The sequence below is a fragment of the Pseudomonas poae RE*1-1-14 genome, assembly GCF_000336465.1.
Classification (GTDB): Bacteria; Pseudomonadota; Gammaproteobacteria; order Pseudomonadales; family Pseudomonadaceae; genus Aquipseudomonas; species Aquipseudomonas poae.
The window spans coordinates 5,159,972-5,390,657 of the sequence record NC_020209.1; the positions used below are offsets into that span (position 1 = coordinate 5,159,972).

186 protein-coding genes, 2 tRNA genes, 3 pseudogenes and 1 riboswitch (2 of these 192 cut by a window edge) are annotated in these 230,686 nt (G+C 62.3%); of the genes and pseudogenes, 111 read left to right on the forward strand and 80 right to left on the reverse strand.

Annotated features, from left to right (window positions below):
• From H045_RS22640 to H045_RS22655, 4 genes are all read left to right on the forward strand, one after another.
• Positions 1 to 2,219, forward strand: the 3' portion of a protein-coding gene (locus H045_RS22640; RefSeq protein ID WP_003237462.1) for a glycogen/starch/alpha-glucan phosphorylase. It extends 232 nt beyond the left edge of the window; the window shows 2,219 of its 2,451 coding nt (coding positions 233-2,451); the start codon falls outside the window, past its left edge; it ends in the stop codon at positions 2,217 to 2,219.
• A 147-nt stretch (positions 2,220 to 2,366) separates the two neighbouring features.
• Positions 2,367 to 3,377 (forward strand): class 1 fructose-bisphosphatase, encoded by a 1,011-nt coding sequence (locus tag H045_RS22645; protein ID WP_003237460.1) that lies wholly within the window; start codon positions 2,367 to 2,369, stop codon positions 3,375 to 3,377.
• 177 nt (positions 3,378 to 3,554) lie between these two features.
• Positions 3,555 to 3,809 carry a lipoprotein gene (locus H045_RS22650; RefSeq protein WP_003237458.1) on the forward strand — a complete coding sequence of 85 codons (255 nt, stop codon included), beginning with the start codon at positions 3,555 to 3,557 and terminating at the stop codon, positions 3,807 to 3,809.
• Between the two features lie 30 nt (positions 3,810 to 3,839).
• Positions 3,840 to 4,409 carry a lipocalin family protein gene (locus H045_RS22655; protein ID WP_003237456.1) on the forward strand — a complete coding sequence of 190 codons (570 nt, stop codon included), beginning with the start codon at positions 3,840 to 3,842 and terminating at the stop codon, positions 4,407 to 4,409.
• A gap of 106 nt (positions 4,410 to 4,515) precedes the next feature.
• Here the strand turns inward: H045_RS22655 and H045_RS22660 are convergent, their stop codons facing one another.
• Positions 4,516 to 5,880, reverse strand: a complete 1,365-nt coding sequence (locus tag H045_RS22660; protein WP_015373548.1) for a formimidoylglutamate deiminase — start codon at positions 5,878 to 5,880, stop codon at positions 4,516 to 4,518.
• 146 nt (positions 5,881 to 6,026) lie between these two features.
• Here H045_RS22660 and hutC point away from each other — a divergent pair, with 146 nt between their 5' ends.
• The 19 genes from hutC (at position 6,027) to H045_RS22755 (ending at position 28,971) form a co-directional block, all read left to right on the forward strand.
• Positions 6,027 to 6,737, forward strand: a complete 711-nt coding sequence (gene hutC / locus H045_RS22665) for a histidine utilization repressor (protein WP_169895309.1) — start codon at positions 6,027 to 6,029, stop codon at positions 6,735 to 6,737.
• Complete coding sequence (locus H045_RS22670) at positions 6,734 to 7,294, forward strand: HutD/Ves family protein (protein ID WP_015373549.1); 561 nt, start codon at positions 6,734 to 6,736, stop codon at positions 7,292 to 7,294. Before hutC ends, H045_RS22670 begins: the two co-directional genes overlap by 4 nt.
• Positions 7,295 to 7,673: 379 nt before the next feature.
• Positions 7,674 to 9,344: a urocanate hydratase gene (hutU, locus tag H045_RS22675; protein ID WP_015373550.1), complete on the forward strand. Its 1,671-nt coding sequence runs from the start codon at positions 7,674 to 7,676 to the stop codon at positions 9,342 to 9,344.
• A gap of 84 nt (positions 9,345 to 9,428) precedes the next feature.
• Positions 9,429 to 10,874, forward strand: a complete 1,446-nt coding sequence (locus tag H045_RS22680) for a purine-cytosine permease family protein (RefSeq protein ID WP_015373551.1) — start codon at positions 9,429 to 9,431, stop codon at positions 10,872 to 10,874.
• Between the two features lie 69 nt (positions 10,875 to 10,943).
• Positions 10,944 to 11,897: an ABC transporter substrate-binding protein gene (locus H045_RS22685; RefSeq protein ID WP_015373552.1), complete on the forward strand. Its 954-nt coding sequence runs from the start codon at positions 10,944 to 10,946 to the stop codon at positions 11,895 to 11,897.
• Positions 11,898 to 11,969: 72 nt separating this feature from the next.
• Positions 11,970 to 12,821 carry an ABC transporter permease gene (locus H045_RS22690; protein ID WP_015373553.1) on the forward strand — a complete coding sequence of 284 codons (852 nt, stop codon included), beginning with the start codon at positions 11,970 to 11,972 and terminating at the stop codon, positions 12,819 to 12,821.
• Complete coding sequence (locus H045_RS22695; RefSeq protein WP_015373554.1) at positions 12,818 to 13,642, forward strand: quaternary amine ABC transporter ATP-binding protein; 825 nt, start codon at positions 12,818 to 12,820, stop codon at positions 13,640 to 13,642. Before H045_RS22690 ends, H045_RS22695 begins: the two co-directional genes overlap by 4 nt.
• 136 nt (positions 13,643 to 13,778) lie before the next feature.
• Positions 13,779 to 15,287, forward strand: a complete 1,509-nt coding sequence (locus H045_RS22700; protein WP_015373555.1) for an HAL/PAL/TAL family ammonia-lyase — start codon at positions 13,779 to 13,781, stop codon at positions 15,285 to 15,287.
• Positions 15,288 to 15,318: 31 nt separating this feature from the next.
• Complete coding sequence (hutH, locus tag H045_RS22705; protein ID WP_015373556.1) at positions 15,319 to 16,851, forward strand: histidine ammonia-lyase; 1,533 nt, start codon at positions 15,319 to 15,321, stop codon at positions 16,849 to 16,851.
• Between the two features lie 12 nt (positions 16,852 to 16,863).
• Complete coding sequence (gene hutI / locus H045_RS22710) at positions 16,864 to 18,069, forward strand: imidazolonepropionase (protein ID WP_015373557.1); 1,206 nt, start codon at positions 16,864 to 16,866, stop codon at positions 18,067 to 18,069.
• 11 nt (positions 18,070 to 18,080) lie between these two features.
• On the forward strand, positions 18,081 to 18,881 hold the full coding sequence (hutG, locus tag H045_RS22715; protein WP_015373558.1) for an N-formylglutamate deformylase: 801 nt from the start codon (positions 18,081 to 18,083) through the stop codon (positions 18,879 to 18,881).
• A gap of 374 nt (positions 18,882 to 19,255) precedes the next feature.
• Positions 19,256 to 20,227 (forward strand): prolyl aminopeptidase, encoded by a 972-nt coding sequence (gene pip / locus H045_RS22720; protein WP_015373559.1) that lies wholly within the window; start codon positions 19,256 to 19,258, stop codon positions 20,225 to 20,227.
• The gene (gene dtd / locus H045_RS22725; RefSeq protein WP_015373560.1) at positions 20,224 to 20,661 is read left to right on the forward strand and encodes a D-aminoacyl-tRNA deacylase; all 438 of its coding nucleotides are present in this window, start codon (positions 20,224 to 20,226) and stop codon (positions 20,659 to 20,661) included. Before pip ends, dtd begins: the two co-directional genes overlap by 4 nt.
• Positions 20,662 to 20,927: 266 nt before the next feature.
• Positions 20,928 to 22,673 (forward strand): glucan biosynthesis protein G, encoded by a 1,746-nt coding sequence (locus tag H045_RS22730; RefSeq protein ID WP_003237414.1) that lies wholly within the window; start codon positions 20,928 to 20,930, stop codon positions 22,671 to 22,673.
• Entirely contained in the window at positions 22,666 to 25,236 is a 2,571-nt protein-coding gene (gene mdoH / locus H045_RS22735) for a glucans biosynthesis glucosyltransferase MdoH (RefSeq protein WP_015373561.1), read from the forward strand. The genes H045_RS22730 and mdoH overlap by 8 nt, the downstream gene beginning before the upstream one ends.
• 186 nt (positions 25,237 to 25,422) lie before the next feature.
• A complete protein-coding gene (locus H045_RS22740) occupies positions 25,423 to 26,223 on the forward strand; it encodes a transporter substrate-binding domain-containing protein (protein WP_015373562.1) in 801 nt (266 codons plus the stop codon).
• Positions 26,224 to 26,353: 130 nt separating this feature from the next.
• Positions 26,354 to 27,151: a transporter substrate-binding domain-containing protein gene (locus H045_RS22745; protein ID WP_003237402.1), complete on the forward strand. Its 798-nt coding sequence runs from the start codon at positions 26,354 to 26,356 to the stop codon at positions 27,149 to 27,151.
• A gap of 133 nt (positions 27,152 to 27,284) precedes the next feature.
• A complete protein-coding gene (locus H045_RS22750) occupies positions 27,285 to 28,244 on the forward strand; it encodes an amino acid ABC transporter permease (RefSeq protein ID WP_003237401.1) in 960 nt (319 codons plus the stop codon).
• Positions 28,237 to 28,971, forward strand: coding sequence for an amino acid ABC transporter ATP-binding protein (locus H045_RS22755; protein WP_003237400.1), 735 nt, complete (start codon positions 28,237 to 28,239; stop codon positions 28,969 to 28,971). The genes H045_RS22750 and H045_RS22755 overlap by 8 nt, the downstream gene beginning before the upstream one ends.
• Positions 28,972 to 28,974: 3 nt before the next feature.
• On the opposite strand, the gene H045_RS22760 is transcribed toward H045_RS22755, so the two are convergent.
• The 12 genes and pseudogenes from H045_RS22760 to ubiE all read right to left on the reverse strand — a co-directional run bounded on the left by H045_RS22760 (position 28,975) and on the right by ubiE (position 39,008).
• Positions 28,975 to 30,882 carry a methyl-accepting chemotaxis protein gene (locus tag H045_RS22760; RefSeq protein ID WP_032871364.1) on the reverse strand — a complete coding sequence of 636 codons (1,908 nt, stop codon included), beginning with the start codon at positions 30,880 to 30,882 and terminating at the stop codon, positions 28,975 to 28,977.
• A 138-nt stretch (positions 30,883 to 31,020) separates the two neighbouring features.
• Positions 31,021 to 31,893 carry a methyl-accepting chemotaxis protein gene (locus H045_RS25950; protein WP_370671333.1) on the reverse strand — a complete coding sequence of 291 codons (873 nt, stop codon included), beginning with the start codon at positions 31,891 to 31,893 and terminating at the stop codon, positions 31,021 to 31,023.
• A 33-nt stretch (positions 31,894 to 31,926) separates the two neighbouring features.
• Positions 31,927 to 32,937 (reverse strand): annotated as a pseudogene (locus H045_RS25955) (methyl-accepting chemotaxis protein); the annotation flags it as partial.
• A 98-nt stretch (positions 32,938 to 33,035) separates the two neighbouring features.
• Positions 33,036 to 33,743: a 16S rRNA (uracil(1498)-N(3))-methyltransferase gene (locus H045_RS22770; RefSeq protein ID WP_015373563.1), complete on the reverse strand. Its 708-nt coding sequence runs from the start codon at positions 33,741 to 33,743 to the stop codon at positions 33,036 to 33,038.
• On the reverse strand, positions 33,740 to 34,531 hold the full coding sequence (tatC, locus tag H045_RS22775; protein WP_003237393.1) for a twin-arginine translocase subunit TatC: 792 nt from the start codon (positions 34,529 to 34,531) through the stop codon (positions 33,740 to 33,742). Before tatC ends, H045_RS22770 begins: the two co-directional genes overlap by 4 nt.
• Entirely contained in the window at positions 34,528 to 34,929 is a 402-nt protein-coding gene (gene tatB, locus H045_RS22780; protein ID WP_015373564.1) for a Sec-independent protein translocase protein TatB, read from the reverse strand. Before tatB ends, tatC begins: the two co-directional genes overlap by 4 nt.
• Before the next feature lie 10 nt (positions 34,930 to 34,939).
• On the reverse strand, positions 34,940 to 35,218 hold the full coding sequence (locus H045_RS22785; RefSeq protein WP_003237389.1) for a twin-arginine translocase TatA/TatE family subunit: 279 nt from the start codon (positions 35,216 to 35,218) through the stop codon (positions 34,940 to 34,942).
• A 26-nt stretch (positions 35,219 to 35,244) separates the two neighbouring features.
• A complete protein-coding gene (locus H045_RS22790; RefSeq protein ID WP_003237387.1) occupies positions 35,245 to 35,577 on the reverse strand; it encodes a phosphoribosyl-ATP diphosphatase in 333 nt (110 codons plus the stop codon).
• A 2-nt stretch (positions 35,578 to 35,579) separates the two neighbouring features.
• The gene (gene hisI, locus H045_RS22795; RefSeq protein WP_003237374.1) at positions 35,580 to 35,972 is read right to left on the reverse strand and encodes a phosphoribosyl-AMP cyclohydrolase; all 393 of its coding nucleotides are present in this window, start codon (positions 35,970 to 35,972) and stop codon (positions 35,580 to 35,582) included.
• Positions 35,973 to 36,013: 41 nt separating this feature from the next.
• Positions 36,014 to 37,618 carry a ubiquinone biosynthesis regulatory protein kinase UbiB gene (gene ubiB / locus H045_RS22800; protein WP_003237372.1) on the reverse strand — a complete coding sequence of 535 codons (1,605 nt, stop codon included), beginning with the start codon at positions 37,616 to 37,618 and terminating at the stop codon, positions 36,014 to 36,016.
• The gene (locus H045_RS22805) at positions 37,615 to 38,238 is read right to left on the reverse strand and encodes a ubiquinone biosynthesis accessory factor UbiJ (protein ID WP_003237370.1); all 624 of its coding nucleotides are present in this window, start codon (positions 38,236 to 38,238) and stop codon (positions 37,615 to 37,617) included. The genes ubiB and H045_RS22805 overlap by 4 nt, the downstream gene beginning before the upstream one ends.
• On the reverse strand, positions 38,238 to 39,008 hold the full coding sequence (gene ubiE, locus H045_RS22810; protein ID WP_003237369.1) for a bifunctional demethylmenaquinone methyltransferase/2-methoxy-6-polyprenyl-1,4-benzoquinol methylase UbiE: 771 nt from the start codon (positions 39,006 to 39,008) through the stop codon (positions 38,238 to 38,240). The genes H045_RS22805 and ubiE overlap by 1 nt, the downstream gene beginning before the upstream one ends.
• Before the next feature lie 144 nt (positions 39,009 to 39,152).
• Here ubiE and H045_RS22815 point away from each other — a divergent pair, with 144 nt between their 5' ends.
• The 3 genes from H045_RS22815 (at position 39,153) to H045_RS22825 (ending at position 40,837) form a co-directional block, all read left to right on the forward strand.
• Positions 39,153 to 39,428 carry a polyhydroxyalkanoic acid system family protein gene (locus H045_RS22815; RefSeq protein WP_015373565.1) on the forward strand — a complete coding sequence of 92 codons (276 nt, stop codon included), beginning with the start codon at positions 39,153 to 39,155 and terminating at the stop codon, positions 39,426 to 39,428.
• Between the two features lie 101 nt (positions 39,429 to 39,529).
• Positions 39,530 to 39,952 carry a phasin family protein gene (locus H045_RS22820; RefSeq protein WP_015373566.1) on the forward strand — a complete coding sequence of 141 codons (423 nt, stop codon included), beginning with the start codon at positions 39,530 to 39,532 and terminating at the stop codon, positions 39,950 to 39,952.
• 12 nt (positions 39,953 to 39,964) lie between these two features.
• Positions 39,965 to 40,837, forward strand: a complete 873-nt coding sequence (locus H045_RS22825) for a phasin family protein (protein WP_015373567.1) — start codon at positions 39,965 to 39,967, stop codon at positions 40,835 to 40,837.
• Between the two features lie 70 nt (positions 40,838 to 40,907).
• Here the strand turns inward: H045_RS22825 and H045_RS22830 are convergent, their stop codons facing one another.
• The 6 genes from H045_RS22830 to H045_RS22855 form a co-directional block, all read right to left on the reverse strand.
• Positions 40,908 to 41,423 carry a fimbrial protein gene (locus H045_RS22830; protein ID WP_003237361.1) on the reverse strand — a complete coding sequence of 172 codons (516 nt, stop codon included), beginning with the start codon at positions 41,421 to 41,423 and terminating at the stop codon, positions 40,908 to 40,910.
• 16 nt (positions 41,424 to 41,439) lie between these two features.
• On the reverse strand, positions 41,440 to 42,429 hold the full coding sequence (locus H045_RS22835) for a fimbrial protein (RefSeq protein ID WP_015373568.1): 990 nt from the start codon (positions 42,427 to 42,429) through the stop codon (positions 41,440 to 41,442).
• The gene (locus H045_RS22840; RefSeq protein ID WP_015373569.1) at positions 42,426 to 44,945 is read right to left on the reverse strand and encodes a fimbria/pilus outer membrane usher protein; all 2,520 of its coding nucleotides are present in this window, start codon (positions 44,943 to 44,945) and stop codon (positions 42,426 to 42,428) included. Before H045_RS22840 ends, H045_RS22835 begins: the two co-directional genes overlap by 4 nt.
• A 112-nt stretch (positions 44,946 to 45,057) precedes the next feature.
• Positions 45,058 to 45,825 carry a fimbrial biogenesis chaperone gene (locus H045_RS22845; protein WP_049818599.1) on the reverse strand — a complete coding sequence of 256 codons (768 nt, stop codon included), beginning with the start codon at positions 45,823 to 45,825 and terminating at the stop codon, positions 45,058 to 45,060.
• Position 45,826: 1 nt separating this feature from the next.
• Entirely contained in the window at positions 45,827 to 46,600 is a 774-nt protein-coding gene (locus H045_RS22850; RefSeq protein WP_003237352.1) for a fimbrial biogenesis chaperone, read from the reverse strand.
• A 24-nt stretch (positions 46,601 to 46,624) separates the two neighbouring features.
• Positions 46,625 to 47,197 (reverse strand): fimbrial protein, encoded by a 573-nt coding sequence (locus tag H045_RS22855; protein ID WP_003237351.1) that lies wholly within the window; start codon positions 47,195 to 47,197, stop codon positions 46,625 to 46,627.
• 316 nt (positions 47,198 to 47,513) lie between these two features.
• On the opposite strand from H045_RS22855, the gene H045_RS22860 reads away from it, so the two are divergent.
• On the forward strand, positions 47,514 to 48,176 hold the full coding sequence (locus H045_RS22860) for a response regulator (RefSeq protein WP_015373571.1): 663 nt from the start codon (positions 47,514 to 47,516) through the stop codon (positions 48,174 to 48,176).
• Between the two features lie 7 nt (positions 48,177 to 48,183).
• Here the strand turns inward: H045_RS22860 and H045_RS22865 are convergent, their stop codons facing one another.
• From H045_RS22865 to H045_RS22905, 9 genes are all read right to left on the reverse strand, one after another.
• Positions 48,184 to 48,804 (reverse strand): TetR/AcrR family transcriptional regulator, encoded by a 621-nt coding sequence (locus H045_RS22865; RefSeq protein WP_015373572.1) that lies wholly within the window; start codon positions 48,802 to 48,804, stop codon positions 48,184 to 48,186.
• A gap of 64 nt (positions 48,805 to 48,868) precedes the next feature.
• Positions 48,869 to 49,714 carry a poly(3-hydroxyalkanoate) depolymerase gene (gene phaZ, locus H045_RS22870; protein ID WP_003237345.1) on the reverse strand — a complete coding sequence of 282 codons (846 nt, stop codon included), beginning with the start codon at positions 49,712 to 49,714 and terminating at the stop codon, positions 48,869 to 48,871.
• Positions 49,715 to 49,873: 159 nt separating this feature from the next.
• On the reverse strand, positions 49,874 to 51,553 hold the full coding sequence (gene phaC / locus H045_RS22875; protein ID WP_015373573.1) for a class II poly(R)-hydroxyalkanoic acid synthase: 1,680 nt from the start codon (positions 51,551 to 51,553) through the stop codon (positions 49,874 to 49,876).
• Positions 51,554 to 51,801: 248 nt separating this feature from the next.
• Complete coding sequence (locus H045_RS22880; RefSeq protein WP_015373574.1) at positions 51,802 to 52,179, reverse strand: gamma-butyrobetaine hydroxylase family protein; 378 nt, start codon at positions 52,177 to 52,179, stop codon at positions 51,802 to 51,804.
• 131 nt (positions 52,180 to 52,310) lie between these two features.
• Positions 52,311 to 53,648: an ATP-dependent protease ATPase subunit HslU gene (gene hslU / locus H045_RS22885; RefSeq protein ID WP_003237340.1), complete on the reverse strand. Its 1,338-nt coding sequence runs from the start codon at positions 53,646 to 53,648 to the stop codon at positions 52,311 to 52,313.
• Positions 53,649 to 53,685: 37 nt separating this feature from the next.
• Positions 53,686 to 54,216, reverse strand: a complete 531-nt coding sequence (gene hslV / locus H045_RS22890; RefSeq protein ID WP_003237338.1) for an ATP-dependent protease subunit HslV — start codon at positions 54,214 to 54,216, stop codon at positions 53,686 to 53,688.
• A 257-nt stretch (positions 54,217 to 54,473) separates the two neighbouring features.
• The gene (locus H045_RS22895; protein WP_015373575.1) at positions 54,474 to 55,175 is read right to left on the reverse strand and encodes an SPOR domain-containing protein; all 702 of its coding nucleotides are present in this window, start codon (positions 55,173 to 55,175) and stop codon (positions 54,474 to 54,476) included.
• 1 nt (position 55,176) lies between these two features.
• Entirely contained in the window at positions 55,177 to 56,913 is a 1,737-nt protein-coding gene (argS, locus tag H045_RS22900) for an arginine--tRNA ligase (protein WP_015373576.1), read from the reverse strand.
• A gap of 188 nt (positions 56,914 to 57,101) precedes the next feature.
• Entirely contained in the window at positions 57,102 to 59,321 is a 2,220-nt protein-coding gene (locus tag H045_RS22905) for a primosomal protein N' (protein ID WP_003237332.1), read from the reverse strand.
• A 218-nt stretch (positions 59,322 to 59,539) separates the two neighbouring features.
• Between H045_RS22905 and rpmE the strand changes: the two genes are divergently transcribed.
• The 3 genes from rpmE (at position 59,540) to H045_RS22920 (ending at position 62,046) form a co-directional block, all read left to right on the forward strand.
• The gene (gene rpmE, locus H045_RS22910) at positions 59,540 to 59,776 is read left to right on the forward strand and encodes a 50S ribosomal protein L31 (protein ID WP_003237330.1); all 237 of its coding nucleotides are present in this window, start codon (positions 59,540 to 59,542) and stop codon (positions 59,774 to 59,776) included.
• 14 nt (positions 59,777 to 59,790) lie between these two features.
• Positions 59,791 to 60,600: a thermonuclease family protein gene (locus tag H045_RS22915; RefSeq protein WP_015373577.1), complete on the forward strand. Its 810-nt coding sequence runs from the start codon at positions 59,791 to 59,793 to the stop codon at positions 60,598 to 60,600.
• Between the two features lie 177 nt (positions 60,601 to 60,777).
• Positions 60,778 to 62,046: a malic enzyme-like NAD(P)-binding protein gene (locus H045_RS22920; protein WP_003237326.1), complete on the forward strand. Its 1,269-nt coding sequence runs from the start codon at positions 60,778 to 60,780 to the stop codon at positions 62,044 to 62,046.
• 213 nt (positions 62,047 to 62,259) lie between these two features.
• Here H045_RS22920 and H045_RS22925 read toward each other — a convergent pair whose 3' ends face one another.
• On the reverse strand, positions 62,260 to 64,722 hold the full coding sequence (locus H045_RS22925) for a penicillin-binding protein 1A (protein ID WP_370671334.1): 2,463 nt from the start codon (positions 64,720 to 64,722) through the stop codon (positions 62,260 to 62,262).
• Positions 64,723 to 64,941: 219 nt separating this feature from the next.
• Here H045_RS22925 and pilM point away from each other — a divergent pair, with 219 nt between their 5' ends.
• The 10 genes and pseudogenes from pilM to hemE all read left to right on the forward strand — a co-directional run bounded on the left by pilM (position 64,942) and on the right by hemE (position 79,378).
• Entirely contained in the window at positions 64,942 to 65,598 is a 657-nt protein-coding gene (gene pilM / locus H045_RS22930; protein ID WP_015373579.1) for a type IV pilus biogenesis protein PilM, read from the forward strand.
• On the forward strand, positions 65,595 to 66,146 hold the full coding sequence (locus H045_RS22935; protein WP_003237320.1) for a PilN domain-containing protein: 552 nt from the start codon (positions 65,595 to 65,597) through the stop codon (positions 66,144 to 66,146). Before pilM ends, H045_RS22935 begins: the two co-directional genes overlap by 4 nt.
• On the forward strand, positions 66,143 to 67,114 hold the full coding sequence (locus tag H045_RS22940; RefSeq protein WP_015373580.1) for a pilus assembly protein PilP: 972 nt from the start codon (positions 66,143 to 66,145) through the stop codon (positions 67,112 to 67,114). Before H045_RS22935 ends, H045_RS22940 begins: the two co-directional genes overlap by 4 nt.
• 138 nt (positions 67,115 to 67,252) lie before the next feature.
• Positions 67,253 to 68,509 (forward strand): annotated as a pseudogene (locus H045_RS22945) (type IV pilus secretin PilQ); the annotation flags it as partial.
• 4 nt (positions 68,510 to 68,513) lie between these two features.
• Positions 68,514 to 69,032, forward strand: a complete 519-nt coding sequence (aroK, locus tag H045_RS22950) for a shikimate kinase AroK (protein ID WP_003237314.1) — start codon at positions 68,514 to 68,516, stop codon at positions 69,030 to 69,032.
• Positions 69,033 to 69,146: 114 nt separating this feature from the next.
• Positions 69,147 to 70,247 carry a 3-dehydroquinate synthase gene (gene aroB, locus H045_RS22955; protein WP_003237313.1) on the forward strand — a complete coding sequence of 367 codons (1,101 nt, stop codon included), beginning with the start codon at positions 69,147 to 69,149 and terminating at the stop codon, positions 70,245 to 70,247.
• 10 nt (positions 70,248 to 70,257) lie between these two features.
• Positions 70,258 to 71,826 (forward strand): SPOR domain-containing protein, encoded by a 1,569-nt coding sequence (locus H045_RS22960; RefSeq protein ID WP_015373582.1) that lies wholly within the window; start codon positions 70,258 to 70,260, stop codon positions 71,824 to 71,826.
• A gap of 349 nt (positions 71,827 to 72,175) precedes the next feature.
• Positions 72,176 to 76,621 (forward strand): glutamate synthase large subunit, encoded by a 4,446-nt coding sequence (gltB, locus tag H045_RS22970; RefSeq protein WP_003237309.1) that lies wholly within the window; start codon positions 72,176 to 72,178, stop codon positions 76,619 to 76,621.
• 32 nt (positions 76,622 to 76,653) lie between these two features.
• A complete protein-coding gene (locus H045_RS22975; protein WP_015373583.1) occupies positions 76,654 to 78,072 on the forward strand; it encodes an FAD-dependent oxidoreductase in 1,419 nt (472 codons plus the stop codon).
• A gap of 238 nt (positions 78,073 to 78,310) precedes the next feature.
• On the forward strand, positions 78,311 to 79,378 hold the full coding sequence (gene hemE / locus H045_RS22980; protein WP_015373584.1) for a uroporphyrinogen decarboxylase: 1,068 nt from the start codon (positions 78,311 to 78,313) through the stop codon (positions 79,376 to 79,378).
• 44 nt (positions 79,379 to 79,422) lie between these two features.
• Here the strand turns inward: hemE and H045_RS22985 are convergent, their stop codons facing one another.
• Positions 79,423 to 80,697, reverse strand: a complete 1,275-nt coding sequence (locus H045_RS22985; protein WP_003237303.1) for an MFS transporter — start codon at positions 80,695 to 80,697, stop codon at positions 79,423 to 79,425.
• A 121-nt stretch (positions 80,698 to 80,818) separates the two neighbouring features.
• Here H045_RS22985 and H045_RS22990 point away from each other — a divergent pair, with 121 nt between their 5' ends.
• Positions 80,819 to 81,727, forward strand: coding sequence for a LysR family transcriptional regulator (locus tag H045_RS22990; protein WP_041931562.1), 909 nt, complete (start codon positions 80,819 to 80,821; stop codon positions 81,725 to 81,727).
• A 114-nt stretch (positions 81,728 to 81,841) separates the two neighbouring features.
• Here the strand turns inward: H045_RS22990 and H045_RS22995 are convergent, their stop codons facing one another.
• The 19 genes from H045_RS22995 to H045_RS23085 all read right to left on the reverse strand — a co-directional run bounded on the left by H045_RS22995 (position 81,842) and on the right by H045_RS23085 (position 98,855).
• A complete protein-coding gene (locus H045_RS22995) occupies positions 81,842 to 83,068 on the reverse strand; it encodes a beta-ketoacyl-ACP synthase (RefSeq protein ID WP_003237299.1) in 1,227 nt (408 codons plus the stop codon).
• A complete protein-coding gene (locus H045_RS23000) occupies positions 83,068 to 83,796 on the reverse strand; it encodes a 3-ketoacyl-ACP reductase FabG2 (RefSeq protein WP_015373586.1) in 729 nt (242 codons plus the stop codon). The genes H045_RS22995 and H045_RS23000 overlap by 1 nt, the downstream gene beginning before the upstream one ends.
• Positions 83,793 to 84,254 carry a hotdog family protein gene (locus H045_RS23005; protein ID WP_003237295.1) on the reverse strand — a complete coding sequence of 154 codons (462 nt, stop codon included), beginning with the start codon at positions 84,252 to 84,254 and terminating at the stop codon, positions 83,793 to 83,795. Before H045_RS23005 ends, H045_RS23000 begins: the two co-directional genes overlap by 4 nt.
• Entirely contained in the window at positions 84,251 to 85,417 is a 1,167-nt protein-coding gene (locus tag H045_RS23010; RefSeq protein ID WP_003237294.1) for a beta-ketoacyl-[acyl-carrier-protein] synthase family protein, read from the reverse strand. Before H045_RS23010 ends, H045_RS23005 begins: the two co-directional genes overlap by 4 nt.
• Positions 85,414 to 85,896, reverse strand: coding sequence for a DUF3261 domain-containing protein (locus tag H045_RS23015; protein WP_041931563.1), 483 nt, complete (start codon positions 85,894 to 85,896; stop codon positions 85,414 to 85,416). The genes H045_RS23010 and H045_RS23015 overlap by 4 nt, the downstream gene beginning before the upstream one ends.
• Positions 85,893 to 86,627, reverse strand: coding sequence for a class I SAM-dependent methyltransferase (locus H045_RS23020; protein ID WP_015373588.1), 735 nt, complete (start codon positions 86,625 to 86,627; stop codon positions 85,893 to 85,895). Before H045_RS23020 ends, H045_RS23015 begins: the two co-directional genes overlap by 4 nt.
• Entirely contained in the window at positions 86,624 to 87,871 is a 1,248-nt protein-coding gene (locus H045_RS23025; RefSeq protein ID WP_015373589.1) for an NAD(P)/FAD-dependent oxidoreductase, read from the reverse strand. Before H045_RS23025 ends, H045_RS23020 begins: the two co-directional genes overlap by 4 nt.
• A 33-nt stretch (positions 87,872 to 87,904) precedes the next feature.
• Positions 87,905 to 90,223, reverse strand: a complete 2,319-nt coding sequence (locus H045_RS23030) for an MMPL family transporter (RefSeq protein ID WP_003237285.1) — start codon at positions 90,221 to 90,223, stop codon at positions 87,905 to 87,907.
• A complete protein-coding gene (locus tag H045_RS23035) occupies positions 90,207 to 90,890 on the reverse strand; it encodes an outer membrane lipoprotein carrier protein LolA (protein ID WP_049818600.1) in 684 nt (227 codons plus the stop codon). Before H045_RS23035 ends, H045_RS23030 begins: the two co-directional genes overlap by 17 nt.
• On the reverse strand, positions 90,887 to 91,312 hold the full coding sequence (locus H045_RS23040; protein WP_003237282.1) for an acyl-CoA thioesterase: 426 nt from the start codon (positions 91,310 to 91,312) through the stop codon (positions 90,887 to 90,889). Before H045_RS23040 ends, H045_RS23035 begins: the two co-directional genes overlap by 4 nt.
• On the reverse strand, positions 91,305 to 92,846 hold the full coding sequence (locus H045_RS23045; protein ID WP_015373590.1) for an HAL/PAL/TAL family ammonia-lyase: 1,542 nt from the start codon (positions 92,844 to 92,846) through the stop codon (positions 91,305 to 91,307). The genes H045_RS23040 and H045_RS23045 overlap by 8 nt, the downstream gene beginning before the upstream one ends.
• Complete coding sequence (locus H045_RS23050; protein ID WP_003237278.1) at positions 92,830 to 93,765, reverse strand: LpxL/LpxP family acyltransferase; 936 nt, start codon at positions 93,763 to 93,765, stop codon at positions 92,830 to 92,832. The genes H045_RS23045 and H045_RS23050 overlap by 17 nt, the downstream gene beginning before the upstream one ends.
• The gene (locus H045_RS23055) at positions 93,762 to 94,496 is read right to left on the reverse strand and encodes a glycosyltransferase family 2 protein (protein WP_003237275.1); all 735 of its coding nucleotides are present in this window, start codon (positions 94,494 to 94,496) and stop codon (positions 93,762 to 93,764) included. The genes H045_RS23050 and H045_RS23055 overlap by 4 nt, the downstream gene beginning before the upstream one ends.
• Positions 94,497 to 94,615: 119 nt before the next feature.
• Entirely contained in the window at positions 94,616 to 96,295 is a 1,680-nt protein-coding gene (locus H045_RS23060) for an acyl-CoA synthetase family protein (RefSeq protein WP_015373591.1), read from the reverse strand.
• Positions 96,292 to 96,837 carry a COG4648 family protein gene (locus H045_RS23065; protein ID WP_015373592.1) on the reverse strand — a complete coding sequence of 182 codons (546 nt, stop codon included), beginning with the start codon at positions 96,835 to 96,837 and terminating at the stop codon, positions 96,292 to 96,294. The genes H045_RS23060 and H045_RS23065 overlap by 4 nt, the downstream gene beginning before the upstream one ends.
• A complete protein-coding gene (locus H045_RS23070) occupies positions 96,834 to 97,088 on the reverse strand; it encodes an acyl carrier protein (protein ID WP_003237268.1) in 255 nt (84 codons plus the stop codon). Before H045_RS23070 ends, H045_RS23065 begins: the two co-directional genes overlap by 4 nt.
• Positions 97,089 to 97,097: 9 nt before the next feature.
• Positions 97,098 to 97,367, reverse strand: coding sequence for a phosphopantetheine-binding protein (locus tag H045_RS23075; protein WP_003237266.1), 270 nt, complete (start codon positions 97,365 to 97,367; stop codon positions 97,098 to 97,100).
• Complete coding sequence (locus tag H045_RS23080; RefSeq protein ID WP_003237264.1) at positions 97,345 to 98,157, reverse strand: lysophospholipid acyltransferase family protein; 813 nt, start codon at positions 98,155 to 98,157, stop codon at positions 97,345 to 97,347. The genes H045_RS23075 and H045_RS23080 overlap by 23 nt, the downstream gene beginning before the upstream one ends.
• Positions 98,133 to 98,855 carry a beta-ketoacyl synthase chain length factor gene (locus tag H045_RS23085; protein ID WP_015373593.1) on the reverse strand — a complete coding sequence of 241 codons (723 nt, stop codon included), beginning with the start codon at positions 98,853 to 98,855 and terminating at the stop codon, positions 98,133 to 98,135. Before H045_RS23085 ends, H045_RS23080 begins: the two co-directional genes overlap by 25 nt.
• Positions 98,856 to 99,171: 316 nt before the next feature.
• On the opposite strand from H045_RS23085, the gene H045_RS23090 reads away from it, so the two are divergent.
• Positions 99,172 to 99,942, forward strand: coding sequence for a ParA family protein (locus tag H045_RS23090; protein ID WP_003237260.1), 771 nt, complete (start codon positions 99,172 to 99,174; stop codon positions 99,940 to 99,942).
• A gap of 151 nt (positions 99,943 to 100,093) precedes the next feature.
• Here the strand turns inward: H045_RS23090 and trxC are convergent, their stop codons facing one another.
• Positions 100,094 to 100,528 (reverse strand): thioredoxin TrxC, encoded by a 435-nt coding sequence (trxC, locus tag H045_RS23095; RefSeq protein WP_015373594.1) that lies wholly within the window; start codon positions 100,526 to 100,528, stop codon positions 100,094 to 100,096.
• Positions 100,529 to 100,611: 83 nt separating this feature from the next.
• Between trxC and H045_RS23100 the strand changes: the two genes are divergently transcribed.
• Positions 100,612 to 101,013 carry a helix-turn-helix domain-containing protein gene (locus H045_RS23100; RefSeq protein WP_003237256.1) on the forward strand — a complete coding sequence of 134 codons (402 nt, stop codon included), beginning with the start codon at positions 100,612 to 100,614 and terminating at the stop codon, positions 101,011 to 101,013.
• Here H045_RS23100 and H045_RS23105 read toward each other — a convergent pair.
• The 6 genes and pseudogenes from H045_RS23105 to H045_RS25965 all read right to left on the reverse strand — a co-directional run.
• Complete coding sequence (locus H045_RS23105) at positions 101,006 to 101,488, reverse strand: GNAT family N-acetyltransferase (RefSeq protein ID WP_003237255.1); 483 nt, start codon at positions 101,486 to 101,488, stop codon at positions 101,006 to 101,008. The two genes, H045_RS23100 and H045_RS23105, sit on opposite strands and share 8 nt — an antisense overlap.
• A 95-nt stretch (positions 101,489 to 101,583) precedes the next feature.
• Positions 101,584 to 103,047, reverse strand: a complete 1,464-nt coding sequence (selO, locus tag H045_RS23110) for a protein adenylyltransferase SelO (RefSeq protein WP_003237253.1) — start codon at positions 103,045 to 103,047, stop codon at positions 101,584 to 101,586.
• 48 nt (positions 103,048 to 103,095) lie between these two features.
• Positions 103,096 to 106,479: a mechanosensitive channel MscK gene (mscK, locus tag H045_RS23115; protein ID WP_015373595.1), complete on the reverse strand. Its 3,384-nt coding sequence runs from the start codon at positions 106,477 to 106,479 to the stop codon at positions 103,096 to 103,098.
• Between the two features lie 50 nt (positions 106,480 to 106,529).
• On the reverse strand, positions 106,530 to 108,272 hold the full coding sequence (locus H045_RS23120; protein WP_003237249.1) for a potassium/proton antiporter: 1,743 nt from the start codon (positions 108,270 to 108,272) through the stop codon (positions 106,530 to 106,532).
• Between the two features lie 379 nt (positions 108,273 to 108,651).
• Positions 108,652 to 109,524 carry a methyl-accepting chemotaxis protein gene (locus H045_RS25960; protein WP_414896186.1) on the reverse strand — a complete coding sequence of 291 codons (873 nt, stop codon included), beginning with the start codon at positions 109,522 to 109,524 and terminating at the stop codon, positions 108,652 to 108,654.
• 30 nt (positions 109,525 to 109,554) lie between these two features.
• Positions 109,555 to 110,307: pseudogene (locus tag H045_RS25965) on the reverse strand (MCP four helix bundle domain-containing protein); the annotation flags it as partial.
• A gap of 248 nt (positions 110,308 to 110,555) precedes the next feature.
• Between H045_RS25965 and H045_RS23130 the strand changes: the two are divergent.
• Positions 110,556 to 110,786, forward strand: coding sequence for a hypothetical protein (locus H045_RS23130; RefSeq protein WP_003237245.1), 231 nt, complete (start codon positions 110,556 to 110,558; stop codon positions 110,784 to 110,786).
• Positions 110,783 to 111,073: a cell division protein ZapA gene (locus H045_RS23135; RefSeq protein WP_003237243.1), complete on the forward strand. Its 291-nt coding sequence runs from the start codon at positions 110,783 to 110,785 to the stop codon at positions 111,071 to 111,073. The genes H045_RS23130 and H045_RS23135 overlap by 4 nt, the downstream gene beginning before the upstream one ends.
• On the opposite strand, the gene H045_RS23140 is transcribed toward H045_RS23135, so the two are convergent.
• Positions 111,070 to 112,872 (reverse strand): acyl-CoA dehydrogenase, encoded by a 1,803-nt coding sequence (locus tag H045_RS23140; protein WP_015373596.1) that lies wholly within the window; start codon positions 112,870 to 112,872, stop codon positions 111,070 to 111,072. The genes H045_RS23135 and H045_RS23140 overlap by 4 nt on opposite strands.
• Before the next feature lie 209 nt (positions 112,873 to 113,081).
• Complete coding sequence (putA, locus tag H045_RS23145; protein ID WP_015373597.1) at positions 113,082 to 117,035, reverse strand: trifunctional transcriptional regulator/proline dehydrogenase/L-glutamate gamma-semialdehyde dehydrogenase; 3,954 nt, start codon at positions 117,033 to 117,035, stop codon at positions 113,082 to 113,084.
• 459 nt (positions 117,036 to 117,494) lie between these two features.
• On the opposite strand from putA, the gene putP reads away from it, so the two are divergent.
• From putP to H045_RS23165, 4 genes are all read left to right on the forward strand, one after another.
• Positions 117,495 to 118,979 (forward strand): sodium/proline symporter PutP, encoded by a 1,485-nt coding sequence (gene putP / locus H045_RS23150; RefSeq protein WP_015373598.1) that lies wholly within the window; start codon positions 117,495 to 117,497, stop codon positions 118,977 to 118,979.
• 203 nt (positions 118,980 to 119,182) lie between these two features.
• On the forward strand, positions 119,183 to 121,210 hold the full coding sequence (locus H045_RS23155; protein ID WP_015373599.1) for a type VI secretion system Vgr family protein: 2,028 nt from the start codon (positions 119,183 to 119,185) through the stop codon (positions 121,208 to 121,210).
• On the forward strand, positions 121,210 to 121,935 hold the full coding sequence (locus H045_RS23160) for a DUF4123 domain-containing protein (RefSeq protein ID WP_015373600.1): 726 nt from the start codon (positions 121,210 to 121,212) through the stop codon (positions 121,933 to 121,935). The genes H045_RS23155 and H045_RS23160 overlap by 1 nt, the downstream gene beginning before the upstream one ends.
• A gap of 73 nt (positions 121,936 to 122,008) precedes the next feature.
• Positions 122,009 to 122,845: a 23S rRNA (adenine(2030)-N(6))-methyltransferase RlmJ gene (locus H045_RS23165; RefSeq protein WP_003237231.1), complete on the forward strand. Its 837-nt coding sequence runs from the start codon at positions 122,009 to 122,011 to the stop codon at positions 122,843 to 122,845.
• Positions 122,846 to 123,164: 319 nt separating this feature from the next.
• Here H045_RS23165 and msrA read toward each other — a convergent pair whose 3' ends face one another.
• The 4 genes from msrA to aceE form a co-directional block, all read right to left on the reverse strand.
• Positions 123,165 to 123,812 carry a peptide-methionine (S)-S-oxide reductase MsrA gene (gene msrA, locus H045_RS23170; RefSeq protein WP_015373601.1) on the reverse strand — a complete coding sequence of 216 codons (648 nt, stop codon included), beginning with the start codon at positions 123,810 to 123,812 and terminating at the stop codon, positions 123,165 to 123,167.
• Positions 123,813 to 123,883: 71 nt separating this feature from the next.
• The gene (locus tag H045_RS23175; protein ID WP_003237227.1) at positions 123,884 to 126,577 is read right to left on the reverse strand and encodes a putative bifunctional diguanylate cyclase/phosphodiesterase; all 2,694 of its coding nucleotides are present in this window, start codon (positions 126,575 to 126,577) and stop codon (positions 123,884 to 123,886) included.
• Between the two features lie 314 nt (positions 126,578 to 126,891).
• Positions 126,892 to 128,544 (reverse strand): dihydrolipoyllysine-residue acetyltransferase, encoded by a 1,653-nt coding sequence (gene aceF / locus H045_RS23180; RefSeq protein WP_015373602.1) that lies wholly within the window; start codon positions 128,542 to 128,544, stop codon positions 126,892 to 126,894.
• Positions 128,545 to 128,555: 11 nt separating this feature from the next.
• Entirely contained in the window at positions 128,556 to 131,201 is a 2,646-nt protein-coding gene (gene aceE / locus H045_RS23185) for a pyruvate dehydrogenase (acetyl-transferring), homodimeric type (RefSeq protein WP_003237223.1), read from the reverse strand.
• Between the two features lie 383 nt (positions 131,202 to 131,584).
• On the opposite strand from aceE, the gene glnE reads away from it, so the two are divergent.
• The 18 genes from glnE to H045_RS23275 all read left to right on the forward strand — a co-directional run bounded on the left by glnE (position 131,585) and on the right by H045_RS23275 (position 153,200).
• A complete protein-coding gene (gene glnE / locus H045_RS23190) occupies positions 131,585 to 134,524 on the forward strand; it encodes a bifunctional [glutamate--ammonia ligase]-adenylyl-L-tyrosine phosphorylase/[glutamate--ammonia-ligase] adenylyltransferase (protein WP_015373603.1) in 2,940 nt (979 codons plus the stop codon).
• 198 nt (positions 134,525 to 134,722) lie between these two features.
• Entirely contained in the window at positions 134,723 to 135,757 is a 1,035-nt protein-coding gene (waaF, locus tag H045_RS23195) for a lipopolysaccharide heptosyltransferase II (RefSeq protein WP_015373604.1), read from the forward strand.
• Between the two features lies 1 nt (position 135,758).
• The gene (gene waaC / locus H045_RS23200) at positions 135,759 to 136,820 is read left to right on the forward strand and encodes a lipopolysaccharide heptosyltransferase I (protein ID WP_003237218.1); all 1,062 of its coding nucleotides are present in this window, start codon (positions 135,759 to 135,761) and stop codon (positions 136,818 to 136,820) included.
• Positions 136,820 to 137,944: a glycosyltransferase family 4 protein gene (locus H045_RS23205; RefSeq protein WP_015373605.1), complete on the forward strand. Its 1,125-nt coding sequence runs from the start codon at positions 136,820 to 136,822 to the stop codon at positions 137,942 to 137,944. Before waaC ends, H045_RS23205 begins: the two co-directional genes overlap by 1 nt.
• Complete coding sequence (gene rfaP / locus H045_RS23210; protein ID WP_015373606.1) at positions 137,941 to 138,747, forward strand: lipopolysaccharide core heptose(I) kinase RfaP; 807 nt, start codon at positions 137,941 to 137,943, stop codon at positions 138,745 to 138,747. The genes H045_RS23205 and rfaP overlap by 4 nt, the downstream gene beginning before the upstream one ends.
• On the forward strand, positions 138,747 to 139,481 hold the full coding sequence (locus H045_RS23215) for a lipopolysaccharide kinase InaA family protein (protein ID WP_015373607.1): 735 nt from the start codon (positions 138,747 to 138,749) through the stop codon (positions 139,479 to 139,481). The genes rfaP and H045_RS23215 overlap by 1 nt, the downstream gene beginning before the upstream one ends.
• Positions 139,478 to 140,230: a lipopolysaccharide kinase InaA family protein gene (locus tag H045_RS23220; RefSeq protein WP_003237209.1), complete on the forward strand. Its 753-nt coding sequence runs from the start codon at positions 139,478 to 139,480 to the stop codon at positions 140,228 to 140,230. The genes H045_RS23215 and H045_RS23220 overlap by 4 nt, the downstream gene beginning before the upstream one ends.
• Positions 140,230 to 141,675 carry a lipopolysaccharide kinase InaA family protein gene (locus tag H045_RS23225; RefSeq protein ID WP_015373608.1) on the forward strand — a complete coding sequence of 482 codons (1,446 nt, stop codon included), beginning with the start codon at positions 140,230 to 140,232 and terminating at the stop codon, positions 141,673 to 141,675. Before H045_RS23220 ends, H045_RS23225 begins: the two co-directional genes overlap by 1 nt.
• 410 nt (positions 141,676 to 142,085) lie before the next feature.
• Positions 142,086 to 143,063 carry a sugar ABC transporter substrate-binding protein gene (locus H045_RS23230; RefSeq protein WP_015373609.1) on the forward strand — a complete coding sequence of 326 codons (978 nt, stop codon included), beginning with the start codon at positions 142,086 to 142,088 and terminating at the stop codon, positions 143,061 to 143,063.
• Complete coding sequence (locus H045_RS23235; RefSeq protein ID WP_003237202.1) at positions 143,063 to 144,586, forward strand: sugar ABC transporter ATP-binding protein; 1,524 nt, start codon at positions 143,063 to 143,065, stop codon at positions 144,584 to 144,586. Before H045_RS23230 ends, H045_RS23235 begins: the two co-directional genes overlap by 1 nt.
• Complete coding sequence (locus H045_RS23240) at positions 144,579 to 145,529, forward strand: ABC transporter permease (RefSeq protein WP_003237200.1); 951 nt, start codon at positions 144,579 to 144,581, stop codon at positions 145,527 to 145,529. Before H045_RS23235 ends, H045_RS23240 begins: the two co-directional genes overlap by 8 nt.
• Positions 145,526 to 146,452: an ABC transporter permease gene (locus H045_RS23245; RefSeq protein WP_015373610.1), complete on the forward strand. Its 927-nt coding sequence runs from the start codon at positions 145,526 to 145,528 to the stop codon at positions 146,450 to 146,452. Before H045_RS23240 ends, H045_RS23245 begins: the two co-directional genes overlap by 4 nt.
• Positions 146,453 to 146,564: 112 nt before the next feature.
• A complete protein-coding gene (locus H045_RS23250) occupies positions 146,565 to 146,894 on the forward strand; it encodes a YceK/YidQ family lipoprotein (protein WP_003237196.1) in 330 nt (109 codons plus the stop codon).
• Positions 146,895 to 147,064: 170 nt separating this feature from the next.
• A complete protein-coding gene (locus tag H045_RS23255) occupies positions 147,065 to 148,822 on the forward strand; it encodes a carbamoyltransferase family protein (protein WP_015373611.1) in 1,758 nt (585 codons plus the stop codon).
• Entirely contained in the window at positions 148,823 to 149,719 is an 897-nt protein-coding gene (locus H045_RS23260) for an antimicrobial resistance protein Mig-14 (protein WP_003237192.1), read from the forward strand.
• A complete protein-coding gene (locus H045_RS23265; protein WP_015373612.1) occupies positions 149,716 to 151,116 on the forward strand; it encodes a PIG-L deacetylase family protein in 1,401 nt (466 codons plus the stop codon). Before H045_RS23260 ends, H045_RS23265 begins: the two co-directional genes overlap by 4 nt.
• Positions 151,117 to 151,170: 54 nt before the next feature.
• Positions 151,171 to 152,319: a glycosyltransferase gene (locus H045_RS23270; protein WP_015373613.1), complete on the forward strand. Its 1,149-nt coding sequence runs from the start codon at positions 151,171 to 151,173 to the stop codon at positions 152,317 to 152,319.
• Positions 152,316 to 153,200 carry a glycosyltransferase gene (locus H045_RS23275; protein ID WP_003237186.1) on the forward strand — a complete coding sequence of 295 codons (885 nt, stop codon included), beginning with the start codon at positions 152,316 to 152,318 and terminating at the stop codon, positions 153,198 to 153,200. Before H045_RS23270 ends, H045_RS23275 begins: the two co-directional genes overlap by 4 nt.
• Here H045_RS23275 and H045_RS23280 read toward each other — a convergent pair.
• The gene (locus tag H045_RS23280; protein ID WP_015373614.1) at positions 153,197 to 155,047 is read right to left on the reverse strand and encodes a bifunctional O-antigen ligase/aminoglycoside phosphotransferase family protein; all 1,851 of its coding nucleotides are present in this window, start codon (positions 155,045 to 155,047) and stop codon (positions 153,197 to 153,199) included. The two genes, H045_RS23275 and H045_RS23280, sit on opposite strands and share 4 nt — an antisense overlap.
• A gap of 158 nt (positions 155,048 to 155,205) precedes the next feature.
• Here H045_RS23280 and msbA point away from each other — a divergent pair, with 158 nt between their 5' ends.
• From msbA to H045_RS23295, 3 genes are all read left to right on the forward strand, one after another.
• Positions 155,206 to 157,011, forward strand: a complete 1,806-nt coding sequence (gene msbA / locus H045_RS23285; RefSeq protein WP_003237182.1) for a lipid A export permease/ATP-binding protein MsbA — start codon at positions 155,206 to 155,208, stop codon at positions 157,009 to 157,011.
• A 127-nt stretch (positions 157,012 to 157,138) separates the two neighbouring features.
• Complete coding sequence (gene hldE / locus H045_RS23290) at positions 157,139 to 158,563, forward strand: bifunctional D-glycero-beta-D-manno-heptose-7-phosphate kinase/D-glycero-beta-D-manno-heptose 1-phosphate adenylyltransferase HldE (RefSeq protein WP_003237179.1); 1,425 nt, start codon at positions 157,139 to 157,141, stop codon at positions 158,561 to 158,563.
• On the forward strand, positions 158,556 to 159,485 hold the full coding sequence (locus H045_RS23295; protein ID WP_003237177.1) for an NAD-dependent epimerase/dehydratase family protein: 930 nt from the start codon (positions 158,556 to 158,558) through the stop codon (positions 159,483 to 159,485). Before hldE ends, H045_RS23295 begins: the two co-directional genes overlap by 8 nt.
• 475 nt (positions 159,486 to 159,960) lie before the next feature.
• Here H045_RS23295 and H045_RS23300 read toward each other — a convergent pair whose 3' ends face one another.
• Genes H045_RS23300 through H045_RS23315 form a run of 4 tightly spaced genes read right to left on the reverse strand, consistent with a single transcriptional unit; the run spans position 159,961 to position 163,328 of the window.
• A complete protein-coding gene (locus H045_RS23300) occupies positions 159,961 to 160,911 on the reverse strand; it encodes a hypothetical protein (RefSeq protein WP_003236303.1) in 951 nt (316 codons plus the stop codon).
• 41 nt (positions 160,912 to 160,952) lie between these two features.
• On the reverse strand, positions 160,953 to 161,765 hold the full coding sequence (locus H045_RS23305) for an aldo/keto reductase (RefSeq protein WP_015373615.1): 813 nt from the start codon (positions 161,763 to 161,765) through the stop codon (positions 160,953 to 160,955).
• Positions 161,762 to 162,937 (reverse strand): NAD(P)/FAD-dependent oxidoreductase, encoded by a 1,176-nt coding sequence (locus H045_RS23310; RefSeq protein WP_015373616.1) that lies wholly within the window; start codon positions 162,935 to 162,937, stop codon positions 161,762 to 161,764. The genes H045_RS23305 and H045_RS23310 overlap by 4 nt, the downstream gene beginning before the upstream one ends.
• Before the next feature lie 55 nt (positions 162,938 to 162,992).
• A complete protein-coding gene (locus tag H045_RS23315) occupies positions 162,993 to 163,328 on the reverse strand; it encodes a DMT family transporter (protein WP_003236297.1) in 336 nt (111 codons plus the stop codon).
• Positions 163,329 to 163,409: 81 nt separating this feature from the next.
• On the opposite strand from H045_RS23315, the gene waaA reads away from it, so the two are divergent.
• Positions 163,410 to 164,684, forward strand: coding sequence for a lipid IV(A) 3-deoxy-D-manno-octulosonic acid transferase (gene waaA, locus H045_RS23320; protein ID WP_015373617.1), 1,275 nt, complete (start codon positions 163,410 to 163,412; stop codon positions 164,682 to 164,684).
• A 30-nt stretch (positions 164,685 to 164,714) separates the two neighbouring features.
• Here waaA and H045_RS23325 read toward each other — a convergent pair whose 3' ends face one another.
• On the reverse strand, positions 164,715 to 166,154 hold the full coding sequence (locus H045_RS23325; protein WP_015373618.1) for a TolC family outer membrane protein: 1,440 nt from the start codon (positions 166,152 to 166,154) through the stop codon (positions 164,715 to 164,717).
• 195 nt (positions 166,155 to 166,349) lie between these two features.
• A riboswitch (TPP riboswitch) is annotated at positions 166,350 to 166,455 on the forward strand.
• A gap of 148 nt (positions 166,456 to 166,603) precedes the next feature.
• Here H045_RS23325 and thiC point away from each other — a divergent pair.
• Together thiC and cytX are read left to right on the forward strand one after the other, a co-directional pair.
• Positions 166,604 to 168,508 carry a phosphomethylpyrimidine synthase ThiC gene (thiC, locus tag H045_RS23330; protein ID WP_003236291.1) on the forward strand — a complete coding sequence of 635 codons (1,905 nt, stop codon included), beginning with the start codon at positions 166,604 to 166,606 and terminating at the stop codon, positions 168,506 to 168,508.
• 129 nt (positions 168,509 to 168,637) lie between these two features.
• Positions 168,638 to 169,927, forward strand: coding sequence for a putative hydroxymethylpyrimidine transporter CytX (gene cytX / locus H045_RS23335; RefSeq protein ID WP_041931565.1), 1,290 nt, complete (start codon positions 168,638 to 168,640; stop codon positions 169,925 to 169,927).
• On the opposite strand, the gene H045_RS23340 is transcribed toward cytX, so the two are convergent.
• A complete protein-coding gene (locus H045_RS23340) occupies positions 169,896 to 170,642 on the reverse strand; it encodes an RsiV family protein (protein WP_015373620.1) in 747 nt (248 codons plus the stop codon). The genes cytX and H045_RS23340 overlap by 32 nt on opposite strands.
• 193 nt (positions 170,643 to 170,835) lie before the next feature.
• On the opposite strand from H045_RS23340, the gene H045_RS23345 reads away from it, so the two are divergent.
• The 8 genes from H045_RS23345 (at position 170,836) to H045_RS23380 (ending at position 179,655) form a co-directional block, all read left to right on the forward strand.
• Positions 170,836 to 171,453: an NUDIX domain-containing protein gene (locus tag H045_RS23345; RefSeq protein ID WP_003236285.1), complete on the forward strand. Its 618-nt coding sequence runs from the start codon at positions 170,836 to 170,838 to the stop codon at positions 171,451 to 171,453.
• The gene (locus H045_RS23350; protein WP_003171323.1) at positions 171,444 to 171,893 is read left to right on the forward strand and encodes a DUF1249 domain-containing protein; all 450 of its coding nucleotides are present in this window, start codon (positions 171,444 to 171,446) and stop codon (positions 171,891 to 171,893) included. Before H045_RS23345 ends, H045_RS23350 begins: the two co-directional genes overlap by 10 nt.
• A 60-nt stretch (positions 171,894 to 171,953) precedes the next feature.
• Complete coding sequence (gene cpdA / locus H045_RS23355) at positions 171,954 to 172,766, forward strand: 3',5'-cyclic-AMP phosphodiesterase (RefSeq protein ID WP_003236283.1); 813 nt, start codon at positions 171,954 to 171,956, stop codon at positions 172,764 to 172,766.
• A 114-nt stretch (positions 172,767 to 172,880) separates the two neighbouring features.
• A complete protein-coding gene (locus H045_RS23360; protein ID WP_003236281.1) occupies positions 172,881 to 173,489 on the forward strand; it encodes a YqiA/YcfP family alpha/beta fold hydrolase in 609 nt (202 codons plus the stop codon).
• A gap of 44 nt (positions 173,490 to 173,533) precedes the next feature.
• Complete coding sequence (parE, locus tag H045_RS23365; protein WP_003236280.1) at positions 173,534 to 175,438, forward strand: DNA topoisomerase IV subunit B; 1,905 nt, start codon at positions 173,534 to 173,536, stop codon at positions 175,436 to 175,438.
• Entirely contained in the window at positions 175,438 to 176,433 is a 996-nt protein-coding gene (locus tag H045_RS23370) for an esterase-like activity of phytase family protein (RefSeq protein ID WP_015373621.1), read from the forward strand. The genes parE and H045_RS23370 overlap by 1 nt, the downstream gene beginning before the upstream one ends.
• Before the next feature lie 73 nt (positions 176,434 to 176,506).
• Positions 176,507 to 178,771: a DNA topoisomerase IV subunit A gene (gene parC, locus H045_RS23375; RefSeq protein ID WP_003236276.1), complete on the forward strand. Its 2,265-nt coding sequence runs from the start codon at positions 176,507 to 176,509 to the stop codon at positions 178,769 to 178,771.
• A gap of 176 nt (positions 178,772 to 178,947) precedes the next feature.
• Entirely contained in the window at positions 178,948 to 179,655 is a 708-nt protein-coding gene (locus H045_RS23380; protein ID WP_081602915.1) for a PqiC family protein, read from the forward strand.
• Between the two features lie 207 nt (positions 179,656 to 179,862).
• Here the strand turns inward: H045_RS23380 and H045_RS23385 are convergent, their stop codons facing one another.
• Positions 179,863 to 181,395 carry an AhpA/YtjB family protein gene (locus tag H045_RS23385; protein WP_015373623.1) on the reverse strand — a complete coding sequence of 511 codons (1,533 nt, stop codon included), beginning with the start codon at positions 181,393 to 181,395 and terminating at the stop codon, positions 179,863 to 179,865.
• A 133-nt stretch (positions 181,396 to 181,528) separates the two neighbouring features.
• Here H045_RS23385 and serB point away from each other — a divergent pair, with 133 nt between their 5' ends.
• Entirely contained in the window at positions 181,529 to 182,743 is a 1,215-nt protein-coding gene (gene serB / locus H045_RS23390; protein ID WP_015373624.1) for a phosphoserine phosphatase SerB, read from the forward strand.
• Between the two features lie 128 nt (positions 182,744 to 182,871).
• Here the strand turns inward: serB and asd are convergent, their stop codons facing one another.
• Genes asd through H045_RS23405 form a run of 3 tightly spaced genes read right to left on the reverse strand, consistent with a single transcriptional unit; the run spans position 182,872 to position 186,157 of the window.
• The gene (asd, locus tag H045_RS23395) at positions 182,872 to 183,732 is read right to left on the reverse strand and encodes an archaetidylserine decarboxylase (RefSeq protein ID WP_015373625.1); all 861 of its coding nucleotides are present in this window, start codon (positions 183,730 to 183,732) and stop codon (positions 182,872 to 182,874) included.
• 16 nt (positions 183,733 to 183,748) lie between these two features.
• Entirely contained in the window at positions 183,749 to 184,564 is an 816-nt protein-coding gene (locus H045_RS23400) for a rhodanese-like domain-containing protein (protein WP_015373626.1), read from the reverse strand.
• 57 nt (positions 184,565 to 184,621) lie between these two features.
• Positions 184,622 to 186,157, reverse strand: a complete 1,536-nt coding sequence (locus H045_RS23405) for an HDOD domain-containing protein (RefSeq protein WP_015373627.1) — start codon at positions 186,155 to 186,157, stop codon at positions 184,622 to 184,624.
• Positions 186,158 to 186,323: 166 nt separating this feature from the next.
• Between H045_RS23405 and motA the strand changes: the two genes are divergently transcribed.
• Together motA and motB are read left to right on the forward strand one after the other, a co-directional pair.
• Entirely contained in the window at positions 186,324 to 187,175 is an 852-nt protein-coding gene (gene motA / locus H045_RS23410; RefSeq protein WP_015373628.1) for a flagellar motor stator protein MotA, read from the forward strand.
• A gap of 3 nt (positions 187,176 to 187,178) precedes the next feature.
• Entirely contained in the window at positions 187,179 to 188,195 is a 1,017-nt protein-coding gene (gene motB, locus H045_RS23415; protein WP_003236260.1) for a flagellar motor protein MotB, read from the forward strand.
• Between the two features lie 217 nt (positions 188,196 to 188,412).
• Here the strand turns inward: motB and rsgA are convergent, their stop codons facing one another.
• Positions 188,413 to 189,444: a small ribosomal subunit biogenesis GTPase RsgA gene (gene rsgA, locus H045_RS23420; protein ID WP_003236258.1), complete on the reverse strand. Its 1,032-nt coding sequence runs from the start codon at positions 189,442 to 189,444 to the stop codon at positions 188,413 to 188,415.
• Between the two features lie 108 nt (positions 189,445 to 189,552).
• Between rsgA and orn the strand changes: the two genes are divergently transcribed.
• Together orn and H045_RS23430 are read left to right on the forward strand one after the other, a co-directional pair.
• A complete protein-coding gene (gene orn / locus H045_RS23425; protein WP_003236257.1) occupies positions 189,553 to 190,095 on the forward strand; it encodes an oligoribonuclease in 543 nt (180 codons plus the stop codon).
• 140 nt (positions 190,096 to 190,235) lie between these two features.
• Positions 190,236 to 190,850, forward strand: a complete 615-nt coding sequence (locus tag H045_RS23430; RefSeq protein WP_003236255.1) for a trimeric intracellular cation channel family protein — start codon at positions 190,236 to 190,238, stop codon at positions 190,848 to 190,850.
• Here the strand turns inward: H045_RS23430 and queG are convergent.
• Positions 190,844 to 191,911, reverse strand: coding sequence for a tRNA epoxyqueuosine(34) reductase QueG (queG, locus tag H045_RS23435; protein ID WP_015373629.1), 1,068 nt, complete (start codon positions 191,909 to 191,911; stop codon positions 190,844 to 190,846). The two genes, H045_RS23430 and queG, sit on opposite strands and share 7 nt — an antisense overlap.
• 63 nt (positions 191,912 to 191,974) lie before the next feature.
• On the opposite strand from queG, the gene H045_RS23440 reads away from it, so the two are divergent.
• The 12 genes from H045_RS23440 (at position 191,975) to H045_RS23495 (ending at position 206,334) form a co-directional block, all read left to right on the forward strand.
• Positions 191,975 to 192,835 (forward strand): NAD(P)H-hydrate dehydratase, encoded by an 861-nt coding sequence (locus H045_RS23440; RefSeq protein WP_015373630.1) that lies wholly within the window; start codon positions 191,975 to 191,977, stop codon positions 192,833 to 192,835.
• Positions 192,823 to 193,293, forward strand: a complete 471-nt coding sequence (gene tsaE, locus H045_RS23445) for a tRNA (adenosine(37)-N6)-threonylcarbamoyltransferase complex ATPase subunit type 1 TsaE (protein ID WP_003236251.1) — start codon at positions 192,823 to 192,825, stop codon at positions 193,291 to 193,293. Before H045_RS23440 ends, tsaE begins: the two co-directional genes overlap by 13 nt.
• A gap of 15 nt (positions 193,294 to 193,308) precedes the next feature.
• Complete coding sequence (locus H045_RS23450) at positions 193,309 to 194,730, forward strand: N-acetylmuramoyl-L-alanine amidase (protein ID WP_015373631.1); 1,422 nt, start codon at positions 193,309 to 193,311, stop codon at positions 194,728 to 194,730.
• Positions 194,730 to 196,646, forward strand: coding sequence for a DNA mismatch repair endonuclease MutL (gene mutL, locus H045_RS23455; RefSeq protein WP_032871128.1), 1,917 nt, complete (start codon positions 194,730 to 194,732; stop codon positions 196,644 to 196,646). Before H045_RS23450 ends, mutL begins: the two co-directional genes overlap by 1 nt.
• Positions 196,646 to 197,617, forward strand: a complete 972-nt coding sequence (gene miaA / locus H045_RS23460) for a tRNA (adenosine(37)-N6)-dimethylallyltransferase MiaA (RefSeq protein ID WP_015373632.1) — start codon at positions 196,646 to 196,648, stop codon at positions 197,615 to 197,617. Before mutL ends, miaA begins: the two co-directional genes overlap by 1 nt.
• A gap of 94 nt (positions 197,618 to 197,711) precedes the next feature.
• Positions 197,712 to 197,972 (forward strand): RNA chaperone Hfq, encoded by a 261-nt coding sequence (gene hfq / locus H045_RS23465; RefSeq protein WP_003171355.1) that lies wholly within the window; start codon positions 197,712 to 197,714, stop codon positions 197,970 to 197,972.
• A gap of 12 nt (positions 197,973 to 197,984) precedes the next feature.
• Entirely contained in the window at positions 197,985 to 199,286 is a 1,302-nt protein-coding gene (gene hflX, locus H045_RS23470) for a ribosome rescue GTPase HflX (protein ID WP_003236243.1), read from the forward strand.
• Positions 199,287 to 199,382: 96 nt separating this feature from the next.
• Complete coding sequence (hflK, locus tag H045_RS23475) at positions 199,383 to 200,558, forward strand: FtsH protease activity modulator HflK (RefSeq protein ID WP_003236241.1); 1,176 nt, start codon at positions 199,383 to 199,385, stop codon at positions 200,556 to 200,558.
• The gene (hflC, locus tag H045_RS23480; RefSeq protein ID WP_003236240.1) at positions 200,558 to 201,424 is read left to right on the forward strand and encodes a protease modulator HflC; all 867 of its coding nucleotides are present in this window, start codon (positions 200,558 to 200,560) and stop codon (positions 201,422 to 201,424) included. The genes hflK and hflC overlap by 1 nt, the downstream gene beginning before the upstream one ends.
• 303 nt (positions 201,425 to 201,727) lie before the next feature.
• The gene (locus H045_RS23485; RefSeq protein WP_003236238.1) at positions 201,728 to 202,915 is read left to right on the forward strand and encodes an ATP phosphoribosyltransferase regulatory subunit; all 1,188 of its coding nucleotides are present in this window, start codon (positions 201,728 to 201,730) and stop codon (positions 202,913 to 202,915) included.
• A gap of 54 nt (positions 202,916 to 202,969) precedes the next feature.
• Positions 202,970 to 204,259, forward strand: a complete 1,290-nt coding sequence (locus tag H045_RS23490) for an adenylosuccinate synthase (protein WP_003236236.1) — start codon at positions 202,970 to 202,972, stop codon at positions 204,257 to 204,259.
• Between the two features lie 140 nt (positions 204,260 to 204,399).
• Positions 204,400 to 206,334: a methyl-accepting chemotaxis protein gene (locus H045_RS23495; RefSeq protein WP_015373633.1), complete on the forward strand. Its 1,935-nt coding sequence runs from the start codon at positions 204,400 to 204,402 to the stop codon at positions 206,332 to 206,334.
• A gap of 108 nt (positions 206,335 to 206,442) precedes the next feature.
• On the opposite strand, the gene H045_RS23500 is transcribed toward H045_RS23495, so the two are convergent.
• The 4 genes from H045_RS23500 to H045_RS23515 form a co-directional block, all read right to left on the reverse strand.
• Positions 206,443 to 207,996, reverse strand: coding sequence for an ABC transporter permease (locus tag H045_RS23500; protein WP_041931567.1), 1,554 nt, complete (start codon positions 207,994 to 207,996; stop codon positions 206,443 to 206,445).
• On the reverse strand, positions 207,996 to 209,021 hold the full coding sequence (locus tag H045_RS23505) for an extracellular solute-binding protein (RefSeq protein WP_003236230.1): 1,026 nt from the start codon (positions 209,019 to 209,021) through the stop codon (positions 207,996 to 207,998). Before H045_RS23505 ends, H045_RS23500 begins: the two co-directional genes overlap by 1 nt.
• Positions 209,022 to 209,165: 144 nt before the next feature.
• A tRNA-Leu gene (locus tag H045_RS23510) sits at positions 209,166 to 209,252 on the reverse strand.
• A gap of 154 nt (positions 209,253 to 209,406) precedes the next feature.
• Positions 209,407 to 209,493: transfer RNA gene (locus H045_RS23515), tRNA-Leu, on the reverse strand.
• Positions 209,494 to 209,718: 225 nt separating this feature from the next.
• Between H045_RS23515 and rnr the strand changes: the two genes are divergently transcribed.
• From rnr to dnaB, 7 genes are all read left to right on the forward strand, one after another.
• Positions 209,719 to 212,349 carry a ribonuclease R gene (gene rnr, locus H045_RS23520; RefSeq protein ID WP_015373635.1) on the forward strand — a complete coding sequence of 877 codons (2,631 nt, stop codon included), beginning with the start codon at positions 209,719 to 209,721 and terminating at the stop codon, positions 212,347 to 212,349.
• Positions 212,346 to 213,107 (forward strand): 23S rRNA (guanosine(2251)-2'-O)-methyltransferase RlmB, encoded by a 762-nt coding sequence (rlmB, locus tag H045_RS23525; protein ID WP_015373636.1) that lies wholly within the window; start codon positions 212,346 to 212,348, stop codon positions 213,105 to 213,107. The genes rnr and rlmB overlap by 4 nt, the downstream gene beginning before the upstream one ends.
• A gap of 305 nt (positions 213,108 to 213,412) precedes the next feature.
• Positions 213,413 to 213,835: a 30S ribosomal protein S6 gene (gene rpsF / locus H045_RS23530; RefSeq protein WP_003236224.1), complete on the forward strand. Its 423-nt coding sequence runs from the start codon at positions 213,413 to 213,415 to the stop codon at positions 213,833 to 213,835.
• 28 nt (positions 213,836 to 213,863) lie between these two features.
• Positions 213,864 to 214,094 carry a 30S ribosomal protein S18 gene (rpsR, locus tag H045_RS23535; RefSeq protein WP_002551829.1) on the forward strand — a complete coding sequence of 77 codons (231 nt, stop codon included), beginning with the start codon at positions 213,864 to 213,866 and terminating at the stop codon, positions 214,092 to 214,094.
• A gap of 36 nt (positions 214,095 to 214,130) precedes the next feature.
• Positions 214,131 to 215,024, forward strand: a complete 894-nt coding sequence (locus H045_RS23540) for a YybS family protein (protein WP_003236222.1) — start codon at positions 214,131 to 214,133, stop codon at positions 215,022 to 215,024.
• 18 nt (positions 215,025 to 215,042) lie between these two features.
• Positions 215,043 to 215,489: a 50S ribosomal protein L9 gene (gene rplI, locus H045_RS23545; RefSeq protein WP_003171376.1), complete on the forward strand. Its 447-nt coding sequence runs from the start codon at positions 215,043 to 215,045 to the stop codon at positions 215,487 to 215,489.
• Between the two features lie 110 nt (positions 215,490 to 215,599).
• Positions 215,600 to 216,994, forward strand: coding sequence for a replicative DNA helicase (dnaB, locus tag H045_RS23550; protein WP_003236220.1), 1,395 nt, complete (start codon positions 215,600 to 215,602; stop codon positions 216,992 to 216,994).
• Here dnaB and H045_RS23555 read toward each other — a convergent pair whose 3' ends face one another.
• Positions 216,995 to 220,858 carry a dermonecrotic toxin domain-containing protein gene (locus tag H045_RS23555; protein ID WP_015373637.1) on the reverse strand — a complete coding sequence of 1,288 codons (3,864 nt, stop codon included), beginning with the start codon at positions 220,856 to 220,858 and terminating at the stop codon, positions 216,995 to 216,997. It abuts the gene before it with no gap.
• A 184-nt stretch (positions 220,859 to 221,042) separates the two neighbouring features.
• Between H045_RS23555 and H045_RS23560 the strand changes: the two genes are divergently transcribed.
• The 6 genes from H045_RS23560 to H045_RS23585 form a co-directional block, all read left to right on the forward strand.
• Positions 221,043 to 223,346, forward strand: coding sequence for a YgiQ family radical SAM protein (locus H045_RS23560; protein ID WP_003236217.1), 2,304 nt, complete (start codon positions 221,043 to 221,045; stop codon positions 223,344 to 223,346).
• Between the two features lie 218 nt (positions 223,347 to 223,564).
• A complete protein-coding gene (locus H045_RS23565) occupies positions 223,565 to 224,482 on the forward strand; it encodes an Ssp4 family T6SS effector (RefSeq protein WP_003236214.1) in 918 nt (305 codons plus the stop codon).
• A complete protein-coding gene (locus tag H045_RS23570) occupies positions 224,482 to 224,925 on the forward strand; it encodes a hypothetical protein (RefSeq protein ID WP_015373638.1) in 444 nt (147 codons plus the stop codon). The genes H045_RS23565 and H045_RS23570 overlap by 1 nt, the downstream gene beginning before the upstream one ends.
• Before the next feature lie 145 nt (positions 224,926 to 225,070).
• Positions 225,071 to 225,241 (forward strand): hypothetical protein, encoded by a 171-nt coding sequence (locus tag H045_RS25335; RefSeq protein ID WP_015373639.1) that lies wholly within the window; start codon positions 225,071 to 225,073, stop codon positions 225,239 to 225,241.
• 187 nt (positions 225,242 to 225,428) lie between these two features.
• A complete protein-coding gene (locus H045_RS23580; protein WP_015373640.1) occupies positions 225,429 to 228,719 on the forward strand; it encodes a transglutaminase family protein in 3,291 nt (1,096 codons plus the stop codon).
• 159 nt (positions 228,720 to 228,878) lie between these two features.
• Positions 228,879 to 230,686, forward strand: the 5' portion of a protein-coding gene (locus H045_RS23585) for a circularly permuted type 2 ATP-grasp protein (RefSeq protein ID WP_003236205.1). The gene runs 679 nt beyond the window's last position; the window shows 1,808 of its 2,487 coding nt (coding positions 1-1,808); it begins with the start codon at positions 228,879 to 228,881; the stop codon falls past the right edge of the window.

The following is a 230,686-nucleotide window of genomic DNA, read 5'->3' on the forward strand; positions in this document are numbered from 1 at the left end:
TTATCGGCCGCTTGCTCTACGACAGCCTGAGCAACCTGGGCGTGCTGGAGATCGCGCGGGACGCACTGGCTGAGCTGGGCGTCGACCTTGAGCGCATTCGTCTGCTGGAGCCCGATGCGGCGCTCGGCAACGGTGGCCTTGGGCGTCTGGCCGCGTGCTTCATGGAAAGCATGTCCACCCTCGGCATTGCCGGGCACGGTTACGGCATCCGCTACGAGCACGGCTTGTTCCGCCAGGCGATTGTCGATGGCTGGCAACAGGAGCAGACCGAACGCTGGCTGGATTTCGGCAACCCGTGGGAATTCGAGCGCGCCGAAGTGATTTACCCGATCGGTTTTGGCGGCAGCGTCGAAACCCTGCCGGATGCGTCCGGCAAAATGATCCAGGTGTGGACGCCGGGCGAAACCGTACGCGCGGTGGCCTACGATACGCCGGTGGTCGGCTGGCGCGGCGCCAGCGTCAACACCCTGCGCCTGTGGCGTGCGCGCGCCGTTGAGGACTTGCACCTGGAGCGCTTCAACGCCGGTGACCACCTGGGCGCCGTCGCCGAAGTGGCCCGCGCCGAAAGTATCTCCCGCGTACTTTACCCGGCCGACAGCACCGAAGCCGGGCAAGAGCTGCGCCTGCGCCAGGAGTACTTCTTCGTCTCCGCCTCGTTGCAGGATCTGCTGCGCCGTCACAAGAACATGCACGGCTCGGTACTGAGCCTGGGCGAGCACGCGGCGATCCAGCTCAATGACACTCACCCGTCCATTGCCGTGGCCGAGCTGATGCGTCAACTGGTGGATCTGCACGACATTCCCTGGGAAGCCGCGTGGGACGTGACCGTCGAAACGCTTTCCTACACCAACCACACTTTGTTGCCCGAAGCCCTGGAAACCTGGCCGGTCGGTTTGATGGAGCGCATGCTGCCCCGCCACATGCAGATCATCTACCTGATCAACGCCCAGCACATCGACTCGCTGCGCGCCAAAGGCATCCACGACTTCGATGTGCTGCGTGCCGTTTCGCTGATCGAAGAAGACAATGGCCGACGCGTGCGCATGGGTAACCTGGCGTTCCTCGGTTCCCACAGCGTCAACGGCGTGTCCGGCCTGCACACCCAGTTGATGCGCAGCACCGTGTTCAGCGAACTGCACAAGCTCTACCCGGAGCGCATCAACAACAAAACCAACGGCATCACCTTCCGCCGCTGGCTGTACCAAGCCAACCCCAAGCTCACGCAGATGCTGGTGGACGCGCTGGGGCCGGACATTCTCGACACCATGGAAACCCGCCTGACGGAGCTTGAAACCTTCGCCGAGAAACAGGCCTTCCGCAAAGCCTTCGCCGATCAGCGCCTGCACAGCAAGCGTGCGCTGGCCGAGATCATCCATGAGCGCCTGGGCATTTCGGTCAACCCGGCGGCGATGTTCGATGTACAGGTCAAGCGTATCCACGAGTACAAGCGCCAACTGCTGAACCTGCTGCACACCGTGGCGCTGTACCAGGCGATCCGTGCCGAGCCGGGCACTGACTGGGTGCCACGGGTGAAGATCTTCGCCGGTAAGGCGGCGGCGAGTTATCACCAGGCCAAGCTGATCATCAAGCTCACCAACGACATTGCGCGCACCGTGAACAACGACCCGACCGTCCGCGGTCTGCTCAAGGTGGTGTTCCTGCCCAACTACAACGTAAGCCTGGCGGAAAGCATCATCCCGGCGGCGGACTTGTCGGAGCAGATTTCCACCGCAGGCTTCGAGGCCTCGGGCACCAGTAACATGAAGTTCGGCCTCAACGGCGCGCTCACCATCGGCACCATGGACGGCGCGAACGTGGAGATGCACGAGCAGGTCGGTGCCGAGCACATGTTCATCTTCGGCCTCAGCGCGCAGCAGGTGGAAGCCCGCAAGCACGCCGGTGAGTTCAGTGCCGGGCCGGACATCGCTGCGTCCCATCGCCTTAACGATGTGCTGCAGGCGATTCGCGGCGGGGTGTTCTCGCCGGATGATCCGGGCCGCTACGTGGGCTTGATCGACGGGCTGATCGACTACGACCGCTTCCTGGTGTGCGCCGACTTCGATTCCTACTGGGACGCCCAGGCACGGGTCGAAGCGCATTGGCACGACTCCAAGGCGTGGTGGCGTTCGGCGGTGCTCAACACTGCGCGCATGGGGTGGTTCTCGTCCGACCGGACAATTCGCGAGTACGCGACCGAGATCTGGAAGGCCCTGGACTGACCTTGCAGGAGCGAGCTTGCTCGCTCCTGCAGCGCGGTGCTGCTTTGCGTGAACTCTATTGGCGTTAAATCCTCTGATGAGAGGATTTAAGCCCCGACTCGCGCTAAACTGCGCGGGTTTTCAGCCCCCCATTGTCCGGAGCCTTACATGTCCCGCGTTACCTTGAGTCGCTATTTGATCGAGCAGACCCGCAGCAATAACACGCCTGCCGATCTGCGCTTCCTTATCGAAGTGGTGGCGCGTGCCTGCAAGGAAATCAGCCACGCCGTGTCCAAAGGCGCATTGGGTGGTGTCCTGGGCAGCATGGGCACTGAAAACGTGCAGGGCGAAGTGCAGAAGAAGCTCGACGTGATCTCCAACGAGATCCTGCTCGAAGCCAACGAATGGGGCGGTCACCTGGCCGGCATGGCGTCCGAGGAAATGGACAATGCCTACCAGATCCCGGGCAAATACCCGAAGGGCGCCTACCTGCTGGTATTCGACCCATTGGACGGCTCGTCCAACATCGACATCAACGCACCGGTCGGCACCATCTTCTCGGTACTGCGTTGCCCTAACGAATACCTGAGCCAGAACGAAGCGCTGAACGAAAAGGCTTTCCTGCAGCCAGGCACCGAGCAGGTTGCCGCCGGCTACGCGATCTACGGCCCACAGACCATGCTGGTGCTCACCTTGGGCGACGGCGTAAAAGGCTTCACCCTGGACCGCGAAATGGGCAGCTTCGTACTCACCCACGAAGACATCACCATTCCTGCATCCACTCAGGAATTCGCGATCAACATGTCCAACCAGCGTCACTGGGAAGAACCGGTGACCCGCTATGTTGGCGAGTTGATGGCCGGCGAAGAAGGCCCGTTGAAGAAAAACTTCAACATGCGCTGGGTGGCTGCGATGGTGGCCGACGTGCACCGTATCCTTACCCGTGGCGGCCTGTTCATGTATCCGCGCGACAGCCGCGAGCCTTCCAAGCCGGGCAAGCTGCGCCTGATGTACGAAGCCAACCCGATGTCGTTCCTGGTCGAGCAGGCCGGCGGTGCGTCCACCGACGGCCACCAGCGTATCCTCGACATTCAGCCTGAAGGCCTGCACCAGCGTGTGGCGGTGTTTTTGGGCTCGAAGGAAGAAGTTGAGCGTGTGACGGCGTATCACAAGAAGTAAGCACGGGCGATAAGCAATCCGCCATGTTGTGAGGCGGATCACCCTTGAAGAAGCCCCGAAACGTTTCAGCGTTTTCGGGGCTTTTTTTGTTTTTGCGTGTCGGGAACCAGACCCCCCTTTTCCCTTCTAAGCTTCTGGCAGACACCCATGCTGCTTCGTCCCTCCAGGAGTTTATCCATGTCGTTACGTCGTCTCGCCTTGCTGACTTTTTGCGTGCTGCTCGCCGCTTGCAGCAAGGTCAATCAAGAGAATTTCGCGAAGTTGTCGGCCGGGATGCCCAAGGCCGAGGTGGAGTCGCTGCTGGGTAAGCCAACTGACTGTTCCGGCGCACTGGGTATGTCCAGCTGCACCTGGGGCGATAAGAACAGCTTTATCAGCGTTCAATATGCCGGTGACAAGGTTGTGTTGTTTTCCGGGCAAGGCCTGAAGTAAACCGGGGCGCAAGCCTGCGGGAGAAGAAGAATGATGCGTTTTGTTTTGTTTCTTTGCGCCAGCCTGTTTTTGGCGGGCTGCGCCAGCCATTCTGGCGATGATCTGCAACCCAAGACGGCGAACAACGTCAATCTCAAGCGCTACCAGGGCACCTGGTACGAGCTGGCCCGATTGCCGATGTACTTCCAGCGCAACTGCGCCCAGTCGGAAGCCCGCTACAGCCTGCTGCCGGATGGTGACATGTCGGTGTTCAACCGCTGCCTGACCACCGAGTGGAAGTGGGAAGAAGCCAAGGGCACCGCCACACCGCAAGTGCCGGGCAAGACCGACAAGCTCTGGGTGGAATTCAATAACTGGTTCACCGCGCTGCTGCCGGGCGTTGCCAAGGGCGACTATTGGGTGTTGTACGTCAGCGATGACTACAAGACCGCTATCGTCGGCAGTCCGAGCCGTCGTTACATGTGGATCCTGTCGCGTACACCAACGGTGAGCGCCGACACCCGTGAGGACCTGCTCAGCAGGGCGCGGCAACAGGGCTATGACACCACGCGTCTGATCTTCCGCACCTCGGACAAGCAGATGGCCAAGACCTCTCAATAACACCCTGAACCCAATGTGGGAGGGGGCTTGCTCCCGATAGCAGTGCGTCAGTCGCTTATTCATGACTGACACGCCGCCATCGGGAGCAAGCCCCCTCCCACATTTTTTATCCGAGTAAAGTTCTCAGCACCTGCGTGAACGCCCTGGCGCTTTGCTCTTCGTCGGCATGATGCCCGTCGCGCACCACCCACTTGCCGTTCACCAGCAGATCGCGCACCTGTCGATCCCCCCCGGCGAACAGCCAGCGATTGAGAATCCCATCCTCGCTCGCCGTGGCCAGGTAAGGATCATGACCGTCCAGCACGATCCAGTCCGCACGCCTGCCCACTTCCAATCGACCAATCGGCTGTCCCAGCGCCTGGGCCCCACCATCCAGCGCGGCATCGAATAACGTGCGGCCGACCGTCGGCTGATCGTGGCGATGCAGGCGATTGCGCCGTTGGTCACGCAACCGCTGGCCATATTCCAGCCAGCGCAATTCCTCCACCACGCTCAGCGACACATGGCTGTCGGAGCCGATCCCCATGCGCCCACCCTGGGCAAGAAAATCCACCGCCGGAAAAATCCCGTCGCCCAGGTTTGCCTCGGTGGTCAGGCACAGCCCCGCAATCGCGCGGCTCCTGGCCATGCGCGCGACTTCGTCCGCATCGGCGTGGGTGGCGTGCACCAGACACCAGCGCTCATCGACCTCAACGTTGTCATACAGCCATTGCAGAGGCCGCTTGCCGCTCCAGGCCTGGCAATCGTCGACTTCTTTCTGTTGCTCGGCGATGTGGATATGCACGGGGCACGCCTTGTCGCCGGCCGCCAGCACGTCGTGGATCTGCTGCGGGGTGACCGCGCGCAGCGAGTGGAAACACAGGCCCAGTTGCTGCGCCGGTTGCGCTGCCAGGATCGGTCGCAAGCGGGCCTGCAGCTCCAGGTAGCTGTCCGTGCTGTTGATAAATCGCCGCTGTCCCTCGTTCGGCGCCTGGGCACCAAACCCCGAGTGGGTGTAGAGCACTGGCAATAGCGTCAGGCCGATACCGCTGGCGGCTGCTGCCTGACTGATCTGCCGCGACAACTCGGCGCGATCGGCATAGGGCTGACCGCTGACATCGTGATGCACGTAATGAAACTCGGCCACCGAGGTGTAGCCAGCCTTGAGCATTTCGATGTACAGCTGGCGTGCGATCACCTGCAACTGGTCCGGGCTGATCTTGCCAACCATGCGGTACATCAGCTCGCGCCAGGTCCAGAAACTGTCATTCGGGTTGCCCGCCACCTCCGCCAGGCCGGCCATGGCGCGCTGGAAAGCATGGGAATGCAGGTTCGGCATGCCGGCCAACAGCGGGCCTCTGAGCCGCTCGGCACTCTGTGCATCGGCATTGGCCTCGACCCGAGTCAACAGGCCGTCGGTGCCCACCTCAAGGCGTACATCGTTGGCCCATCCATCAGGCAGCAGTGCGCGTTCGGCAAAGAATGCGGACATGATCAGAAGACTCCGGTCGTGTGTTTATTTGTATATACATATACAGACGTTTGCCTGCTCGGTAAACTCCGGCAATCTATGCTTCTTTTTCCCTGCAAGGATTCCCTGTGCCGACTCCGCCTGCCAAGTCTTCGCTGGCTGCCCACATGGACGAAAGTCCGGCGCCCTTGTATGCCCGCGTCAAACAGATGATCAGCCAGCAGATTCTCACCGGCAACTGGCCGCCCCATTACCGCGTGCCGTCGGAAAGCGAACTGGTCAGCCAGTTAGGCTTCAGCCGCATGACCATCAACCGCGCCCTGCGCGAACTCACCGCCGAAGGGTTGCTGGTGCGCATGCAGGGCGTGGGCACATTCGTCGCTGAACCCAAGAGCCAGTCGGCACTGTTCGAAGTGCACAACATTGCCGATGAGATCGCCTCGCGCGGCCATCGTCACACCTGCCAGGTCATCCACCTGTGCGAAGAGGCTGCCGGTTCCGAGCGCGCCGTTGCCCTGGAAATGCGTGAAGGCGGGCGGGTGTTTCACTCGCTGATCGTGCACTACGAAAACGACATTCCTGTGCAAATTGAAGACCGTTTCGTCAACGCCGCAGTCGCGCCGGACTACCTGCAGCAGGATTTCACCCAGCAAACGCCCTACGCGTACCTCAACCAGGTGGCGCCGCTTACCGAAGGCGAGCACGTGGTCGAAGCAATTCTTGCTGACGCCGCCGAGTGCAAACTGCTGCAGATCGAGCCGAGCGAACCCTGCCTGTTGATTCGCCGACGCACCTGGTCGGGCCGTCAGCCGGTAACTGCCGCGCGCTTGATCCACCCCGGTTCCCGGCACAGCCTCGAAGGGCGTTTCAGCAAATGAGTGAAGTCTCTGTCTGGCGCGCCATCGACTACGTGCGCATGCCCTGGAAGAATGGCGGCGGCAGCACCGAAGAAATCACCCGTGACGCAGGCGAAGGCCTCGATGGGTTTGGCTGGCGCCTGTCGATTGCCGACATTGCCGAGTCGGGCGGGTTCTCCACCTTCGCTGGCTACCAGCGCATCATCACCGTGATCAAGGGCGCAGGCATGGTGCTGACCGTGGACGGCCAAGAGCAGCGCGGCCTGCTGCCGCTGCAACCCTTCGCCTTCAGTGGCGACAGCGAGGTGTCCTGTCGCCTGATCACCGGACCGATTCGCGATTTCAACCTGATCTATTCGCCCCAGCGTTATCACGCGCGTTTGCAGTGGGTGGACGGCGTGCAGCGGTTTTTCAGCACGGCGCAGACGGTGCTGGTGTTCAGCGTGGCGGATGAAGTGAAGGTGCTGGACCAGAAGCTGGGTCATCACGACTGCCTACAAGTGGAGGGTAATACCGGCTTGCTGGATATTTCCGTGGCAGGCCGTAGCTGCATTATCGAACTGACCGCGCGCGGTTAAACATGTGGGAGGGGGCTTGCTCCCGATAGCAGTGGGTCATTGCCAAATGGGCTGACTGACACACCGCCATCGGGAGCAAGCCCCCTTTCACATTTTCTCTGCGGTGTTTACAAAACGGCGCACCAATTTGTTACCGAATGCCCCAGCGTGATGCAGCTCCAGTGTTTCGCCCTCATTAAAAACACCCATCCGGGAAATTTCAAAAAGCCCCCAAAGCCTTAATTCTCAAGGCTCCCGTGTACTCAAAAAAAAATTCCCCATGACTGACTCACCGAGTTGGCCGCTCGATTGCATATGCTTGTACATACAAGTAAAGGTGTGTGTAGGACTCTTCTTCCCACACGCCTGTTCGCGCATCGATCGCCGAGGAGTCAGTGTTGTGACCAAGCCTACCCAGTACCGTGACGTCGAAATCCGTGCCGCCCGCGGTAACAAGCTCACTGCCAAAAGCTGGCTGACCGAAGCGCCGCTGCGCATGTTGATGAATAACCTTGACCCGCAAGTGGCCGAGAACCCGAAAGAACTGGTGGTGTACGGCGGCATTGGCCGTGCGGCGCGCAATTGGGAATGCTACGACCAGATCGTCGAAAGCCTTACCCATCTGAATGATGACGAAACCCTGCTGGTGCAATCGGGCAAGCCGGTCGGCGTGTTCAAAACCCACAGCAACGCGCCGCGCGTGCTCATTGCCAACTCCAACCTGGTACCCCACTGGGCCAGTTGGGAACACTTCAACGAGCTGGATGCCAAGGGCCTGGCCATGTACGGCCAGATGACCGCCGGCAGCTGGATCTACATCGGCAGCCAGGGCATCGTCCAGGGTACCTACGAAACCTTCGTCGAAGCGGGTCGCCAGCATTACGATTCGAACCTCAAGGGCCGCTGGGTACTCACCGCCGGTCTTGGCGGCATGGGCGGCGCGCAACCCTTGGCAGCCACCCTGGCCGGTGCATGCTCGCTGAACATCGAATGCCAGCAGGTCAGCATCGATTTCCGCCTGGCCAGTCGTTATGTCGACGAGCAAGCCACCGACCTCGACGACGCCCTGGCCCGTATCGCCAAATACACCCAGGAAGGCAAAGCCATCTCCATCGCCCTGCTGGGCAACGCGGCAGAAATCCTGCCGGAGCTGGTCAAGCGCGGCGTGCGCCCGGACATGGTCACGGACCAGACCAGCGCCCACGACCCGCTCAACGGCTATCTGCCGGCCGGCTGGAGCTGGGACGAATACCGCGCCCGCGCCAAAACCGAGCCGGCCGTCGTGATTCAGGCCGCCAAGCAGTCGATGGCCGTGCATGTCAAAGCCATGCTCGAATTCCAGAAGCAGGGCATCCCGACCTTCGACTACGGCAACAACATCCGTCAGATGGCGCAGGAAGTGGGCGTGGAAAACGCCTTCGATTTCCCGGGCTTCGTGCCGGCCTATATCCGCCCGCTGTTCTGCCGTGGCATCGGCCCGTTCCGTTGGGCCGCGCTGTCGGGCGACCCGCAGGACATCTACAAGACCGACGCCAAAGTCAAAGCGCTGATCCCGGACGACGCCCACCTGCACAACTGGCTGGACATGGCGCGCGAACGCATCAGCTTCCAGGGCTTGCCGGCGCGTATCTGCTGGGTTGGTTTGGGCCAGCGCGCCAAGCTGGGCCTGGCGTTTAACGAAATGGTGCGCAGCGGCGAGCTGTCGGCCCCGGTGGTGATCGGCCGCGACCACCTGGACTCAGGCTCCGTGGCCAGCCCCAACCGCGAAACCGAATCCATGCAGGACGGCTCCGATGCCGTGTCCGACTGGCCGCTGCTCAACGCCTTGCTCAACACCGCGAGCGGCGCGACCTGGGTCTCGCTGCACCACGGCGGCGGCGTGGGCATGGGCTTCTCTCAACATTCGGGCATGGTCATCGTCTGCGACGGCACCGATGAAGCGGCCGAACGCATCGCGCGGGTATTGCACAACGACCCGGCCACCGGGGTGATGCGGCATGCGGACGCCGGTTACCAGATCGCGATCGACTGCGCCAGGGAGCAGGGCCTCAATCTCCCGATGATCAAATAGGCAATGTGGAAGAGCTTTTGTGGGAGCTGGCTCCCAAAGATGAGCGGTTTTAGTACCCAACACTCCATCAGAGGTTGAACCCACATGGCGGCAAACGACACCCCACCGCTGATCGAAAAACGTTCGATCGACTACATTCCGGAAGCAGAAAGACACGGTCGTCTCTTGAGCCAGTTCACCCTGTGGCTCGGTGCCAACCTGCAGATCACCGCCATCGTCACCGGGGCCCTGGCCGTGGTGTTGGGCGGTGATGTGTTCTGGTCGTTGATCGGTCTGTTGATCGGCCAGCTGATCGGCGGTGGCGTCATGGCCCTGCATGCGGCACAAGGGCCCAAGCTCGGCCTGCCGCAGATGATCTCCAGTCGTGTGCAGTTCGGGGTGTACGGCGCGGCCATCCCGATTGTGCTGGTGTGCCTGATGTACCTGGGCTTCACCGCCACCGGCACCGTGTTGTCCGGCCAGGCACTGGGCCAGCTGTTCGGCGTCAGTGACAGCACCGGTATCCTGATGTTCGCCAGTGTCATCGTGCTGGTCACGGTACTCGGCTACCGGGTGATCCATTTTATCGGCCGCGTCGCCAGCGTCATTGGGGTGATGGCGTTTGTCTATCTGTTCAGCCGTCTGATGAGCCAGGCCGACATTGACGCGCTCCTGCAAATCCGACACTTCAGCTGGAGCAGTTTCCTGCTGGCGGTGTCGCTCGCGGCCTCATGGCAGATCGCGTTCGGCCCGTACGTGGCGGACTACTCACGCTACCTGCCGAGCCGTACGTCCTCACTGAAAACCTTCCTCGCCGCCGGTGCCGGTTCGGTGATTGGCGCGCAGGTGGCGATGATCCTCGGTGTGTTCGCCGCCGCGTTGTCCAACGGGCAATTCGCCGGTCACGAAGTGGCCTACATCGTCGGCCTGGGCGGCACGGGGGCCACCGCTGCGTTGCTGTATTTCAGCATCGCGTTCGGCAAGGTCACGATTTCCACCCTGAACTCCTACGGCAGCTTCATGTGCATCGCGACCATCATCAGCGGTTTTCGCGGTCGTCTCGACGTCACGCGCTGGCAGCGTCTTGGGTTCGTGCTGGTCATCGTCGGCGCGGCAACCCTGATCGCGCTGCTCGGCCAGCACTCGTTCCTCGGTGCGTTCAAGTCGTTCATCCTGTTTCTGCTGGCGTTCTTCACGCCGTGGAGCGCGATCAACCTGGTCGACTATTACTGCATCACCCGCGAGCGCTATGACGTGCCGGCCCTGGCCGATCCGAACGGACGCTACGGGCGTTGGAACCTGCTGGGCATCAGCGTCTATGTATTTGGCGTGCTGGTGCAGTTGCCGTTCATCTCCACCAAGTTCTACACCGGGCCGCTGGTGGCCGCCCTCGGTGACGTGGATATCTCCTGGATCATCGGCCTGGTGCTGCCCGCCGGCCTGTATTACCTGTGCGCAAAAAAATGGCACAGCGCTGTACCTGACCACCTGATCCTGCCGCCAGAGCAGGGCGCTGCGCCAATAATAACCAGGCCGGTTGCACAGGCCTGATGGGACGTGGACAGGGCAGGACGCCTACTGACTGCCGTCATCCATTTCAAGATTGGGAGCGTCACCACAATGAAAATACATAAGACCCTGCTGGCCACTCTGTTCTTGGCAAGCGCCGGCGCCCAGGCTGCCGGTTGGTGCGAATCCGGCAAGCCGGTGAAGTTCGCAGGCCTCAATTGGGAAAGCGGCATGCTGCTGACCGACATCCTGCAAACCGTGCTGGAAAAAGGCTACGACTGCAAAACCGACAGCCTGCCGGGCAACTCCATCACCATGGAAAACGCCCTGAGCAGTAACGACATTCAGGTATTCGCCGAAGAGTGGGTGGGCCGCAGCGAAGTCTGGAACAAGGCCGAGAAGGCCGGCAAGGTCGTGGGCGTTGGCGCGCCTATCGTCGGTGCGATCGAGGGCTGGTACGTGCCGCGTTACGTGATCGAAGGCGACGCCAAGCGCAAGCTCGCCGCCAAGGCGCCGGACCTGAAGAACATCGCGGATCTCGCCAAGTACGCCTCAGTGTTCAAGGACCAGGAAGAGCCGTCCAAGGGCCGCTTCTACAACTGCCCGGCCGGCTGGACCTGTGAGCTGGACAACAGCGAAATGCTGAAAAGCTACGGTCTGGAGAGCACCTACACCAACTTCCGCCCAGGCACCGGCCCGGCGCTGGATGCGGCGGTGCTGTCGAGCTACAAGCGTGGCGAGCCGATCCTGTTCTACTACTGGTCGCCGACGCCGCTGATGGGTCAGGTCGACCTGGTCAAGCTGCAGGAAAAACCCGGCGTGGATAAAAGCGTGAGCATCAAGGTCGGCCTGTCCAAGGCATTCCATGAGCAGGCACCGGAACTGGTGGCCGTGCTGGAAAAGGTCAACCTGCCCATCGACCTGCTCAACCAGAACCTGGGTCGCATGGCCAAGGAACGTATCGAATCGCCGAAACTGGCGAAAATATTCCTCAAGGAACATCCTGAGGTCTGGCACGCCTGGGTCAGCGACGAGGCCGCCAAAAAAATCGACGCGGCCTTGTAGGTCAAGCGCGTCCGGCTACCCTGAAGGGCTGGCCGGGCGCCCGGCCACAACCCATTGGACCGAGAGCACGCTATGTTTCCCGAGAGTTTTACGTTTTCCATCGCCGACTGGGTCAACGGTTGGGTGGACTCACTGGTCACCCACTACGGCGATGTGTTCCGGCACATCTCCGACACCCTGCTGTGGGCCATCGTCAACCTGGAAGGTCTGCTGCGCGCCGCGCCCTGGTGGCTGATGCTGGCGATTGTCGGCGCCATTGCCTGGCACGCCACGCGCAAGGTAGTCACCACCGCCGTGATCGTCGGTTTGCTGTTTCTGGTGGGCGCCGTGGGCCTGTGGGACAAGCTGATGCAAACCCTGGCGCTGATGATGGTGGCCACGGTGATCTCGGTGCTCATCGGCATTCCGCTGGGCATCCTGTCGGCGCGCAGCAATCGCCTGCGTGCGGTGCTGATGCCGCTGCTCGACATCATGCAGACCATGCCCAGCTTCGTGTACCTGATCCCGGTGCTGATGCTGTTCGGCCTGGGCAAGGTGCCGGCGATTTTCGCCACGGTGATCTACGCCGCGCCGCCGCTGATTCGCCTCACTGACCTGGGCATTCGCCAGGTTGACCGCGAAGTGATGGAAGCCATCAACGCCTTTGGCGCCAACCGCTGGCAACAACTGTTCGGCGTGCAATTGCCGCTGGCCCTGCCGAGCATCATGGCCGGTATCAACCAGACCACCATGATGGCGTTGTCGATGGTGGTAATCGCCTCGATGATCGGCGCCCGCGGCCTGGGTGAAGACGTATTGGTCGGCATCCAGACCCTCAACGTTGGCCGTGGTCTTGAAGCCGGCCTTGCGATTGTGATTCTCGCGGTGGTCATCGACCGCATTACCCAGGCCTATGGTCGTCCACGGCATGAGGCGAGCAAATGAGTACCGTCAGCAAAATTGAAGTCAGGAACGTATTCAAGATTTTCGGCAATCGATCCAAAGACGCGCTGGCCATGATCGGCCAGGGCAAGACCAAGGATGAGGTTCTGGCCGAGACCGGTTGCGTGGTCGGCGTGAATGACCTGTCCCTGAGCATCGCCACCGGTGAGATCTTTGTGATCATGGGGTTGTCGGGTTCCGGCAAGTCGACCCTGGTGCGCCACTTCAACCGCCTGATCGACCCCACCAGCGGCGCGATCCTGGTGGACGGTGAAGACATTCTGCAACTGGACATGGATGCCCTGCGCCAATTGCGTCGGCACAAAATCAGCATGGTGTTCCAGAGCTTCGGCCTGCTGCCGCACAAGAGCGTGCTCGACAACGTTGCCTATGGCCTCAAGGTGCGCGGCGAAACCAAACAAGTGTGTGCCGAGCGTGCCCTGCACTGGATCGAAACCGTAGGCCTCAAGGGCTACGAAAACAAATACCCGCACCAGCTTTCCGGTGGCATGCGCCAGCGCGTCGGCCTGGCCCGCGCGTTGGCGGCCGACACCGACATCATCCTGATGGACGAAGCCTTCAGCGCTCTCGACCCGCTGATCCGCGCCGAGATGCAGGACCAGTTGATCGAGCTGCAAAAGACCCTGCACAAGACCATCGTGTTCATCACCCACGACCTGGACGAGGCCGTGCGCATCGGCAACCGCATTGCGATCCTCAAGGACGGCAAGCTGATCCAGGTGGGTACGCCGCGCGAGATTCTGCACTCGCCGGCGGATGAGTATGTAGACCGGTTCGTTCAGCGACGGGCGGCGGTGGTCTGATCAGGGTTTTGTAGTGAGCCGTCCGGCCTCATCGCAGGCAAGCCAGCCCACACATTTGGAATGCATTTCCCTGTGGGAGCTGGCTTGCCTGCGATGAGGCCAGTGAAGCTGCAAAGCAATTGAAGAAGGTACAAAGATGCCCCAGCTCGCAACAATTCTCATCGCCGACGCCCCCCTGCGCTGGCAGGACGTGGTCGCCGTCGCCCGCCACGGCGCCGTGCTCGAACTCTCGGACCAGGCCTGGGCGCGCATCGACAATGCCCAGGTCATCGTGCAGCGCATCGTCGCCAGCGGCGAGCGCGCCTATGGCGTCAACACCGGGCTGGGTGCGCTGTGCAACGTGTCGCTTGAGGGCGAGCAGCTCAGCCAGCTGTCGCGCAACACCTTGCTGAGCCACGCCTGCGGCGTCGGCCCGGCACTGAGTGACGAGCAGACCCGTGCGATCATCTGCGCCGCCATCATCAACTACAGCCACGGCTACTCTGGCCTGCATCGCCAGGTGGTGCAGGCACTGCTGGCGTTGCTCAACCACGGCATCACCCCGCAAGTGCCGTCCCAGGGTTCGGTGGGTTACCTGACCCATATGGCCCATGTCGGCGTAGCCTTGCTGGGGATTGGCGACGTGAGCTATCGCGGGCAGATCATTGCGGCGCAAGACGCATTGAAAGCCGAAGGGTTGCAGCCCGTGATACTCGGCGCAAAGGACGGCCTGTGCCTGGTCAACGGCACGCCATGCATGACCGGCCTGAGCTGCCTGGCCCTGGCTGACGCGCATCATCTGCTGCAATGGGCCGACGTGATCGGCGCCATGAGCTTCGAGGCCCAGCGCGGCCAGCTCGATGCGTTTGACGAAGAAATCCTCGCCCTCAAGCGCCACCCCGGCATGCAGCGCGTCGGCAGCAACCTGCGCGCGCTGCTCGACGGCAGTGAAGTGATTACCGCGAGCAGGGGCATACGCACGCAGGACGCCCTGAGCCTGCGCTCGATCCCGCAGATCCACGGCGCCTCGCGCGATCAGGTGGAACACGCCACCCACCAGATCGAAACCGAGCTCAACGGCGCCACCGACAACCCGCTGCTGCTTGGCACGCCGGACCATTACCGCGTAGTGTCCCAGGCCAACCCCCACGGTCAGTCCGTGGCCATGGCCGCCGACCTGCTCGCCATCGCCATGGCCGAAATCGGCGCAGTGGCCGAGCGCCGCCTGGACCGCCTGATCAACCCGCACGTCAGCGGCCTGCCGGCCTTTCTGGTGAGCGACCCCGGGGTGAACTCGGGGATGATGATCGCGCAATACGTCGCTGCGTCGCTGTGCGGGCAGAACCGCCAACTGGCGCAACCGGCGGTGCTCGACAACTTCGTTACCTCGGGCCTGCAGGAAGACCACCTGAGCCTGGGCACCAACGCCGCGCTCAAGTTGCACCAACTGCTGGCCAACGTGACCCGGATTCTCGCCATCGAGTACCTGCTGGCCGCCCAGGCGTTCGAGTTTCTCAAGGACCAACGCTTCGGCGCAGGCACCGATCGCGCCTGGCGTCTGCTGCGCGAGGTCGTCCCCGCGTATGAGCAGGACCGCTGGCTGGCGCCGGACATTGAAGCCGCCGCCAGGGTGCTCACCGACACTGCATTGCCGAATTTGTATTGAAATCAAAAAATAATTCACAAGGAGCATCAACGTGACTGCACTCAATCTGATTCCAGGCCAACTGAGCCTTGCCCAACTGCGCACCGTCTACCAGCAGTCGGTCACCCTCAGCCTGGATGACAGTGCATCGAGCCAGATCGAAGCCAGCGTCGCCTGCGTGGAACAGATTCTCGCCGAGAACCGCACCGCCTACGGCATCAACACCGGGTTCGGCCTGCTGGCCTCGACCCGCATCGCCAGCGAAGACCTGGAAAACCTGCAGCGCTCGCTGGTGCTGTCCCACGCCGCCGGCGTCGGCGAGCCGATCAGCGACGCATTGGTGCGGCTGGTCATGGTGCTCAAGGTCAACAGCCTGAGCCGTGGCTTTTCCGGGATCCGTCGTCAGGTGATCGACCCGCTGATTGCGTTGATCAACGCCGAGGTCTACCCGCACATTCCGCTCAAGGGGTCGGTGGGTGCCTCCGGTGACCTCGCGCCCTTGGCGCACATGTCTCTGGTGCTGCTGGGCGAGGGCAAGGCGCGCTACAAAGGCGAATGGCTGACGGCCGTGGACGCGCTGAAAATCGCCGGCCTCACGCCGCTGACCCTCGCCGCCAAGGAAGGTTTGGCGCTGCTCAACGGCACCCAAGTGTCCACCGCCTATGCCTTGCGTGGGCTGTTCGAAGGCGAAGACCTGTTTGCCGGCGCCCTCGTCTGCGGCGGTCTCACGGTGGAGGCGGTGCTGGGCTCGCGCTCGCCATTCGACGCGCGTATTCATGCCGCGCGCGGCCAGCGTGGGCAGATCGATGCGGCAGCGGCCTATCGGACGCTGCTGGGTGACAGCAGCCAGGTGTCGCAGTCGCACCAGAACTGCGACAAGGTGCAGGACCCATACTCCCTGCGCTGCCAGCCGCAAGTGATGGGCGCCTGCCTGACCCAGTTGCGCCAGGCGGCCGAAGTGCTGGTGGTCGAAGCCAACGCTGTGTCGGACAACCCGCTGGTGTTCGCCGCCGAGGGCGACGTGATCTCCGGTGGCAACTTCCACGCCGAGCCGGTGGCGATGGCCGCCGACAACATGGCGCTGGCGCTGGCTGAAATCGGCGCGCTGAGCGAGCGGCGCATCTCGCTGATGATGGACAAGCACATGTCGCAATTGCCGCCGTTTCTGGTGGGCAATGGCGGGGTCAACTCCGGTTTCATGATCGCCCAGGTCACGGCTGCCGCGCTGGCCAGCGAAAACAAGGCCCTGGCCCATCCCCACAGCGTCGACAGCCTGCCCACCTCCGCCAACCAGGAAGACCATGTGTCGATGGCCCCGGCGGCCGGCAAGCGTCTGTGGGAAATGGCCGAGAACACCCGAGGTATCCTTGCCGTGGAGTGGCTGGCAGCCTGCCAAGGCCTAGACCTGCGCGACGGCCTCAAAACCTCGCCGGTGCTTGAACAGGCCCGAGGCTTGCTGCGCGATAAAGTGGCGTTCTATGACAAGGATCGTTTTTTTGCCCCGGACATCATCGCCGCCAGCGAACTGCTTGCCAGCCGCTGCCTCAATGAGCTGGTGCCGGCGCCGTTGCTGCCGAGTCTGTAACGAGGAGGTTGGATGAAAACCCTTTGGCAACACTGTCATGTTGCAACCATGGCTGACGGCAAGTACTCGATCATCGAGGATGCCGCCCTGGTCACCGCCCACTCGCTGATCGAATGGATCGGCCCGCGCAGCCAGTTGCCGGTGGCTGACTACGCTCAGGTGCATGACCTGCAGGGCGCCTGGGTCACCCCCGGGCTGATCGACTGCCATACCCACACGGTGTTCGGCGGCAACCGCAGCGGCGAATTCGAGCAGCGCCTTCAGGGTGTGAGCTATGCCGAGATCGCCGCTCAGGGCGGGGGCATTGCCAGCACTGTGCGCGCCACGCGTGCTGCCAGCGAAGACGAGCTGTTCGCCAGCGCCCACAAGCGCCTGCGCAGCCTGTTGAAAGACGGCGTGACCACAGTGGAGATCAAGTCCGGCTACGGCCTGGACTTGGCCAACGAACGCAAGATGCTGCGCGTGGCCCGGCGCCTCGGTGACGCGCTGCCGGTGAGCGTGCGCGCCACCTGCCTGGCCGCCCATGCGTTGCCACCGGAGTACAAGGACCGTGCCGACGACTACATCGACCACATCTGCAACGAAATGCTGCCGGCCCTGGCAGCAGAAGGCCTGGTAGACGCCGTGGATGCGTTCTGCGAATACCTGGCATTTTCCACGGAGCAAGTGGAGCGCGTGTTCAAGGTCGCCCGGCAACTGGGCCTGCCGGTCAAGCTGCATGCCGAGCAGCTCTCGTCGTTGCACGGTTCCAGTCTGGCTGCGCGCTATCACGCGTTGTCGGCCGATCACCTGGAATTCATGACCGAAGAAGACGCCATCGCCATGGCCGCCGCCGGTACCGTCGCCGTGCTGCTGCCAGGGGCGTTCTATTTTCTGCGCGAAACCCAGTTGCCGCCGATGGATGCCCTGCGCAAACATGGGGTGAAGATCGCTATCGCCAGCGACCTTAACCCCGGCACCTCGCCAGCACTGTCGCTGCGGCTGATGCTCAATATGGCATGCACCCTGTTGCGCATGACCCCGGAAGAAGCGCTGGCCGGCGCCACCCTGCATGCGGCCACCGCGCTGGGCATGGGCGACAGCCATGGTTCGCTGGAGGTGGGCAAGGTCGCTGATTTTGTCGCCTGGCAGATTGATCGCCCCGCCGACCTGGCCTACTGGCTGGGCGGCGAACTGGACAACCGCGTGGTGCGCCACGGCGTCGACGTTACTGTGTAAGGAGCATGGTTGTGGATAAGGTTCTGAACTTCAAACAAGGCCGCACCCCGCTGCTGATCAGCATGCCCCACGCTGGCCTGCGCCTCACGCCTGCGGTCGAGGCCGGATTGGTCGCCGAGGCGCAAAGCCTGCCGGACACCGACTGGCACATCCCGACGCTGTATGACTTTGCCGAGGAACTGGGCGCCAGCACGTTGTCGGCAGAATATTCACGGTTTGTCATCGACCTTAACCGGCCGTCGGACGACAAGCCGCTGTACGCGGGGGCAACAACGGGGCTGTACCCGGCGACGCTGTTCGACGGTGCGCCGTTGTTTCGCGAAGGGCTGGCGCCCTCTGAGGAGGAACGGGTGAGCTACCTGCAAAAGATCTGGGGGCCGTACCACCGTCAACTGCAGGAAGAGCTCGCGCGGCTCAAGGCCGAGTTCGGCTATGCGCTGCTGTTCGACGCGCACTCGATCCGTTCGGTAATCGCGCATCTGTTCGACGGCAAGTTGCCCGACTTCAATCTGGGCACCTTCAACGGGGCGGCCTGCGACCCGCAGCTGGCCGGCCAATTGGAAGCCATTTGCGCTCGGCATCCGCAGTACACCCATGTGCTCAACGGACGCTTCAAGGGCGGCCATATCACTCGCCACTATGGCGATCCGGCGCAGAATATCCACGCGGTGCAACTGGAGCTGTGCCAGAGCACCTATATGGAAGAGGTCGAACCATTCCGCTATCGCCCTGATCTGGCCGAACCGACGCGTGTGGTGCTCAGACAATTGCTTGAACAGATGCTGGCCTGGGGCCGGGCGCGCTATGCATAGACACAACACAGAACGCCTGTGGAAGGCGTGAGCCTGCGTTCGGCCAGCGTGTTCGACGGGGCGCCTCAGATCATAAGCAAAAGCGCGGCGGCCTGTTAGAGCCGACCGGTATGGGTGAGTGTGAACGCGATCAAATGTGGGAGCGGGCTTGCCCGCGAAGGCGTCGGCCCAGCAAACATTGATGTTGACTGACCCACCGCTCCCACAGGGGCTCCAGTGTGCGACGTGAGAGCGCTAAGTGCCCCGCATTGGAGGGTATTCACAGCGTTGCCTGCGCAAGGACATGCTCATTGCACAATTCGGGTTTATGATGCCAGACGGCAGAATAATAGAAGTCCCCTCAGGGATGAACCCGACACCCTACGGAGCGCGCAATGCAGACTTGGTACCCGCAGATCAAACCCTACGCTCGGCACGATCTGGCTGTCGATGACACCCACACCCTGTATGTCGATGAAAGTGGCTCACCCGAAGGCTTGCCCGTGGTGTTCATCCACGGTGGCCCGGGCTCCGGTTGCGATGCGCAAAGCCGCTGCTACTTCGATCCGAACCTGTACCGCATCGTCACCTTCGACCAGCGCGGCTGCGGGCGCTCCACCCCACGCGCAAGCCTGGAAAACAACACCACCTGGGACCTGGTCGCCGACCTTGAGCGCATTCGTGAGCACCTGGGCATCGACAAATGGGTGCTGTTCGGCGGCTCATGGGGCTCGACGTTGTCCCTGGCCTACGCCCAAACCCACCCCGAGCGCGTGCATGGGCTGATCGTTCGCGGCATTTTCCTGGCGCGCCGGCAGGACATTCACTGGTTCTATCAGGAAGGCGCCAGCCGCCTGTTCCCCGATTACTGGCAGGACTACCTCGCGCCGATCCCGGCGGACGAGCGCCACGACATGATTGCGGCCTACCACAAGCGTCTCACCGGCAACGACCAGATTGCCCAGATGCACGCAGCCAAGGCCTGGTCCGGCTGGGAAGGGCGCATGCTCGGCCTGTGCCCGAGCCCGCAGCATGTGGAGCGTTTCTCCGAACCGCAGCGCGCGCTGTCCATCGCGCGTATCGAGTGCCACTACTTCACCAACAACTCCTTCCTTGAACCCAACCAGCTGATTCGCGACATGCACAAGATCGCCCATCTGCCTGGCGTCATCATCCACGGTCGCTACGACATGATCTGCCCGCTGGATAACGCCTGGGAGCTGCATCAGGCCTGGCCCAACAGCGAGCTGCAAGTGATCCGCGAAGCCGGGCATGCGGCGTCCGAGCCCGGCATCACCGATGCTCTGGTGCGTGCGACCGGCGAGATGGCACGGCGCCTGCTTGATCTGCCGCCAGAAGAAGCATGAAGGGCCTGCTGCAACGGGTGCGTGGCGCCCGGGTCGAAGTGGCGGGTGAAGTGGTAGGGGCCATTGACCAGGGGTTGCTGGTGCTGGTGGCGGTCGAGCCTTCAGATACCCCGCAAAGCGCCGACAAATTGCTGCACAAGCTGCTTAACTACAGGGTGTTCAGCGATGACGAGGGCAAGATGAACCTGTCGTTGAAGGACATTGACGGCGGCTTGCTGCTGGTGTCGCAGTTCACTCTGGCGGCGGATACCAAAAGCGGGCTGCGTCCAAGCTTCAGCACGGCAGCACCGCCGGCCCTGGGCGCGGCGCTTTTTGATCACTTGTTGTTACAAGCGCAACAATTGCATGGCAAGGTGGCTTCGGGGCGTTTCGGCGCCGATATGCAGGTGCATCTGGTCAATGATGGCCCTGTGACCTTTCTGTTACAGACGTGAATGCATCAAAAACGACTTCAATGCCTAAAAAACGTGGGGTTTCGCTATAAATACTTCGTTGACCCTGATGCGTTGTCTCGCGGGCTGCTAGATAATCGCGCGCTACGGGGATCAGCGTGGTTTGGTCCAATTTGACTTATGTAGAGACTTGTCTGACGACCAGCGGGGAATCATTTTGTCCCATGGGAGTCGGAACAATGCTCGCCAACCTGGCATTTAGATAGCTGGCCGTTGGTTTTTTGATCTGTTTTCGGCGAGGGTTGCTCGTGATTGTTAGTCCCTGTAATGCACCAAAATTGTCTGCCAAACGGTTACGAAACGCACTGGTAACGGGCTCTGCCCTGTTTTGCCTGTTCGGCGCGGGTCAACTGTGGGCATTCAGTCTGGACGATGTGTCGGCCAAGGCTAAAGAGCTGGCTGGGCAGAAATACGAAGCTCCGCGCAGCAATCTGCCGAACGAATTCCGCGAAATGAAATTTGCGGACTACCAGAAAATTCGTTTCCGCAACGAAAAAGCCGAGTGGGCCGATCAGAACACCCCGTTCAAGCTGTCCTTCTATCACCAGGGTATGCACTTCGATACACCGGTGAAAATCAACGAAGTGACCGCCGACAGCGTTCAGGAAATCAAATACGACCCGTCGCGCTTCGATTTCGGCGACGTCAAGTTTGATCCAAAAGCCACCGAACAACTGGGTTACGCCGGTTTCCGTGTGCTGTACCCGATCAACCAGAACGACAAGCAAGACGAAATCATGACCATGCTCGGCGCGAGCTACTTCCGCGTCGTCGGCAAGGGCCAGACCTACGGCCTGTCCGCGCGCGGCATGGCGATCGACACTGCCTTGCCGTCCGGCGAAGAATTCCCGCGCTTCACCGAGTTCTGGATCGAGCGCCCGAAGCCGGGTGAAAAACAGCTGGTGATCTTTGCCCTGCTGGATTCGCCACGCGCCACTGGTGCCTACCGCCTGACCCTGCGCCCTGGCAGCGACACCATCGTCGACGTCAAATCGCAAATGTTCCTGCGTGACAAAGTCAGCAAGCTCGGCGTTGCGCCGTTGACCAGCATGTTCCTGTTCGGTGCCAATCAGCCGTCCAAAGTGCTCAACTACCGTCGCGAGCTGCACGATTCCAGCGGCCTGTCGATCCATGCCGGCAACGGCGAGTGGATCTGGCGCCCTCTGAACAACCCCAAACACCTGTCGGTCAGCAACTTCGGCGTCGAGAACCCGCGTGGTTTCGGCCTGCTGCAACGGGGTCGCGACTTCAGCCACTATGAAGACCTCGACGACAACTACGACAAGCGCCCAAGCGCCTGGATCGAGCCGGAAGGCGACTGGGGCAAAGGCACCGTCGACCTGGTAGAGATCCCGACCGCTGACGAAACCAACGACAACATCGTTGCGTTCTGGAGCCCGGCCGAGTTGCCGAAAGTCGGCGAGCCGCTGGACGTTTCCTACCGCCTGCACTGGACCATGGACGAAAAAGCCCTGCACCCGACCGACAGCGCCTGGGTCAAGCAGACCCTGCGTTCGACCGGCGACGTCAAGCAGTCCAACCTGATCCGTCAGCCTGACGGCACCGTGGCTTACCTGGTGGACTTCGAGGGCCCGTCCCTGAAGAACCTGCCGGCCGATGCCCCGGTACGCAGCCAGGTGAGCGTTGGCGACAACGCCGAACTGGTTGAAAACAGCGTGCGCTACAACGAGCACACCAAGGGCTGGCGTTTGACCCTGCGCATGAAGATCAAGGACGCCGGCAAACCGACCGAAATGCGTGCCGCGCTGGTGCAGGATGTTGCACCGCCTGCGCCGGAGCAGGACACCAGCCACGTGCTCAAGGCTGACAAAGTTCTGGCCAAGCAACACGAGAAACAGGCCAAAAAAGACGCCAAGGAAGCGAAAGACAAGGAAGCCAAGCAACCGGACGCCGCCCCAGCCACACCAGAGCCGATCAAGACCGAACAGGTCCTGACCGAGACCTGGAGCTACCAGTTGCCAGCCGATGAGTAATTCTCAAGTCAAGCCAGAGACGTTGTCCGAGTACCTGGCGCATCTGCCGATGACCGCTGAGCAACGTGCCGAACTGGCCGGTTGCTCATCCTTCAGCGAGCTGCACGAACGCTTGTCGTCCGCCACCTTCGACGCACCGGTCGACGCTGCCCAGGCGTCGGTTGGCCGGCGCCTGACGCTTAACAGCGCTGAAGAGCTGCAGGACGCGGAAATGCTCGCGCTCGACGCCAGCGGTCGCGTGTGCCTCAAGGCCACGCCGCCGATCCGACGCACCAAGGTCGTGCCGGAGCCATGGCGCACCAATATCCTGGTGCGCGGCTGGCGCCGTATCACCGGGCGCTCCAACCCGCCCGCGCCACCCAAGGACGAGCGCGTATTGCCGGCCGCGCGCTGGCGTACTGTGGGTTCGATCCGCCGCTATATCCTGCTGGTGCTGATGCTCGGCCAGACCATCGTGGCCGGCTGGTACATGAAAGGCATCATGCCGTACCAGGGTTGGTCGCTGGTCGACTTCGACGAGATCCGCAACCAGACCCTGCTGCAAACCGCCACCCAGGTCCTGCCTTACGCCCTGCAAACGAGCATCCTGATCATGTTCGGGATTCTGTTCTGCTGGGTGTCGGCGGGTTTCTGGACCGCGTTGATGGGCTTCCTCGAATTGCTGACCGGCCACGACAAATACCGGATCTCCGGTAAAAGCGCTGGCGACGAGCCCATTCCGAAAGACGCGCGCACTGCGCTGGTGATGCCGATCTGCAACGAAGACGTGCCGCGTGTATTCGCGGGTTTGCGCGCCACGTTCGAATCGGTGGCCGCCACCGGTGACCTGGATCGCTTCGACTTCTTCGTGCTCAGCGACAGTAACGAAGCCGACATCTGCATCGCCGAACAGCAAGCCTGGCTCGACGTGTGCCGCGAAGCCGGCGGTTTCGGCAAAATTTTCTATCGCCGTCGTCGCCGTCGCGTCAAGCGCAAGAGCGGCAACCTCGACGACTTCTGCCGTCGCTGGGGCGGTGAATACAAGTACATGGTGGTGCTCGACGCCGACAGCGTGATGAGCGGCGAATGCCTGACCAGCCTGGTGCGCTTGATGGAAGCCACGCCGGATGCCGGGATCATCCAGACCGCGCCTCGGGCGTCGGGCATGGACACCCTGTATGCGCGCATGCAGCAGTTCGCCACCCGTGTGTACGGCCCGTTGTTCACCGCTGGCCTGCACTTCTGGCAGCTGGGTGAATCCCACTACTGGGGTCACAACGCGATCATCCGCATGAAGCCGTTCATCGAGCACTGCGCCCTGGCGCCGTTGCCAGGCAAGGGCGCGTTCGCCGGTTCCATTCTGTCCCACGACTTCGTTGAAGCCGCGCTGATGCGCCGTGCCGGCTGGGGCGTGTGGATTGCCTATGACCTGCCGGGCAGCTACGAAGAACTGCCGCCGAACCTGCTGGACGAACTCAAGCGTGACCGTCGCTGGTGCCACGGCAACCTGATGAACTTCCGCCTGTTCCTGGTCAAGGGCATGCACCCGGTGCACCGCGCGGTGTTCCTCACTGGCGTGATGTCCTACCTGTCGGCGCCGTTGTGGTTCCTGTTCCTGGTGCTGTCCACGGCGTTGCTGGCGGTGAACACGCTGATGGAACCGCAATACTTCATGGCGCCGCGCCAGTTATATCCGTTGTGGCCGCAATGGCATCCGGACAAGGCAGTGGCGCTGTTCTCCACCACCATCGTGCTGCTGTTCCTGCCTAAACTGCTGAGCATCATCCTGATCTGGGCCAAGGGCGCGAAAGAGTTCGGTGGCAAGTTCAAGGTGACCCTGTCGATGCTGCTGGAGATGCTGTTCTCCATGCTGCTGGCGCCGGTACGGATGATCTTCCACACCCGCTTCGTGCTCGCCGCGTTCCTCGGCTGGGCTGCGACCTGGAATTCGCCGCAGCGTGACGACGACTCCACGCCCTGGAGCGAAGCGGTCAAGCGCCACGGCCCGCAAACCGTGCTGGGCTTCCTCTGGGCATTGCTGGTGGTGTGGTTGAACCCAAGCTTCCTGTGGTGGCTGGTGCCGATTGTCGGTTCGCTGATGCTGTCGATTCCGGTGTCGGTGATTTCCAGCCGGGTCAACCTGGGGCTCAAGTCCCGCGACGAAAGCCTGTTCCTCATCCCTGAGGAATACAACCCGCCGCAGGCGCTGCTGTCGACCGAGAAGTACACCCACGAAAACCGCTGGCACGCCCTCAATGACGGGTTCGTGCGTTCGGTGGTCGACCCGCAGCAGAACGCCCTGGCCTGTGCCCTGGCGACCTCGCGGCACCGTGAAGCGGAGCCTATCGAGTACCTGCGTGTCGAACGTGTTCGCCATGCGTTGAAAGTCGGCCCTGCCGGCCTTACCAACGCTGAGCGTGTGGCGTTGCTCAGCGACCCGGTCGCCCTGGCTCGCCTGCATGAGCAGGTATGGAGCGAAGGGCATGCCGAGTGGCTTGGCGCCTGGCGTACTTCGATCAAGGCTGATCCCCATGCGCCGTTGCTGCCACTGCAGCCGCAAGCGTCGCGGGCCCAGCCGGCCTGATTCAGACGCCCCCGAGGGTTCTTCCCGGGGGCGTTTCCAACGCCGGTCCTACAGCGTTTCCGGCGTCTTCCTTTAAGCACTAACCCCTTGTTATTTCGAAACAAAAGACCTTTGTTCGAGACGTATTGCCGTGCCTGTGGCTGGGGTAGCATCGCCCCCCACATTCAATGCGCCACGGGGGCACTCATGATCAAAAGGTTTTGTTCGGCATTGCTGATCGGCGCAGTCGCATTGATTCACGCCGGCGTTTCGGCGGCGGGTGCGCTGGAGGATGCGGTGCGCCGCGGCGTGCTGAAAGTGGGAACCACGCCCACGTACACGCCTTTCGAAATGAAGGACAAGCAAGGGCGTATTGTCGGTTTCGAGATCGACCTGCTGCGCACCATGAGCCGTGCCCTGGGTGTCGAGCTTGAGCTGGTCGTGGTGCCGTATACGGAGTTGGTGCCGGGTCTGATGGCGAAGAAATTCGACCTCATCGGCAGCGGCATGACCGTCACCCAGGAGCGCAATCTCACGCTCAACTTCAGTGACTCCTTTATCGTGGTGGGCCAGACCGTGCTGCTGCATCCGCGTCTGGCTGGCAAGGTGTCCAGCATCGAAGACCTCGACGAGGCGGGCTATCACATTGCGGTCAATCAGGGCACTACCGGCGAGGCGGCGGCGCGACGCTTTCTGAAGACGGCCCGGTTCAGCAGTTTCGTCACCCCGGAAGAAGGCGTGCGGCAGGTCGTGGAGGGCAAGGCCGACGCGTTCATTCACGACGCCCCCTACAACCTGATCGCCATGGCGCGGCCGGAAAATGCCATTCTGCTCGCGCTGGAGCAACCGTTCACCTTTGAGCCGCTGGCGTTCGGCCTCAAAAAGGGCGACTACGACAGCGTCAACTGGATCAACCACTTTCTCAACCAGGTGGCCCAGGACGGCACCTACGATGACCTGCACGACAAGTGGTTCAAGGACACTGACTGGATGGCGGACGTTGAGTGAAGGTTCCGACGCCGACAAGATTTACCCGTGAAACCTTTGTGACAGGCAGCGAGTGAGTTAGGATCGCACCCCGAAATGGTGCAGCCCTTTTGCGCGCCGACCTTACAAGAATGGTTCAGGGGACTTGATGATGAAAAAGTATCTGTCGATGCTGATGCTCGGCGTCACCGCGCTGGTTGCCGCCACTGCGGTCCAGGCCGGCGCCATCGATGATGCGGTCAAGCGCGGCACGCTCAAGGTCGGCATGGACCCGACCTACATGCCGTTCGAGATGACCGACAAGCGCGGTGAAATCATCGGTTTCGAGGTTGATATCCTCAAGGCCATGGCCAAGTCCATGGGCGTCAAGCTAGAGCTGGTGTCCACCGGCTATGACGGCATTATCCCGGCTTTCCTCACCGGCAAGTTCGACATGATCGGCAGCGGCATGACCCTGACCCAGGAACGCAACCTGCGCCTGAACTTCAGCGAACCCTTCATCGTGGTAGGCCAGACCCTGCTGATTCGCAAGGAACTGGAAGGCACCATCAAGTCCTATAAAGACCTCAACGACGAGAAGTACCGCCTGACCTCCAAGCTCGGCACCACCGGAGAGATGGTCGCCAAAAAGCTGATCGCCAAAGCCAAGTACCACGGCTATGACAACGAACAGGAAGGCGTGCTGGACGTGGTCAACGGCAAGGCCGATGCGTTTGTCTACGACGCACCGTACAACGTGGTCGCCGAGAAAAAGGTCGGCAACGGCAAGCTGGTGTTCCTTGACGAGCCCTTCACCTTCGAACCCCTGGCGTTCGGTCTGAAGAAGGGCGACTACGACAGTCTCAACTACATCAACAATTTCCTGCACCAGATCCGCAACGACGGCACCTACGATCGCATCCATGACAAGTGGTTCAAGAGCTCCGAGTGGCTCAAGGACATGGAATAAGCCTTAAGACCGGGTTGCCTGTATCGCAGGCAAGCCAGCTCCCACTTTTTACGGTGTTCACACCTCAAACGGTGGGAGCGGGCTTGCCCGCGATGGCGGCCTGCCAGGCGACACCCCTCCTGCGGAAAGTGAAATGAAACAGAAAAAAGCCCAATGGCCCTGGCACCTGCTGACCGTGGTCGTGCTGGTCGGCCTGGCTGGCGCGTTGTACTACGCCACCTCACTGATGGCCTACGAGTGGCGCTGGAACCGCGTGCCGCAGTACTTCGCCTATCAGGCCGAAGAAGCGCAGCGCGCCGCCGACATCTCCACGGTCATCGACCTGGTGCGCAAGGGCGACGTCGCCGAAGTGACCCTGCGCAACGACGCCGGTGCCGAACAACGGGTGAGCGTGGCCGACAACAGCCTGCAAGTGGCGCGCGGCGATGATGTGGCCGAAGGCGATGTGATCGGGGTGAACCGCCATTGGGCGCTCGGCCCTTTGATGTGGGGCTTGTGGACCACGTTGTGGCTGTCGGTGGTCTCCGGGATCCTCGGGTTGGCGATTGGCCTGGCGACTGGGCTGTGCCGACTGTCCAGTAACCCCACCTTGCGCGACCTGTCGACGCTCTACGTCGAACTGGTGCGCGGCACGCCGCTGCTGGTGCAGATCTTCATTTTCTATTTCTTCATCGGCACGGTGCTCAACCTGTCCCGGGAGTTCGCCGGGATCGCCGCGCTGTCGCTGTTCACCGGTGCCTACGTGGCGGAAATCGTGCGGGCCGGCGTGCAGTCCATCACCCGTGGTCAGGACGAAGCCGCGCGTTCCCTGGGCCTGAGCGCCAGCCAGTCGATGCGTCACGTGGTATTGCCGCAGGCCTTCAAGCGCGTGCTGCCGCCCCTGGCCGGGCAATTTATCAGCCTGGTGAAGGACACCTCGCTGGTCTCGGTGATCGCCATCACCGAACTGCTCAAAAGTGGTCGCGAGGTGATCACCACCTCGTTCTCGCCATTCGAAATTTTGTTCTGCGTCGCAGGCCTGTACCTGCTGATCAACCTGCCGCTGTCGAAAATGGCCAGCCGGCTTGAGCGGAGGCTCGCACAAAGTGATTGAAGTCCGCGATCTGGTAAAAGTCTTTGATACCCGTGGGCAAGTGGTGCGCGCGGTCGACCACGTCACCACGCAGGTGGCCAGGGGCGAGGTGCTGGTGGTGATCGGTCCGTCCGGTTCCGGCAAGTCCACCTTCCTGCGCTGCCTCAACGGCCTGGAAGCCTTCGACTCGGGCTCGGTGAGCATCGACGGCCTGCAACTGGCCGACCCGAAGACCGATGTGAACGCCTACCGCCGCGAGGTCGGCATGGTGTTCCAGCACTTCAACCTGTTCCCGCACATGACCGTACTGGAAAACCTCTGCCTGGCGCAAAAAGTCGTGCGCAAGCGCGGTAAAAAGGAGCGCGAAGCCAAGGCCCTGGCGCTGCTGGAAAAGGTTGGCATTGCGCAAAAAGCCAACGAGTTCCCCTCACGCCTATCCGGCGGGCAGCAACAGCGGGTGGCGATTGCCCGCGCCCTGGCCATGGAGCCCAAGGTGATGCTGTTCGACGAGCCCACCTCGGCGCTGGACCCGGAAATGGTCGGCGAAGTGCTGGACGTGATGAAAACCCTGGCCGTGGAAGGCATGACCATGGTCTGCGTCACCCACGAGATGGGCTTTGCCCGCGAAGTGGCGGACCGGGTGCTGTTCTTCGACCACGGCAAGTTGCTCGAAGACGCGGCACCGTCCGAATTTTTTGCCGCGCCCAGGGACCCGCGCGCCCAAGCGTTTTTGCGTCAGGTCCTGTAGCCGTCAGACCTTGAACCGTTCGACGTACTGCTGCAGGCTCACCCCCAGCCGTGCCAGCTCGATACTCGCCGTTGCCGTCTGTTCACTGGCGGTGGCGGTTTGCTCCGAGGCGTCGCGCACTTTCAACACACTGCGATTGATCTCTTCGGCCACTGCGCTCTGCTGTTCGGCCGCCGCCGCAATCTGCGGATTCATGTCCTGGATAACCGCCACGGTGCGGGCGATCTCCATCAGCGCATCGCCGGCGTTGCGTGCCAGGCCGACGCTGCTGTCGGTGAGCGTGCGACTGTGGTCCATGATGTCGGCCACTTGCTGTGTGCCGCTGTGCAGGCCGCTGATCAGCCCTTCGATTTCCTCCGCAGACTGCTGGGTACGCTGGGCCAGTGTGCGTACTTCGTCGGCGACCACCGCAAACCCCTGACCGGCTTCGCCGGCGCGCGCCGCTTCGATGGCGGCGTTGAGCGCCAGCAGGTTGGTCTGCTGCGAGACGGACTTGATCACGTCCAGCACGCTGCCGATTTTCTGGCTTTCCCGTTGCAGCGCCAGCATGGCCTGGCTTGAGCGTGCCATTTCATGGGCCAGGTGTTCGATTTGCGCCACGGCACCGGTCACTACTTGATCGCCGATTTCGGTCTGTTGATTGGCCGCACCGGCAGCAATTGAAGCCTGCTCGGCATGCCGAGCGACTTCCTGAGCGGTGGCCAGCATCTGGTTCATGGCGGTCGCCACCTGCTCGGTTTCCGCGCGCTGATGGTTCACCCCGGCGCGCGTTTGCTCGGTGACCGTGGACAGCTCCTCGGCCGCGCTGGCGACTTGTCGTGCGTTGTCGCTGATGTTGCCGATCAGCGCGCGCAGGTTCGCCGTCATCTGGTTCATGCTGCGTTGCAACTGGCCCAACTCGTCCTTGCGCCGGGTCTGCAGGTCGTCGCTGAGGTCGCCCTGGGCAATGCGGTTGGCCATCGACAGTGCCATGCGCAGCGGCTCGACGATTTGCCTGGCAATCAGCCACGCCGCCAGCGCGCCGAACAGCAGGGCGGCAGCGGTGATGAGCAAGGTATGGGTGCGCGCCTGCTCGGCCTCGCGGTCGCGGCGCTGGGTCTGGTCCTGGCTTAACAGGTCGCTTTGCCCGAGCAATTGATCCAGCAATGTCTCCAACTGCGTTTGCCCGGCTTCGGTGCTCAATTGAGTGTCCTTGAGCCGTGTGAGGTGGGTGCGCATGCCTTGCACGGTGGTGTTCAACAGGGTGCTGTTGACCGGCAGCTTCGCCACGGCGGCCTGGGCCGTTTCGAGATCGCGCTCGGCATCGCTGACCGATTGTGCATAAGCCTCCAGTGAACTGGCGGCCCAGGCCGGGCTTTGCGCACGGTCGTCGGCCTGTTCGATGGCCTGGCGCAGGTCTTCCACGGCATCCAGGGCTTTTTGATCGTCCTGATCCGGCAGGTCGCTGGCCAATTGCGTCAACACATCACCGGTCTGCGAGGCAGTCTCCTTGAGTTTTTCGCGGGCGGCCTCGCGCTGCTCAACCAGCGTCGGCACCTCCTTGAGTCGCGCTTTGAAGGTGCTGGAAAGACGGGTCATCTCCTGATGGTACTCGGCCGCCTTGGGCGCCTGGAGTCGGCCGGGAAGCTCGGTCAGCAGGTCATCGATTTTTTGCATGCCCGTACCCAGCTTGTTGAGGCTGTCGGCATTGTTCAGGGTTCGGTAAACAATGCGGTCTGCCCGCAGCTCTTCACCGGCCACCGCCAATTGCGACAGCAGCGTGAGCGTTTGTGAGCGGTAGCGGGAAGCCTCCAGGGCTTGCCAGCCCGTTGTGGCAATCACAAGGCTCAGGGCAAGTACCAGGGAAAACCCCAGGATCAGTTTGAAGGTGACACTTATATCACCCAGCAGATGAGTCATTCGACGAAGCATGATCGACCTCCAACGAGAGAGTAACCGGCGTGGTTAAACGCTAGTCCCATCGATGGTCGGTCGAGCCTGATAAATGCGTAGGAAATTTCAGAGGTGGCAGGCGGCGACCGAGAACCGGTCGCCGCACAGGCAGATGCGTCAGACCCGGAAGCGGCTGACCAATGCTTGCAGATGGGTGCCCAGACGCGCCAGTTCAGTACTCGAAGCGGCGGTTTCTTCGCTGGCCGCAGCGGTCTGCTCCGAGATGTCGCGCACGTTCAGCACACTGCGGTTGATCTCTTCAGCCACGGCGCTTTGCTGCTCGGCGGCGGTGGCGATCTGCGAGTTCATCGCCTGGATGGTCGACACCGTCAGGGTGATGCTCGACAGGGCAGTGCCGGCGCGACGGGTTAGCTCGACGCTGCTGTCGGTGAGGCCACGGCTGTTGTCCATGATGGTCGCCACCTGCTGGGTACCGCTCTGCAGGCCGACGATCAGCTCGGCGATCTCCTCGGTGGACTTCTGGGTACGCTGCGCCAGGCTGCGCACTTCGTCGGCCACCACGGCAAAACCCCGTCCGGCCTCACCCGCACGGGCGGCCTCGATGGCGGCGTTGAGCGCGAGCAGGTTGGTCTGCTGGGCCACGGATTTGATCACGTCGAGCACGCTGCCGATCTTGTCGCTCTCACGCTGCAGATGGCCCATGGCCTCGGTGGAGCTGCCCACCTCGGCGGCCAGGCGTTCGATCTGGGCGATGGCTTGCGCCACCACCTTGTCGCCTTCACGGGCCTGCTGGTCGGCAGCCACGGCGGCTTCGGAAGCCTCTTCGGCGTTGCGCGCGACTTCCTGTACGGTGGCGGCCATTTCGTTCATGGCGGTGGCCACCTGGTCGGTCTCGACCTTCTGGCTGTTGACCCCGGCACTGGTCTGTTCGGTAACGGCTGACAGTTGCTCGGCCGCGCTGGCGATTTGGGTCACGCCGTCGCTGATGCCCCCGATCAACGCCCGCAGGCCCAGGGTCATGCTTTGCATGGCCCGTTGCAGTTGGCCCAGTTCGTCTTTGCGGCCGGACTCCAGGTTGTGGCTCAAATCGCCCGAGGCCACGCGCTCGGCGACCTGCAGGGTCTGGTTGAGCGGGATGATGATCTGGCGGGTGATCGCCCAGGCGGCGAACAGGCCCACGATCAATGCCAGCGCGGCGGCCAGCAGCAGCAGGTATTTGGCTTGCGCGGCATCCCGGTCGCGCACGGCGGTCTGCGACACGGTGAGTTTTTCGCTGTGCCCCATCAGGATATCGCCCTGGGCGGTGATGGTCTTCAGCGCAGCGGCGGCGGCCGTCTGGGAGTCACGGTATTGGCTAACGGCGGCGCGGTAGGCCTGCAGCGAAACGCCGGCCTGTTGCAGGTTGGTCTGGTACTGCGCCGGCAGTTGGCCTTCGAGCTCGCTGGCTTTCTTGAGGGCGTTGTCGATGGCATCCAGCGCCGGTTGCTCGGCCTCGACCTTGCCGCTGTAGGTGTAGCCGCGCACCTGGAAGCGTGCCTGCTGGATCAGTTTGCTCAAGCTCACCACGCTGTTGAACTGGCTGACGCTGTCGCCTTGCAGCAGTGAGGCTTCGACCTCGCTGACCTTGGCCACCGCATTGTCAGCGGTGTCGCCCAGTTTGCTGCGTGCGCCTTCACGCTTGAGCCCGGCCTGGACCATGCCAGCGAAGGCCTTTTTGTACTGGCTCAAGGCTTCCTGCTGCTGTTCGACCAGGACCTTGTCTTCGGGTTGTTCGATCAATTGCGCGGCTTTTTTCAGGCCGTCGTCCAACTGTGCAATCAGGCTATCGACCGCGCCGGTGCCTTGCTCGCCGCGCCGCATTTCGAAGTCCAGGCGCGCCAGACGCAGGTCCTTGGTCACGCCGTTGAGGCTGGAGATATAACCCAGCTTGTCACCCCGACCGATCACATCGCCCACGCTGGTCCAGCCGGTGAAGGTGATCATTAATGTCAGTACCAATACCAGGCCGAAGCCCACGCCCAGTTTGGTTTTGACGCTGACATTGCCCAGCTTTTCGGCTAACCGACGATACATGTTGCAAACTCCCCTGTAACAAGGCTTGGACTTATCGAGGGGCTATCGGCCGGTGCTCAGGATTCTGTAGCAACATAACCGTCGTGAGAGGGCTTTTTTTAGAAAAGGCGGGAGAGCAGGGCGGTGACGGCGGTTTCGACGCGCAGAATGCGCGCGCCCATTTGCACCGGTTGCAGGCCGGCCTTGGTCAGCAGGTCCACCTCGTAGGGGATCCAGCCGCCTTCTGGGCCAATGGCCAGCGTCACGGACTCTTCGAGTCCGCGCGGGCAGGGCGGATAATCGCCGGGGTGGCCGATCAGGCCGAGGGTGCCCTCGGTCATGGCTGGCAGGCGATCTTCCACGAACGGCTTGAAGCGCTTCTCGATGATGATCTGCGGCAGCACCGTGTCCCGCGCCTGTTCCAGGCCGAGAATCAGTTGCTCGCGTACCGCGTCAGGCTCCAGGAACGGGGTCTGCCAAAAGCTTTTTTCCACCCGGTAACTGTTGAGCAGCACCACCTTCGGCACACCCATGGCGGCTACGGTTTGCAGCACGCGGCGCAGCATCTTGGGACGCGGCAAAGCCAGCAGCAGGGTCAGCGGCAGTTTGGCCGGTGGCGGCTGGTCGAAGCTGACGTGCAGCTCGGCCTCGGCAGCCTCCAGACGCAGCAAGTGTGCGTTGCCCATCAACCCGCCGATGCGTCCAACGCGCAAGCTGTCGCCAACGGCGGCACGGTGGACGTCCTGCATGTGCACCAGGCGCCGGTCGCGCAGCACCACACGGTCGGCCGCGATGAAGTCGGCCTCCTCAAGCAGCAGCAGGTTCACGGCTGGGTCGCTGGCGGTTGGTCGTCGTCGGCGGGCTGGTCTTCGGGGTGTTCGCCACGCTTGCTGATCAAACCGCTGAACAGGATGCCGATCTCGAACAGCATCCACATCGGCACGGCCAGCAGGGTCTGGGAGAAGATGTCCGGCGGCGTGAGGATCATGCCCACCACAAAGCAGCCGATGATCACATACGGGCGGATCTTCTTCAGGTACTTCACGTCGACCACGCCGATCCACACCAGCAGCACCACGGCCACCGGGATCTCGAACGCCACGCCGAAGGCGAAGAACAGCGTCATCACAAAATCAAGGTAGCTGGTGATGTCGGTCATCATTTCCACCCCGGCCGGGGTGGCGGCGGCGAAGAACTTGAAGATCAGCGGGAACACCAGGAAGTAGGCGAAAGCCATGCCGGTGTAGAACAGCAGAATGCTCGACACCAGCAACGGCACCGCAATGCGCTTCTCGTGCTTGTACAGGCCCGGCGCAATAAAACCCCAGATCTGATGCAGGATCACCGGGATCGCCAGAAACAGCGAGACCATCATGGTCAGCTTCAACGGCGTGAGGAACGGCGAGGACACATCGGTGGCGATCATCGTCGCGCCCACCGGCAGGTACTGACGCAGGGGCGTGGAAACGAAGGTGTAGATCTGCTGGGTAAAGGCGAACAGCCCGGCAAAAATGATGAAGATCGCCGCCACGCAACGCAGCAGGCGGGTACGCAGCTCGGTGAGGTGCGAGACCAGCGGCATGTGCTGGTCGTTTTCCGGTTTATCAGCGCTCATGGGGCTCGCGGCGGCAATGTAGGGTCATGGGGAGCGGGCGCTGCAACAGGCGCCGGCACAGGCTCGGTGGGAACGGTCGGGCGCGCGGGCGGGGTTTCAACCACCGGTGCGATGCTGTTGGCCGCAGGCTCCGCCGGTTTGGCGGGCTCCTGCACCGGCGTCAGGATTTTGCGCGCCTCCTGCTCCAGCGACAGGATGTGTTCGTTGTGCAACTGACGGCGGATTTCGTCGGCGCCGATTTCCCGTTCAACTTCCTGTTTGATCGCATTGAAACTGCGTTTCAGGCGACCGATCCACAGGCCCGCCGTGCGTGCTGCACCGGGCAACCGTTCCGGCCCCAGCACCAGCAAGGCAACCAGGCCGACGAGGAGCAGTTCAGAGAAGCTGATACCAAACATTAGTCAGTACTCACAGGTCTTTGCGGGTCGGCTCTTCGACTTTCTCAGCCTGCACGTCGAACGTACGACGCTCGGTGATCGGCTGGGTGGCCTGCGGGTGCACGGGCTGGGCCGGCGGCACGGGATTGACCACGGGGTCGGCCGGTTTTTCATCGTCGTTCATGGCCTTGCGAAAGCCCTTGATCGACTCGCCGACGTCGGTGCCCAGGTTCTTGAGTTTCTTGGTGCCGAATACCAGTACCACCACCACCAGAATGACGATCCAGTGTTTCCAGTCAAAAATGCCCATGCTGCAAATCCTCCAGTCTTAGTTATTCAAGCGGACGGGCGCGAGGCCTTTTCGACGTGCCCGGACAAACCGAAGCGACGGTCCAGCTCATCCAGCACGGCCTGTGGATGCTGCCCCAGTTGGGCGAGCATCACCAGGCTATGAAACCACAGGTCCGCGGTTTCATAGATGACATCGCTGCAATCACCGCTGATCTGCGCATCCTTGGCGGCAATGATCGTCTCGACGGATTCTTCGCCGAGCTTTTCCAGAATCTTGTTCAGGCCCTTGTGGTAAAGGCTGGCGACATAGGAACTGTCGGCGTCCGCGCCTTTGCGCGCTTCCAGCACCTGGGCCACACGGTTGAGGGTATCGCTCATGTTCAGTGTCCTGCCGGGTAGATGGCGTGCGGGTCTTTGAGCACCGGCTCGACCACTTTCCACTCGCCGTTCTCGAACACGCGGTAGAAGCAGCTGTGACGCCCGGTGTGGCAGGCGATGCCGCCGATCTGCTCGACCTTGAGGATCACCACGTCGCCGTCGCAGTCCAGGCGCAGCTCGTGCAGGGTTTGCACATGCCCGGACTCCTCGCCCTTGCGCCACAGTTTGCCACGCGAACGTGACCAGTAAATGGCGCGCTGCTCGGCGGCGGTCAGGCTCAGGGCCTCGCGGTTCATCCAGGCCATCATCAATACGCGCCCGGTCTTGTAGTCCTGGGCAATGGCCGGCACCAGGCCGTCACTGTCCCACTTGATCTCGTCCAGCCAGTCTTTCATGTTCGGCTCCGGCAATTTGCGACAGTGTATAACCGGATGGGCTATCGACGCACGATCAGATAAATACCCACGGCCACCATCACACCGGCCGGCCAGAAGCCCAGCTGGTTCAATGGCCCGACGATGGCGAGCATCACGCCGCCCACCAGGTGCGTGGCGCCAAGCAGGCGCAGGAACCAGTCGTCCTTGCGCTTGCGCCACGGCGGCTCCGGGTCCCTGGCATGGGGCTGGGACATGCGCTCGAGCAGGTCACGGGTCATGTTGGCCAGATGGGGCAGTTGCTCCATCTGGCTGTACATATTGCCGATCATGGTTTTGGGGCTCATGCGCTCGCGCATCCAGCGTTCCAGGAACGGTTGGGCGGTGTTCCACAAGTCGAGGTCCGGGTACAGCTGGCGGCCCAGGCCTTCGATGTTGAGCAGGGTTTTTTGCAGCAAGACCAACTGCGGCTGCACTTCCATGTTGAAGCGCCGCGCGGTCTGGAACAGGCGCATCAGCACCTGACCGAAAGAAATATCCTTTAACGGCTTTTCAAAGATCGGCTCGCACACCGTGCGGATCGCCGCTTCGAACTCGTTGAGCTTGGTTTCCGCCGGCACCCAGCCCGAATCGATGTGCAACTGTGCCACGCGGCGGTAGTCACGCTTGAAGAAGGCAAACAGGTTGCGCGCCAGGTAGTCCTGGTCTTCCGGGGTGAGGCTGCCGACGATGCCGCAGTCGATCGCGATGTATTGCGGGCTCCACGGAGTAACGGTGCTGACGAAAATGTTGCCGGGGTGCATGTCGGCGTGGAAGAAGCTGTCGCGAAATACCTGGGTGAAGAAAATCTCCACACCGCGCTCGGCGAGCATCTTCATGTCGGTGCGCTGGTCGGCCAGGGCGGCGAGGTCGGTGACCTGCAGGCCGTAGATGCGCTCCATCACCAGTACTTTTGGGCGGCACCAGTCCCAATACACTTGCGGCACGTACAGCAGCTGCGAGCCTTCGAAGTTGCGGCGCAGCTGGCTCGAGTTGGCGGCTTCGCGCAGCAGGTCGAGTTCGTCGTAGATGGTTTTTTCATAGTCAGCGACCACGTCCACCGGGTGCAGCAGGCGCGCATCGGCGGAGAAGCGTTCGGCGGCGCGGGCGAGGACGAACAGCCACGCCAGGTCCTGACCGATGACCGGCTTGAGGCCCGGGCGAATCACTTTCACCACGACTTCTTCGCCGGTCTTGAGCTGTGCGGCGTGCACCTGTGCGACCGAGGCCGATGCCAGCGGTTCGACGTCGAACCGGCTGAACACCTCGCTGATCTTCTTGCCCAGCTGCGACTCGATCAGCGCCATCGACTGTTGCGAGTCGAACGGCGGCACGCGGTCCTGCAGCAGCATCAGTTCGTCGGCGATGTCTTCGGGCAACAGGTCGCGGCGAGTGGAAAGAATCTGCCCGAACTTGATGAAGATCGGTCCCAGGTCCTGCAATGCCAAGCGCAGGCGCGCGCCACGGCTGAGCTCGAGCTTTTTGCGCGGCAACCAGCGCCACGGCAGCACATAGCGCACCGCCAACAAAAACCACGGCAGTGGCAAGGCGAACAGCAGGTCATCGAGGCGGTAGCGCATGACCACGCGCTGGATACGAAACAAACGGCGGACGGCGAGCAGCTTCATGCGTTATCGCTTGGATCAAGGGAACGGCTCAGGCGCTCGAAGCGTGCCTCGAGGCGTTCCAGGTCGATTTTGGCCTTGTCGAGTTCACGAAAGCGCGCTTGCGCTTCTCGCTCCCCGACCAGGGTGCGCGCTTCTTCGCTCAGGTATTCGGCGAGGTTCTGGTTAAGGCTGGCAAACCCCTGTTGATACCACTGCGCGCGGCTGCGCAGGTGCCCGCTGATCAGTGGGGTGGCCACCGGGCCGAGCCAGCGCGACAGCTCGTATTCCCAGTCCAGTTCCAGGTCCTGCAACACGGCGGCGAGATCCATCAGCACCGCGCTTTCGCCTTCCAGGTGCACCTGCGGGCTGTGCAGGATGGCAGTCTTGTTGCGGCTCAGGGCCAGATTCAACAGGCTGGAGGCCGGTGCGCGCAGGGTGCAGTCGGCTTCGGCAGCCCATTGTGTGGCGAGCAGCAGGCCTTCGTCGCTGGGCAGGATGAACAGTTGCAGGGCGGGACGGGTGCAATCGACGGCGATCACCTTGCCGTTCAAGTGCCCCAGCCGCGCCAGGGCGGTACTGTCCAGGCGCAACACACGGTTGAGGCCGCGCTCGACGCCGGCAAGAAGGCCCGCGAGCAGCATCAGGGTTTGATGCCGCGGTGCAGGGCGACGATACCCGAGGTCATGTTGTGGTAGGTCACGCGGTCGAAACCGGCTTCCACCATCATCGACTTGAGGGTTTCCTGATCGGGGTGCATGCGGATCGACTCGGCCAGGTAGCGATAGCTCTCGGCGTCATTGGTGATCAGCTTGCCCATCAGCGGCATGAAGGCAAACGAGTAAGTGTCGTAGACCTTGGACATCAGCGCATTGGTCGGCTTGGAGAATTCGAGCACCAGCAGACGACCGCCGGGCTTGAGTACGCGCAGCATCGAGCGGATCGCGTCTTCCTTGCGGGTCACGTTGCGCAGGCCGAAAGCGATGGTCACGCAGTCGAAATGGTTGTCCGGGAACGGCAGTTTTTCCGCGTCGGCCTGGACGAACTCGATGTTGTCGGCCACGCCCTTGTCCAGCAGGCGATCACGGCCGACCTTGAGCATCGACCCGTTGATGTCCGCCAGCACCACCTGACCGGTGGGGCCGACCAGCCTGGAGAACTTGGCCGCCAGATCACCCGTGCCGCCGGCGATGTCCAGCACGCGGTTGCCGGTGCGTACGCCTGACAACTCGATGGTGAAGCGCTTCCACAGGCGGTGCATGCCGCCCGACAGCACGTCGTTCATCAGGTCGTACTTGGCCGCCACGGAGTGGAACACCTCAGCGACCTTTTCCGCTTTCTGGCTTTGCGGGACGTTCTTGAAGCCGAAGTGAGTGGTGGGTTCGGCATCGCTGCCTTTGCGCTGATCAGTCATATCGCTGTCACCAAAAGAGAATGCGGCACATGATAATCCCCAGGGCCTGCTTTGTCTTGGCAAGGCTGAAGGTAAGATAGGTGCTTATCGAGACCCTTTGCTGCATCGAAGGTTTCTCAGCCCCTCATGAAAGGAGTCATTGGCATGGCCCGTATAACCGTTGAGCGTGAGCATTCCCTGGGTAAGCAAGGGGCGCGGGCGAAGGCCGACACGCTGGCGCAGAAACTCAATGACAAGTATGGCGTGGAGTCGTCGTGGTCCGGCGACACCTTGAACCTCAAGCGTTCGGGGGTTAAAGGCACGGTTGAAGTGGATGATGATTCATTGCGCATCAACGTGGAGTTGGGCCTGTTGATGTCGGCCATGAGTGGCACGCTTAAATCCGAGATCGAGAAAGCACTGGACAAGGCGTTGGCCTGATCGATTGCACTTAGGGTGTCGATTCTAATTTTCCAGCCTACTGTGTGCGCAAGCCCTCAACGACTGCGGGCCGATTCCCGTACTGACTTGTGAGGTGCACCATGGCCAACGTTATGCTGCGAAAAAAAATCGATGTTCAGACCCCTGCCGTCAGTGGCGTCAAGCGTTATGCCCGCAAGATCTGGCTGGCGGGCCTTGGCGCTTATGCGAGGGTCGGCAGCGAGGGCGGCGAGTACTTCAAGGAACTCGTCAAGAGCGGTCAACGTATTGAAAGTAAAAGCAAAAAAGTTGCAGTTGAACAAGTGGGCGCGGATAACAGTCATATCCACCAAGTAAAGAGTTATGTCTCAAACGTCAAAGACCTGGTTGAAGTTCAGCTGGCTAACGTTGAAAGCGCTTTTGACTCGCGTGTTGCAAGTGCCTTGAATCGGATCGGCATTGCGTCTAAACATGACGTTGAGACACTCTCTGCTAAGCTCGAAGAGCTGACGGCATTGCTCGAACGTGTCGCGCGTAAACACTAAGGAGACACCGGAATGGCTGTTAAAAAGACTACTCAGAAAGAAAGCAGCTCGTGGGTCGGGGAAGTTGAAAAATATTCCCGCAAGATCTGGCTTGCTGGTTTAGGCGTGTATTCGAAGGTGAGCAGTGACGGCGGCAAGTACTTCGAGACGCTGGTTAAAGACGGCGAAAAAGCCGAGAAGTTGACCAAAACTTCAGTGGGTAAAAAAGTCGACGCGGCAAAGGCCACCGCCGGCTCCGCCAAGTCGAGCATTTCCGACACCTGGGGCAAGCTGGAAGAGACGTTCGACAAGCGCCTCAACAGTGCCATCTCGCGACTTGGCGTACCGAGCAAGGCAGAGCTGAAAACCCTGCACAGCAAGGTTGATACCCTGACCCGCCAGCTTGAAAAACTCACGGGTGCCAAGGCGACGCCTGTGAAAGCAGCGGCTGCCAAGCCGGCGGCTAAAACGGCAGCGGCCAAACCTGCTGCAAAAAGTGCTGCCAAGCCTGCGGCGAAGGCTCCGGCTAAAGCGGCCGCCAAGCCGGCTGCAAAAACCGCAGCGGCCAAACCGGCCAGCAAGCCGGCGGGCAAACCGGTGGCAGCCAAACCCGCCGCCAAGCCTGCAGCAGTGAAGACTGCGGCAAAACCTGCGGCCAAAACCGCTGCCGCCAAGCCGGCTGCGAAACCTGCCGCAGCCAAACCTGCCGCCAAGCCGGCTGCGAAACCTGCCGCAGCCAAACCTGCCGCCAAGCCAGCAGCCAAACCAACAGCCGCCAGGAAACCTGCAGCTGCGAAGACGCCGGCCGCCGCCAAGCCTGCCAGCTCTGCCGCCAACTCGGTCTCTGCGCCTGCTGCAACGCCGACTGCAACGCCGGTAACCCCGACGCCCTCCAGTCAGTCCTGATTTTCCAGGGCACACAAAAACGCCCGGCCTGCGAAGGTCGGGCGTTTTTGCATTCACGGCCTGAGCATCATCAGTTGTAAGTAATCGACACCGTTACCGCGCTGGCCAGCGTACCGTGGGTGATCGGCTTGCCGGTCTTGTGATACGCCGCTTTCAGCGCCAGCACCGCCTTTTTGTCACTCGTGGCAATCGTGCGGCTGCGTTGTGCTGGTGTTCCGTTGGCTGGCAAGGCTTGCCCGCTGGACAGCCCGAGCGCCGTGCCCGCCGACGTCCCGGTATTGGCAAAGAGTGCGGGGTTGTCGGTCGACGGCGTGCCCGCGAACAGGAAAATCACATTTTTGACGTCCGAGTCGCAGTCGGCGGCCAGCTCGAAGTCATGTTCGCCGGCGGACGTGGCGGTATCGAAGTCCGACACTTTGACTGGCGGCAGGGTGATGGTGCGATTCACATCCCCGGCGATCAGGTTGCAGGTGCCGGCATTGACCACACCGGCAAAGGTCAGGGTCCCCGTGGTGGCCGCCAGTGCATCATGGGTCGCCAGGCTGGCCGTCACGGCCAGCAGCAGGGAGAGTTTGGAAAGGTTCATCAAAGGTCCTTGGGGGTCAGTTATAGGTGATGTTGACCGTGGCGGTGCTGGTCAGCGTGCCTTGGCTGACCGTGCCGTTGCGGTGATAGGCAGCGCTGAGTGGCAACACGGCACGATCGCCGGATACCGCCAGCGTGCGCTCGTTGTCGCTGCCATCGGCCGAGAGGGTTCGCGCAACGCCGTTTATGCGTGAATACAGCCACAGCGCCACGCCACCGGCGGTGCCCGTGTTGGCGAACAGCAAGGTGTTTTCAGGTGCAGGCGTGCCGGAGAAACGGAATGTGACGCTGGAGGCCTCGCTGCAGTTGGCGCTTAACTCGAAGTCGCGTACGCCGGCAAAAGGCGCCGCTTCAAACGCGCTGGCTTGCACCGGGTCGAGCGAAATGGTGCGATTGACGTCGCCGGCTGCCAGGTCGCAGGTGGCGGCAGGGCTGACGAAGCGCACCGGGCTGTCGAGCAGCAGCTGGTAGCGGCCCAGGATGTTGTTCCTGACGTCTCTCATGCGGTAATCGAAAATATTGCCGGCAGGCATGACCCCGCCTGTCACCGGCCCGATTTTGTAGAAAATCGCCTCCGCTTTCGTGAAAATCGGGATCCTCCCCGGTGGACCGACGGTCTCGCCGCTCGTCAAAGCGAAGTTGTTGGTCGACCCGCGTGCATCGGTGATTCTGATCGTGATGCCTACGCCGGGCGCCTCGGTAGGGGACGAGAAGGCGATCGGATCTTTTGGACCTAATTGTCGCGCGATGACCACGATCAGGTTGTGGGTGGGGCAGTCGAGAAAACGGTCAGGCAGCACGCCGTTAAAGGGTTGGCGCAGGATTTCGCTGCCCAGGGGCAGGCTGGCCGGTACGTTGATAACGGCTGGCAGCGTCAAGCCATGCTGGGAGTTGGAATAACTCTCACAATAGGCTTGGGCTGCTAATGGAACGCTGGTCAGTAGTACGGCGAACAGGCGTTTGATGGAATGCTTCATCTTCAGTCCCACAAGAAACAAGAGGTTCATGGGCGCGCGCCGCGTTGCGTGCCGGCTTTGCAAACGCCCGCATCCAACTGGCGCAAGCGGGTGCTCGCGGTGCTGTCAGGTTGTACCGCCAGGTCGTAGTCGAGCTGGCAGGTGTCGTCAGCCAGGGGGCCCCATGTGATGCGTAACCGGCCTCGCGTGCCGGCTACACGCACGAATGCTTTTGCGCCCTGGCCGACAATCCCGACAGTGGCGCCGACTTCGTCGAACACATCGGCACCGAACGGCAGCACGCTGCCGTCCTCGCGCAAGGCGCTGATCAATACGGCGTGGCCGCCGATGACCTCAAAGGGCAGCCGCACCACCGAGCCCGCGCGCGGCGCGACGTTTTGCGAGGCCGTCTTAAGCTCGGTATCGACGGACAGATCCCCGGGGTCCAGTTCGACCACGTTCTGCCGATACGGCGTGAGATGGGGCACCACGGCAAAGCCGCTGTTGTCGACCTGCGCACTGCGGTTGCCATTGACTCGGGCACCCTGGGCATTCGGCGCCTGGACGATGCCGAGGGTATCGCCCAGCTCCGGAGCGAAGGTCACGCCGCCTGAGTGGGCGACAATGCCGCCGGTGATGCCGAACGCGCTTGAGCGGTACGCATCGCTTTGGCCATACCCGGCCGACATTACGCCGTGGCTGGCCTGATACCGCACATCGGCACTGCTGGCGTTGCCGCCGCCCCGTGCCTGGCTGCTGCTCAGGCCATAGTTCAATTCGCTACGTTCACCCAGGCTGCCACTCAGGCTCACGCGCTCGCCGCTGCTTTGATCGCCGTGGTAGGCGGTGGTGGTCAGGGTCGGTGGGCGTGCGCCTTTGCCCAGTGGCAGGCTGAAGGTCAGGTCTACCTGCTTGTCGACCTTTTCACTGAGCAAGTCGCGGGTACGCTGGGCGCTGACGGTGTAGTGAAGACCCTTCCATGAGCCGCTGTAACCGGTGGTGAACGTCAGATTGCCGTTGGTTCGATTCCAGTAATTCTGCGATGAACCCGTCAGGTACATCGAGCCACTGCCCACGCGCTGGTTGAGGCTGATGTCCATGCGGTCACGCAGGCGCGACACGCTGTCCAGTTTCAGCCCGTCAATGGCGAGGTCGCGCACGCGCGCTGCATCGCTCACGCTCAGGAAGCCTTCAGTGGAATAACGGTAGGCGCCCAGCGCGAAGTGGGTGCCGGAGTCTGCAAAATTCTTGCTGTAGCGCAACTGAACGCTCTGCCCTTGGCGCGCCCCATGGCCCGGCAGGCGCGCGTGGGAGTGCGTGAGGTCCAGCGACAGCGCGCCGAGCGGGGTGTTGAACGCGGCGCCAAGCAAGGGCGAGCGATAGTCCTCGCCCACCACCACGCCGGTATAGCCCGTCAGCAGGTTGTTCAGCCCGCGCTGGTAGGTGGCTTGCATCAGTGCCGGTGGGTGGTGCAGGCCAATTTCATCCAGCCGGCCGGCGCTCAGCGAATAGCGGCTGGCATCCGGGCGCAGCAGGTTGGCGTTGGCGGCAAACGGTACGATGAATTCGCGTGTGCGGCCATCGGCCTCTGTGACGGTGACCTGCAGGTCGCCGCCGTAGCCGGTGGGAAACAGGTCATTGAGCACAAACGGTCCAGGCGCCACGGATACTTCGTCGAGCAGCACGCCGCGCTGGCGCACGCTGACCCGCGCGTTGGTCTCGGCCACGCCGCGCACCACCGGGGCGAACCCGGTCCGTGAATCGGGCAGCATGCGGTCATCGCTGAACAGGCTGACCCCACGCAGGCGCACGCTGTCGTACAACTCACCCGGCGTGTAGATTTCGCCGATCATCAGTTGCGAACGCAGCAGACTCACGTCGCGTTGCACATAGCTGGCGCTGCTCTGGTAGCCGGCGGCGGTCGAGGTGCGGCTGTAGCTGCCGTTATGGCGCAGGTGCCAATCGCCCAGATTGAGGCCTGTGTTCAGGCCCAGGTAGCTCGACCCCAGCGAATGCCCAGCCGTCTGCGTCACAAAGGTGTTGGCGTTGTAGCGCACAAAGGCCGCGTTGATGCCGTTGTCCCAGTGCTGCGGGTCGACGTAGCCGCGTGGCTGGCGTGCCAGGTAGATCTGCGGAATCTGCAGCTCCAGGCGGTTTTCTCCGGAATCGAACCGGCTGCTGGCGCCAGGCAGGTAGGTGGCGATGTCTGCACAGGTGGAAAACGCCGTCACGGTTTCCAGGCTGATGCCAAACCGTTGCAACGCCTCGCGCTCCAGGCACAGCTGCGCCGCTTCCTGGCCCGGCAGCATGGCGAACGCCACGGTTTCGCGGCCGATCCACTGGCCATTGAGGCGCACGTCGGCGCGGTAGCTGCCGGGCAGCACGACGTTGCCCTGATTGAAGCGGGAGATATCCACCTGCAAGCCAGCCGCGCGATCGGCAAAGAAGGCCGGGTTGAATTCAACCTGTTCGGCACCTTGTGCACTGTTGACCAACGACAGACCCAGCGCCATCGGGTAGAAAAATTGACGTGCGGTTTTTACGCCGATAGGCGTGTTCAGACTCATGGTTGCAGTGCTCGGAAACAGATGCCGATGGAATGTCGGCACAGGCAATCCCTGCCCGGTTGATCGGGCATCGGTACGAAGGCTTTTGATGGGGTTGAACGCTATGGCGACGTCAGGGCGGCGCGGTGGCGCTGTGGGCCACTTTCACGCCGAAATCGTCGAGGGTCTTGAACGCCACGGTGGCCGCAACGCCGGGCGCCGACTTGAGCGTGGGCAGGTCGAAGCGGTTGCGCCCGCCCGGCACCACCATGTATTCAGCGCCTGAAACGGGCGGTTTGCGCGGGTGACGCTGGCCGGCTTCCAGCACGTCAATCTGGTCAAAGGTCACGTAGTAAGGCGTCGGGTTGAACACTTCCACTGCCTGCCCCTGGTGGGTCGACACACGGCGCCATTGCAGTTTTTCGGGCGCGTCTTCGACTCTGTAAGGCAGGTTCGCCGGTCGGAAAAACAGCTTGATCCGCGAGCGAAATGCCAACTGCAGCTGATTGCCTTGAAGGGCTGTCGAGGACTGCGCAGGCACCTCCAGCAGGTTGAACCAGAACAGGCTTTCCTGGGCTTGCGGCAGGGCGTCGCCCGTATAGGCCAGCCGCGCCACCTGCTGTTTGCCGGGCTCCATACGAAAGATCGGCGGCGTAACCACGAACGGCACGCCCGCCCGTTCCGGCGTTGCCTGCTCGTCGCCGCTGTCCAGCCATACCTGGGCCAGCACCGGTGCCTGGTTCTTGCTTTCCAGGCGCACCGTCACTTCCCTGTCGTTCTGCCCATAGACGATGCGCGTGCTGTTGATCACCACGCTTGCCTGTGCGGTATGGGCGCCTATCAGCACCATGGCCAACACCGCGCGCCTCACCCGTGTCGATGAAATCAAGGTTGTTTTCATCTCAGCGGGCCTGGGCGTCTAGGTCAGCCGAGTGACGCACACGGGCGCCGAAGTCGGTGATGGTGGTGAACTCGACCTTGAGCGCGCCGCTTGGGCGACTGCGCAGCAACGGCAGCACAAACTGTTTCACGTCGCCGGCCGGCAGCAGCAGGCTGTCGGTGGCCGACTGGTTCGGCGCTTTGCTGAATCGTTGGCCCGCGTTGAGCAAATCCACTGACGCGAGCGAAAGATGGTACGGCGTTGGATTGGTGACCTGCAGGGCAAACCCCTGTGCGTGGCTGACCAGCTTCCATTGCAATTTGGCAGCGGCACTGGCCGCCGGGTAGGGCAGCGTGGGCGGGCGCAGGAATACGCGCAGACGGGTGCGAAACGACAATTCGATCTGGTTGTTTTTTTCGGCATCCGCCGCGCGCGGCGGCACTTCCAGCACGTTGAGCCAGTACAGGCTTTCCCGGTCGGTGGGCACCGGGTCACCGGAGTAGCGCAGGCGCAATGCCTGTTGCTGGTAAGGCTCGATGCGAAAGATCGGCGGCGAAACACTGAACGGCGCCTGCGCAGTGGCTGGCCTGGAGTGTCGGTCGCCACTGTCCAGCCAGGTTTGCACCAGTGCCGGGCGGCTGCCTCTGTTTTCCAGACGCACGATGACTTCCTGGCGCTGCGCCGGGTAGATCACCCGCGTGCCATGCACAATCACGCCCGCCTGTGCGTCGGGTGTCAGCAGTAACAGCACGGCAAGTGCCGCAGCCAGCCATGCAAGGCCGCTCATTGTTTTCATCGTCCGATCTCCTCTCGTCACTCCTTACTCGGCGTACTCGATCATGAAACCGACCCTGGTATTGACCTTGCCCTCAGTGGCGGCGCCGCTGGCGTAAAGCTGCGCCGCGAGGGGGATGGTTGCCTGGTTGTCGGTGATCACCACGGCTTCGGATTTGTCGGTGTAGACATTGAGCGGCGTGCCGGTACGACTGGTGACTTCGACCTGCACGTTTTTGGCATTGGTGGTGTCGGACGGGTCGTCGTAGCCGTCGATATTCAAGCGCCCGGTCGCCACATCGATAGCGGGGCTGGTCGGGTCGAACGCCACCATGGCGGTGCGCCCGTTGGTGCAACTGCCTTCGCCAGGAGCGCCGATGCGAATGGTGAAGCCGGTGAGGTTGGCGCGGCTGCCGGCCGTGGCCAGGCGCGCGGCTGAGACGCCGCCCAGGTTCACATCCTTGACCACCGCCCCCGTGCCGGGCGCGGCCCCTTCGATGGTGCAGGTCACGTCTGTCACCAGGCCGCTGAAATTGATCACGCCATCGGTGGCATGGGTGGTAGTCGACAGCGCTGCACTCAGAATGAGGGCGGCGGGAATTAAAGCCTTAACGTTCATCGTGTTCTCAAGGTTGGGTGTAAATAATGGGTCCTTATAATGTGTATCTAAAAGTGAATGTTCTCTATAGAGAAGTATCGATATTGCGTTCGTAATAGATTGAAATCGTATTGTTTGTATTGAGTATTTTTTAAAGTGCGGCGTGGCTAGGAAGTTTCCCTCGGAATACTCTGTCAGTCGTTACTGTAGTTTTATGTAGTCTTTGTTGTGGGCAAATATTGAATGCCCTGTAGGCCTGGGTTATAGCGTTGAACAAGTTACAGGCATTAACGCAGGTATCCCGATGGCAACTTCAAGTTCCACCCCTTGCACTGTCATGCTGCTGGATGACCACGAGATGGTTCGCCAGGGTATCGAGCTGGGCCTGCGCAACGAGGCCGATATCCGCGTGATCGGCTCGTTCGGCACGGCAAGGGCGTTGCTGGAGGCGCTGGACCGGCACGCTGCGGACGTGGTGGTCATGGACTTCGTGCTGGCGCCCTCGGAGACCGACGGTCTGAACCTGATCCAGGTGCTCAAGCGGCGTTTCAGCCGGTGCAGATCGTTGATCGTGGCGTCGCACTACACGCCCGCGACGGTTGCGCTGTCGTTGAAAGCCGGGTGTTGGGGAATCCTGGGGAAAACCCAGAACCTGCAGACGTTGATCACCGCTATTCGAACCGTCGCCCAGGGCCGCTTGTATGTGCAGCCCGGTATGGTGCCGGCGCTGCAAGGCATGCAATCGATGCCGCACGTTGCCGGCCCGCGCTCAAATTTGGATATTTCAACGCCGCTGCGCTTGAGCGCCTGTCTCACACCCAAAGAGCAGGAAGTGCTGCGCTGTTTTCTCGATGGCATGTCGGTGAGTTCAATTGCCGCCAAGTTTTCCCGCAGTGCAAGTACCATCAGCACGCAAAAACAATCGGCGTATCGAAAGTTGGGTATCAGCAACGACAGCGAACTGTTCAAGTTCAATCAGCAGTTCGGCGAGTTTGAATAATTGCCGGTTAAACCGGGTCTTGCAGGTAACGCAGTGCCAGCCGTTCGGTGGCATGGCGTATCGGCGGCAACAGGTGCGGTGCCACCAGCATCATGATCTGGTAAACCACCACCCGCACCTCGCCGACACGGCCGAGAACGCGCTGATAATCCAGGGAAAACAGCAGGGTCAGGGTGATTTGCTCCACCAGTTGCCCCAGTGCCTGGGTATCGCTCACCAGTTGCCCATCGGCCTTGAGCCGCGCCAGCAGCGAGGCGAGGGTGCGCTTGAGGGCGGTGAGCAGGTGGCGAATGCCCTTGGCCAGCTTGGGCAGGCGTCCGGCCAGGTTGGACAGGTCCTGGAACAGAAACCGGTAATGCGCCATGCGCTCCACGATCAGGTGCAGGAACAGCCAGTAATCCTGGGGTTCCAGGTGCGCATCGGCGGGCGGGTCGAGCAGCGGCGCCAGCTCGGTCTGAAAGCGCTCGAACAGCCCCAGCACCAGCGGCTCCTTGCCATGGAAGTGATAGTAGAGGTTGCCGGGGCTGATCCCCATCTCATTGGCCACCTCCATGGTCGACACATTCGGTTCGCCCTTGTGATTGAACAACTGCAGGGCAAATTCAAGGATACGGTCGCGGGTCTTCATCCGGGCTTCTTGGGCTGATCGTTGAGTTGAGCGCAGGCGCACACAGGCGGCCGGCGACGCGTTATTACACGGTTGGTCGCGGGTGAATCACGGCGCGCAGGCGCTCCTCCTGAAGGAATTTCATGATGATCGGCGCCACGGCTTCGGCCCGGGTGATCAGGAACAGGTGGCCGTCATCGATGATGTGCAACTGCGCATTGGGGATGCGCCAGGCGAGCAGGCGCATGTTGATCAGCGGAATCAGCGGGTCGTCGTCACCGGCCAGCACCAGGGTTGGCTGGCGGATCTTGTGCAGCCAGTGAATGCTGGTCCAGCCCAGCCCTGCGAACAGCTGCCAGTAGTAGCCCAGCTTGCCCGCCGAGCGCACTTTGCTGGCGTGCTCGGCAGCCAGCCTGGCATCCCGGCGGAACGAGCCGCCGTAGATCATCGGTGCAATGCGCACCACGTGGGACGGCTGGATATAGCGGCGCGGGCTTGCCATCAGCCACAGCACCTTGGGTTTGCCCGGCACCATCACCGCACCCGCCGCCGTGGCTGCCAGGATCAGTTTCTTGCAGCGTTCCGGGTAGTCATGGGCGAACTGCTGCGCCAGCGCGCCGCCCCAGGACACGCCCACTGCGTTGACCTGGCCGTAATCCAGATAATCGAGCATGCGCGCGGTGAGCCTGGCCAGGCCGGGGAAGCGATAGGGCCGGTTGGGCGTCGAAGAGCCGCCGACGCCTGGCACATCGAAGGCAATCACTTCCAGGTCCGGGTCCAGGGCCTGCACGAACGGAAACACCAGCTCCAGGTTGGCGCCGATGCCATTGAAGATCAGCAACGGCGTCAGGTGCGGTTTGCCCGGACGCACCGCCGTGCGCAGGGTCTGGCCGTCCAGGTCGATGGTGCGGAAGATGAACGGTTGCGACATGCTCAAGCCCTGTGCAGTGTGACAGCCGGAATGTGGGCGAACTGTGGGAGGCAGCAGGCTCCCGATGACGGTGCATCAGCAACCGGTGTTGACTGACACATCGCTATCGGGGAGCAAGCCCCTCCCACACTTGATCTCATCCCATCATAAAAGTGTGTTCTAGCGTTCGTGAACGTAAGTGCCCGGCGCCGCTTCGGCTGCGGCGTAGATTTTATTGCCCAGTTTGGCCGGGGCCTTCTTCAATTTGCCTGCGCGCTCCGCCTGCCACGCCTGCCAATGCAGCCACCACGAATCGGTGTGCTTGGTCGCATCCTCCTGCCACTCCAGCGCGGTGCAGCCCAGGCCATCGCTGGTCTGGTAGCGCGCCTTGGGGTTGCCCGGCGGGTTGGGGATGCTCTGGATATGCCCGCTGCTCGACAGCACGAACTCCACCTTGCCGCCAAACAACTGCGCCGACTTGTAGCAGGACTGCCACGGTGTGATGTGGTCGTTGGTGCCGGCCAGGGAGTAGATGTCGGCGGTGATCTGCTTGAGGTCGATGGGCGTGCCGCACACTTCCAGGGCATTGGCGCGCACCAGGGGGTTGTTCTTGAACAGTTCGATCAGGTCCCCGTGGAAAGCCGCCGGCAGGCGCGTGGTGTCGTTGTTCCAGAACAGGATGTCGAACACCGGCGGCTCATTGCCCAGCAGGTAGTTGTTGACCCAGTAATTCCAGATCAGGTCGTTGGGACGCATCCAGGCGAACACCTTGGCCATGTCACGGCCTTCGAGCACGCCGGCCTGATAGGAATGGCGCTTGGCGGCCTCCAGCGTCTGTTCGTCGACGAACAGCGCCACCTGGGTGTCCAGCGTGGTGTCCAGTACGCTCACCAACAGCGTCAGCGCGTTGACCTTGTTCTCGCCCAGCGCCGCGTAGTGGCCCAGCAGCGCCGTGCAGGTGATGCCGCCGGAACAGGCGCCGAGCATGTTGATATCCTTGCTGCCGGTGATCGCGCTGACCACGTCCACGGCTTCTTTGAGCGCTTCGATGTAGGTCGACAGGCCCCACTCGCGCTGGGCCTTGGTGGGGTTGCGCCAACTGACGATAAAGGTCTGCTGGTTATTGCGCAGGCAGAAGCGCGCCAGGCTTTTTTCCGGGCTCAGGTCGAACACATAGAATTTATTGATCTGCGGCGGCACCACCAGCAGCGGGCGCTCGTGCACCTGTTCGGAGATCGGCTTGTACTGGATCAGCTCCAGCACGTCATTGCGAAACACCACCGCGCCTTCGGTGGTGCCCAGGGTCTTGCCCACTTCGAAGGCGCCCATGTTGACCTGGCTCGGCATGCCGCCGTTGTGCACCATGTCCTTGGCCAGGTGGGACAGGCCATCGAGCAGGCTTTTGCCGCCGGTCTCGAAGAAGCGCTTGACCGCCGCCGGGTTCGCCACGCTGTTGGTGGGTGCCATGGCTTCGGTCATCAGGTTGATCACGAAGTGGCCGCGGCTGATGTCCTGGGGCGACAGGCTGCTGTCATCGATCCAGTCGTGCAGTTCCTTGCGCCATGCCAGATAGGTTTGCAGGTAGCGTTTATAGAGCGGGTTCTGGCTCCAGGCCGGGTCGCTGAAGCGACGGTCATCGTGCTCCGGCACCAGCGCGGATTGGCCGAACATCACGTTCTTCAACTCGAGGCCCAGATGAGCGGCATGCTTGACGCTGTGCAGCGGTTGCCTGATGGCCTGGGTCAGCACCATCTTCGCCGAGGCGAGCAAGTCCTTTTTGCGTAACGCGATGATCGGGTTCAGCCCCAGCGTGTTTTCCGAGGCCTGGCGTTTCAAGTCATCGTTGTTCTTGTTACTCATCTACGACGCTCCATTGTCCGAAAGACGAGTACCGGTTATTGCCGCGCGTCCGGTTTCGCTGCACGGCACAAGCCAGGTACTGCACTTGGGTGACCGTTGCTACCGCATCGTTAAATGCAGGGAACTTGCCAGTCCCATGGGTTACCCGAGTTTAATTTTTTGCGCAAGCGGGCCAATCATTGGCCACACAACAGATCATTCAAGCAGATGAAATTAGAAAATGCCCTCTAACGCGCAGGAGGCCCGAGCTAGAGCATCAGCCGTACGACCGACTCGCTCGGGTCGCGGGTTTTACCGGCGGCCTTGAGTTCGGCCAGGTAATCGGCCCACAGGCTTTCCTGACGCACGGCCAGTTGGTAGAGGTAATCCCAGGTGAACAGTCCGCTGTCATGGCCGTCGTCAAAGGTCAATTTCAGTGCGTACTGGCCGGCCGGTTCCACCTTGATCAACTTAACGTGGAGCTTGCCGAATTGCAGGATGGGTTTGCCGTGGCCCTGGACCTCGGCGGAAGGCGAATGCGTACGCAGCAACTCGGCGGGGAGTTGGTACACCTCTTCAGGCCCGTAGGTGAGGCCGAGGGTGTTGGAGGTTTTGTGCAGGTTTACAGCCGTGGGGAATTTGGACATTGATAATAATCCTGAAGAAACCGGCTCAAAAATGTGGGAGCTGGCTTGCCTGCGATAGCGGTGTTGAATTCACCCTCGCTATCGCGGGCAAGCCAGCTCCCACATTAAAGCAAAGCGGTTCTGTGTGAGGCTTACAGGATATAACGAGACAAATCTTCGTTCTGCGCCAATTCGCCCAAGTGGCTGTTGACGTAATCCGCGTCGATCTTGATCACTTCGCCATTTTGCGCACCGGCCAGGTCGCCGGCACTGAAGGACACTTCCTCCAGCAAACGCTCAAGCAGCGTGTGCAGGCGACGGGCCCCGATGTTCTCGGTCTTCTCGTTGACCTGCCAGGCAATCTCGGCCAGGCGCTTGATACCGTCCGGCTGAAACTCGATGCCCAGGCCTTCGGTTTTCAGCAACTCACGGTACTGCTCGGTGAGCGAGGCGTGCGGCTCGCTGAGGATGCGCTCGAAGTCACCTGGCGTCAGCGCCTTGAGCTCCACGCGAATCGGCAGACGGCCTTGCAGCTCGGGTACCAGGTCGCTTGGCTTGCTCAGGTGGAAGGCGCCGGAAGCGATAAACAGGATGTGGTCGGTCTTGACCATGCCCAGCTTGGTGTTCACGGTACAGCCTTCGATCAGCGGCAGCAGGTCGCGCTGCACGCCTTCGCGGGACACATCGACGCCCCCGGAGTTGCCGCGCTTGGCCACCTTGTCGATCTCGTCGATGAACACGATGCCGTGCTGCTCGACCGCTTCCAGGGCCTTGGCCTTGAGTTCTTCCTCATTGACCAGGCGCCCGGCTTCTTCGTCGCGCACCAGTTTGAGCGCGTCCTTGACCTTGAGCTTGCGGCTTTTCTTCTTGCCCTTGCCCATGTTGGCGAACAGGTTCTGCAACTGGCTGGTCATTTCTTCCATGCCAGGCGGTGCGGAGATGTCGACGCCGGAGACTTCGGCGACTTCGATCTCGATTTCCTTGTCGTCCAGTTGCCCTTCACGCAGACGCTTGCGGAACAGCTGGCGTGTATTGGAATCGGTCGACTGCGCCGAGTCCTCGTTGAAACCCATGCGTGCCGGTGGCAGCAGGGCGTCGAGGATGCGTTCTTCGGCGGCGTCTTCGGCGCGATGGCTGACCTTGGTCACTTCCTGTTCGCGCAGCATCTTCAGGGCGGCGTCGGCCAGATCACGGATGATCGACTCGACGTCGCGGCCCACATAGCCCACTTCGGTGAACTTGGTCGCTTCGACCTTGATGAACGGTGCGTTGGCCAACTTGGCCAGGCGCCGGGCGATCTCGGTTTTGCCCACGCCGGTGGGTCCGATCATCAGGATGTTCTTGGGCGTTACTTCAACGCGCAGTTCTTCGGGCAGTTGCATCCGGCGCCAGCGGTTACGCAGGGCAATGGCGACGGCGCGCTTGGCATCGTCCTGGCCGATGATATGGCGGTTGAGTTCATGGACGATTTCGCGGGGAGTCATGGACATAGTGTTTGGCGGCCTCAAGCGCAAATAAGCCTACGGCTTACTCGGCGAGGTCCTGCTCCTCAATGGTGAAGTTGTGGTTGGTGAACACGCAGATATCGCCAGCGATGCCCAGCGCGGTCTCGACGACTTCGCGGGCCGACAGGTCGGTCTTCTTCAACAGTGCGCTGGCCGCTGCCTGGGCGTAGCCACCGCCAGAACCCATGGCGATCAGGCCGTGTTCAGGCTCAACCACATCGCCATTGCCGGTGATGATCAGGGACGCGTCCTTGTTGGCGACGGCCAGCATGGCTTCGAGGCGGCTGAGGGAGCGGTCGGTGCGCCATTCTTTGGCAAGTTCGACTGCGGCGCGCACGAGGTGGCCCTGGTGTTTTTCCAGCTGGCCTTCGAAACGTTCGAAAAGGGTGAAGGCGTCGGCGGTGGCACCGGCAAAACCGGCAAGCACCTGGCCGTGGTACAGGCGACGCACCTTCTTGGCGTTGCCTTTCATCACGGTGTTGCCCAGGGAAACCTGGCCATCGCCGCCCATGACGACTTTGCCGTGGCGACGTACTGAAACGATGGTGGTCAAGGGGAGAGTCTCCACGCAGCGGGGCGAAAATGCCCTGATGGAATCTCATATGGGGGTGGCGGGGGGGATTTCAACCGTAGGAAGGGTGTGCGGACGAGTGGTGTTTATGAGCCTTATACATTTTCCAGAGGCCCATAAAACCAATGTGGGAGCTGGCTTGCCTGCGATGGCGGTGTGTCAGTCACTGAAAATATTGACTGTTACACCGCCATCGCAGGCAAGCCAGCTCCCACATTTTGAGCGGCGTTAAGCTTGAATCAACGGCTTTGGCGTTGTTGTAACAACAGGTTGCTAAAGCCGGCGCCCGCCAGTTGCTTCTGCGCCACGGTCAGTTGCTCGCGGTTGCTGAACGGTCCCACCAGCACGCGATACCAGGTCGCTTCCTTCACCGTGCCGGACTCCACCGAAACGGTCTGCCCCAGCAGAATGATCTGCGCGCGAACGCGCTCGGCATCCGCCTGTTTCGGGAACGAGCCCGCCTGCAGGAAGAACTTGGTCACCGGCGCGGCCTTGGTTTCGGCAACCGGCGGAGCCGGCGGCGGGGTGATCCCGGCCAGCGCAGCCTGGGCGCGGGCGGTATCGATTTTCGCGGCTTCCGCCGGGGTCACCGGCGTGGTCGGCACCTGTGGCGTCGGCAGGGTTTTTTCCGGCACCGCATCAGGCGGCACGATCACTTCCGACTCGGGCAGCAGCGTGTAGAAGTCGTATTTCGGCTTCACCGGGGCGGTCGGGCTGGGCGCGGTCTTGTTGGCCTCGGCCATTTTGCTGGCCTTCTGCTGTTCCTGCTTGACCCGTTTGATGTCGTCGCCCTGGCCCGGATCCAGTTTCATGAGGAACACGACGAACGCGCCGACCGTAAGGCCGATCGCCATCCACAGCCAGCCCGGAATCGGCTGCTTTGCGGGGGCCTGATAGCGGCTCGCGCCGCGCTTGGGTGCAGGTTTCTTCTTGGCAGCCAACTTACATACGCTCCAGGGTTTCCAGGCCTAACAGTTCCAGGCCTTGCTTGAGGGTCCGTCCAGCCAGTGCGGCGAGGCGCAGGCGACTGTGCTTCTGGGCTTCGTCGTCGGCGGTGAGGATCGGGCAGTTCTCGTAGAAGCTGGAGAACAACCCGGCCACTTCGTACAGATAGGTGCACAGAATGTGCGGCGTGCCTTTTTCGCCGACGCTGTTCAACACTTCGCCGAACTGCGCCAGTTTGGCCGCCAGTTCGTGTTCCTGGGGGGCTTGAAGATCGATCTGGCCCTGGACTTCACTGAAGTCCTTGCCCAGTTTACGGAACACACCGGCCACGCGGGTGTAGGCATAAAGAAGGTAGGGCGCGGTGTTGCCTTCGAAGTTGAGCATCAGCTCAAAGTTGAAGCTGTAGTCGCTGGTGCGGTGCTTGGACAGGTCGGCGTATTTCACCGCGCCAATGCCCACCACGCGGGCGATGTTGCGCAGGTCGGCCTCGGCCAGCTCCGGGTTCTTTTCCTTCACCAGGGTGTAGGCACGTTCCTGGGCTTCGGTCAGCAGGTCGATCAGCTTCACGGTGCCGCCGTCGCGGGTCTTGAACGGGCGGCCATCGGCGCCGTTCATGGTGCCGAAACCCATGTGCTCCATGTGCATCGGGTGGGTGACGAAGCCTGCACGGCGGGCCACTTCGAACACCTGCTGGAAATGCAGGGCCTGGCGCTGGTCGACGAAGTACAAGGCGCGGTCGGCCTTGAGCACGCCGCTGCGGTAGCGCACGGCGGCGAGGTCGGTGGTGGCGTAGAGATAGCCGCCGTCGGCCTTGACGATGATCACCGGCAACGGCTCGCCGTCGGCGGTCTTGAATTCTTCGAGGAACACGCACTGCGCGCCGTTGCTCTCGACCAGCAGGCCTGCGGCCTTGAGGTCGTTGACCACGTTGATCAGGTCGTCGTTGTAGGCGCTTTCGCCCATCACATCGGCCATGGTCAGTTTGACGTTGAGCAGCTCGTAGATGTCCTGGCAGTGGGACAGGGAAATCTCACGGAAGCGGTTCCACAGCGCCAGGCATTCGGCATCACCGGCTTGCAGCTTGACCACCAGGCCACGGGCGCGATCGGCAAACGCCTCGGATTCGTCGAATCGCTTTTTGGCCGCGCGGTAGAAGTTCTCGAGATCGGCCAGCTCGTTGCTGGTGATCGGGTTTTCCTGCAGATAGGCCATCAGCATGCCGAACTGGGTGCCCCAGTCGCCCACGTGGTTCTGCCGGATCACGGTGTCGCCGAGAAACTCCAGCACCCGCGCTACGCCGTCGCCGATGATGGTCGAGCGCAGATGGCCGACGTGCATCTCCTTGGCCAGGTTGGGCGCTGACAGGTCGACGACCACGCGCTGGCTGTCGCCCGCTTTGCGTGCACCGATGCGGGCGTCTGCCAGGGCTGCGTCCAGGCGCGAGGCCAGGGCCTGGGTGTTCTGGAAGAAGTTGATGAAGCCCGGGCCGGCAATGTCGGCCTTGGTGACGCTGGCGTCGGCCGGCAGCGCGGCGATGATTTTTTCCGCCAGGTCGCGCGGTTTCATGCCCGCAGGCTTGGACAGCATCATCGCGATATTGCTGGCGAAGTCGCCGTGGGTCTTGTCGCGGGTGTTCTCCACCTGGATCGCCGGCGACAGGCCTTCAGGCAACACACCTTCGTTGACGAGTTGGGTGAGGGCTTGCTGGATCAGCTGGCGAATGGTGTCTTTCATGGTGTTCTCTTTCAACCGCAAGCGGCGGCGCGCGATGCGCAGGTGGAAAAACTGGGCATTATCCGTGGCGCGGGCGGGCTTGCCAACCGTTCAGACCAGATGGCGGACCTGCGGGCCCATCGCAGGCCAGCCCGCTCTCACATTTAAAGGCGATTACATTGCAAACGAGGGAGCCGCCAGGCTACCCATCAATACAAATCCACCGGATCCACATCCAGCGACCATCGCACCTGCCGGCCGCCGGGCATTTGCTCCAGGGCTAGCAACCAGCTGCTCAACAGTCGATGCAACGGCGCGCGGGAAGTCGCCTGCAACAGCAACTGGGCGCGATAACGTCCGGCGCGGCGTTCCATGGGGGCCGGCACCGGGCCGAGCAGTTCGATGCCGCTCAGACCCAGCTCTGCCAGCAAACGTTCAGCGGCGCTGCACGCCTCATCGAGGAAGCCTTCGGCCTGCCCCGGTTTATGGGCTTCGGCGCGCAGCAGGGCCAGGTGGGCAAACGGCGGCAGGCCGGCGGAGCGTCGTTCGCTCAGGGCCTGCTCGGCGAAGGCAAAATAGCCCTGTTCGGTCAGCTGGATCAGCAGCGGATGATCGGCCAGGTGCGTCTGGATAATCACCCGTCCCGGCTCTTCGGCGCGGCCTGCGCGGCCGGCGACCTGCACGATCAACTGCGCCATGCGCTCGCTGGCGCGAAAATCCCCGGAGAACAGGCCGCCGTCCGCATCCAGGATCGACACCAGGGTGACCCGTGGAAAGTGGTGCCCCTTGGCGAGCATCTGCGTGCCGACCAGGATGCACGGCTGGCCTTTCTGGATGGTGGCAAACAGCTGGTTCATGGCGTCTTTGCGCGAGGTGCTGTCGCGGTCGACCCGCAGCACCGGGTAATTCGGAAACAGGATGCCCAGGCGCTCTTCGGCGCGCTCGGTGCCCGCGCCGACGGGGCGCAGGTCGACTTTGCCGCACTGCGGGCAATGGCGCGGCACCCGCTCCACATGGCCGCAATGATGGCAGCGCAGTTCGCCGTGGCGCTGGTGCACGGTCATGCGCGCATCGCAACGCTCACACTCGGACATCCAGCCGCAGTCGTGGCACAAAAGCGTCGGCGCGAAGCCGCGTCGATTGAGAAACACCAACACCTGCTGGCCAGCGGCGAGGGTCTGGCCGATGGCTTGTTGCATTGGCCCGGAAATGCCGCTGTCCAGCGGACGGCTTTTGACGTCCAGGCGCAGGAAGCGTGGCTGTTTGGCGCCGCCGGCGCGTTCGTTCAAACGCAGCAGGCCATAGCGGCCGGTGTAGGCGTTGTGCAGGCTCTCAAGGGACGGCGTGGCCGAACCCAGCACAATCGGGATGTCTTCCTGGCGCGCGCGCACCAGCGCAAGGTCGCGGGCGTGATAGCGCAGGCCTTCCTGCTGTTTATAGGAGCCGTCATGCTCCTCGTCGATGATGATCAGCCCGGGGTTTTTCATCGGCGTGAACAGCGCCGAACGGGTGCCGATAATAATGTCGGCCTCGCCGTCCCGCGCCGCCAGCCATGACTCCAGGCGCTCACGGTCGTTGACTGCCGAATGCACCAGGGCGATGCGCGCATTGAAGCGCTGCTCGAAGCGCGCCAAGGTCTGTGGGCCCAGGTTGATCTCGGGGATCAGCACCAGCGCCTGTTTTCCGGCCTGCAGGGTCTCGCGGATCAACTGCAGATAGACTTCGGTCTTGCCGCTGCCGGTGACGCCAGCCAGCAAGAATGCATGGAAGCTGTCGAAGCCTGCGCGGATCGCTTCATAGGCAGCGCGTTGCTCGGCGTTCAGCGGCAGCTCCGGCTGTGCCAGCCAGTGTTCATGGCGTGGATCGGGCGCATGCTTGCGGATTTCCACCTGCACCAGACCCTTGGCCAGCAGCAGGTCGAGGCTGTCCTTGCTCAGCATCAGCTTGCTTAACAGTTGATGCGCCACGCCATGAGGGTGCTGCGCCAGGGTGGCGAGGGCCTCACGCTGACGCGGCGCGCGGGCGATGCGTGGATCGTCGAGGCGCGCGCCTGGCACCGTGGACCAGAAGCGTTCCTGGCGCGCTTCGGCCAGTTCGCCCTGACGCAGCAGCACCGGCAGCGCCCAGCTCAAGGTGTCACCCAGGCTGTGCTGGTAATACTGGGCGGTCCACAGGCACAGCTTGAACAGTGCCGGTGGCAGCGGCGCGGTGGCGTCGATGATCGCCAGTGCGGGTTTGAGCTTTTCTGCCGGGACTTCGCTGTGGTCGGCAATTTCCACCAGGATGCCGATCATTTCACGGCGGCCGAACGGTACGCGCACGCGCATGCCTGGCTGCAACTGCGTGCGCAGCACACCGGCCGGCGCCCGGTAATCGAACAGGCGGCGCAGGGGCGAGGGCAGGGCTAGGCGCAAAATGGCGTCGGGCACGCGAGAGGTCTCATCTATAAAGGCAGGCGGTGGCGCAGGGGCGCGAGCCTAGCAGACAGGGGGAGGCTTGGGGTAGCCGACAGTTTTCTGATGAAAGGAAGAGTTGGGCTGTCAGCGCCGCTTGCGCGATTTGAAAGGTCTGTTAGAATTCGCGGCCTAATTACGTGCGGTATTCGACAATAGTGTCGAGTGGCGGCACGCTAGCCCGAGGAAGTGCCATGAAAGCCGATATCCATCCAGCGTACGAAACCATCGAAGTTACCTGCAGCTGCGGCAACAAGTTCGAAACCCGTTCGAACCTGTGCAAGCCACTGGGTACTGACGTATGCAACGAGTGCCACCCGTTCTACACCGGTAAGCAGAAAACTCTGGACACCGGCGGCCGTGTACAGCGCTTCGCAGATCGCTTTGGTGCTTTCGGCAAGAAACCTGCTGCTGCCACTCCGGCAGAGTAAGGTTCAAAAGCCTTATGGGCTTTTGCCAGCTGTTGAAAAAGGCGTCCCTTGTGGGCGCCTTTTTTGTGTCTGGAATTTGGCTGTCTGCCGCCCAGGCCGAGGTGTTCTGCCCGGCGCCGGCCTCATTGGCCCATGTGCAGGTCAAGCGCGTGGTGGATGGCGACACGGTGCGCCTCACGGATGGCCGCAGCGTGCGCATGATCGGCCTCAATGCGCCGGAAACCGCCAAAAAGGGCCGCCCCGACGAGCCCTACGCCGTCGCCGCGCGTCAGCGTTTGCAGGCCTTGGTGCGGGCCAGTGACGGGCGCGTCGGGCTCGTGCCGGGGCGCGAGCGCAAGGATCATTATGGCCGTACCCTGGCCCATCTCTATGGCGCCGATGGCAACAACCTGGAAGCGCAGCTGCTCGCCGAAGGCCTGGGGTTTCAGGTGGGCGTTGCACCCAATGTCGACCTCATCGCGTGCCAACAGGCAGCTGAAAACGCTGCGCGCCAACGCCGCCTGGGGCTGTGGCGCACATCACCCGTGCGCAGCGTGGCGCAGGTCCGGCGCGCAGGGTTTGCCCTGATCAGCGGCCGAGTGAGAAAGGTCGAACGCAATCGCGGCGGTATCTGGATTCAACTACCGGGTTCGCTGGCACTGCGCATTGCGCCTAATGTGGCCGGGAAATTCGACCCAGCCACGCTCAGCGGTCTGCAAGGCCAGACTATAGAAGCGCGTGGCTGGGTGCAGGATCGCGCTCGACGTGGCCGTGTTGAAAATGGACGGGCGCGCTGGGTACTGCCGTTGAGTGATCCGGCCATGCTCAAGGTGTCTCGACAATAAAAACTGTAGACATTTTCAGTCTTGATTGTGAACAGTTGCGCCCTCGTATCACGTGGCCTGCGCTCAAAATGCGCAGTTGCAGGGACTTGAGGCCCGTGACTGCCCAGTCTTGTAGGGAAATTGCTTCGCGCGTATCCTCGGCGGTCCGTCGACCAACAGTAAAAGCGGAATGCCGATATGTCTGATTTGAAAACTGCCGCTCTCGAATATCATGCCCATCCTCGTCCAGGAAAGCTGAGTGTAGAGCTCACCAAAGCCACTGCCACTGCTCGCGACCTGTCGCTGGCCTACAGCCCTGGTGTTGCCGAGCCCGTACGTGAAATCGCCCGTGACCCTGAACTGGCGTACAAGTACACCGGCAAAGGCAACCTGGTTGCAGTGATTTCCGATGGCACCGCGATTCTCGGCCTGGGCAACCTCGGCCCATTGGCGTCCAAGCCCGTCATGGAAGGCAAGGGCGTGCTGTTCAAGCGCTTTGCCGGCATTGACGTGTTCGACATCGAAGTCGACTCCGAGAGCCCGCAGGCCTTCATCGACACGGTCAAGCGCATTTCCATCACCTTCGGTGGCATCAACCTGGAAGACATCAAGGCACCCGAGTGCTTCGAAATCGAAAAGGCGTTGATCGAACAGTGCGACATTCCAGTATTCCATGATGACCAGCACGGCACCGCGATCGTTACCGCGGCCGGCATGATCAACGCTCTGGAAATCGCTGGCAAAACCCTGGCCGAGGCGAAAATCGTCTGCCTGGGCGCCGGCGCCGCCGCCATCTCCTGCATGAAGCTGATCATCAGCATGGGTGCGAAGCTGGAAAACATCTACATGGTCGACAGCAAGGGCGTGATCCAGTCCGAGCGTACCGACCTGAACCAGTACAAGGCGATGTTTGCCCACCCGTCCTCCAAGCGCACCCTGGCTGACGCTCTCAACGGCGCCGACGTGTTCGTTGGCCTGTCCGGCCCGAACCTGCTGAGCGCCGAAGGCCTCAAGTCCATGGCAGCGAACCCGATCGTGTTCGCCTGCTCCAACCCGGACCCGGAGATCTCGCCTGAGCTGGCCCACGCCACCCGCAGCGACGTGATCATGGCCACCGGTCGTTCGGACTACCCGAACCAGGTCAACAACGTGCTGGGCTTCCCGTTCATCTTCCGTGGCGCCCTGGACGTTCGCGCCAAGCGCATCAACGAAGAAATGAAAGTCGCCGCCGCCAACGCCCTGCGCGAACTGGCCAAGCTGCCGGTCCCTCAGGACGTCTGCGACGCCTACGGTGGTGCTCCACTGGCATTCGGTCGTGAGTACATCATCCCCAAACCCATGGACAAGCGCCTGATCACCCTGATCTCCGATGCCGTGGCCAAAGCTGCCATCGAGACCGGTGTGGCCACCCTGCCGTATCCGAAGCACTACCCGCTGCAAAGCGTGGATGATGTGTTCAACGGCTAAGTCGTTGTAGCGCAACAACAAAAAGCCCCGGTTCATGCGAACCGGGGCTTTTTTTGTGGAGGGTGATTAACGTCGAACCTTGCAGGGATCCAAATGTGGGAGCGGGCTTGCCCGCGAAGACGTCGACCCAGCAAACATTGACGTTGACTGACCCACCGCTTTCGCGAGCAAGCCCGCTCCCACAGGGGGGGCCGTGTTAAGCCGCAGATCGGGTTAGAACAAATCGATCGGCGCGGCCTCATCCGCCGGCAGCGGGCTGCCCGGTACGACGCCGTTACCGAGTTCGTTGACTGACGGCGGCGTGTCTTCGCTCTTGAACAGTTCAAAGTACGCATTCGGCGTGCTCGGCGATGCAGCGCGGCCACTTACCGGGTCGATCCGCAAGCTGAGGATGCCTTCCGGCTCCGGCTGGGTGTGCAAGGGCTTGTCCTTCAGCGCGGCGCCCATGTAGCTCATCCAGATCGGCAGCGCCACGGTGCCGCCGAACTCACGGCGGCCCAGGCTTTCCGGCTGGTCATAGCCGGTCCACACGGTAGTCACGTAGTCGCTGTTGTAGCCGGAGAACCAGGCGTCCTTGGATTCGTTGGTGGTACCGGTCTTGCCTGCGATGTCTGCGCGGCCCAGGGCCAGGGCGCGACGGCCGGTGCCTTTCTTGATCACGTCTTCGAGGATGCTGTTGAGGATATAAGTGGTGCGACCATCCACAATGCGCTCTGCCACCGCAGGTGCCTGAGGCTCGGCCGGGTTGCCGGCACTCGCCGCTGGCGCTGCGCCCGGCGTCGGCTCGATGGTGATGCCGCCGTTGCTCGGCGCCGCCAGGCCGTCGGTAGCGGCCACGCCGTTGACCACGTCACCTGGCACGCGTGGCGGGTTGGCGGTGAACAGCGTATCGCCATTGCGGCTCTCGATCTTGTCGATCAGGTACGGCGCGATCTTGTAGCCGCCGTTGGCAAAGGTGCTCCAGCCTGTGGCGATTTCCATCGGCGTGAGGGTCGCGGTGCCCAGGGCCAGGGACAGGTTGGGCGGCAGGTCCGACTTGGCGAAGCCGAAGCGCGTGATGTAATCGATGGTCTTGCCCACACCCATCGCCTGCAACAGGCGGATCGACACCAGGTTACGCGACTTGTACAGCGCCTCGCGGATGCGGATCGGGCCAAGGAAGGTGTTGGTGTCGTTCTTCGGACGCCAGACCTTGTCCAGGTACTCGTCGACAAACACGATCGGTGCATCGTTGACCAGGCTGGCGGCCGTGTAGCCGTTGTCCAGCGCAGCGCTGTAGATGAACGGCTTGAAGCTCGAGCCCGGTTGGCGCTTGGCCTGGGTGGCGCGGTTGTAGTTGCTCTGCTCGAACGCAAAGCCGCCGACCAGCGCGCGAATCGCGCCATTCTGCGGGTCCAGGGACACCAGGGCGCCCTGTGCTACAGGCACCTGGCTGAATTTGAGGCTGTCGTCCTTCTGGCGCTGCACGCGGATCAAGTCACCCACCTGCGCCACGTCCGATGGCTGCTTGGGCAGCGCGCCCATGCTGTTGGTGTTCAGGAACGGACGCGCCCATTTCATGCTGTCCCAGGCCACATGTGCTTCACCGGTGCGGGTCAGCACCTGGACGCCATCTTTTTTCACCTGGGTGACGATAGCCGGCTCCAGGCCGCTGATCGTGCGTTGTTTGCCAAGTTCGGTGGTCCAGGCGCTGAGGGTCTTGCCCGGCAGGCGCGATTCGGGGCCGCGATAGCCGTGGCGCTGGTCGTAGGCGACCAGACCTGAGTGCACCGCGTCATTGGCGATGTCCTGCAGGTCGCTCGGTACGGTGGTGGTTACGCGGAAACCTTCGGTGTAGGCCTCGCTGCCATAACGCCCGACCATTTCGGCGCGGGCCATTTCGGCGATATACGGCGCGTTCACTTCGGGCGTCGGCACGTGGTAGCTGGCGTTCAGCGGCTCGGCCACCGCGCTTTCGTAGGCGGCCTGATCGATCTTGCCCAATTTGTACATGCGCCCCAGGATCCAGTCGCGGCGTTCTTTGCTGCGCGCCGGGTTAGCCAGGGGGTTGAAGCGCGAAGGGGCCTTGGGCAGGCCGGCGATCATCGCCATCTGCGCCAGGCTCGCGTCACGAATCGACTTGCCGTAGTACACCTGCGACGCGGCTTCGATGCCGTACGCGCGGTTGCCCAGGTAGATCTTGTTGACGTACAGCTCGAGGATCTCGTCCTTGGTCAGCTGCCGCTCGATCTGCAAGGCCAGCAAAATCTCGGTGGCCTTGCGCGAAAAACTGCGCTCACTGGTAAGGAAGAAGTTCTTCGCCACCTGCATGGTGATGGTGCTGCCACCGGATTGAATGTGGCCGCTTTTTACCAGCTGTGTGGCCGCGCGCACCAGGCTACTGGGGTCGACGCCATAGTGGTTGGCGAAATTATCGTCCTCGGCAGACAGCAGTGCGCTAATAAAATTGGGTGGAATGTCGGCGAAACGGATCGGTGTGCGGCGCATTTCGCCGAACTCCGCGATCAGTTTTTCATCGCTGCTGTAGACCCGCAAAGGAATCTGCAACTGGATACTTCTGAGTGCCTCTACGGAGGGCAAACCCGGACTAAGGTAGAGGTAGGCCCCGCTGAGGACGAGCAGGAGCCCGCAAACGATGGCGACAATGGAGTACCCGAAAAACTTCAGCAGACGAATCAAGGCTTTTGGATTTCCAGAGAAAAGAATGAGTTAGGCGCCGGGGCATGCATGACAAACGATGGATCGACCCGGGCAGCAGATAAAAGCGGAAAAAAACGCTGGGTATTAAAGCATTTTTCGACTTGGGGCGTCATTCGTGCCGGTTCAACAAGCCGACCGAACGCACGGCGCAAGCGCCAATCAGGCGGTAAGACAGGCAAAGGTTTAGGGAGTTTTATGGCAAAGGGATTTTTCAGGCGAAAAGTCGACACCGTACTGGGCGTCGACATCAATGACAGCGGGATCAAACTGATTGAACTGAGCCGTTCGGCCAGCGGCTATACCGTTGAAGGCTATGCCACGCAATCGCTGCCGAGTCGGGCGGTGGTCGATGGCAGCTTGCTCGACCTTGAGCGGATCGGCCAGGCCCTGCACCAGGCCCTGTCACGCCTGCGCACCTCGGCCCGACAGGCGGCGGTGGCGGTAGCGGGGTCATCGGTGATCACACGGGTGATCGACCTGCAGGCGCGGCTCAGCGACCAGGAGATGGCCCGGCAGATCCAGCTCGAAGCCGACCAGTACATTCCTTACCCGCTGGACGACGTTGCCATCGACTTTCAAGTGCGCGGCCCCTGTGTCGACAATCCGCAGCGGGTGCAGGTATTGCTGGCGGCGTGTCTGAAGGAACAGGTCGAAACCCGCGAGGCGGTTTTGGCCCTGGCGGGGCTTGTGCCGAGGGTGGTGGATGTCGAAGGGTTTGCATTGGAGCGCGCATGCAGTCAGGATTTCGCCAGCTTCACGCCAGGCCGTCGTGTCGATGGCGCACAATGGGCCGCGGATGCCCACGGGATGGGAGTGGCTTGCGGATTGGCCCTGAGGAGTTTCGCTGGATGACACGAATCAATCTTTTGCCCTGGCGCCAGGCGCTGGCGCAGCGGCGGCGCAAATACTTCCTGGTATTTTTGCTGGCGTTCGTCTGTGTGGCGCTGGCGGCGGTGTGGCTGGCGGATCAGGTCATCGACCAGGCCATCGACCGCCAGGTAACGCGCAACAGCCATGTGGGCAAGGACGTCGCCGCCCAGGATGCTCGGATCAATACCATCGACGACCTGCAGGAGCAAAGCCAGCAACTGGCCGAGCGCATGAAGGTCGTGCAGGACCTGCACGAAGCCCGCTCTGCCGGCGCGCAGTTGCTGGACCAGTTGGCCCGCGCCGTGCCCGAGGGCGTGCATCTGCACGAGGTGGTTGCCCGTGGTGACAGCGTCAGCATCAGCGGCAGCGCTGAATCCAGCCAGGATATCGCTCAACTGATGCGCAGCCTGGAAGCCTCCCAGGGCGCCCACGCGACGCGGCTGCAACATGTGCGGGCGGAGGGGGCAGATGGCCGCAACGAATTTCAATTGATGGTGCGCCAGGGGGAATCCACCGAGGCCCAGCCATGAGCCTGCCCAGGCTCGATCTTTACGCACTCACTCACCACGCTGCCACATGGCCCTTGCCCGGCAAGGTTTTGCTCGGCTGCGCGCTGGCCGGCCTGGCGCTGGTGGTGGGCAACAGTGTGGTGCTGGCGCCGTCCCGCGAGCGGCTGCAAGTGCTCCAGGCGCAGGAAGTGGCCCTGCAACAGGCGCTCTCGCAAAAGGCCGACCTTGCGTCGAGCCTTGAGCGTCGCAGCCATGAGGCCCAGGCGCTGCGGGCGCGGGTTGGCGGGCTGTTCCGGCAATTATCCGCTGAGTCCGATATGCCCGGCCTGCTCGAAGACATCGACCGGCTGGCGGCCGGCAACGGTCTGCTGGTCGACGGCGTGAAGGTGTTGGACGAGCAGCCTCAGCCGTTCTATATCGAGGCGCCGGTGCAGATTGGCGTGGTTGGCACCTACCATGACCTGGCAACCTTCGTCAGCGGCTTGGGCGGGCTGGCGCGGATTGTCACCGTGCATGATCTTGCGCTTGCGTCTGACGGGGCCTTGCTGCGTCTGGAGCTGCTGGCCAAGACCTACCGCCGTCTGTCGCCCCACGGCGAGCCTGGGCCGGTCACGCAGTGGGGGCCGCGCTTTGCCTACAACGCAGCCTCCCTGCGTGATCCGTTCCAACCCCCGGCCTTGCAGGTCGAATACGCCCCCGGCAAACCTGCGCCCGCGCCTGACCTTTCACGGCAGCGCGGTCTGCTGGAAAGCCTGCCCATCGAGCACTTCGAAATGGTCGGCACCCTGTCTCGTGGTGCTCAACGTTTCGTCCTGCTGCGCGCGGCCTCCAGCCTGCACCGCGTGGCGATCGGCGACTACCTGGGGCCGAACCACGGCCGCGTCACAGCCATCCATGACGGCCACGTCGAGCTGGCCGAGCTGTTTCCCGATGAACAGGGCGCCTGGTTGCAGCGCTCGCGAACCCTTGTGTTGAACGTCAACTCATAACGGAATCGAACAATGAAAAGGACTTTCTCGTCCTTCGGTGTGGCGCTATGGATAGCGTTCACGGCACCGATGGCTGCCGCTGTGCCCAATCGTGTGGACCTGATCCAGTTGCCGCCACCCGGCGGCGCAGGGGCGGGCGCCTATACCGGCGACACACTGGACCTCAATTTCCAGAACATCGACCTGCGCGCCGCGTTGCAGCAGATCGCCGACGTGGCAGGCCTCAATCTGGTTGCCAGTGACGAGGTGCAAGGCTCGGTCACCCTGCGCCTGAAGAATGTGCCCTGGGACCAGGCGCTGGACCTCGTGCTGCAAAGCAAGGGCCTGGACAAGCGGGTGAAAGCCGGCGTGCTGCTGGTGGCGCCCGCTGACGAGCTGGCCGCGCGCGAACTGCTGACCCTGGAGGCGCGGCGGCAGATGGCCGACCTGGCGCCGTTGCGCCGCGAACTGTTGCAGGTCAATTACGCCAAGGCGGCCGACCTGGCCAAGCTGTTCCAGTCGGTGAACGGCCTCGAGGGCACCATCGATGAACGCGGTTCGGTGGCCGTTGATGACCGCACCAACAACATCATTGCCTACCAGACCGGTGAACGGCTCGAAGAGCTGCGGCGCATCGTGGCGCAGCTGGACATTCCGGTGCGCCAGGTGATGATCGAGGCGCGGATCGTCGAGGCCAATGTCGACTATGACAAAAGCCTGGGCGTACGTTGGGGTGGCCGGCTCAGCCGCGGTAACTGGGGCGCGGGAGGTCTCTCGAAATCCCTGGCCGAAGGCGCGAAGCCACCGGAAAACCCGACCGCCTCACCCTTCGTCGACCTCGGCTCGCTCGCCGGCGCGTCGGGGCTGGGCGTCGCCTTTATCACCGATAATTTCCTGCTGGACCTGGAACTGAGCGCCATGGAAAAAACCGGCAATGGCGAAATCGTCTCCCAGCCCAAGGTGGTCACGTCCGACAAGGAGACCGCGCGCATCCTCAAGGGCACCGAAATTCCTTATCAGGAGTCCAGCTCCAGCGGCGCCACCTCGGTGTCGTTCAAGGAGGCTTCGCTGTCGCTGGAAGTCACTCCACAGATCACCCCCGACGACCGCGTGATCATGGAGGTGAAAGTCACCAAGGATGAGCCCGATTATTTGAACAAACTCAACGACGTGCCGCCGATCAAGAAAAACGAGGTCAACGCCAAGGTGCTGGTCCGGGACGGCGAGACCATCGTCATCGGTGGGGTTTTCTCCAATACCCAGAGCAAAGTGGTAGATAAAGTGCCATTTTTGGGCGATGTGCCGTATCTTGGCCGCCTTTTCCGGCGTGATGTGCTGGCGGAGAAAAAATCCGAGCTGCTGGTGTTCTTGACTCCGCGTATCATGAATAACCAGGCGATTGCTGTGAGTCGTTGATTCTGTGCGAAATTTGATTCTTGTAGGGCCGATGGGGGCTGGAAAAAGCACCATCGGCCGTTTGCTGGCCAAAGAGCTGCGCCTGCCGTTCAAAGATTCCGACAAGGAAATTGAATTGCGCACGGGCGCCAATATCCCATGGATCTTCGACAAGGAAGGCGAACTGGGCTTTCGCGACCGCGAGCAGGCGATGATTGCCGAGTTGTGCGAGTGCGACGGCGTGGTATTGGCCACCGGTGGTGGCGCGGTGATGCGTGACGAGAATCGTCGAGCACTGCATGCCGGTGGTCGGGTTGTTTATCTGCATGCGTCGGTCGAGCAGCAGGTGGGCCGCACCGCCCGTGACCGCAATCGCCCCTTGTTGCGCACGGCCAACCCGGAAAAAACCCTGCGCGACCTGCTTACCCTGCGCGATCCGCTGTATCGGGAAATTGCCGATCTGGTGGTGCAAACCGATGAACGGCCGCCGCGGATGGTGGTGGTCGAGATTCTTGAACGCCTGCATCGGCTGCCGCCCCGTTAAAGCCTGGCCCGAAATGCGCTATTCTCGGCGGCGCGTCATCACCTCGGGGTGTGGCGTAGAGCCATCAGGCAGCGGACGTTGCCGGCCGTCAATCCATCTCTCACGCGGGGACACATGCAGACACTTAAGGTCGATTTAGGCGAGCGCAGCTACCCGATCCATATTGGCGAAGGTCTGCTGGACCAGCCCGACTTGCTCACGCCGCACATTGCCGGGCGGCAGGTGGCGATCATCTCCAATGAAACGGTCGCGCCGCTGTATCTTGAACGTCTGAGCCGCAGCCTTTCGGCGTACTCGGTGATTTCCGTGGTGCTGCCCGATGGCGAAGCCCACAAGAACTGGGAAACCCTGCAACTGATCTTTGATGGTTTGCTGTCTGCGCGGCATGACCGCCGTACCACCGTGGTCGCCCTTGGCGGCGGCGTGATTGGCGACATGGCCGGCTTCGCGGCCGCCTGCTACCAGCGTGGCGTGGATTTTATCCAGGTGCCGACTACCTTGCTGTCTCAGGTTGATTCGTCGGTGGGCGGCAAGACCGGTATCAACCATCCGCTGGGCAAGAACATGGTCGGCGCCTTTTACCAGCCGCAGGCCGTGCTGATCGACACCACGACGCTCAATACCTTGCCGCCGCGCGAGCTGTCGGCTGGGCTGGCGGAAGTCATCAAGTACGGGTTGATCTGTGACGAACCGTTCCTGACCTGGCTGGAAGAACATGTGGATGCCCTGCGCGCCCTTGATCAGGTGGCGCTCACCGAAGCCATTTCGCGCTCCTGCGCGGCCAAGGCGCTGGTGGTGAATGCCGATGAAAGAGAGTCCGGCGTGCGCGCCACCCTCAATCTGGGCCACACATTCGGCCATGCGATCGAAACGCACATGGGCTATGGTGTGTGGTTGCACGGGGAGGCTGTCGCGGCGGGCACCGTAATGGCGCTGGAGATGTCCCAGCGCCTGGGCTGGATCAGCGCCCAGGAGCGTGATCGTGGTATCCGCCTGTTGCAACGTGCCGGTTTGCCGGTGATTCCCCCCGCGCAGATGACCGAGGCGGACTTCCTCGAACATATGGCGGTAGACAAGAAAGTGATCGACGGTCGACTTCGACTGGTGCTGCTGCGCCGCATGGGCGAAGCGGTGGTGACCGACGATTATCCGAAAGAGATTTTACAGGCCACGCTGGGAGCGGATTACCGCGCCCTGGCCCAGCTTAAAGGTTAATAAGATCGCGATGACTAGTTTGCACGCCGACGAGGCGTTCCTCGGCCACTACCAGTTGAGCCACGACCCCTTTGCTCCACGGGTGCCTGGTTTCAAATTCTTCCCGGCCCAGCGCAAGCCGGTGCTGGGTCAGTTGCATCACCTTGCGCGCTACAGCCAGCTGCTGCTGGTGGTGACGGGCCCGCTGGGCAGCGGCAAGACCTTGCTGCGCCAGGCGCTGGTCGCCAGCACCAACAAGCAGTCGGTGCAGAGCGTGGTGGTGTCGGCCCGTGGTGCCGGCGATGCGGCGGGCGTGTTGCGTCAGGTCGCCCAGGCACTGGACGTGGCCAATGCCGAGCCCAATGCCATCCTCAAGCAGGTGGTGCAGTTGGGCCTGACCGGTCAGGAAGTCTACCTGCTGGTGGACGACGCCGAGCAGCTCGACGAGTCCGCCCTGGAAGCGCTGCTGGCGCTGGCCGCCGGTACGCCGGAAGGCCGTCCGCACGTGTTCCTGTTTGGTGAATCGTCGTTGATCGCCGATCTGGAGCAGATCAGCGGCGAACAGGAGCTCTTCCACGTTATCGAGTTGCAGCCCTACGAAGAGGAAGAAACTCGCGAATACCTGGCCCAGCGCCTTGAGGGCGCAGGGGCGGGTATCGAACTTTTCACGGCAAATCAGATCTCTGATATTCACGAAAGCTCCGATGGCTGGCCTGGAAACATCAACCAGGTTGCCCGCGATGCGATGATCGAAGCCATGATTGCCAGCCGCTCCGCGGTCAAGCGTCCAAAGATGGGGTTCACTATGCCTAAGAAGCACGTATTGGCCATTTCCGCTGTTGTCGTGGTCGCCGTTGCCGCCGCCTGGCTGATCCCGGGTCGCAGCAAGACGCCGACCACGGCCGGCGCGCCAACGGAACAGGCGCAGTTGCCATTGGGCAAGCCCACACCGAACGTCGAGTTCGCCAATTCCGGGCAACCGACCAACCTGCCGATGGTCGGCCAGCCGGTCATGCGCGGTCCGCTCGCCGAGGAGGCCGGTGGTATCTCCGAAGGTGACGACGGCGTTCCTGTGGAAGGCTCCAGCGCCACTCCGCCGACCGTGACCACCACCGCGCCGCCTGCTGGCGTGCCGGCGGGCAAGCCTGCACCGGCACCTGCCGCAACCCCGACTCCGGCACCGACGGTCGCCACCGCCAAGCCTGCGCCGGTGACCAAGCCGGTCACGGCTGCACCCGCCGCCAAGCCTGCACCGACCGCCGCCGCCAAGCCGGCCGAAAAGCCAGCCACGGTCGCCAAGGCCGGCGCCGCTGGCAGTGGCTGGTACGCCAGCCAGCCCACCGGCAACTTCGTGGTGCAGATCCTGGGCACCAGCTCCGAAGCCAACGCCCAGGCGTTCGTGAAAGAGCAGGGCGGCGAGTACCGTTATTTCAAGAAAGTGCTCAACGGCAAGCCTCTCTACGTGATCACCTACGGCAACTTCGCCAGCCGCGCCGCAGCTGATTCCGCGATCAAAACCTTGCCAGCGAAGGTTCAGGCTGGTAAACCTTGGCCTCGCACCGTTGCCAGCGTTCAACAAGAACTGGCAACTGCTCGCTGAAGATCCGGCGGCCTTACCCAGGCCGCCCTCCCGGCACCTCAAAAAACTACAACAGCGTGCAGCCTTGAAGGCCGCGCGCTTTGTGGTGTCTGCGTCACGGTAGCTTTTGAGTCGTGGCAGTCAAAATTAAAAAAGTTTTGACTAGCACAGCATATCGCTTTAAACCTTTCATAAATGCGACATAGATTTGCGACATTTCGTCGCTAAATTTGTGAGCGTCTGTGTCGGTGTGTACAATGACCTCCCTTTTGCCCCCGCTAAGCCGGCGTACGTTCGGCGTGGAGGGTAACCGGTTGAATTGAAAAGAAATTTGCCTCGGTATAAGAGGCAGCCTGGTGAGAAAGTGTCTATGAAAGCAGGTCTGTACCAACCCGATGAATTCAAGGATAACTGCGGTTTCGGCCTGATAGCCCACATGCAGGGCGAGCCCAGTCATACCCTTTTACAAACGGCCATCGAAGCCCTGACCTGCATGACCCACCGCGGTGGGATCAACGCCGACGGCAAGACCGGTGACGGTTGCGGCTTGCTGATTCAAAAGCCCGACCTGTTCCTGCGCGCTGTCGCCAAACAGCATTTTTCGGTCGACCTGCCCAAGCAATATGCCGTGGGCATGGTGTTTTTCAACCAGGACCCGGTCAAAGCCGAAGCCGCTCGCGAGAACATGAACCGCGAGATCCTGGCTGCCGGCCTGCAACTCGTTGGCTGGCGCAAAGTGCCCATCGACACCAGCGTGCTCGGCCGTCTGGCCCATGATCGCCTGCCGCTGATCGAGCAAGTGTTCATCGCAGGCGAAGGCCTGAGCGACCAGGACATGGCGATCAAACTGTTCACCTCCCGCCGTCGTTCCTCGGTGCTCAACGCCGCCGACGCCGATCACTACATCTGCAGCTTTTCCCACAAGACCATCATTTATAAAGGCCTGATGATGCCGGCGGACCTTACCGCCTTCTATCCGGACCTGAGCGATGAGCGCCTGCAAACCGCAATCTGCGTGTTCCACCAGCGCTTCTCCACCAACACCCTGCCGAAATGGCCGCTGGCCCAGCCATTCCGCTTCCTCGCCCACAACGGCGAGATCAACACCATCACCGGCAACCGCAACTGGGCCGTGGCTCGTCGCACCAAGTTCGCCAACGACCTGATGGACCTCGAAGAGCTAGGCCCGCTGGTCAACCGCGTGGGTTCCGACTCCTCCAGCATGGACAACATGCTCGAGCTGATGGTCACCGGCGGCATCGACCTGTTCCGTGGCGTGCGCATGATCATTCCGCCTGCGTGGCAGAACGTCGAAACCATGGACCCGGACCTGCGTGCGTTCTACGAGTACAACTCGATGCACATGGAACCGTGGGACGGCCCGGCCGGCGTGGTCATGACCGACGGCCGCTACGCGGTATGCCTGCTTGACCGCAACGGCCTGCGCCCGGCGCGTTGGGTGACCACCACCAACGGTTTCATCACCCTGGCCTCGGAAATCGGCGTGTGGGACTACAAGCCCGAAGACGTGATCGCCAAAGGCCGCGTAGGCCCTGGCCAGATCCTGGCCGTGGACACCGAAACCGGGCAGATCCTCGACACCGACGCCATCGACAACCGCTTGAAGTCGCGTCACCCGTACAAGCAATGGCTGCGCAAAAATGCCCTGCGTATCCAGGCGACCATGGAAGACAACGACCACGGTTCGGCTTTCTACGACGTCGACCAGCTCAAGCAGTACATGAAGATGTATCAGGTCACGTTCGAAGAGCGCGACCAGGTGCTGCGCCCGCTCGGCGAGCAGGGCTACGAGGCGGTCGGCTCCATGGGCGACGACACGCCGATGGCCGTGCTGTCCCAGCGTGTGCGCACGCCGTACGACTATTTCCGCCAGCAGTTCGCCCAGGTGACCAACCCGCCGATCGACCCGCTGCGCGAGGCCATCGTGATGTCCCTGGAAGTGTGCCTCGGTGCCGAGCGCAACATCTTCCAGGAATCGCCTGAGCACGCCTCCCGCGTCATCCTCAGCTCGCCGGTCATTTCCCCGGCCAAGTGGCGCTCGTTGATGACCCTGGAGCGTCCGGGCTTCGACCGCCAGATCATCGACCTGAACTACGACGAGAGCGTCGGCCTGGAAGCCGCCGTGCGCAACGTTGCTGATCAGGCCGAAGAAGCCGTGCGCGCCGGGCGTACCCAGATCGTGCTGACCGACCGCCACATCGCGCCGGGCAAGCTGCCGATCCACGCCTCCCTGGCCACCGGCGCGGTGCACCACCGCCTGACCGAGAAAGGCCTGCGCTGTGACTCCAACATCCTCGTGGAAACCGCCACCGCCCGCGACCCGCATCACTTCGCGGTGCTGATCGGCTTCGGCGCGTCGGCGGTGTACCCGTTCCTGGCCTACGAAGTGCTGGGCGACCTGATCCGTACCGGTGAAGTGCTGGGCGACCTCTATGAGGTGTTCAAGAACTACCGTAAAGGCATCACCAAAGGCCTGCTCAAGATCCTGTCGAAGATGGGCATCTCCACCGTCACGTCCTATCGCGGCGCGCAGCTGTTCGAAGCCATCGGCCTGTCCGAAGAAGTCTGCGAGTTGAGCTTCCGTGGCGTGCCGAGCCGCATCAAGGGCGCGCGTTTCGTCGATATCGAAGCCGAACAGAAAGCCCTGGCGTCGGAGGCCTGGAGCGCGCGCAAGCCGATCCAGCAAGGTGGTCTGCTCAAGTTCGTGCACGGTGGCGAATACCACGCCTACAACCCGGACGTGGTCAGCACCCTGCAAGCCGCCGTGCAGCAGGGCGACTACGCCAAGTTCAAGGCCTACACCGCGCTGGTGGATAACCGCCCGGTGTCGATGATCCGCGACCTGTTCAAGGTGAAGACCCTGGACACGCCGATGGACATCAGCGAAGTCGAGCCGCTGGAATCGATCCTCAAACGCTTCGACTCCGCCGGTATTTCCCTGGGCGCCTTGTCGCCCGAGGCTCACGAAGCCCTGGCCGAAGCCATGAACCGCCTGGGTGCGCGTTCCAACTCCGGCGAAGGCGGCGAAGACCCGGCGCGCTACGGCACGCTGAAAAGCTCGAAGATCAAGCAGGTCGCCACCGGCCGTTTCGGCGTGACCCCGGAATACCTGGTCAACGCCGAAGTGCTGCAGATCAAGGTGGCCCAGGGCGCCAAGCCGGGCGAGGGTGGGCAACTGCCGGGCGGCAAGGTCAACGGTCTGATCGCCAAGCTGCGTTACGCGGTGCCGGGCGTGACCCTGATTTCGCCGCCGCCGCACCACGACATCTATTCGATTGAAGACTTGTCGCAGCTGATTTTCGACTTGAAACAAGTCAACCCGCAGGCGCTGGTCTCGGTGAAACTGGTCGCGGAAGCCGGCGTCGGCACCATTGCCGCCGGTGTGGCCAAGGCCTATGCCGACCTGATCACCATCTCCGGTTATGACGGCGGCACCGGCGCTTCGCCGCTGACCTCCATCAAGTACGCCGGTGCACCGTGGGAACTGGGCCTGGCCGAAACCCACCAGACCCTGCGCGGCAACGACCTGCGCGGCAAGGTGCGGGTGCAGACCGACGGCGGCCTGAAAACCGGCCTCGACGTGATCAAGGCTGCGATCCTTGGCGCCGAGAGCTTCGGCTTCGGCACCGCGCCGATGATCGCCCTGGGCTGCAAATACCTGCGCATCTGCCACCTGAACAACTGCGCCACCGGTGTTGCCACGCAGAACGAGAAACTGCGCAAGGACCACTACATCGGCACCGTCGACATGGTGGTGAACTTCTTCACCTACGTCGCCGAAGAGACCCGCGAGTGGCTGGCCAAGCTGGGCGTACGCTCCCTGGAAGAGCTGATCGGGCGCACCGACCTGCTGGAAATCCTTCAGGGCCAGACCGCCAAGCAACAGCACCTGGACCTCACGCCGCTGTTGGGCAGCGATCACATCCCTGCCGACAAGCCGCAGTTCTGCGGCGTGGAGCGTAACCCGCCGTTCGACAAGGGCCTGTTGGCCGAGAAGATGGTCGATATGGCCGGCTCCTCGATCAATGACGCCAGCGGTGGCGAATTCGCTCTGGACATCTGCAACTGCGACCGTTCCATCGGCGCCCGCGTCTCCGGCGAAATTGCGCGCAGGCACGGCAATCAGGGCATGGCCAAAGCGCCGATCACGTTCCGCTTCAAGGGCACTGCCGGCCAGAGCTTCGGCGTGTGGAACGCCGGCGGCCTGCATATGTATCTGGAAGGCGACGCCAACGACTACGTGGGCAAGGGCATGACCGGCGGCAAGCTGGTGATCGTTCCGCCAATCGGCAGCGTCTACAAGTCGCAGGAAAGCGCGATCATCGGCAACACCTGCCTGTACGGCGCCACCGGTGGCAAGCTGTTCGCCGCCGGCACCGCCGGTGAACGTTTTGCCGTGCGTAACTCCGGCGCCCACACCGTGGTGGAAGGCACTGGCGATCACTGCTGCGAGTACATGACCGGGGGCTTTGTCGCGGTACTGGGCAAGACCGGTTACAACTTCGGTTCGGGCATGACCGGCGGTTTCGCCTACGTACTCGACCAGGACAACACCTTCGTCGACAAGGTCAACCACGAGTTGGTCGAGATCCAGCGCATCAGCGGCGAAGCCATGGAATCCTACCGCAACCACTTGCAGCACGTGCTGGACGAGTACGTCGAGGAGACTGGCAGCGAATGGGGTCGTAACCTCGCCGAAAACCTCGATGATTACCTGCGTCGTTTCTGGCTGGTCAAGCCCAAGGCTGCCAACCTGAAATCGTTGCTTTCCAGCATCCGTGCCAACCCGCAGTGATATGCGCCTGAAGAGTTTGATGAGGTTTTAACATGGCTGAACGTCTGAATAACGACTTCCAGTTCATCGATGTCGGGCGCAAAGATCCGAAGAAGAAACTGTTGCGTCAACGCAAGAAAGAGTTCGTGGAAATCTACGAACCCTTCAAGCCCCAGCACTCGGCCGATCAGGCCCACCGCTGCCTGGGGTGCGGTAACCCGTATTGCGAATGGAAGTGCCCGGTGCACAACTTCATTCCCAACTGGCTCAAGCTGGTGGCCGAGGGCAACATCCTCGCCGCCGCCGAGCTGTCGCACCAGACCAACACCCTGCCGGAAGTATGCGGCAGGGTTTGTCCCCAAGACCGTCTGTGTGAAGGTGCCTGCACCCTCAACGACGGCTTCGGTGCGGTAACCATCGGTTCGGTGGAGAAGTACATCACCGACACCGCGTTCGCCATGGGCTGGCGCCCGGACATGTCCAAGGTCAAGCCGACCGGTAAACGTGTCGCGATCATTGGTGCCGGCCCGGCGGGCCTGGGTTGCGCCGACGTGCTGGTGCGTGGCGGCGTGACCCCGGTGGTGTTCGACAAGAACCCGGAAATCGGCGGCCTGCTGACCTTCGGCATCCCCGAGTTCAAGCTGGAAAAGACCGTGCTGAGCCACCGTCGTGAAGTGTTCACCGGCATGGGTATCGAGTTTCGCCTCAATACCGAGATCGGCAAGGACATCACCATGGAGCAGTTGCTCGCCGAATACGACGCCGTGTTCATGGGCATGGGCACCTACACCTACATGAAGGGCGGCTTTGCCGGTGAGGACCTGCCGGGCGTGCATGATGCGCTCGACTTCCTGATCGCCAACGTCAACCGCAACCTGGGCTTTGAGAAGTCGCCGGAAGATTTCGTCGACATGAAAGGCAAGAAGGTCGTGGTGCTCGGCGGTGGTGACACCGCGATGGACTGCAACCGTACTTCGATCCGCCAGGGCGCCAAGTCGGTGACCTGCGCTTATCGCCGTGACGAAGCCAACATGCCCGGCTCGCGCAAAGAGGTGAAGAACGCCAAGGAAGAAGGCGTGAAATTCCTCTACAACCGCCAGCCGATTGCCATTGTCGGTGAAGACAAGGTGGAAGGCGTGAAGGTGGTCGAGACTCGTCTCGGCGAACCGGACGCCCGTGGCCGTCGCAGCCCCGAGCCGATTCCGGGTTCCGAAGAGATCATCCCGGCCGACGCCGTGGTCATCGCCTTCGGTTTCCGCCCAAGCCCGGCGCCGTGGTTCGAGCAGTTCACCATCCAGACCGACAGCCAGGGTCGCGTGGTGGCCCCGGAACAAGGTCAGTACAAGCACCAGACCAGCAACCCGAAGATCTTCGCCGGTGGCGACATGGTGCGCGGTTCTGACCTGGTAGTGACGGCGATCTTCGAAGGCCGTAACGCCGCCGAAGGCATCCTGGATTACCTTCAAGTTTGATTTGAAACACGGTCAACTGTGGGAGCTGGCTTGCCCGCGATAGCGATAGTGAATTCACCACCGCCATCGCAGGCAAGCCAGCTCCCACACAAACCCCATTCCAGATAGGGTTTGGTCGTGTCTGTCATACCGCAAGACACCGCGACAAATTGACCCGATAGACAAAAGGCACGGTGCATTCCGTGCCTTTTGCGTCGTGCTCTGAGAAAATGCCCGCACTTTTTTTGCGGATGCCGACATGACTGCCCTCAAGAACGACCGTTTCCTTCGTGCCCTGCTCAAGCAGCCCGTAGACGTCACGCCCGTGTGGATGATGCGTCAAGCCGGTCGTTACCTGCCGGAATACCGTGCCAGTCGTGCCCACGCCGGCGACTTCATGAGCCTGTGCATGAACCCGCAATTCGCCTGCGAAGTCACGATGCAGCCGCTGGACCGCTACCCGCAACTGGACGCGGCCATCCTCTTCTCCGATATCCTCACCATCCCCGACGCCATGGGCCAGGGCCTGTACTTCGAGACCGGCGAAGGCCCGCGCTTCAAGAAAGTGGTCAGCACCCTGGCCGACATCGAAGCCCTGCCGATTCCTGATCCGCACAAGGACCTCGGCTACGTGATGGATGCCGTCAGCACCATCCGCCGCGAGCTTAACGGCCGCGTGCCGCTGATCGGCTTCTCCGGCAGCCCCTGGACCCTGGCCACCTACATGGTCGAAGGCGGCTCGTCGAAAGACTTCCGCAAGACCAAGGCCATGCTCTACGACAACCCGCAGGCCATGCACCTGCTGCTGGACAAGCTGGCGCAGTCAGTCACGGCTTACCTCAACGGCCAGATCATGGCCGGCGCCCAGGCCGTGCAGATTTTCGACACCTGGGGCGGCAACCTTTCGGCGGCGGCGTATCAGGAATTCTCCCTGGCCTACATGCGCAAGATCGTCAGCGGCCTGATTCGCGAACATGAAGGCCGCAAAGTACCGGTCATTCTCTTCACCAAGGGCGGCGGCCTGTGGCTGGAAAGCATCGCCGACGCCGGTGCCGACGCCCTGGGCCTGGACTGGACCTGCGACATTGGCGAAGCCCGCCACCGCGTAGGCAACCGCGTCGCGCTGCAAGGCAACATGGACCCGACCGTTCTGTACGCCAACCCCGAGGCGATCCGCAGCGAAGTCGGCCGCATCCTGGCCAGCTACGGCAAGGGCACCGGGCATGTGTTCAACCTCGGCCATGGCATTACGCCGGAAGTGAACCCGGAGCACGCCGGCGCGTTCCTGCGGGCGGTGCATGAGCTGTCGGCGCAGTATCACGAGTAAAAACGCATTACAAAATGTGGGAGGGAGCAAGCCCCCCTCCCACATTAGGCTTTCAGGTTCCTCAGCGGCGCCAGCTTGGCCAGCCTCAGCGCCACCAGCAGCGCACCGATCAACAACGCCACGATAAACCCGCCAATCCCGTTCCAGCCGCCCAGGTGCCAGAAGAAGCCACCCGCCGTGCCGGCAATGCTTGACCCGGCGTAATAGCTGAACAGGTACAACGACGACGCTTGCCCCTTGGCCTTGACGGCGCGGCGGCCGATCCAGCTGCTGGCGACCGAGTGGGCGGCGAAGAAGCCGAAAGTGAAGATCAGCATGCCGGGCACGATCAGCCATAGCGGGCTGAACAGGGTCAGAACGAAGCCGGCCAGCATCAATACGATGGTGGCCCAGAGCACGCGGCGGCGGCCGAGGCGATCAGCCAGGGAGCCGATTTTCGCCGAGCTGTAGATGCCCGAGAGGTACACCAGCGACAGCAGGCCCACCACGGCCTGGCTCAAGTCATAGGGATCGGCCAGCAGCCGGTAGCCGATGTAGTTGAACAGCGTCACGAAGGCGCCCATCAGCAAAAAGGCCTCAAGAAACAACCACGGCAGGCCGGCGTCCCTGAAGTGCATGACAAAGCCGTTCATCAGGCTGCGCGGCTTGAGGCTGCTGGCGCGGAAGTTGCGCGATTCGGGGAGGATCTTCCAGAACACGGTCGCCGCGATCAGTGCCAGGGCGCCGATGATCAGCGTGGCGGCGTGCCAACTGACGAAATCGATCAGCACGCCCATGATCAGTCGCCCACTCATGCCGCCAATCGCGTTGCCGGCGATGTACAGGCCCATCGCCAAGCCGATGTGCTGCGGGTGAATCTCCTCACTGAGGTAAGTCATCGCCACGGCGGCCAGGCCGCTGAGGGACAGGCCGACCAGCGCACGCATCAGCAGGATGCCTTCCCAGCCTGGCATCAGGCCGCTGGCAATCGTCGCCAGGGCCGCGCAAAACAACGCCGCCACCATCACCGGTTTGCGCCCCAGCCGGTCAGATATCGGCCCGGTGATCAGCAAGCCGAACGCAAGCATTGCCGTGGACACCGACAGGATCAGGCTGCTCTGCGCGGCATTGATGGCGAATTCATGGGACAGCGCCGGCATCATCGGCTGCACGCAATACAACAAGGCAAACGTGGCAAAGCCACCGCAGAACAGCGCCAGCACCGTGCGCATGAACATCGGCGTGCCTTTTTCGATGAACGCGTCAGTGAGCTCGGCGACCACCTCATCCAAGGCGGTGGGCGGGACTTGCTGGGCGAACGGAGCGACGGCAGATTTCACGGGGACCTCGGTGGACAGACTGCCATGGGCGGCAATGCAAAAAAGAATATAGCGGGCTAATGATTCTTTCCAATATATTGTTCGACCTGTTTGATAGCTTCTGCGACTTAATGGTGAGGGTATGGAATTACGTCATTTGCGCTACTTCATCGCAGTGGCCGAGGAACTGCACTTCGGCCGCGCCGCCCAAGTCCTGGGCATCTCGCAACCGCCGCTGAGCCAGCAGATTCAGGCGCTGGAGCAGCAAGTGGGGGCGCGTTTGTTCGAACGCACCAACCGTCGTGTCGAGCTGAGCGAGGCGGGGCGCTTGTTCCTGCACGAGGCGCGTCTGGTGCTGGCGCAGGTCGACAAGGCGGCGGATGTAGCGCGGCGTGCGCACATGGGGGAGCTGGGTGAGCTGAAGATCGGCTTCACCTCATCGGCGCCGATCAACGCCAGCATCCCCCAGGCCATTCATGCGTTTCGCCAGGCGTTCCCGGCTGTTCACCTGACGTTGCGGGAAATGAGCAGTACTCAGGTCGCCGAGGCCCTGGTGGACGAATCGATTCAGGTCGGCTTGATGCGTCCGTTGCCGTTGCCCGACTCCCTGAGTGCCGTTGAGCTGATGCGTGAGCCACTCGTGGCCGTATTGAACACCGGCCATCCGTTGACGGCGGGCAGTGAACACGGCTTGCACCTGGCGCAACTGGCCGAGGAACCCTTCGTGTTCTTCCCGCGCAGCTACGGCAGCGGCCTGTACGCCCAACTGCTCGACCTGGCCCGCGACGCAGGCTTCAGCCCGCGCTTTGCCCAAGAGGCTGGCGAAGCGATGACCATCATCGGCCTGGTGGCGGCGGGGCTTGGGGTGTCGGTATTGCCGGCGTCGTACCAGCGCATCCGGATCGATGGGGTGGTCTATCGCACCTTGCTGGACCCTGCCGCAGTGTCAGCGGTGTGGCTGGTGCAGCGCAAGGGTGTGCAGTCGCCAATGGCGAAAGCGTTTGTGGCGTTGTTGGTGGCGAACGGGATTGTCCCAGGGTCGATCAGTTAAACGCAGATTCCCTGTGGCGAGCGGGCTTGTTGTGGCGAGCGGGCTTGCCACATTTACGGCGTTTTGCCACCGATTGGGGAGACTGCACACGCTCACTCGTTTGCGGGTGAACCGTCAGCACCAGCGCCGAAAGATCAGCGAGGTATTCACGCCGCCAAAAGCGAAGTTGTTGTTCATCACGTAGTCATGGTGCATCTCGCGAAAGCCTCCTTGGAGGTAATCCAGTTCACCACATTGCGGGTCGACGGTGTCCAGGTTGAAGGTGTGTACGTACTGGTCGCGGTTCATCATTTCGATGCTGAACCATGACTCCAGTGCGCCGCACGCGCCCAGGGTGTGGCCAAGGAAACTCTTCTGCGAGCTGATGGGCATGCGGCTGCCGAACAGGCTACTGGTGGCCAGGGTTTCGGCGATATCGCCCTGGTCGGTGGCGGTGCCGTGGCCGTTCACGTAGCCGATAGCCGACGGCTCCAGCCCGGCGTCTTCGAGGGCCAGTTCCATGGCGCGGCGCATGGTTTTCTGTTCCGGGCGGGTGGTGTGCTGACCGTCGGCATTGCTGCCGAAGCCGACCAGTTCGGCATGGATATGCGCGCCGCGCGCCAGGGCGTGTTCCAGTTCCTCCAGTACCAGCATGCCGCCGCCTTCACCAATCACCAGGCCGTCGCGGCCGCTGTCGTAGGGGCGCGGGCTGGTCTGCGGGGCGTCATTCTTCAAACTGGTGGCGTAGAGCGCATCGAACACCATGGCCTCGGTGGGGCACAGCTCTTCGGCGCCGCCGGCGAGCATCAACGGCAGGCGTCCGAACTTGATCGCCTCGTAGGCATAACCGATGCCCTGGCTGCCGCTGGTGCAGGCGCTGGAGGTGGGGATCAGCCGCCCGGTAAGGCCAAAGAAAATACTGATATTCGCCGCCGTGGTGTGCGGCATCATGCGCACGTAGGAGTTGGCGTTGAGCCCCTCGGCCACCGAGTTCAGCAGCATATTGCCAAACGCCTTGATCTCGTCGGTGCTGCCGGTGGACGAGCCACAGGCCACGCCCATGCGCCCGTCCTTGATCGACTCGTCGCCGAGCAGCCCGGCGTCCTGCAACGCTTGCTCCGCTGCCCACACCGCCAGGCGCGAGACGCGGCCCATGCTACGCAATTGCTTGCGTGTCCAGTGCGCAGGCACCTGGAAATCATCGATGGGCCCGGCCAGTCGTGTGTTCAGTTCAACAAAACGGTCCCACTCATCCATGCGCCGGATGCCGCTGCGGTTGGCGCGAAAGTTGGCTGCGATGGTCTCCCAGTCACAACCCAGGGAGGTCATGCCGGCCATGCCGGTGACGACGACGCGCTTCATCAGCACAAGCCTCCGTTCACCGCCAATACCTGGCGCGTGATGTAGCCGGCTTCGGCCGACATCAGGAAGTTCACGGCGCCCGCAACTTCCTCCGGGGTGCCCATGCGCTGCGCCGGGATCATCTTCATCAGTTCTTCCACCGGCACGTTTTCATCCAGCATGGCGGTGTCGATCAGGCCGGGGGCGACGCAGTTGACGGTGATTTTGCGCTTGCCCAGCTCGATGGCCAGCGCCTTGGCCGCACCGATCAGACCGGCCTTGGACGCGCTGTAGTTGACCTGGCCCCGGTTGCCGATCAGTCCTGAAACAGAGGTGATGCACACGATGCGCCCGGGCGCGCGGCGCCGAATCATCGGCATCATCACCGGGTGCAGCACGTTGTAGAAACCGTCGAGGTTGGTGCGCAGCACCACGTCCCAATCGTCTTCCGACAAGGCCGGAAAAGCGCCGTCACGGGTCAGGCCGGCGTTGAGTACCACGCCGTAATAGGCGCCGTGTTGTTCCACGTCGGCTTCGAGCATTTCGCGGCACGCGGTGCGGTCGGCAACATCGAATTGCAGCACGCGGGCGTTGCGTCCCAACGCCTGGATCTCGACCTGCACCGCATCGGCTTCGGCGCGCCCGCTGCGGCAGTGCAGCACGATGTCATGCCCGGCCTGGGCCAGGCGCAAGGCGATAGCGCGGCCGATGCCGCGGCTGGAGCCAGTGACCAGTACGGAGTGAGTCATGACGTTGCGTCCTTCGATTCAGCTAAATAGTTGGCCGCCAGGGGCGGTCGAAATACGTTCAAGCGTGCGCTGGCCTGGATGCCGTCGCCGGTGAGGTGGCATTCGAACACCCCCATGCCGTTGTCGTCTTCCAGCGAGCGCAGGCCGTGAATGGTCAGCTCGGCGCCCGCCGGAAAACCATCCACGTTGCATTCGAACTTGCGTGTACCGAGCAGGAAGCCAAGCTCCACTGCTTCGCCGTTCTTGCGTGCGCGACAACCGGCATAGGCGGCGACGCTTTGCGCCATCAGTTCGATGCCCACCCACGCCGGCAGGCTGCCGTCCGCGCGGTTGAACAGGCCGCCGGGCTTTACGGTGAGACGGGTATGTATCTGCTCTTCATCGAACGACAACACCTGGTCGATCAGGATCATGTCGCCCGCGTGGGGCAGCAGTTCGGCGAGTGGCCAATCGATCATGGGGCCTCTCCGATAATCAGGCTGACATTGTTGCCGCCGAAGGCAAACGAGTTGCTCATCAGGCGCGGTTGTTTCAGGGCGTCACCGCAGCGGGCCCACTGCAACGCGGGCAGCGCCGGGTCGGCCTGGCCGTCCCACACGTGCGGCGGCATCCCACCGTGGGTGAGGCTCAGCCAGCAGAACGCCGCTTCCAACGCTCCGGCTGCACCGAGGGTGTGGCCGCTCATGGGTTTGGTCGACGAGCACGCCACGCCATGTGGGAACAGGTGGGCGACGGCCAGGCTTTCCATGGCGTCGTTATGCTGGGTGGCGGTGCCGTGCAGGTTCAGGTAGCCGATGTGTTCAGGGTTGAGCCCGGCGCTGCTCAACGCCTTGCTCATGGCCTGCAGCGCGCCTTTGCCCGTAGGCTCAGGCGCGGAAATATGGTGTGCGTCGCTGCTCGCGCCGCTGCCCAGCAACGCAATGGGGGCCGGCTCGCGCGTCATCAGAAACAACACCGCCGCTTCGCCGATATTGATGCCGTTGCGGTTCACCGAAAACGGATTGCAGCGCTCGGCGGACACCGCTTCCAGCGAGGTAAAACCATTGAGGGTCAGCTTGCACAGGCTGTCGACGCCACCACAGATCACCGCATCGCACACCCCCAGGTCCAGCAGGCGCCGGGCGCTCATCAGGGCACGGGCGCTGGAGGTGCACGCGGTGGAAATCACATAGGCCGGGCCGCTCAGTTGCAGCCAGTCGGCGAGAAAATTGGCCGGCGCGCTGAGTTCCTGTTGCTGGTAGTCGTAAGTATTGGGGAACTGCCGGTCACGCAGGTACTGGGCAATGCCACGACTGGCTTCGTCGATGCCCGAGGTGCTGGTGCCCAGCACAATACCCACCCGCGATTCGCCATAGGTATGGATCGCCTGGCGCATCTCGCCCTCGATCTGCAGCGCAGCCTCTAGCAGCAGCTGATTGTTACGGCTGCTTTGCTGGCCCAGTTGTAGCGGGATCGGCGCCAGATCACCGTGCACAGCGCCCACCGGCAGCACTCGGTCCGGCACCCAGCCGCTCTCGGCGCGCATGCCGGCGCAGTCACCGGCAAACAGGCTGCGCGCAACCTCGGCTTGCCCTCGGCCGAGGGCACAGATCACCCCCAGAGCATTGAGATAGGCGGTCATCGCTCAACCCCAAGCGGGGTGATGCGATAGCTCAACGGCTGACCCGTCATGTTCACGCTGAACACCTCGGAGGACTGATAAACGATTTGCCAATGGCCTGGCAGGGTGCGGGTCAGGTCCCTGGCCTGTGCCCCCGGATACAGGGCGCGCAGGTCGTCCGCCGAGGCCAGCGCAAACAGCAGGGCGGCGAACAGCTCGCGTGCCTGCGGATTGGGCGGCAGCAAGCCGTCGGCCTGCCACGCGCCGTCAAGCAACTTCTGCCGCGCCAGGGGAATGCCCAGCGGATCCATCATCGACCAGCGAAGGGCGGCGCCTTCCCGCTGGATCACCAGCAGCCAATCCTGGCGCTGGTTGCCTTCGCTACGCTGCACATGCAATTGCAGCGGTAAATTCAGGGCCGGGATTTTTTCCGGCAACGGCGCCTGGCTGGCGCACGCGCTCAGCAGCAACAGGCAACCCATCAGCAACAGACGCATCATGGTGCACTGCTCGCCAGCGGCTTGCGCGCCACGCAGTTGACCAGGGTTTCTTCGCGCTGGCCCACCGGCGGTGCCTTGCGCAGGCCCAGGCGCTCCAGCAGGCCGAAATCCGTGGCGCGGCTCCACCACAGATACGGGTAGGAAACGTTCTGCGGGCCAAATTCAAAGCCCTGCTCGCGGATCATCGCGAGGTACGCCTCGGCGCTTTTCTGCACCTGCATGGGATGGCGGAACAGCCAGCGAATCACCCAGGTGTCGATATAGGCTTCGGTGGACTCGGCAAACAGCAGGTAGCCGCCGGGCTTGAGCACGCGATAGAACTCTGCGAGGGCGCGATGCTGCTCCACCAGATGGTGGAACGTCTGGTGGCAGAACAGAATATCCACGCTCGCGTCCGGCACTTGCAGGGTGGCGCAGTCGCTGCCGATCAGCTCGATGGCGAGGTCCTGGCGCGCCGCTTCGGCCTTGCTCTGGTCGAGGCTGTGGGGGTCGGCATCCAGGCCGATCAGGCGTTCCGGGGCGAACACCTGTTGCAGGTACGCAAAGGATTTACCCTGGCCGCAGCCGGCGTCCAGCAGCACCGGGGCCTGCGGCACAGGCTCGGTGAACAGGCTGCGCAGGTCGTCGATGGCCACGCGCAACACATAATGTTGCCAGGTGCGGCTGCGCAGAAACCAAAGACCGAAGCGGGTTTCTTCGACGTAGTGTTTACTCAGGTAGTGGCTGCTCATACCGCGTCACTCGCACAAATTTCCGACAACATCCGCAGGCGTCGCTTGGGCTCGCTGACAAACGGGTTGCGCTCGTCCCAGGCATAACCGGCGAGGATCGCGCTGATCATGCGGCGAATCTCCGGCGAGCTGCCGGGATGGAAGATTACATCCTGGAACGTCCCGGCGTACCAGCCTTCGACATAGCAGCGAAAGGTGTCGACGCCGCGTTTGAGCGGCTCGGCGAATTCGGTTTGCCAGTCGACGGTTTCGCCCGTGAGCTGACGATGCAGCACCCCGGCCGCCATGCTTGCCGAACGCATGGCAATGGTCACACCGGACGAAAACACCGGATCGAGAAATTCCGCCGCATTGCCCAGCAAGGCAAAACCAGGGCCGTGCAGGGTTTTGACGTTGGCCGCGTAGCCGCCGATGCTGCGCGCCGGGGTATCCCACACGGCATTTTGCAGCACGCCGGACAGGCTTGGGGTTTCATCGATAAAACCGCGCAGGCACGCATCGAGGTCGCTGTCGCGCCCGTCGAAATGCGTCTGCGCCGCCACCACGCCCACCGAACAGCGGCCGTTGCTGAACGGGATGGTCCAGAACCAGATATCGCGCTTCACAGGATGGGTGGTGATAAGGATTTTGCTGCGGTCAAAGCCTGGGTGTTCGATGCGGTCTTCAACATGGGTGAACACCGCCCGGCGCAGCGGGAAATTCGACGGTGCCTCGAGGTCCAGCAGGCGCGACAGCACGCGGCCGTAACCGCTGGCGTCGAGCACGAATTTGGCCTTCAGGTGATACTTGCTGCCGTTTTGTCGAAGCACTTGCAGGTAGCGGCAGTCGCCGCTGAAATCCGCGCCGACGATGGTTTGGCCATAGCGAATGTCGACGCCCTGCAGCGCCGCCTGATCGGCCAGCAGCTTGTCGAACTCGCCGCGCTGCACCTGATAGGTAGTCGGCTTGCCGTTGCTGAACGTGTCGCCAAAATCGAACGCGCTGTAGCGCTCGCCCCAGGCGAACGCAGCGCCGGTTTTCACCTGGAACCCGGCTGCCTGCACGGCCTCGAGCATGCCCGCTTCTTCGATAAAGTCGATGCAGTGCGACAGCAGGCTTTCGCCGATCGAGAACCGCGGAAAATGCTCGCGCTCGATGATCACGACGTCATGGCCCTTGCGCTTGAGCAGCGCGGCGGCGATGGCGCCGGACGGGCCGGCACCGATCACCACCACCTGGCGACGTTCCATTTCAACTGTGGGCACTGAGGCTCCTTGCCGCATGGGCGATAATCACATTCATAAGGCGGGTTTGCGCGGCCCGGCCCAGGGCGCCAGCATAAAGCTGAATGCCAGGCCGAGGCTCACCGACAGGCCGAAATTACTCACCGCCGGCGTACTCGATACCGCCAGCAGACCGAACGACAACCAGGTCGTCAACGCCGCCAGTAACGTGCCCAGCAGGCTGACCGCCGGACCGCCGATCTGCTCGCGCATCAGGATCGCATAGTCGACGCTGATGGCCGTAACCAGCAACAGGCCGAACAGGCTGAACAGGGTCAGCGGCTGGCCCAGCCAGCCCAGGCTGGCCAGGCTGCACAGCGCAGCCAGCAACGGCAACGCGACGATGCGCACGGCACCGCCGAAGCCGAACGGCACCATCAGTAGCAACACGATCAGCCCACACGACAGTAATTTGAGCTCGGCGGCGCTGATTTGCGTGGCAGCGAACACGCGGTTCAAGTCGCCCAGGCGATCCACCAACTGCACACCGGGCAAATCCACGGCCTGTACCCGCAGCAGCGCGGGGTTGTTCAGACCCTGCAGGCTGACCATCGCCGCCACGCCGCCGTTCACCGGCCCCAGCCACAGCGTACGCCAGGGTTCGGCCAGCGGACCTGTGAGGGCGGCGTCGATATCTTCGGTGGGCAGTGCCTGCAACTGCGCCACTTCGGCTTGCAGGGCGCTGGCTGGCACGCCGAGGTCCACCAGCGGCTGCCAGTGTTGCGCCAGATTGCTCAGCGCATCGCGCAGTCGCTGCTGCTCGGCCGGCAGGTTGACCAGTTGGTTGAGCACCAGGTAACCCTGAAGCTTGTCCATATTCACCAGTTGCTCCAGACGCTGGCCCAGCGCGGCCTGACGCTCCAGCAACTGCTGTTGGTTGTCTGCGCGCACCAGAAAGAACTGACTGGTGGGCTGAAAGCCGGTGATCCGTGCCACGGCCTGGGCTTCCTGCAGCAAGTGAGGCGGCGCGCCGATCCACTGGCGAATGTCGTTTTTGCTGTTCAGGTGCCACACACCGCCGGCGCAGAACAGCAGCACCAGCGCCAGCAACAGCGGGCTCGGCACGCGCTGGAGCAACGACTCGCGCAGCCGCCACAGGCCCTCGGCAACCCGCAGCGGCCACTGCGCCGGGCGTAATTCGACGCCCTTGAGCAGCGCTGGCAGCAGGCACACGGCGCACAGGTAGGCGCCCACCAGCCCTGCGGCGGAAAACACTGCAATCTGCGTCAGCGCCGGAAACGGTGTCCAGGCCAGCGCCAGATAACCGATGCAACTGGTCGCCAGGCTCAGGCTCAGCCCTGGCAAGGTCAGGCGCAACGCCGGCCAGCTCTGCCATGGCTTCAAACTCCAGCTTTTGGACAGGTAATGCAGCGGGTAATCCACCGCCACGCCGATCAGGCTGGAGCCCAGCACCAGGGTCATCACATGCACATGGCCGAACAGCGCCACACAGGCCACCGCCCCAAACAGCATGCCGACGATGACCGGCACGAAGGCCAGCAATACGCGCCAGCGGCGGAACGCCAATAGCAGCAACAGCAGAATGCCGACGGTCGCGCCGCCGCCGACCCAGGTGATTTCCCGCGTGGCTTGCTGCTGCCCATTGGCCGCATAGAGCAGGCCGCTGGCCGCGAGCAATTGCGCACCGTGCACGGCGGCCTCGGCGCGGCTGGCCTGGAGCAGGTCCGCCACTTGCAGCGGCAGGTGCATATCGAAGGCATTGCCGGTGGTGCGCGCACGCAGCAGCACCCAGCTTTTGCCGTCGGCATCGGCGATCAGCGCGCCGCTGCCGATGTCCAGCTGCACCGAACCCTGCTGCGGCTGGCTGTTCTGGATACGCCCGGTGAGGCCCAGCCAGTCATCCTGGCTCGGCACCAGGCTGAAGCCGGTGAAGGGGTCGAACAGTGATTGCACGCGCTGTTGGATAAACGCCTCGGGATGCTCGATGAGCTGCTCGCGGTCCTTGGCCGCGAGCATCGCCAGTCGGCCGCGCAGCAGTTGCTCGCGCAGTGCCGGCAGGTCGGCTTGCAGGTTCCATTGCACTTTTTCAAACAGCCCGCTGGCCTGCCAGCGCTCGCCCAGCTGTTGCGCCACGGCCACCGCCTGCTGGCGGTCGGCATGCCCCACCAGCACCAGCATCTCGCGGTTAAGCGGCTCTTGCATGCGTTGTTCGGCTTGCTGTTCCAGCGCATCCGGCGCACTGCCCGGCACCAGTTCCATCAGATTGGCCGAAAGCGGCGCGCCCTGGCGCCACTGCCAGCCGGCCAGTGCCAGCACGGCCACCAGCAGAATCAGGAACAGGCGCGGCAGCAGGCGCTCACTGGGCAAAGTCATGTTGCTCCGCGTCGGTCAGGGGCAGGCCCGCGGTGCTGTCCCGCAGGCGCAGCACGGTGCTGTCGCCCTGGGTCTCCTGCAGTTCGATGGTGTGCACCAGCGCGCCGCCCTCAATGTTGATTTGGTTGAACACCTGCTTGAGCAGCAGCGAGCGTGGAATCAAGGTCAGCGCCCACTGCGTGGACTCACCTTGCAGCTGCAGCTCGAAGTCACGCTGCAAGCCGCTGCTGTCGCCCTGCAGCACGGCGAGAAACAAACGGTTCTGCTCAGCCCCGGCGCTCTTGTTCGGCAGCCATTGCCAGCCGTTGCCTTCACGCCGGGCGATGCCCTGGGCGCTGATGCGGTAGTCCTGTTGCAGCGGGGTTTTCAGCAGCCAGAGCAGGCCGTGGTCCTTGGCGAGCACGAAGGTGCCCTTGCTGACCAGGGGTTGGGGCAGGGCGCGCAGGTGTTTTTCTTGGGTGAAGCTGCCGTGGATCACGGAGGGCTTGGCCAGTTGATCGCTGAGTTGTTGCAGGTCGAAAGCGTGGGCGCTGAAGCTCAGCAACAACCCGATCAGCGTGGCAGCGGGCTTGCCCGCGAAGAACCTGAGGACGCTGCGCAGTGCCAGGCGGATCGCATTCTCGTTGACGATTTTCGCGGGCAGGCCCGCTGCCAAAGGAGATCTCATTTCAAGGCCCTCTCGACGGCGTCGGTGAAGACTGTGGGGGAGGCCAGTTGCATTTCGCGGCTGGCGATTTCCACCGCTACCTGCACGGTGCTGGCGCGGGTCATACGTTCGCCGCTGGCGAGGTCGGTGATCAGGTAGTTGATCTTCAAGCGGTTCTCCCACTCCACCAGGCTGGCGCGCACGTTGATGGTCTGGCCGAACACCGCGCCGCGCACGTAGCGCAGTTGCATGTCGATCACCGGCCAGGCGTAGCCGGCTTCGCGCATGGCGTTGTAGTTGTGGCCAATTTTGTCGAGCAAGGCGCAGCGCGCGACTTCCAGGTATTTGACGTAATGGCCGTGCCATACCACGTGCAGAGTGTCGACGTCGAAAAACGGCACGAGGATTTCAGTGTCGCAGTGCAACACGCCGGGGCTACGCATGCAGCCTCCAGTGTTGCGCGGCGATGCGTTGCAGGCACAGGCGCAACTCGCCTTCCAGGGCACGGTCTTCGATCACGGGCGGGAAGTCTTTGGCCAGCTCGACGTGCATGGCGGCCAGGGCCGGCGGCAGTGGGCGCGCATCCTCGGCCCGAGCGCGCAGCCACACCCCCTGGTTGGCGGCCAGCAGGGCGGCGGCGGCCACTTGCTCGGTCAGTTCCAGCACGCGGATCGCGTCGCGGGCGGCGATGGTGCCCATGCTCACCTTGTCCTGGTTATGGCACTCGGTGGAACGTGAGAACACGCTCGCCGGCATGGTGTTTTTCAGCGCTTCGGCGGTCCAGGCGCTGGTGCCGATCTGCACGGCCTTGAAGCCATGGTTGATCATCGCGCGGTCGGCCGGCGCGCCGGACAGGTTGCTCGGCAGTCCGTGGTTGTAACGCACGTCCACCAGCAACGCGAGCTGCCGGTCGAGCAGGTCGGCGACGTTGGCCACCAGGGTCTTGAGGCTGTCCATGGCAAAGGCAATATGCCCGCCGTAGAAGTGCCCGCCGTGCAGCACGCGTTCCTGCTCGGCGTCGATGATCGGGTTGTCATTGGCGCTGTTCAGCTCGATCTCGATGAATGAGCGCAGCCAGTTCAGGCTGTCGGCCAATACGCCGAGCACATGGGGCGCGCAGCGCAGCGAGTAGCGGTCCTGCAGGCGATGCAATGGCGCGGTCGGCGCGTCGATGGCCAAATCCTTGCGCAGCCAGGCGGCGACCTGCATCTGCCCCGGGTGCGGCTTGGCGGCGAACAGGCGTTCGTCGAAGTGTTCCGGGTTGCCTTGCAGGGCCACCACGTTGAGAGCGGTGATACGCGTGGCCAGTTGCAGCAGGTAGTCGGCGCGGGCGCAGGCCAGGCAGGCGAGGCCGGTCATCACGGCGGTGCCGTTCATCAAGGCCAGGGCTTCCTTGGGGCGTAGCACCAGTGGCGTCCAACCCAGCTCGCGGTGCACGTCGGCGGCCGGGCGCCGTTCGCCCTGGAACAACACCTCGCGCTCACCGGACAAGGTAGCCGCCACATAGGACAGCGGCGTCAGGTCACCGCTGGCGCCCACCGAGCCTTCCTCGGGGATCAGCGGCAGCACATCGTGTTCAAGGAAGGCATGCAGACGCTCCAGCAGCTCCACGCGCACGCCGGACACGCCGTGGCACAGCGACTGCAAACGCGCTGCCAGCACCGCGCGCGTAGCCTGGGCGTCGAGCAGTTTGCCCAGCCCGCAGCCGTGGAAGGTGTACAGGTGACGCGGCAGCGCCTCGACGTGCTGCAACGGCACCGCCACCACGCAGGAGTCGCCGTAGCCGGTGGTCACGCCGTAGATCACGCCTTCCTTGTCCAGCAGCGAATCGAGGAACTGCGCGCCCTTGGCAATGCGCTGGCGATAGGCTGCATCGTCCTGCAACCGCGTGGGTGCCTGACGGTTGGCCAGGGCCAGCACGTCTTCGATGCGCAGGGGGCGTTCGCCAAAGGTGACCGGCTCAGGATGCGGGATCATGGGTCTTCCAGAAGGGGTAAAAGTTGAACCATTGTTGGGGCGCCTGCAGGCAGAACTCGCCCAGGCGTGCGGCGTAACGCGCGGTCCACAGGGCGATCACCTGTTCGCGGGTGCTGCGCTTCCATTCGATCCGTTGCGCGAAGGGCTCGATGGTCAGGCGATAGCGGCCCTGGTGCTTGAGGCACATCAGCAGGTTGACCCGGCATTGGAGCAGGCCGGCCAGCAACCACGGGCCTTGGGGGAACGCGGCGGCATGCCCGAGAAAGTCCACGCGCACCGTGCGCCCGCCATGCAGCGGCACGCGGTCGCCGGCAATCGCCAGCCATTCGCCGTCGTCCAGGCGCTGGCTCAGCAGCAGCATGGTGGCCGGGTCCAGCTCGCTGACCTGGATCAGGCGCAAGTGGGTCGCGCCAGCCTCGCCCAGCAGGCGATTGAAGTGTTCGGCGTGCTTGGTGTGCACCAGCACGTTCATGGTCACCTGTTCGCCGATCTCCGCCAGCGCGCGGCATACCTCGAGATTGCCCAGGTGCGCGCCCACCAGCATCTGCCCGCGTTCGCCGCGCAATTGCCCGCGCAGTTGCGCCGGGTCATTGATTTCGATCTGTTCCAGACGCAGCTTGCCGTTCCACACGTCGAGCTTGTCGAGCAGGGAGTCGGCGAAGGCCATGAACTGGCCGAAAACCTTGCGCCGGGTGGGGCGCAACTCATCGCGTCCGCTCCACTGCGCCAGGCGCTGCTGGTATTGCCATGCGCTCTGGCGTGCAGTGCGGCCGAACAGGAAAAAGTAGAACACAATGCTGTACAGCAACGGGCTAAGCAGGCGCCGGCCGAGCACCCTGGCAGCGACGGCGGTGAATTTCATCAGCCAGAAGCTGCCGCGTTCTTCGCGGTCGGCCCAGTGTTTGGTGTTGTCGGTCATGCCTGCCACCGTCGCCACAGGATCATCGGCGCGCGTACCAGCATGCCGAAGAACAGCCGGGTGTGCATGGCGCTGATGCGCAGGTTGTCGTGGAACAGGCGAAAGTGCGACAAGCCGTCGGCGGGGTAATGCACCTGGGTCGGCAGCCAGCGCATCGGCTGGTTGCGCCAGGCCAGGCGTACAAGGATGTCCGAATCGAAATCCATGCGCGTGCCGATGTAGGCAGAGTCCATCAGCGCCAGCACCGGTGCCAGCGGGTACACGCGAAAACCGCACATCGAGTCGCGGATCTGCAGCGACAGGGTGTTGATCCACACCCAGACGTGGGTGAGGTAGCGCGCGTAGAGGCGGCCCTTGGGCACGCTGTCGTCGTATTCGGGGTAGCCGCAGATGAGTGCGTCGGGGTGCCGGCGCGAGGTGTCGATAAAGGTTTCGACCTCACGCAGATCATGCTGGCCGTCGGCGTCGACTTGCAGCGCATGGCTGTAGCCCAGGCGCGCGGCCTCGCGGAAACCGGCCATGACCGCGCCGCCCTTGCCGAGGTTGTGGGGCAGGCTGATCAGGGTGACGTGTTCCAGGGTTGCCAGTTGCACCAGCACCGTCGCGCAGGCCGGGCTGCTGCCGTCGTCCACCAGCAGGCAGGGCAGGCCGCTGGCGAGCAGACTACGGACCACGGCGGGCACGGCGGCTTCGTGGTTGTAGACGGGGATCAGGGCGCAGGGGTTATGCATGATGGGCGGCACCTGAGGGACCGAGTCGTCCGCATCGCAGGCAAGCCAGCGCCCACATTGTGAAGTGTGAACCCAGGCCAATGTGGGAGCGGGCTTGCCCGCGATTGAGCGCGAAGCGCTCACCCGGCTGATGCATGTGCAGCCTCCAGCTGAATCCTGCCGCTGGAGCAGGCGTTGTCGTCATTGCGATAGGCGAAGTACAGCTTGCTGCGCTGCGGGTCAAAGCGCAGGTGCAGTTCGAGGGTATCGCCAGGGCGCACCAGTTGCTGGAACTTGAGCACTTCCATGCCGGCAAACCGGGTCGGCACGGCCATCAGTTGCTGGCCCAGATTGAACGCCCACTCCACCTGCACCACGCCTGGCAGCACGGGCGTGACCGGGAAGTGACCGCTGAAATAGGCGAGGTCCGGCGGGATGCTCAGTTGCAGCGTCCATTCGCCATTGGCTTCGACCTGCTCCAGTACCTCGGGCGCTTTTGGTCGTGGCGCCAGCAACAGCGCATCTATCTCGGCCTGGGGCAGCTTGCCCTGGCTGTTGAGCGGCAACTGACGCAGCAGGCGCCAACGCCGTGGCAAGGCAAGGGCTTCGCAATGCTGGCTCAACTGTTGGCGCAGGGTTTGGGTCACCGTGCGTCGGCCTTGATTGCGCAGGGCATGCAGGCCTTCGGCGCTCAGCACCACCAGGGCGCCCAGGGAGGCGCGGTTTTCCTGGACCACGCCCAGGCAGTTTTCGGTGACCCAGGGATGAGCCATCAGCGCCTGTTCGAGCATGGGCAGGGAGATGCGTTTTTCTTCCAGCTTGACGATGCGGTCCAGGCGGCCCAGCAGTTCGAAGCGGCCATCGGCATGGATGCGTGCGGCGTCGGCGGTGTGCTCGATATGCCCGGCAGGCAAATAAGGCGAGGCGATACGCAGCGCGCCGTCGGCATCCTGGCTCAGCGCAACGTCGGCAAAGGGCTGCCAGGGTTGTGCGCCCTGGCGCCAGGCGATGCCACCGGTTTCCGAGCTGCCGAGGATTTCCGTCGGCCATTGCCCCAGGCGATCGTACAGGCTGCCAGCGGCCTCGACGGGCAACGCGCCGCCGGAGGAAAACACTCGCGACACCTGGCTCAGCGCCGGCCAATCGAGGTTGTCGCCCATGCGCTTGAGCAGCGCGGGGCTGGCGACCCAGGCGAACCTAGGATGCTCGCGGCTGGCGCGCTGCAGGTCTTCGGAAAACGCCAGTTGGGTGCGACCAAAGCGGCGTCCGGCGCACAGCGGCCACAGCACGCGGAACAGCAGGCCGTAGATATGTTGAGTGGCGACGCTGCCGATGATGCAGGCGTCCTTGAGGTCGGCGCCCCACAGGGCTTCCAGCGCGTCGACTTCGTTGGCCAACTGGCGCAGGGTCTTGTCGATGCGCTTGGGTTCACCGCTGGAGCCGGAGGTGCACAGGCTCATTTGGCAGGCGTCCAGGTCGAGGGCGCCGCCGGGCAGGGGCGCCTGGTACAGCGCGTCCAGGTCCGAAGCCTGGGTTAGCCAGGCGTCAACGGATTCATCCCAGCGTTGGCGCGTGTGCGGCTGCAGGTCGGCGGGCAGCAGCACGCTCACGCTGGCGCGCCAGGCGCCCAGCAGGGCAATCGCCAGCACGCCGGCGTCTTCCAGGTGCACCGCCAGGCGGCGGATACCGCGCGCCTGCAGGCCTGCCGCCAGGCTCAAGGCGTGCGTCCACAACTGGGCATGGTTCATCGCAGGCGCGGTGGTGACCAGGCGCAGCTCCAGCGGCTCAAGCAGCAGGTGCTCAAGTTTCAAACCTTTCATAGGCGGCCTCGAACCCTTTGTCGTATCAGCCATTCCACGGCAAACAACAGCCCCATCAGCCCGTAGGCGATGAGGCCGTTGTACAACGTCCACCAACTCAGCGGCGCCCACAGGGTGAGGGCAGCGGCGAGCAGGCCGTTACACAGAAAAAACATGCTCCACACCACGGTGACCTGGCGCGTGTACGCAACCACTTTGGGCGCCAGCACAGGCTCGGTGATGCGCGCAATGCGCTCGACCATCGGCGGGCCGTATTTGAGGCTCAGGCCGAACAGGGCCAGCATGAACGCACTGACCAGGCTTGGGTACCAGCGCAGCAGGTAGGGGTTGTCGAACCAGGCCAGTAACAGGCAGAAGAGGATCACGGCCAGCGCCATCCAGCGGCTGCCGATGCTTCGCGCGCCGGCAAGGGCGCGCAACAGCCACAGGCTGCCTAGCAGCAGGCCGAACTGCCACGGGGCAAAGTGCTCGGTGCCGTAGTACACCGCAAAGGGGTACAGCAGCCCCGCCAGCAACAGGCCAAGGCCGATCAATCGGCTCATGCGACAGGCTGGACCAGGCGGTACACCGCCTCAACCACGTCGTTGACGGTGCGCACTGCCTTGAATTCCTCGGCGGCGATCTTCTTGCCGGTCTGGCGTTTGATATGGTCGATCAGGTCCACGGCATCGATGCTGTCGATTTCCAGGTCCTGATACAGGTTGGCGTCGAGGGTGACGCGCTCCGGCGGCAGTTCAAACAGTTCCACCATTGCATCGCGCAGGGTGTTGAAAATATCGTCACGAGTTTGCATGGTCCGGTCTCAAGCTGCCTGTCTGGCTGTGACGAACGCCGCAAGGCAGGCCACGTTGGTGAAGTGGTTGCGGGTGTCCTTGGCGTCGGCATCGATCTTGATGCCGTAGGTTTTCTGGATCGCCAGGCCCAATTCCAGGGCATCGACCGAATCCAGGCCCAGGCCTTCGCCGAACAGGGTCTGTTCGCTGTCAATGTCATCGACGCTGATGTCTTCCAGGCCCAGGGCCTCAATGATCAGCATCTTTATGTCGCGTTCAAGGCGTTGTTGGTCGCTCATCTTCGGCGAGCTCCTTAATGAAATAGTGGTGCAGGTAATCGTTGAGCTTGCGCGAGGCCTGAGGCGCGGGCCCCAGGGAGGCGAACGCCTGTGGTTCTATATCGGCACCCACACGCAAACTGAAGTGAAATCGACGTTTGGGAATGCGATACCAGGGTTCGGCCTTGGTCAGGGTGGTGGGGCTGACCTTGATCACCACGGGCGTGATGACCGATGCGCCCCGCAGCGCGATGGCGGCGGCGCCGCGATGAAAGGCCGGCGGCGCGCCGGGCGTGGTGCGGGTGCCTTCGGGAAAGATGATCAGGGTCTGGCCGGCGCGCAGGGCGTCGGCGGCGGCATCGAGCATGTCAGCGCTGCCGTCGTTGCTGAGGTAGCCGGCATCGCGCACAGGGCCACGGGTGAACGGGTTTTGAAACAGGCTGCGTTTGATCACGCAGTTGGTCTGGCGCATCAGGCCGATCAGAAACACCACGTCGATCAGCGACGGGTGGTTGGCGACGATCATTTGGCCGGGGCGTCCGAGCTGTTCCGCGCCTTCGACGCTGTAGGTCAGCACGCCGACGCGCTGCATCAGGCGAATGAAGAACCAGAACAGCCGGCTGATGGTATGGCGGGCACGGCGCTGGTGTCGCGCCGCGCCGCCGGGCAGGCAACTGAGCAGCGGAAACACCAGCAGACGCAGACACAGGCCGCCCAGGCCGAACAGGAAAAAGCTCGCGGCGGTGGCGAACAGGCGCCAGTAGTAGGCGTCTCGGGGTTTGGCGTTCACAGCTTGCGTTGCCAATTCCATACTCGGTTCTTCCAGGCATGTTGGCAGGCGCCCTGTTCAGTGAGCAGGGTGCGCAGCAGGTTCAGCGCGTGGGGCCACTGGGCGACAGTCGAGGGTTGGACAGTGCTGCCGGTGAGTTCCAGCTGCCACTCGTCGCCGGGTGTAAGCAGCAGGCCGAGGGCATAGGGGAACGGTACGTCGTGGATCCAGCCGGCATAGGCAGCGGGCGGCTGTTCTTCGGTGATCACCAGCAACACTGCCGGCGCGCCTTCGTTGAGCAGCGCGGCGGCTTCGAGTACGCCGTGTTCGAGGCCATCGCCGGCGGCGGCGAGGGCGGTCATTTCGCTGGTCTCGTTGCGCAGGATCGACCACAGCCCCACCACCGCATTGTGCACTGACAGACTGAACTGGGTGGGCGACAGGGGCGCTTCATTGGCCAGGTCACTGAGGATGTCGAGGGTGCGAGGGGTTTCGCCATGCCGGGAAATAAACACCAGCGGCAGGTCCGGCAGGCCCTCGGCCAGCGGCCAGCCCACGCTGAACGCCATGCGCGCCAGGCGGCTGAGGCGCCGACGCTGCATGGCCGGTAAAAATGATACGTCAGGGGAGGCTTCGCTGGCGGGCAGCAACACCGGGGCCCGGCACCAGGCGTGCCAGTCGTCCGCGCTGTCGAGACCTGGAGCCCAGGCGCGCCATTGGGCGATGCTGAAGTTGATCACTGAGAAGTTATCCCGCCCCTGCGGGCTTCCATGTGCCACCGATGCCCCGGTTTTCCGGGACGGCGAAGGGCCGAATGGCGCGCATTATCCCGGTGCTGCGGGGTTCTAGCAAACATTGGTAAATAATAGTTCACGATTTATTGAACTTTGCCTGGGAAGGGCTACGGATTGTGCTTGACCGCCGACAGGAATGGGTTGTCGGACGTTTCCTTTTTTGGCGTATGGGGCTGGCCTCCAATGCGTTGATCAACGAGGTAGCGAACAGTCGCTTTTGCCCTCTACACTCGGGCATTCATTGATACCCGGAGGTTTTCCCATGCGGCGTGTGGTGTTCAATCAAAAAGGCGGGGTCGGCAAGTCCAGCATCGCCTGCAACCTGGCGGCGGTCAGCGCCAGCGAAGGCTATCGAACGCTGTTGGTCGACCTCGATGCACAAGCCAACTCTACCCAGTACCTCACCGGGCTGACCGGCAACGATATCCCCATGGGGATCGCCGATTTTTTCAAGCAAACCCTGTCTTCCGGGCCGTTTTCCAAGAAGAACAAGGTGGATATCTACGAAACGCCGTTCGACAACCTGCATGTGATTACCGCGACGCCGGAACTGGCCGACCTGCAACCGAAGCTGGAGGCCAAGCACAAGATCAACAAACTGCGAAAGTTGCTGGACGAGCTGAGCGAAGATTACGACCGCATCTACCTCGACACACCGCCGGCTCTGAACTTTTATGCGGTGTCGGCGCTGATCGCCGCCGATCGTGTATTGATCCCCTTTGACTGCGACAGTTTTTCGCGCCAAGCCCTCTACGGCCTGCTGGCGGAAATCGAAGAGTTGAAGGAAGACCACAATGAAAGCCTCGAAGTGGAAGGCATCGTGGTCAACCAGTTCCAGGCCCGGGCGAGCCTGCCGCAGCAGATGCTGGACGAGTTGATCGCCGAAGGGCTGCCGGTGCTGCCGGTGTACCTGGCCAGTTCGGTGCGTATGCGCGAGTCGCACCAGGAGAGCAAACCGCTGATTCACCTGGACCCACGGCACAAGCTGACGCAGCAGTTTGTGCAGTTGCATAACTTGCTTGAGAGCACTTGAGTTTTAAGTGCGCTGCACAACCCTGTGGGAGCTGGCTTGCCTGCGATGGCATCACCTGGGTTTAGCTGAAAGACCGAGTCGCCTGCATCGCAGGCAAGCCAGCTCCCACACAAGCCAGCTCCCACACAAGCAGCTCAACGCTCAACCGGGTTTACACCCCCTGGCTTCGCAACCAGCTCATCAACTGCGGCAATGGAAAAGCTCCACTCTGGCGCGCCACTTCCCGGCCATTCCTGAACAGGATCAAACTCGGAATCGACCGAATCCCCAGCTGCGCCGACAGTTGCTGGTTCGCTTCACTGTCCAGCTTGGCCAGCCGGCATTTGCCCTCGAGCTGCCCGGCCGCCTGTTCGAACACCGGCGCAAACGATTTGCACGGCCCACACCACTCGGCCCACACATCCACCAGCAAAGGCAAGTCGCCCTTGATCTGGCTGGCGTAATCGCCCTGTTTCAGCTCAAACGGCTTTTTCAGCAACACCGGCTGTTTGCAGCGCCCGCATTTGGGGGCGTCGCTCAGGCGTTCACCGGGGATGCGGTTGAGGCCATTGCAATGAGGGCAGGGGATTACAAGCGGTTCGGACATGGTGGGCTCCTCGGATTTGGCCAATGCGTTCAATCTGGAGCCGGACGGTCGGTTTATCAAGCCTCTACAAGAAGTGACAACCCATGAACGACGATCTAAAACTCGCGATTGAACACTGGCCCTTTGTTTCATCGCTGCTGACCAAGCCCCAAAACGAACGCGACTATGACGGCTTGGTGAAAGCGCTCGATGATTTACTCGATATTGTGGGCGAAAGCGAAGCTCACCCGCTGAAAGGGCTGCTGGATATCATGGCTGACTGGATCGAAGGCTACGATCATGAGCATCGCCCAATGCCCGTCGCCAGCGGGGTCGACGTGTTGCGCTCGATGATGCGAGAGCATGGCCTGAGACCCAGCGATCTTTCGGGCATTGGCACCCAGGCCGTCGTCGCTGAAATCGTCGACGGCAAACGCCAGCTCAACCTGCGGCAGATCCGCTGGCTGGCGGAACGTTTTGGCGTGTCGGTGGAAACTTTTATCTAGATGCGCCTTTGAATACATACACACAGGTGTCGTCCACCACCCCTGCCGTATCGACCCGCGCATTGGACAGCACCGCCTCGCATTCGAACCCGCACCGCTCTGCCACCTTGATGCTGCGGGTGTTGCGGCGGGCGGTGGTGAGGTCGATTCGTTTGGCGTTGAAGAGCTCGACGGCAAGGTCGCGCACCAGGGCGCAGGCTTCGCTGGCGTAGCCTTTGCCCATGCTGTCGGTGCCGATCCAGTAGCCGATTTCCAGGTGAGGGATGCGCAGGTCGCGGATAAACAGGCTGATGCAGCCGACCAGCGCATCGGAGCTGTTTTCGATAATCAGGAACTTGTATTCGTTCTGATCGGCGTTGAAGTTATCCACAGCCGTTTGCAGGTTGGCGCGGGCATCTTCCAGGCTGTTGCGGCCTTTTGCCCACACCAAAAAGTCGGTGTGGGGTTGGGTGAAATCCTGGATCAGCCGGTGCATCTGTGCTGCTTTGTCTATTGTCGGCGCGGCAAGCTGTAAATGGGTGCTGCATAACAGTGCTGCTGGTATGTCGGAAAACCTCACGATCCGTCTCCTTACGACGAACAACTAATCTCCAAATGCTTGCCCCAATCCGGCGGGCGCTGTGCGTACTGCTCCATCCCCGCCTGTTCTTCGAACGGTTTGGTCAGCACCTCATGCAACCGTCTTACCTCGCTGTAATCCCCCGCCTCGGCGGCGGCGATGGCGTTTTGTGCGAGGTAGTTGCGCAGGATGTACAGCGGGTTGACCGCGTGCATCCGTACACGGCGCTGTTCTTCGCTGTATTCGCCATCCCGCGCAACGCGGGCCTTGTACAGGTCGGCCCAGGCATCAAAGCCGGCCATGTCGACAAAATCATCGCGCAAGCGCGCCACGGCCAGTGTCGCCGACTCATCCCCCAGACGGCGGAAGAACAACGTGTAGTCGACGCCACTGTTCTGCATCAGCGCGAGCAGCCGCTCCACCAGTTTCTGGTCCTCTTCTTCGGCGGTGGTCAGCCCCAGTCTGCGGCGCATCAGGTCCAGGTAGTGGGCCTGGTACAGCGGCAGGTACAGGCCCAAGGCCTCTTTCAAGGCATCCACGCTGATAAACGGCGTGAGCGCCTGGGCCAGCGCGCTGAGGTTCCATTGGCCGATGGGCACCTGATTGCTGAAGGAGTAGCGCCCTTCGTGATCGGAGTGGTTGCAGATGAAGTGCGCATCAAAATCGTCGAGAAACGCGAACGGGCCAAAGTCGAAGGTAATGCCGAGGATCGACATGTTGTCGGTGTTCATCACGCCATGGCAGAAGCCGTATGCCTGCCACTTGGCGATCATCTCGGCGTTGCGTTCGACGATTTCGCGGAACATGGCCAGGTACGGCTCGGGCTGCTCGCGGCATTCGGGGTAGTGCAGGTTGAGTACGTGTTCGGCCAGTTGGGCCTGCTGCTCGGTTTTTTTGGTGTAGTAAAAATACTCGAAATGCCCGAAGCGGATATGGCTGGGCGCCAGGCGTAACACCATCGCGCCGCGTTCCTGTTTCTCGCGCCACACCGGCGTGCTGGAGCCGATCACGCACAATGCGCGGCTGCTGGGGATGCCCAGGGCATGCAGGGCTTCGGAGGCGAGGAACTCGCGAATCGAGGAGCGCAGCACGGCGCGACCATCGCCCATGCGCGAGTAAGGCGTCATGCCGGCGCCCTTCAAGTGCAGGTCCCAGTGCTCGCCGGCCGCGTTATACACCTCGCCCAGCAGCAGCCCGCGACCATCACCCAATTGCGGGCTGTAGCCGCCGAACTGATGCCCGGAATAGACCATCGCCCGGGGTTCTGCTTCTTCCCACAGCTTATGGCCGCTGAACAGTTCGGCAAACACCGGGGTTTGCGCCACGGCCGGGTCAAGGTCGAGCAATGCCAGGGCGGCATCGCTCGCCACCACGAGGCGTGGTTCGTCGAGGGGCTCTGGCAGCACGTGGGTTGAGAACGCATCGCCCAGGCGTGCGAAGCGGTTGTCGAAGGTCAGTTCGTCGAGGGCTTTCACCGGCCATCTCCAGCAGAATGTCCGAGCATTCTGCTGGGGAAGGGCGATTTAGTCGAGTTTGCTGGGCGGCGGTTCCGGTGCGTCCACCACGTTGGCGGCAGGCGGCTCGGGTACTTCAGGCTCTGGAACCGGGCCAGCGAGGGTCTTGCGCTCGTCTTCCACCGGGACCAGTTTGTATTCCTGGCCGTGCATGTTTTTCAGGTACACCTCCATCTGGCGGAACGAGATGTTGATGTGCTGCTTTTTGAATTCGCTGTTGATGTAGCGGTTGACCTCGTCCAGCACCGGGTTGCGGTCGCCCAGGTCGCGCACGTGCATGCGCAGCTCGTGGTCGAGGGTGCTTTCGCCGAAGTTGAGGAAATACACGTGGGGCTCCGGGTCTTTCAACACCCGTGGGTTTTCCCGCGCGGCCTTGAGCAGCAATTCCCTCACCAGATCCAGATCGGAGCCGTAGTCCACACCCAGTTTCAAGGTGACACGGGTGATGGTGTCGGTCAGCGACCAGTTGATCAGTTGCCCGGTGATGAAGGTTTTGTTCGGGACGATGATGTCCTTGCGGTCGAAGTCGGTGATGGTAGTGGCGCGGATGCGGATCTTGCTCACCGTGCCCGACAGGTTGCCGATGGTGATGGTGTCGCCAATGCGCACCGGACGCTCAAACAGAATCATGATGCCGGAGATGAAGTTGGCGAAGATTTCCTGCATCCCGAAGCCGATACCCAGCGACAGCGCCGCGACCAGCCACTGCAACTTGTCCCAGCTCACGCCGAGGGTGGCCAGGGTGGAGACGATACCGAAACCGGCAATCACGTAGGACAGCAGGGTGGTAATGGCGTAGGCGCTGCCCTGGGCCAGCTCCAGCTTGGACAGCACCAGCACTTCGAGCAGGCCGGGCAGGTTACGCGCCAGGGCAAAGGTGATGCCGACGATGATCAGCGCGCCGAGCAGGTCGCCAATGCTGATGGGCACCATGCTGATATTGGCGCCGGTGCCGCTGGTGTATTCGTAGAGCGTGACGTTGTCGAGGTAGGAAAATACCGAAATCAGGTCCGACCACACCCAGTACAACGCGGCGATAAAGCCACCCAGCAGGGCCAGGCGGATCAGGCGCAGGGACTGTTCGTTGACCTTCTCGATGTCCAGGGTTGGCTCTTCAACCACCGCTTCGCCTTCACCGGCTTCCTTGGCGGCCTGGCGTTTGGCCAGGGCCCGCGCATACGCCAGGCGCCGCGCGGCGACGCTGAGCCAGCGCACGAACGTGGCTTCGATCACCAGCCACAGCATCAGCAGGTACAGGGTGTTGATCAAACGGTCGCTGAGTTTGAGCGCGGTGTAGTAGTAGCCGAAGCACACCGCGACAAACAGCGCGACGGGCAGGGCGGTGAACAAAATGCCCGCAGCCTTGCGAAACAGTGAAGCTTTCTCGTGGGTCGGGCTGTTGAGCAGCAGACGGCTCAGCAGCCAGGCCATCAAGGCGTAGCAGGTGAGTACCACGGCGATGCCCAGCACGTCGTCTGCCAGCGCCGCCGGTTGGTGTTCGGCAATCGCCACCACGGCCACCAGGGCCAGCACCACCAGCCCGAGCTTGCGTACCCAGCCCTGCAGGAATTGGACCTGGGGTTTCTCCCAGCGAAAGTGCAGTTCGGCCACACCGCCCGGGGCGAGGATGCGATAGGCGGTATAGAACACCAGCCACGCCTGGGCGAGCTGCAGCAGAGCCGAGCCCAGGTTGGCGTTTTGCCCACGGGCGTCGATCTGCAGCGCATACCCACACAGCGCCAGGCCCAGGGACACCGGCATTGCCAGCAGGATATTGATCAGAAGGGCCTGCGGCGTGTGCCATTGGCTGTCGCGCTTGAAGTGGCCGATGTCCAGGTGGACCCGGTTCAAACGGTGGTACAGCGCCTTGCGCCGCCACAGCAGTGCGCCGATCAACAGCAGCAAGGGCAGAAACAGCAGCGGGCGTTGAGTCAGGCCGTCATACAGTTCGCTGACGCTGGAAGCCCACGGCAGCGTGGTGACCTGCTTGCTCAGGTGCGCCGGCACGGTTTCCAGCCACTCGGCGTCCAGCGGCTTGTTGCTGGGGATCCAGAACATCTGCTCATCGAGCGTGGCGCGCAGGGTGGTGGCGGTGCTCAGCAGTTGTTTCTGGTTCAGTTGCAGGGTGATGGATTCGTTGAGCAGTGCGCTCAGCTCGCGGCTCAGGCGTTCGAGCAGGTCGCTGCGGGTGACCGCCAGTTCCAGCAGGGTGCGCCGCAGTTGCGGGGTGACATCGTCCGGCGGCTGGTTGGCCAGCAGGTTATCCACATAGGCACTGGGTGAACTGATCAACTCGCGCTGCTGGTTGACCTCGAACTGGTACAGGCGAATGTTGGCGATATCGTCGGCCAGGTCACGGTCCACGGTAAGGTGGGGCAGGGCCTGTTTCTGTTTATAGAGAATCTTGGAGAGCAGCAGGCTGCCCTTGAGCACGTTGATCTGCTCGTCCAGCGCCGAATCGCTTTGGGTGACGGTGTCCAGTTGCTGCTTGGTCTGCAGGTTTTTCTGGGTCAGGTCGTTGAGGCGGTCGGTACTTTTGAGCAGGTAGTCGGAGAGCTTGAGGTTCTCGGCACTTTCGGTCGCGAGGATGCTGCTGCCACCGGCTTTCTGCGCTTCGATGGACTGTTGGGTCACCGTCTGTTGCGACTGGGCCAGGCGTTTCTGGTTGATCAGGGTTTGCAGGTCCTGGATTTCCTGTTCCAGGCGTGCGGTTTTTTCCTGGATCAGGTCGTGCTGACTGTTGCCCAGGTCCTGCAACTGGCTGTTGCCGGCCAGTTCCTGGCGGCGCAGCGGGATCAGCGCATTCAGGGCGGCGAGTTCGGCGTTCAGTTGGTTGCGCTGGTCGGCGTTGATCGCCTTGCCATTATCCTTGCCGGTCTTGAGGATCGAATTGATCTGCAGAATGCGCGTCTGGCTGCTGCTGATTTCGGTCTGGGCGCGTTCCGGGCGGGTCTGGGCGGCGATGGTCAGGCTGTTGGCATCGGCCAGCGCCTTTTGCAGATCACCTTGTTGCGTGGTGCGTTGCACCAGCAACTGTTCGAGCTGCGACACGGGCTGGTTGGCGTAGCGTTGGGCCACGGGGATCGGTTTGGTGGCCTTGAGGCGCGCCAGTTCGCGCTGATTGTCGATCGTCTCGCGCGGCGCTTCGGCCAGCTGGCGCTTGAGGTCGGCGAGGCGTTGCTCGTAATCCTGCCGATTGCCCAGGTAGGTCAGGGTCTGTTGCAGGATGCCCTGCAACGCCTTCATGTCGGCGTCGGGCAGCTTGCGGTCGGGCAGCTTGTCCAGGGTTTGCTGGATGGCATCGGCGCTGGGCGGTTCGGCAGCGTTGACGGTGCCGACACAAAGGGTCAGGCCCAGCAGGGCGGAAGCGAGAAAAGTGCGCAGGGTTGGCATAGAGACCGGTCGTGCTAGGTGGAGAATCGGGGGCGTCGTGGCCCCGCAGTTTAGAGGAAGAGTCCGGGACCCGGGCGACTTCCTTCGGGGAATTTGACGCCGACTTTTCCGATTCTGTTCCCGTCCATGACCGCGACCGTCCACAAGGTGTTGTTCCACTCCACCTGGTCGCCCACCACTGGCGCGCCGCCGACTTTCTGCGTAATGAAGCGGCTGAGCGGCATGTCCGGGTCGATGCCGTCGAGCTTGAGCCCGTACAGCGCCGAGACCGCGCCCAGCTGGGCGTCGCCTTCAAGAACGAAGTCGCCGAAGAAGCGCAGGTCGAGGCCGCGTTGCGGCGCCTGGCTGAACAGTTTGCCGAGGGCCGGCAGGTTGTGTTCGTGGCCGATCACGCAGAGCAGATCGCCCACTTCCAGCACCGTACTACCCGACGGATGGAGCAGTTGCTGGCCACGGAACAGCGCGGCAATCCGTGTGCCCTCGGGCATTTTCAGCTCACGCAGGGCCGCGCCGATGCACCATTTTTCCGCGCCCAGGCGGTAGACGAAGAGCTCCCACTCGCTGGTGACGTGTACTTCCAGGGCGGCGCGGGAGATGGGCGCGGGGTCTGGTGGAACCGTGACTTTGAGCAGCTTGGCCACCCACGGCAGGCTCGTGCCCTGCACCAGCAGCGAGACCAGCACGATAAAGAATGCCAGGTTGAAATACAGCTGCGCATGGGGCAGGCCAGCCATCAGCGGAAACACCGCGAGGATGATCGGCACCGCGCCGCGCAGGCCGACCCAGGCGATAAAGGCTTTTTCGCGGCCATGGAAGGCCTTGAACGGCAGCAGGCCGACCATCACCGACAGCGGCCGCGCAAACAGGATCATCCACAGCGCCAGCCCCAGCGCGGGCAACGCGATAGGCAGCAAATCATGGGGTGTGACCAACAGGCCCAGTACCAGGAACATGCCGATCTGTGCCAGCCAGGCCATGCCGTCGAGCATATGCAAAATGCCATGACGGCTGCGCACCGGTCGGTTGCCGATCACCAGGCCGCACAGGTAAACGGCGAGGAAGCCACTGCCGTGCAGGGCGTTGGTCAGGGCGAACACGAACAGGCCGCCGGCGATCACCAGGATCGGGTACAGGCCCGCCGCCAGGTTGATGCGGTTGACCATCTGCAGCATCAGCCAGCCGCCGCCCAGGCCGATGATGCCGCCGATGCCGAACTCGCGCACCAGGTGCGTCAGCAGGCTCCAGTGCAGGCCGGTCTGGCCGCTGGCGAGCATGTCGATCAGGGTGACCGTGAGAAACACCGCCATCGGGTCGTTACTGCCGGATTCGATTTCCAGGCTGGCGGTGACCCGCTCGTTCAGGCCCTTGCCGCCCAGCAGCGAAAACACGGCTGCGGCGTCGGTGGAGCCGACAATCGCGCCGATCAGCAGGCCTTGAATGATATTGAGGTCGAACAGCCAGGCCGCCGCCATGCCAGTGAGGCCAGTAGTGATCAGCACCCCCACCGTGGCCAGCGACAAGGCCGGCCACAGCGCCACGCGAAAACTCGCCACCCGCGTGCGCAGGCCGCCGTCGAGCAGGATCACGGCAAGGGCGAGGTTGCCCACCAGGTAGGCGGTCGGGTAGTTATCGAAGATGATGCCGCCGCCGTCGACGCCGGCGACCATGCCCACGGCCAGGATGATCACCAGAATCGGGATGCCCAGGCGGGACGAAAGAGAACTCACCAGAATGCTCGCACTCACCAGCAACGCGCCGATCAAGAACAGGCTGTTGATGGTTGTCGCATTCAAAGGCAGTTACTCCGTGAGCAAATAGGACAGGGCGCAAACTGACCATGCAGTCTGCGTGCCAGGGATTCTAACCTGTTGAATTGCTGCGCTGTCAAAAAGCTTCTTCTGATTCGCGCAGAGCAAATGGGGGAGTGGGCTTGCTCCCGATGGCCGTGTGTCGGTATCAAATGTACCGACTAACTATTTCAGGAAACCAATATTCCTGTGGCAAGCCCTAATGCCAGTCAGTCAAGCGCAGATCCTTGTGGGAGCGGGCTTGCCCGCGAAGGCGTCTGCCCAGCAACCATTGACGTTGCTGATCCACCGCTTTCGCGGGCAAGCCCGCTCCCTACCGTTCGAAGACCTTGCGGGCCCCACATTTTTGAACCGGTGCAGCCCGTCAGAGGCGGAAGCGGCCGACCATCCCGTTCAGATCCACCGCCAGGCGCGACAACTCGCTGCTGGCCGCGCTGGTCTGGCTGGCGCCGGTCGCCGATTGCACCGACAGGTCACGGATATTCACCAGGTTGCGGTCCACTTCCCGCGCCACCTGCGCCTGTTCTTCAGCGGCGCTGGCGATCACCAGGTTGCGCTCGTTGATCTCCACAATCGCCGTGTTGATGGTGTCGAGCGACAGCCCCGCCCCTTTGGCGATGCTTAATGTCGATTCGGCGCGTTCGGTGCTGTTGCGCATCGAATCCACCGCGTGTTCGGTGCCGGACTGAATGCTGCCGATCATGCGTTCGATCTCGCTGGTCGATTGCTGGGTACGATGGGCCAGCGCCCGCACTTCGTCGGCCACCACGGCAAAGCCACGCCCGGCTTCTCCGGCCCGCGCGGCTTCAATCGCCGCGTTCAGGGCCAACAGGTTGGTCTGGTCGGCGAGGCCGCGGATCACGTCGAGTACCTTGCCAATATCGCGGGACTCATTGGCCAGTTCACCGATCAGGGTGGCGGTGGCTTGCACATCACCGCTCATGCGCTCGATGGCGCTGACGGTTTCCTGCACCAGGTCGCGGCCGTCACCGGCGGAGGTGGTGGCGTTGCGTGACGCTTCGGAGGTGCTGACGGCATTGCGCGCGACTTCTTCCACGGCGCTGGTCATCTCGTTGACGGCCGTGGCGGCCTGTTCGATTTCGTTGTTCTGCCGGGTCAGGCCACGGGCGCTTTCGTCGGTCACCACGTTCAGCTCTTCGGCGGCTGACGCAAGTTGGGTGGCGGAGCCGGAAATACGTTGCAGCGTGTCGCGCAGTTTTTCCTGCATCTTGGCCATGGCCGCCAGCAGGCGACCGGCTTCGTCGTTGCCGTCAACCTTGATTGGACGTGTAAGGTTGCCTTCGGCGATTTCTTCAGCGGCCTCCAGCGCCTGGGAGATCGGCGCGGTGATGCTGCGGGTCAGCAGCCAGGCGAACAGCACCGTCATCAGGGTGGTGATCAGCAGCAGGCCCACCACCAGATTGAAGGCCGAGCTGTACTGATCCGTAGCCTCCTGATTGGTGGCCAGTGCCATCTTGTTATTGAGGTCGAGCAGACGCGCCAATACCGCATTGACCTGCTCGGAGTTGCTCAGCAGCTCGGTGTTGAGCAATACGCGCAGTTCGTCGATCTGGTTGGCCTGGGACAGGCTCTTCATGCGCGCTTCGATCTGGTGGTACTGGCCGAGCAAGCGCACGTAATCGTCGTAGGCAGCGCGTTCTTCCTGGCCTTCGATCAGCTTTTCATAGACGCCCTGGGCCGAGCGGATCTGCTGATTGCGCAGGTCGAAGGCTTCCAGGGTTTTTTGCTGCACCTCCGGCTCGCGGTTGGTCAGCAGGCGGTACGACAGCACCCGCAGGCGCAGGGTCAGTTGGGTGAAGTCATCAAGGGCGCGAATGCTGGGCACGCTGGCCAGGGTGATGTCTTCGGTGGCCGCGCGAATCTTGCTCATCTGGTTCAGGGCGAACACGCCGAGAAACAACATGAGTGCACCAATCAGCGCAAAGCCCAAAAACGCGCGCGGCGCGATATTCATATTACGAAGAGACATGCTGGAATCCTGGGGTGAAGCGCGATCCATGCGGCCATGAGACGGGGTATGCCTGCGCTATCGGCGCGGTGGCCGAAGTCTGAAGTGGGCGTGCGCTTTTGTCGCAGCCGGTCAGGGGTTTGACCGATTCAGGAACCAGATGGGGTAATTGCAGTCACTAAGGCTCGAACGCGCGTCCGGGCCCCTGAATATCGGGCCGCGCGCCGGGGATAACCCCTGGCATCCGAGGTGAATTTTCTTTATCGTCACCGCCCTTTTAAAAAGCTCGAGAAATCAAAATGTTAGAAGCATCCCTCAGCCAACTGGAACAACTGGTCAGCGACCTGGTACAACACAATCAAGATCTGCTGAGCAGCAACGAATCCCTCAAGGCCGAACTGGCCAGTGCCAGGGATGAAAACGACAGCCTGCAACTGAACCTGATGGAGCAGGAAGAAAAACACGGCGCCACCGCCGCGCGTATCCAGGCCTTGGTTGAGCGCGTGAGCGCAGGGCCTGTCAGCGCATGAGTGATGGGATAAAGGTCGTTTCGATTCTCGGTGAGGATTACTCGATCAAGGCGCCGGCCGGGGAAGATCAGACCCTGTTGCACGCCGTGACGATGCTCAAGGCATCCCTGGCCACCACCAAGAAAAAGTACCCGACCCTGATCGGTGACAAGTTACTGGTACTGGCCGCGCTCAATCTGTGCGCCGAGCAGATCGAAATGCAGCAGCGCCACCAGCAGGAACTCGACCGTTACCAAGAGCAAGTCAGCGCCACGGTCGAAGTGATTTCCAAGGCGATCCAGTCCTAGAACCACTCATCCTGCATCCCCAGGCACGTGTCGTCGCGCGCCTCCAGAATGTCCAGTTCGTGATGGCAACCCGGTACTTCCCAGGTCAGGAAGTACCGGGCGGCCTGGAGCTTGCCTTTATAGAAGGCCGCGTCCGCGGCATTGCCTTTGGCCAGCCCTTCCTCGGCGCGAATCGCCTGTTCCAGCCAGCGCCAGCCGATCACCGTGTGCCCGAACACTTTCAGGTACAGCGCCGAGTTCGCCAGGCTGTTGTTGACCTTGCCCTGGGCGAGATCGGTAAGCAGACCAATCGTTACGGTTTGCAGGCGGTTGACCAACTGTTCCAGTGGTTCACGCAGCGCGGTCAGTGACGCGTATTGCTGGGCTCGTGCGCCGGTCTCGGCGATCAATCGAATCAGCTGCTTGAGGCCAGCACCGCCATTCTGCGCCAGCTTGCGCCCCAGCAAGTCCAGCGACTGAATGCCGTGGGTGCCCTCGTGAATCGGGTTCAAACGGTTGTCGCGGTAATACTGCTCCACCGGGTATTCGCGGGTGTAGCCATGGCCGCCAAGGATCTGGATCGCCAGTTCGTTGGCCTTGAGACAGAACTCCGAAGGCCAGGATTTGACGATGGGGGTGAGCAGGTCCAGCAGTTCGTGGGCGCTCTTGCGCTCGGCTTCGGTGTGCAGGGTCGTGGTGTCATCAAACAGCCGCGCGGCATAGAGGCCGAGGTCGAAGGCGCCTTCGACGTAGGCTTTTTGCGTCAGCAGCATGCGCTTGATGTCAGCGTGCTGGATGATCGCGACCGGCGCCGTTGCGGGGTCTTTGCTGTCAGGCAGCCGGCCCTGCGGGCGTTCGCGAGCATATTCCAGCGAATACAGGTAACCGGCGTAACCGAGCATTACGGCGCCCATGCCCACGCCAATCCGCGCTTCGTTCATCATCTGGAACATGCAGCTCAGGCCCTGGTGCGGTTTGCCCACCAGATAGCCGACGCAGTTACCGTTATCGCCGAAGTTGAGCGCGGTTGAAGTGGTGCCACGCCAACCCATCTTGTGAAACAGCCCGGCCAGCAGCACATCGTTGCGCTCGCCCAGGCTGCCGTCGTCGTTGACCAGGAATTTGGGCACGATAAACAGCGAAATGCCCTTCACCCCGGCCGGCGCATCCGGCAGCTTGGCCAGCACCATGTGTACGATGTTTTCCGACAGCGGGTGGTCGCCGCCGGAGATAAAGATCTTGTTGCCCTTGAGGCGGTAGCTGCCGTCAGCCGCAGGCTCGGCACGCGTACGAATATCCGACAGGGACGAACCGGCATGGGGTTCAGTGAGGGCCATGGTGCCGAAGAAGCGCCCGTCGATCATCGGTTGCAGGAAGCGCTGTTTCTGCTCCTCGGTGCCGAAACTCTCGATCAGGTTGGCGGCGCCCATGGTCAGGAACGGGTAAGACGTGGACGCCGCGTTAGCCGACTGGAAGTGCGCGAAACAGGCTTGCGACAGCAGGGTGGGCAGTTGCATGCCGCCCGCTTCGAAACTGCGTGCGGCATTGAGAAAGCCCGCTTCGAGAAACGCGTCCACGGCCGGTTTGACTTCCGGAATCAGGATGGCCTTGCCGTCTTCGTAGCGCGGTTCGTTTTCGTCGTTTTTGCGGTTATGTGGCGCGAAATATTTTTCGGCAATGGAGCGCGCGGTGCTGATGGCCGCATCGAAGGTTTCGCGGTTGTGCTCGGCAAACCGCTCGCGCTGGGTCAGGCCCTCGGCATCGAGGACTTCATACAGCTCAAAAGCCAGATTGCGGGAACTGAGCAGCGTCTCGGACATGGCGGCTTACCTTCTAAGGGAATGGCCTGAGTCTAAGTGCGCCAATAGAGGCTGGATAGCAAGATTGATTTGCGTGATGGAAGGGCAGAACGCAGACCCAATGTGGGAGGGGGCTTGCTCCCGATGGCGGCGTGTCAGTCTCACAAGGGTGACTGACACGCCGCCATCGGGAGCAAGCCCCCTCCCATATTTTTACAGCGTTTCGTCAGTTAGCCGATGGTCATCAGGCTGGCGTTACCGCCTGCCGCGGCGGTGTTCACGCTCAACGCGCGCTCGATGACCAGGCGTTCCAGGGCAATCGACGTTTCGCCCTGTGACAAACCATGCACCCCGACAATCGCCCCGCCACGCTGCGCCACTTGCTGGCACACCGCTCGCAGTTGGTCGGAGTCGCCATGGTGCAGAACTGCGTCGAACACCACCTCGTCCCTGGTCCAGTCGGCCACGCGCTTGATCTTCGCCTGAATGTCCTTCGGCAAGCGTGGGAACAAGGCCTTGGTCAGGTCGGTTTCCGGCCATACCGCCGAGCCGCCCACCGCCAGTACCGCCGCCAGTTGCGTCAACAGGTCGCCCTCTATTTGCGCCAGGCACAACACATGCTCACGGGGCAGGATGGCGTAGCTGTTGCGCTCGCCGGTCGGGCCGGCCAGTGAGCGGGTGATGCCGCTTTGCGACTGCGCGGCGAACTGGGTGCACAAAGTGCTCAGTTCACTGAACGTGTTGCTGTCGGCCCAGGTTTTCAGGGCGTTCAATGGCTGGCTCATGGCATCGCGCAGGCGTACGTCCGGTGCGGCCAGGTTGTCGCCACGTACGAAGGACTGCTCGATGGCATCCGTAGGACGGGTCGACAGCAAGCGGTAAAGGTACAACGGACCACCGGCTTTCGGACCGGTGCCCGACAGGCCTTCGCCGCCGAACGGCTGCACGCCAACCACGGCACCCACGATATTGCGGTTGACGTAGACGTTACCGGCATTGACGTTGTCGATCACCTTGGCGATGGTCTCGTCGATGCGGGTGTGCACACCCAGGGTCAGGCCGTAGCCGGACGCGTTGATCTGGCTGATCAACTGGTCGATCTCTTTGCGCTTGTAGCGCACCACGTGCAGCACCGGACCGAAGATCTCCCGTTGCAGTTCGTCGAAGCTTTCGAGCTCGATCAGGGTAGGCATCACGAAGGTGCCGCGCTTGATCTCTTCGCCGTCGGCAATCGCCACCTGATAGACGTTGCGGCCTTTGTCGCGCATGGCCTGGATGTGTTTCTCGATGCCGGCCTTGGCGTCGGCGTCGATCACCGGGCCGATGTCCACCGACAGGCGTTCCGGGTTGCCCAGGCGGCATTCAGCCATGGCGCCCTTGAGCATTTCGATGACACGGTCTGCCGAATCTTCCTGCAAGCACAATACGCGCAGGGCCGAGCAACGCTGGCCGGCGCTGTCGAAAGCCGAGGACACCACGTCGATCACCACTTGTTCGGTGAGCGCCGACGAGTCGACGATCATCGCGTTCTGGCCGCCGGTCTCGGCGATCAGCGGGATCGGGCGGCCCTGGGCATCGAGGCGACCGGCGACATTGCGTTGCAGCAGGCGCGCCACTTCAGTGGAGCCGGTGAACATCACGCCTTTGACGCGCTCATCGCCCACCAGGCGGGCTCCGACGCTTTCGCCCTGGCCCGGCAGCAGTTGCAGCACGCCTTCTGGAATGCCGGCTTCGAGCAGGATGCGTACCGCTTGGGCGGCGACCAGCGGCGTCTGCTCAGCCGGCTTGGCCAATACCGGGTTGCCGGCGGCCAATGCTGCAGCGACTTGACCGCTGAAGATCGCCAGCGGGAAGTTCCACGGGCTGATGCACACCACCGGGCCCAGCGGACGGTGGGCGTCGTTGGTGAAATCGTTGCGCGCCTGCACCGCGTAATAACGCAGGAAGTCCACGGCTTCGCGCACTTCGGCGATGGCATTGGCGAAGGTCTTGCCGGCTTCGCGGGCCAGCAGGCCCATCAGCGGCTGGATTTCGCCTTCCATCAGGTCGGCGGCGCGCTCCAGGATGGCGGCACGTTCGGCCGGCGGGGTGGCCTGCCAGATCGGTCCGGCGCTGATTGCGCACTGGATCGCATTGTCGACGTCTTCGACGGTGGCTTCTTGCACATGGCCAACGATGTCACGCAGATCGGACGGGTTGAGCACCGCCGCCGCCGCCTGATCGCTGGAAGCGCAACCGAGCATCGGCGCGGCTTTCCAGTCATTGTGGGCCGTGGCAAGCAGGGCGCAGGACAGCGACGCCAACCGATGTTCGTTGGCCAGATCGATGCCGGCCGAGTTGGCGCGGTCGCTGCCGTACAGGTCGCGCGGCAACGGAATGCGCGGGTGCGGCAGGCCGAAGCCGCCTTCCAGCGTGGCCATGTGCTCGATGCTGGCCACCGGGTCGGCCACCAGCTCCTGAATGGAGATGGACTGGTCGGCAATGCGGTTGACGAACGAGGTGTTGGCGCCGTTTTCCAGCAGGCGGCGCACCAGGTAGGCCAGCAATGTTTCATGGGTGCCGACCGGGGCGTACACGCGGCACGGACGGTTCAGCTTGCCCTCGGAGACCTTGCCCACCACCTGCTCGTACAACGGTTCGCCCATGCCGTGCAGGCACTGGAACTCGTACTGGCCGGGGTAATAGTTCTGACCGGCGATATGGTAGATGGCCGACAGAGTGTGGGCGTTGTGCGTGGCGAACTGCGGGTAGATGGCTTCCGGCACCGACAACAGTTTGCGCGCGCAGGCAACGTAGGACACATCGGTGTACACCTTGCGGGTATACACCGGGTAGCCTTCCAGGCCTTCGACCTGGGCGCGCTTGATCTCGCTGTCCCAGTACGCGCCTTTGACCAGGCGGATCATCAGGCGATGGCGGCTGCGGCGCGCCAGGTCGATCACATAATCGATCACGTACGGGCAACGCTTCTGGTAGGCCTGGATCACAAAGCCGATGCCGTTCCAGCCGGTCAGCTGCGGCTCGAAGCACAGGCGTTCGAGCAGGTCCAGGGACAGCTCCAGGCGGTCCGCTTCTTCGGCATCGATGTTCAGGCCGATGTCGTACTGCTTGGCCAGCAGAGTCAGCGAGAGCAGGCGCGGGTACAACTCGTCCATCACGCGCTCGTACTGTGCACGGCTGTAGCGTGGGTGCAGGGCCGACAGCTTGATGGAGATGCCCGGGCCTTCATAAATCCCACGGCCGTGGGACGCCTTGCCGATGGAGTGAATGGCTTGTTCGTACGACGCGAGGTATTTCTGTGCGTCGTGTTCGGTGAGCGCGGCTTCACCGAGCATGTCGTAGGAATAGCGGAAGCCCTTGGCTTCGAACTTGCTGGCATTGGCCAGGGCTTCGGCGATGGTTTCGCCGGTGACGAACTGTTCGCCCATCAGGCGCATGGCCATGTCGACGCCCTTGCGGATCATCGGCTCGCCGCTCTTGCCGATGATGCGGCTCAGGGAAGAGGTCAAACCCGCTTCGTTATGGGTGGCGACCAGCTTGCCGGTTAGCAGCAGGCCCCAGGTGGCGGCGTTGACGAACAGCGACGGGCTGTTGCCCAGGTGCGGGTGCCAGTTGCCGGTGCTGATCTTGTCGCGGATCAGCGCGTCGCGGGTGCCCTTGTCCGGGATGCGCAGCAGCGCTTCGGCCAGGCACATCAGCGCCACGCCTTCCTGAGACGACAGGGAAAACTCCTGCAGCAAGCCCTGAACAATCCCTGCACGGCCGCCAGCGCTTTTCTGATTGCGCAGCTTCTCGGCAATCGAGGCGGCCAGCTTGTTGGTGGCTTCGGCCATCGACGCCGGCAGGCGTGCCTGTTCGATCAGCATCGGCACCACTTCCGGCTCCGGGCGACGGTACGCGGCGGTGATGGAGGCGCGCAGCACGGACTGGGGCAGGATGCTTTCGGCGAACTCAAGGAAGCATTGGTGTGCGTGGTCGGCCTGGACCTCGCCCGCTTCATCGGATTCCTTGCCGCTCAAACCGTTGAGTTCGGTCAGGGTTGCACCACCCTCCAGTTTCTCCAGGTAATTGAAAATCGCCTGCTTGATCAGCCAGTGCGGCGTGCGATCAATGGAGGTCGCGGCGGCCTTGAGGCGTTCGCGGGTCGGGTCGTCGAGTTTGACCCCAAGGGTGGTCGTAGCCATTTTTTTATCCTCATGGGTGCCACTAACCGAGTGGCATCTGCTGGCGGCAAGATTAGCGTTAGCACAGTCGAAGGTGCAACCGGGTGCAACCCTTTTTATGCATGAAACATTCGACGTTTCATCCGAAACATTCAGCGCATGGCTGGGCGTGTTTCTTGCTGGTGCATTTTGCTTCCGACGCGTGCATGGCTTGCTCCGAAAAGGAGCAAGAAACCGGCTTTTTGACTGAAAGTCCCAAAGGTGCAACTTATTCTCAAGAAACTGGTTGCACCTTATTTGCTTTGTTGAATAGCATTCGCGCCAAGGTGCAACCACTTTCGAGGTTCGGTTCATCGGCTGGCGGCTTTCCTGGGGAAACGCCAGTCATAAATGCGCGGCACGCAGATTCGTCTACCCGCTACACGGTGGGTAGCGTGCGAGACCGTCGCTACATAAAAACAATGCCAGGGCGTCACTCTTATGAGCGTTAGCAATCCAACCCTGATCACGTTCGTGATCTACATCGCAGCAATGGTGCTGATCGGCCTGATGGCCTATCGCTCCACCAACAACCTTTCCGATTACATTCTTGGCGGTCGCAGCCTCGGTAGCGTGGTAACTGCGTTGTCGGCCGGTGCTTCCGATATGAGCGGCTGGTTGCTGATGGGCCTGCCGGGCGCGATCTACATGTCCGGCCTGTCGGAAAGCTGGATCGCCATCGGCCTGATCGTCGGGGCCTACCTCAACTGGCTGTTCGTGGCCGGTCGCCTGCGGGTTCAGACCGAGCACAACGGCGACGCGCTGACCCTGCCGGACTACTTCTCCAGCCGCTTCGAGGACAACAGCGGTCTGCTGCGCATCATCTCTGCAGTGGTGATCCTGGTGTTCTTCACCATTTACTGCGCTTCCGGCATCGTGGCCGGTGCCCGCCTGTTCGAAAGCACCTTCGGCATGTCCTACGAGACAGCCTTGTGGGCTGGTGCTGCGGCGACGATTGCCTACACCTTCATCGGTGGTTTCCTGGCCGTGAGTTGGACCGATACCGTGCAGGCCACGCTGATGATCTTCGCGTTGATCCTCACGCCGATCATCGTGCTGCTGGCCACCGGCGGTGTCGACACCACGTTCCTGGCGATTGAAGCCAAGGACCCGACCCACTTCGACATGCTCAAAAACACCACCTTCATCGGCATCATCTCGCTGATGGGCTGGGGCCTGGGTTACTTCGGCCAGCCGCATATCCTGGCGCGTTTCATGGCGGCGGATTCGGTGAAGTCGATCGCCAAGGCGCGCCGCATCTCCATGACCTGGATGATCCTCTGCCTGGGCGGCACCGTGGCGGTGGGCTTCTTCGGGATTGCCTATTTCTCGGCGCACCCGGAAGTGGCCGGTCCCGTAACCGAAAACCCTGAGCGTGTGTTCATTGAACTGGCCAAGATCCTGTTCAACCCCTGGGTCGCCGGTGTGTTGCTGTCGGCGATCCTCGCGGCCGTGATGAGCACCCTGAGCTGCCAACTGCTGGTGTGTTCCAGCGCTCTGACCGAAGACTTCTACAAGGCGTTTCTGCGCAAGGGTGCTTCCCAGCTTGAGCTGGTGTGGGTGGGCCGCATCATGGTGCTGGTGGTAGCGTTGATCGCCATCGCCATGGCCGCCAATCCGGAAAACCGCGTACTCGGGCTGGTGAGCTACGCCTGGGCCGGTTTCGGTGCTGCGTTCGGCCCTGTGGTGCTGATTTCCGTGATCTGGAAGCACATGACCCGCAACGGCGCGCTGGCCGGCATCCTGGTCGGTGCAATCACCGTGATCGTGTGGAAGCACTTCGAGTTGCTGGGGCTCTACGAAATCATCCCCGGCTTTATTTTCGCCAGCCTGGCGATCTATTTCGTGAGCAAGATGGGCGCACCGACCACCGCGATGGTCGAGCGTTTTGATGCTGCGGAAAAAGACTACAACCTCAACAAGTAATTCGTTGGGCGTTAAGCGCCCGTTGAGTTAGCACAAAGGCCCGCATCCTCTGGATGGCGGGCTTTTTTGTATGCGGTTTACCTGGGTTTGGCGAAGATTCATACGCGCCCATGTAGGCTTTTACTGATTTGCCTGGCGTGTGTTCGGTGGAGCAGGGCAGTGGTGCAGAATCGCTCGCCTACCCCTTCGCAGAGAAACACCGGATGTTCGCTCTCGCCAATCAAAGTGCGTTTACCCTGACCCTCGACGGAGAGCCCAGTGAACTCAAGGTTCAGAGGTTTTCGGGGGATGAATTTATCAGCCTGCCTTTTCGGTTCGACCTCGAACTGGTCAGCGAACAACCTGATCTGGACATTGAAAGCCTGCTGCATCGTCAGGCCTTCCTTGCGTTCGACGCCCAGGGTCGAGGCGTTCACGGCCAGGTCTATCGAGTGGCACAAGGTGATTCGGGCAGGCGAATGACCCGCTATCAGATAGCCCTGGTACCGCAGTTGGCTTATCTGGAGCACAGCACCCATCAGCGTATTTTCCAGAAAAAAACCGTACCGCAGATCATTGCACGAGTGCTGGAGGCCCAGGCTATCCAAGCCGATAACTTCGCATTCAAGCTGAGCGGGAAGTATCCGGAGCGTGATTACTGTGTTCAGTTCGATGAAACCGACCTGCAGTTCATCCAGCGCTTGTGCGTTGATTCGGGTATTCACTATCACTTTCAGCACAGCCCCGAGCGTCACCTGTTGGTGTTCGGCGATGATCAAAGCGTGTTTGCCCAGCCGGATCAAGCCACGCCGTACTCGCCGGGTTCCGGAATGGTGCCCGACACGCCTGCGATCAAGCGCTTCATCCTGCAGATGGAGACGCGCACCACGGGTGTGAACCTGCGGGACTACGATTTCAGAAAGCCGAGCCTGGTACTGGAAAGCGCAGCCTCGGGAGAGCAACGTCCCGCCCTGACCGCACAGGGCTATCCTGGGTACTTTATGGATCGCGATCATGGCAACTACCTGGCGCGACGCCTGTTGGAGCGTCATCGCAGCGATTATCGCCAGGCCAGAGGGTTGAGCGACCAGCCGGCGTTAGTCTGCGGGCAGTTCCTGAAGATGGTCGGGCATCCGCGTCAGCAATGGAATGATCTGTGGCTGATCACCCAGTTGCGCCATGAAGGGCATCAGCCGCAAGTGCTGGAGGAGGCTGCGCCTGATGACTATGGCGACGAATCGCCCCAAGGCTACCGGAACGAATTTGTGGTTACACCCTGGGAGGTGATGTTTCGAACACCGTTTATCACGTCGCGGCCGCACATATCCGGCTTCCAGAACGCAGTGGTCACCGGCCCCGTCGACAGCGAGATCCATTGCGACGAATACGGCCGGGTCAAGGTTCAGATGACCTGGGATCGCGATGGTCAACATAACGAACATTCCAGTTGCTGGCTGAGAGTTGCCAGCACGTGGGCCCATGATCGCTACGGTTCTGTACTGATTCCTCGCGTGGGCATGGAGGTGCTGGTGGGCTTCGTCAATGGCGATATTGATATGCCGGTCGTCATGGGTTGCCTGCCCAACGCCGCCACACCCGTGCCCCTCGACCTGCCGGCGGACAAGACCCGCAGCATTTTCCGCAGCCAGAGCAGCCCTGGCGGTGGGGGTTACAACGAGTTGCGCATCGAGGACCGCAAGGGCGCCGAGGAAATCTACCTGCGCGCCCAGCGGGATTGGACCCAGCATGTGCTCAATGACCAGCAGGTGCAGGTCGGCCAGCATCGGCGGGTGAAGGTGGGCGGCGAGTCGCACCACGAGTTGCAGGGCGAAGAACAACGCATCACCCATGGCAACCGGCTCACCGAACTCAAGCAGGACGATCATCTGGTGGTCGGTGGTTCGCAGCAGATGCAGGCCGGCCGCACCATCCGTATTGGCGCGGGGCAAAGCGTGGTCATCGATGCCGGAGCCACCGTCACTATTCAGGCCGGAGGGCAGTCGATCACGCTGTCGTCCGCCGGGATCTTCAGCAGCGTGCCGATTCAGGTCGGTGGCGGGCCTGCGCCGACGGCGCCGCCGTTGCTGCCCGGCGTGACGGACAAGCTGCTGGCGTCTATTGCTGCGCCACTGAGCCAGGTGCAGGTGGCGAGCCTGAAGCGCAGCGCGCCGTTTTGTGAAGAGTGCGAGCGCTGCAAAAACGGGCAGTGTGACATCGCCGAACATGCCAACATCGACAGGAAACTTCCCTGATGCCTATCCCTTTGACGCCCAGTGCCTGGCTGGCGCAGTGCCCTTTGCAGGCCGGTGAAACCCTCTACGCGGTGCTGGGCAATGCCAGCGAGGCCAGGCCGCTTGCCGTCTGGCAAGCCAGGGCTGCCGGGCCTGCGCCTCAACCGATATGGGCAGGAACCGCCTATGCGCAGTGGGGCGAGGTTATGCCTTACGTGGCTATCGCCGAACCGAGCGCTTTTCTCGACTGGATCGCCACCTGCGAATCGACGGATTGGGGATGGTTGGCGGTGTCGTCCAGCCCGTTGGACACCGTGATCGCCCATTTGCAGGGCCTGACCAAGGTGCTGCTGCCCGACGGGCAGGCTGTGTTTCTGCGCTACTGGGATGGCGCTCGCTTTCTGCCGCTGCTGCAACACTTGGGCGATACCGCCGCGGATGTACTGCCGGTGTTTCAGCGTTACCTGATCAATGGCTGCCCGCTCACGGTGACGACGGGTGCGGTGACCGTCGCCAAAACCAGTCCGTGGTGGCAGGTGCTCCCGGCGCTGCTTGAGCATCTGGCCGTGCAATCACCCCAGACCCTGATCGACAACCTGCTGCAATGGCTGGAAGAACAGCGCCCGGACCTGTCCAGCGCTTTTACCCCGGCGACCCTGCAACACAAGCTGTCGTACTTCGTGCGCAGGCCGCAGTTGAACCATGAGGCACTGACCGCCTACCTCAGCAAGGAACTGACGCCCTGAGCACCGCCCGGCACACGGCCCTGCACCTTTGCCCGCGCAGAAGGTAAACTTCGCCCCCTGCGCAGGAGCAACCATGAATTATCGTCACGCCTTTCACGCCGGCAACCACGCCGATGTCTTCAAACACCTGACCTTGACCCGCCTCATCGCTCTGATGTCGCGCAAGGAGCAGCCGTTCGCCTACCTCGACACCCACGCCGGCATCGGCCTGTACGACCTGCAGGGCGACCAGGCCAACCGCACGGGTGAGTACCTCGAAGGCATCGCCCGCCTGTGGGGCGCCAGCGACCTGCCGCCACTGACCGCCGACTACCTGCGCGTGCTGCAGGAGATGAACCCGGACGGCCAGTTGCGCTACTACCCGGGTTCGCCGGAGCTGGCACGTCGCCTCACGCGAGCGCAGGACCGCGTATTGCTCAACGAAAAACACCCGGAAGATGGCGTGTTGCTCAAGGACAACATGAAGGGCGATCGCCGTGTGAAGGTGCATCTGGGCGAAGGTTGGCACGTGCCGCGCGCCCTGCTGCCGGTGCCGGAAAAACGCGCGCTGATGCTGATCGACCCGCCGTTTGAACAGCTCGATGAAATGCAGCGTTGCGCCGCATCCCTCAAGGAAGCCATTGGTCGCATGCGCCAGACGGTCGCGGCGATCTGGTACCCGGTTAAGGACCAGCGCATGTTGCGCCGCTTCTACCAGGACCTGGCCGGCACCGGCGCGCCAAAGTTGCTGCGCGTGGAGCTGCTGGTGCATCCGCTGGACACACCCAATACCCTGACCGGCTCGGGCCTGGCCATCGCCAACCCGCCATGGGGGCTTGAAGAGGAGCTGCGCGAGTTGCTGCCGTGGCTGTCCAAAAAGCTCGGCCAGACCCAGGGCGGCTGGCAGATGGATTGGCTCATCGCTGAATAATTGGCGCTCAAGCCAGGCACCAAACCAAATGTGCGGCTCTGCCAAGTCTTCGACCCAGCGCTGTCGCGCAGCAAGCTGGAGGCTCTGTGGCGAGCGGGCTTGCCCTGCGTTGGGGTGCGAAGCGCCCCCAATCCAGCAAAGCGCGGTGTACCTGATACGGCTCAGCGCCTGGTTTTGCGGCTGCTGCGCAGCCCAACGCAGGACAAGCCTGCTCGCCACAGGAATGTGGCTTCCTGAGATTTCAGTTTTTAAATCAAAAAGTTATTTTGTGTTTGATAAGAGCGGGCAAGCCCGCTCCCACATTTGAGTTGCGCACGTCTTAGATCGGGCAGGTCACGCCTGTGCCGCCGATGCCGCAGTAGCCTTGCGGGTTCTTCGCCAGGTACTGCTGGTGATACGCCTCGGCGAAATACACCGTGGGTGCCTCTGCAATTTGCGTGGTGATTTCGCCCAGGCCGGCCTTGGTCAGTTCCTGCTGGTACGCCTGGGCACTGGCGTGCGCCGCTGCCAGTTGTTCCGGCGTGGTGGCGTAGATCACCGAACGGTATTGGGTGCCGATGTCGTTGCCCTGGCGCATGCCCTGGGTCGGGTTGTGCAATTCCCAGAACATCTTCAGCAAGTCTTCATAATTCACTTTGGCCTGGTCATACACCACCAGCACCACTTCGCTGTGGCCGGTGAGGCCTGAGCACACTTCTTCGTAAGTCGGGTTCGGCGTGTAGCCGCCGGCGTAGCCCACCACGGTGCTGACCACGCCGTCGCGTTCCCAGAACTTGCGCTCGGCGCCCCAGAAACAGCCGAGGCCGAAGATCGCAAAGCCAACGTCGTCGACGAACGGGCCCAACAGCGGGTTGCCGTTGACGAAGTGCGTTTCTGGCAGGTTCATTGGCGTTTCACGGCCAGGCAACGCTTGTTCTTGAGTGGGCAGCACGTTTTTGTTCACCAGAATTTCCGAGCGCAAGACCATGATCAGTCCTCTCAGTCAGATTGAGTTGGATAAGAATCGGACCGCCAGTGTGCCCGAGTGTTACAGCGCTGTCAGGCGATTGGCCCGCGTGGGTAGCGCTTGAGCTTCTCGAGCAGCTCGGAGCCCGGAATCGGCCGGTCGAACAGGTATCCCTGTCCCACGTCGCACCGGTGCCGGCGCAGGAACGCCAGTTGCTCGGCGGTCTCGATGCCTTCGGCCACCACCTTGAGCTTCAGGTTGTGGGCCATGGCGATCACGGCGGAGGTGATTTCCATGTCGTCCTGGTTGTCGGGGATTTCGTGGATGAAGCTGCGGTCGATCTTGATGATGTCGATGGGGAATTTTTTCAGGTAGCTCAGCGACGAATAGCCGGTGCCGAAGTCGTCCATGGCCAGGGTCAGGCCGAAGCTTTTCAACTGGTCCAGTTGCTGGCGCGTGTCTTCGGTGGCCTCCAGCAGCAGGCCTTCGGTGAGTTCCAGCTCCAGCAGGTTGGCCGGCAGTTCTTCTTCCTTGAGGATGCTGGCGATGGAGGCCACCAGGTCCGGGTCGGAGAACTGTTTGGGCGATAGGTTGATCGCCACCTGCAGGTTGCCCATGCCGGCGGCGCTCAGTCGCTTGCTCATGCGGCAGGCCTGGCGCGCGATCCATTTGCCGATAGGGATGATCAAGCCGGTTTCTTCGGCCACGCTGATGAACTGGTCGGGGCGGATCATGCCCTTTTCCGGGTGGTTCCAGCGCAGCAGCGCTTCCATGCCCAGCAGGCGGCCGCTGCGCAGGCACAGCTTGGGCTGATAGAACACGTCCAGCTCGTTTTGCGTCAGCGCGCGGCGCAGGTTGTTTTCCACGAACAGCTTATAGCTGGCCTCGGCATTCAGTGCCTCGGTGAACACCTGCACCTGGTGCTTGCCGTTGGCCTTGGCCTTGTGCAGGGCCAGGCCGGCGTTACGCATGAGGGTCTGCGGGTCGCGGCCATGCAACGGCGCGCAGGCCAGGCCCACGGAGCCGGTGACGCTGATCAACTGGTTGTCGACGAACATCGGCTTGTCGAGCGTGGCGAGCAGTTGGCTGGCGACCTGCTGGCCGCTCTCAAGATCGGTGTCGTCAAGCAGCACCGCAAATTCGTTGCTGGCAAAGCGCGCCAGGCTACCGCCGGTGCTCAGGCTGTTGCGCAGGCGCCGGGCGAGGCTGATCAACAGCTTGTCGCCCGTCTGGTGGCCGAGGCTGTCGTTGATGCGCTTGAAATTATCGATATCCACCAACAGCAGGCTGATCGGACTGTCGCTGTCGCGGGCAAAACGTTCATCGAGGTTGCGGATGAACGCTGGACGGTTGCCCAGGTTGGTCAGGTTGTCGGTGTAGGCCAGGCGCTCGATACGCTGCTGGGCCAGCTTGGTCTGGGTGATGTCTTCGTAGATGCCGATGTAATGGGTCAGCTCACGGTTGTCGCCGTACACCTTGGAAATCGACAGCTGGCCCCAGTAGGGTTCCAGGTTCTTGCGCCGGCTCTTGAATTCGCCCTGCCAGCTGTTGCTTTTGGCCAGGGCCGAGGGCGCGTCGAACAGCAGCTCACTGAGGTTTTCCAGGGCCGGCAACTGCGCCAGGCGATGGCCATGGACCTCTTCGGTGCTGTACTGGGTGATCGCGGTAAAACTGGGGTTGACGTACTCCACCACGCCGTCGCAATTGACCAGCAGAAAGGCATTCGCGCTTTGCTCCACCGCACGCTGGAACAGGTGCAGTGCGCTGGTGGCGGTGCGCCGGTTGTGGTTGTTGATGACCTGGGCGAACTGGTCCGCCAGCTCGCCAGCAAACGCGATTTCATCGGACTGCCAGGCGCGCGGGCTGCCGCCCTGTTCCAGGCACAACACGCCGACCACCTGGCCATCCACGCGAATGCTCGCATCGAGCATGGCGTAAGTGTCGTTGGCGCGCAGGGTCTCGGCCATTTCCCGGGTGCGTGGGTCGCGCATGGCGTTGCTGGCGTCGATGGCGCGGCTGGTGTGCAGGGCCTCCAGGTAATCGGGGAAGTCACTGGCATCAATCGGATCAGGCAGATGGTGGCGCTCGTCGACATGGTTGTACGCCGAGATCGGCACCAAGCGTTTGCCTTCAAGGTTCCAGATGCTGGCGAAATCGATCTGGTAGATATCGCAGGCGCTGCGGGTGATCAGCTCGGCGGCTTCCTGCAGCGAGTTGGAGGTGGTGTAGCGCTGGCGGGCCAGCAGCAGGATCAGCTCCTGCTGGGCGCGCACTCGCTCAAGGTGTTGCAGTTGTTCCTGTTGCGCGCGCTGGTTGAGTTCCAGGGCGATCTGCAGGCGGCTGTTCTGGCTTTCCAGGTCGGCGGCCGGAGCGGTGGAGGGCAGCTCGTTGAACAGGCCCTCCACGACCATCAGGTAGCCGCGCAGCAGGTGACGATTGTGCTGTTTGTAGGCCTCGCCCATTTCCAGCAGGTTCAGCGGGCCATCGTTGGTGTGCAGGGTATAGCGCACCAGATAGTGAGGGCTCTGGCTCAACTGCTGCTGGATGGCATCGTGCAGCTGATAGCGCGCCTGGGGCTCCATCAGGCTGGCGTAGGGCGTGCCGAGCATGGCGCACAGTTCCACCGCCGAGAGGCCGAATTGGCGTTCGCAATTGGGGTCAAGGTACAACAGGGCCCAGCTTGCCTCATTCAGCCGCTCGAAACGCAGCATGCCCAGGCGCGAAGGCACGGGTAATTGCGTCACTACCTCGGCCGCCATACGGGCGACATCGGGCTGGCTTTTCATGGGGAAGCTCACTTGAAATAACGCACTTGGCGCCGGGCTCACGCCCTCTTTACTGTTGCTTGTGGCAAGGTTGCATCATGCAGCACAGGCTGACAAGAGAGGATGAAGGCTAAGTGCTATAAGGCTGTTATCGGCCGGCTGGGGGATTTCTGCAGTCGGATTGATCAAAGGTGTACAAACCTGTCCCCAAGCTCGTTGCCTGTGTGGCATCCGCGCAAAAAAAGCCCCGCCATGTGGCGGGGTTGAGGTACGAGCGTGGCGCTCGAAAATCGGTGCAACCCGGCCTCCCCGATGAAGGGGCGACCGGGTGATGCTTACAGCAGGATGGTGCGGATGTCGTTCAGCAACTGGCTCAGACGCTGGGTGAAGCGCGCAGCCGCGGCACCGTTGATCACACGGTGATCGTAGGACAGCGACAGCGGCAGCATCAGCTTGGGCTGGAACGTTTTGCCGTCCCACACCGGCTGGATGGTCGCCTTGGATACGCCAAGGATCGCCACTTCCGGCGCGTTGACGATTGGCGTGAAGCCAGTGCCGCCAATGTGACCCAGGCTTGAGATGGTGAAGCAGGCGCCCTGCATGTCATCTGCTGTGAGCTTCTTGTCACGGGCCTTGGCAGCCAGCGCAGCAGCCTCGGCGGCAAGCTGCAACAGGCTCTTCTGATCAACGTTCTTGATCACAGGCACCAGCAGGCCATCCGGGGTATCAACCGCAAAACCTACGTGCACGTACTTCTTGCGAATGATCGCCTTGCCGCTTGGCGCCAGCGAACTGTTGAAGTCCGGCAGCTCCTTGAGCAGGTGCGCGCAGGCCTTGAGCAGCAGTGGCAGCACGGTCAGCTTGACGCCGGCCTTCTCGGCCACGGCTTTCTGCGCAACGCGGAAAGCTTCGAGGTCGGTGATGTCGGCCTGGTCGAACTGGGTCACGTGCGGGATGTTCAGCCAGCTGCGGTGCAGGCTCGACGCGCCGATTTGCATCAGGCGAGTCATCGGCACTTCTTCGGTTTCGCCGAAGCGGCTGAAGTCCACGACCGGAATCGGTGGAATGCCCGCGCCGCCAGTCGCAGCGCCGGCAGCCGGAGCTTCCTTGGCCTTCTGCATCATGGCCTTGACGTACACCTGCACGTCTTCCTTGAGCACGCGACCGTGCGGGCCGGTGGCCGACACAGCGTTCAGCTCAACGCCGAATTCACGGGCCAACTGGCGTACCGCCGGACCGGCGTGAACCTTGGCGCCGCTTGGCGCAGGTGCAGCAGCAGGGGCCGGTGCGGCCTCGGCTTTTGCAGCAGGGGCTGCGGCAGGGGCAGCCGGAGCAGCTTCAGCCTTTGCAGCAGCCGGAGCAGCAGCGGGTGCTGGAGCGGCAGCCGACGCAGCGCCTTGTACTTTCAGCTTGAGGATGAAGTCGCCAGTGCCGACTTCATCTTCCAGCTTGACCGCGATGCTTTCCACTACGCCGGCAGCCGGCGATGGGATTTCCATGGATGCCTTGTCGGACTCCAGGGTGATCAGCGACTGGTCGGCTTCGACGGTGTCACCAACCTTGACCAGCAGCTCAATGATCTTGGCCTTGCCCGACGAACCGATGTCCGGGACGTGAATGTCCTGGACCGTGGCTTCTGCCGGTGCAGCAGCCGGAGCCGGAGCCGCAGGGGCTTCGGCGGCGGCAGGTTTTTCAGCGGCAGGCGCGGGTGCGGCAGCGGCTTCAGCCTTGGCCGCAGGGGCTGCATCGGCAGCGCCTTCGATTTCCAGCTCCAGCAGTTCGTCGCCTTCTTTCAGGCGATCGCCCAGCTTCACTTTCAGGCTTTTGACCACACCGGCCTTGGGGGCAGGGATTTCCATGCTCGCCTTGTCCGATTCGAGGGTCAGGATGCTCTGGTCGGCTTCGACGGTGTCGCCGACCTTCACAAACAGCTCGATTACTTCACCTTCACCGCTGCCGATGTCAGGTACGCGAATGAGTTCGCTCACAAAAAGTCTCCTCAGCAGTCCAGTGGGTTGCGTTTTTCCGGGTTGATCCCGAACTTGACGATGGCGTCAGCCACCACCTTGGGTTCGATCTCACCACGGTCAGCCAAGGCTTCCAGGGCTGCCAACACCACGAAGTGACGGTCGACTTCGAAGAAGTGACGCAGCTTCTTGCGGCTGTCACTGCGGCCGAAACCGTCGGTGCCCAGGACTTTGAATTCCTTGGACGGGACCCACTGGCGAATCTGTTCGGCAAACAGCTTCATGTAGTCGGTAGAGGCAATCACTGGACCCTTGCGGCCGGCCAGGCATTCTTCGACGTAGCTCAATGCAGGCTTCTGACCAGGGTGCAGGCGGTTGTTGCGCTCCACGGCCAGGCCGTCGCGACGCAGTTCGTTGAAGCTGGTAACGCTCCACACGTCGGCGCCGACGTTGAATTCGTCACGCAGGATCTTCGCCGCTTCGCGCACTTCACGCAGGATGGTGCCGGAGCCCATCAGCTGTACGTGGTGTGCCGCTTCCCTGGTGTCTTCTTCGAGCAGGTACATGCCCTTGATGATGCCTTCTTCCACGCCAGCCGGCATCGCAGGCTGCTGGTAGGACTCGTTCATCACGGTGATGTAGTAGAAAACGTCCTGCTGCTGCTCGGTCATCTTCTTCATGCCGTCCTGAATGATCACCGCCAGCTCGTAGCCGTAGGTTGGATCAAAGGTGCGGCAGTTCGGGATAGTGGCCGCCAGGATGTGGCTGTGACCGTCCTCGTGTTGCAGGCCTTCGCCGTTCAGCGTGGTACGACCAGCGGTGCCGCCGATCAGGAAGCCACGGGTACGGCTGTCGCCGGCTGCCCATGCCAGGTCGCCGATACGCTGGAAACCGAACATCGAGTAGAAGATGTAGAACGGCAGCATCGGCTGGTTGTGGCTGGAGTACGAAGTACCGGCAGCGATGAAGGAGCTCATGGCGCCCGCTTCGTTGATGCCTTCCTCGAGGATCTGGCCCTTCTTGTCTTCCTTGTAGAACATCACCTGGTCTTTATCGACTGGCTCGTAGAGCTGGCCGACCGAGGAGTAGATGCCCAGCTGACGGAACATGCCTTCCATACCGAAGGTACGGGCTTCGTCCGGGATGATCGGGACGATGCGCGAACCGATTTCCTTGTCCTTGACCAGTTGCGCGAGGATGCGCACGAAGGCCATGGTGGTGGAAATTTCACGGTCGCCCGAACCGTCCAGGATAGCCTTGAGGGTATCCAGTGGCGGTGTAGGAATATCGAACGATTTGGCGCGGCGCTGCGGCACGAAACCGCCCAGTGCGGTGCGACGCTCGCTGAGGTAGCGGGCTTCGGCACTGTTTGGCTCAGGCTTGAAGAACGGCAGGTTCTCCAGCTCTTCGTCCTTGACCGGAATGTCGAAACGGTCGCGGAACAGCTTCAGGCTGTCGACATCGACTTTCTTGGTGTTGTGCGCGGTGTTCTTCGCTTCGCCGGCACCGGTGCCATAACCCTTGATGGTCTTGGCCAGGATGACGGTAGGCTGCTCTTTGTGGTTGACCGCTTCGTGGTACGCCGCGTAGACCTTGTACGGGTCGTGACCGCCACGGTTGAGTTTCCAGATCTCGTCGTCGGACAGGTCGGCAACCATCGCCTTGAGTTCAGGCGTGTTGAAGAAGTGTTCACGCACGAACGCGCCGTCTTTGGCCTTGTAGTTCTGGTACTCGCCGTCGATGACTTCGTCCATGCGACGTTGCAGGATGCCGTCGACGTCCTTGGCCAGCAGTGGGTCCCAGAAACGGCCCCAGATGACTTTGGTGACGTTCCAGTGAGCGCCACGGAACACGCCTTCGAGTTCCTGGATGATCTTGCCGTTGCCGCGAACCGGACCGTCGAGGCGCTGCAGGTTGCAGTTGATGACGAAGATCAGGTTGTCGAGCTTCTCGCGGCCGGCCAGGGAGATGGCGCCCAGGGATTCCGGCTCGTCGCACTCGCCGTCGCCCAGGAAGCACCAGACCTTCTGCTTGCCTTCCGGGATGAAACCACGGGCTTCCAGGTATTTCATGAAGCGTGCCTGGTAGATTGCCTGGATCGGGCCCAGACCCATGGAAACGGTCGGGAACTGCCAGAAATCAGGCATCAGCCAAGGGTGCGGGTAGGACGATAGGCCCTGACCGTCGACTTCCTGGCGGAAGTTGTTCATTTGCTCTTCGCTGATGCGGCCTTCCATGAACGCACGGGCGTAAACGCCTGGGGACGTGTGGCCCTGGAAGTAGATCAGGTCGCCGCCGTGTTCGTCGGTCGGGGCCTGGAAGAAGTAGTTGAAGCCGATGTCATACAGGGTTGCGCTGGAAGCGAAGCTGGAGATGTGACCGCCCAGGTCCGAATCTTTCAAGTTCGTGCGCATTACCATCGCCATGGCGTTCCAGCGTACCAGCGAGCGAATGCGGCGTTCCATGAACAGGTCGCCAGGCATGCGTGCTTCGTGGGTAACGGGGATGGTGTTGCGGTATGGCGTGGTGATGGCGTAAGGCAACTGCGAGCCGCTGCGGGTCGCGAGTTCGCCCATGCGGGTCATCAGGTAATGAGCACGGTCTTCGCCTTCTTTGTCGAGAACCGATTCCAGGGCGTCCAGCCATTCCTGGGTTTCGACGGGATCGAGGTCTTGCATGGCTTGCTCCAGGGCGGAAAGGCTACCAGAATCGGTTGCCTGAAGTTTGCGACTGGCCTTGTGGGCAGACGACATAAATTCTTGGATCGCCGAAGGTTGCTTCGGCGTCCTGTAGTTTTACTACAAATCGTCGGCCATTTCAGCCTTTCGAATGTATATACGAGTAGTAAAACTACACAAGACCGAGCGTATGGCTCGGTCTGGCTGGTGAGCATAATCGTTAATGTTGATCTTTTGCGAACAAGAAAAGGTTCAAGTTTGATGTTACCTGCCAAGATTGATTTAATTTCAGCTATTTCTAACTTTTGTTCGACAGTTCTTCAACGGGAGCGGTTCATGCGCTCACCTCTACAGGCCGTTTACACGCCGATCAAGGATAGACCATGAGCCTTCCAACGCTGGCCGAACTGCCTGCCATTCTCTTGCCATTTGCCCAGCGGGCCGAGCAGTCATTTCGTGACGCCGTGGCCGCGCTGGATGACGATAATGGACTGTGTGCGTGGACGCCGCAACGGTGGGCAGCGTTTACCCGTGTGTGCGCCGCCAGTGATTTTGTCATTGAACAGAGCGTTCGTGACCCTTTGATGTTGCTTGAGTTGGTGGCCTGGGGCGAGCTGGATCGCGGCTTTGCGCCGGGCGAGCTGTGCAGCCAGATCGCCGGCGCTGTGCAACAGGCGCAGACGGAAGATGAACTGGGCCGTTTGCTGCGGCGCCAGCGTACGCGCCAGCAAGTGCGCATCATCTGGCGCGACCTGACCCGCCAGGCCGACCTGGTGCAAACCTGCCGCGACCTCTCCGACATGGCCGACGCCTGCATCGACCAGGCCTATCAGTGGTTGTACCAGCGCCATTGCGTGCAATTCGGCACGCCCACGGGGCGACGCAGCGGCGACGCCCAGCACATGGTCATCCTCGGCATGGGCAAGCTCGGCGCAATGGAGCTTAACCTGTCGTCGGATATCGACCTGATCTTCGCCTACCCCGAAGGTGGCGAGACGGTGGGGGTGAAGCGCTCGCTGGACAATCAGGAGTTTTTCATCCGTCTTGGTCAAAAACTGATCAAGGCGCTGGACCCGATGACCGTCGATGGCTTTGTCTTTCGCGTCGACATGCGCCTGCGCCCCTACGGTTCCGCCGGCGCGCTGGTGCTGAGCTTCAACGCGCTGGAGCAGTATTACCAGGACCAGGGTCGCGACTGGGAGCGCTACGCGATGATCAAGGCGCGGGTGGTGGCGGGCGATCAGGTGGCCGGTGCGCTGCTGCTGGATATGCTGCGACCGTTCGTCTACCGCCGTTACCTGGATTTTTCGGCCATCGAAGCGCTGCGCACCATGAAGCAGTTGATCCAGCAGGAAGTGCGGCGCAAGGGCATGGCCGAAAACATCAAGCTGGGTTCGGGCGGCATTCGCGAAGTGGAATTTATCGCCCAGGCGTTCCAGCTCATTCACGGTGGCCGCGACCTGAGCCTGCAACAGCGGCCACTGCTCAACGTGCTGGGCACTCTCGAAGGCCAGGGTTATCTGCCGCCGGCGGTGATTGCCGAGTTGCGCAATGGCTACGAATTCCTGCGCTACACCGAACACGCCATCCAGGCGATTGCCGACCGTCAGACGCAGATGCTTCCCGATAGCCCGGAAGACCAGGCGCGCATTGCCTTTATGCTCGGCTTTGCCGACTGGACGGCGTTTCACGAGCGCCTGATGCACTGGCGTGGCCGCGTGGACTGGCACTTCCGCCAGGTGATTGCCGATCCGGATGAGGAGGAGGGCGAAGAAAGCGAGTTGGTCGTGGGCGGTGAGTGGTTGCCATTATGGGAAGAATCCCAGGATGACGATGCGGCCTGCCGCCAACTGGCCGAAGGCGGCTTTACCGATGCACCCAAGGCGCTCAAGGCCCTCGCCAGCCTGCGCAGCAGCCCGCAATTGCGCGCCATGCAGCGTCTGGGGCGCGAGCGCCTGGATGCCTTTATTCCGCGCCTGCTGGCCCAGGCCGTGGAACACGCCAACCCGGACCTGGTGATGGAGCGGGTATTGCCGCTGGTGGAAGCCGTCGCCCGTCGTTCGGCCTACCTGGTGCTGCTTACCGAAAACCCCGACGCCCTGCGCCGCTTGCTGACCCTGTGCGCCGCCAGCCCGTGGATCGCCGAGCAAATCACGCGCTTCCCGCTGCTGCTGGATGAATTGCTCAACGAAGGCCGTCTGTTCAAACCGCCGCTGGCGCCGGAGTTGGCCGCCGAGTTGCGCGAGCGCCTCACGCGTATCCCCGAGGACGATCTCGAGCAGCAGATGGAAGCCCTGCGCCACTTCAAACTCGCCCACCGCCTGCGCGTGGCGGCCTCGGAAATCGCTGGCAGCCTGCCGTTGATGAAGGTCAGCGACTACCTCACCTGGCTCGCCGAAGCCATTCTCGAACAAGTGCTGGCCCTGGCTTGGCGCCAGACGGTCGCGCGCCACGGCTCGCCGCAGCGGCTGGACGGCAGCCTGTGCAATCCGGGGTTCATCATCGTCGGGTATGGCAAGGTTGGTGGCATCGAACTGGGCCATGGCTCGGACCTGGACCTGGTGTTTATCCACGATGGCGACCCCCATGCCGAAACCGACGGCGCCAAGCCAATCGATGGTGCGCAGTTCTTCACGCGCCTGGGCCAGCGCATCATTCACCTGCTGACCACCCAGACCAACTCCGGCCAGCTGTACGAAGTGGACATGCGCCTGCGACCATCCGGCGCGTCCGGGCTATTGGTCAGTTCGCTGGGGGCATTCGACCGCTATCAACAAAATGAAGCCTGGACATGGGAACATCAGGCCCTGATCCGCGCGCGGGTGCTGGTGGGCAGCCAGGATGTGGGCCAGGCATTCGAGCAGGTACGGGCGAAAGTGCTGGGGCGTGAGCGCGACTTGGCCAAGCTGCGCCAGGAGGTCAGCGAGATGCGCGCCAGGATGCGCGACAACCTCGGCACCAAGGCCACCACGGCCGGCACCGGCGCCAATGCCTTCGAGGCCACGGCCCTGTTCGACCTCAAGCAGGACGCCGGAGGTATCGTCGATATTGAATTTATGGTGCAATACGCGGCTTTGGCGTGGTCTGCGCAACATCCTTCGTTGCTGCGCTTCACCGACAATATCCGCATTCTGGAGGGCCTGGAGCAGGTCGGGCTGATGCCCGCCGCCGATGCCCATTTGCTGCGTGAGGTGTACAAGGCCTACCGTTCTGCCGCACACCGCCAGGCCTTGCAAAACGAGGCCGGCACGGTAGCCGGGGATCAGTTCGCCGACGAACGGCGCCAGGTGATGCGGATCTGGAATGAACTGGGGTTAAGCTGATTAATTAAGTGGCTCCAATTTAATCTGGAAATCGGCTTTATGTGGGAGCCGGGCTTGCCCGCGATGCAGGCGCCTCGGTACTTCAGCCATACCGAAGCGATGCCATCGCAGGCAAGCCAGCTCCCACAAAAAGCGCGATCTACAATCATTGTCGATGCGGGGAGGCATAAGCCTCCCCGTATCGTTTGTGGAAACTACATGAATATTCTGATCGTTGGGCCCAGTTGGGTCGGTGACATGGTGATGGCACAGACACTGTTCCAGTGCCTGCGCCAGCGCCATCCAGACTGCCAGATCGACGTGCTCGCCCCCGAGTGGAGCCGACCGATCCTTGAGCGTATGCCTGAAGTGCGCCAGGCCTTGAGTTTTCCGCTCGGCCACGGTGCGCTTGAGCTGGCGACGCGCCGGCGTATCGGCAAGTCCCTGGCCGGCCGGTACGACCAGGCGATCCTGCTGCCCAACTCGCTCAAGTCGGCGCTGGTGCCCTATTTTGCCGGCATCCCCAAGCGCACCGGCTGGCGCGGCGAGTTTCGTTATGTGCTGCTCAACGATGTGCGCACCCTCGACAAAACACGCTACCCGCTGATGATCGAGCGCTTCATGGCCCTGGCCTATGCGCCGGGCGCCGAGCTGCCCACGCCGTACCCACGGCCGAGCCTGCAAATCGACCCGCTGACCCGTGACGCCGCGCTGACCAAGTTCGGCCTGCAGTTGGATCGCCCGGTGCTTGCGCTGTGCCCGGGGGCGGAGTTTGGCGAGTCCAAGCGCTGGCCGTCGGAGCATTACGCCAAAGTCGCCGAGACGAAGATTCGCGAAGGGTGGCAGGTGTGGCTGTTCGGTTCGAAAAACGATCATTCGGTGGGCGAAGACATCCGCCAGCGCCTGATCCCAGGCCTGCGCGAAGAAGCGGTGAACCTGAGCGGCGAGACCTCGCTGGCCGAGGCGATCGACTTGCTCTCCTGCGCCGATTCGGTGGTGTCCAACGACTCCGGGCTGATGCACGTGGCCGCCGCGCTGAACCGTCCGCTGGTGGCGGTGTACGGCTCCACCTCGCCGGGCTTTACGCCACCGTTGGCCGACAAGGTCGAAGTGGTGCGCCTGGGCCTGGAATGCAGCCCGTGCTTTGAACGCACCTGCCGGTTTGGCCACTACAACTGCCTGCGCCAATTACTGCCCCAGCCGGTGACCGATGCGCTGCAGCGGTTGCAGGGCGACGTGGTCGAGGTTCACTGAGTTGCGGGTACTGGTAATCAAGACCTCATCCCTGGGCGACGTGATCCATGCGTTGCCGGCACTCACCGATGCGGCGCGGGCGATCCCCGGCATCCGGTTCGACTGGGTGGTGGAAGAAGGCTTTGCCGAAATCCCCACCTGGCACCCGGCGGTCGACAAGGTGATTCCGGTGGCGATTCGCCGCTGGCGCAAGAATATCTGGCAAACCCTCAAAAGCGGCGAGTGGCGACGCTTCAAACAGAGCCTTCAGTCGACCAAATACGACCTGGTCATCGACGCCCAGGGCCTGCTTAAAAGCGCCTGGCTGACCCGCTACGTGCGTGCGCCCGTTGCCGGGTTCGATAAAAGCTCGGCCCGTGAGCCCATGGCGGCGCGTTTCTATTCGCGGCGCCTGGCCGTGGCCCGTGGGCAACATGCGGTGGAGCGGCTGCGCCAGCTGTTCGCCGTGGCCCTGGGCTACGACCTGCCCAAAGGCTTGGGCGACTACGGCCTGAGTGTGGAAAAACTGCTCGGCCTGCCGCCGGAAAAACCCTTTGTCCTGCTGTTGCACGGCACCACCTGGGACACCAAGCACTGGCCCGAAGCCTATTGGCGCGAGCTGGCCGAGCGCATGGGCCGCCTGGGTGTGGACGTGAAACTGCCCTGGGGCAATGCCGACGAAAAAGCCCGCGCCGAACGCCTGGCCCAAGGCTTGAGCAACGCCCAGGTGCTGCCCAAACTCAACCTGGCCGGCGTTGCCCGCGTATTGGCCGGCGCCCGCGCCTGCGTGGCGGTCGACACCGGCCTCGGTCACCTCGCCGCTGCGCTGGACGTGCCGACCATTTCCCTGTTCGGCCCCACCAATCCGGGCCTGACCGGCGCCTACGGCAAGGGCCAGATTCACCTGGCCAGCGACTGGCCGTGTGCACCCTGCCTGCAAAAACACTGTACCTATCAACCGACGGCCGACGACGTGCGTCGGTTCGACATCCAGCGCGAGTCGCCCCTGTGCTTCACGCGCCTGAACCCTGAGCGTGTGGCAAGCCGACTGAGCACGTTGTTACTGGCTGAGGAGCTGCACTGATGCAACTGGCATTTGTTCTGTACAAATACTTCCCCTTCGGTGGCCTGCAGCGCGACTTCATGCGCATCGCCCTGGAGTGCCAGCAGCGCGGCCACACCATTCGTGTCTATACGCTGATCTGGGAGGGCGATATCCCGCCGGGCTTCGAGGTGCTGGTGGCGCCGGTCAAGGCGTTTTTCAACCATCGGCGCAATGAAAAACTCAGCGCCTGGATGGAGGCAGACCTGGCCAAACGCCCGGTCGACCGCCTGATCGGCTTCAACAAGATGCCCGGCCTGGACGTTTACTACGCCGCTGATGGCTGCTTTGAAGACAAGGCGCAAAACCTGCGTCACTCGCTGTACCGCTATTTCGGTCGCTACAAGCACTTTGCCGACTACGAGCGCGCCGTGTTCGCCAAAGATGCCAAGACCGAAGTGCTGATGATCTCCGAAGTTCAGCAGCCGCTCTTTATCAAGCACTACGACACCCCGCTTGAGCGCTTTCACCTGCTGCCGCCGGGCATTGCCCAGGACCGCCGGGCGCCGCCGAACACGGCCGAGATTCGCGAAGGCTTTCGCCAGGAATTCAACCTGGGCGATGACGACCTGTTGCTGGTGCAGATCGGCTCGGGCTTCAAGACCAAGGGCGTCGATCGCAGCCTCAAGGCCGTGGCCGCATTGCCCGCCGAGCTGAAAAAACGCACGCGCCTGTTTGTAATCGGCCAGGACGACCCCAAAGTATTCCAATTGCAGAGCGCCACGCTGGGCCTGGGCGACAATGTGCAGTTTCTCAAGGGACGCAGCGATATCCCTCGCTTCCTGCTGGGCGCCGACCTGTTGATCCACCCGGCGTACAACGAAAACACCGGCACCGTGTTGCTCGAAGCATTGGTGGCCGGTCTGCCGGTGCTGGTGTCGGCGGTGTGTGGCTACGCCCATTACATCGCCGAAGCCGACAGTGGCCTGGTGCTCGATGAGCCGTTTGAACAGAACCAGCTCAACGCGTACCTGGCCCGCATGTTGACCGATTCTGCACAGCGCGCGGCCTGGGGCCGCAATGGGCTGGCCTATGCCGAGACAGCCGACCTCTACAGCATGCCGCAGCACGCGGCGGATGTGATTCTGGCGGAGCCAAAACCATGAAGTTGATGCTTGCCGAACCGTTCAAGAGCCTCTGGGCCGGACGCGATGCGTTCGCCGAAGTGGAGCGTCTGGAGGGCGAGGTGTACCGCGAACTCGAAGCCCGTCGCACGCTGCGCACCGAGGTCGAGGGGCGTGGTTATTTTGTGAAGATCCACCGGGGTATCGGTTGGGGCGAGATCGTCAAGAACCTCGTCACCGCCAAGCTGCCGGTACTCGGCGCGGGCCAGGAGTGGCTGGCGATCCAGCGTCTGCAGGAAGTCGGCGTGCCGACCATGACCGCTGTCGCCTATGGCGAGCGCGGCAGCAACCCGGCCGATCAGCACTCGTTCATCATCACCGAAGAGCTGGCGCCTACCATCAGTCTTGAAGATTTCAGCATCGACTGGGTCAAGCAGCCGCCCGAGCCGCGCTTGAAGCGCGCGCTGATCGCCGAAGTGGCGCGCATGACCGGCATGATGCATCGCGGCGGCGTCAACCATCGCGATTGCTATATCTGTCACTTCCTGCTGCACACCGACACGCCGGTGACCGCCGAGCATTTCAAGCTGTCGGTGATCGACCTGCACCGCGCGCAGACCCGCGCCAGAATCAGCCATCGCTGGCGCAACAAGGACCTGGCCGCGCTGTACTTCTCGGCGCTGGACATCGGCCTTACCCGCCGCGACAAATTGCGCTTCCTCAAGGGCTATTTCCAGCAGCCGTTGCGCCGCATCCTGGCCGAAGAAAGTGCCCTGCTGCAGTGGCTGCAAGGCAAGGCCGACAAGCTGTATGCCCGCAAGCAGCGTTACGGGGATGCGCTCTGATGGCGGGTTGGAACCTGGAGCCTGCGTACGCCAACCTCGCGGATGACTTCGGCAGCCTGGCGGCGGTGTTTGCCTTGCAGGGCGAACGGCTGACCCGCGACCCGCTGTCGGAAGTGATCCGCGTGGAACGCGGCGGGGTCAATTACTACGTCAAGCGCTACGTCGGTGCCGGTAAGGGCTTGCGCCGCTACCTGGGCAAGCCCCGGGTGAAGTCCGAGTGGCAGAACCTCAAGCGCTTCGCCAAGTGGGGCATTCCCACTGCCGACGTGGTTGCCTGGGGCCTGGAGCGCAACGGCCTGGCCTACGACCGTGGGGCGATGATCACCCGTGAGCTGCCCAGGACCGAAGATCTGTCGGCGCTGGCCGAGCACAAGGACGCGCGCCTCAAGGATCCCCGCTGGGTCAATGCGGTCAGCCGCCAGCTCGCCGAATACACGCGCACCATGCACGAACACCGGTTTACCCATAACGATTTGAAGTGGCGCAACCTGCTGGTGGATGACCAGGCCACGCTGTACCTGATCGACTGCCCCAATGGCGATTTCTGGCGCGGCTTCTGGCTCAAGTACCGCATCACCAAGGACCTGGCGTGCCTGGACAAAGTGGCCAAATATCACCTGTCGGCCACCCAGCGCCTGCGCTTTTACATGCAATATCGCCAACGCACGCACCTGACGGTGTCGGACAAACTGCGGATTCGCCACGTGGTGAAGTTTTTCGAGGGACGCGAATGAGTGACTTCCTGGCGGCCGAGGACCGCGCTCTGCTCGAGCGCCACGGCCTGGCCACTTTCGACGCCCTGTGGGCCAAGCAACTGGACGCGGTGGACGAGCCGAACACCAGCCGTGGCGGCTGGAGCAGCGTGTTTCGCCTGGAGCTCGACGGCCACGGTTACTACCTCAAGCGCCAGAGCAATTATCTGACACGCACCTTGCACAGCCCGTTGGGCGAGCCGAGCTTCGCCCGCGAGTTTCGCAATATCAGCCGGTATCGGGCGCTGGGCATCCCGGCACTGCAGGCGGCGTTTTTTGGCGAGCGCAAGGTCGCGGGCGAACGCCGTGCGATGCTGCTGACGCGTGCGCTGGATGGCTGGAACGACCTGGACTCGTTGCTGGAGCAATGGTCGTCACTGAGCGACGCCCAGCACCACGCGATCCTGCTGGCCTGCGGTCGGCTGGCGCGTCAGTTGCACAGCGTGGGCCAGGTGCACGGCTGTTTTTACCCCAAGCATATTTTTTTGCAGGCGACTGGTGACGGTTACGCCGCGCAACTGATCGATCTGGAGAAAACCCGCCCGTTGCTGTTCGGCTGGCGTGACCGGGTCAAGGACCTGGAACCGCTGTTGCGCCGCGCGCCGCAGTGGTCTCAGGCCCAGGTGCGGCAACTGCTGGCGGCGTATCTTGAGCAACCGCAGGACAGCGCGCTGGTCGATACCTGGTACCAGCGCCTCACTGCGCGGCGCAGTCACAAGGAGAACCGCTGATGCGTTTGTCCGAACTCAAACAGGCCGGACGCCGTCCGAGCCTGCCGCTGACCATCGAGTTGGCGGATGCGGCTGGCACTGGCCAATTGCAACTGCTGAGCCTGTTGCGCGTGTTGCCGGGCGAGCGCTACGTGGGCGCGGCGGTCTGGCGGGGGCGCCCGGTACTGGCCAAGTTGCTGGTGGGCAGCAAGGCGGCGCGGCACTTTCAGCGTGAATTGAGCGGTGTGCGCCTGCTGGCCGAGCAAGGGCTGACCACGCCGCTGCTGCTCGCCGATGGCTTGCAGGAAGGCGAGGGCGGCTGGCTGTTGTTCGAATTTATCGAGGGCGCCCAAAGCTTGGCCGACGCCTGGCGCGCGGTCGAAGACTTGCCGCCGTTGGCCGATGAGCAGACGGCGGTGCTGGCCGAGGCCCTGGGCGCGATTGCGCAGATGCATGCCAAGGGTGTGTGGCAGCAAGACTTGCACCTGGACAATCTGCTGCGCCAGGGCGACACGCTGTACCTGATCGACGGTGCCGGTGTGCGGGTTGAAGAGGCGGGCAAGCCGCTGTCGCGCAACCGCGTGCTGGAAAACCTCGGCGTGTTCTTTGCGCAGTTGCCCAGGAACCTCGAGCCGTTTACCGAAGAATTGCTGGTGTATTACCTGCTGAGCAACGGCGAGCACGCATTGCCGTTGCAGGCGCTGGAAAAACAGGTGCGCAAGGTCAGCGCCTGGCGCCTGAAGGACTTCCTCGGCAAAGTGGGCCGCGAGTGCACGCTGTTCAGCGTGCAGCGCGGCGCCTTTGGCTTGCGCGCGATTCGTCGCGAAGAAGAAGCGGCGATGTTGCCCGTGCTGGAGCAGGCCGACGCATTGCTGGATCAGGGTCACCTGTACAAGACCGGCGGCGCAGCCAGCGTGGCCAGGGTCGAAGTGGCCGGCCGGCCGCTGGTGATCAAGCGCTATAACATCAAGGGCTTCGCCCATTGGCTCAAGCGCTTCTGGCGCCCAAGCCGCGCCTGGCATTCCTGGCGCGAGGGCAACCGCCTGGCGTTCCTCGGCATCGCCTCGCCCAAGCCGTTGGCGGTGCTGGAAAAACGCTTTTTCTGGCTGCGCAGCCGGGCCTATCTGGTGACGGAATACCTGCCGGGACCGGACATCATTGAGCGCTTTGCGCCTTACGTGGAAAACGGCCACGCCCCCGAAGCCGAGTTGCAGGCGCTCGACCAACTGTTCGCCGAACTGATCCGCGAGCGCATCAGTCATGGCGATTTCAAAGGCCACAACCTGTTCTGGGCCGGGGATCGGTGGTCGCTGATCGACCTGGATGCGATGTGCCAACACACCTCCGATGCCAGCTTTGCGCAGGCGTTTGCCAGAGACCGCGCGCGGTTCATGCGCAACTGGCCTGAAAGCAGCGCGTTGTATCAGCTGATTGATCAGCGCCTGCCCACTCGCACGAGCGCATAAGATCCAGAGGGGGAGGTGGCTTGCTCCCGATGAGGGTGTGTCAGTCGGTACCTGAGTTGACTGCCCGCCGCTATCGGGAGCGAGGCCCCTTTTTATTAAGTACAAAGACAACTTGTAATTTAAAGCCTGAAATTTCAGGCAAGCCCGCTCGCCACAGAGGCTACGGTTTGCTGTGCGGCAGCACCAAGTCGAAGATTTGTCGGAGGCTCCTTGACTGGAATGATTCACGTCAGATGGATCCAGGTATATGTCGCCTGGGCAACAGCAATGGGGCAGTTGTTGTTGCGCAAGAACAGTCCGCGTTTGCTTTTTTTCTTTATTTCATTGATTTAAATAGATAAAAATCCTGGCACACACTCTGCAATGACAATCGGTGAACCCATTCACCGGTCGCTTCAGCGGAGCCCTGTATGCCCACCAGCCTTTTCTCGTTTTACCGTTTGATTTGCCTTGGCGCCGCGCTGTTGCTGGGCCAGGTGTGCACGGCTTACGCCGATGATGCGGTGCCGTCGCTTGCCGGCAAGCGCATCGTCGTGAGCATGACCGGCACCAGTCACTATTTCGATATCAAGGCGTTCCAGGCACAGGTCGATGAGATCAAGCGCCTGGGCGGTACGCCGATCACCCTGGACGCCGGGCGCAATGACAAGAACCTGGTGACCCAGCTGCAAACCGTGGTCACCCAGAGGCCCGATGCGGTGATTCAGACCCTGGGCACTCTCAGCGTGATCGACCCCTGGCTCAAGCGCATCAGCAAGGCCGGCATCCCGCTGTTCACCATTGATGCGCCGTCGCAGTACAGCCTCAACAACACCACTTCCGATAACGTCGCCACCGGCAAGGCCCTGGCCGAGCAGTTGATCAAGGACGCCGGCGGCAAGGGCAAAATCCTGGTGTTCAACGGCTTCTATGGCGTGCCGGTGTGTGCGATTCGTTATGACCAGTTGAAGCTGGCGCTCAAGGCGTATCCACAGCTGGAAATCATCCAGCCCGAACTGCGCGATGTGATTCCCAACACCGTGCAGGACGCCTATTCCCAGGTGTCTGCACTGCTCAACAAATACCCCAAAGGCAGCATCTCGGCGATATGGTCGGCGTGGGATATTCCGCAGTTGGGCGCGAGCAAGGCGTTGATCGACGCCGGGCGCACCGAGATCAAGACCTACGGTGTTGATGGCACGCCGCAAGTGCTGGCGCTGCTGGGACAGGACCATTCGCCGGTGGGCGCGGTGGTGGCGCAGCAGCCGGCGCTGATCGGCAAGACCGCCGTGCAGAACGTGGCGCGCTACCTCGCCGGGCAGCATGACTTGCCCCGTGAAAGCCATGTGGCGACGCTGCTGACCACCGCCGCAAACCTGCCGCAGGTCCAACAATTGCGAGGTGACTGATGCCGGCTCTACACCTGCAGCACGTGCACAAACGCTTCGGCGCCACCCTGGCGCTGGACGGTGCGAGCCTCAAGGTCGAGCGCGGCACGGTCCACGGGTTGGTGGGCGAGAATGGCGCGGGCAAGTCGACCCTGATCAAGATCCTGGCCGGTATCCACACCGCCGACGCGGGGCAGGTGAGTATCGACGGGCAGTCGTACGACAGGCTGTCGCCGCGCCAGGTGGACGCACTGGGCGTGCAGTTCATCCATCAGGAGCGGCTGTTGCCGGCCAGTTTCACTGTGGGCGAAGCGCTGTTTTTCGGGCATGAGCTGCGCCGTGGGCCGTTTGTGGATCGGCGTCGTCAGCAACGCGAAGCGCAGCGTTTGCTGGCGGACTATTTCGACCTGCAATTTCCGGCCGGTGCCTTGGTGAGCGAGCTGAACAGTGCCGAGCGCCAGGTGCTGCAGATCACCCGCGCGCTGATTCGCCAGCCGAAGATTCTGGTGTTCGATGAGCCCAGCGTGGCGTTGGTCAAACGCGAGGTCGACCAGTTGCTGCGCATCGTCAGGCGCTTGCGCGACCAGGGGCTGTCGATTCTGTACATCTCCCATTACCTGCAGGAGATCGACAGCTTGTGTGATGAGGTCACGGTGCTGCGCAATGGGCGCGATGTGGCGGTGGTCGAACCTCGTCATACGTCGAGCGCCGAGATCGCGCGGCTGATGGTCAATCGGGAAGTCCAGGAGATGTACCCCAAGGCCAGGGTGGCGTTGGGCGAGCCGTTGCTGCAGGTGAAGTCGCTGAGCCTGGCGCGGCGTTATCGGCACATCGACCTGCAGGTGCGGCGTGGGGAAATCGTCGGCCTCACCGGGCTGGTCGGGTCGGGAGCCAAGGAATTGATCAAGACGCTGTTTGGGATCGAGCAGGCCGACAGCGGCAGTGTCCACCTGCAAGGTCGCCTGCTGCGCCTGCGTTCACCGGGCCAGGCGATTGCCGCCGGGATCGCGCTGGTGCCGGAAGAACGACGCAGCCAGGGCATCGCGCCGGTGCTGTCGGTGCTGGAAAACCTGACGCTGGCCGGGCTGGGCAGGTTCAGCCGCTGGGGGCTGTTGAGCCGTGCCACGGAGCAGGTGGAAACCGCGCGGCTAATCGATGAACTGGCAATCAAGGCGCCGGGACCTCACGCGGCGGTCAGCCAGCTCAGTGGTGGCAACCAGCAGAAGGTGGCGCTGGGCAAATGGCTGAGCCGCCGTTCGGCCGTGTACTTGCTCGATGAGCCGTGCGTGGGGGTGGATGTGGGCGCCAAGGTCGAGATCTATCGCTTGATCGGGCGTCTGGTGCAGGAGGGCGCGGCGGTGCTGGTGCTGTCGTCGGATTTGCCCGAGCTGCTGGGGATCAGCGACCGTATTCTGGTGCTGCATCGCGGTGAAATCGCCGGCGAGTTTCACGCTGGCGAGGCCGACAGCGACCAGTTGCTGGCGTGTGCCACCGGGGCAGTGCCCGCCGCAGCGGTGCGGGCGCGGGAGGTCGAGCATGCTTGAGGCGCTGCTGCGACGCGGTTCGGTCGGCGTATTCCTGGCGATCCTGGTCGGGTTTGCCGTGGCCGCGCCGAATTTTCTCTCGGTGGGCAATCTGGCCAATGTGTTCAGCCAGTCGGCGATTCTCGGCGTGCTGGCGTTCGGGCTGACCTGCGTGATTATCGGCGGTGGCTCGAATGTGGTCGCCGGTGGGCTGGACCTGTCGTTGGCAGCCAACCTGGGGCTCTGTGCGGCGGTGTTCAGCCGCCTCAACAATGTTGGGCTGGCGCTTTGGCTGACGGTGTCGCTGACCCTGGCGTGCGGCGTGGCGGTCGGCCTGGTCAATGGCCTGGCGGTGGTGCTATTGCGCCTGCCGCCACTGCTGGCGACCCTGGCGAGCATGAATGTGCTGGCTGGGCTTGAGCTGGTGCTGACCGAAAATACCGTGGTGTCCACCGACTCGCCGCTGCTGGACCTGCTCAGCGGTGGCGCCTGGTTGGGGGTGCCGGCGCTGGCCTGGGTACTGCTGGTGACGGCGGGGCTGCTGACCTTGCTGATCCAGCATTCGCCCTATGGGCTGCGTTTGCATGCGGTGGGCGAATACCCGCAGGCGGCCGAGGCGGCGGGGCTGCGCAATGCGCGCTATGTGTTGTCGAGTTATCTGTTGTCAGGGCTGTGCGCTGCCGTGGCTGCGTTGTGTTCGGCGGCGTTTTTCAGCGGCAGCACCACCGGCTCCGGCGACATGCTGCTGTCGGTGGTGGCGATTGCATTTCTGGGTGTGGTGTTTTCGCGGCGGCTGGTGGCGAGTATCCCCGGCACGTTGTTCGCGGCGTTGTTGATCGGCTTTCTGATCAATGGTTTTCAATTGCTCAACGTATCGAGTTTCTGGGTCAACGGCGTGCAGGGCGTGTTGATCCTGCTGGTGGTGGCTGCGTCCAGCGCATTGAGTCGAGGGGGCCACCCATGAAGCTGCGTGCCTTGTTGCCATTGACCTTGCCGCTGGTCTTTGGGGTGATTGTCGTAGTGTTTGCCGTGCAGGCGCCGGGGTTCCTTAGCGCCGGCAACCTCAAAAGCCTGGTGCTGAACAATTTTGTGCTGCTGGCGATTGTGTCCATCGGCATGACCTACGCGGTGGCGGCGGGCGGCATCGACCTGTCGGTGGGGACGGCGCTGGATTTTGCCAGTTTCAGCTTTGTGGTACTGCTCAACAGCGGGCATGGCTGGGCCGTGGCGGCGGCGGGTTCGTTGGCGGCGGCATTGCTGGTGGGGCTGGTGAATGCTGTGCTGATTGGCGGGCTGCGTATCAGCCCGTTCCTGGCCACCCTTGGCACGCTGTTTATCGGCACCAGTGCCCAGCAATTGCTCTCGGACGGCGGGCAGCCGATCTACATTGCCCAGGGATTGAAACCGGGCATTGCGGGCCTCACGCCTTTGCTGGTCGTGCTGGGGCTGGCGCTGTTTTATGGCGTTTTACTTGCGCGAGGGCGATTGGGGCGGGAATTGCTGGCACAGGGCACGCAGCCGCTGCTGGCGTATTACTCAGGGTTGTCGGTGCGGCGGATCGTGACCGTCGTGGCACTGGCCACAGCCTTGGCGTGTGGGGTCGCCGGGGTGTTGCTCGGAGCCACGGTGAGCGCTTATGTACCGTTGTCCGGGAATGCGTTTTTGCTGAATGCGATTGGCGCGGTGTTTATTGGCACGACACTGAGTCGGCAGGGCCGGGCGAACGTTTTTGGGACGTTGCTGGGCGTGCTGTTTATCAACGTGATTGCCAACGGGTTGTTGTTGATCGGCTGGAATTTTTATTGGCAGCAAGTGGCAACAGGGGTGTTGATTTTTGGGGTGTTGACGTTCAGTTTTGCCAGCCGGCGCCTGGTGGAGCTGGCCTGAATGCCCACAGTGCATCGGCAATCGGAAAACTCCCACGCCGGTATGTCCTTATTCCTTCTATGGAGGGCAGGGCCGTAATGCTAGCGTTCGTGACCTTACCGGAGGTCACTCAATGAACATTGCACTCAAAATCCTGTTGGCTGCGTTATGCCTGAGCCTGGTCGGCTGCGGCACCGTCAACACAGTCATGCGCGAAGACCACGTCGCCGTGCAGGCGCTCAAGAAACAGAAAACCTATTGCCAGTCCATCACCCGCGTCTACAGCGGGGTCGCTTATGACCTGTGTCAACTGCACGCCCCTCCTTCGGCTACAGCGGGTGTGTGGGTGAATTTCGTGCCGCTGATTGTCATTGATGTGGTGGCCTCCGGCGTGTTGGATACCCTCGTGCTGCCCTACACGGTCTACCGGCAAAACACCGACGGCAGCCTCGAACTCAGGTAGACCAGTGATGGGCTCCACACTGCCCGCTTTTGCCTTGCCGCTTGCCGCTAACAGCTCCCCACTGCTTTTAAGCTATAATCCCGCCCTTTAGCTGTTTCCTGCCCAGGCGGGAGGCACACTTTTTTCAGGCGCGATGCGCCTGCATGCAGACTAAAAGAGGCTAGACCCCTGTGGCATTGACGATTCTTGGCCTGTCCGGCGCCCTTAGCCATGATCCTTCCGCAGCCCTTTATATCGACGGCAAGCTGATCGCGGCCGCCGAAGAAGAGCGCTTCGTACGCGACAAACATGCAAAGAACCGCATGCCCTACGAATCGGCGAAGTTCTGCCTGGAACAGGCCGGTATCAAGCCTTCGGACGTTGATGTGGTGGCGATTCCGTTCGCGCCGATCAGCCTGTTCGGCGAGGCGCGCTGGCACTACGCCAAGCGTTACTGGTACGCCCCGGACCGCGCCCTCGACGCGATCCTGATGGGCAACCGTCGCTACAAGCGCTATCGCAACAAGATCGTCTGGTGCCTGGAGCAATTGGGCTTCGATCCGAAGAAAATCAAGATTGAACCGGTTGAACACCACCTGGCCCACGCTTCCAGTGCCTATCACTGCTCGGGCTTCCAGGAAAAAACCGCGATCCTCGGGATCGACGGCAAGGGTGAATACGCCACTACGTTCTTCGGCTATGGCGAGAACGGCAAGATCCACAAGATCAAGGAATTCTACGATCCTGACTCCCTCGGTGGCCTCTACGGCGCGATCACCGAGTTCCTCGGTTTCGAGATGCTCGACGGCGAGTTCAAGGTCATGGGCATGGCGCCGTACGGCGATGCCAGCAAGTACGATTTTTCGCGCCTGGCCTCTTTTGAAAACGGCGAGCTGGTGATCAACACCGACTACGCCAACGTCATCGGCCTGCGCCGCTACAAGGAGAAGGGCAAAGGCTTCTACTTCTCGCCAAAACTGATCGAGTGGCTGGGGCCCAAGCGCGAAGGCGATATCGCCGACGAGCCGTACATCCACTACGCGGCCAGCATGCAGGCGTTGTTCGAGAAGCTGGCCCTGCAGATGATCGACCACTACCTGGGCGACATTCTCAAGGACACCGGCAAGCTGGCCTTTGCCGGTGGTTGCGCGCTGAACGTCAAGCTGAACCAGAAGATCATCGCCCGTGATGACGTCAAAGAGCTGTTCGTGCAGCCGGCCTCCGGTGACGCAGGCACTGCCGTTGGCGCAGCCGCCTACGTGTCTCACGCCCGTGGCGTACCGGTGGAGAAGATGGAACACGTCTATCTCGGCCCGTCCTACAGCAACGAAGACGTGATTGCCGCTTGCGCCAAACACGAGAGCAAGCCGGTATGGCGCAAAATCGACAACATGCCCCAGCGCATCGCCAGGATCATGGTCGACGGCAACCCGGTGGCCTGGTTCCAGGGCCGCATGGAGTTTGGCCCGCGTGCGTTGGGCGGTCGCTCGATCATCGGTTGCCCAAGTGCTACCGGCGTGGCCGACCGCATCAACCACCAGATCAAGTTCCGCGAGCGCTGGAGGCCTTTCTGCCCCTCGATGCTCGACACCGTGGCCCCGCAGATGATCAAGGTCGATCACCCGGCGCCGTTCATGACCTTCACCTTTGAAGTCTCGGAAGAGTGGAAAACCCGCGTGCCGGAAGTAGTCCATGAAGATGGCACCTCCCGCGCCCAGGTGCTCAAGCGCGAATACAACCCGCGCTATTACGACATGATGAAAGAACTCGAAGTGCTGACCGGCAACGGCGTGTCCCTGAACACCTCGCTCAACCGCCGTGGCGAAGCGATGATCTGTTCGCCCAAGGATGCGCTGGACATGTTCTTTGGCTCCGACCTGCAGTACCTGATCATGGAAGACATCCTCGTGGTCAAGGACGGTGTGGACCCTTATGACGCCGTGGTCTAAATGCTGAACCGCTTCCAGGGTTGGCGTGAGCGAGGCTGGGTGCCTGTCGAGGCCGAGGCTTACGCGCAGGCCTGGCAGCGATTTGGAGGCAGCGTGGCGACCCATCCACGGGTCGTCGAGCGGTTGGCCGGTCTGGCGCAGATTCCGGTGCGTTACCTGGGCTGGGAGCAGCACGGCGAACTCAAGGGCGCCATCGCCACCTGGGGTCGCGACCTGGCGCTGTCCAAGGACGTGCTCAAGCGCCATGGCAAAAAAGGCCTGTTTGACCTGGGCAATGCCGAGATCATCCTGCCGATTGCCGCTGATGCACAGTTGCCGGTGCGCCATCGCGGTCGCTACCTGTCGGCCTTGAACGAAGGGCGCGTCAGCACCCTCAAGCCCCAGGCCGAGCAGTTGGCCATGGCGCGTACCCCCGAAGACCTGTCGAAGAAGTTTCGCTACAACCAGCGCCGCGAACTGCGCTTGCTGGAAGAGGCGGGCGGCAGGGTGCGGGTGGTGAATGAGTTTTCCAGCGCCGAGCTGGCGGCCATGTATTGCGACCTGTTCCAGCGCCGATGGGGCTTTGCCGCCACTGGCGCCGAGCGCCTGGCTGAAGTGCTGGAACTGCTTCAGGAGTTTCTGGTGGGCTCCGTGCTGTTTCTCAACGAGGCGCCGATTGCCGTGCAACTGGTGTACCGCGTCGAGGCGCCCGAATGGGTCAGCGTCGAGTACGTCAACGGCGGTGTCGACCCCGAAACCCGTGCGTTCAGCCCAGGCAGCGTGTTGAGTTTTCTCAACACTCAAAGCGCCTGGGAGCAGGCTCGCTCGCTCGACAAGCCGCTGCGTTTTTCTTTCGGGCGTGCCGACCGCGAATATAAAGAGCGCTGGTGCAACCCGGTGCCGGTGTTCAGCCTATGAGCCGCAAACAGCAACTGCTCAAACGCCATCGGCGCAACAAACGCATCGCGTTGATGGTGGGCTTGCTGCTGTTGATCGCGGTGGGTGTGCTGGTGGCGTGGTGGCTGCCGCTGATCTTCGCAGTGCTGCTGTGGGTGGCCCACGAAGCCTGGTTTGCCGACCATCTGTTCTACTCACCCAAGGATGACTACCAATACCGCTTCGCCCCACATAGCCGGCACGGCGACCTGCGCCTGGAGGCCGGGCGCTTGCTGTCGGACACGCCGCTGGTGCTGGCGGGCGATGAAACCCTGATCGTCCAGGTGCAGTTGCAAAGCAGCTGGCTCGCACGTTTTTTCGACCCTGCGGTTGATGTGTCGGGTGACCGCCAGGCCTTCGAGCGCGGCGTGGCCGGTACCCGTTACCTCAACCTCACCGGTGTGGCGGCGGCCCTGGCGGCGGGTGAAGTGCGCATGCGCGGGCGATTCTGTCGCATCGTCGGCCAGCCGACACTTTGGGTATTCCGCCAGCCGGACCCGGCGCGTCAGCGCGTGATGGTGATCGCCCCCCATGCCGATGATGCCGAGCTGGCGGCGTTCGGCCTGTATGCCCAGGCCGATGAAAGCTGGATCGTGACCCTTACCGCCGGTGAAATCGAAGCCGAACATTATCAACAGATGGGCCTGCCGCAGGCCGACGCCGCGCGTCTGAAGGGGCGCCTGCGCGCCTGGGACAGCATCGCCGTGCCGCGCTGGGCGGGCGTGCCCGAGGCGCAGTGCGTGCAACTGGGTTACTTCTGCCTGCAACTGCCGGCCATGCAGGCCGCGCCGGATCAGCCCCAGGCTTCGCGCGAGGCGCAATGCGCCGATACGCGGCTGTTTCGCACGTTCAACGGGCTTGCGTTGCCCAGCGATGTGGACGGCGTGCCGACCTGGCACAATCTGATCGCCGATCTGCGCGCGCTGCTGCTCAAGGCGCGTCCCGAGGTGATCGTGTTGCCGACGCCGGCGCTCGACCCGCACCCGGATCACATCTGCGCTCACGACGCCGTCATCGAAGCCTTGCAGGGGCTTGAGTGGCAGCCGAGCACATTGCTCGGCTACGCCAACCATTTGCACGATAACGACCGCTGGCCCATGGGCGATTCGGGCGCGGGTGTGGCGTTGCCGCCGCAGTTCGATGCCGAGCGGTTGCTGCAGCCGTATTCCCGGGTGCTCAGCCACGGCCAGCAGGTGGACAAGGCCATGGCGCTGGGCATGATGCATGACCTGCAACCGCGCGCGCCGTTCAAGCGCCGTGTCCGTCGCCTGTTGCAGCAACTGCTGGCGGGCCGTGGTCCATCGCCCTACGGCGAGAACGAGTTTTTCCGCAAGGCCGTGCGCCGTCACGAACTGCTTTGGGTGCTGAAGCAGGACTGAAATTGACTTTATCGTCGGGCGGCTTGCAGCGGCCCGATTGCCCCATGGAGTGTTATGAAGCCTCGTTTCAAGGTTTTGCAATTACAGCCGGACTACAACGTCAAACTCAACGATTTTGCCGACCTCGGTGAGCAGATCGTCAAGTCGTTGCCGCCTGAGCGTTTCGAGGTGACCTCGGCATTCCTCAGTGGGCATCCGCAGCCGGGCCAGCCGTTGAGCGTGGCCGACCATTCCAAGTATTTCCAGTTTCCCGAGAAAGCGCTGAAGGGCATTCGCCTGGGCGCCATGTGGGCAATCTACAAGTATTGCCGTGAGCAGCAGTTCGACGTGGTCATCTGTAACCGCTTCAAGTCGGTGAACATGATGCTGTCGCTCAACCGCTGGTTGAAGATCCCGTTGTGCATCGGCATTTCCCATGGTTTTGGCGAATATGAGCGCGCTTATCGCCGGCGCCAGACGCGCCGGCTGGTGAGCCCGGCGTGGCGGTTTGTCGGGGTGTCGGCGGCCGTGCGTGATTACCTGGTGGGCCTGGGCTGTGGTTTTACCCGCGAGAACACCACCTTTGTCACCAATGCCATCGACATTCCCCAGGCCGAAGCCCTGCAGTTGCCGCGCGAGCAGGCGCGCCAGGCGCTCGGGCTGGCGGACGACGCGCGGATCATCGGTGCGCTGGGGCGCTTGGTGCCGATCAAGGGCCACACGCACCTGTTGCAGGCGTTCGCACGGCTCAAGGACAAGTACCCCCACGCGCAGCTTGGCATCATTGGCTCCGGGCGGGCGGAAGCTGACCTGCGCGCCGACATCGAGCGCCTTGGGCTTACCGGCCGCGCGCACCTGCTGGGCTTTCGCGAGGATGGTCTGCAGTACGTGCGCGCCTTCGATATCTGGACCATGCCGTCGCTGCAGGAGGGCCTCGGCCTGGCGCTGCTCGAAGGCATGAGCGGGCACCTGCCGGTGATTGCCTCCAACGTCCCGGCCATGCTGCCGCTGGTGGAAGGGGCGGGTGGCCTGTCCCACGAGCCGGGCAACGTCGAACAACTCAGCGCGGCCCTGGACACTTACCTGGCCATGAGTGACGAACAGCTGCGCGCCAAGGGCGAGCAGGTGTTTCGCTACCTCGAAGAGCACCACGCCCTGGCAGAATTCCAGCAGAAGTACCTGGACCTCATCGACACCGGTTTGAAACAAGTAGGTAGAGCATGACAACGCAACAACCCCTGGTCTCGGTGATTATCGCGTCCTACAACCACGGCCGGTACATCGAGCAGAGCATCCTCAGCGTGCTCGGCCAGACGTACCCGAATATCGAACTGCTGGTGGTGGACGACGGCTCCAAGGATGACAGCGTCGAGCGCATCCGCCGTCTGCAGGCCAAGCATGGCTTTGACTTCCAGGTGCAGCAGAACCAGGGCCTTACCGCCACCCTCAACGGGGCGATTGCGCGGGCCAAGGGCAGCCTGATCGCACCGTTCGGCTCCGACGACATCATGCTGGCGGACCGTATCGCCACTCAGGTGGCGTATATGGAAGACAAACCCAAGGTGGGTATCTGCGCCGGCAATATCGAGCTGATCGATGGCGACGGCAACCTGCACCCGGAGAAAAAACAGCGCCGCGACGTACCGTTTCGCAGCCTGGATTTCGATGACATGTTCATGGACCGCAAGCCGTTCCCGCCGGCGCCGACCATGCTGATTCGTCGGCACGTGCTGGAGGAGGTCGGTGGCTTCGATCCGCTGATCCCCCTGGAAGACCTGCTGATCCAGCTGAAAGTCACCGCAGCGGGCTACACCATCGACGCCCTTGGGGTGGTGATGGCGCAGTACCGCCAGCATGCGAGCAACACCTACAAGAACCACCGCTACATGATCCAGAACATTCTCAAGACCTACGCCCACTTCAGCCACCACCCGGCCTATGACGCGGTGCGCTACAACTTCCTGAACTCGATGTTCCTCAAGACCGCCGACCGCGACCGACCACTGGCGCGGGAAATTCTCAAGCAGATCCCGTTGAAGTTCTGGGGCCGCAAGACCTTGCGTGGCCTGGTGCGGCTTTACCTGACGCCGCTGCGCGCCGCCTAGGCGCCGGGCGTGGCCAGCACGTGCGCGCGGATCTTCGCCGTGGCGCCGGCGCTGGCAACGGTCGCGTAACCTTTGGTCAACTGTTCGAAGTGGGTGTCGAATAGCCAGTTGCGATCCTGCGGGTAGCGCTGCATATGACGCAGGTTGCGCTGGCGCAGGGCGTTGCGCAGGGGTGACGGGAAGAGGCGCAAGTCGGCGATGTCGATCAGGCCGAACTCACCGTCGTCCATCAGCAGAACGTTACCCAAGTGCAGCGAGCGGAAGTACACGCCGCGCTCATGCAGCTGCGCCATGAATTGGCCAAAGCGCTCGATCAGCGACTCGCGCAGGCTGCTGTCCAGGCTTTGCAGGGCCTGGCGCAGGGTCAGGCCGGGCAGTGGCGAATAGGTGACGGCGCTGCTGCCATCGGCGAGGGCGTAGATCGCAAGTATCTGCGGCGTGGGAATGCCCAGGCTGCGCAGCTGTTCAGCGTTGCTGGCGAACCGCTCGGAGTAGGGATTGAAGCTGCCCGAGGTGTACCAGCGACGGGCGCGGAACACCTTGAGGAAGCGTCCATCGACCAGGCGCAGGACCTTCGGGCCCAGGCCATCGGCTTCGATCACCTGGGCATCGCTGCACAGCTGTTCAAAAGCGGCGGGCTTGAGGCTTTGTACGGGCAGGCGCAGCAGGCTGTGACGACGCTGGGCAATGCTCATACCGGCGATCAGCGCCAGCGGAATCCACAACAGGAACCAGTGCTCCTTGGGCCGCGACAGGATGCCGCCGCCTTCGGTCAGGCCCGCGCCGATGCCGTAGGCGAGCAGGGAGGAAGCGAGGATGAACAGCGGTTGCGCGCGCTCCTTGAAACTTTTGTACAGACCCCAGCCAAGCATGAATAGCCACGGGATGAAGCCAATGATGCCGACGTAATACAGCACGCCAAGGGCGAAGCTGTGGGGCTCGCGCAGCACGTAGCCGTCGACCAGGGTCAGGTACAGCTCCGAATCGTAGCTGTGGCCGATCCACGGGTGGTCTGCAATCCGCTCCAGCGACATGCTCCACAGTTCGAAACGAAATGAGCTGCCGCGTTGGGTGATCAGTTCCGGGTACATCAGCAGCAGGCTGGCGGCGCTCACCACAAGGGCCGCGATCAACACGGCCGAGCGACGGTTGCGGCTGACAAAACTCATCCACAGGATGGCCAGGGTCATGGCAACCAGAGGTGTACGCGAACCGGTCGCCAGCACCGCCGCAGTCATCACCGCCAGGGCCGGCACGCTGAACCACAGCACATGCAGGCGCCGGGTGGTCATGCACACGTACAGCCAATACACGCAGAAAAAGCCGAAGATGTGGGAGCTGAGCAGCGGGTTATCCAGGGCGCCACGGCCGCCGATCATGCGCATGCCCGGTTGAAAGCCTTTGACGAACGCCACCAGGTTGAACACGCACACCACCATCGCGATCACGGCGGCGGCAAAGAAGATGGGCTTGAACAGGTCGTTGCGATAATGCAGCAGCAGCCCGCAGCCGCCGAACAGCATGAAGGTGTTCAGCGGGCGTTTGAACAGGTCGGTATCGATGCTGGGCTCGGGACTCCACAGCAGGCTGGTCAGGGCCCAAGCGGCAAACACCAGAAACGCGATCGCCAGCGGTTCGCGCAGCAGTTCGCGGAACTCCCGGGGGCGCTGGAACAGCATGACCAGGCTGGGCACCGCGAACAGGATGTAGACGATTCGATGCAGCACATTACGATTGGAGACAAAGAACAGCGCACTCAGTAGCAGCAATAAGCCAATGGGCAAAATCCACATGACCAGAAAGTCGAAAACGCGATTTGAACCATAGTTGAGACGCTTGGAGTGCATACGCAAAAGCCATTCCAGAGAAAGAAAGCCGACCATCGTAAAGCAGGCGTTATCGGATGTCGTCGGTAGCAGGCGCGGGGCGCGCGGGTCATGCCGGGTGCAAGTACAACAGAGAAGCTGTGCTAAAGTCAGCCTCCTTTTTCAAAACGCCGCGTGTTATGACCGATTCCAGTCCGAGCGCAAGCCCTTCGAGCTTGAAAATATACTTCCGTCTACTCAGCTACGTCAGGCCCTACGCGGGACTGTTTGCACTGAGTATTCTCGGATTTCTGATTTTCGCGTCGACCCAGCCGATGCTGGGGTACATCCTCAAGTACTTCGTCGACGGCCTGTCCAACCCCGAAGCAGTGCTGTTCCCCAGCGTACCGTTCCTGCGCGACCTGCAGTTGCTGCAGGCCGTGCCGCTGCTGATCATCCTGATCGCGGCGTGGCAGGGCCTGGGTTCGTTCCTGGGCAACTACCTGCTGGCCAAGGTGTCCCTGGGCCTGGTCCATGACCTGCGGGTACAGCTGTTCAACAACCTGCTGACCCTGCCCAACCGTTATTTCGACAATCACAACTCAGGGCACCTGATTTCCCGCATCACCTTCAACGTGACCATGGTCACGGGGGCTGCCACCGATGCGATCAAGGTGGTGATCCGCGAAGGCATGACGGTGATTTTCCTGTTTGCCTCGCTGCTCTACATGAACTGGCGCCTGACGCTGGTGATGATCGCCATCCTGCCGCTGATCGCGGTGATGGTGAGCACGGCCAGCAAGAAATTTCGCAAGCAGAGCAAGAAGATCCAGGTGGCCATGGGCGACGTCACCCACGTGGCCTCGGAAACCATCCAGGGCTACCGTGTGGTGCGCAGCTTCGGCGGCGAAGTCTACGAGGAGAAGCGCTTCCTCAAGGCCAGCCAGAGCAACACCGACAAGCAGTTGCGCATGACCCGCACCGGCGCCATCTACACCCCGGCCCTGCAACTGGTGATCTACACCGCCATGGCCGTGTTGATGTTCCTCGTGCTGTACCTGCGTGGTGATGCATCGGCGGGCGACATGGTGGCCTACATCACCCTGGCCGGCCTGTTGCCCAAGCCGATTCGCCAACTGTCGGAAGTCAGCTCCACCATCCAGAAGGGTGTGGCAGGCGCCGAGAGCATTTTCGAGCAGCTGGACGAAGACGTCGAAATCGACCAAGGCTCCATTGAGCGTGACAAGGTCAGCGGTCGTCTGGAAGTGCGCAACCTGAACTTCACCTACCCCGGCACCGAACGCCATGTGCTCAAGGACATCAGCTTTACCGCCGAGCCTGGGCAGATGATTGCCCTGGTCGGCCGTTCGGGCAGCGGCAAATCCACATTGGCCAGCCTGATCCCGCGTTTCTATCACCACGAAAGCGGCGAGATCCTGCTCGATGGCGTGGAGATCGAAGACTACAAGCTGCTCAACCTGCGCAAGCACATCGCGCAGGTCACCCAGCATGTGACCCTGTTCAGCGACACCGTGACCAACAATATTGCCTATGGCGACCTGGCCGGCGCGCCACGGGCAGATGTCGAGGCAGCCGCTGCGGATGCCAATGCCAAAGACTTCATCGACCAGTTGCCCAAGGGCTTCGACACCCAGGTCGGCGAAAACGGCGTGCTGCTGTCCGGTGGCCAACGCCAGCGCCTGGCGATTGCCCGGGCGCTGCTGAAAAATTCGCCGCTGCTGATTCTCGATGAGGCCACCTCGGCCCTCGACACGGAATCCGAGCGCCACATCCAGGCTGCGCTGGACAAGGTCATGCAAGGCCGCACCACCCTGGTGATCGCGCACCGCCTGTCCACCATCGAGAAGGCCGATCTGATCCTGGTGATGGACGACGGCCGCATTGTCGAGCGTGGCACTCACGGCGAGCTGCTCGTGCAGAACGGCTACTATGCCCGCCTGCATGCCATGGGCCTGGATGCGCCAGTGTCGGCCGACATCACCTGATTCGACGGGGGCACACAGGGCTGCTGTATAAGGCGTGTTTTGCTTGCGGGTGAATTCACTGCCGCACAAGCAGCCTGTAACCCTGTGCTAATATCGCGCCCCTGTTCATTTTGTAGTGGGTTGCTCCATGAAGTTGTCCATGCCGCGATTCGATCAAGCCCCTGTCTTGGTGGTCGGCGATGTCATGCTCGACCGTTACTGGCATGGCGGAACCTCACGGATTTCCCCTGAGGCGCCGGTGCCGGTGGTCAAGGTCGAGCAAATCGAAGACCGTCCGGGCGGCGCTGCCAACGTTGCCCTCAATATTGCCGCCCTCGGCGCCCCGGCCTCCCTTGTAGGCGTGACCGGCGACGACGAAGCCGCCGACAGCCTGGCCAACAGCCTGCGCGGTGCCGGGGTGCGTGCGGTGTTCCAGCGCATTGCCCATCAGCCGACCACCGTCAAACTGCGCGTGATGAGCCGTCATCAGCAATTGCTGCGTATCGATTTCGAAGAACCCTTCGCCACCGACGCCCTGGCCCTCAGCGGTCAGGTCGAGGCGCTGCTCGAGGGCATCAAGGTGCTGGTGCTCTCCGACTACGGCAAAGGCGCGTTGCAGAACCACCAGATGCTGATACAGGCCGCCAAGGCCAGGGGCATCCCGGTATTGGCCGATCCCAAGGGCAAGGACTTCTCGATCTATCGGGGCGCCAGCCTGATCACGCCGAACCTGAGCGAGTTCGAAGCCATTGTTGGCGGATGCGTCGATGAACACGACCTGGTGACCAAGGGCGCGGCGCTGATGGCCGACCTCGACCTGGGGGCCTTGCTGGTGACTCGTGGCGAGCACGGCATGACCCTGCTGCGCCCCCACCATCCGGCCATGCACTTGCCCGCGCGAGCCCGTGAAGTGTTCGACGTCACCGGCGCAGGCGACACGGTGATTTCCACCCTGGCGGCGTCCATTGCCGCCGGCGAAGAATTGCCCCACGCGGTGGCCCTGGCCAACCTGGCGGCCGGCATCGTGGTCGGTAAACTGGGTACGGCGGCGATCAGCGCACCTGAGCTGCGCCGCGCCATCCAGCGCTCCGAAGGCTCCGAGCGTGGCGTGCTGACCATCGAGCAATTGCTGCTGGCCATCGATGACGCGCGCGCGCACAACGAAAGCATCGTGTTCACCAACGGCTGTTTCGACATCCTGCACGCCGGTCACGTGACCTACCTTGAGCAGGCGCGCGCCCAGGGCGACCGTCTGATTGTTGCGGTGAACGACGATGCCTCTGTGAGCCGTCTCAAAGGCCCGGGCCGGCCGATCAATAGCGTCGACCGGCGCATGGCCGTGCTGGCCGGCCTGGGTGCGGTGGACTGGGTGATCAGCTTCTCGGAAGGCACCCCGGAAAACCTGTTGGCCCAGGTCAAGCCGGATGTGCTGGTCAAGGGCGGCGACTATTCGGTCGATCAGGTCGTGGGTGCCGATATCGTCAGTGCCTATGGCGGCAAGGTCAAAGTGCTGGGCCTGGTCGAGAACAGCTCGACCACCGCTATCGTCGAGAAGATCCGCAGCCATGAGTGACGCTTGCGTATTGATTACCGGTGGCGCGGGTTTTATCGGCTCGCATCTGGTCGACGCGTTGCTCGCCAAGGGCTACGCGGTGCGGGTGCTGGATAATCTGTCCACCGGCAAACGCAGCAACCTGCCGCTGGACAACCCACGGTTGCAACTGCTGGAAGGCGATGTGGCCGACGCCGAGCAGGTCGCCCAGGCCGCCGTTGGCGTAAGCGCTGTGGTGCACCTGGCCGCAGTGGCCTCGGTGCAGGCGTCGGTGGACGACCCGGTGGGCACGCACCAGAGCAATTTTGTCGGCACGCTGAATGTCTGCGAAGCCATGCGCAAGGCCGGGGTGAAGCGCGTGGTGTTTGCCTCCAGCGCGGCGGTGTACGGCAACAACGGCGAGGGTGCTTCGATTGACGAAGAGACCACCAAGGCGCCGCTGACGCCCTATGCCTCGGACAAGCTGGCCGGTGAACATTACTTTGACTTCTACCGCCGCCAGCATGGCCTGGAGCCGGTGATCTTCCGTTTCTTCAACGTGTTCGGGCCGCGCCAGGATCCGTCATCGCCGTACTCCGGGGTGATCAGTATCTTCAGCGAACGCGCGCAAACGGGCGCGCCGATTGCCGTGTTTGGCGATGGCGAGCAAACCCGTGATTTCATGTACGTGGAAGACCTGGTGGATGTGCTGGTGCAGGCCATCGAAGCGCCGCAAGCGCCGTTGGGTGCGATAAACGTGGGATGGAACCGCACCACCACGCTCAAGCAGGTGTTGCAGGCGCTTGAGCAGGTGGTGGGCACGTTGCCGACAGTCACCTATGGCCCCGCGCGCTCCGGGGACATTCGCCATTCTCGAGCGAATAACCAGCGGTTGCTGGCCAGCTTCAAACTGCCCGAACCGACCCCGCTCAAGGTGGGCCTGGAGCGCTTGCTCAACGCCTGACCGCAATCCCTGTGGCCAGCGGGCTTGTTGTGGCGAGCGGGCTTGCCCCGCGTTGGGGTGCGAAGCGCCCCCCCAATCCAGCAAAACGCGGTGTACCTGATACGGCTCGGCGCCTGGTTGTGGGGCTGCTGCGAAGCCCAACGCAGGACAAGCCTGCTCGCCACAGCGTGATGCTCAAAGCAACGAGCGGTGCGACTTTTCATTGCCCCAACACTCGGCACCTCGCTCAGGCTCGGCCAGTGTGTTTGACGGGGCGCCTCAGATCAAAAGCAAAAGCGCGGCGGCCGTAGAGCCGACCGGTATGGGTGAGTGTGAACGCGATCAAATGTGGGAGCGGGCTTGCCCGCGAAGGCGTCGGCCCAGCAAACATTGAGTTCGACTGACCCACCGCTTCCGCGGGCAAGTCGCAGCGCCACAGAGGCGTCAGTTTGCTGGGCGAGTGCGCCAAGTCGGAGAACTGGCGGGGGCTCTCACCTTATTTTTTCTTTGGCACCATCTTGCGCAGCACTCGTTTGGCCAAGCGCTTGAGTTTGGATTCCTTTTCCGGCTCTGCCAGACCTTGCTGGCGCAGCCAGTCCTTCCAGCGAATCCGCTCGTCGCGTACCAGCCAGCCGTCCTGTTGGGCGAAGCTTTCCGCCAGGTACAGGCCCCGAGTGCTGGCCGGGGACAACTGGTCTTTTTTCAAGGTGTAGAGCTCGGCCAACGGCTGGCCGTCCTTGAGCGGCATCAGGTACAGGTCCGGGCGTTGACGGTCCAGGCGCGCGACCAGTTGATCGCCTTCCAGGCGCTCGTCCACATGGAACAGGCTCAGGGACTTGGCCTCCTTGGGCACTTCCAGGCGCAGGTCGTAGATCAATTGCAGCGAGGCCGTGGGCAAGTGCACATAGGCCCGTGGGCGCTCGATCAGCTGCATGGTCGCGCAGCGCACCGGGCGGGCCGCGCCGGACAGCGGGCTCAAGCGGAACGGCAGCGCTTCGCGATAGTGCAGGGCGGCGGAGTAGGGCGCCGGCAGCCAAGTGTCGTTGAAGCGTCCGCCGAGCCAGCCCTCCGGTGTTTCCAGCAGGCATTCCTCGGCGATTTCCTGGATGGCGGTGTGCAGCGGCAGGTTCAGCTCATGGGCGGGCACGTAACCTGAGATGAGCTTGAGTACCACATCGCCACGGTCCTGGCGCCGCTGGCGCACCAGCACCCAATAGTCCCTGTTTTGCCAGTGCAGCGTCAGGCGCACCGACACACCCAGGTTGGCCAGCTCCAGAGCGAAGCGCTCGGGGTCGGCCACCTCTACCGGCTTGCGCCGTTGCAGGGTCTGCGCAAAGTTGAGCGGCATGCCGACGCTCTGGTAGCTCAGGCCTTCGGGGCTGGCTTCGACGTGCAGCGGCAGGGTCTTGAAATTACTCGGGTTTTTTCTTATGAGCGTTCGCGGCATGTCGGCTCCTTCTTGCGACAGGGTCGGCCGCGTCGGCGGCATCAGAGTTGACGAATGACCTGGGCAGCGGTCGCCACGTTATGGGCCAGGTGCAGCGGATTAATGGTCCCGACAATAGCACTGGCGACGCCCGTTTGCGCAAACAACAACATGAAACTGGCACGAATTGGATCCATTCCAGGCGCAAGGCACGCATGCCCGCTGGCCAGGGCTTTTTTCACCAGAATGCCCTTGCCGTGGGTCGCGGCATAATCAATGACGGCTTTCTCGGATTGTTCGTTCAGGTTGTAAGTGACCATCGCGCAATCCCCCTGTTCCAGGGACTTGATGCCCCCTTCGACGGTTTTGCCGGAGAAACCGAAACCGCGAATCTTGCCCTCTTTTTTCAGCGCGGCCAGGGTCTCATACACTTCGCCGTCGTTGAGGATGTGCAGGTCATTGCCGTCAGAATGCACCAGCACCAGGTCGATAAAATCCGTTTCAAGGCGTTTCAGGCTGCGTTCGATGGAAAGGCGTGTGTGGGCGGCGCTGAAGTCGTGGCGGGAGGCGCCGTTCTCGAATTCTTCGCCGACCTTGCTGACAATCACCCAGTCCTTGCGCTGATCACGCAGCAGAGGCCCCAGGCGCTCCTCGCTCAAGCCATAGGCTGGCGCAGTGTCGATCAGGTTGATGCCCATCTGGCGCGCCTGGCGCAACAACATGCGCGCCTCTTCGTCATTGGGAATCTGGAAGCCGTGGGGGTACTTCACGCCCTGGTCGCGGCCGAGTTTGACGGTGCCCAGGCCGAGCGGCGAGACCAGCAGGCCGGTGCTGCCGAGGGGGCGGTGCAGGTCGTGCAGGGTTGGCAGGCTCATGGCAACAGTTGCTCCCAGGCGGGTACGCCGATGGCAGGTTTTGGCAGGGCGGGCAGCGGCTCGCCGGCGGTAGGGCGGATGCCGTCACGTTCGAGGCTGTTGATGACGCGATCAGCGAAGTCAGGCGCCAGCGCCAGTTTGGTCGGCCAGCCCACCAGCAGGCGCCCCTCTTCGGCGAGGAAAGCGTTGTCGGGGCGCACCAGGCCGGATTGCAGTGGCTCGGCACGGTCGACGCGCAGGGTGGCCCACCGGGTCTGGCTCATGTCGATCCACGGCAGCAGTTGCGAAAGCTCTTTTTGCGCCGTGGCGATCTGTTCCTGTGGGGTGCGTGTCACGCCGTCGGCCTCGGCGATATCGCCGCCCATGTACCACACCCAATTGCCGTCGGCGGCCGGGTGGGTGGTGATGGTGATGCGCGGCTTGGTGCCGCCGCCCAGGCAGTGGGCGTACAGCGGTTTAAGGCCGGGGCCTTTGGCGATGATCATGTGCAGCGGGCGTTTTTGCATGGCCGGTGCGCTCAGGCCCAGGGCCTTGAGCAGCTCGGCGGTGCCGCCGCCAGCGCTCAGCACGATGCGCTGGGCGCGGATGCGGCGGCCATCCACCGTCAGGCCCACCAGCGCATTGCCTTCCAGCAGCGGCTCAACGCGTTGCCCGGCAAGCAGACCGTCACCGGCCAGTTGCGCCAGACGTTCGATCAGGCTGGGCACGTCGACGACCAGTTCCGCCAGGCGATAGACCTTGCCCTTGAAGCGGCGGTCCTGCAGGGCCGGTGGCAACGCGTCGCCCTTGACCTGATCGACCCGGCCGCGCACGGCCTTGCTGGCGAAAAAGCTGGTGAGGTTACCGGCCAGTGTGCCGGGGGACCACAGGTAGTGAGCCTCGGACAGCAGGCGCACGCCTGACAAATCCAGCTCGCCGCTGCCGGCCAGGGCTTCGCGCCAGCGGCGCGGCATGTCGGCAATTGCCTCGGAGGCGCCGGTCAGCGCGCCGTGCAGTGCGTATTTCGCACCGCCATGAATGATCCCCTGGGATTTCACACTCTGCCCGCCGCCCAGGGTGGCGCTTTCCACCACCACCGTGGAAAAGCCCTGGCGGCGCAGACGCGCATTCAGCCAGAGGCCGGCAACCCCGGCGCCGACAATCAGGACGTCGGTGGAAATATCGGATGGCATGGGCGACCTCAGTGTTCAAGACAAGGGGCGCAGTATACAGGCTGTTGCGTGGCGGTCAGTGCCCGGCGGTTTTCGAGAACAGCTGGATCACCACCACGCCCAGCACAATCAAGCCCATCCCCAGCATCGCCGGCACATCGAGCTTCTGCCCGTAGATAAACAACGCGGCGATGCTCACCATCACAATGCCCATTCCGGCCCACACGGCATACGCCACGCCCACCGGCACCGTGCGCACCACCAGGGTGAGCATCCAGAACGCCACGCCATACCCCACGATCACCAGCAGCAGCGGGATCGGCGTACTCCAGCCCTTGATGGCTTTCATGGACACGGTGGCGATCACTTCCGAGCAGATGGCGATAGCCAGGTAGTAATAGGCGGGATTCATGGGGCAGTCCTCGGCGTGCGGCGTTATCAGGATGGGCATTCTATAGGCTGACTATTGAAAAAGCCGATAAACTCCGCCGCCATGAATAGAACTCTCTACAGCTGTCTGTTTTACCTGGCGCTGCCGTTGGTGGCTTTACGTCTGTGGCTGCGTGCACGCAAGGCACCGGCCTATGCACAGCGCGTGGGCGAGCGGTTTTCCCTCGGCTTGCCGGCGATGCAGCCCGGCGGGATCTGGGTGCATGCCGTGTCGGTGGGCGAAAGCATTGCCGCAGCGCCCATGGTTCGTGGGCTGCTGGAGCGTTATCCGCAGTTGCCGATCACAGTCACCTGCATGACGCCGACCGGTTCCGAGCGTATCCAGGCGCTGTTTGCCAATGAGCCGCGCATCCAGCATTGCTACCTGCCCTATGACGTGCCGTGCGCGGCAAAGCGCTTTCTTGATCGCGTGCAGCCCAGGCTCGCTGTCATCATGGAAACCGAATTGTGGCCCAACCATATCCACGCCTGCGCCCGGCGCGGCATTCCGGTGGCGTTGGCCAATGCGCGACTGTCGGCGCGTTCGGCCAAGGGCTACGCCCGGTTTGCCAGACTCACCGCGCCGATGCTGGCCGAGATGAGCCTGTTGGCCGTGCAGACGCACACCGAAGCCGAACGCTTCCGACGCCTGGGCGCGCGAGCGGATACGGTGCAGGTCACCGGCTCGATCAAGTTCGACCTGAGCATCGACCCGCAATTGCCGGCACGCGCTGCGGCCCTGCGTGGACAATGGGGCGCCACGCAGCGCCCGGTATGGATCGCCGCCAGCACCCACGAAGGCGAGGATGCGGTGGTACTCGCGGCTCATCGTCAGTTGCTCGAGAGCTATCCCAATGCGCTGCTGATTCTGGTGCCGCGCCATCAGGAACGCTTTGGCCCGATGTTCGAGCTGTGCGAGCAGCAGGGTTTTGCCACGGTGCGCCGGTCCAGCGACGAGCCCGTCACGGCGCAAACCGCCGTATTGCTCGGCGATACCATGGGCGAGCTGCTGTTTCTCTATGCATTGGCCGACAGCGCTTTTGTCGGCGGCAGCCTGGTAGCGACCGGCGGGCATAATCCGCTTGAACCGGCGGCGTTGGGGTTGCCGGTGATCATGGGACCGCACCTGTTCAACTTTCTGGAGATCAGCGCGATGATGCGCGAGGCCGGGGCGTTGCGTGAGGTGGATGATGCAGAGGGGCTGGCCGAGGCTGTGCGGCAGTTGTTCGAGTTGCCGCAGGATGCCCGCCGCATGGCGCAGGCGGGGCTCAAGGTGATGCAGGCCAACCAGGGCGCGTTGCAGCGTTTGCTGGATGGCCTTGGCCGGCTGATCAACTGACACAGCACCGATAAAACTGTGGGAGGGTTGTCAGGACCCGGGGCGGGCCTTGAGCTGTTCGGCGGCGGCTTTGGCCAGGTCCGGTGGCAGGAAGTCGCGATCCGGGTTGTAGTCGGCCTTGAGGTAACGGGTCAGGTCCTGAAGGTCACCTGGGTTCAAGGTGCCGGCTGCCTGCTTCAATCGCAGATTGTCGAGAATGTAGTCATAGCGGCTGTTGTTGTAGTTGCGCACCGACGCATAGAGCTGGCGCTGCGAGTCCAGCACGTCGACGATATTGCGCGTCCCCACCTGGTAACCGATTTCCGTGGCTTCCACCGCGCTCTGGTTGGAGATGATCGACTGGCGGCGCGCCTGCACCTGCTCCACATCGGTGTTCACCGCGCGGTGCAGGTTGCGGGTGTTTTCCACCACCTGGCGGCGCAGGCCTTCGCGCTGTTGTTCGGACTGGTCCAGGCGCGAGTAGGACTCGCGTACCTGCGAACTGGTAAGGCCGCCGCTGTAGAGCGGGATATTCAGGCGCAGGCCGACGGTGCGCTGGGACACGTCGCCGCCGTAAGGAATAGGCAATTGGTTCGGATTGCTGAAGCCTAGCGCGTCGTTGTCACCTTTTTCGTACTGCGCCACCGCATCGAGCGTGGGCAAGTGGCCGGCCTTGCGCTGGCGCAGGGTTTCTTCGGCGGCGGTGACGGCGTAGTTGCTGGCCAGCAGGTTGAGGTTCTGACGGCCGGCGGTTTCGACCCAGGCCTTGGCGTCGTTTGGCACTGGCGGCAACACCGGCAGGCTGTGGACGATGCCCTGGATGGCGTTGTACTGGCGGTTGGTGAGGGTGATCAGCGCCTCGAAGGCATCGTCCACCTGGCGCTGGGCGAGGATGCGGTTGGCGCGCGCGGTGTCGTAGCTGGCCTGGGATTGCAACACGTCGGTCTTGTCCGACAGGCCCACGTCGAAGCGCTCGTTGGACTGGTCCAACTGACGCTTGAAGGCATTTTCTTCGGCTTTGGTCGAGGCCAGGTTGTCCTGGGCGCGCAGCACCGCGAAGTAGCTTTCGGCGCTTTGCAGAATCAGGTTCTGCTCGGTTGCCGAGAGTTGCAGCGAGGCCTGCTCGTTGACCGCATGGGCGGCCTGCAGCTGGAACCAGCGGTCGGCGCGAAACAGTGGCTGGCTCAACGTCGCGCGCCAGGAGTGGGCATCACGGTTGACAGTGGCCGCTGGCTGGTCGATCTGGGTGCGCACATTGTTGCTGTCGGCGCCGGCCGAGAGGTTGGGCAGCAAGCCGGCGCGGGCCTGGGGCACCACTTCCTTTTGCGCGCCATATTGAGCGCGAGCGGCGGCCAGGTCGGCGTTGTTGTTCATCGCCTCCTGGTAGACGCTGACCAGATCGGTATTGACGGACAAGGGCGCTTCAGCTGCCCAGACCAGTCCGTTGGTCGCACAAGACACGGCAAGGGCCAGTGAGAGTTTGCGCAGCATGAGGCGATCCCTGAATTAATATTACGCTGATAATTAATCGCCCAAGGCTACGGTGGCGCTTTTAGAGCGTCAAGCCTTGAGGCCGCTCTGGAGTGTAGTGGCGCGACCTCGGCACAACAATCCTGCAATTACGCCATTCATCACGCTTGATCCACCGTTATTGGCAATTTGCCCACGCCATGGTCTAGACTGGCCACGTTCTTGTCGGGGTGCCTTGTTGGAAGGCTGAGATCGGTAAATACCGGATCCCGTTGAACCTGATCAGGTTAACGCCTGCGTAGGGAACAAGATTTCTCGTCACCCGGCGAGTCCTCTTGTGCTTCGTCCGGGATGCTGTTCGACCATCGAACGCCCTCGTGCACAAAGCACAGCACTGCCATCAGTGCGTCCATCCGTCCCAGGTTCGCTCCGACAACAATCCACCGCCTGGATAAGTTGGAGAGCCCGTGATGAGCACCGAACTAAAAAGCCAAAAATCAAAAAATGCCGTGCACCTGAGTGAATCGGCCAAGGTCGACTCCGGCTCCGTGCAGCCGTTTACCCGCTCGCAAAAGATCTACGTGCAGGGCTCGCGCCCCGATATCCGCGTGCCCATGCGCCAGATCAGCCTGGACGTGACGCCCACCGAATTCGGCGGCGAAATCAACGCACCGGTGGTGGTCTACGACACGTCCGGCCCTTACACCGACCCCACTGTCATCATCGACGTGCGCAAAGGGCTGGCCGACGTGCGCTCGCCGTGGATCGAAGAACGTGGCGACACCGAGCGCCTGAGCTGCCTGAGTTCACGCTATGGCCAGGAGCGCCTGGATAACCCGGAGCTTGCCTACCTGCGCTTCGCCCACCTGCAGAACCCGCGCCGCGCCAAGGCCGGCGCCAACGTCAGCCAGATGCACTACGCGCGCAAAGGCATCATCACGCCGGAGATGGAATACGTCGCCATCCGCGAAAACATGAAGCTCGAAGAAGCTCGCGCGGCCGGACTGCTCAAGCAGCAGCACGCCGGGCACAGCTTTGGCGCGAGCATTCCGAAGATCATCACCCCTGAGTTCGTGCGCGAGGAAATCGCCCGCGGCCGCGCGATCATCCCGGCCAACATCAACCACACCGAACTGGAACCGATGATCATCGGCCGTAACTTCCTGGTGAAGATCAACGGCAATATCGGCAACAGCGCCCTCGGCTCGTCCATCGAGGAAGAAGTGGCGAAGATGACCTGGGGCATTCGCTGGGGTTCGGACAACATCATGGACTTGTCCACCGGCAAGCATATTCACGAAACCCGCGAGTGGATCATCCGCAACTCGCCGGTGCCGATCGGCACCGTACCGATCTATCAGGCCCTGGAAAAAGTCGACGGCATGGCCGAGGAGCTGACCTGGGAGCTGTTCCGCGACACCCTGATCGAACAGGCCGAGCAGGGCGTCGATTACTTCACCATCCACGCCGGCGTGCTGCTGCGCTATGTGCCGCTGACCGCCAACCGGGTCACCGGCATCGTCAGCCGGGGCGGGGCGATCATGGCCAAGTGGTGCCTGGCGCACCACAAGGAAAACTTCGCCTACACGCACTTCGAAGAAATCTGCGAAATCATGAAGGCCTACGACGTCAGCTTCTCCCTGGGCGACGGCCTGCGCCCGGGCTCGGTGGCCGACGCCAACGACGCCGCGCAATTCGGCGAGTTGGAAACCCTCGGCGAGCTGACCAAAATCGCCTGGAAGCACGACGTGCAAACCATGATCGAAGGCCCCGGCCATGTGCCGATGCAGCTGATCAAGGAGAACATGGACAAACAGCTTGAATGCTGCGACGAGGCACCGTTTTACACCCTGGGCCCGTTGACCACCGACATTGCGCCGGGCTACGACCACATCACGTCCGGCATCGGCGCGGCGATGATCGGCTGGTTCGGCTGCGCCATGCTCTGCTACGTCACGCCCAAGGAACACCTGGGCCTGCCGAACAAGGATGACGTGAAAACCGGAATCATCACTTACAAGATCGCGGCGCACGCTGCGGATTTGGCCAAGGGCCATCCGGGCGCGCAGATTCGCGACAACGCGTTGAGCAAGGCGCGCTTCGAGTTTCGCTGGGAAGACCAGTTCAACCTCGGCCTGGACCCGGACACCGCGCGGGCCTTCCATGACGAGACCTTGCCCAAGGAATCGGCCAAGGTCGCGCACTTCTGCTCGATGTGTGGACCGAAGTTCTGCTCGATGAAGGTGACCCACGAAGTGCGCGAGTACGCGGCCAACCAACGCATTGAAGCGGTGGATGTGGACGTGGCCAAAGGGTTGGCGGAGCAGGCGCAGCGGTTCAAACAGGAAGGCAGTCAGCTGTATAAAAAGGTCTGATTGGGATTGTAGGTGTCTGTACCGGCCTCTTCGCGAGCCCGCTCCCACATTTGAAATGCATTCCAAATGTGGGAGCGGGCTCGCGAAAGCAGTCTTTCTAACAACCAGTGCCCCTCAGAGATAACACCCTTGGACATACAACCGAGTACTTACTCCCCGGATAACGCGGTGCCGAGCGACAACCGCGTCTTCGGTGCCCGCGACCTGTTTTCCCTGTGGTTCTCCCTCGGCATCGGCCTGATGGTCCTGCAGACCGGCGCCTTATTGGCGCCTGGCCTGGGCCTGTCGGGCTCATTGTTGGCGATCTTCCTCGGCACACTGGTCGGCGTGTTGCTGCTGGCCGCGGTCGGTGTGATCGGCAGCGACACCGGCCTGTCTGCGATGGCCGCGCTCAAGCTCAGCCTTGGCAGCAGGGGGGCGAGTCTGCCGGCGCTGCTCAATCTGTTGCAGTTGATCGGCTGGGGCTCCTTCGAAATCATCGTGATGCGCGACGCCGCCAGCCTGCTGGGCACGCGGGCATTCAGCGACGGCAGTGTGTTGGCCAACCCGCTGCTGTGGACCCTGTTCTTCGGCGGTCTGGCGACGTTGCTGGCGGTGAGCGGCCCGTTGACCTTCGTGCGCCAGATCCTGCGCAAGTGGGGTATCTGGCTGCTGCTCGGCGCCTGCCTGTGGCTGACCTGGAACCTGTTTGCCAAGGCCGATCTTGCCGCACTCTGGGCTCGGCCTGGTGACGGCTCGCTGCCGTTTGCGGTGGGCTTTGATATCGCCATCGCCATGCCGTTGTCCTGGCTGCCGTTGATTGCCGATTACTCACGCTTCGGCAAACGCGCGAAGAGCGTATTCGGTGGCACGGCGCTGGGGTTCTTTATCGGCAATGTCTGGCTGATGAGCCTGGGCGTGGCCTACACCCTGGCGTTCGCGCCGAGCGGTGAGGTGAATGCCTTGCTGTTGGCGCTGGCCGGGGCGGGTCTTGGCATTCCGCTGCTGCTGATCCTGTTGGACGAGTCGGAAAACGCGTTTGCCGATATTCACTCGGCGGCGGTGTCCAGCGCGATGCTGGTGCGCTTGAAGGTCGAACACCTGGCGCTGGCCATCGGGGTGGTCTGCACCTTGATCGCCTGCGTTGCGCCGTTGGCCCAGTACCAGAACTTCCTGCTGCTGATCGGCTCGGTGTTTGCGCCGCTGTTTGGCGTGGTGCTGGTGGATCATTTCATCCTGCGCCGTCGCGGCCAGGGGGTGGTTGTCGGGCTGCGCTGGCCGGCATTGGTGGCCTGGCTGGGGGGTATCGCCACTTACCACCTGCTGGCCAACCTGTATCCGGACATCGGCGCGACCCTGCCGGCGCTGGTGCTGGCAGGGTCGTTGCAGTTTGTCCTGGCTCGCGCCTTCAGCGGCGCGCAGGCACCAGCTCAGGCTTGAGGATGCCTTCCAGGCGCGAGTAGGGGATCTGCAACTCGACGTGGCCCAAGGCGTACGGCGCGATGGTGCTGGTGGGGTACTTGAGGATCACACCGCCGTAGGTCAGCGCCACGTTCGGGGTTTTCTGGAAGGGATACTTCTTCACGAACTCCGGCTCCAGGCTCAGGCGGGTGCTGATCAGCCAGCTGTTGTGCGCCACCTGGGCAGCTTTCCAGAAGGCCTCTTCCTTGCCGGGCAACAGCATGTCGGTGAGCGAGAGGGCCTTTTGCTGCTGGCGCGAATAGTTGATGAAGGCGCGGCCGGGCTCACCGTGGGTGGCACCCTGGTCCAGGTAGCTGGACAGTTCGATGATCACCAAGCCGTCATGCTGCTCGCGTACCTTGGCCTGCAAGTACATGCTGTTGCGCGGGGCGGCGGTCTTCAGGAACTGCTCGCGATAAGTGTCCAGGCTGGTCGGCAGCGGGTCGCTGGCGTTGGTTTGAGCCATCTCCAGCAGGCGCTGTTCGATCAGCGCGTCCAGCTTGGGCTCCTTGGCGAAATGTACGGTGTCGATATTCACCAGTGGGCAATCGGCGCTGGCGCACCCCGGCTTGCTTTGCTCGCTGGCGTCGCGGGTGGCTTCAAGAGGCGTGCGCCACGCGGGTTGGAACAGGCTCTGGCAGGCGCCGAGGGTCAATGCGATACACGCCACGGAGGCGATTTTCAAGAGCGACATGTATGGTCTTCTTCCGTCGATAAGAGCGAAATTCGTGGAGCTTCGACTACCGGCAAGGCAGTCAGTTCGCCACTAAGCTGATTAGAGTGAGTTTGACGCCAGCCGTCTATCCCGGCAACTGGAAAGGGGCTGCATCCGAGGGCAGGAGCGCGTTAGGATGGCGCCCATTGCGCAGGCTTATCGAGGATGGGACATGACGGATATTGCGAAATCGACGCCGAGCACAATCGAAATCGTTCAGCGCGACAATGCTTATAAAGGCTTCTACAAACTCGACCGCGTGCAACTGCGCCACGAAAAATTCGATGGCGGCATGAGCCGAGTGATCAACCGCGAGGTGTTCGTGCGTCACGACGCAGTCTGCGTGCTGCCCTACGACCCGCAACGCGATGAAGTGGTGTTGATCGAGCAGTTCCGCGTCGGCGCCATGGGGCGCACCGATAACCCGTGGCTGGTGGAAATGGTCGCCGGGCTGATCGACAAGGACGAAGAGCCGGAGGAGGTTGCACACCGCGAAGCCGAGGAGGAAGCTGGGCTGACGTTCTCCGCGCTGTGGCCGATCACCAAATATTTTCCGTCGCCCGGTGGCAGTACCGAATTTGTGCACCTGTTCCTGGGTCGTTGCGACAGCGCGGGGGCCGGCGGCGTCCATGGATTGGAAGAAGAGGCAGAAGATATCCGCGTCACGGTGTGGGCGTTCGAAGATGCCCTGCAAGCCGTGCGCGACGGCAGAATTTCCAACGCAGCCAGCATTATCGCCCTGCAGTGGCTCGCGCTTAACCGCGCGGAAGTGAGGGGGTTATGGCAGTAAAGGCACGGGAACGCTATCGCGTTGACCTGATCGGGCTGCAAGCGGCCTGCGAGGCCAACTATGCGCGGCTGATGCGCCTGCTTCCCGACATGCGCCACGCCCCCGAGGCGCGGCGCATCGGGGTGACCCATGGCGACCAGATGCTCGGCGTGCTGGCCCTGGAAGTCATCGTCAACTGCCCCTACACCACCACCCTGCGGGTGCGCCAGGAGCACAGCCTGCCGTGGCTGCCGGTGCCGCAACTGGAAGTGCAGGTGTATCACGATGCGCGCATGGCCGAAGTGATCAGTGCCGAACATGCGCGGCGTTTTCGCAGCATCTATCCCTACCCGAATGTGTTCATGCACCAGCCCGATGAGAAAGCACAGCTCAATGTGTTCCTCGGCGAATGGTTGAGCCATTGCCTGGCCCTGGGCCATGAGTTCGAAGTGGTGCGCTAGACCGCGCTTGAGCATAATCGACACCCATCTTCATTTACCGTGATTGCCAGGGAGAGCGCCTTGCCCCGCGTACCCACTGTGAACCCTGACGCTGCCTTGCTGGTGCAGTTGTCCGACAGCCATCTGTTTGCCGAGGGCGATGCCACCCTGCTGGGCATGAATACCCGTGACAGCCTGCACCGGGTGGTTGCCCTCGTGCGTGAGCAGCAGCCCTGTGTCGATCTGGTGTTGGCCACGGGAGATTTGTCCCAGGACGGCACGCTGGCGTCGTATCAGCAGTTTCGCGAGATGACCGCGCCGCTTGGCGCACCGACGCGCTGGATTCCCGGAAACCACGATGAACCGCAGGTCATGAGCGTGGCCGCCGTCAACAGCGACCTGCTGGAACCGGTAGTCGATGTCGGCAACTGGCGCATCACTCTGCTCGATTCCGCCGTGCCCGGCTCGGTGCCGGGCTACCTGGAGGACCAGCAACTGCAACTGCTGGCCCAGGCCTTGAGCGAGGCGCCTGATCAATATCATCTGGTGTGTTTTCACCATCATCCGGTGCCCATCGGCTGCGCGTGGATGGAGCCCATTGGTTTGCGCAATCCGGAAGCATTGTTTGCCGTGCTCGATCGCTTTCCCCAGGTCAGGGCGGTGCTGTGGGGGCATGTGCATCAGGAGATCGATCAAGTGCGCAACGGCGTGCGTCTGCTGGCATCGCCGTCCACCTGCATCCAGTTCGCGCCGGGCAGCGAGGATTTTGCGGTCAGCGAGCAGGCGCCGGGCTACCGTTGGCTGCGCCTGCATGCCGACGGGCGGTTGGAGACCGGGGTGGAGCGTGTCCCAGACTTTGCTTTTACGGTCGATTACGGCAGCAACGGCTATTAAAAGCTGCAAACACCAAACAAATGTGGGAGGGGGCTGGCTCCCGACATTCGATCCTCGTTTGCCCATATTCCCTGTAAACTGCGCCTCTTTGGCTGAGTCACGGAGAGCCCCGGCATGTCCGCTTCGATCTTGTATATCCACGGTTTCAACAGCGCGCCGGTTTCCAACAAGGCCAGCCAGCTGACGACCGTGATGGACAGCCTTGGCCTGGCCGACCAATTGCGCGTGCCGGCCCTGCATCACCATCCGCGCAAGGCGATTCCTCAATTGGAAGAGGCCATTGCGCAACTGGGGCGGCCATTGCTGGTCGGCAGCTCACTCGGCGGCTACTATGCAACCCATCTCGCGCAGCGCCATGGCCTCAAGGCGCTGCTGGTCAACCCTGCGGTCAGCCCTCATCGGATGTTCGACGGTTACCTGGGCACCCAGAAGAACCTCTATACCGATGAAACCTGGGAACTGACCCACGACCACGTCACGGCGCTGGCCGAACTGGAAGTGCCGGCGCCCCAGGACGCCGCGCGTTATCAGGTGTGGTTGCAGACCGGAGATGAAACCCTGGATTATCGCCTCGCCCAGCAGTACTACCGTGCCTGTGCCTTGCGCATCCAGGCCGGCGGCGACCATGGTTACCAGGGCTTTGCCCGACAATTGCCAGCCTTGCTCAGCTTTGCCGGCATTGGCGCAGATCAGTATCAATCCTTCGATTTCAGCGCATTGTGAAATCCCAGGGTACTTTTTAATCGCAAGACTCTAGACGAGACCCCATGGCCACTCCCAGCGCTAGCTCTTATAACGCAGACGCCATCGAAGTCCTCTCGGGCCTCGACCCGGTGCGCAAACGCCCCGGCATGTACACCGACACCAGTCGGCCGAACCATCTCGCCCAGGAAGTCATCGACAACAGCGTCGACGAAGCCTTGGCCGGGCACGCCAAATCGGTGCATGTGATTCTCCACGCTGACCATTCCCTTGAAGTGTCCGATGACGGCCGCGGCATGCCGGTGGACATTCACCCGGAAGAGGGCGTATCGGGCGTCGAGCTGATCCTCACCAAGCTGCACGCCGGCGGCAAGTTCTCCAACAAGAACTACCAGTTCTCCGGCGGCCTGCACGGCGTGGGTATTTCGGTGGTCAACGCCCTGTCCACGCAGGTCAGGGTCAAGGTCAAGCGTGACGGCAACGAGTACGAGATGACCTTTGCCGATGGCTACAAGGCCACCGACCTGCAAGTGGTCGGCACTGTCGGCAAGCGCAACACCGGCACCAGCGTGTACTTCGCGCCGGACCCCAAATACTTCGATTCGCCGAAATTTTCCATCAGTCGCCTCAAACACGTGCTCAAGGCCAAGGCCGTGCTGTGTCCGGGCCTGCTGGTCATCTTTGAAGACAAAGGCACCGGCGAAAAAGTCGAGTGGCATTACGAGGACGGCCTGCGTTCCTACCTCGAAGACTCCGTCAGCGACTTCGAACGTCTGCCCAACGAGCCATTCTGCGGCAGCCTGGCGGGTAATAAAGAAGCCGTCGACTGGGCGCTGCTGTGGCTGCCCGAAGGCGGCGACAGTGTGCAGGAAAGCTACGTCAACCTGATCCCCACGGCCCAGGGCGGCACCCACGTCAACGGGTTGCGTCAGGGTTTGCTGGATGCCATGCGCGAATTCTGCGAATACCGCAGTCTGCTGCCGCGCGGTGTGAAGCTGGCGCCGGAAGACGTGTGGGAGCGCATCGCATTCGTGCTGTCGATGAAAATGCAGGAGCCGCAGTTCTCCGGCCAGACCAAAGAGCGCCTGTCGTCCCGCGAGGCGGCGGCGTTTGTCTCCGGTGTGGTCAAGGACGCCTTCAGCCTGTGGCTCAATGCGCATCCGGAGCTGGGCCTGGCCCTGGCCGAACTGGCGATCAACAACGCCGGCCGTCGCCTCAAGGCGAGCAAGAAGGTCGAGCGCAAGCGCATCACCCAGGGCCCGGCACTGCCTGGCAAACTGGCCGACTGCGCCGGGCAGGACCCGATGCGCTCCGAGCTGTTCCTGGTCGAGGGTGACTCTGCCGGCGGTTCCGCCAAGCAGGCGCGGGACAAGGAGTTTCAGGCGATCCTGCCGTTGCGCGGCAAGATCCTCAACACTTGGGAAGTCGATGGCAGCGAAGTCCTGGCCAGCCAGGAAGTGCACAACATCGCCGTGGCCATCGGCGTTGACCCCGGCGCGGCGGACATGAGCCAGCTGCGCTACGGCAAGATCTGCATCCTCGCCGACGCCGACTCCGACGGCTTGCACATCGCCACCCTGCTGTGCGCGCTGTTCGTGCAGCACTTCCGTCCGTTGGTGGATGCCGGCCACGTTTACGTCGCCATGCCGCCGCTGTACCGCATTGACCTGGGCAAGGAGATTTTCTACGCCCTGGACGAAGCCGAGCGTGACGGCATCCTCGACCGCCTGGTGGCCGAGAAGAAACGCGGCAAGCCACAGGTCACGCGATTCAAGGGCCTGGGCGAAATGAACCCGCCGCAATTGCGCGAAACCACCATGGACCCCAACACCCGGCGCCTGGTGCAGTTGACCCTGGAAGATTTCGCCGGCACGTCGGAAATGATGGACATGCTGCTGGCCAAGAAACGCGCGCCGGATCGCAAAGCCTGGCTGGAATCCAAAGGCAACCTGGCCGAGGTGTTGGGCTGATGCGTACAGGCATCGCCCTGGCGATCCTGATGGTGAGCGCTCTGGTGGCCACCGACACAGTGGCCGCTCCCGTGGCGGAGCTCAAGCTGGTGTCCGAGCACGCCGTGGACGGCATGCGTGGCGGTAACCTGTCGGGCCTGGCGCTGTGCGGCAAGGATTTATGGACGGTGTCCGACCGCGACGATGAACAGATCTATCGCCTGGATATCAGCGCGCCGGTGTGGCAAGCCGAAACGGTAAAGATCGAGGTGCCACCGGTGCCCGAGTCCGGTTTGCCGTGGGGCTTGCGCTCGCGCACCACGGCGGCGTCGTTCATTCGCGGCGGCGACCTGGATTTTGAAGGCATCAGCTGCGATGCCGCAGGTAACCGCTACATCGTCAGCGAAGCCCATGCGGCGGTGCTGCAGGTGCCGGTGGACGGCGCGCCGCAGTGGCTGCAGATCGCCCCGCGCATGGTGCGCGAAGCACGGGCCAGCGGCATGTTGCTGCACTTCAATGCGCTGTTTGAAGGCCTGGCGGTAAACCCCGAGGGCAACCAGATCTGGCTCGCCGCCGAGCGCGAGCGGCGCGGGCTGATTTCCATCAAGCGCCCGCACAGCCTGTGGGATTGTGACGGTGCCTGCGTGTTGCTCAGCGAAGCCGGCCAGGAAGTTCAGCCGGCCCAGTTCACCAATGCGAAGGCTGTGTCGAGGGATTTTGCCGACCTGGCATTGTTCAAGGGCAAGCTGTTCACCCTTGAGCGTAATGCCTTCCAGATTTGCCGGCGTGACCCGGTCACGGCCAAGGTCGAGCTGTGCTGGTCGTTTGCCGACGAAACCCTCAAGCCTGAGCGGCGTTACGCCCAGCCCTATGGCCTGGCCGAAGCCCTGGTGATTGACGAAGACGGTGCCTGGTTGGGCATCGACAACAACTTCGGCGCGCGCGCCGATGGTGAAAAACGCCCGGTGGTCTACCGTTTTGCCGCCCCGGCCGGTGGCTGGAGTGCACAGCCATGAACCACCAAACACTTGAATTGACCCGGCGCAGTGGTCTTGCCACCGCGCGTTACCAAACCATGATGAGGCCCGCATGAGTGACATCCTCGCAGACAGCTTAGATGGCGTAGAACGCCGATCGCTGGCTGACTTCACCGAAAATGCCTACCTCAACTACTCCATGTACGTGATCATGGACCGGGCCTTGCCGCATATCGGCGACGGCCTCAAGCCCGTGCAGCGGCGCATCATCTACGCCATGAGTGAGTTGGGCCTGGACGCCGATTCCAAGCACAAGAAGTCGGCGCGTACCGTCGGTGACGTGCTCGGCAAGTTCCACCCCCACGGCGACTCGGCGTGCTATGAAGCGATGGTGTTGATGGCCCAGCCATTCAGCTACCGCTACACGCTGGTGGACGGGCAGGGCAACTGGGGTGCGCCGGATGATCCCAAGTCCTTCGCGGCCATGCGTTATACCGAAGCGCGCTTGTCGCGTTATTCCGAAGTGCTGCTCAGCGAGTTGGGCCAGGGCACGGCGAACTGGGGGCCGAACTTTGACGGCACCCTCGACGAGCCGCTGGTGTTGCCGGCACGTTTGCCGAATATCCTGCTCAATGGCACCACCGGCATCGCGGTCGGCATGGCCACTGACGTGCCGCCGCACAACCTGCGCGAAGTCGCCACCGCGTGCGTGCGCCTGCTCGACGAGCCCAAAGCCACGGTTGAGCAGCTGTGCGAGCATATCCAGGGCCCGGACTACCCGACCGAAGCGGAAATCATCACGCCGCGCGCCGACCTGCTGAAAATGTACGAGACCGGCAAGGGCTCTGTACGCATGCGCGCCGTGTACCACATCGAAGATGGCGACATTATTGTCACCGCGCTGCCGCATCAGGTCTCCGGGGCCAAGGTGCTGGAGCAGATTGCCGCGCTGATGCAGGCCAAGCCGTCGAAACTGCCGCAGGTGGCCGACCTGCGTGACGAGTCCGACCACGAAAACCCCTGCCGCATCGTGATCATCCCGACCAACAGCAGGGTCGACCACGAAGTGTTGATGCAGCATCTGTTCGCCAGCACCGACCTGGAGTCCAGCTACCGGGTCAACGTCAACATCATCGGCCTGGACGGCAAGCCGCAGCTGAAGAACCTGCGCAACCTGCTGGTGGAGTGGCTGGAGTTCCGCATCCAGACCGTGCGCCGCCGTCTGCAATTTCGCCTGGACAAGGTCGAGCGTCGCCTGCACCTGTTGGACGGTTTGCTGATTGCCTACCTCAACCTGGATGAAGTGATCCATATCATCCGTACCGCCGAGCACCCGAAAGCCGAGCTGATCGCGCGTTTCGAACTGAGCGAGATCCAGGCCGACTACATCCTCGACACCCGCTTGCGCCAGTTGGCGCGTCTGGAAGAAATGAAGCTGCGCGACGAACAGGATGCGCTGCTCAAGGAACAGGCCAAACTGCAAGCGCTGCTGGGCAGCGAAGCCAAGCTCAAGAAGCTGGTGCGCAGCGAGCTGATCAAGGACGCCGAAACCTATGGCGACGACCGCCGTTCGCCGATTGTCGAGCGCGCCGAGGCCAAAGCCCTGACAGAAACCGAGCTGTTGCCTAACGAGAAAATTACCGTCGTTCTGTCGGAAAAGGGTTGGGTTCGTTCGGCCAAGGGTCATGATATCGACGCGACCGGCCTGTCCTACAAGGCTGGCGATGGCTTCAAGACCGCTGCGGCCGGGCGGTCGAACCAGTTTGCGGTGTTTATCGACTCAACGGGACGCAGTTATTCGGTGCCGGCCCACACCTTGCCGTCTGCACGCGGGCAGGGTGAGCCGCTGACCGGGCGTCTGACGCCGCCGCCGGGGGCGAGTTTCGAGTGCGTGCTGCTGCCCGATGATGACTCGCTGTACGTGATCGCATCCGATGCCGGCTACGGTTTCGTGGTCAAGGGTGAAGACCTGCAGGCCAAGAACAAGGCGGGCAAGGCGCTGTTGAGCCTGCCGAACAACGCCAAGGTGATTCTGCCGCGTCCGGTGGACAATCGCGACAGCAACTGGCTGGCGTCGGTGACCACCGAGGGGCGTCTGTTGGTGTTCAAGATCAGCGATCTGCCGCAGTTGGGCAAAGGCAAGGGCAACAAGATCATTGGTATTCCAGGGGAGCGGGTGGCCAGTCGCGAAGAGTACGTAACCGACATCGCGGTAATCCCTGAAGGTTCTACCCTGGTGCTCCAGGCGGGCAAGCGCACGTTGTCGCTGCGCCCTGACGACCTTGAACACTACAAGGGGGAGCGGGGTCGCCGTGGCAACAAATTGCCACGTGGCTTCCAGCGTGTGGATGCTTTACTCGTGGAAACACCCGTTTAACGCGGTTTAGAGCCCTTGATCTAGGATTTAAGCGGTAGATCGGTGCTTTGGCGCTGGAGTCATGGCGCATATTCACGGATGATATGGCCTTTCCAGCGCCGGCGTGGCCGAGCGTGTTTAGGTTATTTTTAGTATTACATTGTGGTTCGCCTAGTGGCCGCCACCTGGATGGGATGATGACTGCTCCACGCCTTCCTCTATTTTTGATGCTCGCTGGCCTGTTGGGGCTGGCGGGTTGCAGCACGCACCAACCGGTGTCGCTGTACCAGCTGGACAGCGGAAGTCCGGCTCAGCCCGCACAAGCTGCTGGCATGGCTGTATTACTGGGTCCGGTGGTGGTTGCCGACTACCTGCAACGCGAGACCCTGCTGCAACGTCAGAACGACGGCAGCCTGCAAGGTTCCCTGGATGGTCGTTGGGCAGGCAGCCTGTCGTCCGACATCAACCAGTTGATGCTGCGCCAGGTGGCCGGTCATCTTGACAGCCAGCGCGTGGTGCTGGCGCCTGCGCCTACCGGCTTTACCCCGGATGTGCAGGTGCTGTTGACCATTACCCGGCTTGACTCCGGCGAATCGCAGCCGGCGATCCTCGATGCGCAGTGGCGCTTGATCGACCGCCGCGGTCAGGTGCGCGATAACCGTATCGTGCATCTGCAGGAACAACACGCTGGCACCACCGCGTCCCAGGTCCAGGCTCAGGGCGTGTTGTTGCAGCAATTGGCGCAGCAGTTGTCGGTGGCCCTCAAGCCGTTGGCCAACCAGCCGCCGATTGCCGAAGCCATGCGCAGGCAGGCCCCGGCGCAGGCCAAGCCGGCCGCACCGGAAAAGCCGAAGATGCCGATGGCCACGCCGATTCGTACGGATATGGAAGTGTTCAGGTTCTGAGCCAACACCTCTCCAACAAAAAGGCCCGCTGAGTAAGCGGGCCTTTTGTTTGGCGAAGATTAAAGTTGGGTTGTAGATCACATGTGGGAGCGGGCTTGCTCGCGAACGCGGTGTCGCAGTCGCCTTGTGTATTGACTGTCACACCGCCTTCGCGAGCAAGCCCGCTCCCACAAAAGTCCCACTCTTTAGTGAACGCTGCCGTGTGGCTCAGGGCTTGTTGCGGGTCTCGTGCATTCGCGCCAATTGACGTTCCAGCATCGATGGGTACGGCTCCATCAACCGCTCCACGCAGCTGGCGCCCTCAGGGCTGGCGATCGGGCGAATGCGCGCGCGCTGGCGGATCAGCCCGTCTTCACTGATCTTGCGTTCCACCAGCAGCAGGTTGCGGCTGTGTTGAGACAGTGCCAGCGCATCCTGAGCGATTTCGGTCAGCAGCAGGTCGATCTGGCTCATGCCGAACAGATCGTCGCCGACGGTCAGGCCCAGCTGCAATTGCAGGGTGATGCCACTGTCGGCCACTTCGATCTGCAGTTCATGCCCCAGGGCGCGCAGCAGCTCACCGCAGCAAATGGCATTGGTCAGGTAGTCTTCGCCGCTGTCTTCGCTGTGGAACAGCATCAGCGTGCTGCCGTCGTTCAGGGTGTGCAGCTCGCTTTGGTACAGCGATGCGGCCTGGTCGAGGCAGTCGCGGTAGCGTTCCAGCAGTTCGGTCAGGCGCGCTCGGGGCAGGCGACGCAGCTGCTCCTGGGAGCCCAGTTGTACGGCGAGAACGGCGCTGTGCTGCGGCTCGATGTTTTTCACCACTGCCGCTTTTGGCGCCACCGCAGGGTTGGCAGCCGAGGTGTCGCGCAGATCGGCGAACGGGTCTTCGTCGTCCAGTTCGTCTTCCTGGGCCCGGATTACCTGGCGCGGTGCGGGCTTGGCGCTGGCGACCGGGGCGCCTTCGTCAAAGCCGGGGTCGCGCAGGTCACGGACTTCAAACTCGGGTTCGTCGTCGTAATCGGTGTCGTCGTACTCGGGCTCGGGTTCAACCTCGGGCACCACCGGCTCCGGCGCAAAGCTGGCGTGAAGCTGGCGCGCAAGGTCGCCGATCTCATCCTGGCGGTCGGTGGCCGGGGTGTGCTCGTCGATATCGCGCAGCCAGATGCGCAGTTGCATCAATGGCGTGGAGATGTGCCGCCCCAGACGCAGGCTCAAGGCCAACGCCAGTGCCAGCAGAATCGCGCTGAGGATGCCCATGCTTTGCAGGCTGATGGTCATCGGCTGCTGGAATTGCTGCATGTCCAGGCTGATGCGAAGCTGGCCGGCCTTCACGTCCTGAAACGTGATATTGCTCTGGTACAGGCCTTCGGCTTCGCCGAGCAGGCCGTTCTTCGGGCGCTGCCCGGCTTCGGCCATGATCCGGTTGTCCACGCTGTAAATGGCCGCGTGGGCCACCAGCGGGTTTTTGGTCAGGTTATTGAGCAGCACGTTGAGGCTGAGGATGTCATTGGACACCAACAGCTCGGTCGCCGAGGTGGCGGTCTGGGTCGTCAGGCTCTCGCCCAGGGCGTCAGCCTGCTCGTGCATGGCCTGCTTGAACTGCAAGCCCATCACGCAGGCGTAGATCACCAGAGCCAGGGCGACCAGGATCACGTTATGGCTGGCGATGCGTAATGCTATCGGTACACGGCGATGACGCAGTGCACGGAAGATCAGCAGGAAGAAGTTATCGGTTTTTACTGGCGTGGGCCGGTTCACTTGCGCTCGGCTCTTGGTCCGTGAAGTTGACGCGCAGTATAGCGACAGGCCCTGTACCGGCAAAGCGCTCGCTGTGCCCGATGGTCACTGAAAGTGGGTAGAATGCGGTTTTTTTCCAGCCTGGGGGTGCGCCTTGCGCGAAATTGTCCTGATAAACATCACCGGCGTTGACCGCCCGGGTCTCACCGCGGCCATTACCGGCGTTCTGGCCCAGGGGGGGGTGAACATTCTCGACATCGGCCAGGCTGTGATCCACGACACCCTGTCGTTCGGCATTCTGGTGGAAATTCCGGGCAAGGAACAGGCCGAGTCCCTGCGTACCGACATCCTGTCTGCCGCGCAAGAATGGGAGCAGCAGGTGCGTTTCACCGCGCTGTCCGAAGCGGACTACCAGCACTGGGTGGACGGCCAGCGCGACAAACGCCACATCGTGACGCTGCTGAGCCGCAAGGTCACGGCCGAGCAATTGCAGCGCGTCAGCGCGATCACCGCGCATCATGCCCTGAATATCGACCATATCGACCGTCTGTCCCGACGCGTGCCTCTGGATATGCCGAGCGACCTGGGCAAGGGCTGCATCGAGTTCTCCGTACGCGGCGAACCGGCCGACCCGCAGGCCCTGCGCGCTGAGTTTCTCAGCGTGGCGCAGGAGCTGAATGTCGATATCGCCTTCCAGGAAGACTCGCTGTACCGTCGCAACCGCCGTTTGGCGGTGTTCGACATGGACTCCACGCTGATCGAGGCCGAAGTCATCGACGAACTGGCCAAAGCCGCCGGCGTGGGTGAGCAGGTCTCGGCCATCACCGAGCGCGCCATGGCCGGCGAGCTGGATTTTCGCGCCAGTTTCAAGGAACGCCTGGCGTTGCTCAAAGGGCTGGATGTCAGCGTGCTGGATTCCATTGGCGCCTCGCTGCGCCTGACCGAAGGCGCGGAAATTCTGTTCGCCGAACTCAAGCGACTGGGCTACAAGACCGCGATCCTGTCCGGCGGCTTCACCTACTTTGCCAAGCAATTGCAGGCCAAGCTGGGCATCGACTATGTGTTCGCCAATGAGCTGGAAGTGATGGACGGCAAGGTGACCGGTGTGGCGGTTGAGCCTATTGTCGATGCTCAACGCAAGGCGGACCTGCTCAGGGAGTTGGCGCACAAGGAAGGCTTGCGATTGGAGCAGACCATTGCGGTGGGCGACGGCGCGAACGACTTGCCGATGCTGGCGATTGCCGGCCTGGGTGTGGCGTTCCGTGCCAAGCCGCTGGTTAAACAGTCGGCCAAACAGGCGATTTCGACGTTGGGGCTGGATGGGGTGTTGTATCTGCTGGGCGTTCGCGACCGCGACGGGCAGCCCTGAAGTAGAGACACGGTCAATGTGGGAGCGGGCTTGCCCGCGATGGCAGAGTGTCAGTCGATACATCATTGACTGAACGACCGCTATCGCGGGCAAGCCCGCTCCCACAGTTGATTTGTGTCGGCTTCGGGTCAGGCTTTCGGCAGTGCCATGCCCTGACCCATCTGCACTGGGGCACCCGCTACCAGCGTCTCAGCCCACTTCACCTGGTCCGGCCCAAACAGCACAATCGCCGTCGAACCCAGCTTGAAGCGGCCCAATTCAGCGCCTTTCTCCAAATGAATCGGTGCCCGCGCGGCTTCGTCGTAACGGAAGGTTTTCAGCTCACGCTTTGGCGGCGTCACCAACCCGGCCCATACGGTTTCAATCGACGCCACAATCATCGCGCCCACCAGTACCACTGCCATCGGGCCGCGCTCTGTGTCGAAAATGCAGGCGACACGTTCGTTGCGCGCAAACAGCTCGGGCACGTTTTCGGCGGTGGTCTGGTTGACCGAGAAAATGCGCCCTGGAATGTAGATCATCTCGCGCAGGGTGCCGGCCAGTGGCATGTGCACGCGGTGATAGTCCTTCGGCGACAGGTACACGGTGGCGAAGTCACCGCCCATGAACGGCGCAGCCACGGCCGCATCACCTCCCAGCAGCTCCAGCACGCTGAAACTGTGGCCCTTGGCCTGGAAGACCCGGCCATGCTCGATCGGACCAAGCTGGCTGACCGCGCCGTCGGCCGGGCTCAGCACCGCGCCCGGCGTCTGGTCCAGTGGGCGCGCGCCGTCTTTCAAGGCGCGGGTGAAGAAGGCGTTGAAGTGCTCGTAAGCCGTCACGTCCTCCACCAGGGCCTGGGACATGTCCACCTGATAGCGCTTGGCGAACCAGGTGGTGAAGGCATTCTTGAACCAGCGCACACGACATTCGGCAATGCAGCCGGCCAGGCGCGACAGCAAGTGGTGTGGCAGCAAGTACTGGCTGAGGATAAACAACTGCTTTTTCATTAACTGTCCTTAAACCTTAAATCTCAACGGGGGTGTCGGGGTGGTTGCCCCATTCGCCCCAGGAACCGGCATAACCTTTGACTCGCGGATAACCGAGCGCCTTGGCCACGAGGTAGGTGAAGCCAGAGCGGTGGTGAGTCTGGCAGTGGGTGATGATTTCCTTGTCGCGGGTAAGCCCCAGGTCTTCGAGGACCTGCGGCATGTCGCGGCGGATGCGCAGGCTGCGCGCCTTGTCCATTCCGGCGGTCCATTCAAAATTGACTGCGCCGGGGATGTGGCCGCCCTTGGCTGCCAGTACCTTTTCGCCGGAGTACTCCAGCGGGCCCCTTGCGTCCCAGATGCCCAGGTCGGCGGCGCCGAGGCGGCTTTGCAGGTATTCGCGGGTGGCGATGGGGCCGTCGTGCAGTGTGAGGCTGACTGGACCGCCGGCGGGGGCGGGTACGTCGGTGGACAGCGGGTGTTTTTCTTCCAGCCAGGCCAGCAGGCCGCCGTCGAGGTAGTGGTACTTCTGGTGTCCGATCACGTCGAGCAGCCAGATGAAGCGCCCGGCCCAGCCGCCCCCTTCGTCATCGTAGACCACGTAGGTGGCGTCCGGGGTGTGGCCCAGCTCGCCGAACAGTGTTTCCAGGTCGGCTTTGTTCGGCAGCAGGCCCGGCGCCGGTGCCTGGCCCAGTTGGGTGCGCTTGGGATCAACGAAATGCGCGCCGGGGATATGCCCCTGGGCGTAGCGGGCGGCACTGGTGAGGTCCACCACAATCAGGTGCTCGGCATCCAGTTGACCAAGCAGGTCGCTGGATTCGATCACCAGCGGCAAGCCAGAGAAGTCAGGCATGTGAGGTCTCCTGGGCACAAAAGTGGGTGATAAAGGAGGGCGATTGTAGCGCAAGCATCAGGCGCTGCGGTTGGTAAAGCAGTGCAGGGCTTTCTCGATACATTGGGCGGTTTTGCCGAAGGCCTGCACGGTGGTTTCCGAAAACGGCCCGCCGCCTTGGTCGGCAATCATCAGCATGACCACCTTGCCATTGCAGCTCACCGAGCGCAGCAGCAGGTGTTCGCCGGCGAACAGGCGGCGCAGGATCGGCGGCAGCAAGGCCGAGAATTGCGCATGGTTATCGGGCGTGAGGCGCACCTGGGCGGACTTCTCCAGCAGGCGCTGCAGCAGCGTGCTGTTGACCACGTCCAGACTCAGGTTGGCTGCGTCTCGCGGCAGGCCGTCGACCTGGTGCACGCGCAAGGTGCTCTGGGCGCGATCCGTCATCAGCAGCATCACCCGTTGCATGCCGCTGGCCACCAGCGCGTCCTTGGCGCAGGTGGTCAGGTGCATCGCGTTGGCGAAGCGGCTCGGCTCCAGCAGCAACTCGGTGCAGTGCCTGCGCCACACGGCGAGCGCTTCGGCGGTGGGCGGTGGCGCCGGCAGCAGGCCGCGATGAACCCTCTGCACATGCCACGGCCAGATCAGCGAGAGCGCCGGGTGCCAGAGGTCGGGCATCAGCGTCGTGCGGGCGCTGGTGACGGATTGCTGGTGAGCCTGTTGCTGCACGTCGGCCAGCGGCTGTTGCAGGTACAGCGCGGTGAGGTATTGCCAGCGCTCGGCGTGCGGGCAGGTCCAGGACTCCTGGGCCGACAGCGCCAGCCCGTTGGCCAGCAACACGGTATTGGCCGGCTGGTTGAGCCAGCGACGCAGGTTGGGCTCGGCGTCGAGCAATTGCTGATGGCGCAGCGCGTCATCCTCGCGGGCAATGCGCAGGGCCTTGACCAGCAGGCGCTTCTCGTTGCGCAGCAGCGTATAACCCTGGGAGACCCAGACCGGCAGGTGCCAGGCTTCGGTCAGGCCCAGGCACAGGTCCAAAAGGCGCACGCCGAACACCTGTTGCTCGACCGCGCGGGCGCTCTCGCCTTTATGGATAACCCGCAGTTCCCACTCTTCCAGCAGCTTGGGGTAGGCCACGGCCATCGGCCACAGCGGCGACAGAAACAGCAGGCTGCCCCAATGAATGTCCTGCCACAGGCGCGCCAGACGGCTGGCGAACAAGCCGCTGGCCTGCTGGGACGCGTGTTGGCTCACCAGCAGCAATTGGCGCAAGGCCAGCGGGATTTCCTGGGCGGGCACCGAGGGCAGGCGCGCGAGCAGTTCTTCGGCGCGCTTGAGGCCCAGGCGGTTGAGCGCCACTTCGAGGTTTTCCGCCGGTTCCGTCATGCTGCCCTGGGTGTGGCTGTTGGCTTTGCGCATCACGCTGAGTACCAGCGCAGGGCTGTTTTGCATCAGTTCGGCAATATCTCGCAATGAACTGCGGCTGTCGCGAATGGCCTTGCACACGCGCTCATGGGCGGCCTGGGGCACGGGCAGCAGCACCTCGTCCAGGCGCTTGATCCAGGCGGCGAGAGTGGTGGGTTTGGCACTTGGGACGTTGGTTTCATTAGCCATCATTGGGGCGCGATCATCACTTGCGTTCAATACGCCCGGAACGGGCTGAGTTGGCTTTTCGCCTTAACGGGCTATAGTCTGGCGCAGTTTTGCCGATAAGTAGAACAAGAGTTTTCAGCTGCACCCACTATGTCCATGAACCCGACGGCGCAAGTACAGATCCCCTATGGCTAAAATTATCGGCATCATTGTCGTCATCGCAAGTGTGCTCGGTGGGTACGTCCTGTCCCACGGTAAAATTGCAGCCTTGATCCAGCCTTTCGAAGTGCTGATTATCGGCGGTGCCGCGTTTGGCGCATTTCTGCAGGCCAACCCCGGCTACATGACCATGCACGTGATCAAGAAATCGGTGGGCATGTTCGGCTCGCGCTTTTCTCACGCCTTCTATCTGGACGTGCTGGGGCTGGTCTACGAGATCCTCAACAAGAGCCGTCGCGAAGGCATGATGGCTATCGAGGGCGACATCGAAGACGCCGCGGCCAGTCCGATTTTCGCCAAGTACCCGACAGTGCTCAAAGACGAGCGCCTGACCGCGTATATCTGTGATTACCTGCGCATCATGTCCTCCGGCAATATGGCTCCCCACGAGTTGGAAGGCCTGTTCGACATGGAACTGTTCAGCCTCAAGGAAGAGCTTGAGCATCCATCCCATGCCGTAACCGGTGTGGCTGACGGCATGCCCGGTTTCGGTATCGTGGCAGCGGTGCTCGGCATCGTGGTGACCATGGCCTCCCTCGGCGAAGGTGACCAGGCGGCCATCGGCATGCACGTGGGTGCGGCGCTGGTGGGCACCTTCTTCGGTATCCTGGCGGCGTATGGTTTCTTCGGCCCGCTTGCCACCTGCCTGGCCCACGATGCCAAGGAAGAGGTCAACCTGTACGAAGCCATCAAGGCCAGCCTGGTAGCGTCGGCATCCGGCATGCCGCCATCGCTGGCCGTGGAGTTCGGCCGCAAGGTGCTCTACCCCAAACATCGCCCGAGTTTCTCCGAGCTGGAGCAAGCGGTTCGCGGTCGCTAAGCCATGGAAAACAACCAGCCGATAATCATCAAGCGCGTCAAGCGCTTCGCTGCGGGGCACCATGGTGGCGCCTGGAAGATCGCCTTCGCCGACTTTGCCACGGCGATGATGGCGTTCTTCCTGGTGCTGTGGCTGATGTCCACCGCCACGCCGGAACAGAAGATCGCCATTGCCGGTTACTTCAAGGACCCGATTGGCTTCTCGGAAAGCGGTACGCCCTTTGTGATCGACCTGGGCGGTTCACCGCAGTTGGCGCCGGAACGCACCATCAATCCGGAGGTGCAGACCGAGTCGCCGCAGGACAAGATTCCCGTGGAGCGCGATACCGTCGAGAGCATGGCCGAACAGGTCGAGCAGGAGCGCCTCGAGCTGTTGTTGCAGGAACTGCAGAACAAGGTCGAAGAGAACCCTCAGTTGCTCAAGTTCAAGGATCAGATTTCGTTCGAGATCACCCCGGAAGGCCTGCGCATCCAGATCACCGACGCCGCCAACCGGCCGATGTTCGACTCCGGCAGCGCACGCCTGAAACCGTACTTTGAAGACATCCTGCTGGCCATGGCCGACACCATCAAGGCGGTGCCGAACAAGATCAGCATCAGCGGCCACACCGACGCCAAGCCCTATGCGGGCCAGGGTGACTTCGGCAACTGGGAGCTGTCGGCCAACCGCGCCAACGCCGCCCGGCGTGCGCTGGTCGCCGGCAGTTACCCTGACCCGCAAGTGGCGCGTGTGGTGGGGTTTGCCTCTTCGCAGCTGTTCGATAACAAGGACCCCTTCAATCCGGTCAACCGGCGCATCGATATTGTCGTGCTGACCAAAAAGGCCCAGCGCGCGATTGAAGGCGACCAGCCGCCACTGCCACCCGCCCAGGGTGAAGGCGCACCGGGCGAGGTGCCGACCGACCCGAATGCGATTCCGCCAGGGCAGGAGCCGTTGCCGGCCCATGAGCTGCGCCAGAAGCTGAACCTGTTCGATGATGGTGGGGTGAAGGATCCTACGGTGCCTGGGACGGGGTCGTAGGCGATTCTCACGTGCCGTATCAAGTAAAAAACGCTCCGATTGCTCGGGGCGTTTTTATTTGTGTTCAGAGGGGTAGATAAGCCTTGATGCCGCTGACGAAGCTGGCTTGCGTGTACCAGCCACCCAGTGGGTCCTGATTCTTGATGCCCACCCCCTGTTAAAGCAATGGACCAGGGGGACCCACGACTCATTTTATCTGTATCAAGAAAATGCCTGGTCAGTAACTGCTCTCAGGCAAGCTCGCAATAATCGACCGATAGCTGTTCATCCGCTGCTGTTGCACGCGCCCGTCTTCCAATGCCTTGAGCAACGCACATCCAGGTTCGCGGTCGTGTTTGCAGTCGCGGAAGCGGCAGGTGCCGATCAAGTCGTTGAACTCGATGAAACCCGCTTCCACATCGCTGCGGCTGACGTGGCCCAGGCCGAATTCACGAATGCCGGGGGAGTCGATCAACTCGCCGCCACCGGGGAAGTGAAACAGGCGCGCGGTGGTGGTGGTGTGGGTGCCCTGGCCGGACAGCTCCGACAGCGGGCCGACGCGGGTGTCGACTTCCGGCAGCAGGCTGTTGACCAGCGACGACTTGCCCACGCCAGACTGGCCGACAAACACGCTGATACGCCCGTCCAGCTGCTGTTGCAGCTGTTCCATGCCATCGCCGTGATGGGCCGACACTTCCAGCACCGGATAACCCAGTGTGCGGTACACCGCCAGCAGCGCATTGAGCGCCGGGGCATTCTGGTCGTCGATCAAGTCGAATTTGTTCAGCAGCAGCAGCGGGCGAATGCCGGCATGCTCGGCCGCGACCAGGTAGCGGTCGATCAGGTTGGCATGGGGCTCGGGCAGCGGGGCGAACACGATCACGATCATGTCGACGTTGGCCGCTACCGGCTTGAGCTGACCACGGCTGTCGGGGCGGCGCAGCTCGGTAGTGCGCGGCAGTTGCGCGACGATGACGCCGATGCCCTGGTTGCCGGCACGCCACACCACCTTGTCGCCGGTGACCAGCGCCGGCAGGTTGGCGCGCAAGTGGCAGCGCGACACTGAGCCGGCGAGTTCGCCTTCCAGCGCCTCCACTTCGACCTGCACACCAAAGTGCGCGATCACCAGGCCCGTCTGTTCCGGGCCGAGGTCGCCGCCCTCAAGCGCTTCCACGGCGGAGGATTCACGTTTGGCGGCACGCGCAGCGCGTTCGCCTTGAATCTTTTCGATGCGCCAGTTTTGGCGACGGTTGAGCTGGCGTTTGGCCATTGGTGTTCCGTGTCGATAATGCAAAGATAGGGTAAAACGGTCGCGAGTCTAGCACGCCGCCGCCTGCTAAACTGCGCGGCTACGCCAAGGTGCCAAGAGAATCAAGCCATGCTGAACCCACAGAACCTGATTTGGATCGATCTGGAAATGACCGGTCTGAACCCCGACACCGATGTCATCATCGAGATGGCGACGATTGTCACCGACAGCAACCTCAATACCTTGGCCGAAGGTCCGGTGATCGCCATCCACCACAGCGACGCGGTGCTGGCCACCATGGACGAGTGGAACACCCGGACCCACGGCAATTCCGGGCTGACCCAGCGTGTGCGCGACAGCCGCATCAGCATGGCCGAAGCCGAAGCCGAAACCATCGCGTTTCTGGAAAAGTGGGTGCCCAAGGGCAAGTCGCCGATCTGCGGCAACAGCATCTGCCAGGACCGGCGCTTCCTCTATACGCACATGAAGGGGTTGGAGAGTTACTTCCACTATCGCAACCTGGATGTGTCCACCTTGAAAGAGCTGGCTGCGCGCTGGGCGCCCGAAGTCAAGGACAGCTTCCACAAAGGCAGCACGCATCTGGCGCTGGATGATATTCGCGAGTCGATTGCCGAGTTGCAGCATTACCGCAAGCATTTCATTAAGGCTTGATTCCGGGGCGCCTGAACCGGCGCCATCGCAGGCAAGCCAGCTCCCACCTTTTGATGTGTGAACACAGTCAAGTGTGGGAGCTGGCTTGCCTGCGATGAAGTCAACGCTGTTTACCGCCCTCCCATGCAAGGACCGCCCGCATGCTGCTGATGCTCTACCTCATCGCCATCACCGCCGAAGCCATGACCGGCGCATTGTCCGCAGGCAGGCGCGGGATGGACTGGTTTGGTGTGGTGCTGATCGCCTGTGTGACGGCATTGGGCGGCGGATCGGTGCGCGATGTGCTGCTCGGCCACTACCCGCTGACCTGGGTCAAACACCCGGAATACTTGATACTGACTTCGATCGCCGCGCTGGTGACGATCTTCGCCGCACCGCTGATGCGCCGCCTGCGCTCGCTGTTTCTCGCGCTGGACGCTGTGGGGCTGGTGGCCTTTACCCTGATCGGCTGCATGACCGCCCTGGAAATGGGCCACGGCATGCTGGTGGCTTCGGTCAGCGGCGTGATCACCGGAGTGTTCGGCGGTATCCTGCGGGACATCTTCTGCAACGACATTCCGCTGGTGTTCCGCCGTGAGCTGTACGCCAGCGTGTCATTCCTCGCTGCGTGGTTCTACCTGCTGTGCCTTTACCTTGAATTACCCGGCGAACAGGCCATTCTGCTGACGCTGTTCAGCGGGTTTTTGTTACGTCTGCTGGCGATCCGTTTTCACTGGGAAATGCCCAAGTTCGTCTATAACGACGACGTTCACTGACGTTCGGCGTGTTGCTTCAGCGCCCATTCCACATGTTCGCGCACCAGCTCTGAAGGGTAATCGCGCCGCGCCTTCAGCGCCTCCAGCACCGGAATGCTTGACGGCGCATTGCCCAGGCCCACGGCCAGGTTGCGCAGCCAGCGCTCATAACCGGCACGACGCAGCGGCGAGCCTTCGGTGCTGCTGAGGAATCTGTCCTCGTCCCACAGGAACAGTTCGGCCAGTTCTGCGTTATCCAGATTGTGCCGGGGCTTGAAATCGCTTTCGGCGGTGGGCCGGGCGAAACGATTCCACGGGCAAACGATCTGACAGTCATCGCAGCCGAACACGCGGTTGCCGATCAGCGGGCGCAGGTCCTCGGGAATGGCGCTCTTGAGTTCGATGGTGAGGTAGGAAATGCAGCGCCGGGCGTCCAGCACGTAGGGGCCGACGAAGGCATTGGTCGGGCAGATATCCAGGCACGCCGTGCAGCGCCCGCAATGTTCGGTGCTGTGGGGCGGGTCCACCGGCAATGGCAGGTCCACGAACAGCTCGCTGAGGAAGAAGTAACTGCCGGCCTTGCGGTTGAGCACCAGGGTGTTTTTGCCGATCCAGCCGAGGCCGGCCTGTTCGGCGATGGCTTTTTCCAGCACCGGCGCGCTGTCGACAAAGGCGCGAAAGCCGAACGGGCCGATCTGTGACTGGATACGGTCGGCCAGTTGCTGCACACGCTTGCGGATCAGCTTGTGGTAGTCGCGGCCCAGGGCGTAACGCGAGATGTAGGCTTTTTCCGGCTGTGCCAGCAGGTGAGCCATCTGGGTGTCGCCGGGAAGATAATCCATGCGCAGCGACACTACGCGCAGAGTGCCCGGCACCAGTTCCTCGGGGTGGGAGCGTTTGCTGCCATGGGCGCCCATGTAGTCCATTTCGCCATGGTAGCCCGCGTCGAGCCAGCGTTGCAGGTGCTGCTCGTGCTCGGCGAGGTCCAGGCCGCTGATGCCCACTTGTTGGAAGCCCAGCTCGCGGCCCCAGTCCTTGATCGATTGGGCAAGCGCGGGCAGGTCGGAGGTAATGGCAGGCATGAGACACGGGAAACCACGGGTTAGATGGGTATAATTCTGCCAGACATCGGAGCTTGAAGACGCATGCCTCAGACAAAAGACGAAATAACCGACGTTCAGCCACTGTTGCCCAGCGATTTGCCGCAACTGTCTGCACGTTCCCCGGACGCCCATAAAGGCCAGTTTGGCCATCTGCTGGTCATTGGCGGCGACCTTGGCGTTGGCGGCGCCGCGCTGCTGAGCACCGAAAGTGCGCTGCGCAGTGGCGCCGGCATGGTTTCCCTGGCGACCCGGCCTGAGCATGTGCCCGCCGCGCTGGCGCGATTGCCGGAAGTCATGACGCTGGGCGTGAGCTCGGCCAACCAGTTGATGGGCCTGCTGGAAAAGACCTCGGTGATCGTCATTGGTCCGGGCCTGGGCGAGGCGGCTTGGGGCAGAAGCCTATTGTCGGTGGCGGCCAACGCCAAACTGCCGCAGGTGTGGGACGCGGATGCGCTGAACCAGCTCGCCGCCGGCCATGTCGATTTGCCGACCGGTTGCGTAATCACCCCCCATCCGGGCGAGGCCGCACGTTTGCTGGGTATTACCACCGCCGAGGTTCAAGCTGATCGCCTCAATGCGGCACTCGCGCTGAGCTTCATATTAAATGCCGTGGTTATTCTCAAAGGCGCTGGCAGTTTGATTGCCAGCCCCGATGGGCGCGTTGCCCGCTGCGACCAGGGCCACCCTGCCATGGCCACGGCCGGGCTGGGTGATGTATTGGCCGGGTTGGTCGGCGCATTGCTGGCCCAGGGCATGCCGGCTTATGACGCCAGCTGCCTGGCCGTGTGGCTGCACGCTACGGCGGGAGATCGCCAGGGCACTTTCGGTCGCGGCCTCGCGGCCAGCGACCTGATCCCCGCCATTCGTCAATTGCTCGAGGAGCAGTCGCCGTGCCTGACGTAACCCTGTTCCTTGCCGATGAAGATGCCATGGTGGCGCTTGGGAATCGCATCGCCGCTGTCACGGCAGGCGCTGGGCTGATCTTCCTCGAAGGCGACCTGGGCGCGGGCAAGACCACGCTGTCGCGGGGGATCATTCGTGGGCTGGGGCATGCCGGCGCGGTGAAAAGTCCGACGTTTACGCTGGTCGAGCCCTACGAGATCGGCGACGTGCGCGCCTTTCACTTCGACCTTTATCGCCTGGTCGATCCCGAAGAGCTGGAATACATGGGCATTCGTGATTACTTCGACGAAGATGCGCTGTGCCTGATCGAGTGGCCAGATAAAGGTGCAGGCTTTTTGCCAAAGCCGGACATGACCATTACCATTACGCCGCATGAAACAGGACGTCAGCTGAAGTTGTTGCCCCAGAGCGTGCGTGGCCAGTCGTGGTGCGCCGCTTTGGCATTGGAATTCAAATAATTGGTGGGGTTAGGTATGCGCTTTCGCGCGTTGGTTGCTGTCGTGGGGGTGTTGCTTGCGGCAATGACTGTCAATGCTCTGGCTGCTTCACAAGTGAAAAGTGTTCGCTTGTGGCGAGCGCCGGATAACACGCGACTGGTGTTCGACCTGTCTGGCCCTGTCCAGCACAGCGTCTTTACCCTGGCGGCGCCTGATCGCCTGGTGATCGACATCAATGGCGCGACCCTGGCCGCACCGCTCAAGGTGTCCACCGCCAACACGCCGATTACCGCCATGCGCTCGGCCCAGCGCACGCCCACCGACTTGCGCGTGGTCATCGACCTGAAAAAGGCCGTGACCCCGAAAAGTTTCTCCCTGGCGCCCAACGCCCAGTACGGCAACCGGCTGGTGGTCGACCTGTTCGACAATGCCGCCGACGCCAACCCGACGCCTGCGCCGACGCCGAGCGTGGCAACGGTGCCCGCGGTTCCGGTCAACCCTTCGCAACCCCAGGTGAAATTGCCGCCGCCGCCGCCCGCGCCGCCCGGCAAGCGCGACATTATTGTGGTAATTGACGCCGGCCACGGCGGCGAAGACCCGGGGGCCTCCGGCTCGCGCGGCCAGCATGAAAAAGACGTGGTATTGGCCATCGCCCGCGAGTTGCAGCGCCAGGTCAACGGCATGAAGGGCTATCGCGCCGAGTTGACCCGCACCGGCGACTACTTCATTCCGCTGCGTGGCCGTACGGAAATCGCGCGCAAGAAGGGCGCCGACCTGTTCGTTTCGATTCACGCCGACGCCGCGCCCTCCAGCGCGGCCTTCGGTGCCTCGGTGTTTGCCCTGTCCGATCGCGGCGCCACGTCCGAAACCGCACGCTGGCTGGCCGACAGTGAAAACCGTTCTGACTTGATCGGCGGGGCTGGCAACGTGTCCCTCGATGACAAGGACAAGATGCTCGCCGGCGTACTGCTCGACCTGTCGATGACCGCCTCGCTGACCTCCAGCCTCAACGTTGGCCAGAAAGTCTTGAGCAACATCGGCCGGGTTACCTCGCTGCACAAACAGCGCGTTGAACAGGCCGGTTTCATGGTGTTGAAGTCGCCGGATATCCCGTCGATCCTGGTGGAAACCGGCTTTATCTCCAACGCCAACGAAGCCTCCAAACTGGCCAGCGCCAGCCATCAGCAGGCCCTGGCGCGCTCCATCAGCGCCGGCGTGCGTCAGTTCTTCCAGCAGAATCCGCCGCCGGGCACCTACATTGCCTGGCTGCGTGACTCCGGCAAAATCGCCCAGGGCCCGCGCGACCATCGCGTGCAGCCCGGCGACACCCTGGCCATGCTGGCGGTGCGCTTCCAGGTGTCGCCCGCTACGTTGCGCAGTGCCAACAACCTGAAAACCGACGAGCTGAAAGTCGGCCAGGTATTGACCATCCCCGGCACTGAATTGGCGGCGCAGTAATGAGCGAGTCCTTGTTGAACAGCGGCTCGCGCATTGAATTGCTCAGCCCGCGCCTGGCCAACCAGATTGCAGCCGGTGAGGTGGTTGAACGCCCTGCCTCGGTGATCAAGGAGTTGCTGGAAAACAGCATCGACTCCGGCGCCAAACGCATTGATGTCGACGTGGAGCAGGGCGGCGTCAAGCTGCTGCGCGTACGCGACGACGGCAGCGGTATTTCCTCGGATGACCTGCCGCTGGCCCTGGCCCGGCACGCCACCAGCAAGATCCGCGACCTGGAAGACCTGGAACGTGTGATGAGCCTGGGTTTTCGCGGTGAGGCCCTGGCCTCGATCAGCTCCGTGGCGCGCCTGACCCTGACCTCGCGCACCCGCGACGCCGAGCAGGCCTGGCAAGTGGAAACCGAAGGCCGCGACATGGCTCCGCGCGTGCAGCCGGCGGCGCATCCGGTGGGCACCTCGGTGGAAGTGCGCGACCTGTTCTTCAACACCCCGGCCCGACGCAAATTCCTCAAGGCCGAGAAAACCGAATTCGATCACCTGCAGGAAGTCATCAAGCGCCTGGCCCTGGCGCGCTTCGACGTGGCGTTTCACCTGCGTCATAACGGCAAGACCATCCTCAGCCTGCACGAAGCCCATGACGATGCCGCGCGTGCCCGGCGGGTTTCGGCGATCTGCGGCGCGGGGTTCCTCGAACAGGCACTGCCCATCGAGATCGAGCGCAATGGCCTGCGCCTGTGGGGTTGGGTCGGCCTGCCGACGTTTTCGCGCAGCCAGGCGGACTTGCAGTATTTCTTCGTGAATGGCCGTGCGGTGCGCGACAAGCTTGTGGCGCATGCGGTGCGTCAGGCGTATCGCGACGTGTTGTTCAACGGGCGGCATCCCACCTTTGTGCTGTTCTTTGAGGTAGACCCGTCGGTGGTCGACGTCAATGTGCACCCGACCAAGCATGAAGTGCGCTTTCGCGATGGACGCATGGTGCATGACTTCCTGTATGGCACCCTGCACCGCGCCCTGGGCGATGTGCGCCCGGACGATCAACTGTCGGCGCCGATCGTGACGGCGGTGGTGCGGCCGACCGGTCCCGAGGCTGGCGAGTTCGGGCCGCAGGGCGAAATGAGCCTGGCGGCCAACTTGCTGCAATCGCCGCAGCCACAGCCTTCGTACGCTGCACCGGGCTCGGGTGCTGGCGCGGGCTATCAGTATCAATACACGCCGCGCCCGCAATCGACCGTGCCGGTGGCCGAGGCCCAGGCGGCGTATCGCGAATTTTTCGCGCCGCTGCCGGGTGCCGAGGCGGGCGCCGCTGTTGCGTTGCCCGAAGGTGGCGGTGATATTCCGCCGCTGGGTTACGCGCTGGCCCAGCTCAAGGGTATCTATATCCTTGCGGAAAACGCCCACGGCCTGGTGCTGGTGGACATGCATGCCGCCCATGAGCGGATCATGTACGAACGCCTCAAGATCGCCATGGCCAGCGAAGGCCTGAGCGGCCAGCCGCTGCTGGTGCCCGAATCCCTGGCCGTGAGCCAGCGCGAAGCCGACTGCGCCGAAGAACACCATGGCGTGTTCCAGAAACTGGGTTTTGAACTGCAACGTCTGGGCCCGGAAACCCTGGCGATCCGCCAGATTCCGGCGCTGCTCAAACAGGCCGAGGCCAACCGCCTCGTGGCCGACGTCCTGGCCGATCTCATGGAATATGGCACCAGTGACCGTATCCAGGCGCACATCAATGAGCTGCTTGGCACCATGGCCTGCCACGGTGCGATCCGCGCCAATCGCCGCCTGGCCCTGCCGGAAATGAACGGTCTGCTGCGCGACATGGAAAACACCGAGCGCAGCGGCCAGTGCAACCACGGCCGACCGACCTGGACCCAGATGGGCCTGGACGATCTGGACAAACTGTTCCTGCGCGGTCGCTGATGAGTGCCTTGCCCCCCGCGATCTTTCTGATGGGTCCCACGGCCGCCGGCAAAACCGACCTGGCCATCGAGCTGACCAAGGTGCTGCCGTGCGAGCTGATCAGTGTCGACTCTGCCCTGGTTTACCGGGACATGGATATCGGCACCGCCAAGCCTTCCAGGGCGCTGCTGGCCGAGCATCCCCATCGGCTGATCGATATCCTCGACCCGTCGATGAGCTATTCGGCTGCGGACTTTCGCGCTGACGCCCTGGCGGCCATGGCCGAAATCACCGCGCGGGGCAACATCCCGCTGCTGGTGGGCGGCACGATGCTCTATTACAAGGCTTTGCAGGAAGGACTGGCCGACATGCCGCCCGCCGACGCCCAGGTGCGCGCTGAGCTTGAGGAAGAAGCTGCCCGCCTTGGCTGGCAATCCCTGCACGACCAACTGGCGGCCGTGGACCCGGTGTCCGCCGCGCGTATCCATCCCAACGACCCGCAGCGCCTTACGCGCGCGCTGGAAGTGTGGCGTGTGAGCGGCCAGACCATGACTGAACACAGGCTGAAACAAACTGCGCAAAGTGCTGATGCAGACGCGTCTGGTCAATCACAATTGCCCTATACTGTCGCGAATCTGGCCATTGCCCCGGCAAATCGCCAGGTGCTGCATGAGCGAATTGCGCAAAGATTCACGATTATGTTGGAACAGGGGTTTGTGGACGAGGTCGTAGCTTTGCGTTCCCGTGGTGACCTGCATGCCGGGCTGCCTTCGATACGCGCTGTAGGCTACCGCCAAGTCTGGGATTACCTGGATGGCAAGCTGACGTCAACCGACATGCAGGAGCGCGGCATCATCGCCACGCGCCAATTGGCGAAGCGCCAGTTCACCTGGCTGCGCAGCTGGAGCGATTTGCACTGGTTGGACAGCCTGGACAGCGACAATCTGTCACGCGCCTTGAAATACCTGGGGTCGGTCTCCATATTGAGCTGAGTCCCTGCAATTGCCGTCTATCCTTGGGGGTGTGACGGCCATAAGCTACCCATTTTCCGATTTTTCATTATTGATCCTTAAAGGAGTGCGGCACATGTCAAAAGGGCATTCGCTACAAGACCCTTACTTGAACACTTTACGTAAAGAGAAAGTGGGGGTTTCCATCTACCTGGTCAACGGTATCAAGCTGCAAGGCACGATCGAGTCGTTCGACCAGTTCGTGATCCTGCTGAAAAACACCGTCAGCCAGATGGTCTACAAGCACGCTATCTCGACAGTCGTTCCAGTTCGTCCAATCCGTCTGCCTAGCGCAGCAGGTGATGATGCAGCTGACGCTGAGCCAGGTAACGCCTGATAGGAGTCTCCTTTGTTCTTTGAGCGCCACGGTGGTGGTGAGCGAGTGATCCTCGTTCACTTGGATGGACAGGACCCTGAGGCGCGCGAAGATCCGCAGGAGTTTCAGGAGTTGGCAAATTCGGCCGGCGCCGAGACCGTTGCGTTTTTTAACGTGCCGCGTCATCGGCCAACCGCCAAATACCTGATCGGCAGCGGCAAGGTCGAGGAACTGCGCGATCTGGTCCACGCCGAAGAAGCCGATCTGGTGATCTTCAATCACACTCTTACGCCCAGTCAGGAACGCAACCTCGAACGTGTATTCGAGTGTCGCGTGATCGACCGTACCGGTCTGATTCTCGATATTTTTGCCCAGCGCGCCCGAACCCATGAAGGCAAGCTGCAGGTCGAACTGGCCCAGCTTGACCACATGAGTACGCGCCTGGTGCGCGGCTGGACTCACCTTGAACGTCAGGGTGGCGGCATCGGCATGCGTGGGCCGGGTGAAACCCAGCTCGAAACCGACCGACGCCTGCTGCGGGTTCGCCTGCGCCAGATCAAGGGGCGCCTGGAGAAGGTCCGCAGCCAGCGTGAGCAATCGCGCCGGGGTCGTTCGCGTGCGGATATTCCCACCGTGTCGCTGGTGGGCTATACCAACGCCGGCAAATCCACACTCTTCAACAACGTGACGAAGTCGGACGTGTACGCGGCCGACCAACTGTTCGCCACCCTCGACCCTACCCTGCGCCGCCTTGATATAGGCGACCTGGGGCCGATTGTCCTGGCCGACACCGTAGGTTTCATTCGTCACTTGCCCCACAAGCTGGTCGAGGCCTTTAGGTCTACGCTCGAAGAGTCGAGCAACTCCGACCTGCTGCTGCATGTGATCGATGCGGCCGAGCCGGACCGCATGCTTCAGATTGAACAGGTGATGGTGGTGCTGGGCGAGATTGGTGCCCAGGACTTGCCGATCCTCGAGGTCTATAACAAACTCGATTTGCTTGAGGGCGTTGAGCCACAAATCCAGCGCGACGAGAACGGCGTACCTCAACGGGTGTGGCTGTCGGCGCGTGATGGCAGTGGTCTGGAGCTGCTTGAACAAGCGATTGCCGAACTGCTCGGCAGTGATTTGTTCGTCGGCACCTTGCGCTTGCCGCAGCGTTTTGCTCGACTGCGTGCACAGTTTTTCGAACTGGGCGCGGTACAGAAAGAAGAACACGACGAAGAAGGTGTCAGCTTGCTGGCCGTTCGGTTACCGCGCTCGGAGCTCAATCGGCTGGTCAGTCGCGAGGGTGTGGTGCCGGAGGAGTTCATCGAGCAACACACTTTGCAATAAAAGCCTCCTAAAGCGGTTGTGCCGCAATGGCAGGCATTCTGTAGCATTGGTCGGCGCGCCGTGGGCGCGTCTTTGCTTTATCAGATGGAGAGCGCTATGGCTTGGAATGAGCCGGGTGGCAACTCGAATAATCAGGATCCTTGGGGTGGTAAGCGCCGCAATAATGGCGACCGCAAGGGGCCACCAGATCTCGACGAGGCCTTCCGAAAGCTGCAGGAAAGCCTGAATGGGTTGTTCGGTGGTGGGAAAAAACGCGGTGGTGACGACGGCGGTCGCACAAGCAAGGGCGGTGGGTATGGCCTGCTGGGCCTGGGTCTTGTCGTACTGGCGGCCGTATGGCTTTACAGCGCCGTTTACGTGGTGGACGAGCAGGAGCAAGCCGTGGTGCTGCGCTTCGGCAAGTACTACGAGACGGTCGGGCCGGGCCTGAACATCTACTTCCCGCCGATCGACAAGAAGTACATGGAGAACGTTACGCGTGAACGTTCCTACACCAAGCAGGGCCAGATGCTGACCGAAGACGAGAACATCGTCGAAGTGCCGCTGACCGTGCAGTACAAGATCACCAACCTGCAGGACTTCGTGCTTAACGTCGACCAGCCGGAAATCAGCCTGCAACACGCCACCGAAAGCGCCTTGCGCCATGTGGTGGGCTCTACCGCCATGGACCAGGTGCTGACCGAAGGTCGTGAGTTGATGGCCAGCGAAATCAAGGAGCGCCTGCAACGGTTCCTGGATACGTATCGCACCGGTATCACCGTCACCCAGGTGAACGTGCAGAGCGCAGCCGCACCGCGTGAAGTACAGGAAGCCTTCGACGACGTGATCCGCGCCCGTGAAGACGAGCAGCGTTCGCGCAACCAGGCTGAAACCTACGCCAACGGCGTCGTGCCGGAAGCCCGTGGTCAGGCCCAGCGCATCCTTGAAGATGCCAACGGTTACCGCGACGAAGTGGTCTCGCGCGCCAAGGGTGAGGCGGATCGCTTTACCAAGCTGGTCGCCGAGTATCGCAAGGCACCCGAGGTCACCCGTGAGCGTCTGTACCTGGACACCATGCAGGAAGTCTTCAGCAACACCAGCAAGGTTCTCGTGACCGGCAGCAAGGGTGGGCAGAACAACCTGCTGTACCTGCCGCTGGACAAGATGATCGAAGGTGGTCGTAGTGGCGCCAGCGCACCGTCCACCGGTTCGAACGCCGCTGCCAACGAAGCGAGCGCCCGTGCGGCCGCTGACCTGCTGCAACAGCAAACACGTACCAGGGAGAGTCGTTGATGAGCAATAAATCGCTGACCGCCCTGATTGTGGGCGTCGTCGTGGTCATCGCTGCCTGGAACTGCTTCTACATCGTGGCTCAGACCGAGCGCGCGGTGCTGCTGCAATTCGGTCGCGTGGTCCAGGCGGATGTCCAGCCCGGCCTGCATGTGAAGGTCCCCTACGTGAACCAGGTGCGCAAGTTCGACGCACGCCTGATGACCCTGGATGCACCGACGCAGCGCTTCCTGACCCTGGAAAAGAAAGCCGTGATGGTTGACGCCTACGCCAAGTGGCGCGTCAAGGACGCCGAGCGTTACTACACCGCGACCTCCGGCCAGAAGCAGCTTGCCGATGACCGTTTGTCGCGGCGTCTCGAGTCGGGCCTGCGTGACCAGTTTGGCAAGCGCACCCTGCACGAGGTGGTATCCGGTGAGCGTGATGCGCTGATGGCGGATATCACCCGCTCGCTGAACACCATGGCGGAAAAGGAACTGGGTATCGAAGTGGTCGATGTACGCGTCAAGGCCATTGACTTGCCCAAGGAAGTGAACCGCAGCGTGTTCGAGCGCATGAGCACCGAGCGTGAGCGTGAGGCGCGTGAACACCGCGCCAAGGGTAACGAGCTGGCTGAGGGGATCCGTGCGGATGCCGACCGTCAGCGTCGTGTCCTGCTGGCGGAAGCCTATCGCGAGTCTGAAGAGGCCCGCGGTGATGGCGATGCGCAAGCGGCTGCGATCTACTCCAAGGCCTACGGCCAGGACCAGGAGTTCTACGCGTTCTACCGTAGCCTGCGTGCCTACCGTGAAAGCTTCGCGAACAAAACCGACGTGATGGTGCTGGACCCAAGCAGCGATTTCTTCCGCTACCTGGAAAAAGCCAAGTAATCAGCTCGTCACTGTGCAGGAACCACTCCGTCGGGCGGCTAAAATGCCTGGCGGGGTGATCCTTTCAGAAAACGGGTGTATGATGCGGCAGCCGGGAAATTCCCGGCTTTTTTGCGTCTGCATGTTTGATTGTTGATGGCCGCGCAGGCGCCACCGGTTTTTCGAGGAAAGTGCCCGACGAGGCCAGTTGCAGGTCGTTCGTCACGTCGCTCTTGCGCGTGTTTTATGCAAGGGGCGGGTGTTTTCTGCTTCACTCAAGGCTCGGCCGAGGGCTGGCCGCCCGGATCATAGGGGAATGGCGTAATGGCAACGGTAGACCGCTGGCTGCTGCCAGATGGCATCGAAGAAGTACTGCCACCGGAGGCTGCGCGCATTGAAGTAGCGCGTCGCCAGGTGTTGGATCTGTTCCAGAGCTGGGGTTACGAGTTTGTCGTGACTCCCCATATCGAGTACCTGGAATCCCTGCTGACCGGCGCGGGCCAGGACCTGGATCTGCGCACCTTCAAGGTTATCGACCCGCAATCGGGCCGGCAGATGGGCTTTCGTGCCGACATCACGCCGCAGGTTGCGCGCATCGACGCGCACACCCTGCGCCGCGAAGGCCCGAGTCGCCTGTGCTACGCCGGCAGTGTGTTGCATGCTCAGCCGCGTGCCTTGTCGTCTTCGCGCAGCCCGATCCAGTTGGGGGCCGAGCTGTATGGCGACGCCAGCCCGAGCAGCGACGTTGAAGTGATCAGCCTGATGCTGGCCATGCTGCAACTGGCGGATGTGCCGGATGTGCACATGGACCTGGGCCATGTCGGGATCTACCGTGGCCTGGCCCGTGCCGCCGGGTTGTCCGGCGAAGTCGAGCAGCAGTTGTTCGATGCCCTGCAACGCAAGGCCATCGATGAAGTCATTGCTCTGACCGAAGGCGTGCCTGCAGACCTCGCCGGCATGCTGCGTGCGCTGGTCAACCTGTGCGGTGGCCGTGAAGTGCTGGTGGCCGCGCGTGAGCGTCTGGCCAATGCGCCGGCGTCCGTATTGGCTGCACTGGACGACGTGCTGGCCATCGCCGAGCAGTTGTCGGCGCGTTTCCCGCAGTTGCCGCTGTACTTTGATCTGGGCGAGTTGCGCGGCTACCACTACCACACCGGCGTGGTGTTCGCCGTGTTCGTTCCGGGTGTTGGCCAGGCCATCGCCCAGGGCGGTCGTTATGACGATATCGGCGCTGACTTTGGTCGCGCGCGTCCGGCCACCGGCTTTTCCACCGATTTGAAAACCCTGGTGACCCTGGGGCGTGCTGAGGTCGAGCTGCCGTCTGGTGGCATCTGGATGCCCGACAGCACGGACGCAGCACTCTGGCAGCAGGTTTGCCAGTTGCGCAGTGAGGGTCAGCGTGTGGTCCAGGCGTTGCCTGGGCAGCCATTGGCCGCCGCCCGTGAAGCGGACTGCGACCGGCAATTGATTCAGCAGAACGGGCTTTGGCAAGTATCGCCACTGGCTTCTTGAGTTTTCCTGCCGGCCATCGCCGGCACCAAGTTTGCGCGAATGAGGACAAGTGTTATGGGTAAGAATGTCGTAGTCCTGGGCACCCAATGGGGTGATGAGGGCAAAGGCAAGATCGTTGATCTGCTGACCGAACATGCTGCCGCCGTAGTGCGCTACCAGGGCGGCCACAACGCTGGTCACACCCTGGTTATCGATGGCGAAAAAACCGTCTTGCACCTGATCCCGTCGGGCGTGCTGCGCGAAGGCGTGCAGTGCCTGATTGGCAACGGCGTGGTGGTAGCCCCCGACGCCCTGCTGCGCGAGATCACCAAGCTGGAAGAAAAAGGCGTGCCGGTGCGCGAGCGCTTGCGTATCAGCCCGTCCTGCCCGTTGATCCTGTCTTTCCACGTTGCCCTGGACCAGGCCCGTGAAAAAGCGCGTGGCGAGCTGAAGATCGGCACCACCGGTCGCGGCATCGGCCCGGCCTACGAAGACAAGGTCGCCCGCCGCGGCCTGCGTGTGGGCGACCTGCTCAACATGCCGCGCTTTGAAGACAAGCTGCGTGAACTGGTGGATTACCACAACTTCATGCTGGTGGGTTATTACAAAGAGCCTGCCATCGAGTTCGACAAGACCCTGGCCGAGTGCAAGGAATACGCCGAGCTGCTCAAGCCGCTGATGCTGGACGTGACCGCCGAGCTGCACGACCTGCGTCGCGCCGGCAAGGACATCATGTTCGAAGGCGCCCAAGGCTCGTTGCTGGACATCGACCACGGCACCTACCCGTACGTGACCAGCTCCAACACCACCGCCGGCGGCGTTGCCACCGGTTCCGGCGTTGGCCCGATGTTCCTCGACTACATCCTGGGCATCACCAAGGCCTACACCACCCGCGTGGGTTCGGGGCCGTTCCCGACTGAGCTGTTCGACGCAGTCGGTGCGCACTTGGCCAAGCAGGGTCACGAGTTCGGCGCCACCACCGGCCGTGCCCGTCGTTGCGGCTGGTTCGACGCCGTTATCCTGCGTCGCGCCATCGATGTGAATAGCATCTCCGGCATCTGCCTGACCAAGCTGGACGTACTCGATGGTCTGGAAGCCATCAACATCTGCATCGGCTACAAGGATGCACAGGGCAATGACGTGGCGCCGACTGACGCTGACAGCTATGTCGGCCTGCAGCCGGTGTATGAAGAAGTGCCGGGCTGGAGCGAGTCGACCGTGGGTGCCAAGACCCTGGAAGAACTGCCGGCCAATGCCCGTGCCTACATCAAGCGTGTTGAAGAGTTGATCGGTGCGCCGATCGACATTATTTCGACGGGCCCGGACCGCAACGAAACCATCGTTCTGCGCCACCCGTTCGCTTGATAAGCGATTGATGTAAAAAGCCAAAGGGCTCCTTCGGGAGCCCTTTTTCATGGGCATCTACCAGACGGCACGACACTTGCTGTGATTCTCTCTTTCGGAGTGCCATCAAATTAGTGGCACCTGTGGTGGAGGGATTCCCGATGTCTGCCGTTCTCTCGGTGTTACAAAGTCGTCTGTTGCGTCCGGTGTTCGTTACTCTGGGTATCGCCCTTTTGGTGCAAGTGCTGGTCGCCGTCGCGCTGACGCGGAGCACGGTCACGGCGTTGGAGGCAGATTTGGCCGCGCGTCTGGGCATCGACAGCCAGAAGCTCTCAGGCGAACTGGCCCAGGCCGGCAAAGAGGTCACGTCGAGCCTGGACAGCTTGTCCACCAGCACGCGCCAGCGCCTGACTGCAGGGATTTCGACGCGGCTGCAGGAAGAGCAGAAGCAACTGCGTGCGACCCTGGAAAAAGACCTGCAAGACTCCGCCAACGACATGGCGCAGTTGCTGGCCTCAGTGGCGCCGCGCGCCATGTGGGACAGCGACGTGCCGGCGCTGTCGGAGTTCGCCCGGCGTGCGCAGCGCAATCCCAACGTGTTGTTCGTGGTCTATGACGACGCCACGGGCGAGCATCTGACCCGCTACCTCAACCGTGAAAACCCGATCAACCAGGCGCTGCTGGCCAAGGGCGCTGGTGAGCGCGCCCTCGACAAAGTGCTGGATGCGGCCAGGTCCGATCCTGCCGTGTACTACGTGGAGGCGCCCATCAGCCCCAATGGGGTCGAGATCGGCAAGGTGCGCATGGGTGTTTCCACCGCCTCGGTGGAGGCGAATCTGCAAGCCCTCGATAAACGCTTCGCCGCGTTGATTGCCAGCGGCGATCAACTGGTGGGCGACAGCCTCAAGGGCGCAGCGGCCGACAGCGCGTCCGCCATGGGCGCGCGCCTGCAATCGGCCCAGGCCACCGCCAATCAGATGACGGCCAACACCACCGATGCTGTGCAGGACGCGGCGGGCACCCTGCGCTGGCGCATCGGCATGGGGCTCGCCATCGTGGGCTTGGCAGTGTTGCTGCTGATCGCCGTCGTGCTGGGGCGGCGTGTGGTCAATCGCCTGAAACTGTTGATTGCCGCCATGGATGACCTGGCGGCGGGCGACGGTGACCTGACCCGGCGCGTGCAAATCAACAGCAAGGACGAAATCGGCGCCATGGCCTCGGCGGTCAATCGCTTTGTGGATAAGTTGCAGCCGATCGTGCGCGAGGCGGGCGATGTGGCCCAGCGTACCGGGGTGGAAATCGGCGCCATGACCCTGCGTAATGCCGGTGCCGATGCCGCGGCCGGCTTGCAGCGTGATGAGGTCGCCGAGAGCCTGCGGGAGCTTTCGCAAATGGCTGATGAGGCCCAGGCCGAAAGTCAGGCGATGCAGGCGGCGTTGCAGCAGGTGGTGGATATTCGCCAGGCCACCGACGAAAATGCGCGTACGTCGGCCGAAGTCGGCAGTTTGATCGAGGCACTGGCCGGGCAGGTGCAGGCTGGCTCCCAGGTTATCGAACGGCTGGCGCAGCAAAGCGAACAGATCGAGGTGGTGCTGACCGTGATTCATGGCATTGCCGAACAGACCAACCTGCTGGCGCTCAACGCGGCGATCGAAGCGGCGCGTGCCGGCGAGACCGGGCGTGGCTTTGCGGTGGTGGCGGACGAGGTGCGTGCGCTGGCCAGCAAGACCCAAAGCTCTACCGGGGACATCCAGGCGCATATCGTCGCGTTGCAGCAAGGCGCGCGCGAGGCGGTGGAAACCATCGGCAAGGCCGGGCGCCAGGCCAGCGAAGGCTTGCTGGTGTTGCGCGACAGTGAGCGTTTACAGCAGACGGTACAGGCCTCGGTGGAGCAGGTGCACGCGGCCATTGGCCTGGCGACGCGCGCGGCCGAGCATCAGGCTCAGGGCGCGCATGCGGTGCGGGGGCGGGTTGAGGTGATCCATGCGCAGGCCGAGCGTGCTGCGCAGGCGGTGGTGGAGACCACGGCCAGTGGCAAGGTGCTGGATGGGCTGGCGGCGCAACTAAAGGCCAGCCTGGGGCAGTTTCGGGCTTAGCGGTGCTTGTACCGGAGCCATCGCAGGCAAGCCAGCTCCCACATTGAACTGCATTGCAGCGCTGGAACTCGTTCAACTGTGGGAGCGGGCTTGCCTGCGATAGCTCTTTCAGCGGCTCAGATACATCCGTGTCGTCAGCAAATACACCGGTAACCCCGATACCAGAATCAACAACGCCGCATAGGGTGCTGCCGCCGCAAATTCGATATTGGAGGTATGTGCCCAAACGGCAGTCGCCAGGGTATTCAGCCCGGTCGGACTGAGCAGCAGCGTCGCCGTCAATTCCTTCATCGCATCCAGAAACACCAGCGCAAATGCCGCACCCAGCGCCGGGAAAATAATTGGCAGGGTCACGCGGCAAAACGCACTGAACGACGACGCGCCCAGAGTGCGTGCAGCCTCTTCCAGCTGCGGCGCAGCCTTGTTCAGGGCCGTACGAATCGGCGCCTGGGCCAGTGGCAAAAACAGCAGCGCATAAGCAATCAGCAACAGCGCCGAGGTTTGATACAGCGCCGGCACGTAATGCAGCGCGAAATACACCAGTGTCAGGGCGATGACCAGCCCAGGCAGGGCGTGCAGCAGATAGGGCAGACGCTCGGCCCAGATCGCCAGTCGGCCTTTGTAGCGCACCACCAGAAGCCCCACCGGCACCGCCAGCACCAGGCACAGCGCCGCGCCGCCCAGCGAGAGCGCCAGGGACGAGAGCAACGCCTCGCCAATGTCGGTCAGCGGAAACGCCGCCGACGAACCCACCGCCAGCCAGTACCCGAGCATGCCCAGCGGAATGCCGCTGCCGATTACCGCCAACGCCAGGCAATACAGCTGACCCAACGGTACCCACTGGCCCAGCTTCACCTGCCCGGCATGCCGTGCCGCGCCCTGGCCGATACGCACATGTCGGCCCTTGCCGCGCACGCGCAGCTCAAGCCACAGCAGGGTCAGGCACATCACCAGCAACACCGCCGACAGCATCGCGGCATTGGCATTGCTGAACTCCAATTCGAATTGCTGGTAAATCGCCGTGGTGAAAGTCTGCAGGCCGATGATCGACAGGGCGCCGAACTCCACCAGCATGTGCAGCGCGATCAGCAACGCACCGGCCAGCAGGGACGGCCACAGCAAGGGCAGGGTGACGCGCACGAACACGCGCCAGCGATTCATGCCCAGCGTGCGCGCGGACTCTTCAAGGGAGGGGTCCAGGTTGCGCAGGGTCGCTGCCACCGGCAGGAACACCAGCGGGTATTTGGACAGCGTCATCACCAGGATCGCCCCGCCGAGCCCTTCGAAACTGGCGCTCAGCGACACCCAGGTAAAGCTGCTGACAAACGCTGGCACCGCGAACGGCAGGCACAGGATCACGCCCCAGATACGCCGTCCCGGCAGGTTGCTGCGTTCGAGCAGCCACGCCAGAGACAGGCCGATGACGCCACACGCCACGGTAACCCCGACCATCAGCGCCAACGTATTGCGCAGCAGGCCGAACACGTAAGGCCGCCACAGCAAGTGCAGGGCCTGGGCCCAGCCGGCCTGCCAAGCCTTGAGTCCGACATAGACCAGCGGCAGCAGGCTCAGGCCAACCAGCAACAGCACGGGCAACAGCAGCCAGATCGACGGCCGTTTGCGCCGGGGCATGAGCCTCGACACCGATAGCGATGGGCTCATCAGTTCAAGCCAACCTCGCGTTCCAGCTCAAGAGCTTCCTCGGCATTGCCAAGGTCGGCGGGCGTGACTTTCGGCGGTTGCAGCTCATTGAACGGCTTGAGGCCACGGCTCGATTGCATCCCCTTGCGCAGCGGGTATTCGGCCGAGGTATTGGTGATCACGCGTTGGCCTTCTTCACTGGCCATGAATGCCAGTAACTGCTGGGCTTCTTTCGGATGTTTGCTGGACTTGAGCGCGGCGGCCGAGGACACCGTGATCAGGCCACCGGCATCGCCGTCAGTAAAATAATGCAGCTGCGAATCCAGATTGGTTTTTTCTTTCTTCAAGGCAAACCAGTAGTAGTTGTTCACCAGTACGGTGGCCACTTCGCCATTTTCCACCGCTTTGAGTGCCACCATATTGTTGCTGTACACCTTGCCGAAGGCGCGCAGGCCGGTCAGCCATTCTTCAGCCGCCTCGCGCCCGTGCAGCTTGATGATCGCCACGGCCTGTTCCTGAAACGCGCCGCTGGTGGGCACGAAGCCGACTTTGCCTTGCCACTCCGGGCCGGCGAAATCCAGCACCGATTTGGGCAGGTCTTTTTCCGCAATCAGTTTCGGGTTGAAGGCCACCACGCGGGTGCGCGCGGTCACGCCCATCCAGTTGCCGTTGCGGCCCACATAGTCCTTGGGCAGCACGTCGAGGGTGCTGGCATCGATATTGGCCAGCAGGCCTTGCTCGCCGAGCTTATTGAGTGGCGGGGATTCTTCGGTGTAGATCACGTCGGCTGGTGAGCGCTCGCCTTCTTCGACGACTTGGCTGGCCAACTGATTGCTGCTGCCTTTGCGCACGTTGACGTGAATGCCGGTTTTGGCTTCGAACGCCTTGGCGAGTTCATCGCCGACTTCTTTGTGTTGGCCGTTGTAGAGGGTCAGGGAGACTTTGTCGGCGCTGTGAGCTGAGGGTGAGAGCAGGGTCAGGCTGAGCAGGGTGAGTGTCAGACCACGCAGAAAGGATGTTTTGAGATGGGTAGAGCGGATAGTCATCCGACGGTTTCCTCGCTTTAATGCAACAAATCGTTGCAAGGATAAACGATAAAACTTCTCAAGTACGGGCGAGGAGGGTGAATCGCCGGAAGTTTTCAAACCCCGGAAACGAAAAAACCCGCTTTCGCGGGTTTGATCTGAATTTGGTGCCCAGGAGAAGACTCGAACTTCCACGACCTTGCGATCACCAGCACCTGAAGCTGGCGTGTCTACCAATTTCACCACCTGGGCATTATCAAGCAACGTTGCCGCTGTTGATGGGGCGAACTATACGGCGGGCTTTTTAATCTGTAAACCCCTGCCTCGAAAAATATAAATCAATTTTTTCGTTAAAAATCAAAGGCCTGAAACGAAAAAACCCGCTTTCGCGGGTTTGATCTGAATTTGGTGCCCAGGAGAAGACTCGAACTTCCACGACCTTGCGATCACCAGCACCTGAAGCTGGCGTGTCTACCAATTTCACCACCTGGGCAGCATCAACCACGTTGCCGTCGTCGATGGCGCGCACTATACGGAGCCGATTTTAAGCTGTAAACCCCCGCTATCAAAAAACTCTGGAAAACTTCGCCAGTGGTCGTGCAAGGTGTGCAATCAATGGCACAAAAGGCTTTTTAAGGGCTTGTTGACGCCTGAAATTTCCCGTTTCAATACGCGTATGCCAAACTAACCCCTATATAGACAAGGTGAAAACTCTCTAATGGCCGATTGGCAGTCCCTCGATCCCGAGGCCGCTCGTGAAGCGGAAAAATATGAAAACCCTATTCCTAGCCGCGAACTGATCCTGGCGCACCTCGCCGATCGGGGTTCGCCTGCTAGCCGCGAGCAACTGGTTGAAGAGTTCGGTCTGACCACCGAAGACCAGCTCGAAGCCCTGCGCCGCCGTCTGCGTGCCATGGAGCGCGACGCTCAGTTGATCTACACCCGCCGTGGCACCTATGCGCCTGTGGACAAACTCGACCTGATCCTGGGCCGCATTGCCGGTCACCGTGACGGCTTCGGCTTCCTGATCCCGGATGACGGCAGTGATGACCTGTTCATGAGCCCGGCGCAAATGCGCCTGGTATTCGATGGCGACCGTGCCCTGGCGCGTGTTTCCGGGCTGGACCGTCGCGGTCGCCGCGAAGGTGTGATTGTCGAAGTGGTGTCCCGCGCCCACGAGTCCATCGTCGGCCGTTACTTCGAAGAAGGCGGCATCGGCTTCGTGGTGCCGGATAACCCCAAGGTCCAGCAGGAAGTGCTGATCACTCCGGGCCGCAATGGCGCCGCCAAGGTCGGTCAGTTCGTCGAGGTGAAAATCACTCACTGGCCAACGGCACGCTTTCAGCCTCAGGGCGATATTGTTGAAGTGGTCGGCAACTACATGGCGCCGGGCATGGAAATCGACGTCGCGCTGCGGACCTACGATATTCCGCATGTGTGGCCCGAAGCCGTTATCAAGGAAGCGCGCAAGCTCAAGCCGGAAGTGGAAGACAAGGACAAAGAGAAGCGCATCGACCTGCGCCATCTGCCGTTCGTCACCATCGATGGCGAAGACGCTCGCGACTTCGACGATGCGGTCTACTGCGAAGCCAAGCCTGGCAAACTTCGCCTGTTCTCCGGCGGCTGGAAGCTGTATGTCGCGATTGCCGACGTGTCCAGCTACGTGAAAATCGGTTCTGCGCTGGATAACGAAGCCCAGGTGCGCGGCAACTCCGTGTACTTCCCTGAGCGTGTGATCCCGATGCTGCCCGAGCAGCTGTCCAACGGCCTGTGCTCGCTGAATCCGAAAGTCGACCGCTTGGCGATGGTGTGCGAGATGACCATCTCGAAAACCGGCGAAATGACCGACTACCAGTTTTACGAAGCGGTGATTCACTCCCAGGCGCGCCTGACCTACAACAAGGTCAGCACCATTCTGGAAACGCCGAAGACCAGCGAAGCCAAGGCCCTGCGTGGCGAATATGCCGGCGTGGTTGCGCACCTCAAGCAGCTCTACGCGCTGTACAAGGTGTTGCTGGGTGCCCGTCACGTGCGTGGCGCGATCGATTTTGAAACGCAGGAAACCCGAATTGTCTTCGGTTCCGAGCGCAAGATCGCCGCAATCACCCCGACCACTCGTAACGATGCGCACAAGCTGATCGAGGAGTGCATGCTGGCGGCCAACGTGGCCACCGCAGAATTCCTGAAAAAACACGAAATCCCTGCGCTGTACCGGGTGCACGACGGCCCGCCGCCGGAGCGTCTGGAAAAACTGCGCGCGTTCCTTGGTGAGCTCGGCCTGTCCCTGCACAAAGGCAAGGACGGCCCGACGCCGAAGGATTACCAGGCACTGTTGGCCAGCATCAAGGACCGTCCGGATTACCACGTGATCCAGACCGTGATGCTGCGCTCCCTGAGCCAGGCGGTGTACAGCGCCGATAACCAGGGCCACTTCGGCCTCAATTACGAGGCGTACACCCACTTCACGTCGCCGATTCGCCGTTATCCGGACCTGCTCACGCACCGAGCGATCCGCAGTGTGATCCATTCCAGGCAGGACACCCCGCACGTCAAGCGCGCCGGTGCCATGAGCATTCCGAAAGCACGGATTTATCCGTACGACGAAGCCGCTCTGGAACAGCTCGGCGAGCAATGCTCCATGAGCGAACGCCGCGCCGACGAAGCCACGCGCGATGTGGTGAACTGGCTCAAGTGCGAGTTCATGAAGGACCGCGTGGGCGAGTCGTTCCCGGGTGTGATCACCGCCGTGACCGGCTTTGGCCTGTTTGTCGAGCTGACCGACATCTACGTCGAAGGCCTGGTGCACGTCACCGCCTTGCCGGGCGACTACTACCACTTCGATCCTGTGCATCACCGCCTGGCGGGCGAGCGCAGCGGTCGCAGCTTCCGCCTGGGCGACACGGTGGAAGTGCAGGTCATGCGCGTCGACCTCGACGAACGCAAGATCGATTTCGGCATGCCCGACAAGCCGACCGAGCCGGCTGGCCGTAAAAAACGCGGCAGCGAAACCACAGCCCAGTCCTCGAAAGGCAAGGCGGCGGCTGCAACCGCGACGACGGAGTCTGCGCCTGCCAAGTCTGGCCGTCGTTCCTCTGCCAAGGACAAGTCCCCGGAAGCCTACCGTCCGAGCGATGCTGCGGCGAAGAACGCCGAGCTGCGCAAGAGCCGCGAGTTGAAGCAGCAGTTGCTCAACGAAGCCAAAAGCGGCGGTAAAGCGGCGTCTGGGGGAAAGTCCCAGGCGGCGGAAAAAACGTCGAGCAAGACCAGTAAACACCGTAAAGGCCCGTCCAAGACGGGTTCGGCCCCTGCCAAGAGCGGCGGGTCGCGCAAACCTAAGGCCAAGTCATGAGTCTGGAAAAAATCTACGGCGTGCACGCCGTAGAAGCACTGCTGCGTCACCACCCCAAGCGCGTCAAGCAGGTATGGCTGGCCGAAGGTCGCAGCGAGCCGCGCGTTCAGGCGCTGGTCGAGCTGGCGACCCAGAATAAAGTCGCCATTGGCCAGGCCGAGCGTCGTGAAATGGACGTCTGGGTCGAAGGTGTGCACCAGGGTGTGGTTGCCGATGTCAGCCCGAGCCAGGTGTGGGGCGAGGCCATGCTCGACGAGCTGCTCGACCGTACCGAAGGCGCGCCCCTGTTGCTGGTGCTGGACGGCGTGACCGACCCGCACAACCTCGGCGCCTGCCTGCGCTCGGCGGATGCCGCTGGCGCTCTGGCAGTGATCGTGCCCAAGGACAAGTCGGCCACTCTGACGCCGGTGGTGCGCAAGGTTGCTTGTGGTGCGGCGGAAGTGATCCCGCTGGTGGCCGTGACCAACCTGGCGCGCACCCTGGAAAAACTCCAGCAGCGCGGCCTGTGGGTCGTGGGCACGGCAGGGGAGGCCGAGGTCAGTATTTATGACCAGGATCTCACCGGGCCGACCATCCTGATCATGGGTGCTGAAGGCAAGGGCATGCGTCGCCTGACCCGCGAGCATTGCGATTACCTGGTCCATCTGCCGATGGCCGGTAGCGTCAGCAGCCTCAACGTGTCGGTCGCCACCGGCGTGTGCCTGTTTGAAGCCCAGCGCCAGCGGGGCGCCAAAGCTAAGGCCAAGCCGAAGAACTAGCCAAGTCTGGCTCAGTTCAAAATGTGGGAGCTGGCTTGCCTGCGATAGCATCACCTCGGTATCACTGAAACACCGAGGTGCCTGCATCGCGGGCAAGCCCGACTCCCACATTTGTTTTGTGGTGCTTGGAAGATTGTTCAAATAATCACCAATCACCTTGCACGCTTCCTCCCCCTTCTCTACAATTGCGCCCCTTGCCTTCCCGGCAGGCACCGATGTGCCTCCCCTGTGGCAAGTCCATAAGTGTCATTCACTCCTTGTCTGACCGTTTTTGAGCGGCAGGCTACAACCCGTAAGGAGCATTCATGCGTCATTACGAAATCATCTTTTTGGTCCACCCGGATCAAAGCGAGCAAGTCGGCGGCATGGTTGAGCGTTACACCAAGCTGATCGAAGAAGACGGCGGCAAAATCCACCGTCTGGAAGACTGGGGCCGTCGTCAACTGGCCTATGCAATCAACAATGTTCACAAGGCTCACTACGTGATGCTGAACGTTGAGTGCACCGGCAAGGCCCTGGCCGAGCTGGAAGACAACTTCCGCTACAACGATGCAGTGATCCGTAACCTGGTCATCCGTCGCGAAGAAGCCGTTACCGGCCAATCCGAGATGCTCAAGGCTGAAGAAAACCGCAGTGAGCGCCGTGAGCGTCGCGACCGTCCTGAGCACGAAGGCGCTGATAGCGCTGACAGTGATGACAGCGACAACAGCGATAACGCTGACGAGTAATCCACGGACCTTTTAAGGAGCCTATCAAATGGCACGTTTCTTCCGTCGTCGTAAATTCTGCCGTTTCACCGCTGAAGACGTGAAAGAGATCGACTACAAAGATCTCAACACTCTGAAAGCCTACGTATCCGAGACCGGCAAAATCGTTCCAAGCCGTATCACCGGTACCAAAGCACGTTATCAGCGTCAGCTGGCCACCGCTATCAAGCGCGCCCGCTTCCTGGCCCTGCTGGCCTACACCGACAGCCACGGCCGCTGAGACCGGGCAGTCGACAAGTAGTAAGGGATTGAATGCATGCGCGCCTTGGCTGAGTTCATCATGCGCGGTCGTATGCAGGCCACTCTGGTAGTGGCCGGCTGTGCGGCATTGCCGTTGTTGTATTGGTTGGGTGCTGCCGCGGGATGCCTTGTGCTCCTGCGGCGCGGTTTGCAGGATGCCATTGGCGTCCTGGCCCTGGGATTGCTGGCCGGCCTTGTCTGGTGGCTGCAATTGGGCGAACCCAAGGTGCTTATGGTGCTGTTGGGGTCGTCGTGCCTTGCGTTGGTTCTGCGCGCAAGTGAGTCCTGGGTCCGCACGCTGCTGGTCAGCGTGGCAGTGGGGTTGGTGTATTCAGTGTTGCTTGGCGCGGCTTTCCACCCGCAAATCGAGGCGCTGGCGCAAGAGATCGTCAAGGTCCTGCCGCAAGCCCTCGGGGAGCTCTACCAGCAATTGTCGGTAGACGAGCGAGCGCGTCTCGCAGCATTGATAGCACCGGTCCTGATCGGCCTGATGGCGGTAGTGTTGCAGGTGGTCAGCCTGCTGAGCCTGATGCTTGGGCGTTATTGGCAAGCGTTGTTGTACAACCCGGGTGGTTTTGGTCGCGAGTTTCGCAGTATCAGAATCCCCGCGGGCCCGGCGATGTTGCTGCTGGCATGCATGGTGGTCGGACCGAACTTCGGTCCACAGGCAGCCCTGTTATTGCTGTTTTGCAGCGTACCGCTGGTGTTTTCCGGGCTGGCCCTGATTCACGGGCTGGTGGCGCAGAAGCGCCTGGCCAGGTTCTGGCTGGTGGGGTTGTACGTGACGCTGGTGCTGTTCATGCAGCTGATTTATCCGTTACTCGTGGTTTTGGCCATTGTCGACGGCCTGATTGATTTTCGCGGTCGTCTGGCGCCGAAAGACGCCGACAACGCGAACGGTGAAGGTTAAAAGTTAGAGGATTTTCACATGCAACTGATCCTTCTGGAAAAAGTCGCCAACCTGGGCAACCTGGGCGACAAAGTGAACGTTAAGGCCGGTTACGGTCGTAACTACCTGCTGCCATACGGCAAAGCCACCGCTGCAACCGCTGCCAACCTGGCTGCGTTTGAAGAGCGTCGTGCCGAGCTGGAAAAAGCCGCAGCAGACAAAAAAGCGTCGGCCGAAACTCGCGCTGCCCAACTGGCCGAGCTGGAAGTGACTATCACTGCCACCGCTGGCGACGAAGGCAAGCTGTTCGGTTCGATCGGCACCCACGACATCGCTGATGCACTGACCGCCTCCGGCGTTGAAGTGCAGAAGAGCGAAGTTCGTCTGCCGAACGGCACCATCCGCAACGTAGGCGAATTCGACGTAGCCGTGCACCTGCACGCCGAAGTTGAAGCCACCGTACGCGTTGTCGTGGTAGCAGCTTAAGCCGCACCCAACTGACTGGCACCTCGCGTGCCAGACGGTTAACATCGGGCACGATCCTGTTCACAGGTCGTGCCTTTTGTTTTTCTACACACCCCTAATTCCAAGTGGCCATGAACGATATCTCCGCTCCTGAGCAATACGATCTGCAAACCGCTGCCCTGAAGGTGCCGCCGCATTCCATCGAGGCCGAACAGGCCGTGCTCGGTGGCCTGATGCTGGACAACAACGCCTGGGAGCGCGTGCTGGATCAAGTTTCGGATGGCGATTTCTATCGGCATGACCACCGTCTGATCTTCCGCGCCATCGCCAAGCTGGCCGACCTGAACTCACCGATCGACGTCGTGACCCTCGCCGAGCAGTTGGACAAGGAGGGTCAGACCTCACAGGTTGGTGGCCTGGGTTACCTCGGTGAGCTGGCGAAAAACACGCCGTCCGTCGCCAACATCAAGGCCTATGCGCAGATCGTTCGCGCCCGTGCCACGTTGCGTCAGTTGATCGGCATCGCCACCGAAATCGCCGACAGCGCCTTCAACCCCGAAGGCCGCACCGCCGAAGAAATCCTCGACGAGGCCGAACGGCAGATCTTCCAGATCGCCGAAGCGCGTCCCAAGACCGGCGGCCCGGTCGGTGTCAATGAGCTGCTGACCAAGGCGATCGATCGCATCGACACCCTGTTCAACACCGATAACGCCATCACCGGCCTCTCCACTGGCTACACCGACCTCGACGGCATGACCAGCGGCCTGCAGCCGGCGGACTTGATCATCGTGGCCGGCCGTCCGTCCATGGGCAAGACCACCTTCGCCATGAACCTGGTGGAAAACGCCGTGTTGCGCAGTGACAAGAGCGTGTTGGTGTACTCCCTGGAGATGCCAGGTGAATCGCTGATCATGCGGATGCTTTCGTCGCTGGGCCGAATCGACCAGACCAAAGTCCGTGCCGGTCGCCTGGAAGACGACGACTGGCCGCGCCTGACCTCGGCGGTCAACCTGCTCAACGACCGCAAGCTGTTCATCGATGACACCGCCGGCATCAGCCCCTCGGAAATGCGCGCGCGTACTCGACGCCTGGTGCGCGAGCATGGCGATGTGGCACTGATCATGATCGACTACCTGCAGCTCATGCAGATTCCGGGTTCGGGGGGCGACAACCGTACCAACGAGATCTCCGAGATTTCCCGTTCCTTGAAAGCCCTGGCCAAGGAGTTCAACTGCCCGGTGGTTGCGCTGTCCCAGCTCAACCGTTCCCTGGAGCAACGTCCGAACAAACGCCCGATCAACTCCGACTTGCGTGAATCCGGAGCGATCGAGCAGGATGCCGACGTGATCATGTTCGTGTATCGCGACGAGGTGTATCACCCGGAAACCGAACACAAGGGCATCGCCGAAATCATCATCGGCAAGCAGCGTAACGGCCCGATCGGCACTACGCGCCTGGCGTTTATCGGCAAGTACACGCGATTCGAAAATCTTGCGCCGGGCAGTTACAACTTCGACGACGAGTAATTATCCCGCTGGTAACGGGAACAGTTGCCTGATGGTTGCTTCGTTGTATTGGTAATTCCAGCGCAGCTCGGCGCCCGCCGGGATGTCCTCGCTGGCAAACATGGCGGTGAGGATCATTTGTTCCTGTGGCGCATCGCCAACCTGGGTATTGACCCGAAACCGCGCAGCTTCAACGTTGTAACCTGCGGTGGCCTGACGCACTGGATGGCCGGCCTCGTACTCAAAGATCGTGTTGATCCTCGACAGCACGTTGTCGCCCGACAGAATCGGTTGCGTGTTCACGGCGTAAGGCGAAGTAGTCCTGACGTCTTTGATGGCCATCAGATAAGGGTCTTGCCGAATCTGCGCGACGTACAGTGGCAGTATTTCCCCGCCATATACCCCCAAGGCTTCGCCTTTGCCGAGCGGTTTACGGGTGATGACCGTGGCTTGTCCGATCAGCGCCGACTCCTGCGCAAACTTCTGATGGGCCGCCGTGAAAGACGTGACCTCAAGCTTGTCCTCGTACAGCCGCGCGACGTTTTCATAACCTTCCCACTGGATGTAAGGCCGAATCAACGTGCTGGGGAATACTGCGTTGGACGTTAACGATTTCCCCTGGGCCTGGATATGCCGGATGCGCATGGGCTGGCCTGTCAGGTTGCGCAGTGGGTATCGACCGTTGTTGGCTCGGTCGTAGATGCGCAGGTAGTTGGAACTGTGTTGGTAGCCTCGTTCGGCACGCATGCTGTTCAACTCTTGCTGCGTATACACCGGTCGCACACCGTTCTCTTCGGCTGACCCGTAGTCGCTGGAGGACGGTATTGATTCAAACTCATCACTGGATTCCATGCCTTCAAGTGACGGGGTAGGGGATTCTCCGCCGCCGTGCAGTGCCCCAATGGCCTGATCAATCTCCCAGCCGCCCCCTGTTTTTTGACGAACGTAGGGCTTATAGGCCCGGAAACGATTGCGCGCATCGACCAGCCACCAGCCCAGCGCGTCAGCTTTGACCTCGTAATAGGTTTGCTGGTCCTGAATGTAATAACGATAACTGCCGTCTGACGCGGGGCGGCTGTGATAAATGCCATCCTTGCGTGACGTCAGCTCGGTCGGGGGGCTTTTTTGTGCAAAGGACGGATCAAGTGGCAAGCCTGGCTCCGTTGCCGCTGGCCTCGAAAGCATGCCGCCCCGGTAAGCCGGAGCAGGCCTCGCCATCAGCGACGCGCCGGTCTTGTGCAGCGCCGCGTCAAGGGAGGTGACGTCTGATTGGCTGAAGAGCGTACTGCGTTCGGATTCGGTGAGCGTGCGCTCGATAGCGCCAGGCAGGTCGGTGGGTGCGCCTGGTGGCGCTGCGTACAACTCCCCCTCACGCACCAGCGTGTGGCTTGCGCTGCTATCCGCACCGCCGATGCTACCCAGCAGTGGGCCGCTTGGGCTGGCGTCATGTACGCTGATTTTTCGTGACTTCGGCCAGCCGGGCGTTTGCTCCAGGGTGTAAAGAACCAGTGGCACGCTCTCGGGGCCGCGCCTGGTGTCGAGAAAAATCCCTGCCTGCAAACGGGCTGCTTGAGCCGCATCGCTATAGGCCTTTGCCTCCATTTGCAGGGTTGGCAGAGTACTTTTTTCCGTCGACGTCACCGCTGTGTCATCGGGCTCGTTGAGCAGGTCAAACAGCCGCTGCTTTTTACGCGGAACGTCATCGGCCAGCCGTGCTGCCAGATTTTCGATTCTGGTCAAATAGTCGACATAGAACCTGGGTAGCAGCTTGTTGAATTCAACCTGCGGCATTTGCTCGTCCACCGCATGCAGAAGCTCTCCTTTTCTGAAGCGCGCTTCGCTGATCTTTATTTCGACTGTTCCCGTGCCGTGGCTCATCACCACCTGTTGTTGTTCGCCGACGATCTTCAATACATGGTTGGCCGGCCATTCAGGCAGGGACGTGAGCAGATGGAATTGAATCTGCGGTGAATAGGGGGTGACCGAGCTGCCTTCGGCGCGTTCCAGATTGAAGTCGGCCAATTCCTGGTCCAAGTTGAAGTCCCTGACCGTATCGCTCAGCAAGGGCGGCGGGCGCTGCATGTCCTGGTGGATTTCACGCAGGCTGGTCTTGTCCAGGCCGCTGAGCAGGAGGATCGGTTCAATCTTGGGCTGGGTGATATTTGCGGCGTCCGGCCCCAGACGCTTGATCAGTTTCAGTTCGTCCCAGTCGTGTGGTGTCTCATGGGCCTGGCGCCAACCGCCAACACCATTGCTGCGCAGCGCAGGGCGGTAGGCGTCCGGTTCGGTGGGGTGGTACAGCTCCCATTGCTGCGCATCGGGCGTGCGTTGGATAGCGTGGGGGTGGTCATCCAGTTTCAGGTAGTGCCGCTGTTCATGGGTGTACACGCCCTGTTTATCGGCCACCAGGTGGTCCGGTAATGCCTCGGGATGGCGGTAGGGCTTGAGATCGGCGTTCCACAAGCGCCAACCCTTGTTACGCACCTTGACCTTGACCAGCCTGGCACCGAAACCGACGGTGCGTATGGCGCCAGCCGTGGCCACCGCCAGGGCAGCGGTGTCCACCAGGTCGAGCAAGTCATTCAAGGCTTCGTCGCTGTCGCCCCGGCTCCAGGCCGCGAACCCTTCATACACGGTGTGGATCACCTGCGCAGCCGTGACCACCAACAGCACCTGACCCACGACGGGAATAAAGGAGGCAGCAAAAAACAGGGCGGACTTGCCCAGGTCGATCCAGCTCTGCAGGCGTTTTTGCCGGCTTATCAGGTCGACCTCGGCGGTGGGCACGGCCACGATGCGTGCATCGTTTTTGATCTGGGCGATTCGTTGTCGGGCAATGGCTGTGAACGGTTCTCCCTCTATCCTCGTGAGGCTGACCGCCGCCTGCAGTTTGGCCGGAAGCCTTTTTTGCGCGATCGGGAATTCGGAATGACGAAGCCTGGGCGGTAGCACGTCCAGCACGGTCCCCTGATGCTGCAGCGGCACCAGGTGTTTGAAGAACGCCAGATAATCGGCCTTCAGCAGGCGCACCGCCAACTGTGCTTTAAGCTCATCCAGGGAACCGTATTGACGCAGCACGGCGCTCGGATCCTCGGGTGTGTACAGCAGGAGCGGGTTATTGATGCCGGTGGTCGTGATCACCAGAACGTTGGGCAATACCACCTCATCGAGGGTCAGGTGGTTGCAGGTTATCTTCAGGTTATGTCCCGTTTCCTGAAGGGTCTTCAATTGCGAATACTGGCAAGGCGTTATCTCCTGGCGCATGCTGGCACCGTGCAGCGCAACGCCGAAGGCATGCTGCGCCTGGTCCCTGAAAATCCCCCGCACCCTGTCGGCAGACGCCGGCTCGAGGACATGGCTGATGTGTTTTGAATACTGGCCGCCGATATCCAGTTCGCGACAAAAGCGCGCGAACAGGGGGGCGCAAACAGTACTCGGCACCTCTCCCGAGTCCGTCTGATTGAAAATTACCGTACCGATTTCCATGCCGCCCGTCTCGGCCTCCGAGGCTTCGAAGTTTTGCAGGGCGGCTTCCAGCAGTGTTTGTCGGGTGGTCCTTGCGTGGTTTTTGATCAAGCCCAGCAGGTGATGATTTTTCCATTCGCGGGACAGGATGGCGTCTTCGTTCGTGACGAGGCCAAAGAACCAGGTTCGTATTTTTCCGTGCAGCAGCGCGCGTGCAAAATCTTGCGGGCTTTGTATCGTGCCAAGCAGATCCTTGAGGTCGTGCCTGGCCTGGTTGCTCTTGATCAGGCTGTTGCGAAAATCCTCACGGACCTGTGCGGGCGCCTTGATCAGCCAAGTGGGTATCTGCTCCTTGATGAAGTCCAGGTGGGGCGTGAGCGGCGAGCGTGACGGGGTGAAAGCGGGCGGTTGTTGAGTCATGGGTCGAGCCCTCATGGGCTGTGGTTGATCACGCTCAGCCTACCCATGGTTTTTTTGCCGGGGCCCTAGCCCGCTAGCCCCTGCCAACGCATTCATGTAAAAGCCGACCATTGCCGTCGGAATTGGTCAAAATTTGTGCTATATTCCGCGCCCGCGATTTTTCATCTCAACACCGGTTATCGTCATGCAAACAGCCAAGCCGTTATTTGACTATCCCAAGTACTGGGCCGAATGTTTCGGCCCGGCGCCATTCCTGCCGATGAGCAGGGAGGAGATGGATCAGCTTGGCTGGGATTCGTGCGACATCATCATCGTCACCGGTGATGCGTACGTGGACCACCCATCGTTCGGCATGGCCATCATTGGCCGGCTGCTGGAGTCCCAGGGCTTTCGCGTGGGGATCATTGCCCAGCCGAACTGGCAGTCCAAAGACGACTTCATGAAGCTCGGCGAGCCGAACCTGTTCTTCGGCGTCGCGGCCGGCAACATGGACTCCATGATCAACCGCTACACCGCCGACAAGAAAATCCGCTCCGACGACGCCTATACCCCCGGCGGCATGGCCGGCAAACGCCCGGACCGTGCGAGCCTGGTGTACAGCCAGCGCTGCAAGGAAGCCTACAAGAACGTGCCGATCGTGCTTGGCGGCATCGAAGCCTCCCTGCGCCGCATCGCCCACTACGACTACTGGCAGGACCGTGTGCGCAACTCGATCCTGATCGACGCCACCGCCGATATCCTGCTGTACGGCAACGCCGAGCGGGCCATCGTCGAAGTTGCCCAGCGCCTGTCGTGGGGCCACAAGATCGAAGACATCACCGATGTGCGCGGCACCGCGTTCATTCGCCGCGACACCCCGGCCGGCTGGTACGAAGTGGACTCCACGCGTATCGACCGTCCGGGCAAGATCGACAAGATCATCAACCCGTACGTGAACACCCAGGACACCCAGGCCTGCGCCATCGAGCAGGAAAAGGGGCCGGTGGATGATCCGGAAGAAGCCAAGGTTGTGCAGATCCTGGCCAGCCCGCGCATGACCCGCGACAAGACCGTGATTCGCCTCCCGTCGGTGGAAAAAGTCCGCGGTGATGCCGTGCTATACGCCCACGCCAACCGCGTGTTGCACCTGGAAACCAACCCGGGCAACGCCCGCGCCCTGGTGCAGAAGCACGGGGAAGTGGACGTGTGGTTCAACCCGCCGCCCATCCCGATGACCACCGAAGAAATGGACTACGTGTTCGGCATGCCTTACGCACGTGTGCCGCACCCGGCGTACGGCAAGGAAAAGATCCCGGCCTACGACATGATCCGCTTCTCGGTAAATATCATGCGTGGCTGCTTTGGCGGCTGCACCTTCTGCTCGATCACCGAGCACGAAGGCCGCATCATCCAGAACCGTTCCGAAGAGTCGATCATTCGCGAGATCGAAGAGATCCGCGACAAGGTGCCAGGCTTTACCGGCGTGATCTCCGACCTCGGCGGCCCCACCGCGAACATGTACCGCATCGCCTGCAAGAGCCCGGAGATCGAATCCGCGTGCCGCAAGCCTTCCTGCGTGTTCCCCGGCATCTGCCCGAACCTGAACACCGACCACTCGTCGTTGATCCAGCTTTATCGCAGTGCCCGTGCGTTGCCGGGTGTGAAGAAGATCCTGATCGCTTCCGGCCTGCGCTACGACCTCGCGGTCGAGTCGCCGGAGTACGTCAAAGAGCTGGTCACCCACCATGTGGGTGGCTACCTCAAGATCGCCCCGGAACACACCGAGGAAGGTCCGCTCAACCAGATGATGAAGCCGGGCATCGGCAGCTATGACAAGTTCAAGCGCATGTTCGAGAAGTACACCAAGGAAGCGGGCAAGGAGCAGTACCTGATCCCTTACTTCATCGCCGCCCACCCCGGCACCACCGATGAAGACATGATGAACCTGGCCCTGTGGCTCAAGGGCAATGGCTTTCGCGCCGACCAGGTGCAGGCGTTCTACCCGTCGCCGATGGCCACCGCCACTGCGATGTATCACTCGGGCAAGAACCCGCTGCGCAAGGTCACCTACAAGAGCGACGCGGTGACCATCGTCAAGAGCGAAGAACAACGCCGTCTGCACAAGGCCTTCCTGCGCTACCACGACCCGAAAGGCTGGCCGATGCTGCGTGAAGCCTTGACCCGCATGGGCCGCGCCGACCTGATCGGGTCGGGCAAGGACCAGTTGATCCCGCTGCACCAGCCGAGTACCGACAGCTACCAGAGCGCGCGTCGCAAGAACTCGACGCCGGCCGGCAGCCATAAGGTCGCCAAGGAAACCACCACCAGGATCCTCACCCAGCACACCGGCCTGCCGCCCCGTGGCAGCGACGGCAGCAACCCCTGGGACAAGCGCGAACAGGCCAAGGCCGCCGCGCAAGCGCGCAACAAGCAGGCGGCCAAGGAACGCACGGATGCGGCGAAGGGCAAAGGCGGCAAGCCAACGCGCAAGCCGGTAGTGCCGCGTTGATCGCAGCCTGAATATGCAAAACGCCAGCCTCGTGCTGGCGTTTTGCTTTCTAGTCGGTGGGTAGCCTGTTTGTTAAGGTGGTGCGCAATCGCCTTCGCGAACAAGCCCGCTCCCACATTTGAACGCGTTCTCCATTTGGAATGCGGCCAAATGTGGGAGCCGGGCTCGCCCGCGAAAGCGCCAGTTCAGTCACCACCTATATCAAGGAAGATCACCCCATGAGCAACCCCTTGCTCAACATCGGCATGGACTTCAACCGCTCCCGGTTCCTGGCCCGCCAGCGCATCGAAAGCCAACTCAATCTGCCCCGCCTGTTTGCGGCCATCGATGGCGATCCCGGCATCGTCGGCGCGGGTGTCGTGTACATCGACGCTGATTTTAATGTCGTGACGCTGCGCGAATTCAAGCCCATCTGCAGCATCAAGCCCAAGCGCATCATTTTGCGTGAGGCGCAGAAGTACATAGCCCCCGCGCAGTTTGCCGATCAGGTGACCAACAATCCGCGTGAGTCTCGACTCGTGGGGGAGGCCGTCAATACGACATTGTCTTGTGCCGGCGCGATTCTGGGTTGGATTGTGGTGTTCAGCGGCACTGTCGCCGTACCCTTCACGGGTGGCGCGAGCTTGGTGGTGGCGGGGCTGGGCGCCACCGCTGCGGCGGCCAGTACCGCGCAGTGCGTGGTTGGAGGCATGAGAACGTTCAACGAACTCAACGACCCGACCGCCAACGACGATATGGACAACGAGGAATGGTATCGCTATGCGATGCCAGTATTGGACGCGGCCTCGCTGTTGGGCGCCGGCGCCTCTACCCTGACGACTGTTCGACTGTTGCAGGCTCGAAAAGCAACGACCGGTAGAAGCTGGTACGAGCTGTCCAAGGGTTTGACTCGCCAGCAACGCAAGGCCCTCACCAAAGAGTTGCTAAGCCTGAAAGACCCAAGCCTGAGCAATAAGCTGCTGAAGTTGCGCCAGCGCTCCGGTGAGTTGGTGAAGCGCTATTCGGCGACCGAGATCAATCACGCGACTATTACGCAGATCAGGGACTCCCTCGGTGCCGCCATTGGTTTCACCGGCAGTGCAGTGTCCGGCAACATTCGAACCATCGCAGTAGGGTTGTACGAGGAGCTTGAGTGATGGTGCGTCAAGTCTCGTTAAAAGCTTTTTTGGCTGACTACTTCCCTGCGTTTATTTGTGCATTTTTCCTTGCCTGTTTTTCCCTGTCCGCTGCCATTTCATTGGCATCCAGTACCTTTTTCCGCGGTGAACCAGAGCGAGCGCGTTACTCCTTTGTGGCGGCGGTAGTCTTGGGGCTGCTCTTGGCGGTCAGTCACTTCTTCATGATCCGGGGGAGAGCCTGGGGCGTTTGGGCCATCGTCGCCTTCTACGCGGTGTGTTTTTTGATCGTATTACCAACCTATGGCTATCGGCCCCATATGGCTGCCTATGTCATTGGGTTACTGTTTCCAATGCTGGGACTGCTGTTGCTCAACAGTAAGCGTCATCGGCAAATGCGTCGTCAGCTACGGGAAATCCGTCACCTGCGTGAAGCCAAGAGCGCCAGGCACAAAGCTCGCTGAATGGGTAGATTCACGCCCCCCCAGCCTCGCACGCGCGCCATAAATATGTTCAGCGCGTGCAACGAATCGCCTTCGGGAGCGGGCTTGCTCGCGAAGGCGTCAGTTCAGTCATCGCCGTTTTCTGGCGCAGTATTTTCCGGTCTTCATGGGCGCGATTTTCGCGGCGGTATTCAGCCTGGTGTTCGCCGTCCCGCTGGTGGTCGACAGCTATTTCCCGCATCTGCCGCTGGAAGACAACCTCAAGTATTCCTTTTTCGGCGGCCTGGCGCTGACGTGGGCGGTGCTGCCCACGATCGCCACCCGCAAAGCCCGCTAGTTGGGTAGATTCACCACTGATCCCCACACGGGCGCCACAAATACGTGCAGCGCCCGCACCACGATTCACCCATCGGCGCCGTTTTGGTGCTGTACTGCACCGGGTCCATTGAGAAAGCGCAATGACCGCCGCGCTGGCATAAGTCTTGCGCGCGTTGTTCCCATGCTCTGGCTCGCAGGAGGCCGCCGTGTCGATTCATGTCGCGTTGCACCACGTTACGCATTACCGCTACGACCGCGCTGTCGAACTCGGCCCACAGATCGTGCGTTTGCGCCCCACACCCCATAGCCGCACGCGGATCCTGTCCTACGCGCTCAACGTGCAGCCCGAGCAGCACTTCATCAATTGGCAGCAGGACCCCCAGGGCAATTACCTGGCGCGTCTGGTGTTCCCGGAAAAAACCACCGAGCTGCGCATCGAAGTCGACCTGGTCGCCGAAATCGCGGTGTTCAATCCGTTCGACTTTTTCCTTGAGCCCTACGCCGAGAACATCCCCTTCAGCTACGCCGCCGATGAGCAGCGCGAGCTGGCGCCGTACCTGGAAACGCTGCCGCTGACGCCAACGTTTGCCGCCTACCTGGCCGGTATCGACCGCACGCCCTTGCCGGCGGTGGATTTTCTGGTGGGCCTCAACCAGCGCCTGGCCGCCGATATCGGTTACCTGATCCGCATGGAGCCGGGTGTGCAGACCCCTGAATTCACCCTGCAGAACGCCTCCGGTTCCTGCCGCGATTCGGCCTGGCTGCTGGTGCAATTGCTGCGCAACCTCGGGCTGGCCGCGCGGTTTGTGTCCGGTTACCTGATCCAGCTCACGGCAGACGTCAAGGCCCTCGATGGCCCGTCCGGCACCGAGGTGGACTTCACCGACCTGCACGCCTGGTGCGAGGTGTATCTGCCCGGCGCCGGCTGGATCGGCCTGGATGCGACCTCCGGCCTGTTCGCCGGTGAGGGCCATATCCCCTTGGCCTGCAGTCCCGATCCATCGTCCGCCGCGCCGATCAGTGGGCTGGTGGAGCCGTGCGGCTGTGAATTCACCCATGAGATGTCAGTGGAGCGCATCTGGGAAGCCCCACGGGTAACCAAACCCTACACCGAAGCACAGTGGCAGGAGATCCAGGCCCTGGGTCAGCAGATCGATAGCGACCTGCTCACGCACGACGTGCGCCTGACCATGGGCGGTGAGCCCACCTTCGTCTCCATCGACGACCCCGACGGCGCCGAGTGGAACACCGCCGCCCTGGGGCCGGACAAACGGCGTTTGTCCGCCGAACTGTTCCAGCGCATGCGCCAACACTACGCGCCTCAGGGCCTGGTGCATTTCGGCCAGGGCAAGTGGTACCCCGGCGAGCAACTGCCGCGCTGGTCGCTCAACTGCTACTGGCGCCGCGATGGCGTGCCGATGTGGCACGACAGCGCGCTGATCGCCGATGAGCAGCAGAGCTATGGTGCCGACAGCGAGATGGCCGGGCGTTTCCTGGCCAGTGTGGCCGAACGCCTGAAATTGCCGGCGCGCTTCGTGTTCCCGGCCTTCGAAGACAACTTCTACTACCTGTGGCGCGAAGGGGCGCTGCCGCAGAACGTCACTGCCCAGGACCCGCGTTTGAGCGACGAACTGGAACGCGAGCGCCTGCGCAAGGTATTCGCCCAAGGGCTGGATAAAGTCATCGGCCAGGTGCTGCCGCTGGCGCGCACCGCTGCCAATGATCGCTGGCAGAGCGGGCGCTGGTATTTGCGCGACAGCCACTGTCGCCTGGTGCCGGGCGACTCGCCGTTGGGTTACCGCTTGCCGCTGGCCTCGCAACCCTGGGTCACGGCGGCCGAGTACCCGTTTGTGCACCCCACCGACCCCAACCAGGACCTGCCGGAGTTACCCACCACCGCTCAACTGCACCAGCACGGCGAACCCGCGCCCAGCGATGAGCGTGTGCCCGAGGTGGACGAGTCCGCCGATTGGCTGACGCGCACCGCGCTGTGCGCCGAAGCCCGTGAAGGGCGGCTGTACCTGTTCATGCCGCCGCTGGAACGGGTTGAGGATTACCTGGAGCTGGTGGCCGCCATTGAAGCCACCGCCGATGAGCTGCAGTGCCCGGTGTTGCTCGAAGGTTACGAGCCGCCGGCCGATACGCGCCTGAGCAACTTTCGCGTCACGCCCGACCCCGGGGTGATCGAGGTCAACGTACAGCCGTCCGCCACCTGGAACGAGTTGGTGGAGCGCACCGAATTCCTCTACGAAGAGGCACGGCAAACCCGTCTGACCACCGAAAAATTCATGATCGACGGGCGCCACACCGGCACCGGCGGTGGTAACCACTTCGTGCTCGGCGGCGCGACACCCAAGGACTCGCCGTTCCTGCGCCGGCCCGACCTGCTGCGCAGCCTGATCAGCTATTGGCACAATCACCCGTCGTTGTCGTACCTGTTTTCCGGGCTGTTTATCGGCCCGACCTCCCAGGCGCCACGGGTGGACGAAGCGCGCAACGACGCGTTGTACGAGCTGGAAATCGCCTTTGCGCAAATGCCCGCACCGGGCGAAGAATGCCCGCCGTGGCTGGTCGACCGTCTGCTGCGCAACCTGCTGATCGACGTGACGGGCAACACCCATCGCGCTGAATTCTGCATCGACAAACTCTACTCACCGGACGGCGCCACCGGGCGGCTGGGCCTGCTGGAACTGCGCGCGTTCGAAATGCCACCCCATGCGCGCATGAGCTTGACCCAGCAATTGCTGCTGCGCGCCCTGGTCGCACGCTTCTGGCGTGAGCCTTACGCGCCGGCGAAACTGGTGCGCTGGGGCACCGAGCTGCATGACCGCTTCCTGTTGCCGCAGGTTATCGCGCAGGACTTTGCCGACGTGATCGACGAGCTCAACACCGCCGGTTACCCACTGCGCACCGAGTGGTTTGCCGCGCACCTGGAGTTCCGTTTCCCCAAAGTCGGCGACTATGCCGTCAGCGGCATCGAGCTGGAACTGCGCCAGGCCCTGGAGCCCTGGCATGTGCTGGGCGAGGAAGGCGCGGTGGGCGGCACGGTGCGTTATGTGGATTCGTCACTGGAGCGCCTGCAAGTGAAGTTGACCGGTCTAGCGCCGCAGCGCTACCTGCTGACCTGCAACGGTATTGCCGTGCCCCTGCAGCCCACCGGCCGCGTCGGCGAGTTCGTCGCCGGGGTGCGTTATCGCGCCTGGCAACCGGCCAACTGCCTGCAACCGACCATCGCAGTGCACGCACCGCTGGTGTTCGACCTGCTCGACACCTGGATGCAACGCTCTTTGGGCGGTTGCCAGTACCACGTCGCCCATCCGGGCGGGCGCAACTACGACAGCCTGCCGGTGAATGCCAATGAGGCCGAGAGCCGGCGCATGGCGCGGTTTTTCCGCCTGGGCCATACGCCAGGAAAGCTCACGGTGCCGACTGTGGTGCTCAACGATGAATTGCCGATGACGTTGGATCTGCGCCGCTTCCCCAATAAAAATGACTGAATGCAGTTCAACATGTGAGAGGGGGCTTGCTCCCGATCGCGGTACATCAGCCGATACATAAGTGACTGATCCACCGCCATCGGGAGTAAGCCCCCTCCCACATTGGATTGCGGCAAGTTTGAATTACACTGACTCCCCTTTGTCTCTGCCGAGCGTTCCATGTCCGATTTGCTCGACCGTTACCCGCTGACCGCGGGCACTTACCACGAACTGCTCGATGACAGCGGCGCCGTGCGTGCCCATTGGCAGCGCCTGCTCGACCATCTGCAACGCAGCACGCCCAACCAGTTGGCTCAGCGTCAGGCGCTGCTCACCCGGCAGATCCAGGAAAACGGCGTGACCTACAACGTCTACGCCGACCCCAAAGGCGCCGACCGTCCGTGGGAGTTGGACCTGCTGCCCCATGTGCTGGCCGCCGATGAATGGCAGCACCTGGCGGCCGGTATCGCCCAGCGTGCGCGCCTGCTCAATGCCGTGCTCGCCGACCTGTACGGCCCGCAACGCCTGATCGCCGAAGGCCTGCTGCCGGCCGAGCTGGTATTCGGGCATAACAATTTCCTGTGGCCGTGCCAGGGCATCCAGCCGCCCGACGGCGCGTTCCTGCACCTGTACGCGGTGGACCTGGCGCGCACCCCCGATGGCCGCTGGTGGGTGACGGCCGACCGTACCCAGGCACCCTCGGGCGCCGGTTATGCCCTGGAAAACCGCACCATCGTGTCCCGCGCCTTTCCGGATCTGTACCGCGATCTGCAAGTGCAGCACCTCACCGGTTTTTTTCGCACGCTTCAGGAAACCCTGGCGCGCCAGGCACCGGGCGACAACCAGCCGCCACTGATCGTGCTGCTCACCCCGGGGCGCTTCAACGAAAGTTATTTCGAACACCTGTACCTGGCCCGCCAGCTTGGCTATCCGCTGGTGGAAGGCGGCGACCTGACCGTGCGCGACAGTACCGTGTTCCTCAAGACCCTCAGCGGCCTGCGCCGGGTGCACGCAATCATGCGCCGCCTGGACGATGACTTCTGCGACCCGCTGGAGCTGCGCACCGACTCGGCCCTCGGCGTGCCCGGCCTGCTCGACGCCGTGCGCCAGGGCAATGTGCTGGTGGCCAATGCCCTGGGCAGTGGCGTGCTGGAGTCCCCGGGGCTGCTGGGTTTTTTGCCGAAGATCAACGAGTTTCTGTTCGGCGAAACGCTGATCCTGCCGTCGATTGCCACCTGGTGGTGCGGCGAGGCGCCGGTGCTGGCCGAAGCCCTGGAGAAACTGCCCGAGCTGCTGATCAAACCGGCGTTTCCTTCGCAGAGTTTCGCCCCGGTCTTCGGTCGCGACCTCAACCCCGCGCAGCGCCAGGCCCTGGCCGAGCGCATGCGCGCGCGGCCCTACGCCTACGTTGCCCAGGAGCTGGCGCAGCTGTCCCAGGCGCCGGTGTGGCACACCGTTGACGATCACCTGCAACACCGCGCCATCGGCATGCGCGTGTACGCCGTTGCCAGCGAAGACGGTTATCGCGTGTTGCCCGGCGGCCTTACCCGCGTGGCGGCCGATGCCGACGCCGAAGTGGTGTCGATGCAACGCGGCGGCGCGAGCAAGGACACCTGGGTGCTCGGCGAGCGCGCCGCCGGTGGCGAACTGTGGCGCGCGCAACGCACGATTGGCGCCCATGACCTGGTGCGCCGAGACCCCTATTTGCCTTCGCGCGTGGTGGAAAACCTGTTCTGGTTCGGCCGCTATTGCGAGCGCTGCGATAACAGCGCGCGCTGGTTGCGCATCGTGCTCGCGCGCTATGTCGACGGCGACGACCCACTGGCCTTGCAGGCGGCGGTGGAGCTGGGAGAAAACCTGCGCCTGCTGCCGGAGGAGGGCGAGTTGCCGCAGCGCCTGCTCGCGGCCTTGTTGGGGGATGACTGGCCGTCGAGCCTGCGCGCCAACCTGCAACGCTTGCAGTGGGCGGCGTCTCAGGTGCGCGGCAA

Coding starts and splice junctions, on each gene's coding strand:
- hemE (WP_015373584.1), top strand. CDS start 78,311: ATGACTGCCCTCAAGAACGACCGTTTCCTTCGTGCCCTGCTCAAGCAG.
- queG (WP_015373629.1), bottom strand. CDS start 191,911: ATGCCTGCCATTACCTCCGACCTGCCCGCGCTTGCCCAATCGATCAAG.
- H045_RS22915 (WP_015373577.1), top strand. CDS start 59,791: ATGGGCTTTTGCCAGCTGTTGAAAAAGGCGTCCCTTGTGGGCGCCTTT.
- waaA (WP_015373617.1), top strand. CDS start 163,410: ATGAATAGAACTCTCTACAGCTGTCTGTTTTACCTGGCGCTGCCGTTG.
- H045_RS23240 (WP_003237200.1), top strand. CDS start 144,579: ATGCTTGAGGCGCTGCTGCGACGCGGTTCGGTCGGCGTATTCCTGGCG.
- H045_RS23350 (WP_003171323.1), top strand. CDS start 171,444: ATGGCAGTAAAGGCACGGGAACGCTATCGCGTTGACCTGATCGGGCTG.
- H045_RS23130 (WP_003237245.1), top strand. CDS start 110,556: ATGTTAGAAGCATCCCTCAGCCAACTGGAACAACTGGTCAGCGACCTG.
- H045_RS22995 (WP_003237299.1), bottom strand. CDS start 83,068: ATGAAGCGCGTCGTCGTCACCGGCATGGCCGGCATGACCTCCCTGGGT.
- motA (WP_015373628.1), top strand. CDS start 186,324: ATGGCTAAAATTATCGGCATCATTGTCGTCATCGCAAGTGTGCTCGGT.
- H045_RS23570 (WP_015373638.1), top strand. CDS start 224,482: ATGGTGCGTCAAGTCTCGTTAAAAGCTTTTTTGGCTGACTACTTCCCT.
- motB (WP_003236260.1), top strand. CDS start 187,179: ATGGAAAACAACCAGCCGATAATCATCAAGCGCGTCAAGCGCTTCGCT.
- H045_RS22750 (WP_003237401.1), top strand. CDS start 27,285: ATGAAACAGAAAAAAGCCCAATGGCCCTGGCACCTGCTGACCGTGGTC.
- pip (WP_015373559.1), top strand. CDS start 19,256: ATGCAGACTTGGTACCCGCAGATCAAACCCTACGCTCGGCACGATCTG.
- msrA (WP_015373601.1), bottom strand. CDS start 123,812: ATGGTCTTGCGCTCGGAAATTCTGGTGAACAAAAACGTGCTGCCCACT.
- H045_RS22860 (WP_015373571.1), top strand. CDS start 47,514: ATGCTGCTGGATGACCACGAGATGGTTCGCCAGGGTATCGAGCTGGGC.
- H045_RS23035 (WP_049818600.1), bottom strand. CDS start 90,890: ATGAGATCTCCTTTGGCAGCGGGCCTGCCCGCGAAAATCGTCAACGAG.
- H045_RS22990 (WP_041931562.1), top strand. CDS start 80,819: ATGGAATTACGTCATTTGCGCTACTTCATCGCAGTGGCCGAGGAACTG.
- H045_RS23450 (WP_015373631.1), top strand. CDS start 193,309: ATGCGCTTTCGCGCGTTGGTTGCTGTCGTGGGGGTGTTGCTTGCGGCA.
- H045_RS23220 (WP_003237209.1), top strand. CDS start 139,478: ATGAGTGACTTCCTGGCGGCCGAGGACCGCGCTCTGCTCGAGCGCCAC.
- rpmE (WP_003237330.1), top strand. CDS start 59,540: ATGAAAGCCGATATCCATCCAGCGTACGAAACCATCGAAGTTACCTGC.
- dtd (WP_015373560.1), top strand. CDS start 20,224: ATGAAGGGCCTGCTGCAACGGGTGCGTGGCGCCCGGGTCGAAGTGGCG.
- H045_RS23005 (WP_003237295.1), bottom strand. CDS start 84,254: ATGATCGATTGGCCACTCGCCGAACTGCTGCCCCACGCGGGCGACATG.
- H045_RS23100 (WP_003237256.1), top strand. CDS start 100,612: ATGAACGACGATCTAAAACTCGCGATTGAACACTGGCCCTTTGTTTCA.
- H045_RS22845 (WP_049818599.1), bottom strand. CDS start 45,825: ATGAAAACAACCTTGATTTCATCGACACGGGTGAGGCGCGCGGTGTTG.
- H045_RS22830 (WP_003237361.1), bottom strand. CDS start 41,423: ATGAACCTTTCCAAACTCTCCCTGCTGCTGGCCGTGACGGCCAGCCTG.
- H045_RS23235 (WP_003237202.1), top strand. CDS start 143,063: ATGCCGGCTCTACACCTGCAGCACGTGCACAAACGCTTCGGCGCCACC.
- H045_RS23015 (WP_041931563.1), bottom strand. CDS start 85,896: ATGATGCGTCTGTTGCTGATGGGTTGCCTGTTGCTGCTGAGCGCGTGC.
- H045_RS23175 (WP_003237227.1), bottom strand. CDS start 126,577: ATGAAAAGCCAGCCCGATGTCGCCCGTATGGCGGCCGAGGTAGTGACG.
- rplI (WP_003171376.1), top strand. CDS start 215,043: ATGCAACTGATCCTTCTGGAAAAAGTCGCCAACCTGGGCAACCTGGGC.
- rpsR (WP_002551829.1), top strand. CDS start 213,864: ATGGCACGTTTCTTCCGTCGTCGTAAATTCTGCCGTTTCACCGCTGAA.
- mscK (WP_015373595.1), bottom strand. CDS start 106,479: ATGCCAACCCTGCGCACTTTTCTCGCTTCCGCCCTGCTGGGCCTGACC.
- H045_RS22880 (WP_015373574.1), bottom strand. CDS start 52,179: ATGTCCAAATTCCCCACGGCTGTAAACCTGCACAAAACCTCCAACACC.
- trxC (WP_015373594.1), bottom strand. CDS start 100,528: ATGTCCGAACCGCTTGTAATCCCCTGCCCTCATTGCAATGGCCTCAAC.
- tatB (WP_015373564.1), bottom strand. CDS start 34,929: ATGTTTGGTATCAGCTTCTCTGAACTGCTCCTCGTCGGCCTGGTTGCC.
- H045_RS23030 (WP_003237285.1), bottom strand. CDS start 90,223: ATGACTTTGCCCAGTGAGCGCCTGCTGCCGCGCCTGTTCCTGATTCTG.
- hflK (WP_003236241.1), top strand. CDS start 199,383: ATGGCTTGGAATGAGCCGGGTGGCAACTCGAATAATCAGGATCCTTGG.
- H045_RS22695 (WP_015373554.1), top strand. CDS start 12,818: ATGAGTACCGTCAGCAAAATTGAAGTCAGGAACGTATTCAAGATTTTC.
- H045_RS23300 (WP_003236303.1), bottom strand. CDS start 160,911: ATGCCGCGAACGCTCATAAGAAAAAACCCGAGTAATTTCAAGACCCTG.
- H045_RS22680 (WP_015373551.1), top strand. CDS start 9,429: ATGGCGGCAAACGACACCCCACCGCTGATCGAAAAACGTTCGATCGAC.
- H045_RS22655 (WP_003237456.1), top strand. CDS start 3,840: ATGATGCGTTTTGTTTTGTTTCTTTGCGCCAGCCTGTTTTTGGCGGGC.
- parE (WP_003236280.1), top strand. CDS start 173,534: ATGGCCACTCCCAGCGCTAGCTCTTATAACGCAGACGCCATCGAAGTC.
- aroB (WP_003237313.1), top strand. CDS start 69,147: ATGCAGACACTTAAGGTCGATTTAGGCGAGCGCAGCTACCCGATCCAT.
- H045_RS23165 (WP_003237231.1), top strand. CDS start 122,009: ATGAATTATCGTCACGCCTTTCACGCCGGCAACCACGCCGATGTCTTC.
- msbA (WP_003237182.1), top strand. CDS start 155,206: ATGACCGATTCCAGTCCGAGCGCAAGCCCTTCGAGCTTGAAAATATAC.
- hutC (WP_169895309.1), top strand. CDS start 6,027: ATGGACGAAAGTCCGGCGCCCTTGTATGCCCGCGTCAAACAGATGATC.
- tatC (WP_003237393.1), bottom strand. CDS start 34,531: ATGAGCGCTGATAAACCGGAAAACGACCAGCACATGCCGCTGGTCTCG.
- H045_RS22920 (WP_003237326.1), top strand. CDS start 60,778: ATGTCTGATTTGAAAACTGCCGCTCTCGAATATCATGCCCATCCTCGT.
- H045_RS23270 (WP_015373613.1), top strand. CDS start 151,171: ATGAAGCCTCGTTTCAAGGTTTTGCAATTACAGCCGGACTACAACGTC.
- putP (WP_015373598.1), top strand. CDS start 117,495: ATGAGCGTTAGCAATCCAACCCTGATCACGTTCGTGATCTACATCGCA.
- H045_RS22700 (WP_015373555.1), top strand. CDS start 13,779: ATGCCCCAGCTCGCAACAATTCTCATCGCCGACGCCCCCCTGCGCTGG.
- H045_RS23360 (WP_003236281.1), top strand. CDS start 172,881: ATGTCCGCTTCGATCTTGTATATCCACGGTTTCAACAGCGCGCCGGTT.
- H045_RS25950 (WP_370671333.1), bottom strand. CDS start 31,893: ATGCAAAGCATGACCCTGGGCCTGCGGGCGTTGATCGGGGGCATCAGC.
- H045_RS22825 (WP_015373567.1), top strand. CDS start 39,965: ATGGCTGTTAAAAAGACTACTCAGAAAGAAAGCAGCTCGTGGGTCGGG.
- H045_RS23495 (WP_015373633.1), top strand. CDS start 204,400: ATGTCTGCCGTTCTCTCGGTGTTACAAAGTCGTCTGTTGCGTCCGGTG.
- H045_RS22650 (WP_003237458.1), top strand. CDS start 3,555: ATGTCGTTACGTCGTCTCGCCTTGCTGACTTTTTGCGTGCTGCTCGCC.
- H045_RS22645 (WP_003237460.1), top strand. CDS start 2,367: ATGTCCCGCGTTACCTTGAGTCGCTATTTGATCGAGCAGACCCGCAGC.
- H045_RS23000 (WP_015373586.1), bottom strand. CDS start 83,796: ATGACTCACTCCGTACTGGTCACTGGCTCCAGCCGCGGCATCGGCCGC.
- rnr (WP_015373635.1), top strand. CDS start 209,719: ATGGCCGATTGGCAGTCCCTCGATCCCGAGGCCGCTCGTGAAGCGGAA.
- H045_RS22935 (WP_003237320.1), top strand. CDS start 65,595: ATGACACGAATCAATCTTTTGCCCTGGCGCCAGGCGCTGGCGCAGCGG.
- H045_RS23230 (WP_015373609.1), top strand. CDS start 142,086: ATGCCCACCAGCCTTTTCTCGTTTTACCGTTTGATTTGCCTTGGCGCC.
- H045_RS23485 (WP_003236238.1), top strand. CDS start 201,728: ATGGCAACGGTAGACCGCTGGCTGCTGCCAGATGGCATCGAAGAAGTA.
- hisI (WP_003237374.1), bottom strand. CDS start 35,972: ATGAAAGACTGGCTGGACGAGATCAAGTGGGACAGTGACGGCCTGGTG.
- H045_RS23265 (WP_015373612.1), top strand. CDS start 149,716: ATGAGCCGCAAACAGCAACTGCTCAAACGCCATCGGCGCAACAAACGC.
- H045_RS23140 (WP_015373596.1), bottom strand. CDS start 112,872: ATGTCCGAGACGCTGCTCAGTTCCCGCAATCTGGCTTTTGAGCTGTAT.
- H045_RS23295 (WP_003237177.1), top strand. CDS start 158,556: ATGAGTGACGCTTGCGTATTGATTACCGGTGGCGCGGGTTTTATCGGC.
- hldE (WP_003237179.1), top strand. CDS start 157,139: ATGAAGTTGTCCATGCCGCGATTCGATCAAGCCCCTGTCTTGGTGGTC.
- H045_RS23045 (WP_015373590.1), bottom strand. CDS start 92,846: ATGATCCCGCATCCTGAGCCGGTCACCTTTGGCGAACGCCCCCTGCGC.
- phaC (WP_015373573.1), bottom strand. CDS start 51,553: ATGAGTAACAAGAACAACGATGACTTGAAACGCCAGGCCTCGGAAAAC.
- H045_RS23250 (WP_003237196.1), top strand. CDS start 146,565: ATGAACATTGCACTCAAAATCCTGTTGGCTGCGTTATGCCTGAGCCTG.
- H045_RS23430 (WP_003236255.1), top strand. CDS start 190,236: ATGCTGCTGATGCTCTACCTCATCGCCATCACCGCCGAAGCCATGACC.
- H045_RS22940 (WP_015373580.1), top strand. CDS start 66,143: ATGAGCCTGCCCAGGCTCGATCTTTACGCACTCACTCACCACGCTGCC.
- H045_RS23370 (WP_015373621.1), top strand. CDS start 175,438: ATGCGTACAGGCATCGCCCTGGCGATCCTGATGGTGAGCGCTCTGGTG.
- H045_RS23280 (WP_015373614.1), bottom strand. CDS start 155,047: ATGCACTCCAAGCGTCTCAACTATGGTTCAAATCGCGTTTTCGACTTT.
- H045_RS23090 (WP_003237260.1), top strand. CDS start 99,172: ATGCGGCGTGTGGTGTTCAATCAAAAAGGCGGGGTCGGCAAGTCCAGC.
- H045_RS22820 (WP_015373566.1), top strand. CDS start 39,530: ATGGCCAACGTTATGCTGCGAAAAAAAATCGATGTTCAGACCCCTGCC.
- H045_RS23490 (WP_003236236.1), top strand. CDS start 202,970: ATGGGTAAGAATGTCGTAGTCCTGGGCACCCAATGGGGTGATGAGGGC.
- H045_RS22740 (WP_015373562.1), top strand. CDS start 25,423: ATGATCAAAAGGTTTTGTTCGGCATTGCTGATCGGCGCAGTCGCATTG.
- hslU (WP_003237340.1), bottom strand. CDS start 53,648: ATGTCCATGACTCCCCGCGAAATCGTCCATGAACTCAACCGCCATATC.
- H045_RS22745 (WP_003237402.1), top strand. CDS start 26,354: ATGAAAAAGTATCTGTCGATGCTGATGCTCGGCGTCACCGCGCTGGTT.
- argS (WP_015373576.1), bottom strand. CDS start 56,913: ATGAAAGACACCATTCGCCAGCTGATCCAGCAAGCCCTCACCCAACTC.
- parC (WP_003236276.1), top strand. CDS start 176,507: ATGAGTGACATCCTCGCAGACAGCTTAGATGGCGTAGAACGCCGATCG.
- H045_RS23225 (WP_015373608.1), top strand. CDS start 140,230: ATGCGTTTGTCCGAACTCAAACAGGCCGGACGCCGTCCGAGCCTGCCG.
- H045_RS23205 (WP_015373605.1), top strand. CDS start 136,820: ATGCAACTGGCATTTGTTCTGTACAAATACTTCCCCTTCGGTGGCCTG.
- hflC (WP_003236240.1), top strand. CDS start 200,558: ATGAGCAATAAATCGCTGACCGCCCTGATTGTGGGCGTCGTCGTGGTC.
- rpsF (WP_003236224.1), top strand. CDS start 213,413: ATGCGTCATTACGAAATCATCTTTTTGGTCCACCCGGATCAAAGCGAG.
- H045_RS22670 (WP_015373549.1), top strand. CDS start 6,734: ATGAGTGAAGTCTCTGTCTGGCGCGCCATCGACTACGTGCGCATGCCC.
- H045_RS22790 (WP_003237387.1), bottom strand. CDS start 35,577: ATGAGCGATACCCTCAACCGTGTGGCCCAGGTGCTGGAAGCGCGCAAA.
- H045_RS23500 (WP_041931567.1), bottom strand. CDS start 207,996: ATGAGCCCATCGCTATCGGTGTCGAGGCTCATGCCCCGGCGCAAACGG.
- H045_RS22975 (WP_015373583.1), top strand. CDS start 76,654: ATGGCTGAACGTCTGAATAACGACTTCCAGTTCATCGATGTCGGGCGC.
- H045_RS23405 (WP_015373627.1), bottom strand. CDS start 186,157: ATGGCTAATGAAACCAACGTCCCAAGTGCCAAACCCACCACTCTCGCC.
- H045_RS23400 (WP_015373626.1), bottom strand. CDS start 184,564: ATGCCTGACTTCTCTGGCTTGCCGCTGGTGATCGAATCCAGCGACCTG.
- ubiE (WP_003237369.1), bottom strand. CDS start 39,008: ATGACTGATCAGCGCAAAGGCAGCGATGCCGAACCCACCACTCACTTC.
- H045_RS23345 (WP_003236285.1), top strand. CDS start 170,836: ATGACGGATATTGCGAAATCGACGCCGAGCACAATCGAAATCGTTCAG.
- hutI (WP_015373557.1), top strand. CDS start 16,864: ATGAAAACCCTTTGGCAACACTGTCATGTTGCAACCATGGCTGACGGC.
- H045_RS23080 (WP_003237264.1), bottom strand. CDS start 98,157: ATGGAATTGGCAACGCAAGCTGTGAACGCCAAACCCCGAGACGCCTAC.
- hfq (WP_003171355.1), top strand. CDS start 197,712: ATGTCAAAAGGGCATTCGCTACAAGACCCTTACTTGAACACTTTACGT.
- ubiB (WP_003237372.1), bottom strand. CDS start 37,618: ATGAAGCTGCTCGCCGTCCGCCGTTTGTTTCGTATCCAGCGCGTGGTC.
- mutL (WP_032871128.1), top strand. CDS start 194,730: ATGAGCGAGTCCTTGTTGAACAGCGGCTCGCGCATTGAATTGCTCAGC.
- H045_RS23050 (WP_003237278.1), bottom strand. CDS start 93,765: ATGACCGACAACACCAAACACTGGGCCGACCGCGAAGAACGCGGCAGC.
- waaF (WP_015373604.1), top strand. CDS start 134,723: ATGAATATTCTGATCGTTGGGCCCAGTTGGGTCGGTGACATGGTGATG.
- H045_RS22865 (WP_015373572.1), bottom strand. CDS start 48,804: ATGAAGACCCGCGACCGTATCCTTGAATTTGCCCTGCAGTTGTTCAAT.
- rfaP (WP_015373606.1), top strand. CDS start 137,941: ATGAAGTTGATGCTTGCCGAACCGTTCAAGAGCCTCTGGGCCGGACGC.
- H045_RS22685 (WP_015373552.1), top strand. CDS start 10,944: ATGAAAATACATAAGACCCTGCTGGCCACTCTGTTCTTGGCAAGCGCC.
- H045_RS22960 (WP_015373582.1), top strand. CDS start 70,258: ATGACTAGTTTGCACGCCGACGAGGCGTTCCTCGGCCACTACCAGTTG.
- H045_RS22785 (WP_003237389.1), bottom strand. CDS start 35,218: ATGGGCATTTTTGACTGGAAACACTGGATCGTCATTCTGGTGGTGGTG.
- H045_RS22815 (WP_015373565.1), top strand. CDS start 39,153: ATGGCCCGTATAACCGTTGAGCGTGAGCATTCCCTGGGTAAGCAAGGG.
- H045_RS23020 (WP_015373588.1), bottom strand. CDS start 86,627: ATGAGCAGCCACTACCTGAGTAAACACTACGTCGAAGAAACCCGCTTC.
- H045_RS23380 (WP_081602915.1), top strand. CDS start 178,948: ATGACTGCTCCACGCCTTCCTCTATTTTTGATGCTCGCTGGCCTGTTG.
- H045_RS23135 (WP_003237243.1), top strand. CDS start 110,783: ATGAGTGATGGGATAAAGGTCGTTTCGATTCTCGGTGAGGATTACTCG.
- rsgA (WP_003236258.1), bottom strand. CDS start 189,444: ATGGCCAAACGCCAGCTCAACCGTCGCCAAAACTGGCGCATCGAAAAG.
- asd (WP_015373625.1), bottom strand. CDS start 183,732: ATGAAAAAGCAGTTGTTTATCCTCAGCCAGTACTTGCTGCCACACCAC.
- H045_RS22835 (WP_015373568.1), bottom strand. CDS start 42,429: ATGAACCTCTTGTTTCTTGTGGGACTGAAGATGAAGCATTCCATCAAA.
- H045_RS23505 (WP_003236230.1), bottom strand. CDS start 209,021: ATGACTATCCGCTCTACCCATCTCAAAACATCCTTTCTGCGTGGTCTG.
- glnE (WP_015373603.1), top strand. CDS start 131,585: ATGAGCCTTCCAACGCTGGCCGAACTGCCTGCCATTCTCTTGCCATTT.
- H045_RS23155 (WP_015373599.1), top strand. CDS start 119,183: ATGTTCGCTCTCGCCAATCAAAGTGCGTTTACCCTGACCCTCGACGGA.
- H045_RS23010 (WP_003237294.1), bottom strand. CDS start 85,417: ATGACCGCCTATCTCAATGCTCTGGGGGTGATCTGTGCCCTCGGCCGA.
- H045_RS22850 (WP_003237352.1), bottom strand. CDS start 46,600: ATGAAAACAATGAGCGGCCTTGCATGGCTGGCTGCGGCACTTGCCGTG.
- H045_RS22840 (WP_015373569.1), bottom strand. CDS start 44,945: ATGAGTCTGAACACGCCTATCGGCGTAAAAACCGCACGTCAATTTTTC.
- H045_RS23105 (WP_003237255.1), bottom strand. CDS start 101,488: ATGCACCGGCTGATCCAGGATTTCACCCAACCCCACACCGACTTTTTG.
- thiC (WP_003236291.1), top strand. CDS start 166,604: ATGAGCACCGAACTAAAAAGCCAAAAATCAAAAAATGCCGTGCACCTG.
- H045_RS23310 (WP_015373616.1), bottom strand. CDS start 162,937: ATGCCATCCGATATTTCCACCGACGTCCTGATTGTCGGCGCCGGGGTT.
- H045_RS23040 (WP_003237282.1), bottom strand. CDS start 91,312: ATGCGTAGCCCCGGCGTGTTGCACTGCGACACTGAAATCCTCGTGCCG.
- H045_RS23070 (WP_003237268.1), bottom strand. CDS start 97,088: ATGCAAACTCGTGACGATATTTTCAACACCCTGCGCGATGCAATGGTG.
- H045_RS25960 (WP_414896186.1), bottom strand. CDS start 109,524: ATGGCCAAGATGCAGGAAAAACTGCGCGACACGCTGCAACGTATTTCC.
- H045_RS23305 (WP_015373615.1), bottom strand. CDS start 161,765: ATGAGCCTGCCAACCCTGCACGACCTGCACCGCCCCCTCGGCAGCACC.
- H045_RS23260 (WP_003237192.1), top strand. CDS start 148,823: ATGCTGAACCGCTTCCAGGGTTGGCGTGAGCGAGGCTGGGTGCCTGTC.
- H045_RS22660 (WP_015373548.1), bottom strand. CDS start 5,880: ATGTCCGCATTCTTTGCCGAACGCGCACTGCTGCCTGATGGATGGGCC.
- pilM (WP_015373579.1), top strand. CDS start 64,942: ATGGCAAAGGGATTTTTCAGGCGAAAAGTCGACACCGTACTGGGCGTC.
- H045_RS23440 (WP_015373630.1), top strand. CDS start 191,975: ATGCCTCAGACAAAAGACGAAATAACCGACGTTCAGCCACTGTTGCCC.
- H045_RS23315 (WP_003236297.1), bottom strand. CDS start 163,328: ATGAATCCCGCCTATTACTACCTGGCTATCGCCATCTGCTCGGAAGTG.
- H045_RS23060 (WP_015373591.1), bottom strand. CDS start 96,295: ATGAAAGGTTTGAAACTTGAGCACCTGCTGCTTGAGCCGCTGGAGCTG.
- H045_RS23245 (WP_015373610.1), top strand. CDS start 145,526: ATGAAGCTGCGTGCCTTGTTGCCATTGACCTTGCCGCTGGTCTTTGGG.
- H045_RS23340 (WP_015373620.1), bottom strand. CDS start 170,642: ATGTCGCTCTTGAAAATCGCCTCCGTGGCGTGTATCGCATTGACCCTC.
- H045_RS22805 (WP_003237370.1), bottom strand. CDS start 38,238: ATGCTGCTCGCGGGCCTTCTTGCCGGCGTCGAGCGCGGCCTCAACCGT.
- phaZ (WP_003237345.1), bottom strand. CDS start 49,714: ATGTCGCAACCGTTCATCTTCCGCACCATCGACCTGGACGGCCAGACC.
- gltB (WP_003237309.1), top strand. CDS start 72,176: ATGAAAGCAGGTCTGTACCAACCCGATGAATTCAAGGATAACTGCGGT.
- aceE (WP_003237223.1), bottom strand. CDS start 131,201: ATGCAAGACCTCGATCCCGTCGAAACCCAGGAATGGCTGGACGCCCTG.
- H045_RS22690 (WP_015373553.1), top strand. CDS start 11,970: ATGTTTCCCGAGAGTTTTACGTTTTCCATCGCCGACTGGGTCAACGGT.
- H045_RS23275 (WP_003237186.1), top strand. CDS start 152,316: ATGACAACGCAACAACCCCTGGTCTCGGTGATTATCGCGTCCTACAAC.
- rlmB (WP_015373636.1), top strand. CDS start 212,346: ATGAGTCTGGAAAAAATCTACGGCGTGCACGCCGTAGAAGCACTGCTG.
- miaA (WP_015373632.1), top strand. CDS start 196,646: ATGAGTGCCTTGCCCCCCGCGATCTTTCTGATGGGTCCCACGGCCGCC.
- H045_RS25335 (WP_015373639.1), top strand. CDS start 225,071: ATGGGCGCGATTTTCGCGGCGGTATTCAGCCTGGTGTTCGCCGTCCCG.
- H045_RS23075 (WP_003237266.1), bottom strand. CDS start 97,367: ATGAGCGACCAACAACGCCTTGAACGCGACATAAAGATGCTGATCATT.
- putA (WP_015373597.1), bottom strand. CDS start 117,035: ATGGCTACGACCACCCTTGGGGTCAAACTCGACGACCCGACCCGCGAA.
- H045_RS22855 (WP_003237351.1), bottom strand. CDS start 47,197: ATGAACGTTAAGGCTTTAATTCCCGCCGCCCTCATTCTGAGTGCAGCG.
- H045_RS23215 (WP_015373607.1), top strand. CDS start 138,747: ATGGCGGGTTGGAACCTGGAGCCTGCGTACGCCAACCTCGCGGATGAC.
- H045_RS23555 (WP_015373637.1), bottom strand. CDS start 220,858: ATGACTCAACAACCGCCCGCTTTCACCCCGTCACGCTCGCCGCTCACG.
- H045_RS23160 (WP_015373600.1), top strand. CDS start 121,210: ATGCCTATCCCTTTGACGCCCAGTGCCTGGCTGGCGCAGTGCCCTTTG.
- mdoH (WP_015373561.1), top strand. CDS start 22,666: ATGAGTAATTCTCAAGTCAAGCCAGAGACGTTGTCCGAGTACCTGGCG.
- H045_RS23055 (WP_003237275.1), bottom strand. CDS start 94,496: ATGCATAACCCCTGCGCCCTGATCCCCGTCTACAACCACGAAGCCGCC.
- H045_RS23560 (WP_003236217.1), top strand. CDS start 221,043: ATGCAAACAGCCAAGCCGTTATTTGACTATCCCAAGTACTGGGCCGAA.
- dnaB (WP_003236220.1), top strand. CDS start 215,600: ATGAACGATATCTCCGCTCCTGAGCAATACGATCTGCAAACCGCTGCC.
- H045_RS23065 (WP_015373592.1), bottom strand. CDS start 96,837: ATGAGCCGATTGATCGGCCTTGGCCTGTTGCTGGCGGGGCTGCTGTAC.
- H045_RS23325 (WP_015373618.1), bottom strand. CDS start 166,154: ATGCTGCGCAAACTCTCACTGGCCCTTGCCGTGTCTTGTGCGACCAAC.
- H045_RS23565 (WP_003236214.1), top strand. CDS start 223,565: ATGAGCAACCCCTTGCTCAACATCGGCATGGACTTCAACCGCTCCCGG.
- H045_RS23540 (WP_003236222.1), top strand. CDS start 214,131: ATGCGCGCCTTGGCTGAGTTCATCATGCGCGGTCGTATGCAGGCCACT.
- H045_RS22760 (WP_032871364.1), bottom strand. CDS start 30,882: ATGCTTCGTCGAATGACTCATCTGCTGGGTGATATAAGTGTCACCTTC.
- orn (WP_003236257.1), top strand. CDS start 189,553: ATGCTGAACCCACAGAACCTGATTTGGATCGATCTGGAAATGACCGGT.